Here is a 230,686-nt window from a genome sequence, read left to right as displayed (position 1 = left end):
GGGTATTGACTGAGATAAATATCATATCTGCCTCATCGATGGCCTTATCAACATCAGTAGAAAAAAAGAGGTTTCTACCCCTTGCTTCTTTTACAATTTCAGAGAGCCCCGGCTCGTAAATAGGAATTTTCTCTACATCCGGATCATTCCACTGTTTTATTCTTTTTTCATTGATATCTACAACTGTTACTTTTACTCCGGGACATTTTTGGGCTATTACAGCCATAGTAGGACCTCCCACGTAGCCGGCTCCGATGCAGCAAATATTTTTTATTCTCATGTTTCGTTAGTTCGTGAATTCGTTCGTTAGTGAATTCGTTTGTTTTCGGAATTGATGAACCTAGTTCAATATATTATTCATTTGATTTTCTTAAATATCTTATATAGCCGTTAATCACCTGCAAACAGCGGGTGGTCTCGTTCCGGATTTCTTTCAAGGTCTCTTCAGAAATGTAGTCCCAAGATCTGGCGTCAATAGCGTGATCCAAAATTTCCGCTACAGAACCACGAGCATTAACTAAAAATTTTATGTTATCCTTATAATGGAATCTGCCCCAACCTTCGGCAATGTTGGCTGTGGTTGATCGGGAAGCTCTCAATATCTGAGTGTATAAATCGTATCGTTCTGAGGCGGGTAGTTTAGGAAGAACATTTTCTTTTAAGAATATTTTCAATTCCTTACATCTTTGCCAACATTCCAGACTCTCAAAATTATCAGCCATTACTCTTCTTTACAATTTCAAGTCACGAATTAACGAATCCCGAATCACAGATTAACGATATTACAGCTTTTTATCACACCTATCCCCCAACACTCCTTTGACATCATAGATCACCGTTTTTCCATTTTTCAAAACTTCCAGATCCATGTCAAGAAATTCTTTATGGGCAACAGCCAGGACAACTGAATCGAATTTTTCGGTTGGTAATTCTTTTACTGTGGTTAAACCATATTCATGTAGTACTTCATCTGGATCAGCAAGTGGATCATAGATCGTGACCTCGGTTCCGTACTCTTTCAAATGTTTGACTACATCAACAACCTTAGTGTTTCGAACATCCGGACAGTTTTCTTTAAAAGTAATTCCAAGCACCAGAACTTTGGAGCCTTTTACCTTCATGTCATTTTTGAGCATTAACTTTACAACCTCACTGCTCACATACTGGCCCATACTGTCATTCATGCGTCTTCCGGCAAGAATGATCTCCGGATGATAACCAATCTCCTGAGCTTTTTGTGCAAGGTAGTAAGGATCTACTCCAATACAATGCCCACCAACAAGTCCGGGTTTAAAAGGAAGAAAATTCCATTTGGTTCCGGCTGCTTCCAAGACATCCTGGGTGTCAATATCCATCATATTAAAGATCTTCGCCAGTTCATTGACGAAGGCGATATTGATATCTCTTTGAGAATTCTCAATCACCTTTGCTGCCTCAGCAACTTTAATAGTGGGAGCAAGATGTGTACCGGCGGTTATAACAGAAGCATAGAGGTCATTAACTTTTTCACCAATCTCAGGAGTTGAGCCCGCAGTTACCTTCAGGATCTTCTCCACGGTATGTTCCTTGTCTCCCGGATTAATCCGCTCCGGAGAATATCCGACAAAAAAGTCCTCATTAAATTTAAGTCCGCTAGTCTTTTCCAGTACAGGAACGCACTCATCTTCTGTTACTCCCGGGTATACTGTAGACTCATATATGACAATATCACCTTTTTTTAGAACCTTTCCAACAGACTCGCTACTCTTAAAAAGTGGTGTAAGGTCTGGCCTGTTATTTTTATCTACCGGGGTCGGGACTGTAATCACATAATAATTACAATCCTTAATATCCTGCAGATCTGAACTGCAAAACAACCCATTCTCTTCGGAAGGAGCTTCTTTTAAAACAGACCGAAGGACTTCATTTTCCACCTCAAGGGTAGTATCTTTTCCTTGTCGCAGTTCCTCTATCCTTCGTTGGTTAATATCAAATCCCACAACGGTATATTTGGTAGCAAATAACCTTGCTAATGGAAGGCCCACATACCCCAAGCCTATTACTGCTATTTTGTTTTTTTCCATTCTAGTTTATGAGGTTGTTTAACAACCTTTTTTAATATTGTTTGAATTAATTTGACCTATTTCTTAACGAATAACTATTTTTCCCAAAGGTGATATACATATTCAACGGGCTTAATTTGAAATCCATGTCTTCTAAAAATAGTAAGAGCAGCTCTATTTTCAGCCTGAGTAGCACTTATGTAAGAAGAACAACCATTTTTGTATAACACTGCATCAGCTGCCTTCATAAGAGCAAAAGATACTCCTTTGCCTTCAGCCTCACGCTTAACGGCAAACAAAGGAGTCTTCCCCAGGGGTGGATTGATTACAAGTGTCACCATTCCTAAAATCTTATCTTCGTTTTTATATACCAATATTTCCGATGCCATCTCTTTTTGAACTGATTTAATCATCCAGCTTTTGTAGAGCTCTCGAACTTTTTCTTTGGGAATATTAGGATCGAAACTGAATCTGGACCACTCTCCTGCACGATATGCCAGATTCAGGAGCTCCTCATTTGGAAGTGAACCTCTATAAAAGCTTATGTTATCAGGCAAAATTGTTTCATGAAGAAGATCTTTTTGAATAGGTGTTTTTTTAAGAATTAAATTAAAATTATAAAACTCGCTTTTCGTTTCTTGTAGTAGCTCATTCGAATAATAATAAACAAGCTTTACTTTATTTTCAGCTAATTCCTTCAGCAGATTTTCTGGATTATTGAACGTGAAGAAATTTTTTTGTATTTCCCCAATCCTGATACCGAAAAAGCTTGAATCCCACTCTAATTTTCTAAAAGGCTTGTCAAAATTATTCACTGAATAATAATCAAATTTTTAAATTCCATTTACAAATAAATCAGATCTATTCACCGTCATACCCAACCCAAGTTTTGCCAGTACCACTTTACAGCCTCTTCCAGGCCGTCTTCTATTTTATATTCAGGTTCGTATCCCATTAGCTCTTTCGCTTTATCTACTGAGGCCAGGGAATGAGGAATATCTCCTGCCCTGTTTGGCCCGTGCTTCACTTCTACTTCAGCAATTTCAGGATCATACTGAGAGAGGTACTTCTTAAGAAGTTGGGTAAGTTCCTTAAGATTTGTCCTGTCACCTACTGCAGTATTATATACTTGATTTAGTGCATGGTCATTTTGGGTCGTGAGAGCCAACAGGTTCATCTGTATCACATTGTCGATATAAGTGAAATCCCTGGAATAAGTCCCATCTCCATTAATTACCGGACTCTCATGCTTCATAAATTGCATCACAAACTTTGGGATTACCGCCGCATAGGCTCCATTAGGATCCTGTTTTCTTCCGAAGACATTAAAATACCGCAGTCCTATAGTATCAAGGCCGTATGTTTTATGAAAAATATCTGCGTATAATTCATTTACATATTTTGTTATAGCATATGGGGAAAGAGGTTTTCCTATTTTATCTTCTACTTTTGGTAAGGCTTCGGAATCTCCATAAGTGGAGGAACTGGCTGCATACACAAAACGTTTTACTCCGGCATCTCTTGCTGCCACCAGCATGTTCAAAAATCCTGAAATATTTACGTCATTACTGGTAATTGGATCATTAATAGATCGGGGAACAGATCCCAATGCCGCCTGGTGAAGAATAAAATCCACTCCCGAAGCAGCCTTTTGACAATCTTCAAGACTTCTTATATCGCCTTCGATCAGAGTGAATTTTGGATGATCCAAAAAGGCTGAAAGATTTTCTCTTTTTCCGGTTGCAAAATTATCGAGACAAATGACTGTTGCTCCAAGGTGGAGAAGAGTTTCGCAGAGGTTGGAGCCTATGAAACCCGCACCACCTGTAACCAGTACTTTTGAAGAACTGAGCAATTCAAAATTCTTGCTGTTCATTTAAATTTATTTGGGGATTTTACTAATTGTTGCCAAAGATAAAATTTCCGCATAGGGCAATTCCTAAATTCCTCTTAAAGGTGTTTATACTGTATTGGTTGATTCCAAATGCACCAGCTCTGTGGATACAACTTCTTCCACACCTTTTCCTTCTTTCTTCCCCTTTATCCTCATTAGCAGCTGTTCCATCGCCTTTTCACCGATCTTTTCAGGATTTTGATTTACATAAGTAATTGAGGGAGTCAGGTATTCTGCAACCTCTTTATTAATAAACCCGATCAATTTCAAATCTTTTGGAATTGAGATCCCGTTCTCATAGGCGACCCGGTAAGCCATCATGGTACTTTCAAAATCACTGCACAACAAGGCTTCCACCCTATCCTTCACAAGGATCTTTTCTGTCTTTTCCCGAAGGCTTTCTGTCTTAGCCGAATTCGCTATAAAGAAATCCTCTTCAGAATGTAAGGCCGATTTATATCCTTCAATCCTGCGCTTACCTACACCCATATGATGTATGGAAGTAGCCAATCCAATTCTTTTGACCCCGGAGGTTTGCAATAACCTGGTAGCGTCAAAAAAGATCTTTTTATCATCAATTCCTACCTTATCTACAGGAACGTCAATGTCTGTGCGATCGTACAACACAACAGGAATATTGAAATGCACGATATTCTGAATATGTTCAAAATCCTTCTTTCGCTGGGTCTCTTCGGCAACCGCAATAAGAACCCCATCCACATACCCGGATGTCAGCAATTCGGATATTTGCTTTTCCCTTTCATAAGATTCATTGGAGATATAAGTAATAACCTGCAAACCTTCTTTCTGAGCCTGAGCTTCAATTCCTGAAAGTACACTGGCAAAAAAGGAATTGGAGATATTCGGAATTATTACACCAATGGTCCCACTCTTACTGCTTTTGAGATTCACTGCTGTTGGGTTGGGCCGGTACTTGTGCAGGGCTGCCAGCTCCTTTACCCGCTGAATGGTCTTCGGACTAATCTCCGGACTATCGTTTAAAGCTTTAGAAACAGTGGAAACAGACACGTTCAATAACTTGGCTAGTTCCTTTAAAGTAATTCTGCTTTTCATGGAGTATATTTCAGGATTCACACAAATGTAAATAAAGCCAACGAAACTATTTTCGTAAAACTCCGGAAAACTTCTCCCTTTTTTATAAATTATTACGGAAAAGTTGTTGAAATGAATTTTCTAAACTCCTACTGGTTTTATGTCATAGCAGCCATTATTACCATAATTGGCTTAATCACAGGATGGTATCTATTTATTTTTATTATCCTACCCCTTAGTTTCTTCAGTTTTGGAAAGAAAGACAAGAATAAATGACAAGTTAAATTTTTACTAAATGAGCGGCTATTCTTGGAAAGGCCGCGCCTCAGACGTATTTTAAACTGAGTTTAAATAAAAACATCATGAAACAAAAAGGTACGCTATCAGAAACACTAAATATGTTGCGTTTGGAGGAAGGTTATGAAGAGGATTTCAATCTGATCGACCACCAGCTAAAAACGGGTAAAGAAAAGGAAGAATTTCTTTCACAGGATTTCATTGTAGATGAAGTCTACCGTTTCGAAGGACCCTCTAATCCGGGAGATGAAGCCATTATTTATGCCATTAGTACTTCAACAGGACGAAAAGGGGTTTTAGTGGATGGATATGACATCTCAGGAGGTCAGATCTCCGATGAACTATTGAAAAAGCTGGACCTTAGAAAGAATAGACCCATAAAATAATTTTATGGGTATTTTTTTGGCAAGCCTTACATGTTATATTAAATTTGAATACAAATCAAACAACCAATAAATAAAAACTATGAGTTACTTAGGATTGGACGAAAACAAAACCTCCAAAACAGTAGAGGAACTAAATGTTCTATTAGCAGACTACCATCTTTATTATCAAAAGCTTCGGAATTTTCACTGGAATGTGAACGGGATCAATTTTTTTGATCTGCATGAGAAGTTTGAGGAACTATACGACGATGCAAAGATTAAAATAGATGAAATCGCCGAAAGGGTACTTACCCTTCGCATGAAACCCACCAGCAATCTTAGTGAATATCTTCAAAAAGCTAATATTAAAGAAACCGGTACCGGCATTTCTGATTCTGAAATGATCAAGATCCTTCTTGAAGACCATGGATTGTTGTTAAAACAAATGCGAAAAGTGGCTGAAGTTGCCGGTGACGGCGGAGACGAGGGAACAATTGATCTCATTGGCGCTTACATACGGGAACTGGAGAAAACCAGTTGGATGTTAGAAGCCTGGAAAATGAAAACTTCTGAACAAAATCAGCCGGCCTAATCCGGAGTAAATGGAAGACAACTTTAATATAAACGATTCCATATCCGGAATCTGGGAAAAATTAGGCGAATGGCTGGATTCATTGATCCTGGGTTTGCCTAATTTTATTTTGGCCGTACTGGTATTCACCTTGTTTGTTATAGCTGCCAAATATCTTGGTAAACTACTCGATAGGCTGCTCAGGTTTAAGGTAAGACAGGATTCTATCCGCGAGATCACCATCAAGATCATGAAGGTGGTGGTTATTGCCATTGGTTTCTTTGTAGCCCTTGGCCTGCTTAACCTGAATACGGTATTAACCTCTGTTCTGGCAGGTGCGGGAGTGGTTGGTTTGGCTATTGGTCTTGCACTGCAGGGTACTCTAAATAATACCTTCTCCGGAATTCTTTTAAGCTTTCTGCCGGAACTACAGATTGGCGATTGGATAGAAAATAACGGGTATGCCGGAAGGGTGGTAGAAATTAATCTCAGGAGTATTGTCATTAAGGAAGCTGACAATAATTACGTGGTGATCCCCAACTCCCAGGTAATAGATGCTCCCTTTAAGAACTTCTCCCGTACTTCCAGGTCAAGAGTTATGGTAGATTGTGGAGTGGCCTATAATTCAGACCTTGAAATGGTTAGAGATCTTACTCTTAAAACTATTTCAGAATTATTCCCTCCAAAAAATAATGAGGAAGTTGAATTCATGTACAAAGAATTTGGAGACAGCTCCATTAACTTTGTCGCGCGATTCTGGACCAATGCCACTACTAACCGCGAGATTTTGATTGCGCGTAGTAAGGCGATCATTGAGATCAAGAAAGCGTTTGATGCTCATGATATCAATATCCCGTTCCCTATCAGAACGTTGGAGTTCAACAACAAATTAAATATCGACGGGAAAACTTCGGAATAAGGTTTCTCCTTAAATAATAAAGGGTTCCAAAAATGCCATTTTTGGAACCCTTTATTTTATAGCTATTCAGAGCCTAGAAGTTGAATCCAAAGCCGAAACTAAACCGAAGTCCTTCTTTCCCTGTGAAGAAATTAAACCTTCCGCTCAATGCCTCGGCGCTGTTGACCCAGAATCCACCACCGTAGCTTTCATGCCAGTCGTTACTGTTTTCACCATCTAACCACACCCGACCAATATCATAACCTGCAAAGACTCCTATTTGAATAGGTAGAATTGGGGTTTTGAATTGCTCAAAACTGTAACGAAGATCTGCTCCCGTTGCAAGAGCACTTTCACCGGCAAACCTGTTCAATCTGAAACTACGTAGTCCCGTATCGCCTCCCAAGGTCGCTGCCTGGTAGAACTGAAAATCGTCTCCAAAGTTTACTTCTGCCTGTATCCGCGGATTAAGGACGAGCTTATCATTACGTGTCAGTGCTCTAAAGAACCCAAGGTAAGGTTCCAGGTAGCCAAAAAATTTATCGGTATCATTAGTGTTCAATTTTCCACCGGCCTTTAATTCAAACCGCATTCCGTTAGAAGGGTTCAGCACATCATCGTAACTTTCATATTTATACAAACCTTCCAACCCAAGAAAATATTTTCGTTCAAATAGATCCGGATCTGCGGCAAATTCTTCCGTAATAAACCGCCCATCACTTTCTGCAATTTTCACTCCTTCAAAAGAAGCGGTGTATTTAAAGAAGCTTCCGAAGGGGCTTTGACGCACAAAACCTGCCTCTCCTCCTATCGTACTTACTCTTATCCTGTTATAATCTTTGCCCAGTTCGTCTTCAGGATTTTCAGTCTCATTTCCATAACCAAAGAAATTCCGCGTAAAACTAGGGCTCGTAAAATAAGCTCCTACAAAGAGATTGTAATTTCCCCACATGTTGGCAAATTCGCCATCGTAGTGCACGTTAAAACTTTCAGTAGCGAAATAATAGCCTGCCTCGAGAGAATGTTGGGTAGTATAAGGGTTCCGCTGAAAACCAAATATGCTTTGCTTTGCCTTTAGACCCACTCTGATGCCATCATCAGGATTATACCCAACAGCCGGGATCACAGAAGTTTTCTTATAGATCTTCCGGTCTTTGTCAAACACGTTCACTTCATAATCATCTGTAAGATGCACTCTAGCTCCGTGCGTTTCTTCAATGGTGTTGGGTTTGGAAATGTAATCATAGATCTTCACTTTTTTACCATTTTTGACACGGTAAATATCATTGTTCTGGCCACCAATAACCCTTGTAAGTATTGGATCATCCCCTTCTCCATAAACCTCAAAAACATCGTCATCATCCAGTCCATACAACCAGATCTCCTTCGTGTATTCGGGATAATAGATTCTCGAATTAACAATATCTGCCTTTTTACCATCCTTAATCCGGTAGATCGTAATTCTGGTCTGACCCTTTGGAAGTCTTTCCACTTCTATATAGTCATCTTTATCGGTTCCGGTAACTATTGAAGTTTCTGCTACTACCTCGTAATATCTTTTTGCAATATCCACCAGATTTTCCCTTCTGGCCTTCAGGTGTTTTTTGATCTCTTCGGAAGATTGGCCCTTGGTTTCTTCCGGTAGCTTTGAAAATGCTTCTTCAATAGCTTCATCAGTCACATGCTCCTGCAGATACTTTGCCTGTTCGATCCATTCTTCCCTGCCCATGTTCTGAATAAGACTTCGGTCCAGCCCCAGGGCAGCTGTATTAAAATACTTCACATCGTTAATATCATCATCATAGGTTGCCAACTGTTTGGCTAATCCTAATACTCCTCTTAAGGTCGCTAAAAATGCTCCGTCAAAATTCGAAAACACCTGATCTCTGTCTCTGGGCACCGGCCTAAAAAGATGATTTCCCTCCTTATCTTCGAATTCGGACCATCGCCATTGGTCCTGGTGGCGGTCCCAATCGCCTATCAACATATCAAAGAGCCGTGCTCTAATATAAGCAGACTCATCCAGGGAATATTTTTCGTCTCTTCGCAGACGTTCAAAAACCCCTGAAGTACTTTCGATATCATGATTGGGCGCTCCAAAAGATTCGTAACCTGTATAATGTTCTTCAGGCCTCTCCACGATCATGTAAAGCTCATCTCCATATTCCTGATTATAGATTCCCAATGCCTTTTGCTTGGGCACGTAATATAACTTCGGATTTGTATGGTACACCCCGGCAGCTTGAGAAAGGGTAGGAATTACCATAAAACCATAAGGATGGGCCGAAGTGTAGAAGTCTTCAATAATATCTTCTGCCAAGGTGTTTTCAAAATCAGATTCTACCGAGGCATCTTTAAAAGCTACTGTTTGAAGAAACTGTACCGCACTCTTTTTAAGTGCCCGCATATTATAATCCCTGCCATTTTTATCTTTCAACCGTAAAGACCGTGTTTGATGACCTCCACCGGCCCTAATGACTTCCATTCCTCCATAAAGGGTGTCGAGGTCGACTACTTCAGCTTTGATCTTGGTACCATAGATCTCGCGATAACGGTCTCCCCAAATACTCTCATAAGCTTCAGATTTTTCAGTCTCTTCAGGCTTATATACTGAAGCTTCCACAATCTGTGGAAAGGTATCAGGCAGCGTATCAAGGTTAACCGGCTCAGGAGCTTCAAAAACCTGTTTTTGGTATACTAATTTTGGGTTCTTATTTTCACTTCCGTAGAAGCTCACCCAGGAGGAACCGTCTTCAAATATATCCAGGACCGCAAACCCCTGACCATTATAAGCAAAGAGTCCGTCGCTGCCGAGTCCAACACTGGTAGATTTAGAGCCGGAGCCGGAGACTATCTGTTTTAACCCATCTTTTTCAATGTATTGTAAACTGTGTTCATGTCCTGAAACGAACACCACATTACCCCATCTTTTAGCAATCGTTTCCAGTCTTTTTACCATGTTCTTGTATAACAGGTTTTGAGCATCCTGAATAGATACACCGCCACTGGTACGTATCAACATCGCCAGTGAGCCCAGAATTGGAACAGGTATCTTCTTTTGAGACGGGTATAAATGCTGGTTGAAATCGTAATGTCCACCATGCACCCCATTGGTGTACAAAGGATGATGGATGGCAAAAACCACAGTTTTTGTTTGATTCTGCTTTAACTCACTTTCAACTTCAAGAAAAAGTGCGTCACGGGTTTTTATCTCGCAGTTATCATTAATAGTAGGATGGTTATCCCAGTTGGTAAGAAACCATTGAGAATCAAGTATTATTAACTGGATCTCATCTGAGAGATCAATACTTTCAATTCCACAACCCGCCTTTGGGTGAAAGACATCTTTATCATCCAATTGATCTTCAATATATTCCTCTTCCCTTTCCAGGCCATCTACACCTTCATTGTACCAGTCGTGATTCCCCGGAATAAAAATTACGTTTCCATCGTAATTTTCAACTGCGTCCAGTTGAGCGTCAATCCGGTACTCTGCTCTTTCCCTTAATGGATGGCCTTCTTCTTCCATTCCATCGGGATAGATATTGTCACCTAGGAAAATAGTGTAGTTTCCTACTTGTTTAACAGAATCCAGGTAGGTCTTAAAAGCTAACAATCCTTCTGAAGTACCACCCGGCTTGGAATAACCTCCGTCTCCAAGTAGATAAAAGGAACGGGCTATCTTCTTGTCCTGGGGATAATCAAAGTTAGAAGTTGGTTCGCCTTGCTTGTATTTAGCTTTCTGAGTAGTGGAACAAGCCGCAAGTACTATAAAAACTATCAGTGTTAGAAATTTGTTATTTTTCTTCATACAATTTTATCGGGGGATTTTTTTTGTAATTTGGTGATGAACCTAACAAAAACTGAATGACACCTCTTGTTGAGAAAGCTGAAGATTTCGTAAAGGAATTATTCAGAGAAAAACTCCCAAACACCTTCATTTATCACAACTTCAAGCACACTCAAAGGGTAGTTAAAAGTAGTAAAGAATTAATTGAAAACTCTCAAATAAGTGTTAAACAAAGGGAAGCCGTGCTCCTCGCAGCTTGGCTTCACGACACCGGTTACACCGAAACTTATGTGGGTCACGAGGAAAAAAGTGTTGCAATAGCAAAAGACTGGCTGGAGAAGCAAAATGCCGATAAAGATCTTGTAGCAGATGTTTTGAGGTGCATTGAAGCTACTCAAATGGTTGTGGACCCGCAGGACGAAATGGAAAGGATCATCAAGGACGCCGATACCTCTCATCTTTCCAAAGATTACTTTGATGAAACCAGTGAATTTCTGAGACAGGAATTGCGCTTACAGCACATTAAAAACTTCTCGACCCAGGAATGGATCCAACAATCCATCGAATTATTCACAAAAAAACACCAGTATTATACTACCTACGCCTTAAATAACTGGAGCGAAGAGAAAGATAAGAACTTGCTTTCTTTGCTTAAAAAGGAGAAAAAAGCAAAGAAAAAGCTCGCTAAAGAAGAGGTCAAAGCCCGCCTGAAGGTCAAGTACAAAGATCAAAGCCCTGATCGTGGTATTCAAACCCTTTTTAGAGTCACTATGCGCAACCATTTAAAATTAAGTGACATTGCAGATACAAAAGCAAACATTCTGTTATCTGTAAATGCCATTATTATTTCTCTTGCCATATCGAACCTCATTCCGGAAATAGGAGCTCCCGAAAACAAAAGTCTTACCATTCCTACCCTAATTCTTGTCGTTTTTAGTGTGGCTTCAATTGTGGGTTCTATTCTTTCCACCAGACCGAATGTCACAAGTGGAGAATTCACAAGGGAACAGATAAAGAATCGGGAGGTAAACCTGCTCTTCTTCGGAAATTTTCACAGAATGCCTTATGAACAGTTTGAGGGAGCTATGAACGAAATAATGGAAGATCATGATTTTGTTTATGAATCTTTGATGAAGGACCTCTATAACCTGGGGACGGTACTTGACCGCAAATACAGGTTACTTCGAATTACGTACACTATCTTTATGGTAGGTATCATCCTCTCGGTTCTCAGTTTCATCCTTACTTTTTACCTGTTTTAACTTCTCTATAAGGTCGTCATAGGTGAAAACCTGCTCCGGAGCGTTCTCCTCCTCCACGTGGTATAGAACCTCCACTCTTATGGCGCGTAAGCCTATTACTCCCTGCACATCTTCCAGTTCTAAGAGTTCCACAGACTGGCCGAGATAATTCTTGTATTGGAGGTATTTTATATATCGAAGATATTCTTTTTCGTCATCGCGACTGGAATAGATAATGGCAATTTTCCCTTTTTGAGTGATCCTTTCTTCGGTCCCTTTTATATTAGCCTTATCGATCCTTTTTTTGATGATCTCATAACGGGCATTATAAGTCCCATCCACATCAAATTGTTTTTCATCCATACGGTACCTTATAGAAAGGGTGCTATTATAAACCAGGATAAGGGAAGCTGCTTCCAGTTTAAGAGGATTATTCTCCTGGATCTGGTAAAACCGGTTTTCCATTTCACACATGGTGCTCAACTGCCACAGCCTCAGATTATACAGGTATACCTCATCAAAAGGATTCGAGCGGTTGTTAGTGAGGGCTGCTCCAATGTAAATATTGTGCTCTACCCCGTCTGTTTTATAACGTTCGAAATAATGCGGATAGATCTTCTGTGCAGCCACCTGCTTTTGATCAATATAACGCGCCATGGTGCGATTGATCTGTTGCACGGCTTCATCATAATTCTTCCGGTGATTGTAGATAATACCGTTTTCAGAATTTACCTTTTTTCGATAGGCTTCTACCCTGTCTTTTAATTCTTCAGCTTGCTTCTGAATGTGTTCCATTACCGGAAATATTTCCTGCTGCAGAAGATTGAAGACCTTTTGTTCACTTGAAGCATTCAGGCTTTCTTTCAATTCATCTTCAAATTCTTTTATTCGGAATTTTACCTGCTCATAAATATCCAATTTTTCAATAGCCTCAGCCTCGTCAATAATGTCTCTGATGAGAGTAAGTTGATCCAGAAGGTCTTTTTGAATGGCATCATTTCGGGCTTCAGAAGAAGCAACTATATCTATCTGCCCATATAAAGGATAAATATCCTCAAAGGAAATATCCTTAAAAGAAGCGAGCCCATCAGAATCCAGGTCTTTAATGAATTTCTTTGCTTCTTTTTCGAAGATCCACAGTACACTCGGGTGGATCGAAGTACATTCGCTTTGAATAACGGCTTTTACCCGGTTCTCAAATTCACTCCTGCTTCGTTCCACAGCCGTTACTATATAAGGCAGAATATCTTCCAGTTTTGTGGCGTTGACACTGTTCAGTTCATTTTTTCGGAAAGAAATAAGCTCCAGTACACCCAGTAATTTTCCATTTTTAGCAATAGGCGCTAAAATCACACTCTTGGCATCCCGTTCCTGGAGGTTTTTGGCCAGCCGATTATCTGACGTGGATTTTGCAAAACTCTCCACATTGGAAATCGTGAAATAATTGTGATTCCGCACCAGCACATCACAAGCTTCTTTTCCAATGGCGTCTTCACAGTCCCATTCCCCTTCGGTATGTAAAATAAAGCTGGGAACTCCTTTATTCCCCATTCTTTCAAAAATGGATTCCTGTTCATTGAACATGGCAAATCCTATTCTAAGATCAGAAATGTTATATATGGACCTAAAGATCTGTTCAAACCTTGCCATCTCCTCCTCACCCGAAGCATCTCGCTGTAATAGCGTAGTTTTAAGGTCAGAGATAGCGTCGTCTACAGTGACATCGGTAAGGGTAACGATAATAAAACCTTTAAAAATCCAGCTTTTTGGAGGGAATTTTTCTTTCCAAAGCTCAATTTCCTCAATATTTTGAAGCAGGTCATCGATATCATCTTTACTGATCTCTTTGAAATCATCTGTGGGTTCTATCTCCACAAAATCAGAATTGAGGTCAATGCGATACCGCCTTAAAATGCCATTTTCATCGGGTATATCGTAATACAGAGGCCTGGAGTAATCAATTTCATAACCATATTGAAAATTGAGGATCAGGATACATCCATAAATATAATCCAGGTCTTCATCCAGGTTACGCATGGAAAGGACAAAGTCCTCTCCAGCCTGATCCAGGATCTGCCTGAACCTGCTGGTGGAATTGAAGATCACGTTATGAAAAGGTACCGTAATAGCTTTGATCTGGTTTTCTGAAAGTATCTCGGGAAAAAGGTCCTTCATGAGGATGCGAATGGGATCTTTGTATTTCTCAATATCCTTTAGATCCTGGATACCTTCGGAAAGTGCCGAAAATGAAGACACATAGTCCAGCATTTTCTGAATGTATTCCTTTGAAATTTCACTGGTCTCCTTTTCAAGTTGTTGCTCGTACTTATCGATGATCTTTTGAAAGCTTATGCGAATGTCGAGCGGAAAATCCTTTTGGTTCTTCATATCGATAAAAATAATTATTTATTCCGCCAAGCCTGTGCCAGCCTAATAGATTAACAATAATTTATGGGAAATAGCCTACGGAGAACCACAGGATGTTTATTTTTGCAAAAAACAACGAATTATGCGCAAAATTTTAATAGTAAGTTTAATTGCCCTTTTTGCTTCCTGTGAGCAGGAAAATGACCAGGGTTACCACATTAGCGGAACTGTGGAAAATGCTTCGGAAGGACAAATGATCATCATTTCTGAATTGAATGACACCAACACTCAAACTGTTCCTGTTGATACAGTAACCGTGACCGATGGTAAGTTTGAAATGGATCTTCCCGAAAAAGAATCCCCTGCCATAAGCTTCCTTACTCTCGACGGAATGCGTGGAAATATACTTTACATCGCCGATAATACACCAATAAAATTTAAGATCTATACAGATAGTATATATGCTTCCGAAGTAACCGGAGGAAAAGACAATGAGATTCTGTACACTTACCTTGGGACCATCAAAAGTACCAACAAGAAAATGGGCGAGAACAGGGTTGCCATGAGAGAGGCTTTTAGCCAAATGGATTCTGTTCAACTTGAATCGCTTCAGCAAAACCAGGAGCAGATTATGGAAGAAGACAAAGGCAATAAAATTGCCCTTGTAGAAAAGAATCCTAATTCCCTGGTTTCTGTTATGGTTCTGCAGGACATGGTAAATACACAAATGTATCCTGCTTCCAAACTTCGGGAATTGTTCGATAATCTGGATCCTGAGATAAAAGAGACTTCTTTGGCCCAACAGCTGGATGAAACTCTTACCAATCTCAGCAGAACTGATGTTGGAAGTCCTGCTCCGGAATTCTCGGCTCCCACACCCAATGGTGAAGATCTGGCCCTTAAAAATGTTATGGGAAAAGTCACTTTAGTAGATTTCTGGGCCTCCTGGTGTAAACCATGTAGGGTAGAAAATCCAAACCTTGTTGAAGTGTATAAAAAATACCATGACAAAGGATTCAACATTATCCAGGTTTCTCTGGATCGTCCCGGACAAAAAGAGAAATGGATGCAGGCAATCGAGGAAGATAATCTGGGAGCCTGGAATCACGTTTCAAACCTGATGTTCTGGCAGGATCCTATCGCTGCAGATTATGGAGTAAGAGCCATTCCTGCTGCTTTTCTTTTAGATGAGAACGGAAACATCGCGGCCAAGAACCTTCGGGGAGAAGAACTTGAAGAAAAGGTTTCTGAACTGGTAAGCGAGTAAACCCGAACTTTAATAGCAAAAAAAAAGTGCCTTCAAAAAAGGCACTTTTTTTATTTCTTTATCTGAAGGAATTTATTTTAGAAGAAAGCTCACATTCACTTTAACCGTGACTTCCATTTCTCCCGGAGCAATAGTCTCCTGCTTTGAACTTGCAGAATCCTGCATTTCCAGAGCACGATACATAGGAGGGAAATTTCCGTTGTCCATTTCACTTATAGAATGAGCCTTTCCAACCTCCTGACCAAGGGCACCTGCATATTCTTTAGCTTTTTCAAGGGCATTCAAAACCGCCTTTTTTCGCGCTTCAGATTCCAGCTTTTCTCTTTTGGAAGTCTGGAATTGAATTCCGTCGATCCTGTTAAGGCCGGAATTTAAAAGGCCACCCATCAAGGTTTCATACTTACTTAGGTCGTTAAGCTGAATTGAAATTGCCTGATTAGCTGAATAGAAGGTTTCTTTCGTGTTATAATTATAGTCCTTGTTCAGGTTTAAATATTCGGTTTGAAAATTCTTCGAAGGGATACCTTGGGACTTGAGGTACTTGATAATGTCATTTACAACCTTATCATTTTGAGCTTTAACTTCGGAAGCTGATTTGCCGGTATGTTCTACACGGGCTTTAATGAGAACCTTGTCGGGAGTGACATTCACAGTTCCCTTTCCGGTGACGGTGATAAGGGCAGGATTTTGCTGTGCAAATAATCCTAAAGAAGCGAAAAAGAAGACGACAAAAAGTAATTTTTTCATAATAAGTAGATGTTTTTTCAGGAAATTTGCAATTACAATGCCATTCTTACATTTTCCCGGCTCTCTGTAGGAAAAAAAGCAAAATAATAGGAATTGCCAGCAGGATCACCATAAGCAAATGTGCAGAAAGGATCCAGGGTGCAAGAACGAGGGTCAGCAGATATCCTCCCACAGCCCCTCCAAAATGTGCATCATGGCCGATGTTTCCAAGTTGTCTTTTCATTCCATAGATGGAGTATAACATATACCCGATCCCGAAAACATATGCGGGAATGGGTATCGGAATCAAAAAGAGGTACAGGCTCATGTCCGGATAGAGAAGGATCGCAGCATAAATTATTCCTGAAACAGCTCCACTCGCCCCCACTGCATTGTAGTTATAGTCATGTTGATGAAAGTAATAGGAAAGCAGGTTACCCAAAATAAGACTTGCAAAATATATCAACAGGAATCCAAGGCCTCCCATAGAATCGATGACCACATCGGCAAAGAAATAAAGGGTAAGCATGTTCAGGAAAAGATGGGCTGTATCTACGTGCAGAAATCCGGAAGAAAATATGCGGATCTTCTCCCCTCTCTTTACCGCTGCTGAATTGAATTTGTACTTTTCAAAAAATGAAAAATCATTGAAACCTTTAAAGGAAACAATGACATTCAATGCAATTACAATAAGGGTCACAATGTTCAAATCTCCCATCTACAGTTACGTTTAGTGCCAAATATAGCATATATTTGTTGAAATTTTCTGTGCATGCAGCGTATTGTTTATTGGCTTGCTTACCCCCTGCTCTGGCTTATTTCCATTTTACCCTTTCCGCTTTTTTACCTGGTTTCAGATGGAGTTTGCTTTCTGGTTTATCATATTATCAGGTATCGCCGAAAGACGGTTAGAGAAAATCTTGAACTTGTTTTTCCTGAAAAGTCATCTGCCGAAATAAAGCAGATCAGCAAAAAATTTTACCGCCACATGGTGGACATGTTTCTCGAAATGATCAAAAGCATTTCTATTTCTAAGGAGGAGTTAAAAAAGAGGTTTGCATTTACCAATCTTGAGGAGGTTGTGAAGATCAGGGAGATGGATAAGAGTATCATTGTTGCCTGCGGTCACTATGCCAGCTATGAGTGGATGAATGCTATACAACTTTATGGGTTGGATTATGGCGCTTTCGGGATCTATAAAAAAATTAAGAACCGCTACTTTGATAAACTGGTAAAGGATATTCGGGGCAGGTATGATGGCACCCTTATTCCCACTACCCAGGCTACTAAAGTCATCACTGATAATGAACGGAACAGAACTTTGGGGGTTTATGCCATGATTGCCGATCAATCTCCAAAGTTATACAGGACGAAAGTTTGGGCTGAATTCATGGGAATAGATGTGCCGGTTTTTACGGGTACCGAAAAACTTTCACGCAACCTGGATATCGCAGTGGTATACCTTCATGTTGAGAAGGTCAAAAGAGGTTATTACGTGGCTACCTTTATCCCAATCTCCTACGAACCTGCCCAGGAACCACCTCACTACATTACTAAAAGGTATTTTGAAGAACTGGAGGCTCAAATTAGAAAGGCGCCGGAGTATTACCTGTGGACCCATAAAAGATGGAAGCATAGAAATGCTCCCATCCCTCACGAAGCCGTGGTAATTAAGGCAGATTAGCGATCTCCTTGATTTCAGAGATCATTTGATGAGCGACCTCATCTGCTTTCTCCTGAGATTTTCCCTCTGTATAGATCCTGATAATAGGCTCAGTATTTGATTTTCGAAGGTGTACCCAGTGGTCTTCAAAATCTATTTTTACTCCGTCTATAGTCGTGATCTCTTCCTGAGAATATTTTTTCTCTACCTCTCTTAAAATTTCATCCACATCCAATTCCGGAGTGAGTTCAATTTTGTTTTTACTCATAAAATAAGAAGGGTAGGATTTCCTGATTTCTGAGACCTTCATTTTTTTCTCAGCCAAAAAGGTCAAAAATAAAGCTATTCCAACGAGACTGTCACGCCCGTAATGAAGTTCGGGATAGATGATCCCGCCATTTCCTTCTCCTCCAATCACGGCATTAGTGTCTTTCATCAATTGAACCACATTAACTTCTCCTACTGCACTGGCTTTATATGTGCCGCCATGTTTTTCGGTGATATCGCGAAGAGCGCGGGAAGAAGAAAGATTACTTACGGTGTTTCCCTGAGTTTTACTCAATACATAATCTGCACAAGCAACCAGGGTATATTCTTCTCCAAACATTTCTCCGTCTTCACTTATAAATGCCAACCTGTCCACATCAGGATCTACTACAATCCCAAGATCAGCTTTTCTTTCTTTAACCAACTTGCAGATCTCAGTAAGATGTTCTTTTAAAGGCTCGGGGTTATGCGGAAAGTGCCCGGTAGGTTCACAATATAATTCAATGACATTTACTCCCAGGCGCTTTAACAACTTTGGAACTGCAATGCCTCCTGTGGAATTCACTCCATCAACTGCCACGGTAAAATTTGCTTCCGCAACTTTTTCCGCATCTACCAGGTCGAGCATTACGACTTCTTCAATATGAGTATCTATATAATGAGTAGCTTGTTTGATGCTGCCCAAGGAATCAACTTCTGAAAAATTGAAGTCTGACCTTTCTGCAATGTCTAAGATTTCTGCTCCATCGTCCCCACTCAAAAACTCTCCTTTTTCATTTAAAAGTTTTAAGGCGTTCCATTGTTTTGGGTTGTGACTCGCGGTCAAAATTATTCCTCCGTGGGCTTTTTCCATTGGCACTGCCACTTCAACCGTGGGTGTGGTAGAAAGGTCCAGGTCTATTACTTCAATACCGAGACCCACAAGGGTATTCATAACCAGTTCCTGGATCATTTTTCCGGAAATACGTGCATCTCTTCCAACCACCACTTTTACAGCCGCGCCTGAATTCTTCTTGGATAACCAGGTGCCGTAGGAGGCAGCAAATTTTACTGCGTCTATGGGAGTAAGATTTTCTGAAGGTTTTCCTCCAATCGTTCCGCGAATTCCTGAAATAGATTTTATTAATGTCATTTTTGATCGTTTAGTTAGCAAATTCATCAGAAGAAAACTGCTTCTGATGCTCAGCCACAAATATACAAGCCTATAAAGGCAGGAACAAACGTTAACAAATATTAAACACACTAATTGTTACCTTAGCCCTGAATGAATTTTCTTGCCCATATATACCTCTCCGGAAAAAATGAAGACATCATCATAGGGAATTTTATTGCAGACTCTGTAAAAGGGAAAAAATACCTCAACTTTCCTCAGGATGTTCAGAAAGGAATATTACTTCACAGGGCAATTGATTTTTATACAGATACACATCCAATTGTACGTCAAAGCACCTCAAGATTATTTCCGAAGTACCGGCATTTCAGCGGAGTGATCATTGATATTTTCTACGATCACTTTCTTGCTTCGAACTGGAAACAATATTCAGATATTCCCCTGGAGAAGTTTATAAGCGATTTTTACGGGCTACTGGAAAAAAAACATGCTTTACTTCCCAAACCCATTCAACGATTCCTGCCTTACATGAAGAAAGAGAACTGGTTGCTCAGTTATGCTTCAAAAGAAGGAATTGGTGACATTCTGCGGCAGATGAATATCCGGACTCAAAAAAAGGGAAAAATGGACATGGCAATTTTTGATCTTGAAGATCATTATGAAGAGTTTAAAGCAGAGTTCACTACTTTTTTTCCGGAGCTCATTACCTTTTCCCTTAACAGGAGACAACAAATTTAAAATCAACTATGAAGAGATTATTACTACTGGCTTTTTTGGCCCTACAATTTTCCTGCAAGACAAGTGAAACCCATAAAGTTGAGGATCAAAAGATCCGCGGAGAAATTGGAGAACACGCCATGGTCGTTTCTGCCCGGGAAGAGGCTTCCAAAATAGGATTATCGATGCTCCTTCAGGGAGGGAATGCTTTTGACGCGATGGTAGCTACTGAAATGGCACTTGCTGTCTCTTATCCCTTTGCCGGAAATCTTGGCGGGGGCGGATTTATGGTCTACAGAAAAGCGAATGGAGAAACAGGTGCCTTGGATTACCGGGAAAAAGCTCCGCTTAAAGCCAGCCGGAATATGTACCTGGATGAGGAAGGCAATGCAGTTCCTGAAAGAAGCCAGGTGGGAGAATTAGCGGTTGGAGTTCCGGGCACTGTAGCGGGAATTTTTGCCGTTCATGAAAAATTCGGTTCCCTTCCTATGGAACAGATCCTAGAACCGGTAATTGCTCTTGCCCAAAATGGATTTGTAATTTCAGAGAACCAGCAGAAGACTTTGGAGGCTTACCAGGAGATGTTCATTAAAGTCAATAAAGACACTATTCTCTTTGCCGGGAATTTTTCCGCAGGAGACACTCTTCGGAATGTTCAACTGGCAAGAACTCTGGAACGACTAGCCCAAAATGGAAAAAAGGAATTCTACGAGGGTAAGACTGCAGAAATCCTTGTTGATTATTTAAAAGAGAGAGGAGGAATTATTTCTTTAGAAGACCTTTCTTCTTATGAAGCAGTCTGGAGAAAACCCATCGAAATAGATTACCAAGGTTATTCTGTCATTTCCATGTCTCCTCCTTCCAGCGGCGGAATTGTGATGGGACAAATCCTTAAGATGATCGAGCCATATGATATTGAAAAATTTGGCCATAATTCCCTGAAAACTATCCAGGTAATCACAGAAGCCGAAAGAAGAGCTTATGCAGATCGAAGCTTTTATTTAGGCGATCCGGACTTTGTGGACATTCCCACACAATTCCTCACTAGTGTGGAATATCTACACAACCGAATGAAGGACTTTACCTTTGAACACGCTACGCCATCTTCCGAAATAGATCACGGCAACATTCCGGGTTATGAAAGCATGGAAACCACCCACTACTCTATTGTTGATCAACAGGGTAATGCTGTATCTGTTACAACCACACTCAATGGAGCTTATGGGTCCAAGCTGTATGTAGAAGAGCTCGGTTTCTTTCTGAACAATGAAATGGATGATTTTAGTGCTAAACCGGGAGAACCCAATATGTTTGGACTATTAGGTGCCGAAGCCAACGCCATTGAACCCGGAAAGCGGATGTTGAGTTCCATGACCCCGACTATCGTTGAAAAAGATGGAAAACTCTTTATGGTGCTGGGTTCACCGGGAGGATCTACAATAATTACTTCAGTTATGCAGACCATTTTGAACGTAGTGGAATTTGACATGGGAATGCAGGAGGCTGTAAATGCCCCACGCTTTCACCATCAGTGGTACCCTGATGAGGTGGTCTTTGAACCAAAATTGTTCGATAAAGAACTACTGGATAGCTTGAGATCAAAAGGCTACCAGGTCAATGAAAGGAACTCCCGCATCCTGGGGAAAGTAGATGCTATTCTACGATTGCCAAATGGCAGCCTGGAAGGAGGCGCAGACAGGCGGGGCGATGATACCGCAGTTGGCTATTAGGCATAAAAAAACCCGGCGGGGCAGCCGGGTTTTTGTTCTGTAATTAATATCTTATCTATAGTACCAGTAACTACCTCTTAAGATAACTTCTTTCCATCCATAGGTTCTTGAGTAGAAAAACCAGGAATCGTTTTTACGGAGTACCCATATACCATACAAGAGATAGGTTTCACCGTTTACATAAATAGGTTCAGGGGTGGTAGTGGTAGTATTTCCTGATGAAGAGTAAGGATACATATTATTCACTCCGGTTACATCCCCAGATGAAAGACCATTCCTTTGGATATTAAATGTGCTTCCATCCTTCTTTACGATTGTTGGTTGACCATTACTTGAAAAAGAATAAGAACCATACATCATAATGGAACCAAAGTCCAAAGAGCTGGTATACTCATCTCCATCATATCCTTGTTCTGCGTAAGTTTTGAAATTATGCTCTCTACCGCTTTGGATATTGTTATAGTTAATGGTAATAGAATTATCCCGGTCAACTCTACTTTGCTCGTGCCAAAGACCAATGGCATGACCTATTTCATGTATAGCATTTCCAGTGGTACAGGCACTCGCGAGAGTAATGTTCTGTTTCCCGCCTGTCATTCCTATATAGGAGGAACAACCGGAGCCGCTAACAAAATATACATAATTGGATTGAGTGGTTCTTTCCACAAAATCAATATTGGTTTTATTTTCCCAATGAGCTATAGCATCATAAACTCTGGCTTTGTTATCTAAGTTAGCATCAATAGCGTAATACACTGTATTATTCGGCCATCTTCCGGAAGTTCTACCTACACTTTTGTTAGCAGGTGGGGTTTCATCCTTCTCATAAACTAATTTAACTGGTTCTTGTGAAACCATATCAGGAGCTAACATTATATCACCCTGATAAATATATTCTCCTCCAAATTCCTCAACTGTAAGTTGTTGTCCTGCAAAATAAACTTCTGTTACATTCCCCAGGGCGGGATTGGCAAGTTCTGCCATTTCATCACTGGACGAGATCTCAACGGGTTCTAAGGCACCAGTTTCTTCGTAATCCTCAACTGGATCTTTACTACAGGAAGCCGTTAAAGCCAAAACCGGTAGGAGATAAATCAATTTAGTTCTTTTCATAAGTAGGTTTTTAATTTTAAACATTCCAGTGCCATTTGGGACAGCACTAGGGTTTATGTTTTTATTTAGATTTTCGCTGGAATTAAGTTCAGTGTTAATCATTCGCTTCAATTTTCAAAAAGAATTCTTAAATTTTTTATTTCTTCTGTTCTAATGTAATAACTGTGCCAAAATCAGATTTATGAGATTTTTAACGAACCTTAAATCAGAAGAAGAGAATGTATTATATTTATTAAACCTCATCAACCTCAACAAATTCAACCCAAATTCTCAACAGGGTTAAAAGTAAATATTATTTTATATTTAAGAAACTTTTTGAAAACTTTAACACTCTGAAATAAAGGTATTTAAATGTTAAATTCCCCATTTGCCGTGGTAGATCAGACAAAGTAAAAAAATTAACAAGGAAAGTATTTATGTGAAAAATATAATAACCGAAGAATCTCGGATAAACTAAATAATTAACAAAAACTGAAAACACAGTTGTGCCCAGTCTGTTATAAAGTAAAAGCCCGGAAATATATTCCGGGCTTTTCCCAAATTTCTGATTCATTAAAAAACCGTCCCATGGTTGATACCAACCATGGGACGGTAATTAAATTAATGGTAAGAACTAATTAACAGGTGTAGAACAGAAAGTTGCATCTATTCTTACATAGAATGGATAATCATATTGATAACCATCAAATGTCTCTGTTATTGGACCAAATCTATCCTCTCCAACTACATTAGCACAAGAAGATTCCCAACAGGTATCGCTCATTGCTCCACCTTCAACAGATGGTCGAACTTCTATTGCGTATGCACTGATTTCATCCTGCTCAGCATAAGGAGTATCTAGAGTTATTCCTATAACATTGTTGGAAAGAGACATGTCAACATCAATTACTGGATCAACACTAAGTCCACCAAAATCAACAACTAAATCAAGATCTGCCCAATCATCAGCACTGTCAATTCTTAACCAGCCGTCCACTGCACCTTCTAGTTCAGTATAATAACAGTCTTGGGCAAGACCTCCTGAAGTGTCTAATTCACAAGCAACATCAAGTTCGCAGCCACCGGTTTCTGGACAACCATTATTACTTATAGGACCTACTTGAAAATCACATTCATCAGCATCATTCATAACACCATCATTGTCAATATCAGGATCACAAGCGTCACCTACACCATCACCATCAAAATCATCCTGGTTAGGATTTGAAGTGTTTGGACAGTTATCGGCTTCCCCACAGACTCCATCTCCGTCTGGATCCTGACCCTCGGGACAATCACCTCCACCGTTTCCACCGTCGTCGTCGTCACAGTTTAGGAATACGTGCCAGTAGAATGCATCAGAATTATTACCAATGTCTCCATCCTCATCAGTATCAAGAAGACTTACTATATCATTCCAGGTAAGGAATCCTGAAGCTGTTACTGTTTCTCCAGGGAAGTCATAATTTCCTTCCCATGGGGTAAGGGTAACTTCATAATATAAATAAGGATCATTTGGTCCTTCTCCCATTTGTGGTTCTGGAATTGCCAAACATAGTGGATCTGCATAATAAACTTCTCCATCCATGCCATAGGCTTCAAGTGGCCTGCCAGAATAAAGTACTTCTTGCACTTCTTCATTAACATAATACCACAGATCCAGGTCATAGTTAGCTACATAGTGTCTGCCCAGGTCGGAACAATAATTGGCAAAGAAACAAAGTTCTCTTAACTCTTGTGGAGTAATATCAAAGAATTGATATCCATAGCGGTTTACCATACGGTCATCGAAACAAAGAACTTCAACATCCTGATAATTTTTGCTTCCTGCTCTTAGGTCAAAGTTGATTGGAAGTGCATCAGTAACAAAATCCTCATAATCACTTCCTTCCATAGGAGCTTTCCAGATGAGTGTACCTCCCTCATTATACACTTCAAACGAGTTCAGACTAACTGCTACCCAGTCTTCGCCGGAAGGAATTGGGATTTCGAGGTCTTCACTATATTCTGTAAAGAGACCGTCTGCGTCAGACTTTATACCCACGGTGGTATTAACAGTAGTAGCACCGGCACCATACACCAGAGAAATTTCTGCGTAGGCCGGAGCGTCTAAAGAACAATCAGGTAATTCATCGGACTGTTTATCAGTAGATCGATTGAAATCAGCCAGTATACTGGAAAAAGTCAATGTAGCTACTTCATCAGAAGATGAGTTTTTCATTGATTCATCTTTACTACAGGATGTGAAGAACAGCGCAAACACTGCTAAACCAGCCAGATAGCTTTTAAAATTTTTCATAATTGTTGTTTTTAATTAATAGTTTGAATGGTTAATAAAGAAGGATGAAGGCCAGCTTCATCCTTCTGTTTTTTAATTTATCATATTGATCTCACCGCAAGCTACCGGAGTAAAATCTTCTAAGTGTAGTACGTAAGACCTGTTGCCAAGATCTAAGGCCGCCACCTGCTCATCGGACAGGGGAAATGTTCTTTCGTATTGTAACCAGGATCCCATTGAAGTCGGTGGAACTTCTACTCCTCCTTCTTCTACGTACAATGACCAGAATACGCCTCCGTAATCTTCACAACTCGCATTCTCGTGGATGTGCTGTGGAACAGGTGAATTCATTGGTCTCTCTACTGCCCAAACAGTAGTAGTAAGGTCATTACCTTCCAGGCTGAAGTAAGCAAAACCAATAGTATCTCCATCATCTAACGTTTTTATACAGGCAGAATAATGCTTAGCATCCACTTCAGGATCAAAGAATGGAGGAGGAATATCTCCCTCACAACCAAATTGGAAGTGATAATAATCTAAGAAACCAGGATTTTCATCATCAAAGAAGTCTTTGATCTCGTCATCCGTAATTGGACCTTCCAGAATAACCCGGTTTAGACCGTCATAGTAACCTTCGACATCTAATAAAGTAATTTCAAACCAGTATGTATCCTGTCCTTCTCTATCTGGCAAGAAGAAACATAATGGATCAGCATACATTTGACCACCGTCTTCCTGAACAAGAGCAGTAGAAGTTTCAGCAAAATACAACTGAGTACCTTTAGTTCCGTTGGAATATTCCCAAACATCTACTGCATATGAAGCAGTTTTATGTCTTCCTTCTGGTCCATCAGGACAGTAGTTACCAAACAGGCAGAATTCGATCATCGGAATTGGAATGATGTCAAAGAATTGATATCCATACTTATTCACAACTCTATTGTCAAAGCAAAGTACTTCAACATCTGAGTAATTCTTAGTTCCGGCTCTCAATTCAATCGCAATTGGAAGAGGATCTCCTACAAATTTTGCATATTCACTTCCTTCCAAAGGTGCCATCCAAATTAAGGTCCCTGGTGCTTCCGGATTTAGTGGATCAGCAACATCATTGTAGATCATGAAGTCATTAAGAGTAACTCCTACTGTTGTTTGTCCTGCAGGAATTGGTATCTCAAGAGCTTCATCATACAATGTGAAATAGCCTTGTGCATCCTGAGAAATCTCCACCACCACTTCCACATCTACATCTGCTCCAGAGGTTTCATAAGTTAAAGAGACAAATGCAAAAGCGGGTTCAGTGTCTGAACACTCAGGCAAACTACTCTCCTGCTTGTTCGCAGCCTTGTTGACAAGGTCATTTAAAATTGGGCCCAGGCTTAAAACAGCCTTATCCCCGGTAATGTCGCTCGAGCCTGAAGAATCCTGCTGACTACAGGAGGTCAGAACCAAAGCCATTACCATAGCATAACATAAATAGCTTTTAATGGTTTTCATAATGATTAGGATTTTGGTTAATAATATTTAGAATGGTTAATTTTTATTATAAGTCATAAGAAACTGCCCCGGGAAAGAATTTCCCGGGCAGTTTGAAAGATTCTAGTCATTTGATGGGCACGCATCTTCGGCATGTACTATTAACCAGAAATCACCATCTCCGTCATCGGTAAAGTCATAGGACAGACCATCTTCACTAGGATAGAAGGTGTTTCCATATTGGCCCGGAGCATTAGATGTTGGTTTGTCATTGGAGAAGAAAATATGAACTTTATCCAAAGTATTACCATCACAGAGGTCTATGGTCACATTTACATCCATACCATTGGCATTAGTAATTGTAACAGTTCCAATAAAGTATCCTTTGGAGGTATCATTTTGACCGGCACCTGCCCACAATGGAGTAATGGTTGGTTCTACATCGTCATCTTCAAGATGAGCCCAACCCCATTTGTTGTTGTTGAACTCAAGTTCAGGATTACCTAAGAATGGTTGATTTCCTTCCATATAGGCAGTTTCACAACTTGGTAAAACATCACAATCAGGACAATCATTTCCAACACAGTCATCAAAATCACATACATCACCAAATCCATCACCATCGCTATCTGCCTGGTCAGCATTACTTGTTAAAGGACAATTATCACAAACGTCTCCTACTCCGTCACCATCTTGGTCGGCTTGATCAGCATTTGCATCACTTGGACAATTATCACAAACATCACCTACTCCGTCACCATCCTCATCAGATTGATCGGGATTAGCAACTAATGGACAGTTGTCACTTACACCACACACTCCGTCACCGTCTGGATCCTGACCTGCTGGACAATCACCTCCCGGTGGAATACCTCCACAGTTAAAGAATATATGGATATAATCTACAGTATCATTAGGTCCAAACAATTCTTCTACATCATTCCAGGATAAATATCCTTCCTCTTCAAGTTCAGGTGCTTCACCATAATAATTTGGCCAATCTGCCAACGTAAGTTTATAATAAAGGTAAACATCCCCTGCCGCTTCACCGTTCATTGGAGCAGGAATAGCAACACATAGTGGGTCAGCATAAAAAGTATCACCATCACTACCTGTTGGAGCTGGTTTATTCCATATTAATTCCATATCACCTTCTCCATAATAGTAATAAAGTTCAAGATCGTAATTAGCTACCTTATCTCTTCCGGTTGGTCCATCAGGACAGTAGTTGGCAAAGAAGCAAAGCTCATAAAGTTCTTTTGGAATGATATCAAAGAATTGATAACCAAAGCGGTTCACTTCTCGGTCATCAAAGCAAAGTACTTCAACATCTGTATAGGTTTTGGAACCAGCACGAAGTTCAATAACAAAACCGTCACCTGTTGGACGGGTCACAAATTTTGCATAATCACTACCTGCCATAGGAGCCGCCCAAATGACCTCACCGGGAGCACCACCATCATCATTCCATACCATAAAATTATGTAAGGTAACGGCCACCGTATTACCTGAATTTACAGGTATTTCTAAAGCTTCATCGTAAGCTGTGAAAAGATCAGTCCCATCAGACAGGATTTCAACAACTAAAGGATCTTGTACGACCCCATTGTATTCTAAAACAAAGGAAGCCCATGCCGCGATATCATCGGAACATGTTGGAATACCATCTTCCTGTTTGTCAGCACTCCGGTTAGCCATATCATTCAAAACAGGGCCAAGAGATAATAGCGCTGTGTCATCCTGTATTTTTACAGAATTTTCATCTTTGCTACAGGACGTAAAAAGCATAGCGAACACCGCCAGATACGCCAGGTAATTCTTAAAGTTTTTCATAATTGAAAAGGTTTTTGATTAATAATATTTAGAATGGTTAATAAATACGTGTTTAGATCTTCTACATAAGAAGTGTTTTAAATGTTTATTAAAACTGGGGGGATGATACTTGCTTCGCAGTTCTTTCCTACAAGTCCTTTAAATGTAGGATTTATCTGAATAAAAGGCTATGGGGGAAATCCCCTATTTTTACCTAGATATCGATCAGATTATGGTTCAATGCGTACACAATACTCTCCAGAATAGTTCCGGAGTGGGTTCTCTTTACAATATTAGCCCTGTGTTTTTCAATCGTTTTTGCTGAAATACACAGGGCTTCAGAAATTTCTTTTGTTTTATATCCTTTACATAATAAGGAGATGATCTCTTTTTCTCTCTTGGTGAATTCTTCACTACAGGAAACGGAATTAGAAAAATAAGCTTCAGTCTCTGCAGATGCCGTTCCGATCTCCTGATTGATAGGAAATTCTTTTCCGGTAAAATTGATCATCATGATCATTTGCCCATTTAGTGCCTTATCAAGTTTTGAAAAGGTCACTTTTGCCTCTCTTAACTTCTCATTCATAAGAAGCGTTGTGGTAGTGGAAGCTTTCAGGTGTTTACTTTTTATAAACTTTCTAAGGGTCTCCCGCACCTTAGCCTTATTTTTATTCAAAACCAGATCAGTTAGTTTAATCTGTTTCCGGGTGGTAACGAAGAAATCTTTTTTAAAAGCATCATTTATCGCGATGATCTTTTCGTCCTGTAGAAGGATCACCGGGTTCTGGAGCAAATTAAAAAGTCCCATAAAAGAATCTTTCCAATAGTTGGTAAGACACCTTTTGGAACTAATTATGTCCTCCATCTCCTCTATAATTCGTTTGTAGGACAAGGAATCATATAGAATACCATCTACATGTTCTTTAAAATTCTTATCCAACACCTTTTTATTCTCTCTATCTCCATAGAGAAAAAGAAAACTTTTGTTTAAGAAGTGTGAACTTTTAAAATTTGGTAAATTCTTGAGACTTTCAAGCCCCAGGGAAGCATAATCTATGAGAATAATATCCGGAAGATATCCCAGTGCCATAGAATAACCGGCGTGCATATTTTTAACGGTAGTAGTTTCGTAGGCTATGCCGGCCTCTTTTTCAATACTTGAACCAAAATCAGAATTTCGGGTAATTAGAAGTAGTTGTCTTCTTTCCATAGTAGATCATTTTCATTGGTGGTTACTTCTAACAAGATTTGTCTTACATTTTCTCTTGTTCCTACTAACATCTCAGGTTGGGGGGGAAAAGCTTCTGAGCCTTTATATTTCAAGTATAAAGATAGATTATCTAGTTCAAAATTAATCCTAATTTTACGTGCTAATTACCTGACAACTAAAAAGTTAAAATATATTTAATGCCTTAATTTTATGTTTAATTATCTAAATTTTAAGCCTTAAAAGTCCGATTTAGGAAAAATTTTGGAGGGGAAATTTTTAGACTTGTAGGAAGTATGAATAACCTGAAAAAATTAACCCCTGTTTTCTCATTTTGAGCAGTTTCTGTACCTTTGCCCTCTTGATTAATTTTATGGCAGAAACTGAAGAATACATTGAAGTTTTAGGTGCACGTGTGCACAATCTGAAGAACATTGATGTTAGAATTCCCCGTGAAAAACTTGTGGTGATCACCGGCCTTTCCGGATCCGGAAAGTCATCCCTCGCTTTTGACACGATATATGCTGAAGGTCAGCGCAGATACATTGAGACATTTTCAGCCTATGCCCGACAATTCCTTGGTGGTCTGGAAAGACCGGATGTTGATAAAATAGAAGGTCTGTCCCCGGTAATTGCCATTGAACAAAAGACTACCAGTAAAAGTCCGCGGAGTACGGTAGGTACGATAACTGAAATTTACGATTTTCTAAGACTCCTTTATGCCAGGGCCGGTGAAGCCTACAGTTACAACACCGGAGAAAAAATGGTGAGCTATGGCGATGAACAGATCAGGAAACTTATCATTGAACGGTTCAGAGATAAAAGAATAAATATCCTTGCCCCGGTAGTAAGGTCCCGAAAAGGGCATTACAGGGAACTTTTTGAGCAGATAGCCAAACAGGGTTTTGTCAAGGTGCGTGTTGACGGAGAGATCAGGGATATAGTTAAAGGAATGAAGCTGGACCGGTACAAGATCCATGATATTGAAATAGTGGTGGACAGGTTAAAGATCTCAGCTCCCGAAGAAATCCAGACAAGACTGAATGAGAGTATCAAGACCGCCATGTACCACGGCGAAGATGTACTCATGGTGCTTGAGCAGGATTCGGAAGAGATCAAATACTTCAGTCGAAACCTGATGTGTCCCACTACGGGAATTTCTTATCCCAACCCTGAGCCGAACAATTTTTCCTTTAACTCCCCAAAAGGCGCTTGTCCGGTCTGTAACGGAATAGGAACGCTTCATAAGGTCAATGTGGATAAGATCATTCCGGATACCAACCTCAGCATAAAGAATGGTGCACTTGCACCTCATGGTCCGCAGAAAAAGAACTGGATCTTTAAGCAGTTAGAGCTGATCGCTGAGAGATTTGACTTCAGTTTAAATGATCCCATAAAAAAAATTCCGCAGGAAGCTCTGGAGATGATCCTTTACGGCGGAAAAGAAAAGTTCTCCAAAGAATCCAAAACGTTGGGAATTACCCGGGAATTTAAGATCGATTTTGAAGGAGTAGCATCTTTTATTGAGGAGACCTACAATAATAATGACTCTACTTCCCTTAGACGTTGGGCAAAGGATTATATGGATAAGATCATATGTCCCGAATGTACCGGCAGCAGATTAAAAAAGGAGTCCCTTTACTTTAAGATCAACGAAAAGAATATTGCGGAACTCGCACAAAAAGACATTGTAGATCTCGCTACCTGGTTTGATGAGGTAGAACCTGAACTATCTGAAAAACAGCGGAAGATTGCTTCCGAAATTCTGAAGGAGATAAGAGTAAGACTGCAGTTCCTTGTGGATGTAGGGCTGAATTACCTGTCGCTCAACAGGGGCTCGAAATCTCTTTCTGGAGGGGAAGCACAACGAATTAGGCTCGCGACTCAAATAGGCTCTCAGCTGGTAGGAGTATTATACATTCTCGATGAACCAAGTATTGGTTTGCACCAACGGGATAATGAAAAACTGATCAACTCCCTTGTCTCCCTGCGCGACCTTGGAAATTCTGTTATTGTGGTAGAGCACGATAAGGAGATGATCGAACGGGCAGATCATGTTATTGATATTGGTCCTGAAGCCGGCAGACATGGTGGAGAGATCATTAGCCAGGGAACGCCAGAGGAGATAAGGACCCACAATACCATTACCGCCAATTACATGAACGGAACTATGAAAATTGAAGTTCCGAAGAAAAGGCGTAAAGGAAATGGAAAGAGCATTGAACTCAAGGGCGCCACTGGAAATAACCTGAAAAATGTTTCAGTAACTTTTCCATTGGGAAAAATGATCGCAGTGACCGGGGTTTCTGGAAGTGGGAAATCTACCCTTATCAATGAGACCCTCTACCCTATTATGAATGCCCATTATTTCAACGGGGTAAAAAGGCCAATGCCTTACAAGAGCATTAAAGGATTAGAACATATTGATAAAGTAATAGATATAAACCAAACGCCGATAGGCCGCACGCCGCGGTCAAACCCGGCTACTTACACCGGAGTTTTTTCGGAGGTGAGAAATCTCTTCGCAAAGACTCCGGAAGCCATGATCAGGGGATACAAACCCGGTAGGTTTAGTTTCAATGTTAAAGGTGGACGTTGTGAGACCTGCAAAGGTGGTGGGCTTCGGGTCATTGAAATGAATTTCCTGCCCGATGTTTATGTGGAATGCGAGACCTGCCAGGGAAAACGGTTTAATCGGGAAACTTTGGAGATCAGGTATAAAGGAAAGTCTATTTCAGATGTACTTGAAATGACCATCAACGAGGCTACGATCTTTTTCGAGAATATTCCGAAGGTGTACCGAAAGCTTAAGACCATAAAGGACGTAGGTTTGGGGTACATTACTTTAGGGCAACAGAGCACTACACTTTCCGGAGGAGAAGCCCAGCGAATTAAACTTGCTACTGAACTTTCTAAAAGAGACACCGGGAATACATTTTATATCCTCGATGAACCTACCACAGGGTTGCATTTTGAAGATATCAGGGTCCTTATGGATGTTTTGAACAAGCTGGCCAACAAAGGAAATACTGTTTTGATCATCGAACATAACCTGGATGTTATCAAAATGGCAGATTATATTATCGACATAGGGTACGAAGGCGGAAAGAACGGCGGCGAAGTCGTGGCGACTGGAACACCTGAAGAAGTAGCAAAACACAAGAAGAGTTATACGGCACAATTCCTACAAAAAGAATTATTTTAGCCGCAATTGAAAATTATATGAGAACCGAAACAAGAAATAAAAGCTGGAACGAGATTAAGACCAATGATTCCTGGGCGATCTTCAAGATCATGGGAGAATTCGTGAACGGCTATGAAAAATTAAGTCAGATCGGGCCTTGTGTTTCCATTTTTGGAAGCGCCAGGACAAAACCGGACAATAAATACTACAAGCTAACGGAAGAGGTTGCCAAAAAAATTGTGGAACATGGCTATGGAATTATCACCGGAGGAGGCCCGGGAGTAATGGAAGCCGGTAATAAAGGGGCGCACCTGGCTGGAGGAACATCGGTGGGACTGAACATTCACCTGCCTTTCGAACAACACGACAACCCCTATATTGATGGAGATAAGAACATCAACTTTGACTATTTCTTTGTGCGCAAAGTAATGTTCGTAAAATACTCCCAGGGATTTGTAGTAATGCCTGGAGGATTTGGCACCCTGGATGAACTTTTTGAAGCTATCACTTTGATACAGACCAATAAGATCGACAAGTTCCCTATCATTCTGGTAGGAAGAGATTTTTGGAGCGGTCTTATTGACTGGGTGAGAGCAACCTTACTGGATAGTTTTCAGAACATAAGTGAAGGAGACATTGATATTGTGCAGGTAGTGGATACTGCTGAAGAGGTAATCGAGATCCTTGATAAATTCTATGATGAGTATAATCTCAGTCCGAATTTCTAAAAAGGAATATGGAACAGAAAAGAGCGGTACTCAAAAAGTACCGCTCTTCTTTTACCTAAAAAACCTTAAAATCAAGTGAAGAAAGCTTATCTTTAAAGAGCAAAAGAATATCTTCACGCTGCAATAAGTATATGAACTTCATACTCCCCTGAACATCAATTTGATCAAGAGAATCTTTATAGTGCTTTTTATGAACCTGCTGTGTATCTCAGGTTTTGCCCAACAGGCTACTTCTGTAAAAGCCGTGCTGTACGATACTATTCGATCTCTACACATCAGGCAGACCCTGGAGTACCGAAACCTGAGCCAGGACACTCTCTATGAGGTCTACCTCAATGACTGGATGAATGCCTTTTCGGATACCAGAACTCCTCTGGCGAAAAGCTTTTTTGAAAGCTACGATCGTAATTTCCATTTTGCGCGCGACGAAAAAAGAGGAAAAACCACGATTAATACCATCACCAATTCTGAATATCAGAATGTGAGTTGGCAACGTCCTCTTTTCAATCCCGATCTTATTAAGGTAGTTCCCGAAGAGCCTATTCCTCCCGGAGCGAAATACATTTTGAATCTCAATTACAGTACTAAATTTCCAAGCGCAGATTTCACCCGATACGGATACTACGGAAAAGGGCAATACAAATTGCGATACTGGTTCATTACTCCCGGAGTTTATAAGGACGGGAAATGGCAGGTTTACAGCCATAAGAACATGAATGATCTCTATCATCCCAAACTTGACCTGGAAATCGAACTTACCATTCCCTCCAATCTTTCTGCAATCTCGCCCTATAAGATGGAGAAAATTGAACATGAAGATGATGTGAAGACCGTGTTCTTCAAGGGAGAGGAGCGTTTGGATACAGACCTGTACCTTACTAAGGATGTAATTTTTGACGCAATTCAAACCGAAAATGTTGACGTCCTTACTAATATAGATGATGGAATTAATCCGGCATTGAAGACGATGCTCGTCCGCAGGATAATGGGTTTTCTTGGGGAAAATTTAGGATCATATCCTCATCCTATTATTCTCTCTACGAAAGAGAACTATGCTGCAAGTCCGGTCTATGGACTCAATCAGCTGCCCAGTTTTTTACGTCCTTTTCCTGACGGATTTAACTATGAACTGCAACAGCTGAAAGTACTTACTGAGAACTATCTCAAAAATTCCCTTATGCTGAATCCAAGGGAAGACCAATGGATATACTCTGCCATTCAGACCTACCTGATGATGGAATACATCAAGGAGTTTTATCCTGATCTTACCTTGTTAGGAACTCTCAGCGACTTCTTCGGAATTAGATGGTTCCACGCCGCCGATCTGGATTTTAACGATCAATATCCCCTGCTGTATCTTTTTATGGCCAGGAAGAATCTTGACCAGCCATTAACCACCCCTCAGGATTCTCTTATCAAATTCAACCGGAACCTTGCGAATCCATATAAAGGCGGTGTAGGTTTAAAATATTTAAAAGCCTTTCTGGAAGACAATACGGTAGAAAAATCTATTCAGGAATTTTACTCAGAATATCAATTGAGGCCTGTGTCGCCACGTGATTTTGAGAAAATTCTGGAAGAGAATGCAGGCAAGGATATTTCCTGGTTCTTTGAGGACTATGTCAACAGCAATGAGAAAATAGATTTCAAGATCAGGACGCTTAAGAAAAAAGACGATTCCCTTGAAGTTACTATCAAGAACAAATCTGAGAATGGAATGCCGGTTCCGGTGTATGGGCTCAATAAAGGAGAGATCGTCTATAAAACCTGGGTGGAGCACGCCAATCGTTTTAAAAGTGTAAAGATCCCTTCGAAAAGAGTGCACACGGTTGCTGTAAACTATGAAGGAATAGTGCCCGAAGTCAATCAGCGAAACAATTACAGAACGGTGGGCGGGATAATGAACAAACCCTTTCAATTCCGCCTTTTTAAAGATATTGAAGACCCCAGGTATAATCAAATATTCTTTATGCCGCAGGTGGAGTATAACCTTTATGACGGCCTCGCCCTGGGGCTAAACATGTACAACAGGACCGTTCTCGATAAAAATCTGGAGTTTGAAATAGCACCACTATATGGAACCAATAGTCAAACCTTGGTTGGTAGTGCAAGTATTAGTCATCAGATATTTTTCGAGGACGATGATCTGTATGCGATCAGGTATGGACTCAGCGGTAATAGATTCTCCTATGGGTATGGGTTATTTTATCAAAGGTTTACTCCCTTTCTTACCCTTTCTTTCAGAAGTTCTTATTTACGAGAGAGTAGGAAAGAATATATCATGGTGAGAAATGTGAATGTGTTTCGTGATGAAAATCCTGATGTTCCATTAAAGATACCTGATTACAGTGTGTTCAATATCAATTACACCTACAGGAATCCTGGATTGGTAGAGCATTTTGGGGGAAATGTGGATTTTCAGCTCGCTAAAAAATTCAGTAAATCTTCGGTTACGCTTGAATACCGCAGGCTACTAAAGAACGACCGGCAGATCAATTTCCGCTTCTTTGGAGGTGCTTTTCTGTACAATGATCTTCCCGGGTCAGATTACTTCAGCTTTGCCCTTGACAGGCCTACAGATTACCTGTTCGACTATAATTACTACGGAAGAAGTGAAACCAGCGGACTATTCAGCCAACAGATCATCATGGCTGAAGGTGGATTTAAATCAATGCTCAAACCAGAGTTTGCCAACCAGTGGATCACCACCGTCAATAGCAGTGTCACTATCTGGAAATGGATCTACGCCTATGGCGATGTGGGTCTTGTAAAAAATAAATTTAAACCTGCAAAGTTCCTTTTTGACTCCGGTATCAGGGTCAGCCTCGTTCAGAACTATTTTGAACTTTTCTTCCCGGTCTATTCCAGTGACGGATTCGAGTTTTCTGATGATCACTATGATCAGAAAATCCGTTTTATAGCAACATTGGATCTTAAAACCCTTTCAAGCCTTATTACCCGTGAATGGTTCTAAAATTTGACCAGTCATTTTCCGATTTTCAATTTTCATATTTTTAAGGAATCCTCAATAATGGCTATTTGATTATGAAAAAAGGAATTTTTACCCCTGATTAATCATAAAAAATCATTTTATTCTCATTTTTTTGAATTGTGATTAATCATAGTTTTTGTTACATTTGTAGTTACTAAACACGACTATTTTTTATGCAAAGCGAAACCCATTCTAAAAGCGAAATTTCTTTTGAAGATTTTAAGGATCAGGTGCTTAATGATTATAAACTTGCTGTAACCAGCAGGGAATGTAGCCTACTTGGAAGAAGAGAAGTATTGACGGGAAAGGCCAAATTTGGAATTTTTGGTGACGGAAAGGAAGTACCACAACTGGCCTGGGCTAAGGTATTCCAAAATGGGGATTTTAGATCTGGTTATTACCGCGATCAAACTTTTATGATGGCCATTGGAGCTTTGAACATCCAGCAGTTCTTCGCAGGATTATATGCCACGACAGACATTGAACAGGAACCAAGTTCCGCAGGAAGACAAATGGGAGGACACTTTGCTACCCATAGCCTTCAGGAAGACGGGACCTGGAAAAACCTGATGCAACAAAAGAATTCCAGTGCAGACATCTCCCCTACTGCAGGTCAGATGCCGCGTCTTTTAGGATTGGCACAGGCCTCCAAGATCTACAGAAATGTGGAAGGCCTGGACGCTGAAAAATTCTCTGATAACGGAAATGAAATCGCCTGGGGTACCATTGGAAATGCCAGTACCAGTGAAGGCCTTTTTTGGGAAACCATAAATGCTGCAGGAGTGCTGCAGGTGCCAATGGTTATGAATGTGTGGGATGATGAGTATGGAATTTCAGTTCATGCAAGACATCAGACCACTAAAGAAAATATTTCTGAAGTACTTAAAGGATTCCAGCGCGATGACGACCATAACAACGGTTATGAGATCTTTACGGTTAATGGCTGGGATTACCCTTCTCTGATCGAAACTTACGAGCAAGCCAGCCAGTTGGCTCGTCAAGAACATGTCCCGGTACTGATCCATGTTCAGCAGTTAACTCAGCCACAGGGACACTCTACGTCAGGTTCTCACGAACGCTACAAGAGCGAAGAAAGACTTCAGTGGGAACGGGAACACGATTGTAATGTAAAAATGCGCGAATGGATGATCTCCAGCAACATTGCAACCGATGAAGAACTTCAGGAAATAGAAAAAGAGATCAAGAAGCAGGTAAGGGATGGCAAAAAAGCCGCCTGGGAGGCTCACACTTCCCCTGTAAAGAATAAACAGAAGGAAATCCTTCCGTTGCTTGAAAAAGCTGCAGCAGCGAGCGCCAACAAAACTTTTATTCTTCAGCTGAAGAAAGAACTGACAGAAAATAAAGAACCTCTAAAAAAGGATCTTTTGGTGGCAGCCAGAAAAACTTTACGCTACCTGATAGGTGAGAATTCTGAAGCTAAAACTGAATTGATCAACTGGATCGAATCTTTTACTAAAGAAACTCAGCCACAGTACAGCAGCCATTTATACAGTGATTCAAAGTTTAAAGCTTTAAATATAGAAGGTTCGGTACCCACTTATGATGAAAATTCAGAAGAAGTAGATGGGCGCCTTATCCTTCGTGATAACTTCGATAAGATCTTCGGAAAGTATCCTGAAACCCTCATTTTTGGAGAGGATACAGGAGAAATTGGAGATGTGAACCAGGGACTTGAAGGTCTTCAGGAAAAGTACGGTGAACTTCGTATTTCTGACACCGGAATTCGGGAAGCTACAATTCTGGGTCAGGGAATTGGAATGGCAATGCGCGGGTTACGCCCTATTGCCGAGATCCAATACCTGGATTACCTGTTATACGCCTTGCAGATCATGAGTGATGATCTTGCGACGCTTCAGTACAGAACTGCCGGAAAACAAAAGGCTCCGCTAATTGTAAGAACACGTGGGCACCGACTGGAAGGGATCTGGCATAGTGGTTCCCCAATGGGTGGAATTCTTAACCTGTTGCGCGGGGTCCATGTCCTTGTACCAAGGAACATGACTAAAGCAGCCGGTTTCTATAATACTTTACTAGAAAGTGATGAACCCGCTCTTATTGTAGAATCTCTGAACGGTTACCGACTGAAGGAGAAAATGCCAAATAACCTTGGAGAATTTAAAACGCCTCTTGGAGTGGTAGAAACGGTGAAGGAAGGAAGTGACATCACCCTGGTAAGTTACGGTTCCACTTTAAGAATCGTTGAACAGGCTGCAAAAGAACTACTGGAAGTTGGAATAGACGCTGAGGTGATCGATGTACAGTCACTACTGCCTTTCGATCTAAACCACGATATCGTGAAAAGCGTTGAAAAAACAAACCGTCTTCTGGTGATCGATGAAGATGTTCCGGGAGGAGCTTCAGCATTTATCCTGCAAAAAGTTCTGGAAGAACAAAACGCCTGGAGATATCTTGACAGTAAACCCGAAACATTGACAGCGAAAGAACACCGTCCAGCCTACGGAACTGATGGAGACTATTTCTCAAAACCTTCCATTGAAGATATTTTTGAAAAGGTTTATGCTACCATGCATGAATCAAATCCTGCAAAGTTTCCGAAGCTTAGGTAAGTGAATCTGAGAAATAAAAATAAGACCGTGAGGTTCCAAAAATGGGAATTCACGGTCTTTTTATTTAATTGCCCCAGCTAAAATGAGACATTTCGAAGCCAACGAAACAATCATCCTGGCATAGATCAGGAACATATCCGCACAGGGAAATAACTCCCTGCTTGTTGGTGTCAAAATAGATTGTATTTCTATCCGGATCAATACTCATATAATCCCTGAGGCAGGTTTCATACAACTCATCTATGGTTTTAGGAGGCGCCCCTTCTGAATTAGATCCAAGGCTATTTTGATCTTCTGTAAATGAAAAGAGAACAGTTCTGGAACCATCTTCTTCTGAGATCATAAACTGCTCGTATGAGCGGGTTAGAACTTTTCCTTTTTCAACAGATATAGTAGTTTCACCACCAAGGTTGGTTACTGAAATTTCTAAAATGGAATACTGATAAGTATCTTTGTGGCGGGCTTTGAGCTTCAACCATAATTTACTGCTTTCGGTAAAATTGTACCCGCTTTCCCCTGTTACGATCAAATTTTCTCTTAATGCATCCATACTACAGGAAGTAAAAGCCATTAATAAGATAAGCCCCCCTGCAAATTTCCCCCTACATTTCATGATCGCCGCCTTTAAAATTTCACCTATTAAGGTACTAAAAACGAAGGCGTGGTTTCGAACTTTAACAGGCAATTACATCCACGCTTTTTCTGTGGATTCGATCTTGTAAAGAAGAAAATTTATAAGGGGTGTAACCTTCTCTTTTTTTACCATTTTAAAAGGAACATCGCCTGCAGCCGAGTGAAAAGTGAGATTTACAATGCCCCGGCTCTTGTACCATAAAGGTTGCTGAATAGATAAAGACTGCAACCTGTAACTTTCGATATACTGTTCCCTTTTGATCCATACTCCGGAATATTTCACTAAAAAATCTTCGGAAACATCCAGCTTCAGGCTCTTAAAATAGAAATAGTTGTAAATCGCCATGAGCACCAGGTAAACGCTGGCTATAAGACCCAGATAGCCGGTGGAAAAAACATCTCTGTAAATATATCCCAGAACCAGCCCGATCAACAACGGCAGTAATCCGCGGGAGATCTTCCTTATCAGAAGGTATTTTGTGGGAAGAACAAAATAGTGACCGGAAATGGTCTGTTTATAGAAGAACTCTTTTACCTGCTCCACCACTTCTGGAGGCAGGCCTGGAATAGTGATCTGCCCCTTTTGAAGGTCATTTTCACTACTGGCCAAAGCAATTTTCATTTTGTACAGCCCTAACTTCTTTTGTATGGGATTGGTGAGCACCTGCATCAACTGAATACGCCGGGCCTTCAAATTAACTCGTGTATTGTTCCGCAGCCCCATTTCCACCTGCAGGGTATCCTTAAATTTCTTGATGTTAAGATCGTAGTACTTAATGATGGTTTCGGAAACGGTTATGATCATTCCCAGCAGGATCAAAAAAAGGATAAGAAGTAACGTTCCGCTTTGGGCTATGAATTCCGAAGTAACAGGCATTTCACCGGGTAAGCTGTCCTTTAGAAAGAACTGCTCCCGCAGGGTGAAATAAAATGCAAACAGTATACTGACGCCCCTTAAATAGTTGCTGGTCAGGCCCAACTTCACAAGAGTAATAAGTCCTACATGATGTTCCCATTCAGGGGTCCCTTTAATTGAAGTCACCTCTTCTGAAGATTCTTCAGTTTCAGTATTATCTACTAATCCATCATGCTTCTTTGCCAGGCTCATCAATTGATCGGCCAGCTCATTTGCCTTTTCCCGTGAAAGCGCTTTGATCTCTACTTCCTTTTCCTGACTTCCCGCCGTTTCCACTACTACGCTGTAAACTCCAATAACCCGCTGAAGAATATTGCGCTTAAAGTTCACCTGCTGAATTTTCTCAAAGGGAATATTTAGAACATCTGACGAAAAAACCCCTTTTTGAAGCACAAACTCACGGTTCTTTTCATCAATATAAAATTTGAAATTCAGGTAATACAGTATGCTGTAGCCAAGGGTAAGAAGGAGTACCACTACAGCTCCAAAAATGGCAAATAATAAAGTCTTCGTATTTACATCTCCCACGAGAAAATACACTCCCAGCACCCAAAGGCTTCGGGTAAGCTGATACAAAGAAGTCCCAAAGATAAGAATGAGACCTACCTCTGACTGCCGCTGGGGTTGTGAGAAGTCAAAATCAGGCATGGCCGGAAATTCTGGCAGAGATCTCCTCTTTCAGGGAGGTAGCATTATCCGGAAATAATCCCGGCACACTCACATCGCTGCCTGAACCACCGGCAGTATAGACTTTTAGAGTAGCCAGGTTCAGCAATTTATCCAGAAAAGAGCGTTCTACCGAGACATGCTGAATGCGGTTGAAAGGAACAATGGTAGTTTTTTCAAACAAAAAGCCACGTTTATAGATCACATCCTTTTCCCGAAGAGCATAACCATTTCTTTTCATCAACTGAATATTGGAGAAAAAAGACCATCCAAAGAGCAGGATCCATACAGCTGCCGCGAACCATAAATAAGGACGAAAGGGTTCAAAAAAGGTAAAGGCCACTGTCAATACCACAAGGAAAAAGAGGGCTGAGATCAAGGTGCCAATGTTGAGTTTCCATAGGAATTTTGGAGCAAGTGAATGCAGCTGCACTTCCTCATAGGCAGGAAGTGAAGCTACATTTAACTTTATATTCGAAAACTCTTCTTTGGCTATGGGATCCATTTCTTTTCAAAATTTGGTTTCCTTTTTTCCAAAAAGGCATTTCTTCCTTCTTTCGCCTCATCGGTCATATATGCAAGGCGCGTTGCCTCACCGGCAAATACCTGCTGCCCAACCATCCCGTCGTCGGTAAGGTTCATGGCGAATTTAAGCATTTTAATGGATGTCGGTGATTTCGCAAGTATCTCCTGAGCCCACTCGTAAGCAGTATCTTCTAGTTGATCATGCGGAATTACCGCATTGACCATCCCCATTTCATAAGCTTCCTGGGCCGAATAGTTCCTGCCTAAAAAGAAAATCTCCCGGGCTTTTTTCTGTCCCACCATTTTTGCCAGGTAGGCAGATCCATACCCCCCGTCAAAACTGGTCACATCGGCATCGGTCTGTTTAAAGATCGCATGCTCCTTGCTGGCAAGGGTAAGGTCACACACCACGTGCAAGCTGTGACCTCCTCCTACTGCCCACCCGGGAACTACCGCTATCACAGCCTTTGGCATGAATCTGATCAAACGCTGCACTTCAAGAATGTTCAGGCGGTGCATTCCGTCTTCCCCAACGTATCCCTGATGGCCACGGGCTTTTTGATCACCCCCGCTACAGAAGGAATATACCCCGTCTTTCGGAGAAGGTCCTTCCGCAGAAAGTAAAACCACCCCAATGGAGGTGTCTTCCTGCGCATCGTAGAAAGCGTCGTAAAGTTCACTGGTGGTCTTAGGTCTAAAGGCGTTTCTCACCTCAGGACGGTTAAAGGCAATGCGTGCGACCCCATTGCATTTTTTATAGGTAATATCTTCGTATTCCTTCGCAGTTTTATAATCCGGTTTATTCATGATTTCTAATTTTACGTAAAAATAGAGTTTTTCAGAGTAAAATTCAGGCATTTTGACTCAAGCTCTTATAAGAACAGCCGCAGCAAGTAAAAATTCTGTGACTCAACTCTCTGTTTTAAAAAATTGTACGATTTTTGAGAATAGTTAGAAAAGAGATTTCATGAAGAAGTTTTTATACATCTTTCTTACCTTCATTGTTGGCACCACTGTCTACGGCCAGGAAGTTCAGGGTCTTGAAAGTCTGGCTATTCAAAAAAAGGAAATTCCCAGCCTCTCTTTTCTCGCTCCGCAGTTGCCCTTTCCGGGCCTCACCCTGACAGAAGTAGACTTCAGCAAAAAAGAAGTAAAACGGGAAGTGAACCTGGTGGCAATGATGGAACGGAAACGCTTTGAACAGGAAAGCTCTTACATTGAACTGGAATCTCCTTTTGTAGGATTAAGCAGCGGAGAAAAAGCAATGATCGAGGTGACCAACGGTCTACATTTTCATGACAGGGGCTCCAATTATGATTACTTTACCGGAAAAACTAAAAATCCGGCCCTGCGCGAAGCACAAACCGGATTATTCAATGGCAGGTATTCCCCGCTTACGGGCCAAAGTAATATTTCGCCCTATTACTATTCTCCTTATTTAAGATAGATCCCGTTATCTTTCAGGTCTACGATTCGTTGTTTATACAGACTCCCAATAGCCCTTTTAAAGCTCTTTTTGCTCATATGCAATTGCTCCTGTATCTCTTCGGGAGACGACTTGTCAGTTAATGGCAAAAAGCCGCCTTTGACCTCAAGAAGGCTGAGGATCTCCTGCGCGTTGGGTTCGATACTTCGGTAACCCGGTCTTTGAAGGGTCACATCGATCTTTCCATCGGGACGGGTTTTTTTGATATAACCTTCCAATCGATCACCCGTATGCAGGTTTTGAAAAACTTCCGCATTATATAATAAGCCCTGGTGCAGTTCATTTATAATGACATTCCAACCAAGATCTGTAGGGTTGCTCACAATAAGATTCACTTTTTCAAAGGGCTCAACGGTGAGTTCAGAATTATCGAGGAAATTATTCACTTTGCTGGAACCCGCCAGTCTGCCGGTGAGTTCATCAAGATAACAGAATACAAGATACCTGTCCCCTTTTCGCATTTTGCTGGCCTGCTCCTTGAACGGGACAAAAAGGTGTTTTTCAAGACCCCAATCCATAAAAGCACCAATATCTGATACTTCCACGCATTTCAGGTAACCGAACTCATCCAGTTTCACAAATGGCTTCAGGGTTGTAGCTACCGGCCTTTCCTCGTGGTCAAGATATACGAACACTTCGATCTCATCTCCCAGCTCAAAACTTTCCGGTTTGTATTTGTTAGGAAGCAGCACTTCATTTTCATCATCATCCTTCAGGAACAATCCCGGTTCTGTATCCCGGTCGATCTTTAAAGTATGGTATTCACCAATAGCAAGCATATTCAAAATTTTAGTGCAAAGGTACTTTATTTTAACGGCTTTTCACGTGCTGCAGTTTAGTCCTTCATAAAGCTGAAATACTTCAGCAGCACTTCATCATTCACTTTACGCGGCGTAAAAATCTCCAGCAACCTTGGTTTTTCTGAAGTGTCAAAAAAGCCATTTAAATGCTTCTCTATTTCTTCGGAAGTCTTTGCCGAAGCATATTCAAATCCGTAGAGATCGCAAATGGGTTTTGCGTTCAGGTCGTGTACTGTTTCGAAATAGGTATCGAAGGTTTCCGAATTTTTATCGCCCGGCAGAATCCTGAAGATCCCTCCGCCCTGGTTATTGAGAATGATGATCCTGTAGTTCTTCGGAATATAATTGTTCCACAACGCGTTACTGTCGTAGAAAAAGCTGAGATCCCCGGTGATCATTAACACTGGTTCTTCAGCAGTCATAGCTGCACCAACAGATGTAGAGATGCTGCCATCGATTCCACTGGTCCCGCGATTACAGTATATCTTAAGGCTGCCATCCCAGTTAAACAGCTGTGCATACCTTATGGTGGAGCTATTCGCCAGGTGAAGCACGTGATCTTTTGGCATTTTTGGCACCACCAGTTGCATGGCCTTAAGATCGGAATATGGAATTTCATTCATATATTCCTCATGCCGCTTCTGCCTTCTGCTTCTCACCTTTTTCCAATACGGGCCATAGGTGCTTTCAACTTCTGTTGTAAGCGGAAAAAAGTGTGCGAAGAAAGAATTGGCCGAAGTCTCAAAATGTTTGTTAAGGCAAAAGAAGGTATTATATGCCTTTTTTGGATCCACATGCCAGTGCTGCTTCGGTTGATAATTCCTTAAAAATGCCTTGATCTTTTTCGAAACTATCATTCCGCCGAAAGTGAGAAGAATATCCGGTCTTAAAGCGTCAAAAAGTTCTTCCCGGTTCTCATCTTTTTCAATAGGACCTATGAGCGTGTCTATGCGGGTGAAAAAATCAGGTTGCTGAATATTGGACGTGGTTTCGGTAAAAACTATCACGGAATCGTCTTTCGCAAGCTCATCCAGGAATTTTTGCTCTACCGAATTAGGCTGCTCCACTCCTACTATTACCATTTTCCGTTTGGCGCGGTTCCAAAGATCGGCGTAGGCTTTAAGTTGATTTTCGGAATATGTTCTTTCAATGATCTCCGGCAGGATCTGTAACGGGTCCACCTTCACACCTTCCATGAGATCGTATAAAGGCTCATAGAACGGCACATTGATATGCACCGGACCTTTCCCCTCAATAGCTTTATTTAAAGCCAGGTTGATCTCCCTTTCATTGTGTTTTTGAGATTCGAACTGCTTTTGCTGCAACTTTTTGTCTTCCGCAGCATTTTCCAGCACAACTTCAGAATGAAGGTTAGCCGAATACAAAATATGGTTCTCAAAAACGTTCTTTTGACGAATGGTTTGTCCATCGCCAATATCGATGCGTTCGATGGGCCTGTCGGCAGAGATCACGACCAGCGGAATATCGCTGTAATAAGCCTCGGCCACCGCCGGATAATAATTCAGCAAAGCCGATCCTGAAGTACAAAGTACGGCCACCGGCTTTTGCAGCTGCTGGGCCATTCCTATTGCAACAAATGCGGCGCAGCGCTCATCAACAACGCTGTATGTTTTAATATTCGGATTGTATGCAAAACCGTTGGTCAAAGGAGCATTTCTGGAGCCCGGGGAGATCACCACATGGTGAATGCCTTTAGCTTCACAAAGCGCAACTATAGACCGGGCTACGGGTATTTTTGGGTATTTCACTGTAATAATTTTACAGACCTCACAGGTCTTCAAGACCTGTGAGGTCTTTTATTTTTAAAATAACACTTTTTTCATGGTCTGGGATTTATTCACCGTTTCTTCCCATTCAGCTTCGGGATCGGAATCCTTGGTTATTCCGCCGCCAACGTAAAGATACGCAGCATTTTCCCTCAATTTCATGCATCGCAGGTTCACGAATAAAGCTGTTTTCTTTTTCACGGTGCGGTATGCCAGGTTTTCTACATTTCTTTTATTGACAGAGCGGCTCGTACTGTTTTGCAGGTTGAGCTCGCCTAAAAAGCCGGTATAGAACTCCCTGTCATAATTCTCTTCAGAAAGTATAAAATTTTGGGCTTTTTCCTTCTGAAGTCCGCAAACCGCCGGTGTAGGATGCAGGGCTTTGATGATCTCACTGAGATTTTCTCCTGCAGCCAGTCTTCCCGAAATATCTGTTCTAAGATGCAAAAGGTTTCCTGCTCTGGCGGTGTAAACTTCTGAGCTCTTGAGTGCGCTCGAGCTGACACCAAGCTTTTTAAGATCTTCCACAATGGAATCAGTCACATACTGCTGTTCCTGCTTCTCCTTTTCTCCCCATTCCACTTCCATAGTCCCCTGAAATTTTTGGGTTCCTGCAAGTGCCATAGTTTTAAAATTGCGTCCTTCCACCTTCAACAACGTTTCGGGAGTTGCTCCCAGCCAAAGTCCGGTTTCGGGATGATACCACAGGTAGACAAATGCGGTGGAATAGGAATTCAGCAGTTCCTTAAAAAGTTCAAATGGTTCAGGCTGCTCCAATTCCACCTTCTCTTTTCGGCTGAGTACCACCTTTTGCAGGTTACCGGAATTGAGTTCCAAAAGCCCTTTTTTGACCAGGGAGATGTGCTTTTCTTTATCTGCTTCGGATGGATTTAAGCGTTCTGATCTTTTTTCTTTTTCCGGAATTTCAAAATCTCCCTGCTGCTCAAAAATGAGTTTTTCGGAAGCTTCTTCGGGAATTAGTACGGCCTTTTTACGGGTGTCAAAAGGGGCAAAAACAAAGCCTGTTTCCGAAAGATCTTCAGAAGTAAAGAAGGTATCCTCCTTCTGCAAAAAGGATTGTATCGTTCTTTCCCCGGGTTTACGGTAGGCAACAAAAGGTAAATTTTGATCGTACTGCTTCCGAAGCCGCCCGAAAAAAATAGCTTCATCCATTGCTATTGCTTCTTTTTAGGTAAAGTAATGGTGGTAAGCTTCACCACCGAAATAAGGTTTTCATCTGCATCTGTAATGCGAATATCCCACAGCTGGGTGGTTCTGCCCTTATGAAGATACCGGGCCTTGGCGTAAACAAAGCCTTCAGAAATACTTTTTAAATGGTTGGCAGTTATCTCAATTCCGCGGACATAGAAGTGCTCTGTGTCTAAAAAAACAAAGCTGGCCATACTGCCAACTGTTTCGGCCAGGGCCGCAGTAGCGCCCCCATGGAGAACCCCGTCCGGCTGATGTACCCGTGGCGTCACCGGCATTTTTGCCACCACATAATCATCGCCTACCTCGGTAAACTCAATTTCAAGAGTTTCCATAAGCGTGTTCTGGCACATCTTTTTCGACACCTCCAGCATTTCCTCCTTGGTCATAGTAAATAGATTGGTTACTTTGTAAAAGTACAAAACCACCTGAACAATGATCAACGAAAAAGAGGTTTCTTACCAAACCCGCAATACTTACAGCATGCTGAACGAGCGTACGGCGAAAACCAAAAACGTGTGGGTGGTCTTCCACGGCATAGGTTATTTGAGCCGGTACTTTTTGAAATACTTTCGTCACCTCAACCCTGATGAGAATTACTTCATTGCTCCGCAGGCTCCTTCCAGGTACTACCTCAACGGAAAGTACGAACATGTTGGCGCCTCCTGGGCCACTCGTGATAACACCGAAATAGACATTGAAAATGTAATGGCATACCTCGATGAGATCTATAAAACGGAAGATCTTGAAAATGCACCAAACCTGATTCTTTTTGGATATTCCCAGGGAGTCTCGGTAGTTACTCGCTGGTTGGCCCGCCGAAAGCTCAATTGTTCCCACCTTATACTTAATTCCGGGAGATTGCCGAATGAATTAAAAGCATCCGATTTTGCCTTTTTTGAAGGGAAAGTCAGTTTCGTGTATGGCACCGAAGATCCATACGTCAACAGGGAATTTATCGAGAATGAAGAAAAAAAGATCAGGGAACTCTTTCCGAAAAACCTGAAGTTCGTTCCGTTTGATGGCGGACATGAGGTGAATAAGGACGTAATACAACAGATCACAGAAGAAAACTAAAAAGCAGCATCCGATGGATGCTGCTTTTTCTTAAATTCTTAAGTTCTGAAAATTTATTTTTCCAGACCCGGACTTCTTTTCAGGAACTCCTCATACAACTGGGTATGCCTGCTCACCATTGGGATCTTCCAACCATTGATGAAAACATGTTCAACATCTGTAGAAGTTTCAAAAGGATCTCCGGTAGAGACAAACAGGGTTGCCTGCTTTCCTTCTTCAATGGATCCTAATTTATCGGCAACCTGAAAAATTTCCGCAGGAACAATGGTGATCGCTTTTAGAGCTTCCTCCTTAGACATTCCGTAGGCCGCTGCAAAGCCGGCATTGTAAGGCAGGTTTCTTACGTTTTCAGCATCCATGGTTCGAATCGCTACTTTCACTCCTGCCTTTTTCAGCAAAGCTGGATTGGAATAAGACCTGTCATACCTGTCATAGTCTCTGGAAGGTGTGCTCAATGTTGGGCCAACCACCACAGGCACATTTGCTTTCGCGATCTCATCAGCCACTCTGTGACCTTCTTCCACCCCGGTGAGAATTGCCTTGATATCCTTTTCTTTGATCCATTTTAAAGCATTTTTGATATCATTTGCAGAATTCACTTCAATAAGTAACGGAACTTTCTTTCTGTAAACCGGTAGAAGGGCCTTCATTTCAGGATAGTAGTCCATAGAGACAGAGGTTTTTCCCACGGCTTTGACGCTGTCCAGTTTATGGTACTGGGCTATTTTCTCCCAAACCTCCTCAAGCTCCTTCATTTTCTTTTCGGTATCCTTCTCAATTTCCTCTTTGGAACGTTTGTCCCACCAGCCTCTTTTTCCCGAAGAGGGGAAGTTCATCACAGGTGCAGAAAATCCGGTACTCATTTGTTCCGGAGTGTATCCATGCAGATTGATGAGTGCCGCCGTTCCCGGAAACAAACCTCCTGAAGGAACTGTCAAAGCAGTAGTAACTCCGCTAACCCTCGTTACGGGAATAAGTGCCGAGTTAGGATTCACTGCGGTCAAGGCTTCCATGTGCGGAATAACATTTCCAATTTCCCTGAAATCAACGGTACGATCCACAGCACTTACCTCAATAAGCCCAATGCGGGTACCGCCATCGATCATTCCGGGGTAAATATGCAGATTTGAACAGTCAATTACTTTAACATCAGCATCAAAAGAGTCCATTTTTCCGATCTTTTCGATCTTTCCATCCCTGACAAGTACTGTGGTATTTTCCATAACACCTTTTGTCACAGTATGGACTGTGGTATTTGTAAGGGCAAAAGCGCCATATTCAGCTTTCGGACTTTGGGCAAAAGAATTTCCAAACCCCGTTATTATTAGAAAGAATAGTATTAATATTTTTTTCATGATCGTCATTATTGATTTAGTAGCCATTCTGTATTAGCCATACACTTCTCCTGCTCGGTTCTTAAACGCATCACATCCACTTCTTCGGAAGGATTTACATAAATACGCATATCGTCTCTGTCTTCTTTAACATCAAAATACTTCACCCCGTCTACGAAAGTCATTTGAGGTACCGCATAAATTGAAAGCGGATGATCATTAAAGATGACAATATCCCCATCTTTACCTTCTTCCAAGGAACCTACTCTATCGTCGATCCCAAGTTGTTTTGCTGGGTTCAGAGTAATTAGTTTTAAAGCTTCCTCATCTGAAAGATCTCCATACTTCTGGGTTTTTGCAGCTTCATGATACAAGTGCCTGATCAATTCACCACTATCAGAATTGATCGAAGTCAACACTCCATTTCGGGTTAGAATTGCAGCATTGTAAGCTGTAGAATAGTACACCTCAAATTTGTAGGCCCACCAGTCAGAAAAAACTGAAGCCATGGCGCCAAATTCTGCTATCTCGGGTGCTACTTTAAATCCTTCATTCACGTGTTGAAAAACCAATTTTTTGATCCCATAATCCTTGAACACATCCATGAGCATCAGGATCTCATCTGCACGGTACGAGTGGCAGTGAACAATGATCTCTCCTCTAAGAATATCCGCAATCACTTCTTTTCGAATGTCATAAGCAGGAGGAGCTCCTTTGTAGCCTTTTTTCCCTTTGTTAGCATTGTATTCATCCCCGGCCTCCATATACTCCTTAGCTTCAGAAAAAGCTCTTCTAAAGACCTGCTCCACTCCCATTCGGGTGCGGGGAACTATATCGCTTCCTTCGCCATGTACGCGGGTTGGATTCTCTCCCAAAGCAAATTTGATGGTTCTAGGCGCTCCATCCATACGAATATCATCCATCTTTACAGATCCCCAGCGGTGCTTTATAGTTTCATTCTGACCACCAATAGCGTTTGCTGAACCGTGCATGGCATGAGAAACAGTTACTCCCCCGGCAAGGGCGCGATAAATTGAAATATCAAATGGATCCAAAGCATCACCCACCCAAACCTCAGCAGTCACGGGGCTCGTGGCTTCATTTACAGCATCCAGCGCAATATGGGAATGAGCATCAATAATGCCCGGCATCACGTATTTACCGGTAGCGTCTACTACTTTCACTCCTGAAGGGGCACTTATTTCTTTGCCAATCCTGGCTATCTTTCCATTTCGTACAAGAACATCTGTATTCTCAAGAGTTCCCTGTGTAATGGTTATGATGGTCCCATTTTTTATCAATACATCACCTTTCTTTTTCTGAGCCCACATATTGCCGAGAAAAAGCTGAAGCATGATGACAAGAATAATTTGTTTTTTCATTTTTATTGAAATTATAATGTTTTTGATTTACTCCTTAATTGCGGAACCTTGAATCCTTCTATAGGAAAACTTTCTCCTCCTCCGTTTAGGGAACCTTCAAAAGAATCACCCTTTACTGTAAGGCTTGCCTCTACTGTCAATGCCTGACCCTGAAAAACCACATTGAAATTGAAAGTGATCCTGTCTTTTGTCACCAATAGATCATTTAAAACGCTTTCTTCGGAAGTAAGGGTATTCGAAATGGTTCCGGAAAGTTCACCGTTGTCCTCCTTTTTCAGGATCAGCGTTCCGGTCATTGGTCCGCCCGGAGTAGTAGACTCATAAGTCCATTCTCCTGCCACAAGTTCGATCGTAGAGGCATCTGCTTTTTTGGCCGCTTTGAGGTCCTTCTCAAACAACACTCCTTCTACCATAATGTATTTTATCTTCGCATCTTTTGAAAAATAGGGCTTGTTAGAAATAATAAGGTTGGCCATTTTTCCTGTCTCAACAGTTCCTGCAGTCCTTTCCAATCCCAACATAGATGCCGGGGTGGTGGTAAGTGCTGCCAGGGCTGCATCCTCAGATAAGCCTTGCTCCACCATTTTCTGCAGATTTTTTTGAACATCTCCCGGTTTTACCTCCAGGCCAGAAAAAGCGAATGGAATTCCGGCGGCGGCAAATTGGCCCATTTGTCCGTAGTATTTCTTCATGAAATTCTCTCTTCTGGACTCGAGCATTTTCTTTTCTTCGGAAGCTTCTTTAGTTGCTGCGGAATCTTTTTTGGTTTCTTTCCACTCCGGAAGGTCCAGACTGAATTGTACAGCAGCACCCGAAGATTTTATGTCGTCCATAAGATCCCAGCCTTCTTTCAGTTCGGTAAGTACAAGTTCGAAATCCAGGTCTTTCTTCAGTAACATAGCTCTTTGAGCTTCCAGAATATCCTCTGCCTTGAACAGAACCGGGATCTTTTCTTCTATCACCGGGTAAAAGGCTTCCAGAACAACGTCATGTACCGGTCTCTGCCTTCCTGAGGGATCTTTATCATAAGATGCGCTGTATTCCTGAGCCTGCTCTGCTCTCCTGAAAAGCTGTCGGTATTCTGCCATGACACCCAGGATGGTTGCAGGATACATTCTTTGCGCTCCATCAAAGGTGGCTAAAAGACCCGTCCCCGATTTCAAGACAGAGCCATTTTTATTGTTTTCTTTCAATAAGATCACAGACGCTGTTCCCGGAAGCATTCCTCCTTTAGGAGCGGTTTGAGCAATAGTAAATCCTACATCACGCCAGCTCTCAATAGAATTGTCTTTGGCGTCAAAAAACTGGTAAACTTTTCTTTCGGGAGTAATTCCTGCAAAATCATTGGGAGGATTACCCGGATCCTTAACCTTGGGGGTATCCTTCTTCTCCGGCATTTTTATTCCGGAATGAGACAAGCCAAGGATAAATCCCGGATAAAGATACAGGCTATCTGCTTTAACGACACGGGCTCCCGCCGGCACCGAAACATTTTTTCCCACAGCTTCAATGATACCGTCCCTCACCAGCACGGTTCCATTTTCAATGATCTTTCCCGGCTGCGGAATAATTGTAACATTAGTTACCGCCACAGTCCCGGTCACAGGCGCCAAAGGATCATCCTGTGCTTTTATAGAATTAAATGACAAGAGGACAATGAAAACTGCCCAGGTAATTTTCTTCATGTTGTTATTTTTTGGATTTACAGTTGCTGAAGATAAAATAAAAAAACAACAAAGAAAATTTCAGAAAAGAACCCAAGCCCTTGCTTTTTTCGTAAGATCTCAGCTGCCCTTTTGCGGTTATAGCAATCTCTTTATTTTTTTGATAAAAAAAAACGCTGCCCCCGAATAACCGGGAGCAGCGCTTTTAAATTTATTTGAAGCAGATCCCTCCTTACGTCGGGATAAGCGATTCACAAGGTTTTGCTATAGCAAAACCTGTTCTCTGCTTATTTTACTTCTTCGAAGTCTACGTCTTCTACATCATCACCTTGCTTAGAGTCACCTCCGGCTTCTCCTCCGGCAGGTCCTCCCTGGGCTCCGGTTGCACCTTGTTGTGCACCACCCTGAGCTTCGGCTTGAGCTTTGTACATTTCTTCGGAAGCTACTTTCCATGCCTCATTGATCTTGTCTAATGCAGGCTGAATAGTTTCTACTTCTTTAGTCTCGTAAGCTTTCTTCAACTCTTCCAAAGCGTCTTCGATTGGCTTCTTCTTGTCATCAGAAAGTTTATCTCCAAATTCTTTCAGCTGTTTTTCAGTCTGGAAGATCATAGCATCAGCTTCGTTCAGCTTATCTACTTTTTCTTTGGCTTTCTTATCGCTTTCCGCATTTGCTTCAGCTTCTCTCTTCATTTTTTCGATTTCTTCTTCAGTAAGTCCTGAAGATGCCTCGATACGAATGTCCTGAGATTTACCGGTAGCTTTATCGGTTGCGCTTACTTTGATGATACCGTTGGCATCAATATCAAAGGTTACTTCAATTTGAGGGGTTCCTCTTGGCGCTGGTGGAATTCCATCTAAGTGGAATCTACCAATTGTCTTGTTATCTGCCGCCATTGGACGCTCTCCCTGTAACACGTGGATCTCAACAGAAGGCTGATTATCGGCCGCAGTAGAGAATACCTGTGATTTCTTGGTAGGAATAGTAGTGTTGGACTCGATCAATTTAGTCATTACACCTCCCATAGTCTCAATACCAAGAGAAAGCGGAGTTACGTCAAGAAGCAATACATCTTTTACATCACCGGTCAATACACCACCCTGGATCGCAGCACCAATTGCTACTACCTCATCCGGGTTAACCCCTTTAGATGGTTTTTTTCCGAAGAATTTCTCAACCTCTTCCTGGATCTTAGGGATACGGGTTGATCCACCCACAAGAATTACCTCGTCAATATCACTTTTTGAAAGTCCTGCATCGCTAAGCGCTTTTTGAACAGGATCCATTGAACGCTTCACCAGAGTATCTGCAAGTTGCTCGAATTTTGATCTTGTAAGAGTTTCAACAAGGTGCTTTGGTCCGCTTGCAGTAGCAGTTACATATGGCAGGTTGATCTCAGTTTGAGAAGAAGACGAAAGCTCGATCTTCGCTTTTTCCGCAGCTTCTTTCAAACGTTGAAGTGCCATTGGGTCTTTTCTCAAGTCAATATCTTCTGCTTTTTGGAAGGTATCGGCCAACCAGTCAATGATCACCTCATCAAAATCATCACCACCAAGGTGAGTGTCTCCGTTAGTAGACAATACTTCAAATACTCCGTCTCCCAATTCAAGGATAGAGATATCGAATGTACCACCACCAAGGTCATAAACAGCAATCTTCTGGTCCTGAGATTTTTTATCAAGTCCGTAGGCCAGTGCAGCTGCAGTTGGCTCGTTGATGATACGTCTCACTTTTAGACCAGCAATTTCCCCGGCTTCTTTTGTAGCCTGGCGCTGAGAGTCATTAAAATAAGCAGGAACGGTAATAACCGCTTCATTTACATCCTGTCCAAGATAATCTTCAGCTGTTTTCTTCATTTTTTGAAGGATCATTGCTGAAAGTTCTTGTGGAGTATACATACGACCGTCTACCTGAACACGTGGAGTGTCATTATCTCCTTTTACCACTTTGTAAGGAACTCTTCCCGCCTCTCTAGAAGACTCCGAATATTTGTTCCCCATAAATCTTTTAATGGAAGAAATGGTTTTCTCAGGGTTAGTTACAGCCTGACGCTTTGCAGGATCTCCTACTTTTATTTCACCTCCTTCTACAAAAGCAATTACAGAAGGAGTAGTTCGTTTTCCTTCGGCATTAGGAATTACCGTTGGCTCGTTCCCTTCCATTACGGCAACGCACGAGTTGGTAGTACCTAAGTCGATTCCAATAATTTTACTCATAATTCTATAGGTTGTTATTTGTTGTTTCCAAAATTTTTAATCAACCACTTAAAGTCAATCATTATGCCACCGGAAATTATATGACAGGATGTCATAATCCCAAACCTTCTAAATTTATCTCTATTATGACCACCTAAAGGTTTAACAGGAAATTGAAATTCAAAACCGTATTATTTTGTATTTTATAATGCCCTTCGAAAAGCTGAAAGTTTCACTATTTAAAAATTAGAGATTATGGTAACCAAAGGATTACTCGCAACAGTTCAAGCGAAGGAAGGAAAAGAAAAAGATGTAGAGGATTTTCTAAAAAGTGCAGTAGATCTAGCCAAAAAAGAAGACAAGACAGTTGACTGGTTTGCCTTTAAAATTGACAGCAACACCTTCGGCATTTTTGACACTTTTAATCAAGATGACGGCAGGGAAGCACATCTGAATGGTGAAATAGCCTCTCATCTCATGGCCAATGCAGACACACTCTTAAAAACTCAACCTTCAATTAAGAAAATTGACATTTTAGGCAGTAAATAAACACATTTCGAATTCGCAATAACCCGTTCTTTTTAATTTCGCTTTCTGTTTTCGAATATTTACATTTGCCGGCTAAATAATAGGAATGGAAAGTATCAGCGTTTTTGACATGCTAAAAATTGGAGTGGGCCCCTCCAGTTCCCACACCCTTGGCCCCTGGCGTGCCGGTGAACGATGGATAAAAGAACTGAAGGAATCCAATAAGTTCGACCTCGTAGAAGGCGTGACCATTAATCTATATGGCTCCCTTTCCCTTACCGGAAAAGGGCACGCTACAGATCTTGCTTCTCTCCTTGGACTTTTAGGCTATGATCCTGTCACCATTCCTGTAGAGAATATTGATCCCGAGATCAACAACATCAAAACTTTTCACCGTTTGAATCTTAATGGCGAGCGTTCTATTGATTTTGATTTCGAAAACGATTTAGTCTTTAATAAGAAGTTCTTGCCATTCCACCCTAACGGAATGAAATTTACTGCACGACTTTCTACCGGCAAAACCACCTCTTCTACCTTTTATTCTATTGGCGGTGGATTTGTGGTAAAAGAGGAGCGAAAAAGGGCAAAAAGACAGCTTGAAAAATTTAAGGAATTCCCTTTCCCAATTGTCAAGGGCACTGACCTTGCCAGATTCTGCAAACAGGAGAATAAGAAGATCTCTGAGATTGTCTATGAAAACGAGAAATCCCTTCGCTCTGAAGTAGAAATAGACGCCGGACTTACAGCTGTATGGAATGTCATGTTGGAATCCATGTACCTTGGCTGTCATACCGAAGGTACCCTTCCCGGAGGACTCAATGTGCGCCGCAGGGCTCCTGACTCTCACAAAAAACTCATTGGAGATTTTAAATACAATACTCCGGAAGAATGGATCGAAGTAATTCGAAAAACGGAAGTTAAATTCCGTTCTATTCTAAAGTGGGTGAGCTGCTTTGCGCTCGGAGTGAATGAAGTAAATGCCTCTTTGGGAAGAGTTGTCACTGCACCCACAAATGGTAGCGCCGGGGTTATTCCCGCGGTGCTTATGTATTACCTCACGATCGAAAATCACGACGCCGGATTCGAAAAAATAAAACAATTCCTCTTGGTGGCCGGAGAAATTGGCAGCCTTTTCAAAAAAGGTGCTACGATTTCAGCTGCTATGGGTGGCTGTCAGGCAGAGATCGGGGTTTCTTCCTCAATGGCTGCAGGTGCTTTGGCCGAAGTTATGGGAGGTACTCCCGAACAGGTGATGATGGCCGCGGAGATTGCCATGGAACATCACCTCGGACTCACCTGTGATCCTATTGCCGGACTTGTTCAAATCCCTTGTATCGAGCGAAATTCGATGGGTGCGATCAAAGCTATTAATGCAGCCGAAATGGCCCTTGACGCCGACTCAATTCATGCCAAGGTCCCACTTGATAAGGTTATCGAAACCATGTGGGAAACTGCCAAAGACATGAACTCCAAGTACAAGGAAACCTCAGAAGGCGGACTTGCAGTGAGGGTGAGTTTGAGTGACTGTTAACCACCCCACCCTTTGGGCACCCCTCCTTTAGAAGGAGGGGACACTATGAAGTCGCACACGTCTCCTCTGCCTGGCGGCAGGTGTTGAAACTAATGTGCAGTAAGAACAGTGCATTTTTCTGTCCCAGAAAAGGTGAACCGCAATTTTAGAAACAGATGCCTCCAATGATGGAGGACTCCTGTGTAAAATATCTCAAAAAGGTCCCCCTCCTTCCCAAGGAGGAGTGGATCCGCCGCAGGCGAAGACGGGGTGGTTAGTACTCCCTTTCCTACCTGCCTTTAACTCAGTATTATAACTCTCCCCCTTTAAATTTCAATATCTTCTGCTTCATAAAAAACTACATTTATGAAAGCAGCACAGGTACAGGAAAAAGGAGGAGATTTTGTCATAGTTGAACTCGATAAACCCAAACCCGGTAAAAAAGAAGTCCTTATTAAAGTGGAAGCCTGTGGCATTTGTCACAGTGACGCCTTTGTAAAAGAAGGCGCCTTTCCGGGAATCGAATATCCGCGTGTACCGGGACATGAAGTAGTTGGTATTATTGAAGAAGTTGGTGAAGATGTAAAGATGTGGGAGAAAGGTCAGCGCGTGGGCGTGGGCTGGCATGGCGGACATTGTTTTGAGTGCGATCCCTGCAGAAGAGGAGATTTCATCAACTGTGTGAATGCGCAGGTAAGCGGGATTTCTTATGACGGTGGTTACGCTGAATATATGACAGCGCCACAAGAAGCCATTGCCGCAGTTCCCGAGGAACTTTCTTCAGCAGAAGCTGCTCCCCTTCTCTGCGCCGGAATTACAGTCTATAATGCATTGCGGAATTCAGGAATAAAACCGGGTGACCTGGTGGCAGTTCAGGGAATTGGAGGTCTCGGCCACCTTGCAATACAATATGCAGTAAAAATGGGGATGCGTACAGTAGCAATTTCTCACAGTGATAGCAAGAAAGATCTTGCCGAAAAATTGGGCGCCCAACACTTCATCAATACCGAAAAAGAAGATCCTGCCAAAGCCCTTCAAAAATTGGGTGGTGCAAGGCTCATCCTCGCAACTGCACCCGTAAGCAGTGCGATCACAGCAGTAGTTGATGGATTGGGAATTGACGGTAAACTTCTCATGGTAGCCGCAACAGGAGAGCCTATAGAAGTATCACCAATGCAACTCCTAATGGGCAGAAAATCACTTTCGGGCTGGCCTAGTGGTACCGCTAAAGATTCTGAAGACACCTTACATTTCAGTGCTCTTACCGGCACAGTTCCTATGATAGAAGAATTTCCTCTTGACAAGGTCAATGAAGCTTATGACAGAATGATCAACAACAAAGCGCGATTCAGAGTGGTTCTTAAACCATAATTCATTGGCAGATGCAATAATAAGAGCATTAAAAAAAGCCCTTTTTGGAAGGGCTTTTTTGATCTTCGGAAGAAAGTTTTTACTTCTTAGCTATATCCTCACAACCTTCTTTTCTTCTGGTATCGATAAGGTAGATGATCTTCCATTTCCCGTTATCTTTAAAGAGCTGAAAGTTATTTACCCCGCAGTGACTAAAAGCAGAGTTGATATATAAAGAATAAGGTGTCCAGGCGTTCGCCATTTGTCCGTCAACCTTAATATCATATCCGTGGAGCACTTCCTCAAAAGATGTCTCCAGCGGAATTGACACGATTCCTTTCAACACTTTATGAATATCCTCATGATGTAATTTTATCTCTCCGGTTTTCGCTTTTCCTATTGTTTGAACCACCACATCATCAGCTAAGACAGACTTCATCACTATGGAATCCCTGGCATGAAAACCTTCAAAAAAGGTTTCAATAGTTTTCTTCACCTGCATTTCTTCAGAAGATTGTTGAGCTAAAACAGGAGCTGAAAAACAAAAATTGAGTAAAAACAGAAAGGATAATCTTTTTAACATTTTTGGATTGTTTTGAATGTAGAAGCCGAATTTAGTACTTTTACCGGAATCTTAAAAAATCCTACATGTCAGTCGCGAAGAAAGAATATAAAAGGATCACCACTAAATCGTTGGTGGAGATGAAGTCTCAGGGAGAAAAGATCTCCATGCTTACTGCCTATGATTACTCAATGGCTAAGATCATTGATGGTGCGGGCATAGATGTGATCCTCGTAGGGGATTCTGCCAGTAACGTAATGGCAGGTCACGAAACTACACTTCCTATCACCCTTGACCAGATGATCTATCACGCGGCCAGCGTAGTGCGCGCCGTGGAGAGGGCTCTCGTAGTTGTTGACCTTCCCTTCGGAAGTTATCAAAGTGACCCGAAAGAAGCTTTGAGATCAGCCATCAGGATCATGAAAGAAAGCGGCGGACATGCCGTGAAACTGGAAGGCGGTAAGGAAATAAAAGATTCTGTAAAACGTATTTTGAACGCCGGAATTCCAGTAATGGGCCACCTCGGATTAACTCCGCAGTCCATCTATAAATTCGGAACCTATACGGTTCGTGCCAAGGAAGAAGCCGAAGCTGAAAAGTTGAAGACCGATGCTTTAATGCTTGAGAAAGCAGGGTGTTTTGCCATTGTACTGGAAAAGGTGCCTGCAAAATTGGCCAGAGTAGTTGCTGCCAGTCTTACCATTCCGGTGATTGGGATTGGCGCCGGAAACGGGGTGGACGGTCAGGTTTTGGTAGTACATGACATGATCGGGATGACCCACGAATTCAATCCGCGGTTCTTGAGAAGATACCTGGACCTGTATTCTGAAATGACCAAAGCTTTCGAGCAGTATCGGGATGACGTGAAGAATAAAGACTTCCCTTCAGACGAGGAACAGTATTAAAGTTAGAATATAGAAGTTAGAGCTTAGAAGTTTTTGATGAAAATAAAATATTCAAAAAAGCGACTTTATTCCCATCTTTTTTTGGGAGGAATGTTTGCTGTACTTGGTTTCCTTCAGCTACTTGGCCAACCTAATACTCCATGGATAGACTACCTTCAGGTCTTCTGCGGGCTTTTTGCAGTAGGTGCCTATTTCTATGAAAGTCACTTTCAGTATCTAAATATTGATAACGGAATCCTGACAAAAAATACTCTTAGAAAAAAATCACTTCAACTCGACAAGATCGAAAGAATCCAGTCATTCCCGGGAAAGATCAAACTTTTTACTTCCGAAGAAAAGCTGAGCATCAATACCGAACTGATCGATGACGACTCTCGCAAAGATTTGTTGATTAGCTTAGGATCTTTGGAAATTGAGAATAACCCTTTCATTGGCTACTCGCCAAAAACCTCCTAAAAATCCCATTTTTGGAAGATAAGACCCTTTCCACTCCGCAGAACCTGCAGGTATTGTATGAAGACAATCACCTTATCATTGTCAATAAGCGACCGGGAGATATTGTGCAGGGCGACAAGACAGGGGACACTCCTTTAAGTGAGGTGGTGAAGGAATACATTAAGATCAAATACGATAAACCGGGGAATGTTTATTTGGGAGTGGTGCATAGGCTTGACCGGCCAACAAGCGGAATCGTCGTTTTTGCAAGGACCTCTAAAGCGCTTCCACGTCTGAACAAACTTTTCAAGGACAAGGACGCAAAAAAGACATATTGGGCGATCGTTAAAAACGCCCCTCCAAAAAAGCAGGACACGCTTGTTCATTTCATGAAAAGGAATCCGAAGCAAAACAAATCTTACGCCCACATCAACGAAGTACCCGACTCCAAAAAAGCCATTTTGGAGTATCGTCTTCTAAAGAATCTCAACAACTACTTTCTCATGGAGATCGATCTGCAAACCGGCCGGCATCACCAGATAAGAAGCCAGTTGTCTGCAATTGGCTGTCCTATAAAAGGCGACCTAAAATATGGTTTTGACCGAAGTAACAAGGACGGAAGTATTCACCTCCACGCCCGTAGACTTTCTTTTATCCATCCGGTGAAAAAGGAAAAACTGGAAATAGTTGCACCTCCTCCAAAGGATCCTTTGTGGGATGCATGCCTGTGAACATTTCCTGAAAAATGTGTTATTTTTCGAAACATTTCCTCTTATGAAAAAACTTCTCTTCTTCTATTTACTTATTTCCAGCACATATCTGTTTTCCCAGGATACGATCTTTATTGATAGACACTACAAGGAAACTCTGGATAAATCAACTGCAATATTTTATTCGATAAAAGAGAGATCAGCAGAAAACGCTGATGCAGGATATAACCGGTTATACTGGATTTCGGGACAAATAAAAAAGGAAGAATATTTTAGCAGTTTCAAAGAAGAGGTCCTGGAAGGAAAGAAAACTTTGTGGAAGGAAGATGGTAGCCTTTGGACAGAAAGTGAGTATGTTAAAGGTAAGTTACATGGCTATTTGATTTCCTACTGGGAAAACGGACAATTGAAGAGAAAAGACTTATATAAAAAGGGAAAATTAAAAGAAAAGAAGGTTTGGGATAGCACAGGTAAAGCAATTACCTGGTATCCAATGGAAGTGCATCCGAGGTTTCCGGGAGGAAAAAGTGGTCTTGAAAATTATATAAAAGCGAATGCAAAAAAACCCAATGGTGTTGCAGGAGGTAAAGTTGTGGTGGGCTTTGTTATTGATATTGACGGTTCCATTACAGATGTCCGTATCGAAGAAACTTCTTCTTTTGCTCTTAATTTATCAGCTTACAATGTTGTAGCCAAAATGCCGGCATGGAAGCCCGGTGAAAGAGACGGAGAAATTGTGCGGGTAAAGTATTCAATTCCCCTGGTCTTCCGGTAGGTGAAATTTCCCGATACATAAATTTTTGCAATTGTACCTTGCAATAAAACCATCGCGGAAGAAAAAAAAATCAAAAATACTTGCACCTCCTCCACAGGATCCAATTTGGAACGCTTGTTTTTCTTCCTAAAATATTCATTCCCATACCATTATATTATTTCGTACCTTTAAGTTCCTCTCCAAAAGAGTGTTGCGCTTGATCGAATTCTTAATTCGAAGATCTATAGTTCCTTCCGGAACTTCTGGTAAGCCCTCCCAATATATTTTGATTGTAATGCCGGTTGTTTATCCGGAAATGTTACCACAGTTTTATTCCCATTAAACAATAAATTTCATGTTATGATAGATGAAAATGCAATGAAGGAATTCCGTGCCGGTCTAAGAGGAAGTATAATTCAACCGGGTGAAAAGGATTATGAAGAGTCGCGCAAGGTGTACAATGCCATGATCAGTCGTAAACCTAAAATGATCGTGAAATGCGCCGATGTTGCCGATGTTATCTCGGCAGTAAACTTTGCCAGAGAGAACAAAATGTTGCTCTCTATTAGAGGAGGCGGCCATAATGCCGGAGGTCTTGGTGTTTGTGACGATGGACTGGTGATAGACCTTTCCATGATTCGCTATACAAAGGTAGACCTGCACAACAAGACTATTATTGTGGGTGGAGGTAACACCTGGGGAGAAGTTGATCATGCAGCTCATGCCTTTGGAATGGCCACTCCCAGTGGTATTATTTCGACCACCGGTGTAGGAGGATTGACCCTTGGAGGTGGTATGGGATACCTTACCAGGAAATATGGCCTCAGCATCGACAATCTGCTTTCCGTGGACATGGTGTTGGCCGATGGTAATTTTGTTACCGCCAATGCTACTGAAAATAAAGATCTCTTCTGGGCCGTAAGAGGCGGCGGTGGAAATTTTGGAGTAGTTACGGCATTCACCTTCCAACTACATGAAGTAGATGAAGTAGTTGGCGGGCCAATGCTCTACGAATTAAGTGAAACTGAAGAAGTACTTAAATGGTATAGGAAGTTCATCAAATACGCTCCGGATGATCTTTACGGATTTTTCGCGTTTTTGACAGTTCCTCCGGGAGATCCATTTCCCGAGCATCTGCACCTGAAAAAGATGTGTGGAATTGTATGGAACTACACTGGTCCGAAGGAAAAAGCAGAGGAAGTTTTTAAACCGGTTCGGGACTTCAAAAAACCGGCTCTTGATCTGGTTGGGCCACTGCCCTTCCCAGCTTTGCAATCCATGTTCGATCCATTATATCCAAAAGGTATGCAATGGTACTGGCGTGCAGATTTCGTGAATGAAATTCCGGATGAGGCTATAGAAAAGCACAAAGAGTTTGCAGAAAAACTTCCAAGCATGCTTTCTACAATGCACCTCTATCCCATCAATGGGCAGGCTGCACGTATAAATGATAGCGATACCCCATGGAATTACAGGGATGCAACCTGGTCTATGGTAATCGTTGGTGTGGATCCAGATCCTGCAAATGCAGAAAAGATCACCAAATGGACCAAGGATTACTATGATGCGCTACATCCATATTCAGCCGGTGGTGCCTATGTTAACTTTATGATGGACGAGGGTGAAGACCGGGTGAAAGCCACCTATGGCAAGAACTATGACCGTCTTGTTCAAATCAAGAACAAATATGATCCAAAGAACCTCTTCTGTATAAATCAGAATATAAAACCTTCTTTGGAAACCCAAAATGAAGCAGAGGCAGAAGCTGAAGGTCCTGTACTCGCTTGATCATTGATCAGTCAAGAAAAAGGTCCGGAAAAATCCCCTTTTTGAAGGGTATACTTCCGGACCTTTAAATTTATGTATAAAACTGATTACCTCAGATTCTTTTTCTTTTCCGCGATCTTATCGAGAGCAAGATTGTCCTTACTTCCTATGTGGGAGTGGCTTTTTAGATCTGTAGGTTCATAGGTGCCATTTTGTACCTGTTCCCCTATTTGTTTATAAGCGTCCCTGAAAGAACTTCCCTGCACCACCAGGTCATTTATACTGCCTACGGTAAAGAGGTATTTGTATTTTTCATCTTTCAGGTCAACATCCTTCACGATTATGAGACCAATAGAATATGTAAATACATCAAGGATCTCTTTCATGCTCTCAACCGCGTAAATACTGTTCTCTTTTATCAGCTGAAGATCTCTGTGGTATCCGCTTGGAAGATTGTTAGTGATAAGTATCATTTCATTAGCGATCGCCTGTAACTTGTTACATTTTCCCCTGACAAGTTCAAAAACATCCGGGTTCTTCTTATGAGGCATGATACTGGAACCGGTAGTAAGTTCGTCGGGAAAGCTTATGAAGTCAAAATTCTGACTCATATAAAGGCAGATATCCATAGCAAATCTTGACAGGGTGTTTGCCAGGGAAGCAATATTGGAGGTCACTGTCCGCTCACATTTACCTCTGCTCATTTGAGCGGCTACTACATTGTATTTTAAAGTGGAGAATCCAAGTTCTTTGGTAGTGAATTCTCTGTCAATAGGAAATGATGATCCATAACCTGCCGCCGACCCCAAAGGATTCTGATCAACGATCTTCAAACCTGCTTCCAGTAAATACAGGTCGTCTATCAGTATTTCGGCGTAAGCTGAAAACCATAAGCCGAAAGAAGAAGGCATTGCCACCTGCAGGTGAGTGTATCCCGGCAATAAGTTATCCTGGTGTTTTTCAGCAAGCCCTAAAAGGATATCTATTAATTCGGAAGTTTTTCCGGAAATTTCCTGCAGATTCTCCTTGAAGTACAACTGCATGGCAACCAAAACCTGGTCATTCCTGGATCGTGCGGTATGTATCTTTTTACCGGTATCACCCAATGCCCTGGTTAGCTCAAATTCAATTTTTGAATGCACATCTTCAAAATCCTTTTCGATTTGAAAGCTTCCAAACTCCACTTGCTGCTGAAGTTTTTCAAGTTCAGAAAGTATAGCATTCACTTCTTCGGTGTCAAGAATTCCGATTTTCCCAAGCATTTTTGCGTGGGCAGCCGAGGCAATGAGATCATACTTCGCCAGATGCATATCCAGTTCCCTGTCGTTTCCAACCGTGAATTTTTCTATTTTTTGATCGATAGATATTCCTTTGTCCCAGAGTTTCATATTTATACTATTTAGATCTCACAGGTCATCGAGACCTGTGAGATCTGTTAAAATTTTATTTCTTTACCGCCTTTTCCAACAGCTTAATATACTTCTCTATTCCCTCCTCTATTTCCCTCACAAAGATGAATTCATCTGCGGAATGAGATCTGGTGGAGTCCCCGGGCCCCAGTTTTAAGGATGGGCAACTCAGCATGGCCTGGTCAGACAGGGTTGGCGAACCATACGTGTTCATTCCCAGAGACACTCCTGCTTTCACCAGTTCATGATCCAACGGGATGGAGGAAGAATTTAACCGAAGTGATCTGGCTGTTATACTTTCTACCGGAGCATTTTTCTGCAGGACCTCTTCGATCTCCTTATTGGAATACTGGTCATTTACCCTCACATCGATCACAAGCTCTACCTGTCCCGGCACTACATTATGCTGACTTCCGGCATTTATCTGAGTTACGGTAAGTTTTACTTCTCCCAATACTTCTGATTTCTTTTCAAACTTAAACTCCTCAAACCACTTCAAAACATCCGCTGTCTTATAAATGGCGTTATTATTATTGGGATGCGCCGCATGCGAAGGCGTACCTTTAACCACCGCGTCAAAAACGACCAGTCCCTTTTCAGCGATCGCCAGATCCATTAAAGTTGGCTCTCCCACTATCGCGACATCTATCTTCGAAATGACAGGTAAAAGAGAGGCAATTCCGTTCTTGCCATTGATCTCCTCCTCGGCTGTACCTGCAAAAAGCAGATTGTATTCCAGATCTTCAGCTACATAGAACCAGGTGAATGTTGCCAGAAGTGAAACCAGACAGCCACCGGCATCATTACTTCCCAGCCCATAGAGTTTCCCGTTCTCGACCCTGGCCTCAAAAGGATCTCTTGTATATCCTGAATTAGGTTTTACCGTATCATGATGAGAATTCAAAAGCAAGGTAGGTTTTAGAGGATCAAAGTTCTTGTTGACCGCCCACACATTATTCAAGTAGCGTTCGAAAGGAATGTTTCTGCTCTTAAACCACTTTTCTAAATGACCTGCCGTTCCTTCTTCCTCTCCCGAAAAAGATTGGGTTTGGATAAGGTCTTTCAGTAATTCTATCGCTTCCTGTTGTAGATTTTTAAGTTTCATTACTTCACGATTTCAGTGGCGTTTGCATTTTCAGTTATTACCCGGGCATCGCCTAAAAAGATCTTCTGCACCCCATTTTCAAGGGCTTCAAAACAATTAAGGAGCTTGGGTAACATACCGTCAGTTATAGCTTTCTGATCCAGCAGATCCTGATACTTCTTTTTATCTAGAGTGTTTATTACCGAATTTTCATCCATAGAATTTGCCAAAACCCCCTTTTTCTCAAAACAGTAATAAAGTTCTGGATCGTAGTTTTCACTTAGTGACTTTGCTAATTCCGCAGCTACAGAATCGCCATTCGTATTCAACAGTTCACCTTCCCTTGTACAGGAAATAGCTGAAAATACCGGCACCATACCCTGCTCCAAAATGGAAGAAATAAAATCTGAATTCACCACTTCAATGTCTCCAACATATCCAAAATCTATTTCCTTTACTTCTCTTTTTTTAGAAATAATACTCCTGCCGTCGGCACCGCATAAGCCTATAGAATTTACATCCAGAGCCTGCAATTTTGCCACTATGCGCTTATTGATAAGGCCGGCGTACGTCATTACGATCACTTTTAAGGAATTGGCATCTGTAATTCTTCGGCCATCGATCATTTTAGTTTCATAGCCAAGCTTTGAGGCTATTTCCGTAGCCATGTTTCCTCCTCCGTGAACCAGTATTTTCAGGCCTTCGAGCTTTGAGAAATCTGAAAGAAAAGCCTGCAACTTACTCTCATCTTCAATAAGCTTTCCTCCTACTTTTACAATCTTTAATGTCTTTTTCATTTCTTACTGTTTTCCAGGATTCTCTTTAATACAGCCTGGGCAGCAAAAGTTCTGTTGCCTGCCTGTTGAATGACCACGGAATTTTTTCCGTCTAAAACCTCATCAGCAATAACCACATTCCTTCTTACCGGAAGACAGTGCATTACTTTTGCTTCATTGGTAAGACCCAGTTTTTTATTATCAAATGTCCAGCTCGGATCTTCACTCAATATCTTTCCATACTGCTCATAACTGCTCCAGTTCTTGACATATACAAAATCCGCGTCTTTTAAAGCTACTGCCTGATCGTGAACAACCGGGGTGTTTTTAGTAATTGCTAGATTAAGATCATAACCTTCAGGATTTGTGATCACCAGGTCCACATCCATTTTTTGCATTACTTCCACAAATGAATTAGGCACTGCCTGTGGCAACGCGCGTGGATGAGGTGCCCATGTTAGAACCACCTTCGGCTTTTTCTCGCCTCTCAGTTCAGAAATAGTCATAGCGTCGGTAAGCGCCTGTAAAGGATGACCTGTAGCGCTTTCCAGATTGACGACAGGAACTGTAGCATATTTTTTGAAACCTGCCAATACCACATCAGCTTCATCTTTTTCACGATCTACCAGTCCGGGAAAAGCCCTCACAGCTATAATATCGCAATATTGAGAAAGCACTGCCGCAGCTTCTTTGATGTGCTCTGCCTTATTGGAATTCATTACGGCCCCATCTTCAAACTCAAGAGCCCATCCATCCTTGTCAGCATTCATGACCATCACTTCCATTCCGAGCAATTTTGCGGCTTTTTCGGTGCTTAAGCGGGTACGAAGGCTGGGGTTAAAAAACAGCATCCCCAAAGTCTTTCCTTTTCCGATTTCAGCTGCGGAATTCTGCTTCTTTAGTTCCCTGGCTTCAAGGATCAACTCTTCTAAATTCTCAATATCTTCTAAACTTGTGTAGTTCTTCATTTTCTAATGCTATTAGTTGTTCAGGGCTTTTTTCAAAGCATCAAAGAACTCATTAAAATGCTCTTTTTGAATATTCAGTGGCGGCAGGATCCTCAATAATTTTTTATTAGAGGCAGCACCCGTAAAAACCCTATGTTCAAAAAGAAGTTTCTTTCTTAAGGCAGCGACCTCAAAATCAAATTCAAGACCTATCATTAAGCCCCTGCCTTTCAATTTCTTTATCTGCGGAATTTCAGCAGCTCTTTCTTTTACGTACTGAATCAACTTTTCCGCATTTTCGAGCAGGTTCTCATCTTTTAAAATATCCAGCACTGCAATTCCGGCAGCACAGGCCAGGTGGTTTCCTCCGAAGGTGGTTCCCAGAAATCCATGTTTAGGCTGAATCGAAGGACTCACCAGGATCCCTCCAACAGGAAACCCATTGCCCATTCCTTTTGCTACGGAAATTATATCAGGTTTAATTCCGTGTTTCTGAAAAGCGAAAAAATCTCCTGTCCTTCCATAACCACACTGAACTTCATCTGCTATCAATAAAGCTTCATGTTTCTTGCACAGATCTGAAACTGTCCGGATAAATTCCGAAGAAGCTTCTTCCAGCCCTCCTACTCCCTGGATGACCTCAAAAATAACAGCTGCGACATCCTCTTTTTGAAGTTCTTTTTCAAGAACTTCAACATCTTCAAAAGCGAGTTTTGTCACCGAATGCTGTTGATTGAAAGGTGCCTTGATCGATTCATTGTCGGTTACTGCCACTACCCCTGAAGTTCTTCCGTGAAAAGCATTTTCGAAATAGATAACCCGGCTTTTTCCTGTGTGGAAAGACGCAAGCTTCAAAGCATTCTCATTAGCTTCAGCACCTGAATTACACAAAAACAGTTTATATTCTGAGCATCCAGATAAGTCACCCAGCTTTTTAGCCAGTTCTTCCTGTAAAGGATTTTTAACCGAGTTGGAATAAAATCCCAACTTTTCAACCTGCTCTCCCAGGGCCTTTACATATTTTGGATGCGCATGTCCCACAGAGATCACCGCATGGCCACCATAAAGGTCAAGGTATGCTGTGTTGTTTTCATCATACACATAGGCTCCCTTCCCTTTTACTGGGGTAATATCATAAAGCGGATATACATCAAATAATTCCATAATCTTCGTTTAAAAATAACTGGCTTTCAACTGCAGGCCCTGGTTTTCAGGAAAGCCAAACATCAGGTTCATATTCTGTACTGCCTGGCCAGAAGCTCCTTTTAAGAGGTTATCAAGTACACTTGTGATAAGAAGGTTGTTTCCGAACTTTTGCAATCTTATAAGACACTTATTGGTGTTTACCACCTGCTTTAAATGCACTTCTCCCTCTGTTACAAAAGTAAAAGCGGCCTCTTCGTAGGCTTTTTGGTAGACTTCTTTGGCTTCTTCCACGCTCCCCTCAAAATGAGTATAAGCGGTACAATGAATTCCCCTTGAAAAATTCCCCCTGTTTGGAATAAAATTCAGAGTAGATCCAAAGTCAGGCTGTAATTTCTTCACGCTCTGATTGATCTCTCCCAAATGCTGATGTTCAAAAGCCTTGTAGGATGAATAGTTATTGTCTCTCCATGTAAAATGTGTAGTTTCAGACAGGGAGGTTCCCGCGCCGGTAGCGCCAGTTACCGCATTTATATGCACATCTTCCTGTAGCAGGTCATTTGCTGCCAACGGCAGAATTGCGAGACTGATCGCTGTGGCAAAACACCCCGGATTGGCAATAAAATTTGCATCGATGATCTTTTCCCTGTTGAATTCCGGTAAGCCGTAAACAAAGGAATGGTTTTCAGCAGCTATCCTGTAATCGGTACTCAGGTCGACGATCTTTGTTTTATCTGAAAAAGTATTATCATTCAAAAATTTCACAGAATTTCCATGACCCAGGCACAAAAAGACAACATCTGCTTCCGGATTTATTTCCCCGCTAAAAATGAGGTCTGTTTCACCTGTTAGATCCTGGTGGATCGAACTAACCGGTTTCCCTGCCTGGGATGTGCTGTATATGAAATTCAGGTTTACTTCAGGGTGTCTTAGAAGAATTCTTATAAGTTCCCCTGCCGTATAGCCGGCGCCTCCTATAATTCCTGCTTCTATCATAATTCCTGTTTTACGTGTTGATAGATCTTTCCGGAATTTGAAAGTATCTTAATGAATCCTTTGGCATCATTCGCTGTCCAGGCATTGTTCTCTTCTCCATACTTTCCGAAGCCGCTATTCATTAGATCATACTGAGATTCTATACCGTCAAGTACGAACCTGTAAGGGTGTAAGGTTAAAAATACCGTGCCGCTCACCTGCGCCTGGGAACTTTGTAAAAAGGTTTCAAAATCCCGCATTACAGGATCCAGATATAAACCTTCATGCAGGTGCATTCCATACCAATTAGCTACGTAATCCTTATGTTGCAGCTGCCATTTGCTCAGGGTGTGTTTTTCCAGCAAATGGTGCGCTTTTATGGTAATAAGAGCGGCTGCGGCTTCAAAACCGACTCTTCCCTTGATCCCAATAATGGTATCGCCCACGTGTATATCTCGGCCAATGGCAAACTTAGATGCGATGTTTTCAAGGATCTCGATATTTTTCTCAGGGGAATTTGCCGTGCCGTTTACTGCAGTTAACTCTCCTTTGGTAAAGCCAAGACTAATTTGTTTAGGCTCCTGTTCCTGAAGTTGTGACGGGTAAGCACTTTCGGGCAGGGGCTTTTCTGAAGTAAGCGTTTCGGCTCCCCCCACACTGGTTCCCCACAGACCTTTATTGACCGAATATTTGGCCTTCTCCCAGTTCATGTCAACGCCATTGGCCTTAAGGTATTCTATCTCCTCCTGTCTGCTGAGTTTTTTGTCTCGAATGGGGGTTATGATCTCAATATCAGGTGCAAGGGTTTGAAATATCATATCAAATCTCACCTGGTCGTTTCCGGCACCGGTGCTGCCGTGCGCGATATATTTTGCACCTATTTTCTTGGCATGGTTCACGATCTCGATCGCCTGAATGATCCTTTCGGCACTCACCGATAAGGGATAGGTGTCATTTTTCAATACGTTCCCAAAAATGAGATATTTCACCACCTTTTGGTAAAAGGAAGAAACCGCATCGATATTGGTATAAGAGGTCGCTCCTATTTTTTGGGCATTGCTCCCTATCTTTTCAATTTCTTCTGAAGAAAATCCTCCGGTATTTACGCTCACGGCGTGCACTTCAAAATTCTCTTCTTTTGATAAATATTTGGCGCAGTAGGAAGTATCCAATCCACCGCTATATGCTATTACTACTTTTTCCATTTTATAAAATTTTGTTTTACAGGAAGAATTTAGCTTACCGCTTTTTCCTTCTCTTTCTTGTAAAAAAGTGTTTGTTTAATACTCTTTAATCTCTTAAAAGCCTTTTCATTAAGCTTTTCTCTCTTTTCGAGAGGTTTCTTTTTTGCAGGGTCGTAAAGCATGCCGGTACACAGGCACATCTTGCGCTCGGTACGGGTAAGAATATCAAAGTTCTTACAGGTTTGACAACCGCTCCAGAAGGTCTCATCATCGGTAAGTTCAGAGAATGTTACCGGTTGATATCCCAGCTCATAATTGATCTTCATCACCGCAAGACCTGTAGTGATCCCAAAGATCTTCGAGTTTGGATATTTTTTCCTTGACAGCTCAAAAATGGCTTTTTTGATGTCCTTTGCAAGCCCCTGATTTCTAAAATCAGGATGCACGATCAGTCCCGAATTGGCTACGAATTTCTCATGACTCCAGATCTCGATGTAACAGAAACCCGCGAACTTTTCCCCGTCTAAAGCAATGATAGCATTGCTATTAGACATCTTTTTAAGGATGTACTCGGGGCTTCTTTGGGCAATACCGGTCCCGCGAACCTTTGCCGATTCTTCCATCGTGTCACAAATGATCTCCGCATACTTTGCATGAGATTCGTTAGCAATGACAATTTTCATATGCTAAAAATTTTAAGTAAAAAGATTAATAATGATTCTAAAGGGGGAACCGGACTCACCTAAGTTCCAGAAAATCAAGCGCGCACAAACGTGCGACGGAGGCCAATACGGCGCCTAAAAGAATATTCAGGAGAGATCCTGAAAATAAACACTAAAACTATGTGGGAAAAATGACTCAATATGGTAAACTCAAATAATAAACACTACGACGAAAGGACAATTATCCTTACCTGCGACGGTTGTATAACCGGCGCCTTAATAGCGGTCTTATTATTTGAAGTATTGAATTCACGGGGGTAAAAATATATTTTATTTTAATACCAAAACAAAAACTTGCTTTAAAATTAGAAGGAACACCTGTTAAAATATAATTATCTGAGGTTCTGATGGTTATTCACGCCATTTCTACACATCAATATTTTGCTTCTCATTAGGCGTGAATGTTGTATTTTGGGACTTCTCATAGCAATGCATCCATGAAAAAAGAAAATTTTACTCCTTCCGCAGAAAATATTCCTCAGTTAATGCAACTCCAAAAAACCTTTTTTGAAGGGGGAGGCACCAGGGATATTAAAATCAGAATAGAAAAACTGAATGCTTTAAAAGAGGTGATCGAGGCAAGGGAAGCCGAAATTTGTGATGCTTTGTGTAAGGATTTTCAAAAGCCGGAATTTGAAACCGTGGTCACTGAAACCTCCTTCATCATCAGTGAATTAAAGTACATCATCAAAAATCTTGAAAAGTGGGCAAAGCCTGAAAAGGTGAAGAGCAGCTGGATCAATTTCCCTTCTTCAGATTATATTTATTCTGAACCCTATGGAAGCGTGCTCGTCCTTGCCCCCTGGAATTATCCTTTTCAACTGAAAGTTTCTCCCGCTATTGGAGCTATTGCTGCCGGCAATACGGTAGTGCTAAAGCCCAGTGAATATTCTCCTTATACAGCAGATATCGTTGAAAAGATTTTTGCGGAAGTTTTTGAACCCGAATGGGTAAGTGTGGTGCAGGGCGAGGTAGAAGTATCTCAGCGGCTACTGGAAGAGAAATGGGATTACGTTTTCTTTACCGGAAGTGTGCCGGTGGGCCGGAAAGTATCGGAAGCGATTGCTCCCAACTTAACCCCGGCCACCCTGGAATTGGGAGGAAAAAGTCCGTGTATCGTTCACAGATCTGCAAAGATCGATCTGGCAGCTAAAAGAATAGTTTGGGGAAAATTCATTAACGCCGGACAAACCTGCATTGCGCCTGACTACCTTCTGGTAGATGCCGCGATAAAAACCGAGTTCTATTCCGCTTTAAAAAGGGAAATTACAGCCGCTTTTGGAGAAGATCCACAACGCTCACCAGACCTGGCCCGAATTGTCAACAGAAAGAACTTCGACAGGCTCGAGCACCTTCTGAAAGGTCAAAATTGCATTGCGGGCGGTGAAACTGATGCCGAATCCCTCTATATCGCTCCAACAGTTCTTGATGAACCCGGACTGGAAGCAGAGGTTATGCAGGATGAGATCTTTGGTCCTATACTTCCGGTGCTTTCCTATAATTCAGAAGAAGACATTCAGAAAATGATCAATCATTTCCCGAAGCCGCTGTCGCTCTATGTTTTTTCCGAAGAAAAGAAATTTTCCGAAATGATCCTCCAAAAATACAGTTTTGGAGGCGGAGCCATAAACGATGTTCTGGTTCACATCGCCAATAAGAATCTGCCTTTTGGAGGAGTGGGAAACAGTGGGTTTGGTGCTTATCACGGCAAATACTCTTTTGACACCTTCTCGCATAAAAAGAGTATCAGCAAGCGCGGAACCTGGATAGATCCTCCTATTCGGTATGCTCCTTATTCCGGAAAATTAAAGCTGGTAAAAAAACTTTTGAAGTACCTCTAAGGCTTTTTCTTTTTAAGGGAATACAGGTCGAGCCTTCTATCAGTAAGGTTACGTACACTTCCAAAAGCATGTAATTCTTTCAGAAGATCCAGGTCCACATCAACCAGTAACGTACTCTCTGTGTTAGGAGTAGCTTCCGCCTTAATTCCGTTCACCGGAAATGAAAAGTCTGATGGCGTAAATACCGCACTCTGCGCGTACTGAATATCCATGTTATTAACCTTCGGAAGATTCCCCACAGATCCGGCTATAGCTACATAACATTCATTTTCTACTGCCCGGCTCTGCGCGCATAAACGCACCCTGGAATACCCGTTCTGTGTATCGGTCATGAAAGGCACAAAAAGAATGTTCATTCCTTCATCTGCCAGTATCCTGGAGGCTTCCGGAAATTCCACATCGTAACAGATGAGTACACCAATTTTTCCGCAGTCGGTGTCCATCGTCTGCAGTTTTGAACCACCTTTCATTCCCCAGGCTGAACCTTCAGCAGGAGTGATGTGGAGTTTTTCATAGCGCTCGTAACTACCATCCCTTCGGCACAAATATCCGACGTTGTACATATGTTCGCCAATGATCTGCGGCATACTACCGGTAATGATATTTATGTTGTAGGTAATGGCGAAATCGACAAAGGTTTCCAGTAGTTTATCCGTATAAGAAGCGAGGGATCGTATTGCTTCAGCTTCGTTCAAATGATTATAATCGGCCATTAGAGGCGCGTTGAACAACTCCGGAAAAAGGATGAAATCACTTTGGTAATCACTCACTGCATCCACGAAGAATTCGATCTGAGATACCAGCGCATCAAAATTCTTAAAAAGACGCATCTGCCACTGCACCAGTCCAAGTCTCACTACCGTTTTTTGAGTGTGGATCAACTTGTCCGGCTTTGTGTAATAGATATTATTCCACTCCATAAGAGTGGCGAATTCCTTGCTTTCATGATCTCCTGCCAGGTAGCCCTTGATCACCTTCTTCACGTGGAAATCATTGGACAGCTGAAAAGAAAGCACCGGATCATGGATTTCCTTGATCTTGACCTTTTCAATATATTGTTTGGGAGTAAGTTCTTCAGCGTAATCAGAATAATTCGGGATACGGCCACCAAAAATGATCGATTTGAGGTTAAGCTGTTCACACAATTCTTTACGAGCCTCGTACAACCTGCGGCCGAGTCTCATTCCGCGGTACTCGGGGTGAATAAAGACATCAATACCGTAAAGCACATCCCCATTCTTGGTGTGAGTGGAAAAATTCTCCCCGCCCGTGATCTTTTCATAGGTATGGTTGTCATCATATTTGTTGTAGTCAACAATGATGGACAGCGCACAGCCTGCGATCTTCTCATCTATGATGATACAGAACTGGCCTTCGGGGAATTTCTTAATAAGGGTTTTGATCTCCTGCTCGCTCCAATATTCGTTGGCCAAAGAACCGTAGCTCTCCATCATGGAGATCTTCAGCTCTTTATAGTCTTTAATACTCAGGTTGCGTAACTCTATTTTCGCGGAATCTATCACTTGCAATTTTTTTACGAAGATATCGCTTTAAAAATATCTTTTAAAATGTCCTCATCATTTGAGCTTCAGCTTTAGCCTTTGTTTTAGAAATGCGGCACATTATTCAACATATTCTTAACACAAAATCGCATAAATGCTATTTGTCATCTTTTTGCCTGGAGGATTTAATTACCTTCGGGCAGTTCAATATCTGAACAAAAAAAGGTGCCTGGCGCCTGTTAAGGCCATAATTAGTGTAGGGTTAAAGTTAGGTCTTCAGGTTGCCGGCACCTTGAATTTTTCGGATAGCACGAATTCAACCTGTTCTCCCCATACTTTTTGCGCCAGGATATTTATTCCTTTTTCGCTTACCTGAAGCACCCTGGGATATCCGCCTGTAGTTTGGGCATCTCTCATAAGTACTATGAGCTTTCCTGAAGGAGTTAATTGCACCGTCCCCGGAATCACAGGGCCGGTAAGGATTGGCTGGAGTTTATTTGAAACTTCTTCTGTCAACTGAATGGCCATTCTATTGTTGTTCCTGTCTATTGAAAAAGGGGTTTTTAAGAGGTTGCTTTTTTCTTCTGCGGAAAGCTGATCAAATTCAGGCCCGGGAAAGACCTCCAGTTGTCGATCCTCCATGTATTCTGCAGGTTTCACCACTACCCTGGTCTGTTCCGCGTTTTCTGAAGTTGGAGCAATGGCTAATCGCATTCCTTTCTCCAGTTTTTCGGAAGCAGTGAGATCCTGATAGAAACTCCGGCTGTGAAGCACTTCTTCGGTGAGGAAACCACCTTTGACAGCCAAATAGGCTCTGCAACCAGTTTTTCGGCGCCCAAAGCTTAGCACGTCTCCAATCTTCACCTGATAAATCCTGTTATTCTCAACCGGATTGTCGTTCAAAAAAGGTGAAAGCTCTGCTCCTGTAATGACGATCTTAGTAGGATCCAAAAATCGCATTTTTGGGCCCTGTTGTGTCATTTCAAGCACCGCAGCATCCGGAGAATTCTGAAGCAGGAGATTCGCCATTCCGGCTGCGAAGGAATCCATGGCGCCACTTTGGGGTACACCAAATTTCCGATACCCGTTCCTGCCCTTATCCTGAATGCTGGAAAATAACCCGGGATGTAAGATCTCCACTTCAGCCATTGTATTTCTCTTTTTTGAATCTGAAGTTACCCTTCATCACCTCCTCGGAAATCTGTTGATGTTCCTCTTTGCTCACCGAATAAAATTTCAACTTATCGCCCGCCGAAAATTCACAAGGCGGATCTATTTTTTTATCAAAAAGAGGAACCGGGGAATTGCCAATTATTTGCCATCCCCCCGGACTCATTTTTGGATAGATTCCCGTCTGTTTTTCCCCTATTCCAACCGCCCCTTTTTGGACCCTCAACCGGGGTTCATTTTTACGGGAAATATGAAGCCGTTCATCCAGTCCTCCCAGGTATAAAAATCCCGGTAGGAATCCGATGAAATAGAGAGTATAAATTGGTGCCGTATGAAGGTCGATCAACTCCTCAAAAGTGAGCTTTTTTTGAGTGGCTACCAATTCAAGATCGGGTGCAAATTCTTCCTCGTAACACACCGGAACATGAAATAAATTCCTTTCAATATTTTTTTCTATATTCGCCTTCTCTAATAGCTGTTTTATTAGAAAAAACTCCCCATAGATATCTTCTATTGTGTTGCGGTAAGTGATTAATAATGAACTGTATGTGTTCGTTATTTCAACCTCTTGTTTAAGTAAATTTTCTTCCAGGACATTTTTAAGGATCAGGATCTTCTGAAGCAAATTTTCACTGATCTCCGGTTCAAATTCGAGCAGAATTGCCCGCTCCCCCATTCTCTTAATTACCGGAAATTTATTCATGAATTGTGTTTGATCCTGATATTTTCAGCCCAGAATTTTTCGTGCAAAAACTTCAGGATCTCAACCGAATTTGGAGTGTCACTGTGAAGACAAAAAGTGGTCGCATCGCAGTCAATTTTCTGGCCATTATGGCACACTATCTTCCCTTCAGAAACCATTGAAAAAAGATGTTTAAAAACATGTTCTTTTTGAGTGATGAGTGCATGTGGATCTTTGCGGCTCACAAGGCTGTAATCTGTATTGTAATTCCTGTCTGCAAAGGCTTCAAAAATGACCTTTACTTTCCCTTCTGCCAATCGTGCAATCACGGAATTTTTTGGCGCATACAAAGGCAGCGGATCATCAAATTCCAAGATAGCATCCAGGATAATCTGTGCGATCTTTTCATCTTTTTGAGCATCATTGTAAAGAGCACCGTGGGGTTTGACATGTGTAAGTTTTGTGCCTTCGGCTTCTGCAATTTGCTTTAGACTTAAAATCTGGGCCTCTATAGATCTGTGCAGTTCTTTTGCTTCAATTTGCAAACTCTTTCTTCCGAAGTTCTCCTTATCGGGATAAGAAGGGTGAGCGCCAATCTCCACATTGTGTTCCATGGCGAGATCTACAGTGTGGTGCATGGAATCCAGAGTCCCGGCATGCCCGCCGCAAGCGATATTACAGGCAGAAATAAGCGGCATTAAGTCTTTGTCATACTTTCCGCCTTCTCCCAGGTCACAATTAATATGTATTTCTTTCATGTTGCAGATTTATAATGCTCCCAATACGCTAAGGATCGATTTGGCACCTAAAAAAACAGTGATCAAAATGATCGCGATTCCCAGTGCATTTTGCAGCTTCGTGTTTCGGTGTTCTCCCATGAGAGAGGTACGGTTCACCACCCAGAACAGGAAAACTGCAATTACAGGCAATAAGATCCCGTTGGCTACCTGCGCAAACTGAATGATGGTCACCGGTTTGAGGCCCAGGGAAGAAAATATCATTCCGAGTATCAAGACAGAAGACCACACCATTTTGAACTTACCTGAAGTTAATCCTTTTTTCCATCCCAAACAACCTTTCACCACATATGCTGCCGCCAGCGGAGCTGTGATTGAAGATGTAATTCCTGCAGAAAATAAACCCACTGCAATGAACCAGGTGGCATATTCACCAAATAAAGGTTCGAGTCCCGCGGCAAAATCGGCTGCATTGGAGACATTTTGAACGCCTGAAGCGGCTGCTGTAATGACAATGGCCATGGAAACAATTCCGCCAAGACTAATGGCCCAAAAAAGCTCTTTTCGGGCTATCTTCAAAAAACCCGGCCCCTTCCATTTTTCACTGACAATTGAGGAATGTAAAAAGAGGTTATAAGGGACCACCGTAGTGCCTATTAATGCCATGACGGTCAATATACCGGCAGATCCTTCCGAAGGGATAAAAAGCCCCTTCAGCATTGCCAGAAGATCAGGTTTTGTGAGGAAGGCTGTGATGATAAAGGAAAGGCTCATGATCCCTACCAGGGCTATGAATACTCTCTCCAGGACCTTATAATTTCCGATAGCTAAAATTATAAAAGCAATAAGACTGATGATAAAACTCCAAAAGTCGATCGAAAAGATGCCGGTCTCCCACACAATTTTTGGCGCAATTGCCGAGATTCCCAACACAGCACCGGTAATATTCCCCGCCTCGTAAGCCGCATTTCCAACTACGATTGCGGCAAATACAAGAACAATGGCTGCAACTCTAAAAAGGGGAATTTTGATCTCCTCCCGAATTACCTCACTAAGACCCTTTTGAGTAATGATGCCAAGCCGGGCGGCCATTTCCTGAAGCACCAGACAGGCAATTATTGAAAGCAGGAGAGCCCATAGCAAGGCAAAGCCAAAATTCACACCTGCCAACGTACAAACGGTGACGGTTCCGGGACCAATAAAGGCTGCCGACACCAGTACTCCCGGACCTACATTTTTAAACCAGGATCTCACTTCTCCTGTATACTTTGCTGAAGGGCGTAAAGTGCAAAAGTTCCCAGCCAGTGACCTCCTTCATAAGTATCTCCTACGAGGTTTGGAAAGGAATAAGCCACATGCTCATTCGCCAGCGGTTTTAAATGACCGTATTTCTTCGGATATTTATTTGCAAGTCCATACATCACCCATGCACGACTAAAGTTGAGCCCGTCGAGATGCACCAGTTTTCCATCGCTGCGATCGGAAACCTCTGCCACTTCTAGGTCGAAATCTTTATTCTTGAGCTGAGGCATAAAATCTTCCATCCATAGGCGGAAAGCATTTTCGGGCAGCACCCTTCTCATGATATCGATCTCTTCGAAACATGGGGAAAGAAAATCAAATCCGCTGGGCTCCCAGGTCAATGGGCAATTGTCATCTGTAAGATAAAAGTCCTTAGCCCTTTTTTCAATCAGCATCTTAAGGTCTTCCTTTTCGGTTGCTTTGGCATAATCGTGAGCAAGAGACAAAGCAAAAGCAGTATTGGTATGTTCTCCCACCCGGATCGGGTACTTTAGTTTAGGTAGGAAATCTTTGAACTTATCTACTATCAAATTGGTGAGCGGCTGCAGGTTTTGCTCCAGTTCTCTCGCTAAAGGATCATCCCAGGTGTGAAGTTCTTCAGCCAGTTTGAGTAACCATGCCCAACCGTACGTCCTTTCGTAAGAATCCTCCTGTTCATTACTGAAGTAAGCCACTTCCTGTCTTATATTTTCTTCGGAAAGGCTTTGTTGTAGCTTTTCACGGATCTCTTCTTCTTTTTTGAGGTCCGGAAACCTTTTTAGCAGACTTACCAGCGCCCAATGGCCATGAACAGAAGAATGCCAGTCAAAACATCCGTAGAAAGCCGGATGCAACTCCTTTGGTTCTCCTATTTCAGATTTATTTGCAAGGGTTTGGTTCAGTTTATTAGGATACTCCACATTAATGCAATCCAGCGGAAGCTGAGCCAGTTTGTTGGCTTGCTCCAACGTTAAGGTTACCGGTTTTACCTCGGTAAGCATTCCGGCGGCTTTATCCACCAGCGTAGAGTCTTCATTGTTTGTTACTCCATCTTCGGGAGCCTCATCGTTCCCTTTGCAATTCATTAAAGCCATAGCGGCGAAAATCAGGATTAATTTTTTCATTTAATTGTAGTTTTAGTTCAACCCAGCCAGCCTTCCCTGTCCAGGCTGCGGTATTGTATCGCTTCACTTATGTGAGCACCGTTTATAGATTCAGAATTATCAAGATCAGCAATAGTTCGAGAGACCTTCAAAATACGGTCATAAGCTCGCGCAGAAAGGTTTAATTTTTCCATTGCCGTTTTTAACAATTGCATGGAAGCAGGATCCAGGCTGCAGAATTCTCTGATCTGCCGCACATTCATCTGCGCATTATAATGCACTTTTTCATCACTTTCAAACCGTTCGGTTTGTCTCTCCCGAGCTGCCGTGACCCGCTGTCTTATTTCGCGACTGCTCTCTCCCCTTCTCTCTTCACTCAGTTTTTCAAAGGGCACCGGAGTAACCTCAATATGAATATCGATGCGATCCAGAAGTGGACCACTGATCTTACTTAAATACCGTTGCATTTCTCCCGGGGAAGAAGTAGCCGGTGATCCAGGTTCATGAAAGTATCCACTGGGGCTGGGATTCATGCTGGCCACCAACATAAAACTTGAAGGGTACGTAACCGTGAACTTTGCCCGGGAAATAGTCACTTCCCTGTCTTCCAACGGCTGTCTCATTACCTCAAGAACGCTGCGTTTGAACTCCGGAAGCTCATCCAGGAATAAGACGCCATTATGGGAAAGCGAGATCTCCCCCGGCTGCGGATATGCTCCACCGCCAACAAGAGCAACATCTGATATAGTATGATGAGGACTTCTAAAAGGTCTATGGGCCATTAATCCCACATTTTCCCGTACGCGACCCACAACGCTATGGATCTTAGTGGTCTCCAATGCCTCGTGGAGGGTCATTGGAGGTAAAATACTGGGCAATCGTTTGGCCAGCATCGTCTTTCCTGCGCCGGGAGGACCAATAAGTATAATGTTATGACCACCGGCAGCGGCAATCTCCATGCAGCGTTTGATCGATTCCTGCCCTTTTACATCGGCAAAATCGTGCTCCGGATTTTCCAGTTCGTTGTAGAATTCCTTTCGGGTATCAATAACCGTTTTTTCAAGCTCCTCTCCTTCGTCAAAAAAACGGATAATCTCTTCAATATTTTCAATTCCGTAGACGTCAAGGCCACTGACAATCGCGGCTTCCCTAACGTTCTGCTTCGGAAGAAAAAAGCCTTTAAAACCCTCTTGCTTAGCTTTTATGGCAATGGGTAAAGCTCCTTTTATGGGTTGCAGGCTTCCGTCGAGAGAAAGCTCACCCATAATAATATAATCGGAAATATTTTCGGCTTGGATTTGTCCTGAGGCAATAAGAATCCCCATGGCGAAGGTGAGATCATAGGCCGAACCTTCTTTCCGAAGGTCGGCGGGAGCCATGTTTACAGTAATTTTCTTTCCGGGAAAATTGCGGCCGACATTTTTCAATGCGGCCGCTATTCTAAAACTGCTTTCTTTTACTGCAATATCGGGAAGACCTACCAGGTGGTAACCTATGCCCGAGTCGACGTTTACTTCAACGGTGATAGTGGTGGCTTCCACCCCAAACACAGCACTTCCGTAAACTTTTACCAGCATTTAAAAATTGTTTTTTTAAATGTAGTAAAATTTTGCTGAAAGCTTTCTACTGCTGAACCTTTAACACATTTTTGCGATAGTAGTCCAGGATGCCATCAATAGGGCGCTGCACGATATTCCCAACTGTCAAACGATAAGGTTGCAACGCATCCCTTACGATCTCCTGAGAAAAATAAGCGATGGATCCTACAAAATGGATCGGCACATTTTGAGCAGCCTTGAAACAAAGTACCCGGTGCTCAATAAAATTTTGCATTCCTTCTGCGATCAACTGGTAGAAATAACCGTTTTGTTCATTCTTGAAAATGAATTCAGCAAAATGAGCCAAATAAGTATTCGGGTTTTCTTTCTTGTAGATGTTCTCTTTAATGGCATCTGAAGAAATATCGTATTCCTTCTCAAAGATCGCTGCCAGCTTTTGCGGCATTTTTTTGTAGTAATAATCGCGGATCAATCTTTTTCCGAAGTAATTTCCGCTAGCTTCGTCCATTAAAATGTATCCCAGGGAGTCTACTGCCGTTTTGATGGTCTTACCATCAAAATAACAACTGTTGGATCCTGTACCCAGGATACAGACAATACCGGGCTCGTCAGTAACTGCATACACAGCAGCCACCATATCTTCCTGTACCAGTACTTCTGTGGCACTGGAAAAATATTTTTCCAGGATCAATTTCAAAAGAGCTGTGGGTTTCGCAGTACCACAACCTGCACCATAAAAATGTACTTTTTCAACTCTATCTTTTACGGTCTGGAGGTCAAAATTTTCTGCGAGCCGTTGTTCCAGCACTTCAGTCTTAAAGACTGCAGGATTCAATCCTTTTGTTCGGGTTTTCAGCACTTGCTCCCCATCGGAATCCAATAAGATCCAATCACATTTTGTGGAGCCGCCATCTGCTATTAAAATCATAGTGAAAAATAAAAAAAGCCCTGAACATTCAGGGCTTTAATATGAATTATTTTAGTGAAGCTACGTGAGCAGACAATTCTACAAGTTTAGCTGAATAGCCATATTCGTTGTCATACCAGGCAACCAGTTTAAAGAAGTTGTCATTTAGCGCAATTCCCGCTCCGGCATCGAAGTTACAAACGTAAGAATTAGAAACGAAATCCTGAGAAACTACTTGTTCTTCTGTATAAGAAACTACTCCTTTATAAGCACCTTCCGAAGCTTTCTTAAAGGCCGCTTTAATATCTTCATAAGAAGCAGCTTTTTCAGTTCTTACAGTAAGGTCAACCACAGAAACATCTGCAGTAGGAACTCTGAAGGCCATCCCAGTCAATTTTCCGTCAAGCTTAGGAATTACTTTTCCTACTGCTTTGGCAGCACCGGTAGAAGAAGGAATGATGTTGATCAAAGCACTTCTACCACCTCTCCAGTCTTTTTTAGATGGACCATCTACTGTCATTTGGGTTGCAGTGGTCGCGTGAATGGTAGTCATTAGACCTTCAACAAGTCCAAATTCATCATCAACGATCTTTGCAAGTGGGGCAAGACAGTTGGTAGTACATGAAGCGTTAGATACGATCTTATCGTCTGAGGTGATGTCCTCATGGTTCACACCCATAACGAACATAGGCGCGTCTTTAGAAGGAGCCGAAATAACTACTTTTTTCGCACCTGCTGTAAGGTGTTTTGCTGCAGTATCTTTAGTGGTGAAAATTCCGGTACAATCCATAACGATTTCTGCACCCACTTCATCCCACTTTAGTTCTTCCGGATTCTTTTCTGCAGTGATACGAACTTGTTTTCCGTTCACAACCAGGTTTCCTCCTTCAATTTCCACAGAACCTTTAAATGTTCCATGAACTGAATCATATTTTAAAAGATATGCCAAATGATCTACATCCAGCAGGTCATTAATTGCCACTACTTCTACATCTTCTCTTTCACTGGCAATTCTGAAGGCGATCCTTCCTATTCGACCAAATCCGTTAATTCCTATTTTAGTACTCATAATCTCTGTTTTTATAAAATTTAAATTGTGGTGATGTTCAACACCCTCCTTAACTCCTTATCTAATGGTCGTTGACCTTTAATGGCCACTTCAAAATCTACTGAAGTTACCATTCTGTTAGTGATCCCAACCATGACATTACTTTCACCGCGCATTAAAGCTTCAACTGCACCTACACCCAACCTACTGGCCAGCACCCGGTCAAAACAACTGGGGGCTCCTCCTCTTTGGATGTGACCCAAAACCGATACACGTATATCATAACCTTCGAGATTCTCACCAATATATTCGGCGAGCTCAAAGATGTTCTTTCCGCTCTTCTCTCCTTCGGCTACCACAATGATACTGGAAGTCTTGCCCGATTTTCGGCTTCTTTCAAGGGAGAACAGCATTTGCTCGATCCCTTTGTCCTCTTCAGGAATAAGGATCTCTTCAGCCCCTGCTCCAATTCCACTGTTCAAGGCGATATCACCGGCATCGCGGCCCATCACCTCAACAAGAAAAAGCCTGTTATGAGAACTGGCAGTATCCCTGATTTTGTCAATAGCCTCCACAACCGTATTAAGCGCGGTATCATAGCCAATGCAATAATCTGTGCCATTGATATCATTGTCAATGGTACCCGGAATTCCTATTACCGGAAAATTGTACTCCTCCTGTAATTTCATGGCGCCGGTAAAAGTACCGTCTCCCCCAATTACGATAAGAGCATCAATTCCCGAATTCTGAAGATTCTTATAAGCTTTTTTACGACCTTCTTCGGTTCGGAATTCTTTTGATCTTGCCGACTTTAAGAACGTGCCGCCACGGTTAATGACGTTACGCACAGATCGTGCGGTGAGAAGTTCAAAATCGTTTTCAATCAATCCCTGATATCCCCGGTAAACACCGATACAATCCAGGTTGTAGTATGCGCAACTTCTGGCTACGGCCCTAATTGCTGCGTTCATTCCTGGAGCGTCTCCTCCGGAAGTCAAAACTGCGATCTTTTTAATCTTTTCTAACATTGATGTAAAGCTATTTCAATTAGAGAATATAACCTAATTCCCCCTGAAACTCAAACGTTTTCGGTTAATAAAAAATAAAAATGCCCCTTTTCAGAGGCATTTTTGCAATTTTTTTGAGGAAATTTTAATTATTTACTAAAACAACATATTCCCATGGACCAAATTTATAATTGCCATTTTCGGTCAATTCGAAGTCTTTTTTCCCAATGTATGGAGTGAAATTTCCAGTCACTTCCATGGTGAATTCTACCGGCTTATCACTCATGTTCGCAACATATACCACTTTATCGCCATTCGCTGCTCTTTCAAAAGCAAGAACTTTAGCGTCATTGGAAGTCTGGATCCTGTTGTGAGGCGCAGCCTCCTTGGCACCATGAAGCGCCGGATTGGAATTTTTCAGCTCTCCCAGTTTTTCAAGCACCGGCCACATTTTCCCTTTTGCCTTTGGAATAGTGTCTTTTTCGAAGAACTTCAGCCTTTTGTCCATATCATACTCCTGCCCACTGTAGATAAGTGGCATCCCCGGAATTGTATAGGTAAGAGCAACCATAGCTTCTGAAGCATCTCCCATTCTTTCGGTAACTGTTCCATTCCAGGAGTTCTCATCGTGATTGGTCACGAAATTCATCAGGTAATCATCCTGCTGATAAGTGGTGTCGATCTTCTTCATGTAATCATCCCAGGCTTTCACGGTTACTTTCCCCTGAGCCATTTCATTCATTAGGTGATGACCTTCCCAGTTATATCCCATATCAAATGAATTATGGAAAAGGTCTTTGTCTTCAGATTCTGCAAGCATGAATACCGGCTTGATCTTCTTTACTTCTACCACAGCCTGATCCCAAAACTCGGTTGGAACTTCTCCGGCAACATCAGCTCTAAAACCATCGATATCATGTTCGGCGATCCAGTACTTCATATCCTCGGTCATTTCTTTCCAAAGTTCCTTGTTGTCATAATTAAGATCGGCAACATCTGTCCAACCCCAGGACTCACCCGTTGCAGGATTAAGTGGATCTACCGGCTCACCTTTTTCATTCTGAGTATAGAATTCAGGATGATCCTTTAGCCACTGGTGATCCCAACCTGTATGGTTCGCAACCCAGTCAAGGATCACATACATACCGTTTTCATGAGCAGTTTCAACTAGTTCATCAAGATCTTCTTTGGTCCCGAAATTAGGATTGACATCGGTATAATCTGAAATGGCATAGTAGCTACCAAGGTATTTCTCTCTTTCTTCCGGATCTTCAATATCTTCAATGCTAAGATCTCCTGTTGCCTTCCTCTTGGTTTCAGAAATAGGATAGATCGGCATTAGCCAGATCACTTTTACACCCAGATCTTTCAACTGCGGAATATCTTCGGTAAAAGCATCAAAAGTGCCTTCAGGAGAATATTGACGGATATTGGCTTCATAGATTACGGCTGATGCCAGCACATCATCACTTACAGGTTCTATTTTCTGTTCCTGTTCAACGGCGATTTCACCCGCTGCATTATCGGGGTCGTTCTTACAGGAAGTCAGGGCCAACAGCCCCAAAAAGAAAATTGATATTTTTTTCATAAGATTAGTTTTAAGTTAATTTATTGATATTGTAGTTTTATTATTCTTTAATTCCAGCGGCAACTGTAGTTCGTGTTTTTCAGCATCAAAACTGAACCTCATTTTCTTACCATTTATCTTTACTTCGGAAGGCTCAAAAATGAGATTATGTACCACCATTTCAGATTTTACTATTTCTGAAACCTTTTTAGCCGAACCTAATTCCTTTTCAACTGTAATAATTATTTCATTTTCTGAAATTTCACTACTGAAATTTAGGAGTTCAAAAAGACCTTTTTCATAACTCCTTGAGGTTTGCCCATCATCAAAATACAAATTCCCTGTACTTTTTTCAGCCGAAGGATCATAAAAATAATGGATTTCCAATTTCTCCGGAGAAAATTCAGTGGTCGAATGCATAGGTTTGGACATAGGAACAAACGCACCACCCCTAACGAAAGTAGGAATATACTCCTCCTTCAGCTGGACAGTTGCAGTAGATCCTCCTTCATACATCTTCCCTGTGTAGAAATCGAACCAGTTTGCCGTTTTTGGAAAGTAGATCTCTTTTTCAGAAACATCGGGTCGAACAACGGGAGAGACTAAAAAAGCATCTCCCCAAAGATATTCCTGGGCAACCGAATACAATCGGAAATTATCAGGTTCTTCGAAGAAGAGCGGCCTCATTAATGGCAATCCTTCTATTGAATTCCTGAAAGCCAGCGTATAGTTATAGGGCAACATCTTATAACGGAGTTCTATTGCTTTCTTAGCAAGCTTTTTAGGTCTTTCGGCTCTAAAAACTGGTTCTGAAGCCACTGCTTCCTGTGCATGAGGCCTGTAGATGGGTTGGAATACTCCGTACTGAAGCCAGCGGGCATATAACTCGTCATCCAAAAGATCACCTCCAAATCCGCCAAGGTCAGAATGCATATACGCCAGTCCCTGAAGTCCCATTTGAAGGGAGATCTCGGGTTGGGGTTTTAATCCGCCCCAGCTTCTGCTCACGTCCCCGGACCATGGCATTAATCCGAATCGCTGGGAACCGGCTGCCCCGGCACGCATGAGAATGAAAGGCCGTTGCTCAGAGAAATTTTCGGCATATCCCTCGTAAATCATTTTAGCCCAGTAATGTCCATAGATATTGTGAACTTCATTAGCTGAACCAATAGAATGCTGCAAGGCTTCAGGATGCACTTCAGGCTCTCCCAGGTCTCCCCACCAGCCATCGACGCCCATTTTCTTCAGGTCCTCATAAATATTCCAGAACCAATCCTGTGCTCCGGGTTCAAAAATGTCAATTAAGCCGGTGTTTCCGAAGTAGAAATCAAAGGTGAAAGGCTGCTGCAAAGAATCTTTAGCCAAAATGTCATTTTTGACTGCCTCTTCCCAACGGTTTGAAGTGGTCAAAATAAAAGGCTCTGTAACCAAAATGGTCTTCACCCCTTTCTTCTTCAGATCCTTCATCATTTTCTTGGGCTGCGGAAAAGAATCACGCACAAAAGCAAGATTACCCATCGTGCCTTTGATCTCATGACCAAACCAGAAAAGATCGAGAATTATGGCATCTACCGGAATATTCTCTTCTTTGAACTTTGCGATCGTATTTTCAACTTCTTTCTGAGAATGATATCCAAAACGGCTGGAGAAATTTCCAAAAACCCATCTTGGAGGCAGCGGCTGGCGACCGGTAAGCAAGGTATAGTTACTCACCAAATCCTCCCAGGAATCTCCAACCACGACCTGGTATCTCTTATTTCCGCTGATGGTTTCGTAGGTAAGAGTATTATTATGTTCACTGTCAAGATCCAGAAAACCGATAGGGGCATTATCAAAATGAAGCAGGTATTTTTCCGAAGAAAGAACGATTGGAAGCGTGTAATTTAACAATTCACTTTTGGTGGTATACCCGTAATCAGCACGGTTGTACAACTCCAGCCTGTTACCACGCCTGTTCATCCCCAGAGCTCTAGCTCCTCCACCAAATAGAACTTCGGTCTCAGTGAGATTGAAATCCAGTTTTTCATGTTTTTCATCCCTGGAATACCCGGTCTTTTCGGAAGTCAGTTTTTCACCTTTGAAGTAATAAGTGACTTGAAATGGCTTTTTTTGCACTACCACATCGATTCCTTCAGAATCAAGGGTTAGAGAAGTATCATTTTGGATGAGTTCATACTCCACTTTTTGAGGTTCCATTACCACCGCGTGAGAGGTGGAAGAAAAAGTTTCTCCTGAAGGAACAAAAGTAGCTTCAATAATTTCGGGAGTATAGTACTTAAAAATGTACTTTCCGTCACTGGTTTCTAATTGAGTAAAATTTTCCCCTTTTTGAGCCTGCTTAAAGACCCGCTCCGGGTTTTGACCGAACACCGCGATCTGTAAAAATAGAAGACCCAAAAAAATCCCCTTTTTCACACCTTTATCAAACATATATTCTCTCAAGTCGATTTAAAGTTTTGTAGTAAAGATATACGCTCCCATTTTCGGTAACGCAAGGCTGCCTTCCCAGATCATTTTTTCTCCCGTAAGCAGATTTTTTAGATTTTGCCCACCCAGACCGAGTTCTTCAAAACGTTCCAGATCAAGGTTCACAGGCTCCTCATTCTTATTGAGTATCAACACCACTTTCTCATTTCCAGAGCTTCGGGAAAGCAGGTAAACTCCATTTTCCGGTGCAAAATGAATTGTTTCCCCTTGCTGGATGGCTTCACTGTTCTTGCGGTAGTTCAGAATCAGCTTCAGGTATGTTTGCATTTCCTTTTGAACCTTGGAAAGATTCTTACCGGTAAAGGCATTCACCGAATCATTTTTCCATCCGCCGGGGAAATCGGTTCTTATAAGACCGTGATCACCGGGTTTGGCAGTATCATTCATCAGGATCTCGGTTCCGTAGTAGATCTGCGGAATGCGAGGTAACATCAAAATATACGCCAGCGCCATTTTTGCCTTCGGAATACTTTCCCCGAGCTGGGTATAGATCCTGCTCATATCGTGATTATCGGGAAAGATCATGATGTCTGAAGGGGAAGCGTAAGCAAAATCATTGGCAAGACCTGCATATATCTTCTCCAATCCTGAACCCCAATTCTCTTCCTCATTCAAAGCCGCCACTATATTTGCCTGCATGGCAAAATCCATAGTCGACTTTAAGTTGGAGTCGTAGCCATCCTTATTGGGCGCTCCTTCCTGCCAATACCTTATAAGTAGCGGATTGTAACTCCACTCCTCTCCTACAATATTGAAGTTAGGGTATTCGGTCATGATTGCACCAGCCCAGTCGCTCATGAATTCCTTATCGGGATAAGGATAGGTGTCCTGACGAATTCCGCCGAGGCCAAGAGTTTCTATCCACCAGATGCTGTTCTGGGTAAGGTAGTTGGCCATATAAGGATTCTCCTGGTTTAGATCTGGCATGGTATCTACAAACCAACCTTCGGTCATTCTTTTCTTGTCACCTTCGGAAGCATACATATCCTGGTTCGTGGTTCTCTGATGGCTGGAATAAACTGTTTTTTCACCATTTAAGTAACGCTCCTGGTAATTGATCCAGTCCGTGAAAGGAAGATCTTTCATCCACCAATGTTCAATTCCTACGTGATTGGCAACCTGGTCCATGATCAGTTTGATCCCTCTTTCTCCGGCTTTATCAGCCAGCTCTTTGTATTCGGCCAAAGTTCCAAACCTTGGATCCACCTTATAGAAATCGGTCATGGCATACCCGTGATAGGAAGCATTTTTCATGTCATTGATAAGCAAAGGCGACGACCAGATGGCCGTAAAACCGAGGGTGTCAATGTAATCCAGATGGTTAATAATTCCGCGAATATCACCTCCATGTCGCGCATAATCATTATTCCTGTCAATGGTCTTTTCTAAGAGGGAAGAATTAATATCATTGGAGGGATCACCATTTGCAAAACGATCTGGCGTGATAAGATAAATTACATCTGAACTGTCAAAACCTACATAATCTTCTGCCGGTTTCTGACGAGCCTTGAGTTCATATTTAAAAACTTCAGTTTTACCACCGGATTTTTTGAATCTTATGTCAAACTTTCCGGGTTTGGCCTCTTCAGAAATAGAAAGGTCTATAAAAAGGTAATTGGGACTATCAGCTTTGTGCACCTCCTCAATAGAAACTCCATTATAATTAATTTCAGGGACTGTTTTTCCAATCTCTTTTCCGTAGACAAGCAATTGAAGATCCTGATCTTTAAATCCGGTCCACCAGTTTGGAGGCTCCACCCTTTGAATTTGTGCAAAAGAGGATAGGCTGATAAGAACAACGAGAACAAAAAACATCTTTTTCATACCTTATATTTTATATTAAAAAAGCTTCCCGTTGCCAGGAAGCTTTTTGATTTTAAACACATACTAAGTGGTTAGGCTCCACTTTTACAGCCTTACCTTTTACAAGGATCTCAATAGCCTCATTTCCTTCCAGGCTAAAGCTGGTTTTTCCCGGAGCAACATTCACCTTCAGGATCTTATTGCGGTAATTAATTTTAAAAGAAAATGCTTCCCAGCCATTCGGGATCTTAGGGTTGAAAGACAGCTGCCCATCAACAACGCGCATTCCTCCAAATCCTTCCACAATACTCATCCAGGTACCGGCCATACTCGTAATATGACATCCCTCCTTCACCTCATTGTTGTAGTCGTCAAGATCCAGCCTTGAGGTTCGAAGATAGAATTTATAGGCCTGGTCCATTCTGTCCAGAACAGCCGCCTGAATACTATGAACACAAGGAGAAAGGGATGATTCATGAACCGTCAATGGCTCATAGAAATCAAAGTGTTTTTCAAGTTCTTCCATCGAGAAGTGGTCTTCGAAAAAGTAGAATCCCTGAAGCACATCGGCCTGTTTGATATAACAGGAACGTAAGATTCGGTCCCAGCTCCATTTCTGGTTGATCGGTCGCTGAGTTTTATCCAGTTCTGATACAGGAATGATCTCCTTATCCAGGAAGTTATCCTGCTGCAGGAATACTTTATATTCTTCTGAATAAGGGAAGTACATTTTTTCTGCCACTTCTTGCCATCTCGCAAGTTCTTCAGCAGTGAGCCCTGTTTTGGCCATGATACGATCATGATCCTGAGAAAACTCATTTTTTACGCTATCAATAGCAGCAATAGTGTACTCAATACACCATTTCGCAATATAATTGGTGTACCAGTTATTGTTAACGTTGTTCTCATACTCATTTGGACCGGTCACCCCAAGGATCACGTACTTGTCTTTCTGAGTACTGTAATTTGCTCTTTGCTGCCAGAAGCGTGCAATAGCGATCATAACTTCCAAACCTTTTTCAGGAATGTAGCTGAAGTCTCCTGTGAAGTCCACATAACGTTTAATAGCAACGACCATCGCTCCATTACGGTGGATCTCCTCGAAAGTGATCTCCCATTCATTATGGCTTTCCTCTCCGTTCATGGTCACCATTGGATACAGGGCTGCCCCATTGGTAAAGCCCAGCTTCTTCGCATTTTCTATCGCTTTATCGAGCTGATTATAACGATAGGTCAGGAGGTTTCTGGCAACATGCTGATCTTTGGTCGCCATATAGAATGGAATACAGTAGGCCTCTGTGTCCCAATAGGTGCTACCACCATATTTCTCTCCGGTAAAACCTTTAGGGCCAATATTCAACCTCGCATCTTCTCCTAAATATGTCTGGTTCAACTGGAAAATATTGAACCTGATCCCCTGTTGTGCCTTTACATCTCCTTCTATAGAGATATCGGCCATTTCCCAGATCTTGGACCACGCATTTTTCTGCTCGTTGAGCAAAGTGTCAAACCCTGCACTTACAGCCTGCTCCAGTACATTCGCAGCTGCGGAAACCAATTCCTCCCGCTTATGATTCATGTCCGTCACATAACCTCCGAACTTTTGAAGGGTAATTTTTTCCCCTTTTTGAGCATCTAAGGAATACCGGAAGGAGATCTTTTCGTCAAAGAGAACTTCACTCGCTTCTACAGGCACGAGATGTCCATTTTTAAAGACCTGTGACTGCATAAATGCGGTGGTGTGGTATTCGGTTTTGAGGGTTTTTGAAGTAATAAACCCTCTCTGATCCCGCGTACTTACATCTAAAGTCTTCCAGAATTTCTCTTCCCAATTGGCATCTTCATTAGTAATACCACTATCTATATACGGTTCAAAAACTACTGTCGCATCTGAATTCAACAATTCAACATCGAACTTGATCGCTCCTAATTCATTGCGAGCAATGGATAGGAAACGAACTACTTTAACAGCTAAATCAATTCCCTCGGGGGTGGTAGCCACAAAACTGCGCTCATACCAGCCCTCTTTCATATTCAATTCTCTGCGGAAGTCTTTAACTTCAGTACATTTAAAAAGGTCAAAAGACTCTCCGTTGATCAATAAGTTGATCCCGATCCAGTTAGGGGCATTCAATACTTTAGCAAAGTATTCGGGATATCCGTTCTTCCACCAACCCACTTTTGTTTTGTCGGGGTAATAAACACCTGCTATATAACTTCCCTGAAAGGTAGGGCCGGAATATTCCTCTTCGAAATTAGCCCGTTGACCCATCGCTCCATTTCCAATACTAAAGAGACTTTCGGAAGACTTCACTCTTTCTGACTCAAATCCCTCTTCAATGATCGACCAACTATCTGGTTTAATATAATCCTGATTCATTTCTTACTTTCTAACAATTTTTTTATAAACTCTAAATCTATTTCGGTAAAGTCGGCAAAGATATAATCTGCTCCCTTCAAAACCTCTTTATCACCAATTCCCACGCTCAGCATTCCTGCCCGATTAGCGGCCTCTATTCCTGCTACGGAATCTTCAAAGACCACGCATTCTTCGGGTTTTAAAGCAAGTTTTTCAGCAGCGACAAGGAAGACTTCCGGATCTGGTTTAGCCTTATGGACGTCATTTCCATCGACAATGGCTGTAAACCATTCCGAAATACCGAGACCTTTTAAAATAGGCCTGGCATTTTTACTTGCTGAGCCAAGTGCAAAAGGAATTTTATTTTCATATAAATAGTCCAATACTTTTTTAACTCCCGGCAACAGGTCTTCTGCTGACATTCCGGAGATACGTGCCAGATAATCCTCATTTTTGGAAGCCATCAGCGTTTCAAACTTATCTTCTGAAACCGACTTTCCTCCCCAACCCAAAATTCGTTCGAGAGAGTGTATCCGACTAACTCCTTTTAATTGTTCATTCTGCTCAAGGGTTATATCAAAACCCATATCATTCGCTAATTTTCTCCATGCCAGGTAGTGGAACTTTGCAGTATCCACAATAACCCCGTCAAGGTCAAAAATTATTCCTTTATACTTGTTCATGAATATTTACTCGTTTTTTTGTTCGCACTCTCAGGGTCAATAGTCCTGAAAGTATCATGGAAAAGCCTCCTACCACTATGGCATAAACAGGATCATTTCCAAAAAATTCTTTTACCAGGTATCCTAAAATGGTCGCGGCAACTATTTGTGGAATTACAATAAAAAAGTTGAACACTCCCATATAATACCCCATTTTAGCCGAGGGAAGAGATCCTGATAGCATTGCATAAGGCAATGATAGAATGCTCGCCCAGGCAATCCCCACACCTACCATAGAAAGTAGCAGGCCTGCCTTACTTGAAAGGAAATAGATTGAGATCAAACCTATACCTCCAAAACACAGGGCTAACAAATGGGTTATTCTATTACTGGTCTTTTGGGCAATTACCGGAAGCAGAAAAGCTACAGCAGCCGCTACACCATTGTAAACTGTAAACATCACCGGCACCCAGTCTGCAGCGTCGTTATAAAGTTCAGATGTTGGATCTGTCGCACCAAAGACATGTCCTGTGACAGCGGCTGTGGTATAGATCCACATTGAAAAAAGGGCAAACCAGGAGAAGAACTGTACCCAGGCCAATTGTTTCATGGTCTCGGGCATGTTCAGCATATCTGTAATAATAGTGGTGAACCCGTTCTGTACTTTCTTCTTCCGCAGCTGTGAGGCAAGGATGAAAAGTGCTCCGGTCACAATAAGACCTACGAAAAGAATATAAAGTTCTTTCGTAAGATCATGGTCATAGATGTACCAGGTCACCAAACTTCCTAAAATCAGCATGACCAGTCCGGAAATAAGCTGTTTTTTAATATTCTGTTCCCGGTCTTCTTTTTTGACCACTTTGGCAACCGCTTCTCGATCGCGCTTTTCAAATTCCTCTAATTCTTCAGGAGAATATTCCGAAGACTTAAAAACAGTCCACAGTACGGCAAGGAAGAATACGATCCCTCCCACATAAAAAGACCATTTTACAGAATCGGGGATGATCCCTTCCGGAGCAGTGTTACTAATGCCAAGCCAGTTAGAGAACATATACGGCAACAAAGAACCTACAACGGCTCCTGTTCCTATAAAAAAGCTCTGCATGGCAAACCCCAACGTTCTTTGTTTTGCAGGAAGATTATCCCCCACAAAAGCACGGAAAGGCTCCATAGAAATATTAATGGAGGCGTCCATGATCCACAAAGTACCTGCTGCAATCCACAATGTGGGTGAGTTAGGCATTATAAATAAGGCTATAGAGGATAATATTGCACCCGCCAGAAAATAAGGTCTTCTTCTACCCAAGCGGGTCCAGGTGCGATCACTAAAATACCCGATAATAGGTTGAACTACCAGTCCCGTAACAGGGGCAGCAATCCAAAGGATCGGGATCTGATCTACATCAGCTCCAAGGGTTTCAAAAATTCTGGAGGTATTGGCGTTTTGCAGGGCAAAACCAAATTGGATACCAAGAAATCCAAAACTCATGTTCCAGATCTCCCAAAAACTCAACGTGCGTTTCTGCATTATCGTAGGATTAGATTACGATAAGCTTTTTAGACTTATCAAAACTTAAAAGGGGGAAGTGAAAATATAAGTTCTGATAAAATTCGGGGTAAAGATAGTAAAATTATTAAACCGAAGTTAATTTTGTTCTTAGAGTTGATTCGCGCTGTATTAGACTGGTCTCAATTACCTCTGTTTTAAAGCGTTCATCAGCTTCAACAGGCCTTTCGAGTCTTTCGATCAACAATTCTGCCGCCCTGGCTCCCATTTCAGCGCCGTGCTGACTAATTGTAGAAAGGCTGGGAATGAACCTTTTTGAAAGCTCTCCATCTGAAAAACTTATTACCACAGCATCTTTTGGAACCTCCAATCCTTTTTCTTTTAATCCTCTAACTGCACTTGCTCCAAATTGCTCATTAACAGCAAAGATACCATCCAATTCACGTTTTTTAATGAAGTCTATTATCTCCTCTTCACTCCTCTCCATATCTTCGATCTTCAGGATATTTTCTTCATCCACCTGCATTCCATTTTTTTGGAGTGCTTCGATATAACCTTTAGTTCGTAGTTTCCCAACACTTACATAGTCAACCGTGGTAATAATACCGATTTTCCTGCAATTGAGATCAATAAGGTGCTGAACTGCCTTTTTTGCGCCTTCTGAATCATCAATAATAACTTTATCACACACTATTTCATCCACCACACGATCAAACATAACGACAGGCATACCTTGATTAATCACCTCCTCTAAATGGTGATAATCTTCTTTTTGCTGTGTTTCCTTTGCAACAGAAAGTATAAATCCGTCTGTACTACCATTTGCCAGCATCTCCATATTCATCACTTCCCGGTCAAAAGAATTGTTCGAAAGGCAAATGATCACATTATATCCGTGCTTATTTGCAACCTGTTCTACCCCCCCAATAACAGTGGCAAAAAAGTCGTGTACTATCTCCGGAAGAACTATTCCTATGGTCCTTGTCTTTCGGTTCTTTAGGCTTAGGGCAATATTGTTGGGTTTATAATTATATAGTTTCGCAAAGGCCTTTATTTTTTGACGGGTCTCCTCACTTATCTCAGCACTATCGCGAAGAGCTTTAGAAACAGTGGAAACTGAAACATCCAGTTCACGGGCAATCTGTTTAAGGGTCAATTTGGGCTTCATATATAATAGGACTTAAAAATCTTAATTTTAACAGTGTCGTAAAACTATAATAATTATTCCTTAAATTCGGAACTCAAGAAAGTTTTCAACACGAAAACGTTTTCGCGACCCCCGGATGACGAAGGTCATGCCTTTGTCGTGGCCAAATTACCTACTTTTAATCCCGGGAAGTTAAAATATAAGGTTAAAATAAAAGTAAAACCTAACATTCAATCTATGAGAACACTTATTAAAAGTTCATTGCTTCTGTTGTTTATGATGCCTTTGAGCTTTTTTGCACAATCAACGGTGTCCGGAACTGTTACAGAACGGGATACCGGCATGCCTATACCGGGTGCAAACGTTATTATTAAAGGTACCACAACAGGTACCACAACCAACTTCGATGGGGAATACACCCTTGACGGCGTAGATCTGGACGATGTGATCGTCTATTCCTATTTAGGATTCGCCACACAGGAAATTCCATATACAGGCCAGGAGACTATAAATGTAACTCTGGGGCCAGATACGGCTGTACTTGAAGAAGTCGTGCTTATTGGATACGGTTCCACACGAAGACAAGATGCCACAGGATCTGTAGAACAAATTTCCAGTGAAGAATTCAACAAGGGAGCAATTGTATCTCCTGAACAGTTGATCTCAGGGAAATCTGCCGGGGTAAGAATTACCGGAGGAAACGGAGCTCCAGGTGGTGGTGGTGAAATTAGAATTCGAGGAGGTTCTTCTCTTTCTGCAAACAACTCACCATTGATCGTTGTTGACGGATTGCCACTTGACCAGCGTGGAGTTCAGGGAGTAAGAAACCAGCTCAACGCCATTAACCCGAATGAAATTGAGGACTTTGTGGTTTTGAAAGATGCTTCAGCAACTGCAATTTATGGATCAAGAGCTTCTAACGGGGTAATCCTTATTACTACCAAAAAAGGTAAAAAAGATTCAGGTCTTAAGTTTGAATACAATCTGGATGCTTCAGTAGGAACAATTACAGAAACTGTAGATGTTCTTGATGCAGATCAATTCAGAAATTTAATTGAAAACACTCCTGGAACTGATCTCAGCCTTTTAGGAGAAGCCAATACTGACTGGCAGGACCAGATCTATCAAACCGCTTTAGGATCCATTCATAACTTTACAGTATCACAGGGATTTGATAACATTTATTACCGCGTCAACTTTAACCATACCAATCAAACAGGTGTACTAAAGACTGACCGTTACACAAGAAATGCTATTAACCTTGCTCTTAACGGAGATTTCCTGGATAATGACCTAAAATTAACCCTTACTGCTAAAGGAAGTATGGACGAAAACGACTTCGCTGATCAGGGAGCAATTGGTGCAGCAGTCAATTTTGACCCAACTCAACCGATCTATGATCCATCCAGCCCATTTGGCGGATACTTTGAGTTTAGAAACGGGAATGATGCATATGGCCTTGCCACCCGCAACCCACTTGCCCTTCTTAAACAAAGAGATTCTCACGGACAAACTGATCGTGTTATAACAAACTTCAACGTTGATTACCGTTTACCATTTTTAGAAGGACTTAGGTTCAATCTGAACGCAGGTGTTGACTACGCAGAAAATGACGGCTATAACCGTAGACCACTGACTTCGGCAGTAGTAACACAGCCAATTCCTGACAATGAAGTTTACTGGGGATTCAACCGTAACACGCTTTTAGATTTCTATTTCAATTACAAGCCTGTTATTGAAGCCATTAATACGAATGTTGATCTTACTGCAGGACATTCCTACCAGGAGTTCTTCATTTCCAGTCAGACCAAATATGCCGATTACCAGGCTGAAAATAATTTAGTTATTACTCCATTAGTTAAGAACCGAAACGCTCTGGAATCTTACTTTGCGAGAGCAAGTTTTGATATCGCTGATAAATATCTTATTTCAGGAAGTTATCGTATGGATGGGTCCTCCCGTTTCAGTAAAGATAACCGCTGGAGTTCTTTCCCCGCTGTGTCAGTTGGGTGGAAGATCAATAATGAAGATTTCCTGAAAGATTCGGAAACACTTTCTGAATTAAAGCTGAGAGCAGGTTACGGGGTGACCGGAAACCAGGAAGTAGGTAACAACTACGGGTATATTGCTTATTATTCTCCAAGTAAAACCGGAGCAAGCTATCAATTCGGAAATACTTTTTACAATACTTTAAGGCCTGAAGAATTTGATGCTAACCTTAAATGGGAAGAACTTAAGACTTACAACGTAGGTCTGGATTTCGGATTCTTTAATGACCGTTTTAGCGGTAGCGTAGATGCTTACCACAGAACAACAGATGGTCTTCTTGCCTTCGTTCCTGTTCCTGCCGGAGCAAATTTATCTGACCAGTTATTAACCAATGTTGGAGAAACTGTAAGTAAAGGACTTGAAATTGGGTTGAACGGAAAGATCGTTCAAACTGATGCTATCAATTGGAATGTCAATTACAACATTACCTTCCAGGATCTTGAGATCACAAAATTATCTTTAGGTGAAAATCCAAACTTCTTCATCCCCCAGGGAGGAATTAGCGGAGGTGTAGGTAACACCATCCAGTTGTGGAAAACCGGTATTGATCCTACCACTTTCTTCGTGTACCGCCAGGTTTATGATTCCAACGGAGATCCTATTGAAGGAGCCTATGTGGATGTGAACGGGGACAACGTAATTACAGAAGCTGACAGACAGCCATACAAAAAGGCGTCTCCTGACTTCTATATGGGATTGACCAACAGTTTCAACTATAGAGACTTTGACTTCAGCTTTACCTTCAGAGGTAGCTTTGGCGGGTACATGTATAACAACACCCAGTCAAGTACAGGATTCGTTGGAGCAGGTACAGTTACTCCTGCACCATATTATTCGAATTTCAACTCAAATGTGCTGACCACTGAGTTTGAAAAAAGCCAATTTTTCTCTGATTACTATGTGAGAAATGCTGATTTCGTGAAACTGGATAACATTTCTGTAGGATATCTTATACCTGGGGAAAAAGTGGATTTCAGAGCTTCTCTAACTGCCACAAATGTTCTTACAATAAGCGATTATAAGGGACTTGATCCTGAGATCGCGGGAGGTATAGATAATAACTTCTATCCTAGACCACGCACTTATGCTCTGGGTCTAAACCTTACATTTTAATTGAATAAACTAAAAAGAAGAATATGTATAGTAGATTTAAAACATTCTTAATCATTTTTATGAGCCTCACCCTTTTCGGGGCTTGTGAGAGTGAATTGGATTTATCTCCTGAAGACGACAGGCAGGGAGCTGAAGAGATCTTTCGGGATGCGGCTGCCTATAAACAGTTCCTGGCGAAGCTATATGCCGGGTTGGCAGTAAGTGGTCAGGAGGGACCTGCCGGAGATGCTGACCTTAGCGGATTGGATGAAGGGTTTTCACAATACCTCCGACTTTACTGGATGCTGCAGGAGTTACCTACAGATGAAGCAGTAATTGGCTGGAATGACGGTACCATCGCTGACCTTCACGGACAGAACTGGACATCTGGTAACGAGTTTATTCGTACCATGTACTCCAGGATCCTTTATCAGGTTGCACAGACAAATGCATTTTTAAGACAAACAGAGGGAACTGAGAATGCAGAGGTTCAAAATTTTAGAGCCGAAGCCAGATTCCTTAGAGCCTTAAGCTATTACCACGCTTTAGACCTCTTTGGAAATCCTCCTTTCATCACTGAAAATGACCCTATCGGTGCATTTTTACCTCCACAGATCGAAAGGGCTGACCTTTTTGATTTTATTGAAAGTGAATTGCTGGATATTGAAAACTCTATTGTTGCTGCTGGTCAGAACGAATATGGACGTGCAGATCAAGCTGCCGTATGGTTCCTCCTAGCAAAATTATATCTCAACGCTGAGCAGTATAACGGGACAGATCATTATGCTGACGTAATAACTTATACTGAAAAGATCATTAATTCGGGACAATTCCAATTGGTAGATGACTATCAAAAGTTGTTCTTAGCAGATAATGACCTGAATGGTGCACAAAAAGAGATCATTTTCCCAATTCGTTTTGATGGAATCAATACCCTTTCTTATGGTGGAATGACCTTTATAATAAATGCAGCCCTCGATGGGGATATGGCCGATCTTTATGGTGTACCTGACGGAGGTTGGGCAGGTTTAAGAACAACTCCTGAATTTGTGAACTTGTTCCCAGGTGGCGCTAATTCAGCAGACGAACGAGAAATGTTCTGGACTGACGGGCATACGCTCGAGATTTCCACCATTTCAAGTTTTACTGATGGTTATGCAATTACTAAATTCAAAAACCTTGACTCTAACGGAAACCCGGGACAGGACAAGGTGTTCCCTGATACAGATTTCCCGCTGTTTAGATTGGGAGATGTTTACCTGATGTACGCAGAAGCTGTACTTCGCGGAGGCGGAGGAAGCCGTGCACAAGCACTTGGATATATTAATGAACTAAGAGATCGCGCTTACAGTGTTCCGGGTGGAACAGTTAACGATAGTCAGCTAACCCTTGATTTCATTCTTGCTGAAAGAGGCCGTGAATTGTATTGGGAAGCTAAAAGAAGAACAGACCTGATCAGGTTCGGTCAATTTACTACTAGTGGTACTTGGGCTTGGAAAGGAAATGTTCCTCAGGGAACTACTACAGCTGCATTCAGGAACATTTTTCCTATTCCTGCTTCCGATCTGGGAGTTAATACCAACCTAACACAAAATCCAGGATACTAACATTTATATTAAATCAAGAAAAATGAAAAAACTTTCAATATTATTTTTAGCTTTTGTCACTCTTATAGGTTTAAACTCCTGTACAAGTGATGATGACGTGGTATTCATAGCGAATCCTGATGCAGAGGGAATTCACTTTACCAGTGCCTTTGCAGGGTCTTATGATCTTACCGAAATGGATCCTACAGATGTAGTAGAACGATTTGTTTGGAACGAGATTGATGTTGATGTGCCTACAAATATCAATTATGAACTGCAGGGTTCCCTGACTGAAACCTTTGATAATCCTGAGGTATTGGGAACTACATCTACAAATAATTTAGATGTAACTGCTGAACAACTTATCAAACTTACCAGAGATGCTGGATTGACTGAGGATAACAATACTATAACTCTTTATTTTAAAGTGGTTGCTTCTCCGGGAACAGCTGGAGAAATGGCTCACGAATCTAATGTGGTTTCTTTTTCTGCAACTATACCTGTAGAACCAGTTTATCTTAACCTGTATTTGGTAGGGGATGCTTCACCTACAGGATGGGATAACACTGCGACCAGTAATAACTATCCTCTTTTTAGAGATCCAGTAGATGAAAACATTTACTACTATACCGGTAAACTTGGTACCGGAGGTATAAAAGTAATTGAGAAAAAAGGAGCATGGGCACCACAATATGGTGGCGAAAATGGAAACCTTGTATACAGACCGACTGAAGATGTAGCAGATCCATCTCCAATAGCCGTACCTTCTCCAGGTTACTATACCTTCACTATTGACATTGAAGCTATGACTTACACGTTGGAATCCTATGATGCTTCAGGAGCTGCAACCTTTACAACCATAGGGTATATTGGAGATGCAACTCCGGGTGCCTGGGATAATGATACAGATTTGACACAGTCTACTTTCGATCCACATATCTGGTATGTGAATGGTTCCGCAATCAATGACGGTGAGATGAAATTCCGTGCTGCCAACGACTGGGGCAAAAACTGGGGTGGTAATACTTTCCCTAGCGGTACCGCAACACAGGACGGACCAAACATTCCTGTAGTGGCTGGAAACTATGACATCTGGTTCAATGATCTAACCGGAAGATATATCTTAATAGAAGTGGGAGAATAATCTCAGCTGCCATTAACTAAAAAGGCTGCCAATTGGCAGCCTTTTTTTATGCTTTATTAATCCGATAAGAGTTTACTTTTAATTGGGTAATCCTTGGAGTGGCATATTTGAAATAAGATATACACCACAACCTCTGAAAGTATTAAAAAGGGAAATATCAGCTAGTCTTCCTGAAACTAAAGCATTATCTCAGAAGTAGATCCCAGCAATCTGCAACAAAAAAGTCCGGTGATCCACCGGACTTTCCTAATGTCAATAATTTAAATTTCTATTTCTCCAACCTGACTGAAACAATCCCTATGGCATGTGGTGTTTTTAGCTCCTCATCTTTTAAACCGGGGCCAATGGAAAATTGAAGGCTTTCCATTTCCTCCAGTTTAAAATCGTCTTTCAAAGCGTGATCAAAATAGTACGGCAGAAACGTAGGATATGGTCTTGGGAGAGTCACGGTTTTTACCGGCTGAAGTTCAGACAAAGCAATTTCATACTCCTGCAGCTCTCGGGGTTGTAGATCTATTGTAGTTCCAAAAGCTTTTCCCTGCTCATTAATAAAGGCGACCTGCAATTTTTCAGCCTTTTCACCGGCAGCATGTGCCTTTATTACCAGCTTATTCCAATTTTTTAATTCGCGGCCTTCTGTTCTCTTCTCAAAATTATACCTCAACGAATAATCATAGATTGGTGCAGCCTCCGTGTTTTCGGGATCTTCTTTGAACAGCTGCTCAAGATTCACCTGGTATTCTGCTTCTCCCGGTTTGTCTGTAGGTATGAGATTATTTCCGGGAGACCACTGCCCTACCACATAATCAGCATCTTCAAAGGCGTTAAAAAGATAAATAGGAGCTTCAGGTTCAACGATACGGGTAGAATAGCTGTCGTTTGCATAGAAATCCCATTCTCCGGGATTACCCTCTACGCCTGCAGGAAAAGTGAAGGAGCTCTTCTCGGTTCTCACAATGATACGGTACTCCAAAAAGCCTTTTTTGAGTACCCCCTTCGGGATTTCAGCAACATAGGTATAGGCTTTCTCCCACTCTAATTCAGCAGATTCATAGCTATTACCATTCCTGAACCAGGCTTCCACTTTTTCTATTTTCTCATCAGAAATAATTTCTGCGGAAAAATTGGCTTCAGAAGAAGGTGTAATTTCCTTCAACGGTTCATGCAGAACATAAGTTCTGTCAACTGTTGTTTCAGGAGCTACAAAAGCAGTCAAGCGCTCCTGTGGCCACTCCTTTGATCCTTTGAATTCCCTGCCTCCTCTTGAAATTAAATAAGTTCCGGGGCTAACTGAAAAAGATCCTTCCGAAGCCATTTTTGAATAGGTATTCCCGGCATTGAGTCCGCTCACCCGAAAATCACCTCCCAATCCCGGAAGATCGAGATGCATGGGCCATTCCCGATGATTGATCACTGCCACCGTTTTTTCAGGGCTGTTCCTTCCAAAAGGATTACCTACTAAAATAGCATCCGGCATTACTTCTAACCTCCAGGTATTCTCATCCAATTTATCCAGAAAATAAGCACCGTTCCCTTCATACTGAACCAGCGGAGAATTCCCCACTCCAGCCACTTGCTTCAGCTTTTTAAGAGCCTTCGGCCTGGTTTCGGTAGAATTGGTGTAGAGAAATTTTTCTTCCGAATTCATTTCGGCCAGATCCTGCTCATAACTGATCCTGAAATCCCCAAAAATCAGGTTCTGCGGATATTTTCCGAGGTCTTTGTACATGGGAAGCCGGTGAAAGACCTCTCCACTGATCATCAATGCAATAGCTTTCCCCGGAGTGTAAGCCAGGTTCATGTAGTGCGTGTTGTATTCAGTATTCGCATACGCCATAAAGGTAGGATCATACGCAAAATGAGTGGCAAACTGGATCCCGGCCTGCCTGAAGCTACGGGCCATGGCAGGATACATATAGGTCTTCATTACGTCTGCCGCATCAAATTCGTAGACAAGTTTAGCGAGGCCTTTTTCCTGCCACATTTCTACAAAAGGAATCCTGTATTCGTTTACATTCGGCAGCAGGTTACCCTCCAGCTCTTTGGCAAAGCCAAGCCCTGTAGGATACCATTGAAAAGTTCCTCCCTGTATACCACTTTCCGCATAAGTTTTGGCCAACTGTATACTATGGCTAACGTTGTAAAATATGGGCTTTTTGGTACCTGTAGATCTAATGGCAGCCACCATTTTCTGAATGAACTCATTTACTTTTTCAGGAGATTCTCTATGGTGAGGCTCATTACTTACCTCATAACCAATCATGAAAGGCTCATCTTTATAAGCTACGCCCGTATATGGATTGATGTGATTGACAAACTGAGCCAGGTAGTTTTCCTGAGCTTTAATTGCTTCAGGATCGGTGAGGCTTTTGTCTTTTCCGTATTTATGCGCAAATCCGGGAGTATCTTCATCGGGTTCGGGCCAGCCATTTCCCCAATAGGCAATGGGGGTTATCATAAACTTAATATTCTTCTCCTTTAGTCTGCTCAGGAGATAATCGAAAAGGTCCAGGTGTTCGTTTTCCAGTAAATTTCCTTTTTCATCACTTATTTCGGTATCCCAAACATGTATTCTGTACAGGTCAAAACCCAACCTGGAGAAGTGATAAATATCGTCATCAATTGCCTTTTTTAGATCCACATCCATTCGTTTGGCCGTGCGAAAAGCATGAGCAAAAGGTGCAGTGTAATTCACTCCAAAACCTTTTACCTCTTCATTGGTCCCACTCCAATACATAATGCCTTTGTCATTGACATACACATCTTCTCCTTCCTGTGAATAAGCATTCAGACAAAGTAAAAAGGTGCTAAAAAGCACCAGAATTCCAGGTTTGAAATATTGGTTCATCTTTTCTTATTTTTCAATAGTTATTGTAGCTTCGGAAAGATCCCGGGAGTTTGCGTATATGACAATATCTGAAGTTGGCTTATTCACCCGAAGCAATATTGAAGCAATACCGGCTTCTGCATTTACAGGATTCTCTCCAATCAATTCTGCATTTTCATTTTCCTCTAGCCTAAAAGTGACCGGATGATTGGCCGAAGGCACCAGGGTTCCATTGGCATCGGTGATCTTGGCGTAAATGAAAATCACATCAGGTGAAGTTGTTGCCAGGTCTTTTCCTGAAAGATCTGCCTCCAATTTGATATAAGCTGTTTTTTCGGGTGTTCTTACAACATGTTCCGCTACCCTTTTACCATCAATAAAACCTTCTGCCTTTAATTCTCCCGGCTCAAATTCGTCTACCTCAAAATTAAAAGGCGGATGTGGCAGTTCATCAGAAAACTGGTCTGCCTTCGGTTTTTTCTTCGCCAAAAGTTTACCGTTCAGGTATAGTGCAACTTCTTCTGTGTTGCTAAAAACCGTGATCTTTTTTGAAGATCCTTTCGTCCAGTAGCTCGCTATGAACACCATGGGTTCTGAGAATGCTCCCGAATAAGGTTCTTTTTGACTCTTATAAAAGTAGTAACTGAATTTAGGAATTCTAAATATATCTGCAATTCCTGAAGCCTCCAGATCGTCACTATAGCCCCGATTGTAATCGAACATGAGCCAGTTTGCCATTCCTATTGTTTGTGCTCCTTTCAGGTTTGAATTGAACGCCTCCTGAAAATTGAAAGCCTGCTGCAAAAGTCTTTTTTCGCCGGCACTCCTCAACTGCCTGCTGGTTCTTTCCTCCTCCTGCAAATCACTGAACGCAGTTTGGTTAAAACCGGCATTCTGCGCGTAATATTCCCAGTCGCCATATTCTGCAATAAGAATCGGGCGATTCGTAGTGTTATATAGGTTCCAGTAATAGGGTGGTTTCGCATGCTGTCTTGCCGGAGTAAAGAGGTCGTACGCGGGATGATCTATCCACCCGGCGCTGTAAGTATCTTCATATGGAAGTTCCTTTTTTAAAACCTCATTGGCTTTGACAATAAATTCCGGAGTCATTCCTGATTCATTAAGGGAGTTTTCCCAAAAAACCACACTCGGGTGATTTCGGTCGCGACGCGCCATGTCCCTTATATCCTGCAGACTTCTCTCCTGAAATTCCTCGTTTCCGAAGTATTGCCAGCCGGGAATACAGTCCATAAGCAACAATCCCAGTTCATCGCAGGCCTCGTAAAAAGCAGTTGTTTGAGGATAATGAGAAAGCCTTACGAAATTGAATCCGGCTTCCTTGATCTTGTAAGCGTCCCGGTAATTCGCCTCATCTGAAAGAGCATATCCAATGAACGGATATTCCTGGTGACGATTCGTCCCATTCAAAAAAAGGCGTTTTCCGTTGAGATAAAATCCATCTTCAGAAAGAAAGATATCCCTGATTCCGGTTCGGATTTCTTTTCGGTCAATTTCTTCTCCGTTCTCGAACAACCTAACTTTGAGATCGTAAAGTGCGGGAGAATCCGGAGACCATAGATCCGGCTGCGGAATAGAAACCGGCTGAGTGACCGCCAGTGAACTTCCTGCGGAAACATTTTCTGAAGGAGCCGTGAATTTATAGGTCCTGCCATCTTTGGAAGTAAAAATTGTTTCTACCACAATCTCTTTCTCCTCTTCGGAATCATTCTGAAAATGTGTTTTTACAAACCCCTCTGCATTAGCTTCACTGATACTATCAAAATGCACCAGCAATCCGCCGCTGTTGACTTCAGCAGCGTGAACAGGATCGGTAATAAAAACAGTACCTGTTTTGATAAGCTGAACATTGCGGTAAATACCGCCATAAAAGTTGAAATCCAGACCTTCTAAAGGTTTTCCGGGAGGAATAGTAGAGTTATCAAGGTTCCTGACACGAACGGTAATCGTGTTGAGAGAATTTTTTTTTAAAAATGGGGTGGCATCTACTGTAAAAGGCAAGTATCCCCCTTTGTGCGATTCGACCGGGGAATCATTGATCTCAACATCGGCTTCCTGCATGACTCCTTCAAAATGAAAGAACCATTTTCTGTCTGAGATCTCATTTACCCGAAATTCTTTTTTATAGACTGCTTCACCCTGCCATTGGTCATTCACCACCAGGGGTTCAATTCTTATAGTATGGGGAAGAAAAACAGATTCCCAGCCGGAATTCAGAGAGTCTGAAAGCCGGCGAAACTGCCAGTCATCATTCAAGTTTTCAGTAGTCCGGTAGGAAGTTTTCTGCTGCTGATCCCTTACTTCATCGGCATGAGGTAGGGACTCACAGCCGAAAAAAGTAAGGGCTAAACACGCTAAAATCAGGGATTTTAACTGTGATTTCATACAGCAGAATATTAAGCGTAAATATTACAATTATTTTCGATTTGAAAAAGAATTGTAAGAATTTTTTAACCTCTGTAAGAAAGTTTTTTCCGGGCAATAACCTTCGTCAAAAGAGCATCCAAAAAATCCCTTTTTTGGATCCCGAAAAGAACCTATATCTCGAAGTTATACCCCGACTGGAGCAGCTTTTTATATCGGGCGTGATCGAATTTATACAGGAAAGCCCCTCTTTTTGAAGACGACTTATCTTTCTCATCCAATTTGATCAACACATTATAAGACATTACTTTCTTTCTGAAATTACGGCTGTCCAGTTCTTTTTGATAAATAGCCTCGTAAAGGCTTTGCAATTGAGGAATAGTAAATTTTTCAGGCAGCAACTCAAATCCTATAGGTTGAAAACGAGCCTTAGCCTTTAATTTTTCGAGCGCATCCTGTACCATTTGGTCATGGTCCAGGACCAGCGAAGGGAGTTTATCCACATCGTGCCAAACGGCACCATGTGCCTCTACCAGTTTCCTGTCATATTCATTCAACCTGATAAGAGCATACTGCCCAATAGAAATAACCCTATACCCGGGATCCCTGTCTGCAGCCCCATAGGTTTTTAATTCTTCCATAAAAACGTCTTTGAGACCGGTGATCTCTTCCAGCACCCTTCCTGCCGCTGCAGAAACGTCTTCATCCAGGTTGACAAAGCTTCCAATAAGTGACCACTCCCCTTTTAACGGTTCTACCCTTCTTTTGAAAATTAAAAGCTTTAAACTGCCGGCATCAAATCCAAAAATTATACAGTCAATAGCGACATACATCTTGTCTTTCCCTTTGTAGGAATCCTGCTCCTGCTCTGCATTTTCAACGAATTCTTTGTACATTGAGGTGATGGTTAGTATTTAAAATTAAAACAAATTTTTGATCGATCTAAAAAATAAAAGTAAAATTTACATTTATTATATTTGATCTTAATCTAAAATGGTTATTCTTGAGTACAGATAATAACAAAATTCCGGCTTTTTTCAGGGATTTCAAAGCACAATTTACAGTTGAGTCTCCGGGAAGGATCAATATGATCGGGGAACACACCGATTATAATAATGGTTTTGTATTACCTACTGCGATCGACCGAAGTATCAGATTGCATTTTTCAAAGAACTCCACCCCATCCACGTGTAATGTTTTCAGCCGCACTTATGAAAAGAGCTTTTCATTTGACCTGAAGAAGATCTCCCGAAGTGAAGAAACCTGGGAAAACTATATTCTTGGAGTTGTAAATGAAATCCAAAAACTCGGAAAAGAACCCGGTAGTTTCGATTGTATGATCGAAAGTGATCTACCGGTTGGTGCAGGAATAAGTTCTTCTGCAGCGCTGGAAGGCGGTTTTGCTTTTGGCCTCAACGAATTGTTTGATCTCGGTCTTGACCGGAAGACGATGGCTGAGCTTTCCAGAAACGCAGAACATAATTACGTGGGAACTAAATGCGGGATCATGGACCAGTATGCGTCGATCCTCAGTAAAAAAGATCACCTGATCCTGCTCGATTGCCGCAGCTTAGAAGCCAAGTTTGTGCCCGCACAATTCAAAGATTACAAGATACTTTTGTTGAATACCATGGTGTCCCACAGCCTGGCCGAAAGTGAATACAATACCCGCAGACAGGAATGTGAGCAGGTGGTGAAAAAGATCCAGGAAAAATATCCGGAAGTTAGCTCCTTACGGGAAGTCACTTTTCCAATGCTGCAGGAATTCAGAAATAAGCTTTCCGAAGTACTTTATAAACGCGCCCACTACGTCCTCGAAGAAAATGACCGTGTTCTGCAGGCGGTAGAGGCGATCAAAACCGGCGATCTGGACAATTTCGGAAGCCTTATGTACGCTTCTCATGCAGGCCTTCGCGATGAATACGAAGTGAGCTGCAGGGAGCTCGATTTTCTGGTTGATTTTACAAAAGGATTTCCTTATATCGCGGGAGCCAGAATGATGGGTGGTGGATTTGGCGGTTGTACGATCAACCTTATCCAAAAAGACCAAGTGGAGGAATTTATTTCTATGGCTGCGGAAGCTTACATGAAGAAGTACCGGATCCAGCTGGAAGCGATCCCGGTCTTACCGGCTGAAGGAACCCATTTAATCAGAAAATAATATGACCGAAGAATTCAATACTCAGCCTCACAGGAGGTATAATATATTGACCGGGGAATGGGTGCTGGTCTCCCCTCATCGCACCAAACGACCCTGGCAGGGTAAGCTGGAAAAAGTAGCCGAAGAGCAACGGCCAAAATACGATCCTGATTGCTTTTTATGCCCGGGAAATGTACGCGCCAGTGGAGATGCCAATCCAAATTACACAGAGCCTTACACCTTCAGAAATGACTTTTCTGCACTTCTTCCTTCCGGGTCTCACCAGGAACATCAAAACAGTTTATTAACTGCCCAAAGTGAAACCGGGATTTGCCGGGTGGTTTGTTTTTCTCCAGATCATTCCCTCACCTTGCCGGTCATGAAAAAAGAAGCGATCGTCAAAGTGATCCAAAAATGGAAGGAAGAGTATGAGGATCTGGGAAGCAGGAAAGACATCAATTATGTACAGATCTTTGAAAATAAGGGAGAGTTGATGGGCTGCAGTAATCCGCATCCTCATGGGCAGATCTGGTCTCAATATTCCATTCCGGTGGAAGTAGAAAAAAAATCAGATCACCAGAAAAGATACTGGCAGGAGAATGGGCGGAGTTTATTGGGTGATTACCTCAACCAGGAACTCGAAGCTAAGGAGCGGTTGGTACTTGAAAATGATCATTTTGTAGCTCTTGTTCCTTACTGGGCGATCTGGCCTTATGAAACCATGATCATTCCGAAGAAGCATTTAGAGCACATCGGCCAATTAAATTCTTTAGAAGAAGAGGCGTTTGCTGATATTCTGAAGAGGCTCACTATTAAATACGACAACCTCTTTCAAACCTCCTTCCCCTACTCCTCCGGAATTCATCAAAGTCCCACCGATGGAAAAGAGCATCCGGAATGGCATTTTCACATGTCATTCTATCCGCCGCTGCTACGCTCAAAGACCGTAAAGAAGTTCATGGTAGGTTATGAAATGTTTGCCGGGCCGCAACGGGATATAACTGCCGAACAGGCTGCAGAAACTTTGAGAGAGCTTTCAGAAATACACTACACAAAAGAATAACATCCAAAAATGCCATTTTTGGATAGCCTTATAAACAAGAAAGACCGGAAAAACCGGTCTTTCTTGTTTATAACTTATTTAAAATTTACCAAAAAATGGCGTACAACATGGTCACGATCAACATGATCGCAAAAGCACCAATGTTGAATGCCGGACCTGTTTTGAACAGGTTTTTAGTTATCACAATTGATTTTGGATGATCCTTACCTCCTGTTTCATATAAACTGATAACCACCATTAATGCCATAGTTAGAATCCAGGTTGCAAACATCTGTTGCATAAATGGCAATTCCAGGAAGAAAGCGGCATCACTCCAGCCATTGGGAGCTACTTTAAAGTAGAGCGCGATTGGTATGGAAGCCAAGACTCCTAAAATAGCAGCATTATTGGTAGTCTTTCTCCAGAACAAGCCGAGAATAAAGACTGCCAAAATCCCCGGACTCACTACTCCGGTATACTCCTGAATGTATTGGAAAACCTGTCCCAGGTTTCGAAGCTGTGGTGCAAGAAACACAGCAATTACCAGCGCAAGGGTCGCAGAAATCCGGCCAATTGCTACCAGCCTTCCTTCGGAAGCCTTTTTCTCAATATAAGGTTTGTAGATATCCATTGTAAAAATGGTAGCGGTAGAGTTCAGCATCGAAGCAATGGAGGAAACAATGGCAGCGGCCAAAGCAGCAAGTACGAGACCTTTAAGCCCCATCGGTACAAATTCCTTGATCAACCAAGGAAAAGCGTTGTCGTTGATGATCCTTCCGCCTTCAGCAATAAAGGACGGATCTGTGAACTCTTCAGAAAAAGCTCCGCCCGGCCCGGTATTCATAACATAAGCAATAATACCGGGGATTACTACAATTAACGGGATCAACAGCTTTAGAAATCCGGCGAGAATGATCCCTTTTTGAGATTCCCTTAAACTCTTCGCAGCGAGCGTACGTTGAATTATGTACTGGTTGAAGCCCCAGTAATAAAGGTTGGCAACCCACATACCGCCTAAAAGCACTGCAAGACCGGGAAGATCCCACCAGGCATCTTTCCCATTGGGAGTAATAATTTCCCCTTTTTCAAGGATCATGGAAAATTTCTCAGGAACCTGCTCATATACCGTAACCAATCCGTCAATGACACTGCCGGTCCCGGAAACATGAGAGAGACCGATATAAGTAGTGATAAGCCCTCCGCCTATCAACAGCACTACCTGCACTACATCTGTCCACGCCACGGCTGCAAGTCCACCATAGAGCGAGTAAGCGGCAGCAAAAAGAGCAAGGCCGATGATAGAATACATGAAGATCGAACCGTCACCCGTACCAACAATAGTATCCAGTGCTGTAGCTCCCAGGTAAAGTACCGAGGTGAGGTTTACGAAAATGAAAAGCGCGATCCAGAAAACAGCCAAAATGGTTTTGAGGTTGGTACCATAACGGACTTCAATAAATTCCGGAATGGTGTACAGGCCCTTTTCTATAAAAACAGGTAGAAAATATTTTCCAACAATGATCAAGGTAATAGCAGCCATCCACTCGTAGGAGGCAATGGCGAGCCCAATAGCGAAGCCGGAACCCGACATACCAATGAACTGTTCTGCACTAATGTTGGCAGCAATCAGGGAAGTACCAATAGCCCACCACGGGAGAGACTTACTGGCAAGGAAATAATCTTCAGAAGATTTCCCTTTTCCTCTTGATACCCATAACCCAATCCCAATGATCAAAAGGGCATAACACCCGAAAACGATCTGATCAATTAATGCGAATTCCATAAGCTGTTGTAGTTATAAATTAGTTCAACCTCACAGATCTTCTGAAACCAGAGGATGAATCATTCCAGCGCCAATGTCTAAAAATTTTGTTAAATATAAAATTAAAACTGTAATAAACGTATTTAGTACGCTTAAAAATTTAGTGCTTATTAATCCTGAATTTCCAGGTAGTGGAATTGTGGTATTCCTCTCCCGGTTTCAACAGGGCTGACGGAAAATTTTTATGATTTGGAGCATCAGGATAATTCTGTGTTTCCAGACAAATAGCTGCCCTGCGCTCTCCAATTTCCTTCTTGTACCTCCAATTATCGGGCAGATCCTCCGGCACATAAACCACTACGGCTGGTTGATTCGTATGAACTTTTAGGGAAATTCCGCTTTCATCCCCTTTCAGGAAAATATTTTCTTTTTCCTCCTGCTTCTCGAGCACGAAAGTAGTATCCAGGGCAATTGAATTGATCTTTTTCTGTTCTCTAAAATTTTCAGGATTTCCTTCAAGGGAAACTAGATTTCCTGTAGGAAATTGCTTCTTATCCACCTCCAGGATCTTTTCAGAATTCACCTGTAATTGATGGTTGTCAATTGTTCCGTGACCGTTTAAGTTAAAATAAACGTGGTTTGTAAGGTTCACCACTGTTTCTTTATCTGTAGTTGCCCGGTAGTCAATCTTCAACTCGTTATCTTCTGTGAGGGTGTATTTTACCGAAACTTTTAAATTCCCGGGATAACCTTCCTCTCCGTCCTCGCTTAAATACGAAAGGCTTACCGAAGGATCTGCACCTTCCGTTTGATTTTCTACTTTCCAGAATTTATAGGAAAAACCGAATTTTCCGCCGTGCAGATGTACTTCATTTTGAGTCCACAGAGAATATTTCTTTCCATTCAATTCGAAGCCACCTCCAGAGATCCGGCCGGCATACCGCCCTACGGAAGCCCCAAAATATTTCCCTTTTTCATGGTATACAGTCGATAAATATTCTTGAGGATCTTCAGGACCGACAATTACATTGATCATTTTTCCTTTTACCGGAAATTTCAAAGCTGAAATAGTCGCCCCAAAATTGAGGATCTCCAAATCTACTCCCTTCTTATTTTTAAGCCGAAGTACTTTCAGTTGCGATTCGGGTTCGCTCTGTTGATATGTGTTCAAGGAAAAAATGGTTTGCAATTCCAGTCCCGAAAATAGCAAAAAAAACACGCATTTTTGGAATGCGTGTTTTGGTTTTGGATTCAGCAGTAGAATTATTCCAGTACCTGAAATATGATCTCTGAATCATGAAATACTTTATGCGTCTGCTTCTTAAAGTCCGACTCCTTCGCTTTGAAAATATTGTCGACGTATGTCTGCGGATTTAAGTCTATCAACGGAAACCAGGTACTTTGAACTTGGATCTGCAGTTTATGCCCTTTTTTGAAGGTATGGTGCACATCCTGCAACTTGATGTTCACGGCAGTCTTTTTGTTCGGCTCAAATGGCTCCGGATCAGAGAAACTATTTCTGAACCTGCCGCGCATCACTTCACTCCGCACCATCATATGATAGTTGCTCATTTTTAAATGATCCTGCATTTCTTCTGTTCCCTCGGCGTCCGGAGGAAATACATCGATCACCTTAACTACCCAGTCTGCCGCCGTTCCGGTAGTAGAAACGTTTAATTTCGCAAGAACTTCTCCGGCAAGGGTCATGTCTTCTTCCAAAACTTCTGTCTCATAAACAAGAACATCCGGACGACGGGCAGCAAAACGCTGATCATCTGTCATGTACTTGCGCGGAGTAAATACCACTTTAATATCTTCAGAATAAGGCACGGGTTTTTTTGGGTCGCTAACGAATTCTTCGGCTCCTGCAGCAGGTGTCGGCGCCAGGTCCTGGTCACCCGCAAGGAACATAGATTTTTTCACAGCTGCTTTTGGTGGCCAAGCTTCATAAGATTTCCAGGTTTTCAACCCGGTATCGAACATATAAGCTTCCGGAAGTATAATTTCTGAAGCAGCGTCCCCCTTTAAAAAGTGGTTAAAGAATACTGTTTCAACCTCTTTTTGATAATCACGGGAAATATTGTCTCCAAAATATACATTGCCAACTGCCTGTCTTTCTTTTGTTCTTGCCCAGTCTCCATGGCTCCAGGGCCCCATAACCAGCATATTGAAGTTGTCGCTGGTCTCTTCTATAGTTTCATAAATATTGAAAGGCCCGTAAAGGTCTTCTGCGTCAAAAAGGCCTCCCACGATCATAACCGCCGGCTCAACGTCATTTAGGTGCTGCAGAATTCCGCGCTTCTGCCAGAATTCATCGTAATTAGGATGCTCTTTAAGCTGTTGCCAAAAGACATTGTCTTCTTTGTAGTATTTATCCAAATTGCTAAGTGGTCCTGCATCCAGAAAGAATTGGTACTGATCCTGGGTTCCCAGTTCCGGAAACTCGTACCAGGCCTCATCTGTCGGCTTATTTTTTTCATATCCAAATAATGCAGTCGCATACCAGTAGCTCAACAAATAAGCTCCATTGTGGTGAAAATCATCAAAAAAGAAATCGGATATAGACGCCTGGGGAGAAACCGCTTTTAATGCAGGGTGACTGTCCAGAAGGGAATAGGTAGAATAAAACCCGGGATATGAAATACCCCAAACTCCTACACGTCCATTATTGTTCGCCACATTGTTTACCAGCCATTCAATGGTGTCATAAGTGTCACTGGCCTCATCAACCTGCTTTCCTGATTTATTGGGAATAAAAGCCCGCATGTTATCATAGATGCCTTCACTCATCCACCTACCCCGTACATCCTGATAGACAATTATGTTTCCCTGTTCCATCAAATATTCATTGGGTCCGATCTTAGACCGGAATTGCCCTTCACCATAAGGACGGGAACTGTAAGGAGTTCGCGACATCAGGATCGGGTATTCTTTAGAGGTATCTTTAGGAGAATAAATAGTTGTGTGCAGCTTGATGCCGTCACGCATAATAATATCTACTTCTCTTTTGGTGTAATGGGCAGCTACGTCATAGTCCGTCCCGGTTTGTCCCGTAACCGGTAAAACAAACAGAACGAACAGCAGCAGGAGTACCGGCATTTGGAATAATTTCATGTTTTGGCTTTTTTGAGGACCCTAATATAGAAATATCTCAAAAAAGCTGAACATTCTTATCCATGGTTACTCCTTAAACTTCTCCACACCCCGGTTGAGCCAGGCTAAAAACTCCTCAGCATCAGGAGTATAACCTGTTGTCTCATTAAGAAGATTCATATCAGTATCGAGCATTACGTAAAATGGCTGGGAATTATTCCTGAAATTGAGAGTCTGGAAAGTAGCCCATTTATCCCCTACCGTTCTGATTTTCTTTACCCCTCCAGTAGGTTTTAGATAGTTAAATTGATCTTCTTCAGGTAATTCTTCGCGATCATCCACGTAAAGGGAAATGAGAACGAATTCATCTTTCATTACATCGAAGACATCGGGATCACTCCACACCTGTTCCTCCATTTTTCGGCAATTGACACAGGCCAGCCCGGTGAAATCAATCAGAATAGGTTTGTTCTCGGCTTTTGCTACCGCAAGACCTTCTTCAAAATCCTTGTAGGCTTTTAATCCAAGCGGAGCCTCTGTTTCCTTCGGATAAATACTGTAAAATAACGGTGGTGGAAATCCGCTGATCAGTTTAAGATTAGCGTAACGGGTATTGGAAAGTCCGGGAACCAGGTACGCCACAAAAGCAACGGTAACCAATCCCAACAGGAGACGCCATTTACTCAGTTTTGTTTTGGGTCCGTCATGCGGAAAACGCAAAACTCCGAATAGATAAAGCATTAATCCAATACCTATTACTATCCAAATACCTATAAAAATTTCCCTTTTTAGAAGACCCCAATGTTCAACCAGATCAGCATTGGAAAGGAATTTGAAGGCCAGGGCAAGTTCAATGAATCCTAAAACTACTTTCACCGAATTTAGCCATCCACCACTCTTCGGAAGAGAATTAAGCCAGTTTGGGAATAAGGCAAACAGTGCGAACGGTAATGCCAGTGCTAATCCGAAGCCACCCATTCCGAAGGATAATTGAGTAGCGCCTCCGTCAGTAGTAAGAGAACTTCCCAGCAGCGATCCTAAAATTGGTCCGGTACAGGAAAATGAAACCAGCGCCAGAGTAAGCGCCATAAAAAAGACTCCTATCACCCCACCAAAACTCGAGGCTTTATCATCCATTTTATTGCTCCAGGAACTCGGTAAAGTGATCTCGTAGTACCCGAAGAAGGAAAAAGCGAAGATGATGAAGATTATAAAAAAGACAATATTCAGCGTAACATTGGTTGAAATATTATTCAGAATTTCAGGATTAACCGAGTCCAGCAAGTGGAATGGTAGACTTAATAAAAGGTATATGAGGAATATAAAAAAGCCGTACATAATGGCGTTTACCAAACCTCGCTTTTTAGTCCTTGCTCCTTTGGTAAAGAAGGAAACTGTTAGTGGGATCATTGGAAACACACAAGGTGTCAATAGCGCTATAAGCCCGCCGATGAATCCTAAAAAGAACAGGCTCAAATAGCCACTTTCCTCTCTCTCTTCTATTTTTCCTTTATCCAGATTCTCCAAACCTAGACTTAAAGCTTCAGTTTTTACCTGGTCTTCATCTGAAGTTTCTACATCTGTAAATCCTGTTTCTACTTTTCCGGAGGAAAGTGAAAGGGTGAACGGAACGGTTTCAGGAGCCAGGCACTGCTCATCATCACAGACCATAAAGAAAACTTCGGCCTTCACTTCAGGGTTGGTTCCTGCAGGAACTTTTATTTTCTGAACAAATACAGCCTGCTCCTCAAAATATTTGATATCCATTTCAAAAACAGGATCGAAAAGATCTGTTCCATCCGGTTCGGTGGTTTCACCCAAAAGTTCATAACCGGCTTCCGAAGCATTAAAGCTAAATTCAGTCGGCAAAGGGCCTCCTTCTTCCACTTCTTCCTGTGAATACAAATGCCAACCCTCTTCAAGCTCTGCCTTAAAAGTTAAGTTGTAAATGGAATCGTTTTCCTTTTCCACAGAAGCTTCCCAGGTGATAGGTTGCTGAATATCTGTGGACTGATTATCAAAAATCTGGGCGGTAGCCGAAAAACCAAGTATTAAAAAAAGGTATATAAATAACTGTTTTTTCATGGGGTGTAGGTTATTCTTAAAATACTTTTGCTGTCGTCTGTTACGGCGAAACGGGCATCAGGTCTGTATCCAATGACCCAAACTATATCGCCGCCTGAGAGCAGAAGCCAGCAATTCTCTTTCTCAGGCAAAGATAACTTCTCATCTTTAAAAAACTTACTCAGCTTCTTTTTTCCTTTCATTCCGAAGGGATAAAAGTGGTCTCCCTTTTCCCACTTGCGGACTTCCAATGGAAAATGCAGCTTCTCTTGATCAACAAAAACGGAATTTTTAGCGGTTTCTGTTATTTGGGAAACCTCTTCAATGTGAAAAGTACCCATAGGCAGCATTACTACCTCTTCCTCCTGGGAAATTCCGAATTTCTTATCGATATCAGAAGGAATAGTGGTGAGGAGGAGATCTTCACGATCCCTGATAAGCCGATGAGTTTTGGAATAGACTATTTTACCGGGCTGAGTATCCAAAAGGCCATAAACGTCCTCCCATTCAGTAAATCCGAAGGATTTAAAAAGTTCGAACATAACGGCTTTCAGATTGGGTATGGTCTTCAGCATTTTTATGGGGAACCGGTAACCAAATTCTTCCTCCCGTGCTATCCTCGGAAAAATCGCTGAGATATAGTCATCTATCAACACAGAACTTTGTTCCAGGTGTTTTCGGGTATTGTCAAAGCTTTCCAGCAGTTGCGGATTGAGCTCCTGCAGCAACGGGATCACTTCATTCCTAATCTTATTTCTGAAATATTTGTTGGAGGCGTTACTACTGTCTTCACGCCACTTAATGTGGGAATTACGGGCGAAATCTTCAATTTCAATCCGCGTGAAAGGCAACAATGGCCTAATAACAAAACCATTGGAGGCGGGTATTCCGGTAAGTCCTTCGAGCCCTGTACCCCTCACGAAGTTGATCAGGACGGTTTCAAGATTGTCATTGGCGTGGTGAGCCGTTAGCACATAATCGAACTGCAAGGTATCCCGCAGCTCTTCAAACCAGTGATACCGAAGTTCACGGGCAGCCATTTGAATAGAAATCTTTTTTTCTTTGGCGTAAGCTTCGGTTTCAAAACTTTCAATAAAAACTTCCGTATCAAGGGCATCTCCAAGGCTCAACACAAAATTTTCATCGGCATTGCTTTCGTCTCCCCTGAGATTGAAATTACAGTGAGCAAGAGAAATATCCATATTTGCCTCTTTGCAAAGATGGGTAAGCACAACACTGTCTACTCCCCCGCTAACAGCTATGAGGACTTTCGAAGTGAGGACCTTTGGAAACTGCTCCTGCAGGTGGTTTTTAAACGGTAGCAACATATTTTTCAAATATACCAAAAAAGCCTCTGAAAAAGGCCTTTTTAGGGGTAGCTTGTGGGAGGGATCACAGCTGATCTACTACTGCTACTGCTCCTGCTCCAGAACCTGTTTAAGAGCGCGCGCCTTTACAAGGCATTCTAAATATTCGTTCTCGGGCAGGGATTTAGAGGTGATGGCGCCGCCAACAGAAAAGGAAACGTACTTTTCTTTTTCATTGTAGAGAATGCTCCTTATTACAACGTTAAAGTCAAAATCATCTTCGGGAGTAAAATATCCTACCGCCCCGCTGTAAAGTCCGCGGCGGGTCTCCTCCAGCTCTTCAATGATCTGCATGGCCGAGATCTTTGGAGCGCCGGTCATACTTCCCATTGGAAAAGTGGTTTTTAAGACCTCAACCACCGGAATTCCCTCAGCGAGTTGAGAGGTCACCGTAGAGATCATTTGATGTACCTGTTCAAAAGAATAGACCCTGCAAAGTTCTTCCACTTTAACCGAACCTTTTTTTGCCGTTTTTGAAAGATCATTGCGAACGAGGTCTACGATCATTACGTTTTCTGAACGTTCTTTAGGATCATTCTGAAGATCATTGATCCGTTTTTGATCATCATCGGGGTCGACACCGCGGGGAGCCGTACCCTTGATAGGTTGAGAGATAAGTGTAGATCCCTTTTTTTGAAGGTATCTTTCTGGAGAGGCCGAAAGCAGGTATTTACCTGAAAGCTTTAAAAAACCGGCAAAAGGCGGGCGGGAAATAGCATTTAGATGCTCATATACTCGAAGCGGATCAATAACGGCATTTTCTGAAAAGAATTCCTGGCAAAAGTTGGCCTCGTAGATATCTCCGCGTTGGATATGACCCAACATTTCAGTCACCTTTTCCAGGTATTTTTCCTTCGGAATTCGGGACTGAATTTCAACAGGTGTCAAAAATGGCTTTTTTCGATCTTCTTCGGAAGGATTAAATATTGCCTCCAAATCTTCGTCCATTTCATCATCCACCATCCGAAGGTATTGTAACTCAAGTTGATCATCTTTCAGAAGGAACATTTTTTTTGGCTGAAAGAAATAGAGATCCGGAAATTTGAGTCCGTCAAAATTTTCAGAATGCAGGTCTTCAGTATCATTTTTAAGGTCATAGGAAAGATACCCGAACAACCAATCCCGGGTTACCTGCTGATACTCCTGTAACCGGTCAAAAGCTCCTTTCGCAGAAGTTTCTATAGCCGTAAAGGCATCAACAGCCAATACTGCATCATAAATGGAGTGTTTTTGATGGTAATTATTGCTATCCAGCCACACCACCTCTGTGTACTGCTGCGCCCATTTCAGCAAACTGGTCTTCAAGGCTGGAATATTCCCAACCTGCAATTTTTTAATTGTCCGCACTTATTCCTTGATTTGCTGGGAAAAAGAGGTAACTACTTCCACAACTCCCATTTCAAAAATTTCATTGATGATCCTGCCTTTTTCAGTATCGAAATTCTCGTAGAACTGCGGCAGACTAAAACTTTCTACAACCTCTCCTCCAAAACGCGGAAACTGTCTTTTGCAATAATCCAGCGCAGAAGCCCCGCCTCTTTTCCCCGGAGAAGTACTCGCTAACAGGATCTTTTTACCTTCAAAGAATTTCCTGTCCACCCGTGAAAGCCAGTCCAGCACATTTTTAAAATGTCCGGAAACATTTGCATTGTATTCATTGACAGCAATGATCAGAGCCGGAAACTCCCTGATCTTGTCGTAAAGAAATTTGACATCCTGAGGAAAGCCTTCCTTTTCCTTAACAATACTGAACATGGGAATTGACAACTCCCTCACCTCAATAATTTCAACCGGATGCTCAGTAATACGACCGGTTATGTTCAACAATAACTGATGATTGATTGAGGTAGGACTGTTGGAGCCGCAAAAGGCCAGGATCTTCTTCATCGCGTAACTTTTGGCCAAAAATACGAAATTGAAAAGGAAGAAAAATCAGTATTAAAACGGACCAATTTTCCTGCTTAGAATAGTAATTTGCTACTAAGCAATAAACCGTACCTTTGCCGCCTAAAATATAAGCTGTGGATTTTCAGGAATTAAAATTAACTACCCCCTTACTTAACGCATTGACAGATATGGGCCTAAGCAGCCCTACACCTGTGCAGGAACAGAGTTTCCCGGTGATTCTCTCAGGAAGGGACATGGTAGGGATCGCCCAGACAGGAACCGGAAAAACCATTGCTTACCTGTTACCACTGTTGCGATCTCTAAAATTCTCTGAACAGAAGAATCCGCGAATTCTCATTATGGTTCCCACCAGGGAACTGGTAGTGCAGGTAGTTGAAGAGCTGGAAAAATTAACAGCTTACATGAACGTTCGAATCGCCGGAATTTATGGAGGCACCAATATTAATACGCAACGGCAACTGGTCGCACAGGGGCAGGACATCATTGTAGCCACGCCGGGAAGACTGTATGATCTGGCTATTAACCGGGACCTGCAGCTCAAATCTGTTCAAAAACTGGTGATTGATGAAGTGGATGTTATGCTGGATCTGGGATTCAGATTTCAGATCAACAATATTCTGGAACTTCTTCCTGCACAGCGGCAAAATATTATGTTCTCTGCCACCATGACCCAGGATGTGGAAAAATTGATAGCAGCCTACTTTAAAAATCCCGAGAAAATATCTGTGGCAGCCAGTGGTGCTCCCCTTGCCAATATCCATCAGGAGCGTTATGAAGTGCCTAACTTCTACACCAAAGTAAATTTGCTGAAAGAGCTGTTACAGGACAAAGAAAAATTTCATAAGGTCCTGATCTTTGCCGGAAATAAAAGAATTGCTGACCGCCTTTTTGAAAATCTCAGTCCGCATTTTCCTGAAGAATGTACGGTGATCCATTCCAATAAAACACAGAACTACAGGTTACGCAGTATCAGGCAGTTTGGAGATGGTTTTTGCCGAATTTTAGTCGCTACAGATGTAATGGCCCGTGGGCTGGACATTGAGCACGTGAGCCATGTAATCAACTTTGACACTCCTGCATATCCCGAAAATTACATTCATCGCATTGGCCGTACCGGGCGTGCCGAAAAGGAAGGCCAGTCTATTCTTTTTTCCACACCTTCGGAAAAGGAAGATCTGGAGAAAATTGAGGATTTAATGGACATGAAGATCGATCTTTTAGAGATTCCGGATACCGTTTCGATCTCCAAAGAACTCATTCCCGAAGAACAACCTCGCGATGCTGAAATCTACAATCCGAACAAGGTGAGTGATGAAGACAAACCGGGACCAGCTTTCCATGAAAAAAAGGACAAGAACAAGAAGGTCAACCTTGGAGGATCTTACCGACGGGAGATTAGCAAAAAGTATAAAAAGCCCAAAACCCGTGGGGACAAAAATTATAATAAGAAAAAAAGAAAATAATTCTCAAAAATCCCCTTTTTGAGTGTAAATAAACGGCTCCCTGACTTGCTGTGATAAGGAAAATGTTGATTTAAAGGAATTTCATTTCGAAAATTCCTCATTTTTCTTTAACACTCTCTTACCTAATTTCATGTTAATGTATTGATATACAGACGCTCACATTTAAAGTGAGAGAATATATTAAATTCCTTATCAGGATATTTCCGTAAACATCAAATTCCGCGCAGGTAATACGTTAAATTTATTTCAATAGTTTCAGGCAAAAAACATATTATTATCACATATTTTGACGTAATAATGATTATTTTTTAAACTTTTAGGGTATATTATAAATATCTCAAATTTTAATTTTTCAAGAAATCCCGTACTATCAAGCCTTCCGCCGGGAAAAATTAAAAAATTTTAAAATATTGATTCAGTGGGTATTGCATATCCCAATAATTATATTAAATTTAACTTAATAAATGCCCCCCTTTGGAATCTATCGTGAACAGCAAGACTGAAAAACAGCCAGTTGGTAGCGGATTCTTCAATCAATGTAGGGAATGAAAAAAGGCAATTTTATATTGGACGACCAACTCCTGGGAATTTCTCACAGTCTTTTCAATGGAAACAATGGACTTGAAAACCAGGAATTCTTATTGTTCATCTCCTCCACTGAAGACCTGGAGTTAAAAGCCGTAAATTTCAAATCTTCCCAATATTTCAAAACATTTCTCAAAGATCCGGAAGACCGGTTAAGCTTTTTTGAACATATTATTCATCCGGAAGATTTTTCTCTTTTTTCTCATTTAGTCCTTTCTTCTGCTTCTTTAAAACCTGAAGAAGAAAACATGATCCGCATTAGAGTGCGATCTCCTTTTGGGTACTGGAAAAAATTTGAGTTCCAGGTAAGGTTGTTTGCAGGTTTTGAAGGAGAAGAGCCTCATGTGCTGATGCTTGGACGAACTTATGAGTCTAAACGCAACGGCTCCAAAAAAGGAACTGCAGAAAATATTGAAACTGAAAAAAACCTTCAGGAAAGCCTTAGTAAATACCGTGTTCTGGTCAACTCCTTATACGAGGGATATTCCATTATTGAAATGATCTTTGACCTTGAAAATAATCCGATAGATTATTTGTTCGTCGAGATAAATCCAGCTTTTCAAAGACATGTTCGACTGGCAGATCCATTAGGTAAAACCATGAAAGAATTTTCACACGACCATGAAAAATTCTGGTTTGACACCTACGGAAAAGTTGTCTTGACCGGAGAAGCGGTGAGATTTGAAAGTTTTGCAAAGGATCTGCACACCTACTTTGATGTTTATGCATTTCCCATCGGAAACAAACAATCCAGAAAAGTAGCCATATTATGTTCTGATATAACCGAAAGAAAAGAAGCAGAAAAACAGCTGAAACAAGCAAATGAAGAGCTGGAAAATAAAGTTCAGTTAAGAACAGCACAGCTGAAAGAAAATCACGATCTCCTCCAGATGGTCTTCAACTCGGTAAGCCAGGGAATATTTCTTCTACAACCACTTTTTGGGGAGAACTATGATATTATCGACTTTACCTACGTGAGGGTAAATAAAAAGGTTACCCGCTATTACAAGGTGAACCAAATGGTTGGAAAGAGCTTTCTGAAATTAAACCCTCAAGCCACTCAAACAGGAGCTTTTGAGATCTTTAAACAAACCATGCTTACCGGGGAATCAAGAGACTTTGAAGTTTGTTTCGAAAGGAACGGAAGAAGCAACTGGTTCAAAATAAGTACCAGAAGGCAAAAAGGATTATTGGTCAACAGTCTGGAAAACATCACCCGAAGAAAGCTCAGGGCTCAAAATCTAAAAGAAAATATTCGCTTTAAAAAGCAACTTATTCAGACCTCTCCTGATATCATTATGATCTTCAACCTGTATGATGAAAAGGTGAGGTATATGAACCGCGACTTTACTTCCGACCCAGGAATGACCACAGATAGGATCGAAGGCATGGACCTGCTGGACATTATTCCGCTAATTCATCCACAGGACCGGCAAAAAGCTTTTGAGTTCCATGAAAAACTTATGAAGGCTTCCGATAAGGACATTGTAGAGATCGAATTCAGGCTGAGAGGAAAAGAAAAGACCTGGAATTATTATAATGCCCGGGGAAAAGTGTTCCAGCGAAACAAGAATGGTAAAGTTTACGAGTATATCGTCATGTTGCGAAATGTGCAGGAGCAAAAGCTGACTCAGCAAGCATTGATCAATGCGGAAAAATTATCTATCAAAGGAGAAGTTGCCCGTACCCTGGCACATGAGTTACGAAACCCATTGGCCAGCATTGGAATGTCTGCTGACATACTTGAAAAACGATTGCAGAATACTACCGCAGAAAATCTGGAGAATTATGTCAATATCATCAAAAGAAGTGCTACCACACTGAATAAACTGGTTACTGACCTTTTAACATCTTCCAATTATTCTCCTGCAGTATTAGAAAAATGCTGTCTTGCCCAGATCACCAACAAAGCCCTCGAAATGGCCCAGGACAGGATCTACCTCACCGGCATTAAAGTGATTAAGAAATATAAAAAACACTACTACATCAACGCCGATGAAGAAAAATTGAGGATCGCCCTTCTCAACATCATTGTTAATGCCAGCGAGGCGATGATCCCAAATGAAGGAATTCTCTCCATCAGCATTAAAAAATCAAAAGGCTTCTTCTTATTGTCCATTACAGACAACGGCTGCGGAATGGAAAAAGAACAACTGGATCGCCTTTTTGAGTCCTTCTACACCCAAAAACCTGAAGGCATGGGAATCGGTTTAAGTTCTGTGAAGAGCATACTGGAAGAACATGGTGCTACGGTAGAAGTTAAAAGCCGTCCTAATGAAGGAACCACCTTTATTTTAGCCTTTCCGGTCTACGAGGAATTCCAAGGAAATTGATCCTATCTTGTTCCATAAATGCGATTAATGCTTATCTTCGGCCTTAAAAAGTGAAGTTTTCTTGCCGAAATTTCCTTTGAAATTAAAGAGCAAAGCAGCGTTGTATGGGGATAATTGATTCCATAGGTAATCTGGTAATGAAAAGCCGGATGCAAGATTTAGAACATTCGGTTGACCATCCTCATGACACGCAGCAGCAGGTGCTGCATAATCTTTTAGAAACTGCGAAAAATACTGTTTTTGGAAAAGAACATGATTTCCAGAATATAAGTAATTATGAGCAGTTCAAGCAAAAGGTTCCTCTGGCAGATTACGAGGATCTTCTCCCCTACTTTAACAGGCTCTTAAAAGGAGAGCAGAATATGCTGTGGCCTACTCCTATTAAGTGGTTCGCCAAATCTTCGGGAACTACTGGTTCGAAGAGCAAAATAGTTCCGGTCTCAACAGAAGGTCTGGAGCAGTGTCATTATCAGGGCGGCCGAGATATGCTGGCGCTCTATATCCATAACTACCCCGATGCGCAGTTATTTTCAGGAAAGAACCTTTCTATTGGTGGCAGCCAGGAAAATAATTTTGACAGCAGCAAAAATGGTTTTTATACCGCGAATATTTCGGCCATTGTCATGAAAAATCTTCCCTTTTGGGCTCAGTTTGGACGTACTCCCGGCCTGGAAGTGACCATGATGAACAACTGGGAAGAAAAGATCAAAAAGATTGCCGAGATCACTACTCAGCAAAATGTTACCAGTCTTGCAGGTTCCCCCATGTGGATGCTCCTGTTGCTGCAGCATATTATCAAAGAACAAAAGATCGAATACATACAGGAGATCTGGCCAAATCTTGAAGTATTCTTTCACGGATCAGTTTCCTTTGATCCCTATCGTCCCCTTTTTGAAAGCCTGGACCGGGACAAAAGCCTGAGATATCTGGAGATCTTTAATGCCACCGAAGGATTTTTTGCCCTTCAGGACAAAAAGAATGATCCGTCGTTATTGCTAATGCTCAACTACGGGATCTATTATGAATTTATTCCTGAAAAAGAATTCTACAATGAAAATCCTACGGTTCTTTCCCTGAGCGAAGTGGAAGTTGGAAAGAACTATTCTATGGTCATCAGCACCAATTCCGGATTGTGGCGCTACAAGATCGGGGATACCATCAAGTTCACCGAGACCAGGCCATACCGTTTTGTGATAAGCGGAAGAACCAAACACTGTATCAATGTTTTTGGGGAAGACCTTTTTGTGGAGCATGCTGAAAAAGCCCTTTCTGTAGCCTGTAAAAAAACCGGGGCCGTTCTACGGGACTTTACCGCTGCACCATACTTCTATGCTCGACAAAAGAAAGGGTATCATGAATGGCTTATTGAATTTGTAGAGTCACCTAAAAACGGAAAAGAATTCTTACAGATCCTGGATACCGAACTGGGAATTCTCAATGATGATTATGCCGCGAAGCGTAAAAATGACATCGCTATAGATGCACCTGTGGTAAGAGAGATGCCTTCCGGAACTTTTTACCAATGGCTTAAACGAAAGAATAAATTAGGCGGCCAGCATAAGATCCCCAGACTTTCTAACAGCCGGGAATTTGTAGAAGAATTACTTGACCTGGAAAACAGCCTGAGAACGGAAGCTTAGTTTATTGTTCCTTAGCAAGGTCATCTAACAATTCTTTAAATTTAGTATCGTTCCAATTTGCAGCACCTGTCTTGTTCACCACAATTTCGCCTGAAGGGGATATTACAAAAGTGGTAGGCAGGCTATTGGACTGTAATTGTTGCGGCCCCGCAGTTAAAGGTTGATAGACCGGAAGATCAAGATTTTTCTTTTCCAGGAACTTTTTCAGTTTTCCTGTCTCTTCAGAGGAAACAAAATAGAAATCGGCTTTATTCCCGTATTCCTGATATAATTTCTCAAAAGAAGGCATTTCAGCAATACACGGCGGGCACCAGGTAGCCCACAGGTTGATTACGGCTACTTTACCTTCTGAAGATCTGAATGTATGTCTCTCCCCTTCAAGATCCTGTAACAGCCAATCATAATTAGTAAGAACTTCCCTTTTTTCTTCAGAAATTTCCGAAGGGGCGAAGGCGATTAATCTGTTTAACTGCACCTGAATTGGAGTGCGCGTCTGCGGAATGATCAAAAGCAGGATGAAGATGATAAACAGAATGTTCGACCAGTTTTTTTTGAGGAATTCCATACGCGATAATTGTAAAACAAAAGTAGTGATTCTATTACAGGATACTCAAAAAAGGGATAAAAACCGGTTCTTAAATTTTGCATTTATGCTTATCTTGAGACAAATTTTTACAAATGAAAAATAAATTAGTCAATACCACAGGAATTGGCTGCGGAATCTTAACTGCGCTGCTCCTAACCGGGTGTGGATCGGGAACGAAAACCACTGCTCCGGCACCGGCGCCACCCGTGGCCTCACAACAAGTACAAACAGAAGTTATGGAAAATGACCTTTTAAAGGAATGGACAGGGCCTTACGGCGGTGTACCGGCATTTGATGAAATGGATCTGGTCGAGCTGAGGCCCGCAATGGAAAAAGGTATGGCCTTACACCTGGAGGAGATCGAGCAGATCGCCAATAATCCGGAGCCTCCTACTTTTGAGAATACCATTTTAGCCTACGAAAAGTCAGGAGAACCTCTGGAACGCGCTTTTACATACTACAGTATCTGGAGCAGCAATATGTCTTCACCTGAGTTTAGAGAAATTCAGCAGGCATTAGCTCCGCAGATCTCGGAATATTCATCCAAGATCTCACAGAATGAAAACCTGTTCAAAAGGATCAAAGCGGTTTATGAAAACTCCTTAAAAGATCCTTTACCACCTCAACAACAGCGTGCAGTTCAATTGCTGTACGAGGAATTTGCCATGGAAGGGGCTGATCTCGGTCCTGAAGCTAAAAAGCGTTATGCTGAGATCAATAAGCAGCTATCAAGACTTTATACCCAATTCTCCAATAACGTACTGGCAGAAGAGGAAAATTACGTGGTATACTTGAATGAAGATCAATTAAGCGGACTTCCGGAATCTTACGTAAAAGCCGCTGCCAAGGCAGCTGCAGATCGTGGTCATGAAGGAGAGTACGCCGTGTTGAATACACGTTCTTCTATGGATCCATTCCTTACCTATTCAGACGAGCGCGAGCTTAGAGAAAAAGTCTGGTCCAACTATTACTCTCGTGGCGACAATAATGACGAATATGATAACAAAGCGATCATCAAAGAGATCCTTGAGCTGCGAGATGAACGGGTTGAACTTTTAGGTTATGATAATTATGCGGAATGGAGGCTTCAAAACCGAATGGCAAAAACTCCCGAGCGAGCCATGGAATTTATGGAAGCCGTTTGGCCGGCTGCACTGGCAAGAGTAGAAGAAGAAGTTGCCGATATGCAGGCTGTGGCTGATGCTGAAGGGGCCGATATCACTATTGCCCCATGGGATTATCGCTATTATGCTGAAAAAGTTCGTCAACAAAAGTATGATTTGGAGTCTGACGTGGTCAAGCAGTATTTACAATTAGATAAACTTACCCAGGCACTTTTCTTTACGGCCGGAGAATTATTCAATTATAAATTCACTCCTGTACCTGAAGGTACCGTGCCGGTATATCACCCTGATGTAAAGGTTTGGGAAGTGACCGATAAGGACACCGATAAACATATAGGTCTATGGTACCTGGATCCATACGCGCGCAAAGGAAAACGTTCCGGCGCCTGGGCTTCTCAATATAGAAGTCATGCCGAGATGGATAAGGAAGAAACCGTACTTGCTTCCAACAACTCCAATTTCATCAAACCTGCTCCCGGGGAACCGATACTCATCTCATGGGATGATGCTACAACATTCTTCCACGAGTTTGGGCACGCACTGCACTTCTTCTCTTCGGAAGTTAAATACCCGATCCTGAACAGTGGAGTAAGAGATTATACTGAATTCCAATCTCAATTACTCGAGAGATGGCTGTCAACAGATGAGGTAATAGATCAGTTTTTGGTACACCACGAAACAGGAGAACCTATGCCGGATGAACTGGTTAAAAAGATCAAAAAAGCATCCACTTTCAATCAGGGATTCCAAACGACCGAATATCTGGCTTCCGCTTTAATGGACATGAAACTTCATACTACCGATCCAGATAAGATCGATATGAGCAATTTTGAGCAGAAAACTCTTGAATCTCTCAATATGCCGAAGGAAATTCCTATGAGACACCGTACCCCACATTTTGGCCACGTTTTCTCCGGAGAAGGTTATGCCACAGGATATTATGGGTATTTATGGGCTGATGTGCTAACCTCAGATGCTTCGGAAGCTTTCAAAGAAGCTCCCGAAGGATTCTATGATAAGGAAGTAGCCAGGAAACTGGTGAAATATCTTTTCGCACCTCGTAATGCAATGGATCCTGCTGAAGCCTACAGACTGTTTAGAGGCAGAGATGCAACTATTGATGCCTTAATGAGAGACAGGGGATTCCCTGTCCCTGCTGAAGGATCTAATCAGTAGAAATAACTACAGAAAATATTTAAAGCCGGACCGAAAAGTCCGGCTTTTTTTATACCAGGTCTTTAAAATGATCTTTTAAAACCTTTTCTGCGGCGTGAAAACCACTCATTCCATGCACTCCTCCACCTGGCGGAGTTGAAGAAGAACAGATGTATATTCTTGGATCTGGGGTGGAATAAGGAGAAAGTTTAATAATAGGCCTGGTAAAGAATTGTGTAATGTCCTGGAGTCCACCGTTAATATCCCCTCCTACTAAATTAGGATCGAATTCCTCTAATTGATGGGTAGTCTTTGTTGACCTCGCTAAAATGGTATCCTTAAAACCGGGAGCTGCCCTTTCAATTTGATCTTCCAAAATGGTGGTATGATCCCGCGGATCTCCATTCGGAACATGTATGTATGCCCAGGCTGTGTGTTTCCCCTCGGGAGCCCGGGTTGCATCAAAAGGAGAATGTTGTGCCATCAGCACATAAGGTCTGTCAGAAACAGAACCCTTGTGAACCAAATCCTCCGATCTTTCCAATTCAGCTTGCGAAAAACCTATATGCACAGTTCCTGATCTTCTGCATTTTTCACTAGTAAATGGCACCGGCTCGCTCAAGGCCCAGTCCATTTTAAAAACTCCTGCACCATATTTATAATTCTCCATACGTTTTCTGTACAGGGAATTAAAATTCAAGCCGTTTATCTTAAGAAGTTGCCTGGGAGTAAGATCAAATAAATAGGCTAAGGCGTTGGGAAGGTCCCGAAGGTCATTTACCTGATGATTGAGATGCAATTCACCGCCCAGAGAACGGTAGTAATTTAACATGGCGCCGGTAAAGTTTCCCGCTCCCCCTTTTGGAAATGGCCAATTATAACGATGAGCTGTGGCTGTAAGCACCAATCCAAAAGATGCTGAAGCCAGGTTGGTCAAGGGAATAGTGGAATGGGCAGCCGAACCGTAAAAGAACATTTTTGAGCGCTCATCCTCAAAATACCTGTTAGCCAGCCAGTGAGCAGAAGGAAGGGCTTTCAGTCCGAACTTCAGGTAAGGAACAGGGTGTTGTGGAATTCCAAGGGGAGCAAGAAGATCAGGATCCAATTTTTCCCAGTCTTCCATCAACGGCTTAAAGATCTTCAAGTAGTTCTTTTCATCCTCTCCCAGTTGAGCAGCTGTTTGATAAAGATCTTTGAAACAGGCATAGGCCGTTCCATCTATAAAGGGATGAGAATAAGCAATTTCAGGATAGACCCATTCAAGGCCATGATCTTTTAACGGAAGATTCCGGAGAAAAGGCGAAGCAAGCCCCAGAGGCAAAATAGAAGAACCTACATCGTGTTTAAATCCCGGTAGCGTTAATTCCTGGGTTCGTGTGGCGCCGCCCGGGGAAGAAGCCTGCTCAAAAATGGCTGTTTTGAGACCTTTTTGCTGTAGCCGAATGGCTGCTGAAATTCCGTTACTTCCACTTCCGACAATAATTGCATCGTACTTTGACATCACGGCAGGTATTTCAGGTTCAAGTTAACCATTTTGCTCATGAAGTAATTTAAGGATCTCAAATCCCAATGCTCCTGCAGCTCCCGCCAATAAAACCTTTTCGCCCATTTCGAAGCATTGATTTCTTTAAAATAAGGCAAAAATTGTAAGCATCAGATTCCTATCAATCCGATTAACAAAAGTTTACAAGAAAATAAGTGATGTAGGATCAGACCTGGCTTTGTGCTTTTTCTTTTTCCATTTCAACCCTGCAAAATACCTTCAGATTTTCTTTTGCCTTTTTCAACGAAAATACCTTACGATGATGACAGGTGATTTTTTCGGGAGGAAGGGAAGTAATTAGTTCGGAGAGTTCCTTTTTTTCGGAGGGATTCATTTCGTCCAGATGCGGTTTCAGCATTCTGTAAACGGTTCGCGGATCCATAACTATTGGTTTTTTGGCTAAAGTTTCAAAAAATGGTTGTAGTTAAAGATACTAAAAATTTGATAAATAAGGAAGTACCTCCAGCGTGAAGTCTTCTTCTGAAGGTAAACAAATGGTAAGAAGGGCTCCAAAAAAAGGAACCTTTTCAATGATAAGTAGGTAAAAAAATGCTCCTCTCCTGTTATTGGGTAAACTCAAGGATCACCATTACAATTGCATAAATGGCAGTAAGAAAGATCACGCCTAATACAATTCCAATAATAACCTTTTGTACAGTGGAGAACTCATGAGTATAGTTTTTCCATATGTTAGTTAAAGCGCTCATAATTTAACGTTTTACACTCAGTTAATTGTGAGGATACCGCAATCTCTTGCAGACTCACCCTGAAATTTACGAATTTTTTAAATCATTAGCAATCAAAGCTTTAGTTATCTGATTAACGGAGTTTTCTAGAGTTGAAATACTTACAGCTCAAGAAAACACTCCGAATTTTCTTACAGTCGATAAGGAGAAAGTATTTTTGATAGAGTAACTATCCGCAAACTATCAGTAATTATTATAGTTTTCACAGTATTTCCTGCTGCACTACATTATTTTTGCATGGAATGAAGCCAAAGAACAAATACACTGAAGGCAGGATCTTTAATTCCCTCGTAAGCCTTGCAGTTCCTATCATAGCCGCAAATATTTTACAAACTGCTTACCAGTTGATCGATACGTTCTGGTTGGGGCGTTTGGGAGCAAATGCCGTTGCAGCAGTAAGTATTAGTTTTCCGCTACTTTTTTTGGTTCTGTCTCTTGGTGCCGGCCTTACCCTTGCAGGAACTGTTCTGGTCTCTCAATACAAAGGAGCAGAAAACCAGGAACAGGTAGATTTCAATTCCTCGCAGACTATTTCCCTGATATTTTTCATTTCAATTTTCCTGTCGGTCATCAGTTATTTCAGTGCCGGTCCACTTATGAAACTAATCGGTGCTGGGCCCGAGGTGCTGGAGGATTCCAGCAGTTACTTCAGGGTTTCCTCAATAGGATTTGTTTTCCTGTTCATGTTCTTTGCCTTTCAATCACTGATGAGAGGAATCGGTAACGTAATGCTTCCCGTTTATATCATTCTCTTCACAGTTTTTCTAAACCTGGTTTTGGACCCCCTCTTTATCTACGGCTACGGTCCTATTCCCGGCTATGGTGTGGCAGGCGCTGCCGTGGCAAGCATTGTGACGCAGGCATTGTCTGCGGCCATTGGCCTTTACATTCTTTTCAGAGGGAATAGCGGGATCAGGATCCATTTTCATCAAATGAGACCGCACTTTTCTACCCTTAAACGTATTGTGAATATGGGTATTCCTGCCAGCCTGGAACAATCCACCAGGGCTTTGGGAATGACCATGATGGTAGTTCTGGTAACAGGTTTTGGGAGTGATGTGGTGGCAGCCTACGGAATTGGAGCCCGCATTCTGAGCTTTATAGTTATTCCTGCACTGGGACTGGCGATCGCTACTACTTCTCTGGTGGGACAAAATATTGGGGCAATTAAAATAAAACGGGCAGAAAAGGTCGCAAATCTCAGCAGCCAGGTAGGCTTCTTCGGGTTGACCGGGCTGGGCCTGCTCATGTTCTTTTTTGCTGAACCTCTCACTACCTTCTTTATTCCCGATGATCCGGAAGTAATTAAAAATGCTTCTTTGTTCATCAAGATCATGGCTCCAAGTTTCGGATTTCTTGGAGTTCAGCAAGTATTGAACGGGGTATTCAACGGAGCCGGGTTCACAAAAGCCTCTATGTTGATCTCCATTCTCAACCTTTGGATCATTCGGTTTCCGGTTGCTTTTTTACTTTCTCATAATACGTCCATTACCTATGAAGGTATCTGGTGGGCTTTCCCAATTTCCAATATAATCGCAGCCGCTGTTGCCTTCATTTATTTCAAGCAAGGCTATTGGAAGTTAAGAGTCTTCAGAGGAAGACATTAAATTTTCCGCGGAACTTCAAATGCTCTTCGCGAAGAATTAACAGCCTGATTTATTTACTGTTAAACACCTTCAATATCTGATTCAAAAAAGTGAATTTAGGATGTTGTCTAACGAAAAACATTTGAAAATGTCAGAATCAGATTCAAAAACCACAAAAGATCACAAAAAGATTAGGGAGTGGGTCGAAGCCAGGGATGGTAAACCGGCAGTAGTTGAAAGCACCAGTAACAGTGAAAAAGGAGGTGGGCTATTACGGATAAACTTCCCCGGGTATGCCGAAGATAATCTCAAGAATATCTCGTGGGACGAATTCTTTGATATCTTTGATAGTAATGACCTTCAGTTCCTCTATCAGGAGGAAACCTCAGATGGTGGCGAAAGTCGTTTCTTCAAATTTGTTGCAGACGAAGAGTAGATGCAATCAAAATATCCTACAAAAAGGCTGTCTTTTGACAGCCTTTGATGTTTAGGATGCAGAACCAATTATGTCCTGTTTTTCTTTTTGGCGGCTTTGGCAGCACGCTTCTCTTTTAAGCTGAGCACAGGCTCTTTCTTAGCAGAATTTTTTGAAGGCGATTTCTCTTTCGACATTTTCTAAAGTATTTTGCTTTAAATAAAAGTAGTGAAAGGATTGGCAGGATTTTTAAAATTCCTCAAAAAAAATACCGCCCCAAAAATGTCATTTTTGAGCGGTATTTTTATATCAGAATAATCTAAACCTACATATGAATAGGTCGGTTGTCTGTAGCATCTAAAGCAGCTTCTTTTACTGCTTCCGCATAGGTTGGGTGAGCGTGACTCATTCTGGAAATATCTTCAGCAGAAGCCCTGAATTCCATTGCAGTCACTGCTTCAGCGATAAGATCGGCTACCCGTGCACCTATCATGTGTACTCCCAGCACCTCGTCTGTTTCAGCATGAGATAGGATCTTCACCATTCCGTCGATGTCACCACTGGCACGTGAGCGTCCCAAAGCGCGCATAGGGAATTTTCCTTCTTTGTATTTTACTCCCTCTTCCTTCAGTTGCTCTTCGGTCTTACCTACTGCAGCAACTTCCGGCCATGTATAAACCACTCCGGGAATAAGGTTGTAATTGATGTGGGGTTTTTGACCTGCGATCACTTCCGCAGCAAAAGTACCCTCTTCCGAAGCCTTATGAGCCAGCATCGGGCCTTTTACCACATCACCAATTGCGTAAATATTCTTCACAGAAGTTTGAAGATTCTCATTCACCTCGATCATTCCGCGGTCGTCCACCTTTACACCGGCAGCATCAGCATTAAGACCTTCGGTATAAGGCCTTCTCCCCACAGAGACTAAACAATAATCTCCCTTGAACTCTACAGAATTTCCTTTTTTATCCTCAGCCTTAATAATTACCTCATCTCCTTGGCGTTCAACTGCACCAACTTTGTGAGAAACAAAGAATTTCACACCTTGCTTCTTCAGACTCTTGGTAAGCTCTTTCGAAAGAGCTGCATCCATAGTTGGGATAATGCGATCCATGTATTCTACTACTGAAACCTCTGCTCCCAGCCTGCGGTATACCTGCCCTAATTCAAGACCTATAACTCCGCCGCCAATCACTAAAAGGTGTTTAGGCACTTCCTTCAGTTTTAAAGCTTCAGTAGAGGTAATGATCCTCTCTTTATCGATCTTGATGAACGGAAGAGTGGATGGCTTGGATCCAGTGGCAATAATGGTATTTTTTGCATCTATGGTTTCAGCTTCTCCTTCAGCCTTATCAATGTTGATATGTGTTGCATCCTTAAATGAAGCTACTCCCTGCAGAACATCGATCTTGTTCTTTTTCATCAAAAAGTTGATCCCGTCAACGGTCTGATTAACTACCGACTGTTTACGCTCGATCATTTTTTGAAGATTGAGTTTTACCTCTCCCGGAATTTCAATTCCGTGTTCCTCAAAATGACTGATCGCGTCATAATAATGGTGAGAAGAATCGAGTAAAGCTTTACTTGGAATACAACCTACGTTAAGGCATGTTCCTCCAAGAGAAGCGTATTTTTCAATAAGTACGGTTTTCATTCCCAACTGGGCGCAGCGTATAGCAGCCACATAGCCACCGGGGCCTGAACCTATGACAGCAACATCGTATGTGCTCATAAATATGGTTTTAATGTGTTTTTTGAATATGGAAAAACAAAAGTACGACTATTAATGACAATGGAAAAAAGTATGGCAACCGGCTTAATCCAGATCCATACTTATGGCCGAAGTGTTCTTCACCGGACTTATCACAAAGGTGCTTTGAGTACTTCCAATATGATCTAAAGCCGTGAGTTTGTTGAGCATAAATTCGCGGTAAGCCTGCATGTCCTTTACCATGACCTTTAAAATATAATCGTACTCGCCACTCACATGGAAGACTTCCAACACCTCCTTTAGTCCGGTTACCTGCGCCTCAAAACGAGTTACATTGCTCTTGGTATGTTGCACAAGTTTGATCTGGCAAAAAGCGGTAAAAGACCGGTCTACTTTTTCGGGTTTTACGAGGGCAACGTATTTTGAGATCACTCCGGCCTTTTCAAGTTTTCTGATCCTTTCAAAAACTGCAGTTACCGAAAGGTTCAATTTACCTGCAAGTTCCTTGTTCGTTCTTTTGCTGTCTCCCTGAAGCAGAGAGAGTAATTTTTTATCTGTAGCATCCAGGTTCATCTGAAAAATTTTCTTTTTTAGAATTCATTTTCCGAAGGTAAAAGATTTAAAATCTAAATAATAAACAATTGACAATAAAATTTACTCTATTTATGCCTTCCTGTTGATTTTCTTTCTGATTAAGCTTTAATTTGAAGAAACTATAATAGCTACAAAATGGATTTTAAACCTGCAGATCATATTCAGGATTTACAGTACTTCGGAGAATTCGGAGGTGTAAACCCAAGTATTTCAGATTCTTCAACTTACACCTTTCTTTCAGCCAAGACCATGTTCGACACTTTCGAAGGGAACGCTGAAGGTTGTTACCTCTATTCCCGCCACTCCTCCCCTTCTAATCTCTATTTAGGAGAGGCTTTAGCAGCCATGGAAGGAACTGAAGCCGCTAATGTCGCGGCCAGCGGAATGGGAGCAATTACCCCTGTTCTTCTGCAGCTGTGTATGGCCGGAGACCATATCGTTTCCAGCCGCACAATTTATGGTGGAACTTATGCTTTCCTGAAAAATTTCGCGCCTCGTCTCAACATCAACACATCATTTGTTGATATCACCGACCTGGAAAAAGTGGAAGCAGCTATTACTGCGGAGACAAAAGTCCTTTATTGTGAAGTAGTGAGCAATCCATTACTGGAAGTGGCAGACATTCCTGCACTTTCAAAAATTGCTAAAAAACACAACCTTAAACTGGTGGTAGACAATACCTTCTCTCCACTTGCCATTTCACCGGCAAAAATGGGTGCCGATGTTGTGATACACAGTCTTACAAAGTTCATTAACGGTAGCAGTGATACTGTTGGCGGAGTGACCTGTGCAAGCCAGGAATTCATTAATGAGTTAAGGAGTGTGAATGATGGAGCTAACATGCTGCTGGGTCCAACCATGGACAGTATGCGTGCTGCATCTATTCTAAAAAACCTGCGCACTTTGCACATAAGGATCAAGCAACACAGTAGAAATGCACTTTACCTCGCTGAAAAATTCGAAGCAGATGGTCTAAGGACTGTTTACCCAGGGCTTAAAAGCCACCCGAGCCACGAGCTGTACAAGAGCATGATGAATGAGGAGTATGGATTCGGCGGAATGTTAGTCGTAGATGCTGGCAGTCTTGACAAAGCCAATGAGTTAATGGAACTGATGCAACAGAAAAATCTCGGTTACCTCGCAGTTAGCCTCGGATTTTACAAAACTCTCTTCAGTGCTCCCGGAACTTCTACTTCTTCGGAAATCCCTGAAGAAGAGCAAAAAGAAATGGGATTGACAGAAGGAATAATCCGTTTTTCGATTGGTCTTGACAACGACATCGAAAGAACCTACAACATGATGAAAGCCTGCATGAAAGAAGTAGGCGTTCTTTAGAAGATCATTTTTCGAAGGTTCAAAAATGTTAAAATCCGAAGTGCTCCCGAAAGGGTAAAATTCTGATCTGATGTGGAGTAGTAACAAGCACTTCCAAAAATGACATTTTTGGACCTTCTCTTTTTTCTGAAAATTCAGGAAAAGCTAGTGTGAATCTGTATATTTGTGGGGTTTTGGCCTTTTGAAGGCTGGGAACAACCTTTAGTGACCGCAGTCATTTTAAGGAAAAATTTCTTTTCAGATTTTTGCAAAAAACTAATCATCTATGATAGAGATCAACAAATTTATTGACCATACCATTCTAAAAGCTACCGCAACCGAAGATGATATACTGGAGCTTTGCAAAGAAGCCCGGGAATATTCATTTTTCTCGGTTTGTGTTAACAGCTGCTATGTTCCGCTTGCCAAGAAAAACCTTGAAGGTTCTGATGTAAAAGTATGTGCGGTAGTCGGTTTTCCTCTAGGAGCCATGTCTACAGAAGCTAAAGTCTTTGAAACAGAGCAAGCCCTTAAAGACGGAGCTGAAGAAATTGATATGGTGATCAATATTGGGGAATTAAAGTCGAAAAATTATAAAAAAGTAGAAGAAGAGATCGCTGCTATAAAAAGCGCTGTGGGAGACCGGGTTCTAAAAGTAATTATCGAAACCTGTTATTTGACGCCACAGGAGATCACTCTTGCAAGTGAACTGGCTGTAAAAGCCAAGGCCGATTTTGTCAAGACCTCCACCGGTTTTGGAACTGACGGAGCAAGAATGGAGAATATTGAGGTAATGAAGAAAGCTGTTAATGGGCAGGCTAAAATTAAAGCCTCGGGAGGCATAAAGAATCTGGACACCGCATTGTCTTATATAGAAGCAGGAGTAGCTAGAATAGGAACTTCTTCAGGAGTATCAATAGTAAAGGAATTAAAAAAATGAGTATTCATATAGAGGCCCAAAAAGGGGAAATTGCAGAAACAGTTTTATTACCGGGAGATCCACTCCGAGCAAAATGGATCGCAGAAACTTACCTTGAGGACATTCAGTGTTACAACAAAGTTCGTAACATGTTTGGTTATACCGGAACTTATAAAGGAAAAAGAATTTCGGTACAGGGAACAGGAATGGGAGTGCCTTCCATTTCCATCTATGCCCATGAACTCATTAATGAGTACAATGTAAAGAACCTGATTAGGGTGGGTAGCGCCGGTTCGTACCAGAAATCCGTCAAGCTGCGTGACATTGTTATTGCCATGGCTGCTTCCTCTACTTCAGGGATCAACCAGGCACGGTTTCAGGGAGCCGACTTTGCTCCTACCGCCAACTTCGGATTATTTCAGCAGGCTATCAACCTTGCAAAAGAAAAAGGAATTGAAGTAAAAGCCGGAAATGTGCTTACCAGTGATGAGTTTTATGCAGATGAGTTTGAGTCATACCAACTCTGGTCCAAATTTGGAGTTTTGTGTGTAGAAATGGAAACCTCAGGTTTATACACAATCGCGGCCAAACATAACGTCAATGCTCTTTCTCTACTAACTATTTCAGACTCTCTAGTTACCGGAGAGAAAACCACTACCCAAGATCGGGAAACCACTTTTAAAGAAATGGTTGAAATTGCATTGGAATTAGGATAATCACTTAAAAGCATTTAAAACCAAGGCGCAGGACTAATCAGTTTTGCGCCTTTTTTGTTTTCAATACTTTTTCGGGAGCTAAAAACTTTTCATTTTTCACAAAGTTGTTTAAAATGGAACAGCAGGACCAATCTTTAAAGTCTCAACTTTTAACTTTTCTTAAAAAACCGTAACATTACAGGCTGAAAATTATACCCCCCTTGTAAATGGAAGATGAAAACTTTATCAAAGACACTGAAATTGTTGTAAATAAGGAGCTAAATATCTGGGAAGCACTCTTTCCGGTTTTTGCGCTGATAGGGATGCTCGCCTATAATGTTTTTGTATATGGAGATGATGCCCTCAGTGGTTCTAACCAATTCATTCTTTTACTTGGTGCAGCGGTAGCAGCAATTGTCGGGATCTTTAATAAAGTTTCATTTGACCTGATGATCGAAGAGGTGGCTCTCAATGTGAAATCTACCACCGGCGCGATCCTCATCCTACTTATGGTTGGCTCTCTGGCCGGGACCTGGCTCATTAGCGGGATCATTCCAACAATGATCTATTACGGACTTCAGATCCTGAATCCTACCATATTTTTGGCCGCTACAGTCGTGATCTGCTCGGTGATCTCAGTGGCCACCGGTAGCAGCTGGACCACATCTGCCACAGTGGGTATAGCCTTAATAGGTATTGCCGATGCTCTGGGGATTTCTTTAGGAATGACTGCAGGAGCAATATTATCTGGAGCCTACTTTGGAGATAAAATGTCCCCCCTTAGTGATACCACCAACCTTGCCCCGGCTATGGCAGGAACAGATCTTTTTACACACATCAGGTACATGACCCTTACTACTGTTCCCACTATAATTGTAACACTCATCGTTTTCATAATTCTAGGGTTTTCCATAGAACCGGCAGGCGCAACAGACACTGCTTCAATTCTCACCTCTATTGATGCCGCCTTTAATATTAACGGGTGGCTTTTCGTAGTACCTGCTCTGGTGATCATCCTGATAGTAAAGAAAACACCTCCTCTTATTGCCCTTCTCTGCGGAACATTACTGGGAGCAGTTGCCGCTCTTATTTTTCAACCAGAAGTGGTTATGGCGGTGGCAGGTGCCAAAGAACTCACCTTTGAGGCAGGATACCGTGGATTAATGAACGCAATTACCGTTGAAACAGCCATAGAAACTGAAAACACACAACTTAACGACCTTTTCTCCTCCGGTGGAATGTCTGGCATGCTGGGAACTATTTGGTTGATCATTTGCGCTATGGTATTTGGAGGTATTATGGATGCCATAGGTGCTTTGGCAACCATAAGTAAGGCATTACTAAACCTTTTCCACACCACTTTTGGCCTCTTTGCAAGTACTGTAGTTAGTTGTATTACTTTAAACGCTACAGCTTCAGATCAATATCTGGCCATTGTAGTACCTGGAAAGATGTTCGCCAAGGCTTACAAAGACAAAGGGCTGGCCCCAGAAAATCTTAGCCGTTCCTTAGAAGATTCAGGGACTGTAACTTCTGTGCTTGTTCCATGGAATACTTGTGGAGCTTACCACAGTGGAGTTCTGGGAGTACCGGTTGCTTCTTATTTTGTGTATGCGATTTTTAATTATCTGAGCCCTTTTATGACCCTGCTTTTTGCAGCACTAAATATTAAGATCAGAAGGTTAGTGACAGCGGAACCAGTGCCTGCAGAGATTCAATAATTTTATTCTATATCTTTTTACTTTTGATATTGACAAAAACTATTATGTAATAAAAATTAAAGATCTGTGGGAATACTCTGTCCTGCCTTAGTTTTTATCTTTGCAACCGAATTAGAATTTAATAATCTAAAAATAGAATTTACATGGCTTTAGTAGGAAAAAAATTTCCAAACCTGGAAGTGAACGCAATGAATGAAATGGGCGACACTTTTAAAATCAATGTACTGGAAGAAGCTCAAAAGAACGGAAAGAAAGTTCTTCTTTTCTGGTACCCAAAAGACTTCACCTTTGTTTGTCCAACAGAACTGCACGCTTTTCAGGCAGCAATGGACGAGTTTGAAAAAAGAAACGTAATGGTGATCGGAGCTTCTTGTGATACTCCTGAAGTTCACTTTGCATGGTTGAACACTCCAAAAGATCAGGGAGGTATTGAAGGAGTTACCTATCCAATCCTTGCTGACTCTAACAGAAACCTTAGCAACCAACTAGGTATTCTGGATATTATGAACGAGACTTATAACGAAGAAACCGGAACTTACACAGTAGAAGGTGACAACGTAACTTACCGCGCTACTTACCTTATCGATGAGGAAGGTACCATCTTCCACGAAAGCGTGAACCACATGCCCCTAGGAAGAAACGTAAAAGAATTCATCCGTTTGATCGATGCTTACACTCACGTTCAGGAAAAAGGAGAAGTTTGTCCTGCGAACTGGGAAGAAGGTAAAGAAGCAATGAACGCCAACCGTGATGGTGTTGCTACTTATTTAAGCGCCAACTAAAAAAAGCATCATTATGAGAGAATTGACGAATGATAATTTAGCGGAAGTAGTATCCGAAAATGACACTGTGGTTGTTCAGTATATGGCTTCCTGGTGCGGAAACTGCCGGGTGATGAAGCCCAAGTTTAAAAAACTGGCCGCTGAAAATGAAAATGCGACATTTCTCCTGGTTGATGCCGAAAAATATCCTGAATCAAGAAAGCTGGCTAAGGTAGATAACCTGCCAACTTTCGCGACCTTTAGGAACGGTACCCTGGTCAACCAGGTGCAGACCAATAAATTTGAACTTTTAAAAGACCTAGTTAATGAAGTTACCAGTAATTAGACATCTGCAAAAGAACCACGATCAACAGACTCTTGAAAGCACTCTAGAAGTTTTGGAATCTTTTTGTGATCACCGTTCGGTGACCGATGAAGAAATGGATGTGGTGGGAGAGTTGATCAGCAATATTTGCGGAGCAATTGAAGTTCAAAAAATGATAGATGAAGGTATGTCCGAAAAAGATGCGGCAAACAACTTCATGCAAAAAGTCCTGGGTTCTATCGACAGATAAAAAACCCGGTTCAAATCCCTTTAATAATGGCTGCTTTATAATTTAAGGCAGCCATTATTGTTTTATGATAATTTTAGTAAAAGCCAAATTGTAATATTTTAAATTTAAGAATTCAACCACCAATTTTCACAACTTATGTCTCAGGTAACGTTAAAGGGTAAGCAAGTAACTACGTATGGACACCTTCCTGAAAAAGGTGAAAAGGCCCCACATTTCGAATTGTTGAAATCTGACCTTACCATAGCTACCCTGCAGGACTATAAAGGAAAAAGAGTAATAATGAACATTTTTCCCAGTATAGATACCGGAGTTTGCGCTACTTCTGTGCGTAATTTCAACGAAAAGGTGGGAGAACTAGACAATGTCGTGGTTCTTAATATCTCCCGGGACCTGCCCTTTGCCCAGCAACGCTTTATCAACGATGAGCACCTGAACAATGTTATCAATCTTTCTGACTTTAGGGAACGCAATTTCGGTAAAGACTACGGAGTGGAAATGTTAGAAGGCCCCTGGGAAGGTTTATTGTCACGCGCCGTGGTCGTACTTGATGAAAATGCCAAGATCCTGTATACCGAACAGGTCAAGAACATTGATCATGAACCCGATTACCTGGAGGCGCTAAAACCCCTTTTATAATGTATGATTTTATCACCGGCCGGATTCGAGGAGGTGGTTACGCGTTAAAAGGAGCCTGGCTCCTGCTTAGGCATGAACCCAGTATCCAGGTCCAGTTCGTTATTACTATTCTGGTATGTATCGCCGGATTCTATTTTGACATTACAGCAACCGAATGGATGTTCCAGCTTCTGGCTATTGGACTTGTGATGGCTACGGAAGGTTTGAACACCGCTGTAGAGAATATCGCTGACTTTGTGCATCCGGATTTTCACACAAAGATTGGCCATATTAAAGATATCGCAGCCGGATCGGTTTTCTTTGCGGCAATAGTAGCTTTAGCTGTGGGCATTATTATTTACTTCCCTTATATTTTTTACACCCTGTAATCCATTACATACGAGTCTCCTTTCAAAACGTCCCGTTTCCTAAAACTTTGTGAATAGATTTTTTCTTTTCTTTATATTAGACGGTGCTAATTTGTATTTTTGCCCCAAACCCAAAGTTCCCCCATGGCTAAAGGAAAAGTTAAAAAGAAAACTGCAAAACCCCGTTTTTCGAAATCGTCTCTGACCCTTTCTCCTAAAAACAAGGTTTTATTAGGTAGTTTTCTCTTTTTATTCGGCCTGGCCTTGCTTATGGCTTTTGTATCTTTTCTTTTTACCTGGCAGGCTGACCAAAGTACACTATCGCAGTTAGGAAACCGGGAAGTGGAAACTCAGAATCTTCTCAGTAAGTTCGGAGCAGGTATCAGCAATTTTTTCATTTATGAAGGCTTTGGCTTACCGGCCTTTGCTATTGCTGTTCTTACCATGATCACCGGGATCTATTTCTTTTTCAACCTGAACAAAAAAGCCCTTCAACGGTTTTGGTTCTGGGGAATTCTTGTAATGATCTGGCTTAGTGTTTTCCTTGGTTTTTTTGCCAGCTCCAGTTCATTGTTGGGTGGAACCATAGGCTTTGAAATGAATGATTATCTTCAGGATTATTTAGGCTTTACCGGCACTCTCCTATTACTGACATTTTTGATGATCGTTTACCTGGTAGTGAGGCTTAAGATCACTCCTGAAAAGATCTTCACCAGCTTCAGAAAGACCAAAAACGCAGTTACCGATGATTTTAAGGCAGCAGCTTCAGTTTCGGAAGAAATCAAAAGATCCAAAGAAGAAACTTCCGAAGAAGATGAAGAACCTGAACTTATAAAAGAACCGGTACCCTTAAAACCGGAAACTCCTACTGTTACTCCCGAAAAAGTGATCATACGTTCCGAAGAGAATCCGGACGATGTGGAAATGGAAGTGGAAACAGCGGTTGAGGAGGAAGTTGAAGATAATCTCAGCAAGAAACTGGTAGAAGACTACGGGGAATTCGATCCTACCCTGGAATTAAAAAATTACCAGTTCCCTACCCTCGAACTTTTAAAGGACTATAACGCCAATGGCGGAGGCATCACAATTGACCAGGAGGAGCTGGAAGAGAATAAAAATCGCATTGTCGATACACTTAAGAATTATAAGATAGATATCGCGCAGATCAAGGCTACGGTTGGCCCCACCGTTACTTTGTACGAGATCATTCCTGAAGCGGGAATCCGGATCTCCAAGATAAAAAGCCTGGAGGATGATATCGCTCTTTCCCTTTCTGCACTGGGAATACGTATAATCGCCCCTATTCCGGGGAAAGGAACCATTGGTATTGAGGTGCCAAATAAGAAATCGAGCATTGTTTCGATGAGAAGTGTGATTGCTTCTCCTAAATTTCAGCATGCCGAAATGGAATTACCAATGGCACTGGGAAAGACCATTTCCAACGAGACTTTTGTAGTTGACCTGGCCAAGATGCCACACCTGTTGATGGCAGGAGCAACAGGACAGGGAAAATCTGTTGGATTGAATGCCATTCTGACCTCACTACTGTACAGTAAGCATCCTGCAGAGGTTAAATTCATTCTGGTAGATCCAAAAAAGGTAGAATTGACCCTCTTTAATAAAATTGAGCGGCATTATTTAGCAAAGCTTCCTGATACGGAAGAAGCTATTATTACAGATAATACTAAGGTGATCAATACTTTGAATTCCCTTTGTATCGAAATGGACAACCGTTACGAATTGCTTAAAGAAGCAATGGTTCGTAATATCAAGGAATACAACACCAAATTTAAAGCGCGTAAGCTCAATCCTGAAAACGGCCATAAATTCCTGCCGTACATTGTGCTGGTTGTGGACGAATTTGCCGACCTCATCATGACCGCCGGTAAAGAGGTGGAAACACCTATTGCCCGACTCGCACAGCTGGCCCGAGCCATCGGGATACATTTGATCATTGCCACCCAAAGACCTTCGGTAAATGTTATTACCGGGATCATTAAAGCCAACTTCCCGGCTAGGATCGCTTTTAGGGTTACTTCAAAGATCGATTCCAGGACCATCCTTGACAGTCAGGGTGCCGATCAATTGATTGGAAAAGGAGATATGCTCTTCACCCAGGGCAACACATTATTGCGACTTCAGTGTGCTTTTGTAGACACTCCTGAAGTTGATAAGATCACCGAATTCATTGGCTCACAAAAAGCCTATCCAGACGCTCATCATCTTCCGGAATACTCGGGAGAGGAAAGTGGCACAGGACTTGATATTGATGTAAGCGAGCGTGACAAACTCTTCCGCGAAGCTGCTGAAGTCATAGTAATGGCACAGCAGGGATCGGCCTCCTTACTCCAGAGAAAACTAAAATTGGGGTACAACAGGGCCGGCAGGATCATAGATCAACTGGAAGCCGCAGGAGTAGTAGGTCCGTTCGAAGGCAGTAAAGCAAGACAGGTGTTAATTCAAGACCTGGAAAGCCTGAATCAGCTGTTGAACGAGGAATGAATAAATCTTAATAAACTGTAATGAAAAAATTAATTTTAGTAGTATTTGTGATGTTAATGGTGGTGGGAGCAAACGCCCAAACGAAAAATAAAGCGCAGGCTTTATTGAATGAGGTATCCACCAAGGTTGCTAGCTACGACAATATTATTATCGACTTCAAATATGCGCTAGAGAATACAGCTGAGAATGTCAAACATGAGACCCGTGGTGATGTAAGCCTTCAGGGGGAAAAATATCTGCTTAACATTATGGGTACCACCAGGCTCTTTGACGGCCAAAAGCTATATACTATTATTCCGGAAGATGAAGAGATCAACATCTCAAAATATGATCCGGAAGAAGACCAGAACATCACCCCGTCAAAAATGCTTACCTTTTACAATAACGGGTACAAATCTGAATGGGCTGACACTCAAAACCTGAAGGGGCGTAAGATCCAGTATATAAAATTGACTCCTATCGATTCCAATGCCGAAATAAAAAGTATCTTACTTGGAATTGACCAACAGACAAAAAACATCTATAATCTTATTCAAACACAGGATAATGGCACTAAGATCACCATCACGGTGACAAGCTTCAAAACAAACCAGCCAATTCCTGAGTCCCTGTTCGAATTTAAAGAGAGCAGATATAAAGATTACTACATTAACAGGCTAGATTAATTAATTGAAGATCCTTGACCGGTACATACTTAGCAGCTACCTAAAAACTTTTTTTTCGGTCTTTGTAATACTCATGTTCATCTTTGTATTGCAAACCATTTGGCTGTACATAGGTGAGCTTGCCGGAAAGGACCTTGACTTTGTTGTAATTCTAAAATTCCTGCTCTATTTCAGTCCGAAGCTGGTACCACTGGTACTGCCGCTAACGATCTTGCTGACCTCCATCATGACCTTCGGAAATTTTGCCGAAAACTATGAGTTCGCAGCAATGAAATCTGCAGGTATCTCCTTACAACGTGCCATGCGCTCGCTTACCTTCTTTATTTTACTGGTGAGCTTCACGGCATTTATTTTTGCCAACAACGTTATTCCCGCAGCCGAGTATAAATCTATTAACCTTCGGAAGAATATTGCCCAGCTGAAGCCTGCCATGGTTATTTCAGAAGGAGTTTTCAACGACCTTGGGGAAATCAATATCAAGGTTGAAGAAAAAAGCGGAAATAACGATCGCTTCCTGAAAAATGTGATCATTCACAAGAAATCTGAGCGTCGCGCCGGAAACTATACAGTGATCAAAGCAAAGGAAGGAGAATTAATAGGAAGTACCGATTCGAATATTCTCAGCCTCGTTCTGAAAGACGGAAACTACTATGACGAAATCCTTACCCGTTCCCCTTCTTCCAGAACAAAAAAACCTTTTGCAAAAAGCCATTTTGAAGAATACGTCATCAACATGGATCTTTCAGGTTTTAATGATGTTGACCTCAATGAAGAGAAATACAGCAACTCTCACAACATGCTAAAGATCTCTGAATTGAATCAAACCATCGACTCCTTCTCCACCTCCTATAACCAGGAAGTAGAGAATCTGTCACGAAATCTGTATGCAAGATCGGGAATGGTCGCTATGGTAAGGGATTTTGAACCTAAGGATACGATTGCGGATCTTTCAGAAGGAATTTTGCCGCTTTATGAGCCTTACCGGGCTTCACAGATCATTAATCTGGCGATGGGTAACGTCAATGGGGCTCTCGCAGTAGTTACGGCAAAACAGGCAGAATTGAACCTCGCTACGAAGCGGCTGAACAAATTCGAGATCGCCCTGCATGAAAAATATGCACTGGCATTTGCCTGTATCGTGCTGTTCTTTGTAGGTGCACCTTTGGGCGCAATCATCCGGAAAGGAGGTATGGGATTACCTATGGTTATTGCTATCCTGTTATTCCTTACCTATCACTTTATCGGGATCTTTGCTAAAAACAGTGCCGAAGAAGGAACAATAAGTCCTTTTTTGGCCACGTGGCTTTCCACACTTATAATGCTTCCCCTCGGAATCCTGCTCACCTATAGAGCCACCACAGACCAGGGACTTTTTGGATTTAGTGCACTTTTTGAGCCCATTAGAAAGATGCTGAAAAAAGCCCAGATCATGGGTCGAAACGAAAATGATTAAATATCTTTGCCCTCAATAATTCACAGGCATGGCTACGGAAACCTCCATTAAATTACACAGTATAAAAGAAGCGATAGACGACATAAGGGCCGGAAAGGTCATTATTGTTGTTGATGATGAAGATCGGGAAAATGAAGGAGATTTTCTTGCCGCTGCAGAGAAGGTCACGCCTGAGATGATCAATTTCATGGCTACTCACGGCCGCGGACTTATTTGCGCTCCCATTACTGAAAAGCGTTGTAAAGAGCTGAACCTGGAAATGATGGTTGGCAACAATACCGATCCTCTGGAAACGGCTTTTACCATTTCTGTAGACCTTAAAGGTAAAGGGGTTACTACAGGTATTTCTGCAGCCGACAGGGCGAAAACTGTACAATCCCTTATCGATCCTGAGACAAAGCCACAGGACCTCAACCGTCCCGGACATATTTTTCCGTTAAAGGCTAAACAAGGTGGCGTCTTGAGAAGGACCGGACATACTGAAGCTGCAATTGATTTTGCACGCCTTGCCGGTTTTCAACCCGCCGGAGTCATTGTGGAGATCATGAACGAGGATGGTTCAATGGCCAGACTGCCTCAATTGATGGAAGTAGCCAGGAAGTTCGATCTGAAATTGGTTTCTATCGAAGACCTCGTAGCTTACCGTATGCAGCACGACTCCCTGATCGTCAAAAAAGAGGATTTTGACATCAATACAAAGTTTGGGACTTTCAGACTTAGAGCATATCAGCAGACTACCAATAAGCAGGTGCACATGGCCCTTACCAAAGGAAGCTGGAAGTCTGACGAACCTGTTCTGGTACGGGTGAATTCAACCCTCGTCAATAATGACATTTTAGGAACCCTTACCAATGATGCCGATAAAAAACTGGACTCCATGTTTAGAGCGGTGAATGAAGAAGGAAGAGGAGCTATTGTTTTTATCAACCAGGAGAGCCAATCTTTGAACCTGCTTAATCGCCTTCATGAATTAAAGGAACTTCAGAAACAGGGAGAGATGAAAGCACCGCCGGTAGTTATGGATTCAAAAGATTTTGGGATTGGAGCACAAATCCTTCACGATCTCGAGATCCATAAACTCAGGTTGTTATCCAATTCTAAACAGACCAAAAGAGTGGGAATGATAGGTTATGGCCTGGAAATAATCGAATACGTGAATTACTAGTATTCAATTATAGTTTCATCAAGAGGTCTTCTCACTTTCTTTAATTCTGCAAAGAAATCATCTTCAGCCCTGTAGCCGACAGGGAGGACAAGCACAGATTTTAAATTATGCTTTTGAAGGTTCAGTAACTCATCAAACTGATCAGGGTCAAAGCCTTCCATGGGGCAGGAATCGATCTCTTCAACTGCGCAAACTGTTAATAAAGTACCCAGAACTAAGTAAGCCTGATGAGTAGCCCAGGTATGGATCTCGTCCACCGGTTTCTTTTCAAAACTGCCAATAAGTGACTCCCTAAATGGGTGTAGAACATCATCAGGAGTATTACGAATATCTTTTACGTAGCTGAAATATTTTTCAATGAAGGCTTTTCCAATTTCATTTTCAATACAAATTACGAGCACATGGGAGGCGGTACTCACCTGTTGCTGATTATAGGAAGCTTTCATTAGTTTTTCCTGCAACTCTTTATCCTGGATCACTAACATCTTTAATGGCTGCAAACCATAAGATGTTGCAGTAAGATTGAATGCCTTTTTAAGGATTTCGATCTTCTCGGGTGCTAGAAGTTTATCAGAATTGAACTTCTTGGTTGCATAACGCCATTTTAGGGCCTTCACACTTTTCATCTTCTCAAAATTAAGGCTGCAAAGATAGGAATTTTGAGGCTACCGAAAATTTCTGTGAAGAGAGCTTCACAGATGGCGCTATGGAAAAACGACTTAAGAATAAAATTAACCAGGAGTAATTCTTACTTAGGATTATTTTTTCCTCTCCCTTTACGGTCGACGTACATCAAATAGGCTTTTCTTATAAGGTATGAGCTTATTAAGATAACTATTAGAGCTTCAAGTGCTAAAATGATGTAAATACTTGTCATAGAAATAAAATTACCCTACTAAAAGCTTTCGCTTCTAGATAGATTTCAAATCTATGTTAATATCTCCTTAAGGTTTACCGTTTTTGACACAAAAAATACTAATCTTTTTGCTGCTCAAAATAAATCTGGTGGGCTTTCCGTAATTTTGTATAAACATAACGTTTTCCAAACAAGTGTTAATCTATTACACATTAATCACAATTAGGCTATTTAATGTGAAAGGGTGATACCATATTTTTGCGGCAATTAAAAATTCAATATAATGAAGATTTCCGTTAAAGCTTTGCCTATAAAAGATGTGATCAGTGACTTAGCAAAAGTCTTTGAGGTAGAACTTTGTAATGAAAACGAAGAATATTTTATTGTACTCCCTTCTAATATAGGAAAAGGTTTTATCCGTGGAACCAATTTTAAATCTGGTCTGGGGATTATTCAATACCAGTGTACTTTTTTCCAAGATTTAGAAATTCACTTCACAAGCAACAAGAACCACCCTCTTAAATTCATTTTTTGTACTGAAGGAAAAGTTGCCCACAGTTTTGAAAATTCCAATGAAAGGCATACCATTCAAACCTTTCAGAATATTATCGTTTCCAGTATGGCCAATAATGGTCATGTGCTCTATTTTTCAGCAAATGAGGTGACCAATGTTGCGAGTCTGGAAATAATCAGAGATCAGTTCACTGATTATATGACCTATGAATTTGAAGGGTTGAATCGTGGTTTACAGAAAGTAATTGAAGATTCAAGATCAAAAGAACAATTCCTGTACGAAGGAAACTACAGTATTACCACTGCCGACATTGTTGAACAAATTCAGAAAAAAGAACTTTCAGGATTTTTGCGCTCAATTTTCCTGGAAGGAAAAACCTTTGAAATGTTGAGCAAGCAGGTTACACAATACCAGGACGATCAGAGGGAGGATAGCCAGCAGATAATGCGACAATCAGATGTCAAGAATATCAAAATGGCCGTTCAACTTATTGAGGAAAATCTCAACCATAATTACTCTGTTGAGGAATTAGCCAAGGAAGTTGGCACCAATGTCAATAAGTTGCAGGTTGGATTTAAACATATGTTTGGACTTACCGTCAACAAATATATGCAGCAGGTAAAACTGGAAGCTGCCAAGAAAATGTTATCTTCTGCAGAACACAATGTCTCCCAGATCGTAAGCCAGATTGGCCTGAATAATCGCAGCTATTTTTCCAAGATATTTAAAGAAAAATATGGGGTTAGCCCAAAATATTTCCTGAACAGTAATGGGGAAGTAAAGAAAAAAAATTCGCCTGAAGAAGAAATCTCAGAAGAAGGAAAGACTGCTTTTAAAGAAAAGAAGACCTCAAAAGAAAAATTATAAGATCAGGCTTCTTCAGCAAGAGGTAACTCCACAATAAAAGTGGCACCTTCTCCTTTTCCTTCACTATAAGCCGATATTTTACCTCTATGAGCGAGAATGATCTCCCGCGAAAGAGAAAGCCCAAGCCCGGTAGATATTTCATTCCCGGTTGGTCTTGCACTCAGCGACGTATAGGGCCTAAAAAGGTTTTTTTGGTCATCTTTTGTCAAACCCTGTCCCTGATCTGAAACCTGCAGAATAGCTTTCCCATCTATTTCACCCACAAAAACATCAATTTCTTTACCGGGTTCAGAATACTTAATCGCATTATTGATAAGGTTATCCACTACTTCTGTCAGTTTCCTGTGGTCTGCAAAGATCATACATTTAGGTCCCACGTCCAGAGTAATTGTCTGTTCCTTATTTTTTGCGAGGGTCCTGTTAGCATTTACAATCCCTTCGGTCAATTCAACAAAGTCAAAGGTTTCCAACCTCAGGTGCATGTTTCCGGAAGTCTCCACTGCATTTTCCAACCATTCGTTGATAGTAAGTGCCATCCTGCGACCGGCATCTTTAATTTGTTTGGAGATATCATCAATTGCTGCAGGATTATCTTTGTTTTCCATTATGAGGTCTGCCAGCAAAGGCATAATAGAAACCGGATTCTTTAGATCATGGGCAGTGGTATTTAAAATGTGATGGTGATGCCTCATAGCTGTTTTGGCTTCCAACTGCAACTCGATCTGGTCCATGACCAGCTCCGCCAGGAGTTTCAGGATCTCTTTTTCCGAATTATTTAATTCGCGGGGTTTCTTGTCAATGACACACAAAGTCCCAAGGTTCACTCCCTCACGGGTCTTGAGAGGAACAGCCGAATAAAAACGTAGTCCGAAGTCTCCTGTAACCATAGGATGGGCCAGCGTTCTGGCATCCTTAGTGGCATCATTTACTTCATAAAGCCCGTCGGAATATATTGCAGATGCACATAAACCCGGATCACGGGGAACCTCAGTAACATCTAAGCCGTGTTTGCTCTTGAACCAGATACGGTCACTGTCAACAAGGGTAACAATAGAAACAGGTACTTTAAGAAGAAGGGCAGCCAGGCGGGTAATCCGGTCAAAACTACTGTCCGGCGGGGTATCGAGGATCTCGTACTTCTTTAGAATATCTTTTCTTACTGCCTCAGATGGTGTGCCGTTGACTGTTTCCTGTTGCATCATGTTTTCGGCTCATTTTAGAACGAGATAAAGATAAACATTCCTTAAATATTTCCTAATTTTTAGACGAAACCTTCTGAAGGTCATACAGAAAGCATTATCCCAAAAGCTTCTCTATTGCTTCCTGAATATCAATGCCTTTTTGAAGGACGGGCAGAAATAGCTCAGGTCTTTTCTTTATTCGGGAGGGCATGGTTTTGATGTTATATTCCTTCATATCCAGCCCGGGTTTCACCTCGTTCCATTCCAGGGGAGCTGAGACCGTGGCACCGGGTTTTGGCCGGGCGCAATAAGGTGCAGCAAGAGTCTGACCCTTTCTATTCTGCAGGAAATCGAGATAGATCTTTCCTTTTCTTTTCTTTACGTTCCGCTCCATGCTGGTAAGGTCCGGAAGCAGGTCTTTTATAAAATAGCAGAGTATCTTGGTGAAATCTCTGGCTTCGTCATAGTTATATTTAGCTCCAAGAGGAATGTAGATGTGCAATCCACTGGAGCCTGAAGTTTTTGGAAATCCCTCGATCCCTGCTTTATCGAGTATAGCTTTCGCCGCCTGTGCAACCTCAATTACCTCCTCAAAAGTGGTCTTTTCAGAAGGATCAATATCAATAACCGTATAATCAGGATTCAGTAAACTGTCTTTGCGGGAATTCCACGGATTCAGTTCTATACAGCCCAGATTCGCCAGGTAAATAAGACTCGCTTCCTTCTGACAAAGAATATATTCAAGTTCCTTTTTGTTGTGCTTTGAAAAGATCTTCACCGTATCCAGCCAATGCGGAAATATTCCTGCGGTATCCTTCTGATAGAATCCCTCTTCTGCAATGCCGTTGGGGTGCCGGTGCAGGTTCTCCGGTCTGTCCTTCAAAAAGGGCAAAATATAGTCAGCTATTTCCAGGTAATACTGGATGAGATCAAATTTGGTGTAGCCCGATTCCGGCCAATAAACTTTTTCCAAATTGCTCACAGGAACCTGTATCCCGTCGATCTCCAGGAAATCTCCCGATTTTTTAAAAGCAGGCTTCTGTTTTGGCACTTTTGCCACCTTTTCTTTTTCGATCTCTGACGGAATTTTATCAATCCGAAGGCCTTTAAAAGATGGATGCCTCATAGTTCCCGATTTTGTCCATTCCGAAAAATTCACTTCACAGATCAGTTCCGGTTCCAGCCAGGTAGCTTTCCGGCCCTTGAGGTTCGGTTTCTTTTTAAATGGAACTTCTTCGGTGATCAAAGGTTGAAACTGCTTATGCAGATCCTTCCTGTCTGCTGCGCTAAAACCAGTTCCGCAGTTACCGATGTAAACCAACTCGTCATTGCGGTGCATTCCTAAAATGAGCGATCCGAAAGGAGCAGCACTGTCAGAATCCGTATATCCGCAGATGAGCGCCTCCTGACTCTCAAAAGCTTTAATTTTAAGCCATTTGTCACTGCGGCTCCCGGGAATGTACGGGGAATCGGCCTGTTTGGCTATCACCCCTTCCATCCCCGAATCTATTGCCTTCTTAAAAAAGGTCTTCCCAATGCTTTCTACATGATCACAATAATACACCTGCGGAATATCTTCAATAACATCCGGAATAAGGCTTTTACGCTCCAGGAGTGGTAGATGCATGATGTTATGCCCGTTCAGATAGAGAAGATCAAAAACGTAATATCGCAATTCTCCCGAAGGATCATTCTGGTAATTCTGAAGCTTCTGAAACTGCGGTTTCCCTTTCTTGTCCAGCACCACAACCTCTCCATCGAGAATAACGTCATGCGGAATTCCCTGAAGGCTGTGATAGAGAGAAGCGAACTTATTCTTATAGGAAATTCCGTTGCGGGAGTAGAGGTCAACTTTTCCGTTTTGGATATTGGCCAACGCACGGTAGCCATCCCATTTGAGTTCATAGATCCAATTGGCTTTATTGAAGATCTCGGGAGCTTTAGTGGCCAGCATCGGCTTCACCAGTTCGGTTACTTTCAGCTTTTTTACCTTTTCGGCTGTCGCGTGGTCACTCAGATTTTCGGCGTCATAGTCAAGATCTGTGGAATGTTCATCCTTCTTTTTAATGAGCAACCATTGATTATCCTTTCCTCCGCCTCTGCGGGTATGTACCAGGGCAAAAGTCCCCCGCACCTTGGTGCCGAAAAATTCTATTTTAAGATCCCCTTTTTGGAACATCTGCAGCAGGTCCTTTTCATCACCTCCACCCGCAGGTGAATAGGTGCCTTCATCCCAGATACTCATCTCCCCTGCCCCATAGTTTCCTTTGGGGATAGTACCGTGGAAGGTCAAATATTTGATGGGATGATCTTCGGTTTGAATGGCCAGTCTTTTGTCATCGGGATTCATGGAAGGACCTTTGGGAACAGCCCAACTCTTAAGCACCCCTTCCATTTCAAGCCGTAGGTCATAATGCAAGCGCGTAGCCCGGTGACGCTGGATCACGAAGCGCAGGTGACCTGTTTTTTTATCATATTCCCCTTCCGGTTCGGGAGTGTTCTTAAAATTCCTTTTTCGAATGTATTCGTCAAGTCCCATTTAGGAAGCTTTGCTCTTTTTCTTCTTTTTCTCCAGGCTGGCTTTGAGTTGTGCCATCAGGTCTTTTGCAGGAGTAGCTTCAGCCTCGAATTTCTCGACCTTAGTTTTCTTACCTGAAGATTTCGCCTTGATGATCTTCATAAGCTGCTCGTTGTAGATGTCTTTATATTTTTCGAAATCAAACTTTTCGGTGTACTGTTCGATCAGGCTTTTGGCCATATCCACCTCTTTTTTAGAAACTTTAGTATCAGGTAATTTGAGATCTGCAGGGTCCCTTATTTCATCAGCAAACCTTATCACGTGCAGCACCAATGCGTCCTTGTAAACCCCGATCAGGCTGAGATTTTCTTTTGCTCGCATTACAAAGGTTGCCACGCCCAGTTTCCCGGTTTCTTTCAGGGCTTCTTTTAGTAGATTATATGATTTTTCACCATCCTTTTGAGGCTCCAGGAAATACGGCTTTTTAAATAGCACATCGGCCACTTCTTCTTCCTCAATGAATTCCTCAATGTCAATAGTCTTCGATTTCTTCATGTTGGCTTTATCAAAATCCTCCTTATCCAGCACTATATAAGTGTCATCCTGTTTATAGCCTTTTACGATATCCTTATATTCCACTTCTTCCCCGGTCCTTTCATTTACACGTTTATACCTGATGCGAGCGTGGTCATTTTTATCGAGCATGTCCAGTTCCAGCTTCCGGTCTTCACTTCCGGAATACATTTTTATGGGAATTGTTACCAATCCAAAACTGATGGAGCCGTTCCAAATAGATCTCATAATTGTTGTTTTTCAGTATCGTTTCCTTACAAGATAAAGGATTTACGCCTGATTTTTAAAGGATTAGCATTGTGTTAACGCGAGAAGGAGCAGGAGCTTCAAAAACCGTTAAATTTTCAGAAAAACTCGCCTAATGCTTTCTTAATCTCTTTTGAAACAGCTGTTAAAGCAAGTAACTTGAATGAAAATTAACCAACTCAAATAATCATAAAACATGTCTTTAAAAGCCATTTTCCTGAATTGCACTCTCAAAAAATCTCCTGAAACCTCCAATACCCGCGCCTTTATAAAAAATGCAGAACGTATCTTTCACGAACTCGACGTGCAGACCGAAGTGGTTCGGGTGGTAGATCATGATGTGAAATTCGGAAATTCTTCAGACGAAGGAAATGGAGATGAATGGCCGAAGATCCTTCAGAAGGTGAAAAACAGTGATATAATGATCATTGCCACCCCCATCTGGCGCGGCGATCGAAGTGCTGTGGAAAAATTAATTGCGGAACGCTTTGACGGAATATGGAATGAAGCCGATGAAAAGACGGGTCAATATCCCACTTTTAACAAGGTAGCAGGAGTCATGGTTGATGGCAATGAAGACGGAGCCAAAAAAGCAATTTCCAGTATACTTTTAGATCTTTCAGAACACGGATTCACTGTGCCTATCAATGCCTTCACCTATTACGTGGGTAAAGCAGGGCCGGGCCCATCTTATATCGAAGCAGAAGGTGATAAACACTTTTTCACTAACCGCACCATGTACCTCATGGTTCACAACCTGGTACACATGGCTAAGGTCCTGAAAGAAAATCCGTATCCAGTAAATGTGAATGAGCTTAAAGAAAAGGCAAAGAGCATTAGTAAAACCGAAAAACAATAAGAGATATGCTTGTCTGGCTTTTTCACATCCTCATTGATTCGGTGATATTGCTGGCCGCCGCCAGCCTGATGCCCAAAGTCGAGCTCAAAGGCTATAAAACAGCCATAATAGTGGCTTTAATAATTGGTCTTTTAAGCTTCTTTCTCAGCTGGCTACTTACTCTCATCCTCAATGTCGCGACCTTAGGGATCTTTTACTTCCTGGGATTAGGATTCATAACCCGAATCATTGCTTATGCCATCATAATCGAGCTGGCAGATAAATTAAGTAAAGATTTCAGAACGGTAGGATTTTTACCATCTCTATGGTTAGCTATAATTTTAGCTGTAGTTGGTGGTATTGTCGATGCTATTATCCTCTAGGGTTTTTCTTCGGAAGATATTTACCTTGAACCTTTCGGCTTTGCCCTCTGGTACTGTACCGGCCATTTTATTTCAGTTCCCAGCTGTGCAGCAGCCTCCAGCGGAAAATAGGGTCTCCGCAGAAATTCCCGTGCCATAAAGATCAAGTCTGCCTGTTCTTTTTTCAGAATAGCTTCGGCCTGGTCAGCTTCTGTGATTAAACCGACCGCTCCGGTCATAATTCCCGATTCCTTTCTGATCTTTTCTGAAAAGCCCACCTGGTAGCCTTTTTCCACCGGGATGACCGCATTTGGAACTAATCCGCCCGAAGAGCAATCGATGAGATCTACCTCATTTTCTTTGAGTAATTTAGCGAGACGCACCGACTCTTCTTCATTCCAGCCGCCTTCCACCCAGTCTGTGGCTGAAATCCGAACGAAAAGCGGAAGCTCTTCGGACCACTCCTCACGCACTGCCTTAACTACTTCAAGTAACAGCCTGCTCCTGTTTTCAAAGGAACCTCCATAGTTATCACTTCGCTTATTACTTAACAGCGACAGGAATTCGTGAAACAAATATCCATGGGCAGCATGTAATTCTATCACCTTAAAACCCGCTTTTAAGGATCTCTTTGCCGCGGCTTTAAAATCGGAAATTATCTTATCTATTCCGGCCGCATCCAATTCAAGAGGCGCCGGGTTTTCTTCATTAAAAGGAATGGCGCTCGGAGCCACAGGATGCCAGCCGCCCTCCTGCAGACTCAAATATTTACCTCCTTTCCAGGAGCTGCTGGTGGAAGCTTTGCGTCCGGCGTGAGCTAACTGTATCCCCGGCACACTCCCCTGCTCTGCTATAAAAGCAGTGATCTCCTTCAATTTTTCGATATGCTCATCTTTCCAGATCCCGAGATCGTCAGGACTTATTCGAGCTTCTGGAGAAACGGCCGTAGCCTCAGATATTACCAGACCTGCTCCACCCACTGCCCTTGTTCCCAAGTGCACCAGGTGCCAGTTATTGGCGAAACCATCTTCGCTGCTGTACATGCACATGGGAGAAACCGCGATGCGGTTCTTCAAGGTTACAGATCGTATGCTTAAAGGAGTAAATAATTCCGGATTGGTAGTGCTCATTTTCGAATTGTTTAATGCTTCGGAAAGTACAAAAACCGGTGGTTCTAAAGAAGGGGCTGCAATTGTTTCCGAAGATATTTAGATCACAGGATCCAATAGTTTCTTCATCCCATTCTGCGAAAATACTTAGCCGACTTTATTATCTCAAAAAATTCAGGATATTTGAGTTATGAACTCTGCTGCATTTATTGAAAAGACCTTCAAAAAACTGATTCCGGCCCCATTTACCCTGGCTGTATTACTTACCCTATTAACTATGCTGCTTGCCTTCTTTTTTACAGGCAACAGCAGTACAGATGGCGCCATTACTATTCTAACTGCCTGGCAAACCGGGATGTGGGAACCCGCGCTACTCGTTTTTGCGGTTCAAATGATGCTTATTCTGGTTTTGGGGCATATACTTGTTCTAAGCAGACCTGTCGCCCGTCTCACAGCAAAACTAACATCGGTGGTAAAAGGTAATACCAGTGCCGTCCTCATTGTCTCTGTTTCCACCATGTTAGTGGCCTTTTTTAACTGGGGGCTGGGACTCATTTTTGGAGCTATCATGGCTCGAAAGGTGGCCGAAGCTGCAAAAGAACGCGGGTTTTCCATAAATTATCCGTTGATAGGAGCTGCCGGTTACGTGGGATTGATGGTCTGGCACGGAGGAATTAGCGGAAGTGCTCCGTTAAAAGCTGCTGAAAAAGGGCATTTGGCCAGTCTTTTTTCGGGTGTGGAAAATGAAGAGATCTTGTCCAGATTACCGGAGCAGATCTCTGCTGAAACGACAATTTTCTCCTCCTGGAATTTGCTGCTCTTCGGAATACTTTTGATCGTGATACCACTGGTACTCTACCTGGTCTCAAGAAAAACACCCATCTCGATCCCTGATCTTACTGTTACAAAAAATTTCAAAAAATCGAAAGTTATTACAGGTGCCGAGAAGCTGGATCATTCCAAAATACTTGCACTGTTTTTTGGTTTCCTGCTGTTAGCAGCTTTTTTCGCAAGTTATTACGGAGAACTGATAAAAGGAAATCTCACTCCCAATATGTTGAACTTTCTCATGCTGGGACTGTGCATACTTTTCCACGGTTCTTTTGTGTCATTTTTAGATGCCCTTGATGAAGCCATCATTGGTGCCGGTGCAATTCTAATTCAGTTCCCGTTGTATTTTGGGATCATGGGGATCATGAAAGATACCGGTATGGTAAACCAGATCGCCCTTTTCTTTTCTGAAATTGCCACTGAACAAACGCTGCCTATTTTCACCTTTTTTAGTGCCGGACTGGTCAACATTTTTGTGCCCAGCGGCGGTGGCCAGTGGGCCATCCAGGGGCCGGTAGTATTACAGTCTGCCCTGGAACTTGGAGTGCCTTTGAACAAGGCGATCATGGCTTTTGCCTATGGAGATCAGATCACCAATATGCTGCAGCCCTTCTGGGCCTTACCGCTGCTGGCTATTACCCGCTTAAAGGCCAGAGAGATCCTTCCGTACACCCTCATCATGTTGGTGACAGGATCTTCTATCTTTTTAATAGGTCTTTGGCTGATCTAAATAACAGGACAAAATAGCGATCTCTAAATGGTCTATCTAAAGGGGATCTGGATAACCGTCTCTACACCAGGTCCGGGAACTTTGTTCCGAATTTCAAAGAAATAATTGTTCCCGTAGAGATTGTGAAGCCGGTCATTGATATTGGACAACCCAACTCCATTTTCCATTAGTTCCTTGTGGTCCTTTGTCAACGACTGCCCATTATTCTCTACGATGATCTTTAGGTGTTCATTTGTTTTAAGTACTTTAATGACCACCTCAAGATCTGTGTGATCATACGAATAACCATGTTTAATGGAATTCTCAATGAGAGGCTGCAATAACAGGGCCGGCACCCTGAAGTTGAGCAACTGTTTCGGAACCTCCTGCCGGATCTTCAGGTGATCTGAGAAGCGTACATTAAGAATATTAAGGTAGTACTCCAGGGTACGCAATTCGTTTTCAAGAGTTATTTCATTTTCATCACTGCTGTAGAGTATTTCCCGAAGAAAATCACTGAGATCGGCAATCGTGTCCTTTGCTTTTTCCTTATCCAGGTCTGCAAGGACAGCAATGCTGTTCAAGGTATTGAATAAAAAATGTGGTTGTAATTGTGACGATAGCATTTTCATACGGGTGTTTACCAATTGGGTCTCCAGCATTCCCCGCTGTTGTTCAGCTTCCTTCACCTGCTTCACATAATAGTAGGTATAAATGATGAAGACCATGGCAAAATAGATCAAAAAGTTAAGGTCTATCACATACATGAATCTGAAGATGCTGGCTTCCAGCTCATAATCAGCAAGGGCTATCTGGCCGGTTAAAATGGAAAAGAGGTCAAAGATGAGCCGGATTATCAATCCTATTAAAATAGAAAAAACAGTATGGATAAGAATGATCTTTTCCCAGCGATAGTTTTTGTATAAGAACCGTTTAGTGCTAATAGCAATGAGGGTCATATAGGTCACTACAATTAACCAGTCGATCAATATATTGTAAATCAAAAAAGTTCCCCACGATTCAGGGGTTTCTCTCGGGAAATGATATCTCATAAACGCTACCTTGGCGATATACACCAGGTCAAAAAGGGCGTAGAAACCTCCCAGCAGAAGGACCAGTTTGTAATCAATATATTTCTTTAAAGATGCCATTTTAGATACCTATTTTTTCCAGAAATTCTTTCTTGTTCGATTTGCTGATGTGCAGCAGTTTGTCATCACTCATTTTGGCATCGATCTCCGAAAATTCGGAATGCACGATCTCTTTTACATGGTCCAGGTTCACTATAGCTGAACGGTGAATCCTGAAAAACCTGTCTTCATCAAGAATTTCCATCAGGTTATTCAACGATTCCCGCAGCACATGTTTTTTGGAAGCTGTATAGATCTCTGCATAATACCCTGATGCCAGGATGTAAAGGATCTCAGCAGGAGCTATTAGCGCGGTCTTATTTCCCTGCTTTACGGGAATCTTGGACAGTGGAGTCTTCTTTCTGGCTTCTTCGGAATAGATACGAAACAATTCCTTTATCCGTTTTTCAAAAATACCGTCAGCTTCACTCCGTGGGGTCTTCAAAACTTTATTGATGGTCTTAAAAAAACGTTGGTCCTTAAAAGGCTTCAGCAGAAAATCAAATGCATCTACATCAAAGGCCCTGCTCGCATAATTGTCATATGCCGTAACAAAGATCACAATGGGCTTGGGAGATATTTCCACTTTTTGCAGTACCTCAAAACCATTCATATCTTTCATATTGATATCAAGAAAGATAAGATCGGGATTGTGGTCATTGATCTGTTTAATGGCCGTCTTGCCATTGGAGCATTCCCCCAGCACTTCGATCTCGGGCACCTCTTCCAGGAGGTTGAGAACCCTTTTTCGGGCGAGTTCCTCATCGTCGATCACTAATGCTTTCATAGATAAAATGTTAATCCACTACAATTTAAACTATTTTGAGCCTTTTTTCTTCAGAAAAAATCAACTTTCAGAAAAGATATAAAAAAAGCCATTTTTGAGATCCCACTAGTATTCTTATTTAAAAGAGCTGCATTAATCATAATCAGTAGAACACGCAAAACCACCAGGATCGTTCCCGGTGGTTTGGCCAGTTCTCATCTTTTGTTGTAAGATCAATTACTAACCACTATACTTCCTTCCGCAGCGGTCATGTCGATCTTCACATTCTTACGCTGATCACCTTTCTCAAGCTTGATACGGTAAAGATCTTTATTTACAATACCATCACGGGCAGTAGACACATGGACGTTTTTTACCATAGTCCATCCTTCGTGATCTTTTAATAATTGATCTCTCAATTCCTCGGGAAGCAGGATATCTTTAAATCGCTCAGAGGTTCTAACAAGATTTCCTTCTTTGTCAAAATCTGCTTTTAGATTCCCTTTTTTACTCCTGAGGGTCACCAGGTAGGAATCATATTCCTCTCCTTTTACCGAGCTAATAAAATTTCCAATATCAAAATAGGTTTCCATAAAAGCAATGGGATCTTTTTCAAATTGTCCCTGATAAGTTTCATTTACTTTAAAGGAATAACTGTCTCCGTCACGAACCACCTCAGATGAAAGGGGGGCAAAACCTACTTTAGCTTCCTTAAGTTCTTCGATCTCCTGGGCCTGGCTTACACCTGCCCAAAACAACAATACGACATACATAACAAGAGTTTTCATAGCACAAAATTTTAGAGTTTATATTTATTTACAACACACACATAAAACGTTTTACATGATAAAAGTAGAGCCGATTTCTCCGTTTTCCGGGTGAAAAGATGTGAGTATGATGCTTTTAGTAATTAAAACCCTCAACTATGAATTAAACTCCTGCTATAGATGTAGTGGATGAATTTTGAAGCTTCACTGCAAATCATGGATAACTCACAGCAAAATATGGTCTTTTTACAGCATCAATAATTGATTATAGCGCTGAAAAAGGTAAATTTTAAAATCCTTTTGAGTAAGAATACCGGAAATGGAAAGTTATTTTCCGGCTAAATAAATCAAACCGCTCCAGCCTTATTGTTGTCCTTCTCCGGTACCCTACATTCCGAAAAGTTCCAACTTTCGCCGAAGCGGTCTTTGATTTATTAAATCAGTTTGAGATCTTTTACGATCCCAATTAGGTGTGGGGTTGTATTGGCCCCAAATTCCTCCCGCAGTTCTTTCAGCCGTTTTTCAATCGCGCTTTTACTGCTGGGGGAAATATTCTTCTTTTTAAAATTATCTTCAATTTGTTTTTGTGTCAGTCCGTTAGCAACCCCGCTAAGCAACTGCACCTCAAAATTATTAAGCATCAACAGGTTTTTCTGCTGTAAAGTGTTCTGAATACGAGGCGAATTATAAGTGCCTCCTTCGGCAACACTTAAAATGGCAGATTTCAGATCTTTCATTCCGTTGCGATCCTTACACACATAGGCATCAATATTCCCCGAGTTCCACATTGATCGCACGGTCTGCGGATGGTCCTCTACACTATTGACCAAAACTTTAAGACTGGGATCCTCATTTTTGAGAATGGATATCAATTCCTGCCCGGAAGTGATCTTTTCCTCACGATGATCATTTTTGAAAGAAAGGTCACATATAAGAAGATCAAATGGTGCTCCTTCCTGAATTGCTTTTTTAGCAAGCAATTGAGCCTGATCACAATATTGCGCATGTTGTACTTCGGGTATGTTCAAATCTTTCAACACACTGGCCACCGCATGATTCACGCTGTCCATATCTTCCGCTACCAATACCTTTTTAAACATTTTTAGATCCTCTTTGGAACAATCCTGACGGATTTTATTCCTGTTTTACTTTATTGTACTTCAAAGATAAAACTTACGCAGGTAGAAAAAATGTGGTTTTCCTCATTTTGAAGAAATATTTTAAAAATAATTTGAACGGCAGAATTCTTTAAAGCTTTGAAAAGAAGGATGTTACCTCCTCCTCAAAAAAAGGCACCGGTATATTGTGCCCAAGTTCAGGAACCAGGTGAAGATGCAAATCTGTCACCGGATTAAAGTGAGAAAGTAAAAAATTAAGCGTGTCTTTCGGTTCAACCACGTCATCAATCTGTCCTATCACAATATGTTTCAACTTGTTAAACTTCTCCCCGAAATCCGGAATATGTTGTTTTACCGATCGTTTTGCGACTGCAGGATTGAAAAGTAAGGCGGGACGATCAATGATATTAGCCACGTGGTATCCCGCAAATCCTCCCATGCTGCTGCCCATAACCACATCTATCTCCAAATTGGGATAGTAATTCAAAATGGTTTGAATAGCATTTTCATCTGTGTAATAATCCAGGTCTGGTGCGTAAACCTTTCCGAATTTTTCCAGAACGAGTCTTTTTTCTGGACTTAGTTTGCTGTCAAGGCCGTGAAGGTAAAGTATGTTCATTTTAATTGATTTTGTTTTCTGAAGTAGTAAAATTAAAAATAGAACCGGTCAAAAGCTGTCACCTTTTCTCACTTCCGGAAAAAAGCTTCAGAAACTAGGGCCGGTCACGAAAAAGAGCCAGGTGCTGGATAACCGCCCTATTATCCAAACCTCCTGCCAGGGCGCCTGTGGTAACTCCAACGGTACTGATGAAGACAGCCAGCCGTATTTTTTCGGTCAGTCCGATAGTTCCTGTTTCGAGAGTGGGCCAGGTTTGCATGAGATCTGCTGGAAAAACGTAGAATTCAAGGATCAGCATTAAAAATCCAACCAATAGAAATAATCCTACACAAGCCAAAAATATACTGCAGTAAATAACACTGTTCGCAACCGCGAGGTGTTCAGTAAGGATCCTTTTTTCCTTTCTCGGCAAAAAAAGGGATTGAATACTCACCAGGTAAAAACTGGCCAGCAGTACACTTATAACTGCGAAAAGAATGGCTGTGAAATTGGTCATTCCAAGTCCCACATCCCATATCTCGGCAGTGAAAATGAGAATGAACGCAGGTGCCACGGCTGCCGTGGCAAGTCCCGGTAAAGAAAGAGGTAAAAACAAAGCCCGGTTTCGGAAGAGCGGAACGAATAGCTGTTTCGGATGGCGCAGGGTCATAAGCAGGTGAAAAATGAAACTTTCCAGCCAGGTTCCTTCCCGCAGTTCTCTGTCAGGTAAAGACGGTGCTTTTTTACGCAACCGCTCCTTTTCCGGAGAGGAATATTCTGGCATTGCTTTTAGATCAGCATCAAAATTTTTTATTCCCATAATGCCTTTTTTGGCTCCCGATTTTTCAGGAAGTCCAAATATCTGGCCTGTAAGATTCAGAAACAATGCACTGCTGTTGAACCGTACTTTTGGATCGGTCAGCTCCAAATTGGCCTGTCGTCTTCCGGTGGTAGTAAGTTTTCGTGTCGAGATCACAAGAGTTCGGCTAACAGAGGAACTGAGCCCCGGCACCAAAATGTGCTTTCGGGACATTAGCCCGACGTCGGTAATTACCGTCACAAGATCGTAAGGCCCTTCCGCCATACGCTGACTCGCACTATCCAGGAAATCAGATGGTCGCATGGTCACATCGCTTTCCAGCCTCACTTCATCAGTAATATCAAAATTCCACGGGATGTTGGTGGACGCCTCCAGGTGCGGACAAACGTCCTGCTGCAACTGCTGCACAAATGCTTTCAATGCCTCCCGGTTTTCAGGTTTACTGTACGCGATGAGAATCCCCACATCGATCTCGGGTTTAGGTGCCGGACCTTGCGCTTCCTGTAATGCTGAAAAAAATCTTTTTCCGGAAGTTACCGCCCTGATGATCTTTGTGGAATTTACTACCCGAACTGAATTTAAGAGGGATACTGCCCGGAATAATCTGAAAACCCGTAATGCCGGTACTAAAAGAGCTATGATCGTGATCCAATTATCTTTCAAAAATTCCATTTTTCGGGGGGCAACGACCAATTTAACCACGAATTCCAGTATGAAAAGCACCCATACGATATAAATGAGGTTTTCTTCAAAACTGCTAAGGCCGGATACCAGTTCTTTGATGAAAAGGTAAAGCCACAGCAGTGCTAATAGGAACATAGGAACCTCGAGGTGTTCTTCGAGGGAATAAAATATTCGGTAGGTTCTTCTTTTCTTGTTGGTCATTAAAATAAGGTGTCAAAAAAGCGTTTTTTTGATGTCTTTGCTCCGGAATGAACTAAATGTAAGAAGCTTCTAACACTAGTCCTGTCAAAAACCTCTTAAAATCCTGCATTTTATGAGGTTTTTGGTACTTTTGGAGATATTTCTGAGTAATCAAAGTAGACAAACCGAAATACTTACTCTCAAAGCTTCTCCCTGTGACCTATAATTACTATCTTTTTTTGCTCTAAGAACAACCTGCATGATCACTATTTGCCTGCCTTAAATTGCCAATGAAAAACTTTTTCAGAAAAAGCGGAAAAGAGACCGGCCAAGTAATTCCATCTGTAAAGACGGGACTGGGAACTTTTGGAGGTGTCTTCACCCCTTCCATTCTCACCATTCTGGGTGTTATTATGTACCTGCGATTTGGTTGGGTCGTTGGGAATGTAGGACTGATGGGCACGTTGATCATTGTTACCCTTGCCACCTCCATTACTTTTCTAACCGCTTTATCTGTAGCGGCTATCGCCACAGATCAGGAAGTTAGGGCCGGCGGAGCTTACTACATGATCAGCCGTTCCCTGGGTATAGAAGCCGGGGGAGCAATTGGGATTCCGTTATTCATCGCACTCGCACTTTCGGTAGCCCTTTACACCGTCGGTTTTGCTGAAAGTGTGGTGAGTGTTTTTCCCTCCCTGGATTTTAAAATTGTAGGACTTCTTACCACAACGGGAGTCGCCATTCTGGCCATGATCTCGGCCAAAGTTGCTATAAGGGCGCAGTATTTCATCATGTTTGGAATTGCTCTCTCCCTGGCCTCCCTGGCCCTTGGGAGCCCCATTGAAGAGACCAGTATCGAAATGTGGGGCGCTGCTGAAAGGCATTCGGAAAGTTTTTGGGTAGTATTTGCTGTTTTCTTTCCGGCAGTTACCGGAATTATGGCCGGCGTGAATATGTCCGGAGACCTGAAAAACCCTTCCCGTTCTATTCCCCGCGGAACTTTCGCTGCCATTGGTGTAGGTTATATCATTTATATGGCACTTCCAATTATCCTGGCTAACCGGGCCAACGCTCTTACATTGATCGAAGATCCTATGATCATGAGAAAAATGGCCTATTGGGGAGATGCTATTTTGATCGGAATTTGGGGAGCTACCCTATCCAGTGCTGTGGGCAGCATTTTAGGAGCACCACGGGTCCTGCAGGCATTAGCTAGGGACAGAGTATTGCCACGCTGGCTGAGCTGGCTGGGAAAAGGAGCCGCTAAAGACGATTCCCCTCGCTTGGGAACGATCTTTACGCTGGTAATTGCGCTCCTGGCCGTCTACCTGGGGAATCTGAACATCATTGCCCCTGTGCTTACCATGTTCTTTTTGACCACCTACGGAGTTTTAAATGCTTCCGCAGGAATAGAACGTTTACTTAACAGCCCTTCTTTTAGACCTTCCTTTAAAGTACACTGGGCATTTTCGCTGCTGGGGACAGCCGGTTGTGTGGTAGTGATGTTCCTTATCAATGCCATGGCTACCGGACTTGCTTTTGTTTTTATCATCCTCATTTTTCTTTGGCTGCAAAGCCGGGAGATGAAAACCGCCTGGGGAGATGTGCGCCGCGGAATCTGGATGGCACTCATAAGAGCCGGACTGCTCAACCTCAACCAGGAAAAGGAATCCAAGACCTGGCGCCCTAATCCGTTAGTACTTTCAGGAGCTCCTACCAAACGTTGGCATCTCATAGACTTTGCCTCTGCTATTACTCTGAACCGGGGAATACTTACAGTGGCCACTGTGCTTACCAGTGAACACATTACAAGTGAGAGGGAGAAAAAAATGGAACAGAACATCCAGGATTTCCTTGCCCGCAGAAGCACCCGTGGGTTCGCACGTGTCATTACCGCAACCGATACTTTTAAAGGGGCAGCAGATTTTGTTAAAGCCTACGGCCTCGGTTCTCTTGTTCCAAATACTATTATTTTGGGAGATAGTGAAAATGAGGCGATCAGATCAAAGTATTGTACGATGATCAGCCGCTTTTACGAATTGAATCGAAACGTGATCATCATTCGGGAGAATGAAGAAAAAGGCTTCGGAAACAGACAAAAGATCGATCTTTGGTGGGGTGGATTAAAGGGCAACGGCGGACTCCTTATGATCCTGGCTTATTTACTGCGGAGCAGTATTTCCTGGTACCACGCCCGGGTCACTCTGAAGATCCTGGTCCATGACGAGAAAGCAGCCACCGATGCCCGAAAAAACCTTTCTGCGGTCATCAAGAAACTCCGCACCGGTGCCCGTCTTGAAGTTATTGTTTCTGAAGGCCGAAGTTTTGATGAGGTTCTACATACCTCCTCTGCCAACGCCGATCTGATCTTTATGGGACTGGCCAAGCCCGATGAAAATTTCGAGGAATATTATCAAAATATGCAGGTCCGGCTGAAAGGAATGCCCACCACTGTAATGGTGCTGGCCGCTGAAGAGATCTCGTTTGGGGAGGTGCTGCTGCAACAGGATGTTTTCCGGAAAGATTCTTAGGAAACAGGCATTCAGGAGGATAGGATTTGGGGTGAAATCAACTGACGAAAAAATCTTCAAAAACTTTTATTTCTTCTTCTAAATTCAAAAAAGCTTTATATATTTGCATCCGCTAAGGAGAAATGGCAGAGTGGTCGAATGCGGCAGTCTTGAAAACTGTTGAGGGTCACACCTCCGGGGGTTCGAATCCCTCTTTCTCCGCAAAGGAAAACCCGCAACGAAAGTTGCGGGTTTTTTGCTTTTTTGAAGTTCCTGGAGCTTGCTCCAAAGGGACGAAGAAAAAGCAAAAAACCGGCACGGCCGTAGGCTGTGTGGGTTTTCCTTTACCGGATCCCCCCTTCGGGATCAACGGAGTTAATTCTTATTAGATTCTTCACTACACTAAAGCTCCGTTCAGAATGACAGGGAAAGACGAAGAAAAAGCAAAAAAACCGGCACGGCCGTAGGCTGTGCGGGTTTTCCTTTACCGGATCCCCCCTTCGGGATCAACAAAGTTAATCCTTATTAGATTCTTCTTTACACTAAAACTCCGTTAAGAATGACAAGAAAAGACGAAGAAAAAGCAAAAAACACGGCACGGCCGTAGGCTGTGTGGGTTCCTGTGCAACATCATTTTTCAAAATCAACGAAGTTAATCCCTATTAGATTCTTCCCTTCACTAAAGCTTTGTTCAGAATGACAGGGAAAACAGATGAAAATAAAAAAACCACTAGCTAACTGGTGTTAGTAGTGGTTTTGCTTTTAACATTAAAGTGATAACAGTTCGAGCTGTTCCGAAAAATATTATCCCCTACAAATAATACGTTCCGGGAACTTCTATTGAGAAACTGTTACTTTCCCCAATTTGTTCCAAATGTAAAGGCTTAATTATTGTGAAGAATTCCCATTTAGTAAACGTATGGATTTTATTAGTGACCGTTATACAGCTAAGGTTATGATCACAGAGGTTCCCTTATTCTTGGCGGAAATTATTTGAATTGCCTCTTCCACATTATACCCCAATAAGGCTAACCTCTCTTTTACAAGGATAACTCCTTTAGATTTGTGCAGATTATTCTTTGGCCTTTCTGAATAACCAACACCATTGTCTTCGATCCTGCACTGTAAAACATCTTCTGCCACCAGTTTAAAAGCGACTTTTAAAGTGGGTTCGCTGATTTCGGGAGGAAAAGCGTGAACAAAGACATTCTCCACAAAGGTCTGAATGATCATCGTGGGAATTTCAATATCATACTGATCAATGGAATCATCTATTTCGAAATTCACGTTAATCGCATTATTAAATCGCGTGTTTTCAATTCGGATGTACGATTGTAAATACTCGATCTCCTCCACCAGTAAAATAGTAGGTTTGGTACAGTGGTCAAGATTCAGCCTGATCAGTCGCGCAAAGTCATCTAAAAAGCTGGTAGCATTATCTATATCACTGTCCATGATATAGTGTTGAATGGAGTTCATGGCGTTAAAAATGAAATGCGGATTCATTTGTGCCAGTAATGCTTCCATCTTGGTCTCTTCAAAGCGTTTTTGGATGAGACCTTTTTGTTCTTCAAAGTTCCTCGTTTGTGTGATCTGGAATCTGTAAAAACTGTAGCTTGCCATAACGAGTAAGCTTACCGCCAATAGAATAAACCACCAGGTTTTCCAAAAAGGAGGAAGAATAGACAACTTCAAAAGAGATGAGGTATGACTTAATCCGGTGCTTTTATCCAGCACTTTTACATCCACATCATAATTATCTGCCGGTAAAAAGGGTAAGAATATTTCGGGTTTGGGAGAAGCCGGGCTCCACTCATCATTGCCGTTCAGCCGGTATTGATAAGATAACTTATGCGGAAAGGGATGCGCGTTAGTACTGAACCTTAGCAGCACGGTATTTTCATTGTATGGCAATTCTATTTTTTCTTTCTTGCCAACTGCTTCTAAAGGGAGTTTGTTATTGTTGACAAAAATTCCTTTCAGGTTTATATGATCCACCAAAGGCTTTGCAGCGCCCACCTCATCCAGGTCTATAGTATAATACCCGTTATTACTTCCAATGAGCAAAATATTTCGTTCAACCCGGGCAGCAAGTAAAGGCTGTTGTAAGCCTTGTTCCTCATTTAAAAATATCGCCCTGTTATCTTTAACGACAGTCAACCCCTTTTCAGTCCCAATAATTAAAGAGCCCTTGTATTCCTTTAAAAAGCTAATAGAGTTCCCCTGAATATTCGCCCGTGGAATTTTCTTCAGGACCTCGAAGGAACCTTCGTCATTTAGGATGAATACATCCCCAAATTCACTGGAAATGGCCAGGTTATTTCCTAAGGTCGTAATGTGTCTTAATTTCTTTTCTTTCCAGGTCCCGGTCTCGAGATACGACTTGAATCTATTATTTTCCCAAACGTAAAGGCCGGAAAACACCGATAAAAAATAGGTTTTGTCGTCCTTTCTCACACTGTTGACCACCATAGTAGGCGTCTGGGGATCTTCCTGTACAAAATGAGTGTATTTAAAGTTTTCGAGATCGTTATATAGCCTCACGCCCCCATAAGGATGGGTTTCTATTAGATCCCCGGTTGCCGTGAAATTTATTTCTTCTGAATGCAAGGGCAGATAGCGCTCCAATTCCCCCGATTCTTTTATCGCAAACAAACCAATATTGGAATTTACCCAGTATACATTTTGAGATACTTTAATATCGTAAAATCTGATGTCTTTTGCCTTTGTAGCATACTCCAGTTCATAAAAGGAATCCTCATGTTTTGGCAGTGGTAATTTTGTAGACCTGAGAAAATTCACTTCCCATTGCTTTAGTTGGGCCTGCGTAATTTCTTTTTCCCGGTCACCTTTTCTAATGATAATTGCATCCTCAAGTAATACTGCGGAAGTACGCTCAGCTTCCGCAAATCCGATAACATTGGTATCCGGAATCCTTTGGAACTTTATCCTGGAGTTTAAATTGATCTCAAATAAGCCGGCATCTTTGGTGCCCACATAAAGTTTTTCAAACTTTTGATCGTAGGCTAAGGCAATTACTTCATTGCTTGGAACATTAAAGTCTGAAGCCCTGGAGATCAGTTGATCATTTGCTATTTCAAAAATTCCCCCGGTACTCTCATATATTCCCCAGGCTGCCGCAAAGATTTTCCGGTCCCTGGTCTTTACATAATCCCAAATAATGGTATTCCCAAAACGTTCTGATGAAAGAGAATCTTCCTTACTTACATACTCGCTCAGCTTAGTCTTTGTGACATAACCTTTGCTGCTGCTGTAAATACTGTCATTATCAATAAACACTGAATAGATGAATTTCTTGTGGGACACCTTGACCAGCCTGGTTCTGTCATTTTGCCGGGCGATCTTATAAACGCCGGACTTGCCGTAGTTATAGGCAACAACATAAATGTTCTTTCCATATTGAAAGAAGCCTTGTACTCTAAAAAGTCCGTCAACAGGAGGGACATCCATACTTTCTACCCGAAGTGTATTTATATCGATTATTGAAACTCCGTTGCTGGTCCCCACATACATCCTATTTCCATGAGAAAACAGTTTGGTAATTTCATTATGAACCAATCCGTCCTCTTCGGAAATTACCTGAAATCTATATCCGTCATATATGCTGACACCTTCGCCATAACTTCCGAACCACAAATTTTTGTTTTCATCTTCGGCAATGGCCCAGCAACTGTTCAGTGCCAATCCATCCTCTTCAAAAAAGTATTTGAATACATCATTTTCCTTTCTCACCACGCCATTTTCAGTTCCAATCCATAAGATATTATTGCTATCAACCAGTAGTGACCTAACAGAATTGTTGGGTAACTCATTGGCTGCAGTATAATTTCTTCCGGGGAAATTTTGTGAGAACCCAATTGAGGTCCACAAGAAAAAGAAAAGAAAAAGTCTAATGGTTTTGGAGAATGGCATTAATGAAATCTTCTTCTTTTCGAAAAGAAACAGGAAGTTTCTCTCCATTGGTTAGTTCAACTTCCTTATTCACCTTATTGTATCGAACTACGTAGTTCAAATTGATCACGTAGCTCTTATGTATTCTTTTGAAGGAAGCCAACGGCAGGATCTCTTCGACGTGTTTAAGTGTCTTCGTTACCAGTACAGTAAGATCGTCTATTTTCTTTATGCAACAATAATTGTTTTCAGCTTTGCAATACAAGACCTGGTTTGAATGAATAAGTTCGAAACCTTCAACCGTGGGGAAGGCGATCTTACTTACATTTTGATCATTTACATTCAGATTTTCCAGTAATAAGGCCAATTTCTTTTGAGCAAAACTCTGTTTATTACGGTTCTCAAACCTCTTAATAGCATCAGCCAGATCCAGTTTATTGATAGGTTTCAATAAATAATCCAGGGCGCTGCGCTTTATTGCCTTTATGGCGAATTGGTTATAGGCTGTGGTAAAAATAACTTCAAAGTTGATCACCTCGAAATACCGGAACAATTCGAATCCATTCTTTTCGGGCATCTGTATGTCTAAAAAGACAAGTTCAGGTTCGTACTTTTTAATTGCCAGCACGCCTGAGTCTACCGAATTGCATTTTTCTACAATATTGAATTTGTTGGGGAAATACTTCTCCAGGGTTTTTTCGAGTAAACTCTGGGCATTTATTTCATCGTCTATGATTAACGCTTTTATCATGAAATAAAACTACAATTAAATGCTGAAATTTATATTCTCTTTTTTTGACATAAATAGAAAACATAGAAGAGCTTCTACCCCGAACGCAAAAACAGGGAGGTCAGGTCCCAAAGTTCCCGTAGGATTGAGAGAGCATTGAAAAGTTCAGATAAAGGTAAAATGACTGTAGTTCTACTTTTATAAAAGTTCTTTGCATTTTCTTTTTCTTAAGAAAAAGTTAATCTCTACTTTTGAAGGCTTCCCTACAGCAACTAATAATTCAAAACTTTCAAATTATGGAAAGAGTTTTCGTTGCTATTCTTACCACTCTATTTTGTACCATCCTAAATGTAAAAGGCCAGGAAAATGAAACTAACTGGGGAATAAAAGCAGGAGCCAATCATTCTTCTTTGTGGGATAGGGTTGAAATAAATGGTCGACCGGGAATTGACTATCAGTTCAATACCGGATTTTATTTAGGAGGCCTGGCTAATTTTTCTCTCTCTGAAAAATGGGAGCTCCAGCCCGAAGTTTTACTTTCTCAGCGAAATATTGGAATTGAAATAGATGGATTCATTGACCCTGAAGCAGACTCCAATCTTTACACGGCTACCCGCACTGAAACGTTAATTGATCTTCCGGTCATGCTGCGGTTTAAGATGTCAAGATTATTTATAGAAACAGGTCCTCAATTTGGTTTCCTGATCAACCAAAAGGAAGAGGTGAAAGAGAATCCTTATGGCGACCAGGAAGTGTCTCTGGATAATTATGATACTTTTGACGCCGGACTGGCAGCCGGAATTGGTTATAGTTTTTTTAGTAAAATTACTTTGAACTTTAGATACTTTCAGGGTTTGATCAAAAGGGATGAATCAGTAAATTCTCTTGCCTTCAATCTGGGGATGGAATACCTTTTCTGAAGAAGTTTAAGGTCTGGGTTCTTCAGCATTAATTCAGTCTATTTCCCGGTCCCTTTCTTTTCTTGTTAAAAACCGGTTAAAAACGGGAGGTGCGGCAGAAGTTGTAAGAAAAATTCCTACTTTCATGCAAAGCATACGCCTTTAATCAGGCACTTGAAAGTGAGAAATGTTTCCCCTATTTTACATTTCTCACTTTTTTTTACCATTACGGCAGCTCACTTACCGGGTCTATCGTAAAATCATAGATCTTCCAATGTATCTTTTTCACTGTTTCGTAGCCTGCCTCAATGTCCTTTAATTTTATGTCTCCCTTGGGAACTACTGCGATCTGGCCAAAGTAAACCTGTCCTGATTCTCTGAACCTTACTTTTGCATCCTGCACCCAGGGCCAGGAGCGCACATTTCTGGCGATCTCTCCAATAAGTTCATCTTCACTGTCATTTTTGACATTTTTGGGATACCGGTCCATAAGATCTAAGGCCGCTGTTTTCACCCTGGTAATTCCGTCTTTTAGAACAGAGAAGGAGATGAATAAGGCCGCTACTGAATCTGCCCACCAAAGGCCAATTCCTACCAAACCAATTCCCAGTATGGCTGCAAAGGCTGTCATATAATCGGCTTTTTGAGCACTGGCATCAGTATACAGCACCTTGTTGTGTAATTCTTCAGAGAGAGGCAATTTTTTGAAGCCCAGGATCATTGCGGGTATAGAACTGTAGAGTAGGGCTATCATCATTACCCATCCCATCCAGACCTGCTGTCCAAAGATTACTTTTGAGCCTATAGTAGGATGTTCCGCTTTGATGAGTGACATGGAGGAATCATAGACAAGAAACAGCCCCATTCCTAATAACGCCACGGCTCCCGCCAGGAAGGAAATGGAGAATACCCGGTGATAGCCGTAGGGAAATTCCTGGTTCGCAGATTTATCGTTGATCTTAGTGGAAATTAGAAAAGCTACCGAAGGAACCAGGCTGAGCAGGTCTTCCAACCACGCAGATTTCATCGCCTGTGAAGATCCCAGGGTGAGGTACATTATAACGATTACTGACAAGAGGTAGAAAAATGTGATCCATTCAAGTTTTTTTGCCTGATGCAACTTCTGTTGTAGATGCTGGGGCAGCGAAAAATGTTTGATACTTTCCATTACTTTTTATTTTGAAAAATGTAATCTTCCAGGTGTTCGAGCAGAAGGTTCTCACCCTTCGGAATAAGGAAGACATGTTTTTTATCGTAGGCTGTGGTAAGTCCGGCTTTTTTCTTCCAGATGGTCTTTTTTGTGAACCCGCCGGTGACAACATGGATCTCAAATTTTTCCAGTTTCTCTATAAGTTCGCTTTCGTTGCCTTTGATAAACTCGATCTGCAGGTTTTCATGTCTGGCGAAATCCCGAAGTTTTTCAATTTCAGAACCGCTTACTGTTCCATCGGCCGTACTTGCAAAAGGAGGATTGTCTACTACCCCGACCAGAAGTTTGTCCTCTTGTGCCTCTAAATATGAATGCTCCGGATCTTGTGGCACCTTACAGGCCATAAAGATCAGGAGGACCAAAAAAAATAGTTTTGTTCTCATAACAGTAAATTACCAAAAAAGCAGCAGCTGAGACTTCTATTCCCAGTTAAATAATTTTAAAAAAATGCAAAAATTACGGAAAGAATAGCTATTAATGCTATAATAATTCAGTCAATTAACGTTAATTGCTATAATTATCCATTTCGAAAGGAGAGAGAAAATAAATTTTTACATCATAAACTTACGTTTTCGGAACCAACGATATCCATAAGGCGACAATTTGATCTCCTGAGAGGCAGGGTCAAAGTCATTATATTTTTTATCTCCGAAGATCTCAGTGAAATTTTCGGGTTCATCCAATTCCAGCTTCACAGTTTGTTCCTGGTCTGAAAAATTATGTATGGCTATTCCTATTCCTTTGTTAGAAGTTCTGTAACCTGCAAGGACCTTTGAATTATTCGTCTCCAGAACCTGAAAATCTCCCCACCCGTATTCCGGTGATTCTTTGCGCAAATTGATGGCCCGTATCATCCAGTTCAAAAATGAGTTGGGGTCGCGATGTTGATCATTGACATTATGTGCTTTATATCCGTATGGCCCCTCAACGATTATCTTTTTAACCAGTTTATCTTTTGGTGCTTTGGAAAAGCCTCCGTTGCTACCGGCAGACCATTGCATTAAAGTGCGTACACTTTTTCGCCCCTCCTGAGACAGGTCCTCCCCCATTCCTATTTCCTGCCCGTATCTTAGCACCGGAGAACCCGGCAAGGTCAATAAAAGGCTGTACGCAAGTTCCAGTCGGGCCCGGTCATTGTTTAGCATAGAGGCCAACCTGCGCCGAATTCCGCGCCCGTAGATCCTCATATCCTCATCTGGTGCAAAAGCTTCATAGACTTCCTGTCTCTCTTCATCTGTAAGCCGTTCCAGGTCGAGTTCGTCATGGTTCCGCAGAAAATTTGCCAGTTGTTCATTTTCGGAAAACTTCGGAAGAGTCTTTAAAGCATCTATAATTGGTGTTGCACTTTTTCGGGCGAGTGCCAGAAAAATATAGTTGTTCACATAAAAATTAAAGAGCATGTGCATTTGGTCTCCATTTCCGAAGAATTCTTCATAACGCTCAGGTTCCACATCTACTTCAGCCAATAAAATAGCATCCTTCTTTTGGCCTTCCACAAAAGCCCGTAGTCTTCGCAGCACATCGTGCGGATCGCCTTCAAAGCTTTCGTTACCTTTCTCCCGGATCATATGCGGAGCCGCATCCATGCGGAAACCCGAAATCCCCATTTTTAACCAAAAATGCATGATCCGCATGATCTCTTCCTGAACTGCAGGATTGGAAATATTAAGGTCAGGCTGAAATTCATAGAAAGTGTGGTAATAATAAGCCCCGGCAACATCATCATATTTCCAGGTGGAACCGCCCTGGGCTTTTCCGAAGATTGCGTATTCCCCGTCACTCTCAGGTTTCTCGTCACACCAAATGTAGTAGTCTCGATATTTAGAATCTTTATTTTTCCTGGCCTCCTTGAACCAGTGATGTTCATTTGAAGTATGATTGACCACCAGGTCCAGGAGAACCCGTATTCCAGCCTCCTCGGCTGCGTCCATGAGCTCTGCAAAATGACCGAGATCCCCCAGCCGGGGATCTATCTGGTAATAATCCATGATATCATAGCCGTTGTCCCGGTTAGGGGTTTTATAAAAAGGCAATAGCCAGATACAGTTAATTCCAAGACTTGCCAGGTAATTCAATCGGTGACGCAGACCTTTAAGATCACCGATCCCATCGCCATTCGAATCCATAAAACTTTCTACGTCCAGTGAGTAGATCACCGCATTTTTATACCAGAGTTTATCCATAGCTTCCTTATAAAACCTTCCAAAAAGGTCATTTTTGGAGGGCGTGTTTTGTTGAAGTTATTGATTTTCAGTATTAAAAAAAAGATAAAGTTTGTAAAGGGATTATAAAGCCGCAGCAGGAAATAAAAATAACCTACAGAAACTCAGGCATAAAAGAAAAGCTAAAAGTGAAAGCAGGAAAACAAATTCCGGATAGTTATTCCCGTTCCAGGAAGAAGCGAATAACGTCTGTAGTAGTCACTATTCCCACCAGACAATCGTCATCGACCACAGGTAAGGCATGAAATTCGTGCTTCAGGAAAAGTTCGGCGACCTCTGCAACGCTTGTGGAAGAGTTGACACTTACCACTTTTTTTGTCATCACCTGTTCAATAGTGAACATGTCATAAACAGTGGTCTCAATATCCCCACCGTCCACATCTACAGCATCAGCAAAAGAAATACGCAGCAGATCATTATAGCTGACGATCCCTACAATATGATCCTTATCAACTACAGGAAGGTGCCTGATGTGGTTCTTCTTGAAAAGTGACTCTGCAGTTGACAACTCATCGGTTAGTTTCAACCGCACGATATTTTTAGTCATGATCTCGGATACAGGAACATCTTTTTTCATATCTCGGCGTATTTAATAAGCTGATACCTAAAAATACGACATTTTGAAGTACATATCACGTTTCCCTAAAAAATTTAAGTGCCAATTTTCCGGTTTTCTTACCTCATTTTTCACAGATTTATGGAAATCTTCTATCTTGCCTCATCCTAAACTAAATTTGATCTATGAAAAAAATTGTGATGTTAACTTTGGCTGTAAGCCTGGTCGCCTGTAAAGCCCAGCAGCCAAAAAATATTGAAGATGCAAACGTGATGGAGTATGCCAACACCATTACTCCTTCAGAATTAAAGACCCATCTCTACACCTTTGCAAGTGATGAGTTCCAGGGCCGTGAGACCGGTGAGCCGGGACAGAAACTTGCTGCCGAATATTTGAAAAAAGAATATAAAGCTCTTGATATACCTACTCCTCTTGGAGAAGATGATTATTTCCAGGAAGTGCCATCGAGCGCTTTTTCCCGCGGAAATGTAAAAGATACTGAAAATGTTGTTGCTTTTATTAAAGGAAGCAGCCTGCCCGAAGAGGTGCTTGTGATCTCTTCTCATTACGATCACGTTGGTATGGACGATGAGGGAAATATTTACAATGGTGCCGATGATGACGGTTCGGGGACCGTTTCTATTTTGGAGATAGCCGAAGCTTTTAAAAAGGCTATTGAAGATGGATATCACCCAAAACGTACCATTCTTTTCCTGAACGTCACAGGTGAAGAGAAAGGTTTAATCGGTTCAAAATGGTATACAGATCATCCTATCTTCCCTCTTGCACAGACCGTGGCAAACCTCAATATTGATATGATTGGGAGAATTGGGGAAGGAAAAGAAGACGCAGGAGATTACGTATACCTTATAGGAAGTGATAAATTAAGCACAGAACTACATGAGCTTAGCGAGGAAGTGAATAACAAATACACAAACCTTGAGCTGGATTATACTTACAATGATGAGAATGATCCAAACCGCTTTTACTACAGAAGTGACCATTACAACTTCGCTAAAAATGACATTCCTATCATCTTTTATTTTAACGGGGTACACGAAGATTATCACAGACCGACTGATACACCAGACAAGATCAATTACGAATTATTGGCAAAAAGGGCAAAACTGGTCTTCCTTACAGCCTGGGAAATCGCAAACCGCGAAAGCCGCCCATTTGTAGATAAGCCCACTTCAGACCAGGCCAGCACAAGATAAAAAGTGTTTGTTCTCAAAAATTATAAAGGCCTCCTGATCTAATTTCAGGAGGCTTTTTTTTCTGGTTCCCTTCGATCCTGAATTCTCGGGACTCACGACAGGCTTCTGCAGAATAAGCACCAAAAAATGACATTTTAGAAGGACCTTTCGAACTAGCTTCGGAAGGTCTTTTTTTAGACTCCATTTAAATTAATCAGATGCAAGACCTTAAAACAAAAACAGCTCCTCATTTCTGAGAAGCTTTTTGGGTGGAAGACCGGGCCTGCTTGCCGTAGGCAGGTTCGCTTCAATCCCCAATTCTGGGGACTCATGACAGACTTCTCACCCTATTTATCTGTGAAGAAGAAACTTCAGAAACAAAAAAAGCTCCTCATTTCTGAGAAGCTTTTTGGGTGGAAGACCGGGCCTGCCTGCCGCAGGCAGTTTCGCTTCAATCCCGAATTCTGGGGACTAATGACAGACTTCTCACCCTATTTATCCGTGAAGAAGAAATTTCAGAAACAAAAAAAGCTCCTCATTTCTGAGAAGCTTTTTGGGTGGAAGACCGGGTTCGAACCGGCGACCTCTGGAACCACAATCCAGCGCTCTAACCAGCTGAGCTACAACCACCATTTTAATCGGATGCAAATGTAGTATAATTCCTTTCTTCTACAAAAGAAAAAAAAGTAATTTTTTACTTGAGATCGAACAGCGAATCCACCGCCACATGACGGTTCACAGTGTATCCTTCGGCATAATCAACCCCTATCAATCTACCTAAGTCTTTGGCTCTGTAGGTAATACTATCCAGAAAATTACTGCTCGAAATAGGAGTTTCCGGTTCTTTATTATTTTCGTCATAAAACTGCGATCTGTATGCTTTAACAGATGCCAGTTTTTGATCCATAAATCCGGTCACATCCACCACTACATCGGGAGTAAGATTCTTCCATTGGATATAATGGAAAACATGCTTTGGGCGCCAAGCAGCCTGTACATTTCCCTTACTGATGGTTTCTATCTTTCGCAAACCACTTAAAAAACAGGAATCGGCTACCAATTGTGCTCCTTTTCCGTGGTCGATATGACGATCTTCAATGGCGTTACATAAAACGATCTCCGGTCGAAATTTCCTAATGACCTTAATGATCTCTAATTGGTGGGCAACATTGTTGACGAAAAAACCGTCACTAAATTCCAAATTCTTGCGAACAGCTACTCCCAGAATTTTTGCAGCTTCCTGCGCTTCCTGATCCCGGATCTCTGCCGTACCACGGGTACCGAGCTCTCCCCGGGTAAGGTCCAGGATCCCTACTTTTTTACCTCTTGAAATTTCTTTTGCCAAGGTTGCGGAACAACTGAGTTCCACATCATCCGGATGGGCCCCAATGGCCAATATGTCTAATTTCATCTAACTATTTTTCTTTCTTTAGATCCTGATATCCAGCATATCCTTTTTCGTTTCCTCCAAAGCCTGCTGCAGGTCTGCAATTATATCTTCAGCTTCTTCTATTCCAACAGAAAAGCGCATTAAGCCATCTTTTATTCCCTGCTCTTCACGTTCCTCCGCAGTCAGCAGCGCGTGAGAGGTTTTAGTTGGCGACAGAATAGTAGATTCCACTCCGGCGAGACTCATAGATGGTTTAATAAGCTTCAGCTCCTTCATAAAGGTCGAAGAGTCCATATCTTTTAATTCGAAGGAGAGCATTCCGCCAAAGCCTTTCATTTGTTTTTTTGCCAGCTCATGGTCCGGATGCGAAGGCAGTCCGGGGTAATATACTTTTGACACGCTCTCCTGGGACTCAAGGAATTCTGCCACTTTTTGAGCGTTCTCATTCTGGGCCTTTACCCGTATCCCCATAGTTTTGATACTGCGCTCCAGTAACCACACCGTGTAATCGCTCAGGCTGCCACCAAAGTTCTTGGCCATTTGAAAAATCTGGTTGATATGTTCATTAGAACCGATCACCGCCCCGGCAAGAATATCACTGTGCCCGCCCATGTATTTGGTAGCTGAATGTATCACTATGTCAATACCAAGATCGATCGGGTTTTGATTGACCGGCGAAGCAAAGGTGTTATCTATCATACTCACCAGTTGCTTTTTCTTTGCAAGCCCGGCTATTCCTTCTACATCAGTTATTGTAAGTAATGGATTTGAAGGCGTTTCTATATAAATAACCTTCGTATTTTCCCGAATTTCCCTTTCAAAACTTTCCAAAGAATTATCTTCCGTAAAGCTGTATTCTATTCCAAACTTTCCGAATTCCTCCACGATCAGATTACTGGTGCCGCCATACAAAGTCTTTTGAAAAACCACATGATCGCCTTTCTGTACAAAAGCCATTAAGGATGTGCTCACGGCAGCCATTCCGCTACCAAAGATCAAAGCGTCTTCGCCGTGTTCCAGCATTGCCAATTTTTTGGCCAGGGCTTTTTGGTTCGGGGTATTAAAATACCGCGGATAGCGCTTTACCTCCACATCTTCAAAAGCATAGGAAGTAGCCATGTACAGGGGCGAAACTGCTCCTTTATATTCTTTATCTTCCAGTTCTCCGGCGTGCGTGCAAAGGGTGTTGATTCCCTGTTCTTTTTTTATCATCGAGGTGGTGAAATTAAGGGTTTTGAAAATCTTCACTAAGGTAAAAAGAAATAATGAAAAGCAGCGGACGCAGCTATACAAGCTTTTGGCCGGAAGATGCCCTTTTTCATGGCACTTTTTTATCTTTACGTCATGAACCTACTATTCAAGAATATAAAGCAGCTGCTGCAGGTACGGGACCAGGAAACCCGCCTGGTGAGTGGCAGCGAAATGAAAGATCTGCCGGTAATAGAAAATGCATGGCTTCTTGTAAAAGATGGCAAGATTGCCGACTTCGGAAAAATGGAAAATCTTCCTGCTTTTGAAGACACTACTGAAGTAGATGCTTCCGGAAAATTCCTCATGCCCGGTTGGGTTGATTCGCACACTCACCTGGTCTATGCGGGAAACAGGGAACAGGAATTCATAGACCGCATCAATGGACTTACCTATGAGGAGATCGCCAATAAAGGAGGAGGTATTCTAAATTCGGCTAAGAAACTTCAGGAAACTTCTGAAGAGGAGCTTTACCGGCAAACCGCCCAGCGGTTGGAGGAAGTGATCAATATGGGAACCACGGCCATTGAGATCAAATCTGGTTACGGACTCACTACTGAAGCTGAATTGAAAATGCTGAGGGTGATCAAAAAATTAAAGGAAAACTATGATCTTCCCATAAAAGCAACCTTTCTGGGTGCTCATGCCATTCCGAAGGAATTCAAGGATAATAAAGAGGCTTATCTAAACCTGCTTACAGAGGAAATGATGCCAAAGATAGCAGAAGAAAAGCTGGCAGAGTACGTTGATATCTTTTGCGAAAAAGGCTATTTCACGGTTGAAGATACCCACCGGATCCTTTCCGCAGGAAAAGAACATGGATTAATTCCGAAGATACACGTGAACCAGTTCAACTCCATTGGCGGCATTCAAGCCGGGGTGGAACACGAAGCCCTTTCCGTAGACCACCTGGAGGTGATGACCCCAGAAGACATTGAGAGTCTCAAAGGCTCCAAAACTATGCCGGTGGCCCTTCCCTCCTGCTCCCTTTTCCTTAGCATTCCGTATACTCCGGCGCGGGAGCTTATTGATGCCGGATTACCTCTGGCCCTTGCTACCGACTACAACCCGGGGAGCACTCCCAGCGGGAATATGAACCTGGTGGTTTCCCTGGCCTGTATCAAGATGAAAATGAATCCGGAAGAAGCCATCAACGCAGCGACCATCAATGCTGCTTATGCTATGGGCATTAGTGACACCCACGGCAGCATCACGAAAGGAAAAGCGGCCAATCTTATTCTCACTTCTGAAATTCCCTCCTACGGATTTTTACCCTACTCCTTCGGAGCGAACCATATTGACAAAGTATTCATTAACGGAAAAGAGGTCTCATGATATCACTAAAGCTGTACACCAGGGAATGGGGAAATCGCTATATCTCCACCCGACCCGGAGAAACCAAACTGGGCGAAAACATTCAATATGTTTCCGATCTATCTGAGCTTTCCCAAAGCAGTGCAAAATTTGTCATTTTTGGGATCCCTGAAGATATAGGTGTACGGGCCAATTACGGAAAAGCGGGAACAGCGAATGCATGGAGAAGCTTTTTGTACGCTTTCCTGAATGTACAGCAAAATCATTATCTCAATCCGGAGGAACTTATTCTGCTGGGAGAAATAAATACTTCGGAAGCCCTTGCCAAAGCCTCCAATATTGAAACCTCAGATCCAAATTACCATGAAAAGCTGGGAGATCTCACGGCAATGATAGACAAGGTGGTAAGAGATACGGTGCGGGAGATCGTGGCTGCCGGAAAAATTCCGCTCATCATTGGGGGCGGTCATAACAACGCCTACGGAAATCTTTCCGGCGCTTCGGAAGCCCTTCAGCAACCCGTGAATGCTCTTAACATTGATGCACATACCGACCTTAGAAAGACCGATTATAGGCACAGTGGCAACGGTTTCAGCTATGCCCTCAAAAATGGCTTTTTAGGAAGGTATTATGTTTATGGTCTCCATCAAAACTACACTCCGGAATACATTTTTGATAACCTTAAAACTTCCGAAGAGCTGGCGTTCAGACTACTCGAAGATCTGCCATTGAATGACAGGACCGGACTTTTTTCAGAAGCCATTCACTTTGTGAACCGGGAGCCATTTGGTTTGGAACTGGACTGTGATGCCATTGCAAATTTCCCAAGTAGTGCTGTTTCTCCTTCCGGATTCACGCTGGAAGAAGCCAGGGAGTTGTTGCGCAAAGCTGCCGGTGAAAAGAATTGTTTGTATCTTCATATCTGTGAGGCCATAGAGGCGCCGGGTTTCCCAACAGGTAAAGCACTCAGTTATTTGATCACCGATTTTATAAAACACAAGAAGTATGATTGACGGTTACTCCCAGATCATTGAACAGATCGCAAAAGGTATTGAATTGGCCGGTATTGCCACAATAGTAATTGGAGCTTTTATAGCCCTGGGCAGGTATCTTTTCGCCAAACATCCCGAAGGCCGCGATTTCTCGACTCTGCGCCACGACCTGGGAAAGGCTATTCTTCTGGGTCTGGAGTTCCTGGTTGCAGGGGATATTATTGCCACCGTTACTGTAGATCCAACTATGGATCAGGTAATGATACTCGGACTGATCGTGCTGATACGAACATTTTTGAGTTTCTCTCTGGAAGTTGAACTTGAGGGACAATGGCCGTGGCAAAAGAAGAGAAAAAAGTATGAGAATAAGTCTTTTTAAGCCCCAATACGCCGAAGATTTCAAGGAACTAAACCTGGAATGGCTTCGGCATTTTTTTGTAGTAGAGCCTCACGACGAAGAGGTATTGGGAAATCCGGAAAAGTATATTATTGAACCCGGTGGAAATATATTCTTTGTAGAGGACGAGGGGAAGATCGTCGCTACAGTTGCCCTTATGAAAATGGAAGACGGAGTTTTCGAACTTACCAAAATGGCAGTTTCCCCTGAAGTTCGGGGAAAGAAGATTGGGCAAAAGCTAATGGCTCATACTTTGGAATATGCGCGCAGCCAAAACTGGTATAAACTCATCATTTATTCTAACCGCCGACTTGAAAATGCCATTTACATCTATAAAAAATTTGGCTTTAAAGAAATCCCCCTGGAAAAAGATCTACCATACGACCGGGCCGATATAAAAATGGAACTTCAATTATCTTAAAAATCTCCTAAACTCGTGGCTAACACTGCCTTTTTGAGTAGTTTTATTCAAAATGGAATGAGTTATGAGATATTTTTTGAGTTTATTATTTGTCAGCACCCTTCTTTTTAGTTGCAAATCTGAAAACAAGGAAAAAGAAGAAGTTGCGCTGGAAGAGGAACCGGTTATGGAGGAGCAAACCACCCAAGATGACGGTCCTGAAATAACTCCTGTTTCACATGCCACGGCCGTGATCAACTGGGATGACACTACAATATTTCTTGATCCTGTGGGAGGTGCAAAAGCTTTCGAAGGCCAAGGCCCGCCTGACCTGGTGTTGATCACCGATATACACGGGGATCATACTGATGCACAAACTCTTGCAGAACTTGATCTGGGTACTACTATTATTATTGCGCCACAGGCGGTAAAGGAAAAACTTCCAGATTCGCTCACAACCAATCTCCTTGTTTTGAACAATGATGAGACCATCGACCAAAACGGATTTTCGATAAAAGCTATTCCTATGTATAACCTTCGCGAGGAAGCTAAAGATTTTCACGTAAAAGGCCGAGGAAACGGTTATGTGATCGAAAAGAACGGAAAACGACTCTATATTGCAGGTGATACCGAAGATATTCCGGAGATGAGGAACCTGGAGAATATCGATGTCGCTTTAGTTCCCATGAATCTTCCTTATACAATGACTGTAGAGAAGGCCGCAGAAGGGGTTCTTGCTTTTGCACCGCATAAGGTATACCCATATCATTACCGCGGAAAAGGCGGGAAATCTGATGTGCAGAAATTCAAGGAACTTGTCAATAAGGGAAATGAAGACATAGAGGTTGTTCTCACCGAATGGTATCCAAATGATTCTGAATAAAATTTATGAGACCCGCTTAGGCGGGTTTTCTTTTGCTTACCTGTAAAAATTTCTCTGATTTTTCTAACTTTAGAACACCTGAACCAGCCCAATGACCGTCATTTTTTCCAAAATAGATTCCTATTACCGGCAGATAAAAAGTAAGATCATCTTTTATCCCACCCTGCTGGCACTTTGCGGCTTGCTGTTCGCCTTCATCATGATGTACCTTGAAGAACGGGGGATCTCACATTATTTGATAGAGAATGTACCTGTGCTGGTTCTCAATAATGGTGATACTGCCTTAACCATTTTAAGTGTTTGTATCACCGGATTAATTTCCATGATGGTGTTCAGCTTTTCAATGGTAATGCTGTTGCTCAATCAGGCTTCAACGAACTATTCACCACGGCTTTTGCCGGGTCTGATTTCTGATCAAAAACACCAGATAATACTTGGGATTTATCTTTCCAGTATCCTTTACTGCATTTTTATTCTTTTTTCAATTCAACCCACAGGAGACCAATACCAGATCCCTGGTTTTTCGGTCCTTTTGGGAATTTTATTCACCGTAGCCTGCTTTTACTCTTTCATCTACTTTATCCACAATATTTCCCAGAGCATACAGATCACGCATATCCTTGACAGGATCTTTCTTTCTGCGGAAAGCACCATGCAAAAACTTCTAAAAAATGAAGAAAAGGAAGAACTTCATTTCCCTGAGACCGAGAACTGGCACGAATATCTCACTGAAAAAAGCGGATATTTTCAGGACTTTTCTACTGAAGCTGTCTTGAATTTCTGCAAGGAAAATGAAACTCTCATTGAAGTCATTCCTGTCAAGGGAATGTTTGTGCTCGAAGGGATTCCACTGATAAGGTCAAAGAAAGAATTGACAGAAGATGAAGTAAGTACGCTGCTCAATTATTTTCATTTTTCAAGGGAAGAACTGGTTTCCAACAATTATGTTCTCGCTTTTAAACAGATCACTGAAGTAATTGCCAAAGCCATGTCTCCAGGAATCAATGATCCCGGAACTGCACTAAATGCCATAGATTACCTTACCGAACTTTTCCGCCTGCGCATGCTTAAAAATGATGAAAGCTTCATTACCAAAGATGATAAGGTTTACATTAAGGTGACCACTGTGACGTTTGAGGACCTGCTTTATAATGTTTTGGCATCCATAAGAACCTACTGTAAACAAGATATCATTGTTGTCCGGAAGTTAGGAACCATGTTCTTTTACCTGCAAAGCCAGAAGGCTGCAAAAGAGGACTATTATGAATGCCTAAAAAGGGAAGCGGGGCGCCTGTTAGATGATGCAGAAAATATGCTGGATAATCGAAAAGATCTAGAGATCCTGGACAGATTGGCACAGAAGCTAGAACTACACCGGGATTGAAAAGGATTAAAATAAAAAAGCTGAAATCAGAGACTTCAGCTTTTTAAAATTTAATCTTGGAGAAACTTATCTAACCAGTTTCTTGTATTTGATCCTTTTTGGTGTGATATCTCCTCCCAAACGTTTCTTCTTGTTTTCTTCATATTCCGAGAAACTTCCTTCAAAGAAATATACTTGCGAATCTCCTTCAAAGGCAAGGATATGGGTACAAACCCTGTCCATGAACCAACGGTCGTGAGAGATGATCACCGCACAACCTGCAAAGTTCTCAAGACCTTCTTCCAAAGCCCTAAGCGTGTTCACATCCAGGTCGTTGGTAGGCTCATCCAGCAGTAAAACGTTTCCTTCCTCTTTCAGCGTCATGGCCAGGTGTAGTCGGTTTCTTTCTCCTCCCGAAAGCATGCTCACTTTCTTGTTCTGTTCACTTCCGCTGAAATTGAAGCGGCTTAAATAAGCCCTTGAATTAACCTGCCGGCCGCCCATCATGATAAGTTCCTGCTCATCACTGAAGTTCTGCCAGATTGTTTTTTCCTGATCTATATTAGAGTGGCTTTGATCCACATAAGCGATCTTAGCGGTATCACCCACCTCAAAGCTTCCTTTATCAGGTTTTTCCTCACCCATGATCATTTTAAAAATAGTGGTCTTACCAGCCCCGTTAGGACCAATTATACCAACAATTCCAGCTTGAGGCAGCTTAAAGTTGAGATCTTCATAAAGCAATTTGTCGCCAAAAGCTTTACTTACTCCCTTTGCTTCAATCACATTGGTACCAAGACGTGGACCATTTGGAATATAGATCTCCAGTTGTTCGTCCATCTTCTTTTGATCCTGGCTAAGCAGTTTATCGTAGTTGTTCAAACGGGCTTTTTGCTTGGCATGTCGTCCTTTAGGCGCCATACGTGACCACTCCAACTCCCGCTCAAGGGTCTTTTGACGTTTACTGGCCTGCTTTTGTTCCTGGGCAAGACGCTTCGATTTTTGATCAAGCCAGGAGGAATAATTTCCTTTCCATGGAATACCTTCTCCCCTGTCCAATTCCAGGATCCATCCTGCAACATTATCGAGGAAGTAACGGTCGTGAGTAACCGCGATCACAGTTCCTTTGTACTGTTGTAAATGGTGCTCCAGCCACAATACAGATTCCGCATCGAGGTGGTTGGTTGGCTCATCGAGTAGCAATACATCCGGCTCCTGTAATAGGAGACGACAAAGAGCCACCCTGCGTCTTTCACCTCCGGAAAGTACACTTATTTTTTTGTCAGATTCCGGGGTGCGGAGTGCATCCATTGCGATCTCCAGCTTGGTGTCCAGTTCCCAGGCATTACTGGCATCGATCTTGTCCTGCAGTTCAGCTTGCTTGTCCATAAGCTTCTGCATCTTATCAGGATCTTCATAAACTTCGGGAAGACCAAACATATCATTGATCTTGTTGTACTCTTCCAGAATAGCCACAGTCTCTGCAGCTCCTTCTTTTACTACTTCCAGAACGGTCTTGTCTTCGTCTAATTTTGGTTCCTGCTCAAGGTATCCAACTGTATATCCCGGCGCAAAAACAACATCTCCCTGGTAATTCTTCTCTTCCCCCGCAATAATGCGCAACAAGGTGGATTTTCCGGATCCATTCAATCCAAGGATACCGATCTTGGCTCCGTAGAAAAAGCTGAGATAAATATTCTTTAGGACCGGGGTGTTAGCTCCCTGATAGGTCTTGGTAAGACCGGACATGGAAAAAATTACTTTTTTATCGTCTGCCATAATATGTGTTTATATTATTTTGAGCACCTCATTATCAGTTAAATATAAAATGAGACGCAATAAAATTTGTAGTGCAAATATCAGAATTTTAATCTTCCAAAAAAGGCATTTTTAAGAAGAATGCAATCCGAGGTGTCTCAGCAGGATCAACAGCTGTCCGCTGTGATAGGCGGTGTGTTCAATTACGAGCAAAACTTCACGCATAAGGCTGTGCTGAGGGTTGGAAGGAACAGGATCTATAAGCGTGGAATCTTCAGAAGTCAACAATTCTTCCAGCGCTTTACGGTCCTCAAAAAAGGCCTTTTTTAACTGCTCCCATTCTTGCTCATTTTCCGGGGCTACCTTGCCGGGCCAATAATCATCCGGCCATTTTGCCTCCTTATAATCTTTCCGGAGGCAGTAATCCAGAATATCATTTTGAGCGAACTGCATATGAGAAAAGAGCTCATAAAAGGAATAAGGCAGTCCCACGGGACTGATACCGATCTTATTGAAAGGAATTTTCTCAAGCATGTCATCTACCGGCATAAAGGCATGGCCTCCTTTTAAATGTTGAGCCACAATTTTCTTCAGTTCTTTCATTTTTCAGTTTTTGATTCCCTTAAATTTAGAACATTCCAAAGCATAAAAAAAGGGTTGAAAAATTCAACCCTTTGTATTGCTAAGAAGATGTTGATTTACACCCTTCCTTTCAACGCATTAAAAGCCCAGGACATCACAAAGAAGCCTATTCCCACGGTTGAAAAACCGATCGCATATTCTTTGTATTTAAGAACCCCCAACAAAACCAGGGCGATTCCCACCAAAAGCATACAAAAAGAAGCCCAGGCACATATTCCATTTTTGTTCATTCCCATTTTTCGGTCGTTAATTTGGTTTACCATGTAAGTTACAGAAAATACTTTGAAGCTGTTGTCACTAATTCGGCGGCTAAAATACACATATAATGAAACGGCCTTTATGATAAATATCGCATTTTTAAGTTTTTCTGAAAATAAAGATAGTTCGTGGGTTTTTGTATTTTAGCAACCACCTCGAAAATCCTGCTAACCGGGATCTTTTCAGAAGAAAGAAAAACCTAACCAAAGATATTAGACTACAGAATGGATATTGAATTCAATAAAAATGAGGATTACAACAAGTTACTGGTTTCAGACCTTAAAGAAAGGCTGAAGGCAGTAAAGTTGGGGGGCGGCGAAAAACGGATCGAAAAGCAACACAAGAAAGGAAAAATGACTGCCAGGGAGCGAATTGATTACCTGCTGGACAGTCCTGAAAATGCTATAGAGATTGGAGCCTTTGCCGGCGATGGAATGTATAAAGAACACGGCGGTTGCCCTAGCGGAGGTGTTGTGGTCAAAATAGGAAAGGTTTCAGGTAAACAGTGTATCGTGGTAGCCAATGACGCTACGGTAAAGGCCGGAGCCTGGTTTCCTATTACCGCCAAAAAGAACCTGAGGGCGCAGGAGATCGCCATGGAAAATAGATTACCGATTATCTACCTGGTAGATTCGGCCGGAGTTTATCTGCCCATGCAGGATGAGATATTTCCGGATAAAGAACACTTCGGAAGGATCTTTAGAAATAACGCCGTCATGAGCAGTATGGGGATCACCCAGATCTCTGCCGTTATGGGAAGTTGTGTTGCGGGAGGTGCATACCTACCAATAATGAGTGATGAAGCTCTTATCGTGGATAAAACCGGAAGTATTTTCCTCGCCGGAAGTTACCTTGTAAAAGCTGCCATAGGCGAATCCATCGATAATGAAACTCTTGGCGGGGCGACCACTCACAGCGAGATTTCGGGGGTAACGGATTATAAAGCTAAAGATGACAAAGATGCTCTGGATACCATCCGCGGATTGATAGATAAGATCGGAGATTATGACAAGGCAGGTTTCAACAGAAAAGATCCTAAGAAACCGGCCAAAGATCCGCAGGATATCTACGGAATCCTTCCGAAGCAGCGCAATGAGCAGTACGACATGCAAGAGATCATAGCCAGGTTGGTTGACAATTCTGAATTCCAGGAATACAAGGAAGGCTACGGAAAGACCATTATTACAGGTTATGCCCGCATTGATGGTTGGGCTGTGGGAATTGTAGCAAATCAACGAAAGATCGTTAAGACCAAAAAGAAAGAGATGCAGTTTGGCGGAGTGATCTACTCAGATTCAGCTGACAAGGCCACCCGTTTTATAGCGAACTGCAATCAGAAGAAAATACCCCTTGTCTTTCTGCAGGATGTTACCGGGTTCATGGTGGGAAGTAAGAGCGAACACGGCGGAATCATCAAAGACGGGGCAAAAATGGTAAATGCGGTAAGTAATTCTGTTGTACCAAAATTCACCGTTATCATCGGGAACTCCTACGGAGCCGGGAATTATGCCATGTGCGGAAAAGCCTATGATCCACGTCTCATTTTCGCCTGGCCAAGTGCCGAACTTGCTGTAATGGGAGGAACCCAGGCCGCAAAAGTACTGGCGCAGATCGAAACGGCTTCAATGGAGAAAAAAGGCCAAAAGGTAGATGCTGAAAAGGAAAAAGAAGTCTTCGATCAGATCAAGGCCCGCTATGACAAACAAACTTCTGCGTATTATTCCGCAGCCCATTTATGGACCGATGCTGTTATAGATCCGCTGGACACAAGGAAATGGATCTCCACCGGAATCGAAGCCGCTAACCACGCTCCTATTGAAAAAGATTTTAACCTGGGCGTTATTCAGACCTAAAAAAGGCTTTTTGAAAAATTGAATTGAAATAATTATTACTCGGAATGCAAAATCCTACAGCCTCAAAAATGCGATTTTTCACCCTCTTTATTTTTTTCGCTTTTATAACTATTTCACCCATAAAAGGGCAGGTATTAAGCCACAAGAAAACTTATACAGAAGCAGATACCCTGAGGGGTTCCCTGCGACCCGAACGCAATTTTGATGTGCTTAAATATCACCTGAACGTGAAGGTAGATCCCGCAGAAAAATATATCTCCGGAAGCAATACCATTACATTTAAAGCTGAGGAGGATCTTCCGGTAATGCAGATCGACCTCTTTGCCAACATGGCAGTAGATTCTATTCTGTACCGGGGTCAAAAATTAAATTATACGAGGAGGTACAACGCGGTCTTTATTGATATGGATCCTTCCGTTCGCGACCAAAAAATCGATTCTCTACAATTCTATTATTCGGGTTACCCTGTGATAGCCAGGAATGCACCCTGGGATGGAGGTTTCGTGTTTACCCAAGATAAAGAGGGAAATCCATGGATAGGAATTGCGGTACAGGGAACGGGAGCCAGTTTGTGGTATCCGAATAAAGATCACCAAAGCGACGAACCTGAAGAAGTTCTTATTGAGGCGGCTGTTCCGAATGATTTGATGAATGTTTCCAATGGGAGATTCCTTGCAAAAAAAGACCTTGGAAATGGCTACACCCAGTGGAACTGGAAGGTGAACAGTCCCATCAACAATTACAACGTAATGCTGAATATTGGGAATTATGTGCACTTCAGCGATAAATACCAAGATCTGGACCTCGATTATTATGTGCTGCCATACAACCTTGAAAAAGCAAAAGAACAATTTGCAGAGGTCAAAGATATGATGGCTTGTTTCTACGAAAAGCTTGGGCCTTATCCTTTCGAGGAAGACGGATTTAAACTAATAGAAACTCCGTACCTGGGAATGGAACACCAAAGTGCCGTGGCTTATGGAAATGGCTATAAAATGGGCTATCGGGGAACCGACCTGAGCGGCACCGGAATCGGATTAAAATGGGATTTCATCATCATCCATGAATCTGGCCATGAATGGTATGGCAACAGCCTTACCGCCGCTGATATTGCCGATATGTGGCTGCATGAAGGTTTCACTACCTATTCTGAAGCTGTTTACATTGAATGCCGCTGGGGAAAAGAGGAAGCTCTTGAATACCTGCGAGGTCTTCAGCAAAATATCATGAATGACATTCCAATGATCGGACCTTATGGTGTCAATAAAGAAGGGTCAGGAGATATGTACCCCAAAGGGGCGAATTTATTGAATACCATCAGAAGTATTTACGACAATGACAGCCTGTGGTGGAAAACGTTGAAGGATTATACTCAACATTTCCGTCACCAGACGATACAAACAGAACAGACAGAAGCCTTTTTTGATGCAGCTACTCCGATAGATCTTAAACCTGTCTTCGATCAATATTTAAGGCATACTAACATTCCGCAGTTACAGCTGAAGACAGATGGCGAGAAACTATTTTACAGGTGGAAAGCCGATGTTCCCGATTTTAAAATGCCGGTGGATGTATGCATAAAGAATAAGGAAGTTCGCCTGTTCCCAACTCCTGAATGGCAACAATTAAAAGAAAAATTCAAAGATGCCGGAGAGGTAAAAGTGAATGACCTGAAATTCTATGTTGACACGGTACACATCAACAACCTGTATTAAAAAATTAACTCCTGTAGTCTTAAAAAAGGAAATTTCAGCTCATATTTTTTCCGCATATACCTTATTTTCAGTAACTTAATACTGAAAAACATACGGTTATGCTGACAATAAAATCTCTCAACAAATGGGCGAATGCCCATACGTACTATCCACTCGACATTTTACGTGTGGCGCTGGGGGTATTCTTTTTCATCAAAGGAATACAGTTCATTTCCCAGACCCACATGTTAACTGAACTAATTGGTCCTTTAAAAGGTTTTGGAGGGGTAATGCTCGCTATACATTACATAGCGCCGGCGCATTTAGTAGGAGGAGCTTTGATTGCTTTTGGGTTGCTCACCCGATGGGCCCTTATAGCTCAAATCCCCATTTTACTGGGTGCCATCATCATTAACTTTACTGGTCCTATGGTCTGGGGAAACTTTATCCTGGCACTGGTAGTGCTGATCATCACTGTTTTCTTCCTGTTCTATGGCTCCGGAAAACATTCAGTGGATTACTATCTAAAAATGGAATCCTAGAGGTAAGATGACTCCGGGAATTGATCAGGCCATCCTACTTTTCAAGGTATTCACCCGGTGGATCTTTCCGTTCGGGGTTTCCTCGAATTTTTCAACGAAATAGATCTTTTTCGGAATTTCATACTTGCCCAGTTTGCGACAATCTCTTATTTCCTTTTCAAGAGTATTAAGAGCGGTTTCCGAAAAGTCACTTTCCACCATAAGCACCAATTTCTCACCCAAAGCCGGGTCAGGGAGTGAAGTGACAAAAAAGCGGTGGGCGATTATTGGAGCCAGTTTGGCTTCGATCTCTTCCGGGTGCAGTTTTACCCCTCCGGAGTTGATGACATTATCGTGTCTTCCCTTCCAAATAAATGATCTGTCGTTTAACAGCTCAACCACATCATTGGTTACCAAAGTCTCTTCTGAAAGTTGTGGTGCTGTGATAACGAGGCAATTCCGATCATCTGTCGAAACCGTCACATTCGGAAGTACTGTAAAAGGGATTGGATCCTGCTCCTTTTTTTTGGGATTGATACGCCTTGCAGCTATATGTGAGACCGTTTCTGTCATTCCGTAGGTCTCGTATACCTCGGTACTAATTCCCTGTACGAGGTCACTCAAATTCGATGAAACAGCACCACCGCCTACGATCAGTTTTCTTATTAAGTGTAATCGGCTAAGGGAATTGTCCAGTTGAAAAGGAGTCATCGCACAGAAATCGTAGATCTTGAAAACCTGGTCCAGCGGATTTGCTTTTGGCAGAACAAGGTCAAGGTGCCAGCCAAGGACCATAGCCCGTACCAGCATCATTTTACCCGCAATGTAATTCGCCGGGAGGCAGTGTAAAGCAGTGGTGTGAGCAGGAAGATCAAAAAATTTGCCGGTCGCTTTCGCGCTATTGATCATGAACTGCTTTTTGATCCTGATATTTTTAGGAGTGCCCGTAGAACCTGAAGTGCGAACTTCAACGTAATCTTTATCATTCAGCCAATCGAGCAAAAAATTACCGGCATGCCCTTCGTACGGCTCACCTTCTTTTATTAAACTATAGGCTACCGCCGCCAGTTCTTCATTAGAATAGTAAAGCTTGTTCAGTCTGAATTCAGGATGAGTTTCAGGTAAGCGGAAAACATTTTGCATAACATTAGTTAAAGTTTAACTCGCTAAAACCTAAAGTTACCAATTTGAAGCTGGAAACTAAATTTCTTCAGAAAACTTTAAGGATTCGGGAGGGGTGACTTTCCCAAAAAGCTTGTGCTTCCAGTCTTTCCAGCGATAGGTCCTGGCCATGATAAAGAGAAAGATCGGGTATACTATCAGAATAGGAGCTACCAGTTCCATTCCCCCTCCTGTAGGATCGGATACATCCTTTAAAATGGAATTGGTTTGAAAGGCTGTCCAATCGGCAGTGACGAGCATCGCCCCCACCAGGTTATTACCGGCATGAAATCCCAATGCCAGTTCCATTCCTTCATCCATCAGCGTCATGATCCCCAGTAAAAGCCCGGTTCCAATATAATACACCATGATAATATATCCCAGTTTATCAACCTCGGGATTCCACAGGTGAAGACTTCCGAAGATCACAGAAGTGGTGAGCAAAGGAAACCAGCGATTTCCGGAAAGCACTCCCAGGCCTTGCATCAAATACCCGCGGAAGACATATTCCTCTAAACTGGTTTGAAGGGGCACCATTAGTATAGCTATCACAGCGAGTCCCAAAAATGGTCCTAAACGGAAGTTCCATAGAAAATCTTCAGGCCTTAGGTTGTAATCTATAATTGTTCCAACGATCGTAAAAATGGCGACGAGACCAAAGCCGAAAAAAATTCGTTTCCAATCTACCTTTTTTCGGGAGGTAGTAGCTTCCCTGATGGTTTGCCTGTGTAACAAACGAATCACCAGGAACATCCCCACCAAAGCGACGGCGAAGGACAACAGCAATAAGAAAAGGCTGAGGTTAGAATCCAGAACGCGTAGCATTTCTGATTCGGTCATATTGAGAATTTCAAACCCTCCCTTTAAAAGAACAGCAGCTGTGAACGGGATCTGCCCAATGATCGCCGCTACAAAAACGATCAAAATTCCTATGGCATAACGCCACCATTCATGTTTTACTTTATAAGCCTGTTCTATAAACATAGATTCTATAGGTTAAATGTCCATTCTTTGTGAGGTTCATACCACAGTTGGCCTTTTTTCACCTCTAAAGGGCTGTCAAAATTATTGGTATATAAACCACCTGTTCCAAGTCCCTGCGACATTGGGTTGTGCAAAGTATATGTGTATTGCGCAATGGCATTAAGTCCCACGTTGCTTTCCAGTGCACTGGTGATCCACCACCCTGTTCCCTGCTCTTCTGCGAGCAATTTCCATTCTTCTGTTCCACGAAACCCACCAATAAGACTGGGCTTAAAAATGAGATATTGTGGCTTTATTGTTTGTAGCAGTTCCTTCTTCTTTGTTACATCAGTCACGCCGATTAGTTCTTCATCCAGAGCAATGGGAAGCGGTGATCTTTGGCAGAGATCTGCCATGACTTCAAACTGGCCCTGTCTTACCGGTTGTTCAATTGAATGAAGTTGAAGGTCACTAAGGCCCTTCAGTTTTTCCAAAGCTTCAGCCGGTGTGAATCCTCCGTTGGCGTCTACCCTGATCTCAATATCTTCCGCAGAAAATTCTTTTCTGATGAACTTCAGGAGCCCCATTTCCTTCTCAAAATCTATCGCACCAATCTTCAGCTTTATACAATCAAAACCCTGGTCTATTTTCTGAACGATCTGCTCTTTCATAAATGCTTCTTCGCCCATCCAGACAAGACCATTGATAGGAATAGCTTCGGAACCTTCAGTGAAATCTGAAGGAAACAACAGAAATGGAGATTCTGCTTTTAAAGAGCGGAATGCCATTTCCACTCCAAACTGAATACTTGGAAATTCCTTTAGCTCCTCCCAAAGTTTCTCCGGACCCAGATGAATATTATCACAGGTCCACTTCAGCTGCTCTTCATAACCGGGACGGTCATCATAGCTCAGGCTGCGCAAAATACCGCATTCTCCAATACCTTGTCTCCCATTTTCTTCCAACAAAAGAAACCAGGTTTCTTTGGTAGTTAGTATTCCGCGGGAAGTCCCGCTCGGTCTTTTAAAATTGAGAATGTATTTTTTGTAGGAGGCGTTGATCATGTAGTGAAATCTTCAGAAAATTGAAAAATTTAAAGCTCTATACTTTCTCCGGGTTCCAGCAGCATTAGATCTTTGCCTTTTTCGTAGAATTTTCTTTTTGCCTCTTCGTGGTCTATTTCAATATAGCCAAAGGTATCATAGTGACATCCCAGGATTTTATCACACTCAACGAAATCACTTGCTACGATCGCATCTTCAACGCCCATAGTGAAGTTATCACCAATTGGTAATATAGCGAGATCCAGCTTGGTTTGCATCGGGATCAACTTCATATCCATTGTGAGCGCAGTATCGCCGGCGATATAGATATTCTTATGTTCTCCTTCAATTACAAATCCGCCCGGTTGGCCGCCGTAGCTACCATCAGGAAAAGAACTGGTGTGAATAGCATTGACATATTTTAAATTTCCGAATTCAAAACTCCAGTTTCCTCCATGATTCATAGGATGTACTTCGATCCCTTTCTTTTCATAATGAGAAGTGATCTCAAAATTACTGACGATCACTGCACCGGTCCTTTTTGCAATAGCCTCGGCATCCAGGGTATGATCCTGGTGGGCATGGGTCAACAAAATGTAATCTGCCTTTAGCTCGTTAATATCGAATTTGTCCTTCACCTTTTCGTTTCCGGTGATAAAAGGGTCGACCAAAAGATGTTTGCCTTTGACTTCAATTCCGAAAGTACTGTGCGCGTAATGGGTTATTTTCATGATGAGGTTCTTTTAATCACAAATTACAAAAAAGTTCCAGATCTGTTAAAATTGAAAATGGAAGCTTTATAATATCTGTCCAAGCCCAAAAAGAAGTGCCAACAGGAAGGTGCTAAGAGCCAGTTTCTTTAATTCCGGATCGAGTTGCTCAGGATCTTTATTCTCCATTACCCTTTGCAAATGTTGTAAAAGGGGAACAAAAGCCACTAAATAAATGAGATCTTCAATCCCGGTGAAGGTTAAAGCGGTGTACAAAATAAGGGTCGTAAACGCAGTAAGGATCAAAAAATAGTGATATTTCCTTGCTCTCTCTGCCCCCATTTTTACCACCAAAGTATTCTTCCCGGCTTTGGCATCAGAAATACGGTCTCTCATATTATTAAGATTGAGGACTCCGGCACTTAATAAACCAATAGTGAAAGATGGTAAGAGAACTGTCCAATCCCATTTTAAAGAATAAAGAAAATAACAACCATAGACTCCTACTATTCCAAAAAAGAGAAAAACGAACAGGTCTCCCAGCCCTTTATACCCATAAGCCGATTCTCCAACCGTGTATTTCACTGCCGCAGCAATAGCCGCTATACCTAAGACCAGAAACAGTAATGTATAGAGGCTGTTTACACCAAAGGCAATAAAAATAAGAGCCAGTGCGAAGAAAAAGGTCACCACTGCGGTCCCTACCATTCCCCAAAACATCTCCTCTTTGGTGATCAATCCACTCTGAAGAGCCCGCTCAGGTCCAACCCGATCCTCATTATCGGTTCCTTTCACAAAATCGCCGTAGTCATTGGCGAAATTGGAAAGAATCTGCAAACCTAAAGTGGTGGCCAGTGCCAGTGAAAAAATTACGGCATTGAAAGAGCCTTGCGCCACTGCAATAGAACTCCCCACTAATATCCCGGAAATGGACAACGGAAGGGTTCTTAATCTGGCTGCACTGATCCAGGATGTTAAATTTGTCATACTTATCGCATTACCTTGACCAACAATTCTTTTAATAGATCTCCCTGGGGAACGTTTGCTGCTCCCACTCCCTTGCTTTGTACATCTGCCTCTCTCAAATAAGAAACGATCTGACTCACTTTTTTCATGGGATAATTTCCGGCTGCAATTGAATAATCACTTACAAAATAAGGATTCACTTTAAGCGCCTTTGCCACATTACTTTTAGACTTATCATTGAGCCCATGATACTGCAGCAGTTGCGAAAAGAAGCTAAAGAGCAGGGAAACCGTCATTACCATTGGGTTATCTTTCGGGTTCTGAGAAAAATAATTAACGATCTGGTGCGCTTTGACCTCATCTCTCATCCCAATCGCCTTCCGAAGTTCAAAATTATTGAAATCCTTACTTATCCCAATATTTTCTTCGATGATCTCTGGTGTAATATTAGTTCCCTCGCGGCAGACCAGTTGTAATTTCTGAAGTTCATTATCGATCTTGCTCAGGTCGGTTCCCAAAAACTCTACCAGCATTTGAGCCGCCTTAGGCGCTATCTGGTAGTGCCGGCCTTGCAGTTCTTTACGGATCCAATCTGCCACCTGATTTTCATAGAGCCTTTTATTCTCATATAGAACACCATTCTTGCTGATTGCCTTATGAAGTTTTTTCCGCTTATCGAGCTTTTTATACTTGTAACAGATCACAAGTACGGTAGAAGGTTGTGGATTTTCAGCATAATTCACCAATTGCTCAATGGTTCTTGAAAGGTCCTGGGCCTCTTTTACAATAATGACCTGCCGCTCTGCCATCATGGGATAGCGTTTCGCATTTCCCACAATATCATCAACAGTTACATCGCGGCCATATAACACCATCTGATTGAAGCCCTTTTCGTCTTCCCTCAACACGTTATCTTCAATAAAATCGGCTATTTTATCTATAAAATATGGTTCCTCACCCATTAAAAAGTAGATAGGTTTAATATCCCCTTTTTTGATGGCGGTAACTATACTTTTAACTTCGTCCATTCATTCTGATTTTTGAGGAGTCTCACTGCGGAAGAATTCTGCTGAAAAATCCTATTTTTGGCGCATGCAAAAACTGAACTTTCCCGATTACACGTTCCGGTTCAAAAATAGCGAAAATAAAATAGCCGTTTTTGACGAACTGCGGAAAAAGTTTGTGGTGCTCACTCCCGAAGAATGGGTACGGCAAAACACGGTCCAGTTCCTGTTGCATGAAAAGAATTTCCCGAAAAGTCTGCTTAATGTCGAGAAACAACTGAAAATCCATGACCTGGTAAAGCGGTATGATATTCTGGCTTACAATCCCGATGGCTCCATTCACCTGGTTGTCGAATGCAAAGCAGCCTCTGTCCCTATTACTCAGGATACCTTTGACCAGATAGCCCGCTACAACCTCACTCTAAAAGCCACTTTTTTGATGGTCACCAACGGGCTGCAGCATTTCTACTGCCAACTGGATTATGAGCAGGAAAAATATCATTTTTTGCCCCACCTCCCCGACTGGAATTAAGGTTTTGAGCCTGCCTACTTTCCGGAACATTATTTTATGTTAATTTGCAGCTGTGAAAATCGCTGTAGTAATACTCAACTGGAACGGAAGACATCTCCTGGAGCAATTCCTTCCTTCTGTGGTTAAGCATTCCCCCGAAGCTAAGATCTACGTGGCCGACAATGCTTCTACCGATGATTCTGTAGAATATTTGCACAAATACTTTCCTGAAGTGGAGATTATCCACAATGAAGTCAACGGCGGATTTGCTAAAGGATATAATGATGCGTTACAGCACCTGAAGGAAGATATCTTTATTTTACTCAATAGCGACGTGGAGGTCACTCCGGGTTGGATCCCTCCTTTAAAACAGGTTTTTGACACTTCACCCGAAACGGCAGCTGCACAGCCAAAGATCTTAGACTACCGTAAAAAAGACTTTTTTGAATATGCCGGTGCTGCAGGTGGTTTTATAGACAGGTTTGGTTATCCCTATTGCCGGGGACGTATTTTTGACACCCTGGAAAAGGACGAAGGGCAATATAACGACACAATAGATATCTTTTGGGCGAGCGGTGCCTGTATGGCTATCCGAAGAGAAGACTTTTACCGGGCCGGTCAGTTTGATGAAGACTTTTTTGCCCACCAAGAAGAAATTGACCTGTGCTGGAGACTTTTTAACCTGGGTAAAAAGGTCAAAGCAGTGGGAGATTCAAGTGTTTTTCACCTCGGCGGTGGCACCTTAAATAGTATGAATCCGAAGAAAACTTTCTATAATTTTAGGAATAGTCTCTACGCACTTCTCAAAAATGCTCCTAATGGAAGTGTTTTTTTCCTCATTTTTTCCCGTCTCGTTCTGGATGCCCTCGCAGGACTGAAATTTTTGGTGGAGCTAAAGCCCCGACATTTACTGGCCATCCTCCAGGCTCACTTCAGTTTTTATACTCATTTTAAACTTTTTTTAAGAAAAAGAAAAAACCTTTCAAAGGGGAGAAAATATTATTCAAAAACCTCCGTTGTTTTGGCATATTTCTTGGAAAGAGCAAGAAGGTTTGGCGATCTGTAAAATCTTTAATTAAAGTACCATTATAATTTTACAGGGACCCAACTTTTTGTATTTTTGAAACGTTTAACAATTAAAAACAACAATTGACAATTATGAAGAAAATCATGCTTTTATCGGCTACCTGTGCCCTCCTACTTTCTTCTTGTGTATCACAGAAGAAATATGCCGAGCTTGAAGCCCAACAAAAAGAAACTCAGGACAAGTTGAACACAGCAACGGTCAAGCTAAACTCTTGTTTAGAAGAAAAAGAGAGATTGAACCAACAAATCGGTATGCTGAGCAATCAAAACTCTGCTTTATTGAACAACGTGGGAGATCTTGCTACCCTTTCTAAAAAGGAGGCTGAGAATTTGGAGCGTTCCCTGGAAAGCATCAAAGAAAAAGATATGAAGATCCAGCGTATGCAGGATGCCATAAATAAGAAAGACTCTGTTACTCTTGCTTTAGTTACCAGCCTTAAAGGAGTGCTTGGAAACATGAGTGATGAAGATATTCAGATCAACGTTGAAAAAGGTGTTGTTTACGTATCTATTTCTGACAAACTTCTTTTCGAAAGCGGAAAATACAATGTATCTGACCGTGCTAAAGAAGTGTTAGGAAAAGTTGCTACAGTAGTGAAGAACCGTCCAGACATCGAGTTTATGGTGGAAGGTCACACTGATGACAAGCCGATTAGAAACGCAGTTCTTCAGGACAACTGGGATCTTTCTGTAAAAAGAGCAACTTCTGTAGTTCGTGTACTTCAGGAAGATTTTGGAGTACAGCCACAAAGAATGACTGCTGCCGGAAGAAGCTACTATGTGCCGGTTGCAACAAACGAAACTGCTGAAGGAAGAGCTAAGAACAGAAGAACACGTATCGTGATCCTTCCTAAACTTGATCAGTTCTACAACCTGATCGAAGAAGGAATGAAAACTGCAAAATAAGCTGATTTTCCTTTTATAAGATTAAGACCCGGCAATAGCCGGGTCTTTTTTTATTTAACATGTTAATTATCAAAATTTTAGGGTTTCAAAAAACAGGTTTTAGATACTTTTAGCGCATCCCCAAGTTGAACTTAATATTTCCTGTTATGGCCTTATTCTTTTCCAATAAACCTACGGTTACCTGCATCTCTGTTCTTTTACTTTTCTCCTGCCAGCCTGAAGTAATCCAGGAGGGACCTGCCCAATTGGGACATTTGAATTTTACTGCTACTTTTTCGAACCCCGGCAGAACTTCTGAAACAAATAAAGATTGTGTTCAAAGTGATTTTCTCTTTAATGAAAATCTTAAGGAGCTGGTCTATCCCGAAACACCTTCTCCGGAATGTGGCGCAACCGCATTTTCAGAGGTACAATGGAAGCATTTCACTCAATTGGCATCTGATCCTATAGCTACCGATAACTTCACCAGGTACCTCTCCCTGAATCATTATGCTTCACGGTTGGATCTCGACGGAGATCAATATTTTGGCCCTGATGGGGAGTACTCCTCCCTGGTAAATCGTATTTCAAAGGATCTTGCGCGATTCTGGGACATGGAGGGTGAAGTAGAGGTCCGGGGGCAACACAATGAGACTTTAAATGACAGGGAAGAAATTGTGAAGCTCCTGTCAAGAATGATCTTTGATGACGTATCCCTGGAGGACCTGTATCGTATTGCTGATGAAATGCTATTATTAAACCAGCAGTCTCCGGTGCTACCAGAATCTCCAATCTTCTCCAGTGAAGGTTATTCTGCGCCGGGAGGATTGATCGTTATAGGTGACGGTCTTATCCAAATGTTTGTGGAAGCCGGCATTGAACCCACTATTGCCTGGACCGGCATCCTCACCCACGAATGGATCCACCAGATACAGATAGAAAATTATAATTCCTGGTATCCTGCAGGAAGTTTTGAAACTCCCGCTGAGGAAACCCGGCAAATAGAATTGGAAGCCGATTTCTTTTCAGCCTATTACATGACACACAAGCGTGGTGCTACCCTGAACTGGAAAAGGACCACAGAATTTTTGAAACTGTTCTTCCAGGCCGGGGATTGTTCGTTTGATTTCGAATTACATCACGGGACTCCGAAACAGCGTATGCAGGCCACTATGGCAGGTCATGATCTGGCTGCTTCTGCCCAAAAGAAAGGAAAAATACTTTCAGCGGAAGAGGTACACGATCATTTTCTAAGTTCTCTGGCCCAGATCTTATAGAATATCCACCGTTCCTTTGCCTTCCCTGATCACTTCGGGTTCTGAAGAAGTCAGGTCAATAACTGTCGAAGGAATATTGTCGCCATAACCACCGTCGATCACAATGTCCACGATGTGATCCCACTTTTCCAGAATGAGCTCAGGGTCTGTTGTATACTCAAGTACCTCGTCGTCATCCCTGATAGAAGTGGAGACAATAGGATTTCCCAAACCGGCAACCAGCGCACGGCAAATATTATTATCGGGCACTCTAATCCCTACCGTTTTTTTCTTTTTAAAGACGTTGGGCAGGTTATTATTTCCCGGTAACACAAAAGTATAAGGCCCGGGAAGGCATCTTTTTAAGATCTTAAAAGTTGGAGTATCAATTTGCCTTACATAATCAGATAGATTACTAAGGTCTTCACAGATAAAAGAAAAGTTTGCTTTTTCAAGTTTTACGCCCCGTACCTGGGCAATCTTCTCCAGGGCAGCGGTATTGGTTATATCACATCCCAGACCGTAAACGGTGTCTGTAGGATAAATTATCAATGCTCCATCTCGAAGAGCATCAACTACTTTTTTAATAAGTTTTGGGCTCGGGTTTTCTTCATAGATCCTGATGAGTTCTGCCATGTCTCTTTTTGATTAGATTAGAATGAAAGTTACAAAAATTCAACGGTCCTTAAAATGTGGGGGTTCCTCAGTCGATCCTCTCGACTTCACTTTCCAGCTTGAGTACTTCGGCACCGTTTTCCTGTTGAATGAAAAGAGCCTTGTTGCCCGGTTTACCTTTCCGGGTCACTTTGGTACCTTTTATAGTCGTGGTGATTTCTCTGTCAAAAGTGTCTTTTACAGTACCTGTTGCAGTACCTTTCCCCCATTTCCATTTTACGTTGGTTCCTTCCCGTATCATTTTTCCTTTAAAATTAAAGACAACAGGAGAGCTTACCTAAAGAATAACAGAAACTTAACTGTTAAACTATCAGGAAAGTAACTTCAGTTTGGCAAAGCGAAGCAACAGCTTTTTGATCCCTCCGTTCTCGAAATCAATTTCCGCTTTTTTATCCTGTCCCACACCTTCGATCTGTAGCACTTTTCCTTTTCCAAAGCGCATATGCTCAACTTCATTCCCCGCTTCAAGTTTCACCCCTGGTTCGCTTGCTGCGGAAGTAGGTGGAGCAGTAGCCGGTTTTAACTTCCGAAGTTTGCGCAACTGTTCATCTGTAGGTTTGTGAGATGGTGGCGGCGTTCCATTTACTGGTTTTGACTGTCGGAATTTACTTTTATCTACCTCTCCGAAAATGTCGGTATCTATTAGAGGTTTGTATTTATAATCATCCTGCGGAATCATATAATCAAGGTACTTGTCCTCGATCTCTTCGATAAATCTACTGGGCTCCGCATCTACAAGTTTTCCCCAACGGTAACGGGATTGGGTATAGGTGAGATAAGCCTGTTTTTCTGCCCTGGTAAGTGCCACATAAAAAAGTCGGCGCTCTTCTTCCAGTTCAGAACGGGTATTCATACTCATGGCTGAAGGAAAAAGATCCTCCTCCATTCCCACGATGTATACATATGGAAATTCAAGCCCTTTCGCGAGGTGAATGGTCATAAGCGCAACGCGGTCTTCATCTCCGGAATCCTTATCCATGTCGGTAGCCAGGGCTACGTCTTCGAGAAATTCTGTCAAAGAACCTGTGGCATCTGCCAGTTCTTTTTGTCCTTCCACAAAATCGCGGATCCCGTTAAGCAATTCCTCGATATTTTCTATCCTCGCAATTCCTTCTGGAGTTCCGTCTTTTTTAAGCTCCTGAAGAAGTCCGGTCTTTTTGGCTACCGTTTCTGCCACCACAAAAGCATCTGCAGACTGGTTCAGGATCTGGAAGCTTTTGATCATATTGATAAAATTCTCCAGCTTTCCTTTGGTTCCCCGGTTGATCTTCAGGTCGATCTTATCGAGGTTCTCAATGATCTCAAAAATTGATCTTTTATAATGGTTTGCTGCAATGGTAAGACGGTCAATTGTAGTTTGACCAATTCCGCGAGCCGGATAATTGATCACCCGCTTTAAAGCCTCTTCATCCTTCGGATTGATAAGCAATCTCAGGTAAGACAACACATCCTTGATCTCCTTACGCTGGTAAAATGATAAGCCACCATAAATGCGATACGGAATATCCTTTTTCCGCAGGGCATCTTCCATTGCCCGGCTTTGGGCATTGGTACGATAAAGGATCGCAAAATCGCCATTTTTCAGTTGCTTCTCCATCTTGTTCTCAAAAATGGATCCTGCCACGAACCTTCCTTCTTCCCCATCAGTAAGCAGGCGGTTGACTACGATTTTTGGCCCTTCGTCATTGGCAGTCCAAACCACCTTTTCCAGTCGCGTTTTATTCTTCTCAATAATCGAGTTTGCAGCCTCTACAATATTTTTGGTAGAGCGGTAATTCTGCTCAAGTCGGTACATCTGGACCCCGTCATAATCTTTCTGAAAGTTGAGTATATTGTTGATGTTTGCTCCGCGGAAGGCATAGATACTTTGGGCATCATCTCCCACTACGCATATATTCTGAAATTTATCTGAAAGAGCTTTAACGATCAGGTATTGAGAATGGTTGGTATCCTGGTACTCATCTACAAGAATGTAACGGAATCGATTCTGATATTTCTGAAGAACATCCGGAAAACGATTCAGCAGTTCGTTGGTCTTCAGCAGCAGGTCATCAAAATCCATGGCCCCAGCCTTGAAGCAACGATCTACATAATTCTGATAGATCTCTCCCATGCGAGGTTTCTTTGACATGGCATCGGCCTCCTGCAATTCAGGATTTTGAAAATATGCCTTTACAGTTATAAGACTATTCTTGTAAGAAGAGATACGGGAATAGACTTGTTTATATTTATAAACATCTTTATCCAGCCCCATTTCTTTAATGATAGCAGAAATTAGCCGTTGGGAATCCTGGGTGTCGTATATAGTGAAATTGGAAGGATAGCCCAATTTATCAGCCTCAAACCGAAGCATTTTAGCGAATATGGAGTGAAAAGTACCCATCCACAGGTTCTTGGCCTCACTATTTCCAACTATCTGCGCGATCCTTGTCTTCATTTCCCGGGCAGCCTTGTTCGTAAAGGTGAGGGAAAGAATATTAAAAGGATCCACTCCCTGGCTCATCAAATAGGCAATTCTATAGGTGAGCACCCGCGTTTTTCCAGATCCTGCGCCGGCAATCACTATCATTGGCCCTTCTTTTTGGAGGACGGGCGCCCGCTGCGCATCATTTAATTCGGCTAAATAAGATTCCAATATTTCTCGACTTTTAAAGGGGTGAAATTAACCAAAAAGCACCTAAAACAAAACCGCCTAAAAGGTTCTTTTTAAACAAAGGAGGAGCTTTTTATGATAAGCCTGATTTTTTAAATATATTTAGGAGAATAATAGTACCGGCTGAAAAGCCTTTAACCTAAATCCTAAATATGAAGAAGTTAATGCTCCCTCTGTTGTGCTTTTTTGGCATTTCTGCTGCTGCACAACAGGTAGACCCGGAAATAAGCTCAGCTGCTGAAAACATTGAGCAACAAGTGATCGAATGGCGAAGAGATTTTCATGAGCACCCGGAATTATCCAACAGGGAATTCCGCACTGCCGAAAAGATTGCCGAGCATCTAAGGTCTTTGGGAATGAAAGTGGAGACCGGAGTAGCAAAAACAGGAGTGGTAGGAATACTCGAAGGTAACAAGCCGGGAAAAGTAGTTGCACTTCGTGCCGATATTGACGCCCTGCCGGTTACCGAAAGAAATGATCTGCCCTTCAAATCGGAAGTAACTACCGAATTTTTGGGTACTACCACAGGCGTAATGCACGCCTGCGGACACGATACGCACACGGCCATATTAATGGGAACTGCCGAAGTACTTTCAAAAAATAAGGATAAAATAAATGGAACCGTGAAGTTCATTTTTCAGCCCGCCGAAGAAGGACCGCCACCGGGTGAAGAAGGTGGTGCTTCGGTAATGATCAAAGAAGGAGTCCTAAAAAATCCTGACGTAGATGCCATTTTTGGATTGCATATAAATTCTGCGACTCCGGTAGGTGTGATCAAGTATAAACCGGAAGGAACCATGGCGGCCGTGGAGCGGTTTGTCATAAAAGTAGAAGGAAAAGGAACACATGGTTCGGCACCCTGGACTGGTGTGGATCCTATTCTTATTTCAGCAAAGATCATTGATGGTTTGCAGACGATCATCAGCCGTAATGCCAAACTGGTAGATGGCGCTGCCGTTATAACGGTAGGTAAAATAACCAGCGGAGTGCGTTTTAATATTATTCCTGAAACTGCTGAGATGATTGGAACTGTAAGGACACTTGACCCTCAAATGAAAGCAGAGATCCTGAAGAGAATGCGAGAAATGGTTCCCGCTATTGCCGAAGCCTATGGTGGTTCAGCTACTATTGAGATACAGAATAACACTGCCATCACTTATAATGATCCTGCACTTACGCAGGAAATGTTGCCTACTTTGGAAAAAGTTGCAGGCAAGGAGAATGTGCAGCTTACAAAAGCCACCACAGGAGGTGAAGATTTCTCCTTTTTCCAGGAGGAAGTACCGGGATTCTATTTCTTCCTTGGAGGACAAACTCCGGGTACAACTGAACCAGCACCACACCACACCCCCGAATTCTTTATTGATGAGGACGGCTTACTGCTTGGGGTTAAAGTAATGTCACAGTTAGCTGTAGATTACTTAAACCAATAAAATGACTGAAGTATTTGTTTTATTAAAACTAATTCCGTGGTGGGCATGGCTTTTAATAATCCTTGCCTGTATCGCCATTTATGACGTCTTTATAAACAAAAAACACATAATCACCCATAACTTTCCGATAGTAGGCCATATTCGCTATATGTTAGAAAGAGTGGGTCCCGGTTTGCGGCAATATATAGTGGCCAGCAACAGGGAAGAATTACCGTTCAACAGGATCGAACGCGGATGGATCTACGCCTCATCCAAAAATGAGAATAATTACGAAGGTTTTGGGACTGACAGGGACATCTATCAGGTGAATTACATTTTCATCAACAATGCGGTCATTCCGTACAAATTACCACCCGAACATCACAACGCAAAAGATCCTTATTTTGTGGCCTCTGCCAAGGTAATGGGGGAATATAATAAGCGGCGGCGTCCCTTTCGGCCGGCTTCAGTTATTAATGTTTCTGCCATGAGTTTCGGATCCCTTTCAGCAAGGGCAATAGAATCGCTCAACATTGGATGCAAAAAAGCCTATGCTTACCACAATACCGGTGAGGGTGGTCTATCTCCTTACCACAAAAAAGGAGGAGATGTGGTATTCCAGATCGGGACAGGGTATTTTGGGGTACGAAATCCTGATGGTACCTTTTCTATCGAAAAGCTTGTAAAGCTGACTTCTGAAAATAAACAGGTTCGGGCAATCGAAATCAAACTATCACAGGGAGCAAAACCCGGAAAAGGAGGAGTGCTTCCTGCTACTAAGATCACCAAAGAAATTTCTGAAATCAGGCACGTACCAATAGGAAAAGATGTGCTTTCTCCTCCAAACCACAGCGCGTTTGGAACTATGGCCGAATTGGTAGACTTCATTGAAGACATCGCTGAACAAACCGGCCTGCCTGTGGGAATTAAAGCTGCTATTGGGAAACTGGACGAGTGGAAGGAACTTGCCCAGATAATGAAGGAGACCAATAGAGGTCCCGATTTTATTACCGTCGATGGCGGAGAAGGCGGAACCGGTGCTGCACCACCCAGTTTTGCAGATCATGTTGCCCTTCCTTTTATCTACGGCTTTACCGATGTGTACAAAATTTTCCAAGCGGCGGAACTTACCGACAGGATCGTTTTTGTTGCAGCCGGTAAATTAGGTTTTCCGGCAAAAGCGGCTATGGCTTTTGCGATGGGTGCAGATGTTATAAATGTGGCCCGTGAAGCAATGTTGAGCATTGGTTGTATACAGGCGCAGGTTTGCCACACCAATAAATGCCCAACAGGGGTTACCACTCAGAACAAATGGTTGCAGGCAGGTATCAACATCAAAGATAAATCTGAAAGGGTGAATTACTATTTCAACAATTTCAGAAAAGAGCTTTTGGAGATCACACACGCCTGTGGCTATGAACATCCCTGCCAGATCACAATGGATGATGTGGAGATCAACCTTAGCGATCGTTTTATTTCTAAGACTCTAAGGGAGACTTTTGGGTACAGCAAATCAAAAGTTCCTTTTGATTCCGTGGAAACTTTAGTAGGATGTCCTAACTTAGGCGGCTCGTACAGAAAAGGAAAAGAAACCGATGTAAAGGAAGTCCTTACTGAAGATACATCTGTTTCAGATCAATAATTATTTTTTATGACCGAAGAATATATTTTACAGGGAGTTTTCTATTTATTGCCCGCAGTTGTAGTTGGCATCATCTCCTTTTACTTTTTCAACCTGCACACCAAAAATGAAGAACAGCGCCGCCGTTTCCTTCTGCACCGCGAAAATCAAAAACAGGCTTTACCCTTACGTCTGCAGGCCTATGAACGAATGACCCTGTTCCTCGAGCGCATTGCACCGGGAAATTTGCTGGTTCGCATTCGCCCTACCTCTTCAAAAAAGGATTCCTACACCTCTCTTTTAGTTCGGACTATTGAGCAGGAATTCGAACACAACCTGGCACAACAGATCTATCTGAGCGAAGAATGCTGGAATGTGATCAAAGCATCTAAAAATGCTACGATCGCGAGGATCAGAAAAGTTTCTGAAAACGAATCCATTGAAACTGCAGATGAGCTTCGGCAACACATTCTGAAATCTTTGCAGGAGCAACAGCCGCCAAGCGAAACCGGATTGTTATATATCAAAAAAGAAGTTACTGCCCTTTGGTAGAGATTGGAGTCTAGTTTTCGAGCATTTCCAGCTGAGCTTCGGAAAGGCTTCCCGACTCCTTGAGGGTCTTTAGCATTGCTTTTGCATATTCCCGAAACCGATAATTGTGATGCGTAGTTGCCTGCTGAAGGTTTTGAAGGCTCTCATCTGTAAAAGCACCTAACTGATACAGAAAATCGAAGGCATTCTGTCTTACCTGAAACCTTTGATGACCATCGGTGTACGAATTTAACTCCTGAAAATATTCCTTTTTTTGAGCAGAACTTATCTCGGGAGTTGCCATACTTAAGGCAAGCCATGCGATGCGGACATTTTTATCTAAAAAGCCGTCGATCCCTTCTGTCATTTTCAAGTATTCCAGCCGGTCTTCCTTAAAATTCATCCATAGATTTAGTAAAGCCGCTTGAATAGTCACATAAGAATCATCATTCAGCAATGATTCGTAGTCAGTTTTAAGTGCCTGAGGTATTTGTTGCAAACTCAAGGCAATTGCCTGCCGCACATAGAGATTGTTACTGGCAAAAGCTTTTTTGTACAAATTGAAAGCCTCATAAGGATCTTCAAGAGATAATTGGTAGACTACCTCCTGCCCTACATAATCCTGCACCGGAAAATTCAGAGCCCCCTCCAAAAGCTGCTTTTTTTCTGATAGCGGTAGTTGCTTCAGGGCAGCAATTTCCAGGTAATCCATAATAAAAGGAGATCTTTTCAGAGATTCCAGGGCTTCTGTTCCCTGAAAAGCTGATTGTTGTAACCAGTTCTTTTTAAATTCGGTCAGATCCACATCGGAAACTTTTTCGACTTCGTTCAGAAAATCTGCAGTGGTTACATTTCCGAACTTGTTCTTCTCCAGGTAATTTTTTACAGCCTCATCAAAAGTGCCTTTTCCCACTAATTCCTTTAGAATATGCAATGCCCAGGCTCCTTTTTGATAAAAGGTAAGAGAACTCGCATTAGGGTCAAGAAGAGATTCTCCTTTACCCGAATCACTAAGTTCCTTCAGTTCTTCAGCACTTCGGAATAATTTCCAGTAATAATAATCATCCCCGAATATCACTTTTTCGGCAAGCAAGGCATAATAAGTTGCGAACCCCTCCTGCAACCAGTGATGATCTCCCGATTCCGCAGTTACAAGATCACCAAACCACTGATGCGCCAGCTCATGAGCATTCACATTGACATAGTTGCGATCATTAAATCCAATGGAATCAACTAAAAAACTGTCAGAAAAAATAGTCGTACCCGTATTTTCCATTCCGGCATACAGAAATTCCCTAACCGGCACTTGTTTGTAATTTTTCCAGGGATAAACCAACCCGATTTCCTTTTCAAAGTAATTCATGATCTCCTCACTATACCTGTAGGTAGGTTCGAATCGCTGCTCGTATTGTGGAGGGTAATAAAACAGCATTTCCGTACCGTTCTTTGTCTGTAATTCTTTCTTTTCAAGATCTCCTGCAGCAACCGCTACTAAATAACTGCTCATGGGAGCAGTCATATTGTATTTCCACCGCACAACGGAATCATTCAATTGAACAGTTTCCTCCAATTCCCCATTGGCCACTACTGTTTTACCCTTTTTGTAGTCAACTTGCAGATCAAATTCCAGTTTCTCATTGGTATCATCAAATGACGGGAGCCAATTAGAGGTGTATTTTCCCTGACCTTGCGTCCAGACCTGATACGATGGTTCTTTCCCGTCGGTTTCTGTTTGGATAAAATACATTGCCTGCCCGGGAGTGGCCGAATAAGAGATCTGCAACCGGTTGTTCTTTAACTTCGGAAGCTTATTCACCAAAATAAGCTGTTTTCCATTATTGAGGTATTCGACAGATTTCCCGTTCAGAAGAACCTCCTGAAATGCCATTTTTCGGGCATCAATAAAAACTGAATCCGTTTCTTGGTTCACATCGAAACTGTAGAGCAATTGACCTTCAACTTTTCCCTGTTCCGGAAAGATCTGCAGCCGGGCGTCCAGGTGAGTGAAATCAACTGCAGCCTTTTCCTGGGCCAATAAAATCCCAGAAAGAAGAAGAGTAAAAAGAAAGCATTTCATTCGGTTCATATTCCAAATATAACTTACTCAGGGCAAAAGAAATGAAAATGAGTAGGAAAAACCTTCCATCATTGGCATTTTAGACCCGCCTATGACCTTTTTTTTTATCTTCGTTCTATGAATCCAACTCTCCTGAACACCCCCATTGACTACCTCAAGGGAATTGGCCCCAACCGCGCTGATATTCTTCGGAAAGAGATCGGGATTCACACCTATGGAGATCTGCTGAACTTCTATCCGAATCGTTATCTCGACAAAACCCGTTTTTACAAGATCAATCAACTGGAGAGAAATTCTTCCGAAGTTCAAATTGTGGGCAAGATCGTACACCTAAGAATGGTGGAGCAAAAAAGGGGAAAACGCCTGGTCGCAGATTTTATTGACGAAACCGGAAAAATGGAACTTGTCTGGTTCCGCGGGCATAAATGGATAAGGGAGAATCTCAAGATCAACACCCCATACGTGATCTTCGGAAAAACCAACTGGTACAACGGACTTTTCAGTATGCCGCATCCGGAAATGGAATTAGTAGAAGATTATAAAAAGAACCTGCGAACTGCCATGCAACCGGTTTATCCTTCCACTGAAAAGCTGGCAAAATCTGGGATCACAAACCGGGTCTTCAGCAAATGCATGCAGCAGTTATTCCTGGAAAGCAATAATGCTTTTTTTGATCCCCTTCCCGGGTATCTTCGGGAGGAGCTGCACCTGTTGCCAAAAGCGGAAGCAGTATTTAACGCTCACTTTCCGAAGAGCCAGGAATTACTGGCCAAAGCACAGTTCAGACTAAAATTTGAGGAGCTGTTCTTTATACAGATCCAACTGCTCATGAAGAATCTACTTCGGAAAAAGAAGATCAAAGGTTTTCCTTTTGAGGCTGTGGGGAACCACTTCAGTGAATTTTACGAGAATCACCTTCCCTTTGAGCTAACCGGGGCCCAAAAAAGAGTGATCAAAGAAATTCGACAGGACCTTGGCAGCGGCGCACAGATGAACCGGTTATTGCAGGGAGATGTGGGTTCCGGAAAAACCATTGTCGCACTTATGAGTGTTCTGTTGGCTCTGGATAACGGTTTCCAGGCTTGCCTTATGGCACCAACCGAGATATTAGCCACACAACATTACAACGGGATCTGTGAACTTGTTCAGGAACTGGGAATTCAGGTAAGACTGCTCACCGGTTCCACCAAAACTTCAGAACGCCGGGAGATCCATGAGGCCCTGGAGAATGGAGAACTGCATCTCCTGATAGGTACGCATGCTTTACTGGAAGAAAAAGTTCAGTTCAAAAACCTCGGACTGGCTATTATCGATGAACAACATCGTTTTGGAGTTGCCCAGCGGGCGAGGCTTTGGAAGAAAAATAACCTGCCGCCTCACATCCTTGTTATGACTGCCACTCCTATCCCTCGCACGCTGGCCATGAGCCTCTATGGAGACCTGGATGTGTCGGTGATCGATGAACTTCCTCCCGGACGAAAAGATATTAAAACCGTTCACCGCTATGACTCCAACCGACTGAAAGTTTTCAGGTTCATCAAAGATGAAATTAGGAAAGGACGGCAGGTTTACGTGGTGTACCCTCTTATTCAGGAGTCTGAAAAAATGGATTACAAGGACCTGATGGACGGCTATGAAAGTATTGCCAGGGAATTTCCAATCCCAGATTACCAGATCTCGATTGTACATGGTCAAATGAAACCAGCCGACAAGGATTATGAAATGGACCGGTTCGTGCGCGGGGAAACACAGATCATGGTTGCAACTACTGTTATTGAAGTTGGCGTAAATGTCCCAAATGCGAGCGTCATGATCATAGAAAGTGCCGAACGTTTTGGCCTTTCGCAGCTGCATCAATTACGAGGGCGGGTTGGTCGTGGAGCAGAACAGAGCTATTGCATCCTGATGACCGGCCACAAATTATCGGCAGACAGCAAAACGAGGTTGGAGACCATGACAAGTACGGGGGACGGATTTGAGATCGCTGAAGTGGATCTCAAGTTACGGGGACCGGGAGATCTTATGGGTACTCAGCAAAGTGGAGTCCTGAATTTGAAGATTGCTGATATTGTCAAAGACAACGATATTTTAAAAACTGCACGGTACTACGCTCTCCAGTTGCTGAAGGAAGATCCCAACCTTGAACTTGAGAAAAACAAGGTGGTGAGGTTCACTTATTCCCAATTAGTGAAGCAAAAAAGCATCTGGAATTATATCAGTTAATTCTTACGTCGATTTTTCCTACACTATCATCGAAAACTGGTTTTCAGACACTTACTGAACCATTGGTTTGAATTACATTAGATGTCCTAACTAAATTAAACCAAATCAATTATGAAAAAAATCTTACCAATTTTAGCGTTTTTGGCACTTGCAGGTTGTAGTACTGAAAATGTAAATGATGAAATTTCTTTGGATGCAAAAGGCAACCTGAATTCTCAGAATGTTAGCCAGGATGCTTTTGATGTTCCTTCCTTAGCATGTGGGGAGTCCACAACTAACAGCATTCCTTTCGAAGTAATAGCTGGACCAAGTGGTGCTGCCGGAGGATTTGACCTCGACTGGCAACTTGTAGCTAATGAGACAGACCCGGTTTCATGGGATGATACCTTCTGCGAAAAGGGATTTGCCTCTAATAACAACAATAGTTATGCCTTGGCTTCTAATGGAAAATACCCGCTCCTTTTGGAAGAATTAATTGTGGAAAACGAATGTGGCACTCCGCTCGCCTGCGGAATGACCTATGCCTTCAGAGTGAGAGCAAAAAACGAAGGTGGCGGACTAAAGAAAAGTGAATGGTCTCCGACTTTCTTTTGTTCTACTGCTCCCTGTGAAACGGCATGTGAATCTGGTTACATGATAGGCAATAAAGATTTTTCAGAAATAGGTACCAGTAAGAACTGGGGGTGGGCCCATGAATTTGATTTTAACGAAGTGAGTGGTTCTGAGGAAAGGGAAATACATCATAAAAATGGTGGTCTTGGTGGATTTGTCACCATAAGTTGGAACTCTGAAGACCAGAGTATTACTGTAGAAGAAGGTAATAATGTTACTATAACTCATTTGTATGTTTCTGATAATGAACCTATGGACAAGAACGCTCCGGGGGACTTCGACAAAACACAGACATTAGAGGATAGTGACGGTCATTTCTGGGTGATGGTAAAAGCAGAAGTCTGCAACTAACCACCTGTTGTATGAATTATAAAAGGGGCCTCGGCCCCTTTTAGTTTTACAATTTTCCTACTAATGTATTTCATAAAAAAGTCAAAGTTTCCTTAATAGTCTGTAAAAGACCGATAATTCTTACAGATCAACGAAAACATATTTGCCCTACTCAAAATCTGACTTATCATTTCGTACTTTTCTACTATACAACCACTTATAAAAAAAAATGTTATGAAAAAATTATTCTACTTTGCGTGCATGTGTGCATTTGTGTTAGGGTGCAGTGTAGAACCCTTAGACCCCAACCTTGAGGAAAATTTGAACTCAACCGTTCAGCAGTCCCAGGGAAATCCCCATGATCAATTTGGAATACCTGTATTAGAACAGGGGGATGCATCAGAAAATAGCCTTACCGTAAATATCATTGCTGGAGAAAATGGTGCGACGGGCGGCTTATCGGTTCGATGGATGACTTCAGAAGAATTTGATGAATTTGGCTGGGATAATGGCATGGCGGGTCACGTCCTCCTAAATGGCCACGCTAATGATGCTTATTCTTTAGCCAACGAGGGTGATATTTTCCCATTTCATTTGGAAAACTTTATCACCGGTGAAGGAGAAAGTTGGAATAGAGCTCTTTCCTGTGATCAATCATATGTGTTTATCGTACAAGCCCACCAAGATGGTAGTATGCAAAAAAGTGATTATTCTGATCCTTCAATGGTTTCTACTTTAGATTGTGATTCCGGAGGAGATGACCCATGTGATTTAATTCCCCGAAATTTGAATTCCACATTGTGTTTGCAAGATGTCAATAATCCTACTTTGCAAGGATTTAGAGCATACTATAATGCTCAAATCTTTAATAAAACTGACCTCCCTGTTTTTCCTGCCGGAACGTATTCCCCTCCAATTCAGGACTTACTTGATCAATATGAATCCTCAGGAGGAATTGGATCTTATTTAACGACTTATACTGTGGGAACAGAGGACTGTGGTGAAATTTCGGTTGATATATTAGTAGAGGTTCAGGATTGTGCTCCGGGAGGAGGAGATGATCCTTGTGATTTAATACCTAGAAATTTAAATTCTACCGTATGCCTGGCTAGTATTAACAATCCCACCCTGCAAGGATTTAGAGCATATTTTAATGCTCAAATCTCCAATAAAACAGGGCTTCCAGTATTTCCAGCAGGAACTTACTCCCCTCCTATTCAGGTTCTTCTTGACCAATTTCAAACATCAGGAGGTGTAGGTACCTATCAAACTGATTATACTGTTACCACAGAAGATTGTGGAGAAATAACCGTTACCATTGTGGCGGAAGTTCAAGATTGTAATCCTTAGAATAAGGAGATTACCGTTTAAAAAATTAAAAAAGGGGCTTCGGCCCCTTTTCTTTTTCACGTCAGGCTTTCCAGAATTCAGTACCTTTTAGGAAAAATTCAGGATGTGTTACCGAACCAAACTAAATGCCAAGATAGTCGACATTGAAAAGGCTTTTGAAGCGACTTTTGTTGAACCTTATCTCTATGATCCGAAGGAGGAGATCAATGGATTTGATTTTTCGGGCACGCCTGTCATTACCGATGCTTCCACTTCAGAAATTTTGTTCTACAATTGGGGCCTGATCCCTTTTTGGGCAAAGAATGAGCAGATTAAAAAGCACACTCTGAACGCCAAAATTGAAACCCTTGCTGAAAAACCCACTTTCAGGAATGTCATTAGCAACCGTTGCCTGGTCATAGCTAATGGCTTTTACGAATGGCAGTGGCAGGATGCTAAAGGAAGGCAGAAACAGAAATACCTGATCACCTCTACCGAAGAAGAGATCTTTGCTTTTGCAGGTCTCTACTCCCGCTGGAAACATCCTGATTCGGGTGAAGAGATCAACTCCTATAGTATCGTAACTACAGAAGCCAATGAGCTTATGAGCGAGATCCACAATATCAAGAAACGGATGCCGGTGGTATTGCATCACAGCGATCAGGCTTTGTGGCTCTCCGGAAAGGATGTTACCAATTTTGCTTTCCCGTATGAAGTGAGCCTAAAGGCTGAAAAAATATAGAACATTGTTCCGGAATAAAACAAAAAAAGAGGTTGCTTTCGCAACCTCTTTTTTATTTCAGCCTGGTCCTAATTAGAATTTCAGGCTTACATCAAGAGTAAAGTTATTATGAATAGTGTTATCTCCAAGATTGTCAAAGAAACTACCAGATCCATAACGGATTCCATATTTCGTACGGTCAATTACTACTTTAGCCGAAGCTGAATTTTCTTCCACTACCATATCAAAGGTAACAGGCTCAGTCTTTCCTTTAATGGTAAGATCACCGGTCACCGCATAGGTATTTCCACTTTTTGGAGCCACATCAGTTATAACCAGTTTAGAGGTCGAATAATTTGCTACTCCAAAGAAGTCATCAGAATTCAGGTGGTTTTCTAGTTTGGTCTTGTACTCTCCGGAAAGATCGGTTACTACAATAGAATTCATGTCCATTACAAACTCTCCTCCTATTAATTTTCCTTCTTCTGTAAGACTTAGAAAACCTTCTTTAAGGTCAATGTTTCCTGTGTGAGAACCTGTGATCTTCTTTCCGGTCCATTCAACATTACTGGCCTCTACGTCTACCGTCTTTTTAATAGTGGTAAAAGAAAGGGTTGTGAAAATTAATACCGGGGCTGCTGCGCTTAAAATCTGTTTTTTCATGTTCATCATTTTTAAAATTAATTGTTACTACTTTAATTGTATATACAAATGTTTATTTAAATTTTTTTTACTTTTTCATTTTCTTTAAAAAGTCGATCAGTTGGGTTGCATTCTCTTCAGAAAGCCCTTCAGTAAGTTCTGCTTCTTTTTGAGCAATCACAACATCCAGTTTCTCCAACAGTTTTAATCCGTCCCTGGTGATCGTGATCTCGACCTTTCTGCGATTTTCCGGACAGGTAATACGTTCAACCAGGCCTTTTTCGAGCAGCTTGTCAACCAATCTCGTGGTGTTGCTCATCTTGTGGATCATTTTATCGGTCACACAGGCCAGAGAAGCGGGTTTCCCCTTCTGCCCTCTTAAGATCCTAAGGACATTGAATTGGGCAATTGACATTTTAAAAGGTTTCAAGACCTCACTTAATTGTTCCTGTACCCAGGTACCTGTCTGCACCAATTCGATTACGACAGTTCGGGCCAATACTTCAGGATCTATATGAGTGTCTTTACTTTTCATTTATGTTACTACAACATTTGTAGGTACAAATATAAAACAAATTTCTTAACAACCAAAAAAAATCCCCTTTTTCGCAAAGGGGATTTTTTAGAATCATTTTTAAAGCTTCTATTTTTCCATAGCTGCAGCGACTCCTGCAGACAGCCTTTTATAAGTTCCGTTCTCAAGCCGCTCCCTGATAGCTGAAAACGCATTGAGCGTTTCCTCCACATCTTCTAAAGTATGTGTTGCAGTTGGGATCAATCTTAGAAGGATCAGACCTTTCGGGATTACCGGATAAACCACAATGGAACAGAAAATTCCGTGGTTTTCTCTAAGATCTTTTACCAAAGCCATTGCTTCCGGAATACTTCCTTTTAAATATACCGGTGTCACACAACTTTGAGTAGTCCCAATATCAAACCCTCTTTCTTTAAGTCCGTTTTGAAGGGCATTCACATTTTCCCAAAGCTTTTCTTTCAGTTCAGGCATGGTTCTCAGCATATCCAAACGCTTAAGGGCACCCACCACCAACTGCATTTGCAGGGATTTGGCGAACATCTGCGACCTTAGGTTGTATTTCAGATAATCAATGATCTCCTGATCTGCAGCGATAAAAGCTCCTGTACTTGCCAATGACTTCGCAAAAGTGGCAAAATAAACATCTATTCCGTCTTGTACACCCTGCTCCTCACCTGCTCCGGCTCCTGTTGCTCCAAGAGTTCCGAAACCGTGGGCATCATCCACGAATAATCTAAAATCATATTTTTCTTTAAGAGCAACGATCTCTTTCAGTTTACCCTGTTCTCCCCTCATTCCGAAGACTCCTTCAGAAATAACCAAAATTCCACCACCGGTCTGCTCAGTAATTTTTTGAGCCCGTTGCAGGTTCTTTTCTATACTTTCAAGGTCATTGTGCTTATAAGTGAAGCGCTGACCAAGGTGCAAACGTACTCCATCAATGATACAGGCATGTGCATCAACGTCATATACTATCACATCCTTTTTTGACACCAGGGCATCAACCGTAGAAACCATACCCTGATAACCGAAGTTAAGCAGGTAAGCCGCCTCCTTTTTTACAAAAGAAGCAAGTTCCCGCTGCAGCTTTTCATGCAGGTCTGTATGACCACTCATCATACGGGCGCCCATTGGATAGGCAGATCCATATTCAGCAGCAGCTTCTGCATCTACTTTACGTACTTCAGGATGGTTGGCAAGTCCGAGATAATCATTGATACTCCAGGTGATCACTTCTTTTCCCTGGAACTTCATTCTGTTGGAAATAGGACCTTCCAGTTTTGGGAATACAAAATAGCCTTCGGCCTGTTCTGCCCACTTCCCCAGTGGCCCTTTATCCTTGTATATTTTATCAAATAAGTCTGCCATTTTATAAGTTTTTTAACTATTGGCAAAAGTAAGAAATAAATGCCAACTGCATAATTTTAAAGGGGTCATAGATACTGAAAAACATGTCTTTGGGACATAATTTAACAATACCTGCTCCTGCTGCAGCAAATAGCTGACTATCAGCCGGGAAGTTTAATTAGGAGGAATTATGTAAAAAAGAAGTTCTTACCTGATAAACTCGACCTGATTGGCAAGTTTTTCGTGTTTGCTATCAAAAAAGCCTTGCTCATTCATCCAGTCGTCACTATAGACTTTACTCATATAACGAGAGCCATGATCAGGGAAAATAATAACAACTTTACTGTTCTCATCAAATTCACCTTCTTCAGCCAGCTGCTTCACACCTTGCAGGGCTGCGCCACTGGTATAACCAACAAAAAGACCTTCAGTTTTAGCTAATTGTCTTGCGGTATGAGCACTTTCCTCGTCGGTCACCTTGACAAATTTGTCAATGCTTTCAAAATCTGTGGCTGTTGGAATCAGGTTTTTTCCAAGACCTTCAATTCGGTACGGATAGATTTCCGAAGAATCAAATTCCCGGGTCTCATGGTACTTTTTCAATACCGAACCATAAGCATCAATTCCAAGAATTCGTATATCAGGATTCTGTTCTTTGAGGAATTTTGCGGTTCCGGAAATTGTACCTCCGGTCCCGCTGCAGGCAACCAAATGGGTTATATTCCCTTCGGTCTGTTTCCAGATCTCAGGGCCTGTAGATTTGTAATGTGCTTCAATATTTAGTTCGTTGAAATATTGGTTGATGTAAACAGATCCTTTGATCTCATCATGCATCCTCTTGGCCACCTGGTAGTAAGAACGTGGATCATCTGCTGATACATTGGCAGGGCAAACATACACCTTTGCACCCATTGAACGCAGCATATCAATTTTATCCTTAGATGATTTTGAACTTACAGCAAGTATACACTCATAGCCTTTGATGATACTGACCATAGCAATGCTAAAGCCGGTATTTCCCGAGGTGGTTTCGATAATAGTACTTCCGGGTTTCAAGATGCCTTTTCTTTCGGCTTCTTCTATAATATAAAGAGCAATACGATCTTTAGTAGAATGCCCCGGATTGAAAGCTTCTACCTTTGCGAAAAATTGTCCTTTAAAATCTTGAGTGATCCGGTTTAACTGAATTAGAGGGGTATTACCTACAAGTTGTAATACATTATCAAAAACCTGTAAATCTTCTCTCATATATTGAAGTTATTTACAATAATCATGCTTTTGAGGAATTGAAAAACATAACTACAAAACGAAGCAAATTTAAGTCAAATATTTTAATTATTCCGTAATACCTTCCAAATCGAGCAGAAAGGCGTACTCTTCAGCAACTTCCCTCAAGGCCTCAAACCTTCCTGAAGCACCTCCATGACCAGATTCCATATTGATGTGGAAGAGTAGTTTATTATTGTCTGTCTTTAACTCCCGCAGCTTAGCCACCCATTTGGCAGGTTCCCAATACTGCACCTGTGAATCGTGTAAGCCGGTTGTCACCAGCATGTTTGGATAATCCTGAGCGGTGACATTATCATATGGAGAATAGGATTTCATATAATGGTAATATTCCGGAGAATTAGGATTTCCCCACTCATCATACTCCCCGGTAGTTAAAGGAATGGTCTCATCCAGCATGGTGGTCACCACATCCACAAAAGGAACTGAAGCGATGATGCCGTTGTATAGTTGAGGAGCCATATTGGCGATTACGCCCATCAACAATCCCCCTGCCGATCCTCCACTGGCGTATAAATGCTGTGGAGAAGTATATTTTTCGGAAATCAGGAATTTGGAGCAGTCAATGAAATCTGTGAAGGTATTCATCTTTTTAAGAAGCTTTCCCTGCTCGTACCATTCCCTTCCGAGGTATTCTCCTCCCCGAATGTGAGCAATGACAAATATGAATCCGCGGTCAAGAAGACTCAACCTTACTGTAGAGAAATAAGGGTCTATGGTGGAACCATAAGAACCATAGGCATATTGCAGAACAGGATTTGATCCGTCCTTTATTAGTCCTTTCCGGTGAACCAGCGTCATAGGGATCATGGTACCATCCTGTGCCGGAGCCCAGATCCTTTCAGAAGTATAATTGTCTTTGCTGAATTGTCCTCCCAAAATTTCCAGTTCTTTCTTCACATCCTTTTCCCGGGTGCGCATATTGAAATCCACCACTTGGGTAGGGGTAGTAAGCGAATTATAGGTATACCTTAAAATATCAGTGTCAAAATCTGGGTTGGTTCCTGTGTAAGCAGTATAGGTTTCGTTGTCAAAATCAATAAAATAAGAACCCTGGCCGTCCCATCGCATTACCTTGATCTTGTTGAGACCATCACTGCGCTCACTTACCACCAGGTATTCCTTAAAAAGATCAATATCCTCCAGAAGAACTTCCTCCCTGTGCGGAATAACATCGGTCCAGTTGGAGAGTTGTGGATCAACCACAGGAGTCTTCATTAACTTGAAATTTGTGGCGCCGCCATAGTTTGTCAGGATGTAAAAATGATCCTCAAAATGGAATATACTGTACTCCATCCCACGGATCCTCGGCTGCACTACTTTGAATTCACCATCAGGATCATCGGCATCCAGAAAACGGTATTCCGAAGTGAGCGTACTGCTGGAACCTATTACGAGGTAACGATCAGATTTCGATTTATAAACGTAGGTGTGAAAAGTTTCGTCCTCCTCATAGAACACTACCTCATCTTCTTTCGCTTTGGTTCCCAGTCTGTGTTTATAGATCTTATCACTTCTCAGGGTCACCTCATCTTTACGGGCGTAAAAAAGAGTTTTATTGTCGTTGGCCCAGGTGGAACCTCCGGTAGTATTTTTAATTTTTTCGGGATAGATCTCCCCTGTCTCCAGGTTCTTTATCTGTATAGTATATTGTCGACGACTTACGGTGTCTACCGCAAAAGAGACCAGTTTATTATCGGGGCTTACGTTAAGCCCGCCAAGGCGGTAATAATCATAGCCTTCGGCCATTTCATTGACATTGAAAAGGATCTCTTCAGGCGCGTCTAAGGATTCTTTTTTCCGGGAGTAAATGGGGTAATCCTTCCCTTTTTCATAGCGGGTGATATACCAGTAGCCATTCAGTTTATAAGGTACCGAAGAATCATCTTCCTTGATCCTGCTCTTTACCTCCTGAAAAAGCTCTTCCTGCAGGTCTTTGGTATGAGCGGTCATTTGCTCGTTGTAAAGATTTTCCCTGCCCAGATAATCCATCACTTCAGGATTGTCCCGTTCGCGAAGCCAGAAATAATTATCTACACGAACATCCCCATGTTTCTCAAGGTTAACAGGTATTTTCTTTGCTTTTGGAGCAACAATTCCTTCTTCGGCAACTTTCATTTTCTCATTTTAAAACCAGCTACAAAGGTAAGATTTCTAATAAAGAAAACTTAAAACTCCCGTTGTAAGTTCTACGGTATAGTTCAATTTGGTAGTTTTGCAGTACACACTTAAAACTACAGCTATGTTTGGAGATATGATGGGCATGATGAATAAGATCAAAGAGACCCAGAAAAAAGTTGAAGAAACTAAAGAACGCCTTAAAACTGTACTTATTGATGAATCCTCACAGGACGGCCTTTTAAAAGTTACTATTACCGCTACAAGGGAGATCAAAAAGATCGAAATTGCCGATGAGCTGCTTGAAGATAAGGAGCAACTGGAAGATTACCTGATCCTTACCCTGAACAAAGCGATCAATCGGGCTACGGAAGTTAATGAAGGGGAACTGGCAGCTGTAGCCAAGGAAGGTATGCCCGATATTCCCGGAATGAACGATATGTTGAAATAATTCCTTCTTCGGAAGAAAAAATAAGAGGGCTCAAAAATGTCATTTTTGAGCCCTCTGTTTATTTAGAGTTTAATATTGCACAAAACTTCCTGGAAACGCTGGTGCATTTCTTCGGAATAATCCAGGTGAGTAACGATCCTCAATTTCCCCTGCCCCATATTGCTTATCCCGATCTTTTCCTTCTGAAGCTGTTTTAAAAAGGCACCCTCCTCTTTAGGGTTTTTCAGATAAAAGATAACGATGTTGGTTTCCACCGGCTCCACTTCTTTAATGTAGTCCTGCGATTTCAAAGTTTCTGCGATCTCTGATGCTCTTTTGTGATCTTCGGCCAACCGGTCTACATGATGATCCAGTGCATAGATACCGGCGGCAGCCATAAATCCTACCTGCCGCATTCCTCCACCAAGCACTTTTCGCACCCGCATTGCATTTTTCATGAGGTGCTTTTTTCCGATTAGAACAGATCCCATGGGAGTTCCCAAACCTTTAGAAAGACAAACAGAAATTGTGTCAAATACTTTCCCATATTGCTTCGGAACTTCTTTTTTTGCCACCAAAGCATTAAAAAGCCTTGCTCCGTCAAGGTGAAGCCCCAGATTATGTTCATCACAAACTTTTCTGATATTTTTGATCTCCTTGAAATCATAACAGGCTCCTCCGCCTTTATTGGTAGTATTCTCTAAGCACACCAACGTGGTAAGCGGACTATGGTAAAAGTCGGGCGGATTGATATTCTCGGCGACCTGCTCTGCAGTGATCATTCCGCGGTTCCCGTCGACCAGCTTACAGGAAACCCCGCTGTTAAAAGAGGCTCCGCCACCTTCGTAATTATAGACATGCGCCCATTTATCACAGATCAATTGATCTGCAGGCTGAGTATGTAATTTTATGGCAGCCTGGTTAGCCATACTTCCGGTAGGAAAAAAGAGGGCTTCATCCATCCCGAACATTTTTGCCAGTTTCTCCTCCAGCGCATTGACCGAAGGATCTTCTTTATACACGTCATCCCCTACTTCAGCACTCATAATTGCTTTGAGCATGTCTTTGGTAGGTTTGGTTACCGTGTCACTTTTAAGATCTATTTCTTTCATTCTAATTTGTTGTTCTTTTCTTTATTTTTTGGAATCCAAAATTACTTAAAGTCCGCCACACATAAGGCTTCCAATAGGAGAACCATCCGGAATTTTTGGGGTATTTCCTGCTTTTTTGAATTTTTCGGGAGATCTTCTGAATTGTTCTATATCCAGCACCATCTGCCGGAAAAGTGGATTTTTTCGTCCTTTCAGCCACTTATGCAAGTCAGAAATAACAGCATTGGTTTCCGCTTTAACCTGCGGAGTGCTATCAGAATTTACTGCCAGCGCCAGTATTTCCTGCAATGCGTTGTAGGCGATCACATATTGAACCTGTTGTAAATAATCATTTTGCTGTGATGTTTTTATGGTCCTGTTTACCACTTCTTCCAATACTGCCCGAAGTCCTAACTGGTCCTCATCCAAAGCATGCTGCTGTACCAGCCTGGCAGCGCGTTCAGGATTCAGCAACAGGGAAAGTGTCATTTCACTCGCGGTTGCAGGAGCTCCAAAAGCGTCAAAAGTGACGCCGGTATTACTTTTAAAGGATTCCCTGCTACGCGGATATCCATAGGCACGTGGTGGAAAAAGGCTCAGTTTTTCTTCCGAAATAGCCAAAGTTTCAGCATTGAGGGTTTGCAACACCTCCTGAAAAGCCCTTTTTTGAAGCCGCTCATTCAGCACTTCTACGGCAGGCTCTTCCCCACCTTTTACGCTATAATTATAATTCAACCCGCCCACTAGTTTTACAGCTGCTTCCGTCTGATATCGATGTAGAAAATACAGTGGCACGAACACATCTTCAAGTACCGAAAAAGGCTCTCCTGACCTGATATTCTCTTCGGAAAAATTCGAGATCGCCACCTGCCTTATTTTCAAAACATCCTTGAGCTCTTCCGCAGCACTTTTCCCGTTATCCCAAAGATGCGCATTGACATGGGCTCCGCCTTCTGCACGGGCATCACTATCTGTAATGAACTGAAGTCCTTTTGCCGTGGCTTCAGAAATAACAGCATCCAAAAATGCCTTTTGAGACATGCCTTTTGGAATATCTCCATAGCTGTTCTTCACAGTCACCTTGTCCCATTCTCCTATCCCGGTATCGTAAGCGTCGCTAAGGTCTATCTCTCCATTTTTAAGACGGAACTGCGGATGCGGGTAATCCATTACCGAAGCGCGGTCATTCACACTGGCCGCAAAATTATGGGCAAATCCCAGTGTATGCCCCACTTCATGGGCAGAAAGCTGCCTAATCCTGGCAAGCGCCATCTCCATCATTGGTTCGTGGTTTTCATCATTATCTAAAAAGGGCTTATTCAGCAGCGCCTGTGCGATCATGAAATCCTGTCTTATACGAAGACTTCCAAGGCTCACATGACCTTTGATGATCTCACCGGTACGGGGATCAACTACACTGGCGCCATAACTCCAGCCCCTGGTAGAACGATGCACCCATTGAATTACATTGTAGCGCACGTCTAAAGGATCTGCATCTTCGGGTAACATCTTTACCAGGAAGGCATTTTTGTACCCAATACTTTCAAAAGCCTGATTCCACCAGCTGGCGCCTTCGAGCAGGGCAGACCGCACCGGCTCCGGAGTTCCGGGATCGAGGTAATAAATAATAGGTTCTACGGGCTCGCTCACTGCAGCAGAAGGATCTTTCTTCTGAAGCCTGTGCCTTACCGCAAATCTTTTCTGAATTGGTTCATAAACCGGGCTGGCATAATCGTAATACGTAATATATATGGCTCCGCTTCGGGGGTCAAAGAGCCTTTTTTCGTAGTTGTCATCCGGAAGCTTTACGAACGAATGATGCTGCACCACGGTGGCGTTTTCGCTATTTGGCAAAACACTTCGCAAAGCACCGCTTTTGGCTTCTCCTTTAAAGGTCAGCATCACTTCAAATTCTATATTTTCAGGAAAAGCTTTGGCCTGCTCGGGAAGTAGGGCACTTTTTGAAGCATCTACTTTGAAGGCCCCATGTTCTCCCCTGGAAAGCCGGTTGGCTACACCGTGCGCATCCTCCATTAAAAAGGGAGTAAAATCGATCAGGTAAGTACCTTCATCAATCTCTTCCTTTATCTCAAAACCGAAAAGCACAGATCTTGCAAAAGCTTCCTCCACACTCTTTTTTTCCAACAGGTTATCGGTCTCTGCGCGATAGGTCATATTCGGTTCTATAAGGAGGAGTTTATTTCCGGCTTTTTTAAAGGCAACCACTACTCCGTCTCCCAGCTGTCCGCGATCAAGACCTATATCATTGGACCCTAATCCACTTGTAAGAAAATGGGTATAGAGAAACTGCGTGTCCAGTTTATCCACCTCCAGGTAAATCTTGTCTTCTTTCTTGTCGTAGTAAAAATTAAAATACCCCTCGCTCTTTTCGAGGTTCTTCTTTTGATCCAGGATCTGTGCCTGGGACACAAGGGGTTGCAGGAGAAATAAAATCAGGGAGATCTTTAAAAATTTCATGATTTGGTTTTGAGAAAGCTAAAACTATAAAATAATCGTAAATTAGTTTTCAGGAAATAGGTTAAATTCTATTTTTGCTCAAAATCGAATTATGATTACTACAGATACTATTAAAGATCTCAAAGATCGCCTGGTTGCGTTAAGGAGGTATCTTTGACGTTGATGCCAAAAAAATAGAAATTACCAACCTGCAGGAGAAAACCCTTGCTCCCGATTTCTGGAACGATCCCAAAAAAGCCGAAATTCTTGTAAAAAATCTCAACGCCGAGAAAAAGTGGGTGGACGATTTTGAAGAAGGTGTTACCCTTGTTGAAGATCTCGAGGTCATCTACGAGTTCTTTAAAGAAGGCGAAGCCACTGCGGAAGATGTAGAAGAACGCTACCAGAAATCTCTTTCTCTTATAGAAAAACTGGAGTTCAAGAACATGCTTTCTGAAGAAGGTGACAGCCTGAGTGCTGTGCTCCAAATTACGGCGGGTGCCGGGGGAACTGAAAGTTGTGACTGGGCCGAAATGCTCATGCGTATGTATTTGATGTGGGCAGAAAAGAGCGGTTTCAAGATCAAAGAGCTCAACTATCAGGGCGGAGAGGTTGCCGGAGTGAAAACTGTGACTCTTGAAATTGAAGGAGATTTTGCTTTTGGCTGGCTAAAAGGGGAAAACGGAGTGCACCGCCTGGTGCGGATCTCACCATTTGACAGTAATGCCAAAAGACATACTTCTTTCGCATCTGTATACGTCTACCCTCTTGCCGATGAAACCATAGAGATCGCCATTAATCCGGCTGATATTTCCTGGGAGACCATGCGCTCCTCGGGTGCTGGAGGCCAAAACGTGAACAAGGTGGAAACCGCCGTTCGTTTGCGCCACGCCCCTTCAGGAATTGTTATTGAGAATTCTGAAACCCGCTCACAGCTGGAGAACAAGAACAAGGCCATGCAGTTGCTGAAGAGTCAGTTGTACGAGATCGAACTTCAGAAGCAACAGGCGCAAAGGCGCGAGATCGAGGACTCAAAAATGAAGATAGAATGGGGTTCTCAAATCAGGAACTATGTGATGCATCCTTATAAACTCGTCAAAGACGTGAGAACCGGAGAAGAGACCGGAAACGTTGATGCAGTTATGGATGGAGAAATTGATCAATTCCTGAAGGCTTATCTCATGATGATGGGACAAAAAGTTGAGGAATAGTATTCAAAAATGACATTTTTAAGAACCTAAATTAATATTCATGATCACCATTTATCACAATGCCCGTTGCAGAAAATCGAGGGAAGGTCTGGAGTTACTTAATGAATCGGGAAAGGATTTTGAAGTGAGGGAGTATTTAAAGGAACCTGTTTCTGAAGCAGAATTAAAGCAAATCCTTGACAAACTGGGAATGGCTCCAATAGAACTGGTACGTACCGAAGAAAAAATTTGGAAGGAGAATTACCGGGACAGGGATCTTACCGATGACGAACTCATCAGGATCATGACCGAAAATCCAAAGCTTATTCAGCGCCCCATTGTAGTAAAGGATAATTCTGCAGTGGTGGGAAGACCTGCTGAAAGGATCAAAGAGCTACTGGATTAACAGGATTTTAAACTGATATTCTGAGATTTAACCCGTCATTAACCCTTTAAAAGGACTCACTTCGTTAAATTTAGAAAAACGAAGTCTATGAATTTTCCGAAGAAATATCAGATCTTAAGTATTTTCAGCATTCTTTTCCTTACCTCAACAGTAGTTTTTGCGCAGAGTATAGGTCAGGGCAATCCTGATCGCGAATTGCGAGAAGCCGCGGAGGAGGCTGCGGCCATGTGGCAGGATAAACTGGCGCTTACCTCCAAACAAACGGACCTGATGGAACGAAAAATTATTGAGTTCGCCATTAAAAAAAACAGGCTGATCCAATCTAAAATGAGAGAAGAAGCTAAGACAGAACGTCTGCGCCGGCTTCAGGAACTGGAAAATAAGGATATGAGGAATATCCTGACCAAACCACAGTACGATCTGTACATACAACTGCAAAAAGAACGGATTAGGAATCAGGGCGGCAAAAAGTGAAAGTCTTCTTAAAATTTTAAAATTTGCCCCGGTCGCTTTAAACCATTCTGCCCTTTCAGGGTCATAGTATAAAAATCACCTATGATCTCAGAAAGACGAGCTTTATTTTTTAGCGCCTTTATTTTACTATTTTTCTTTTCTTATAATGTAGTTGCACAAAGACCTGAACCACCTGAGTTCATGGTTTCGGGGAAAGTGACCGATGAAGCAGGAACTCCCCTGGAATACGCAACCATTTCTTTTCAAAGCACCCGTAATCCCGATAAACTTACAGGAGGCATCACCGATGCGCAAGGTACCTACGCTATAGAAGTACCTCGCGGGGTCTATAATATTACTATTGAATTTATAGGATTCGGACCAAAGAGTTTCCCCAACCGGCAGATCAATGCTGACCTCAATCTTGGAACTACTGTTTTGGGAATGGCTGCAGGTGAACTGGAAGAAGTAGTGGTGACCGCAGAAACCACTCAGGTAGTAGTAAGGCTCGACAAGAAGATCTATAATATAGGAAAAGACCTCACTACTGCAGGAGGAACAGTTGCAGATGCATTGAACAATGTGCCATCTGTTTCCGTTGACATCGAGGGCGGAATTAGTCTTCGAGGGAATGAAAATGTAAGGATCCTTATTAACGGAAAACCTTCAGCAATGGCCGGGTTTGGAAATACAGACGTTTTGTCTCAGCTTCCGGCCGATGCAATTGATCGCGTGGAGGTGATCACCTCTCCTTCTGCCCGCTATGACGCCGAAGGAACAGCAGGTATCCTGAATATTATCCTGAAAAAGGAAAAAACACTCGGGTTCAACGGATCAGTTTCAGCACAAGTTGGAGATCCTGATCAGTTGGGGCTTTCTGCCAATGTGAATTTAAGGACCGACAAATTCAACATTTTTAACACCACAGGTTTCCGCTATTTCGACGCCCCAGGTAATTCTTTTGCCGATACCCGATATTTCAATTATATCGACGATGAAACAGGAGAACTGGTAGAGCCCGAAGTGAATCGCTCTATTGAAGACCGAACCTACGACCGGCTTAACAGGAATTTTTATACCAGCCTGGGAGCCGAATATTTCATAACCGATATGTCTTCCATTACCGCTACCGGTTTCTACAGGTATGGAGAAGATGAAGATTTGACCACCAATAACAGCACAGAATTTACTGATGAAGGAACCCTGAGAACCGTTCGGAAAGAGAATGAGATCGAAAATGATAACAGTTACCAGATAGCGCTTAACTATATTAATAAATTCAACGAAAGCGGACATCAGTTAACTGCCGATTTTCAATACGAAAGAGATGAGGAAACCCAGGAAGCAGATATAAATGAGCAAATAATCTCAAATACTACAGTTGAAGATCCTTTCTTCCCACTGGAGGAGACGTACACAACAGAAACCCAGAATGAATATTTAGTGCAGACCGACTATGTAAGGCCAATTGGAGAAGATGCCCAGTTTGAAGCCGGTTA

188 protein-coding genes and 2 tRNA genes (2 of these 190 cut by a window edge) are annotated in these 230,686 nt (G+C 42.1%); 80 read left to right on the top strand and 110 right to left on the bottom strand.

What is annotated here, in order from left to right; all coding sequences use genetic code 11:
• The 6 genes from ACNORC_RS11480 to ACNORC_RS11455 all read right to left on the bottom strand — a co-directional run.
• Nucleotides 1–280, bottom strand: partial view of a UDP-glucose 6-dehydrogenase gene (locus ACNORC_RS11480; RefSeq protein WP_418335786.1) — the 5' portion only. It extends 1,115 nt beyond the left edge of the window; 280 of the gene's 1,395 nt are visible here — the first part of the coding sequence; it begins with the start codon at nt 278–280; the stop codon falls past the left edge of the window.
• A 73-nt stretch (nt 281–353) separates the two neighbouring features.
• Nucleotides 354–722: a four helix bundle protein gene (locus tag ACNORC_RS11475; RefSeq protein ID WP_418335785.1), complete on the bottom strand. Its 369-nt coding sequence runs from the start codon at nt 720–722 to the stop codon at nt 354–356.
• A gap of 60 nt (nt 723–782) precedes the next feature.
• Nucleotides 783–2,063 carry a nucleotide sugar dehydrogenase gene (locus ACNORC_RS11470; RefSeq protein WP_418335784.1) on the bottom strand — a complete coding sequence of 427 codons (1,281 nt, stop codon included), beginning with the start codon at nt 2,061–2,063 and terminating at the stop codon, nt 783–785.
• A gap of 74 nt (nt 2,064–2,137) precedes the next feature.
• Nucleotides 2,138–2,857: a GNAT family N-acetyltransferase gene (locus ACNORC_RS11465; RefSeq protein WP_418335783.1), complete on the bottom strand. Its 720-nt coding sequence runs from the start codon at nt 2,855–2,857 to the stop codon at nt 2,138–2,140.
• 56 nt (nt 2,858–2,913) lie between these two features.
• On the bottom strand, nt 2,914–3,918 hold the full coding sequence (locus ACNORC_RS11460) for an SDR family oxidoreductase (RefSeq protein WP_418335782.1): 1,005 nt from the start codon (nt 3,916–3,918) through the stop codon (nt 2,914–2,916).
• An 84-nt stretch (nt 3,919–4,002) separates the two neighbouring features.
• Complete coding sequence (locus ACNORC_RS11455) at nt 4,003–5,010, bottom strand: LacI family DNA-binding transcriptional regulator (protein ID WP_418335781.1); 1,008 nt, start codon at nt 5,008–5,010, stop codon at nt 4,003–4,005.
• A gap of 341 nt (nt 5,011–5,351) precedes the next feature.
• Here ACNORC_RS11455 and ACNORC_RS11450 point away from each other — a divergent pair, with 341 nt between their 5' ends.
• The 3 genes from ACNORC_RS11450 (at nt 5,352) to ACNORC_RS11440 (ending at nt 7,141) form a co-directional block, all read left to right on the top strand.
• On the top strand, nt 5,352–5,672 hold the full coding sequence (locus ACNORC_RS11450) for a phosphoribosylpyrophosphate synthetase (RefSeq protein ID WP_418335780.1): 321 nt from the start codon (nt 5,352–5,354) through the stop codon (nt 5,670–5,672).
• 79 nt (nt 5,673–5,751) lie between these two features.
• On the top strand, nt 5,752–6,243 hold the full coding sequence (locus ACNORC_RS11445; RefSeq protein ID WP_418335779.1) for a Dps family protein: 492 nt from the start codon (nt 5,752–5,754) through the stop codon (nt 6,241–6,243).
• A 10-nt stretch (nt 6,244–6,253) separates the two neighbouring features.
• Complete coding sequence (locus ACNORC_RS11440) at nt 6,254–7,141, top strand: mechanosensitive ion channel family protein (RefSeq protein ID WP_418335778.1); 888 nt, start codon at nt 6,254–6,256, stop codon at nt 7,139–7,141.
• A 73-nt stretch (nt 7,142–7,214) separates the two neighbouring features.
• On the opposite strand, the gene ACNORC_RS11435 is transcribed toward ACNORC_RS11440, so the two are convergent.
• Nucleotides 7,215–10,931, bottom strand: a complete 3,717-nt coding sequence (locus ACNORC_RS11435; protein ID WP_418335777.1) for a metallophosphoesterase — start codon at nt 10,929–10,931, stop codon at nt 7,215–7,217.
• A 56-nt stretch (nt 10,932–10,987) separates the two neighbouring features.
• Here ACNORC_RS11435 and ACNORC_RS11430 point away from each other — a divergent pair, with 56 nt between their 5' ends.
• Nucleotides 10,988–12,172 carry a Pycsar system effector family protein gene (locus ACNORC_RS11430; protein WP_418335776.1) on the top strand — a complete coding sequence of 395 codons (1,185 nt, stop codon included), beginning with the start codon at nt 10,988–10,990 and terminating at the stop codon, nt 12,170–12,172.
• On the opposite strand, the gene ACNORC_RS11425 is transcribed toward ACNORC_RS11430, so the two are convergent.
• Entirely contained in the window at nt 12,089–14,539 is a 2,451-nt protein-coding gene (locus ACNORC_RS11425; protein ID WP_418335775.1) for a GAF domain-containing protein, read from the bottom strand. The two genes, ACNORC_RS11430 and ACNORC_RS11425, sit on opposite strands and share 84 nt — an antisense overlap.
• 121 nt (nt 14,540–14,660) lie before the next feature.
• Between ACNORC_RS11425 and ACNORC_RS11420 the strand changes: the two genes are divergently transcribed.
• Nucleotides 14,661–15,785 (top strand): redoxin domain-containing protein, encoded by a 1,125-nt coding sequence (locus ACNORC_RS11420; protein ID WP_418335774.1) that lies wholly within the window; start codon nt 14,661–14,663, stop codon nt 15,783–15,785.
• A gap of 72 nt (nt 15,786–15,857) precedes the next feature.
• On the opposite strand, the gene ACNORC_RS11415 is transcribed toward ACNORC_RS11420, so the two are convergent.
• Together ACNORC_RS11415 and ACNORC_RS11410 are read right to left on the bottom strand one after the other, a co-directional pair.
• Nucleotides 15,858–16,532: an SIMPL domain-containing protein gene (locus tag ACNORC_RS11415; protein ID WP_418335773.1), complete on the bottom strand. Its 675-nt coding sequence runs from the start codon at nt 16,530–16,532 to the stop codon at nt 15,858–15,860.
• A 46-nt stretch (nt 16,533–16,578) separates the two neighbouring features.
• Complete coding sequence (locus ACNORC_RS11410; RefSeq protein ID WP_418335772.1) at nt 16,579–17,229, bottom strand: rhomboid family intramembrane serine protease; 651 nt, start codon at nt 17,227–17,229, stop codon at nt 16,579–16,581.
• 54 nt (nt 17,230–17,283) lie between these two features.
• On the opposite strand from ACNORC_RS11410, the gene ACNORC_RS11405 reads away from it, so the two are divergent.
• Nucleotides 17,284–18,195, top strand: a complete 912-nt coding sequence (locus ACNORC_RS11405; protein ID WP_418335771.1) for a lysophospholipid acyltransferase family protein — start codon at nt 17,284–17,286, stop codon at nt 18,193–18,195.
• On the opposite strand, the gene glmM is transcribed toward ACNORC_RS11405, so the two are convergent.
• Entirely contained in the window at nt 18,182–19,573 is a 1,392-nt protein-coding gene (gene glmM / locus ACNORC_RS11400; RefSeq protein ID WP_418335770.1) for a phosphoglucosamine mutase, read from the bottom strand. The two genes, ACNORC_RS11405 and glmM, sit on opposite strands and share 14 nt — an antisense overlap.
• Before the next feature lie 132 nt (nt 19,574–19,705).
• Between glmM and ACNORC_RS11395 the strand changes: the two genes are divergently transcribed.
• A complete protein-coding gene (locus tag ACNORC_RS11395) occupies nt 19,706–20,290 on the top strand; it encodes an acyl carrier protein phosphodiesterase (protein ID WP_418335769.1) in 585 nt (194 codons plus the stop codon).
• A gap of 8 nt (nt 20,291–20,298) precedes the next feature.
• Nucleotides 20,299–21,999 (top strand): gamma-glutamyltransferase, encoded by a 1,701-nt coding sequence (gene ggt, locus ACNORC_RS11390; protein WP_418335768.1) that lies wholly within the window; start codon nt 20,299–20,301, stop codon nt 21,997–21,999.
• 51 nt (nt 22,000–22,050) lie between these two features.
• On the opposite strand, the gene ACNORC_RS11385 is transcribed toward ggt, so the two are convergent.
• The 5 genes from ACNORC_RS11385 to ACNORC_RS11365 form a co-directional block, all read right to left on the bottom strand.
• Complete coding sequence (locus ACNORC_RS11385) at nt 22,051–23,112, bottom strand: M12 family metallopeptidase (protein ID WP_418335767.1); 1,062 nt, start codon at nt 23,110–23,112, stop codon at nt 22,051–22,053.
• Nucleotides 23,113–23,725: 613 nt separating this feature from the next.
• Complete coding sequence (locus tag ACNORC_RS11380) at nt 23,726–25,312, bottom strand: thrombospondin type 3 repeat-containing protein (protein ID WP_418335766.1); 1,587 nt, start codon at nt 25,310–25,312, stop codon at nt 23,726–23,728.
• 150 nt (nt 25,313–25,462) lie between these two features.
• Complete coding sequence (locus tag ACNORC_RS11375; RefSeq protein ID WP_418335765.1) at nt 25,463–26,863, bottom strand: hypothetical protein; 1,401 nt, start codon at nt 26,861–26,863, stop codon at nt 25,463–25,465.
• Nucleotides 26,864–26,965: 102 nt separating this feature from the next.
• On the bottom strand, nt 26,966–28,540 hold the full coding sequence (locus tag ACNORC_RS11370) for a thrombospondin type 3 repeat-containing protein (RefSeq protein ID WP_418335764.1): 1,575 nt from the start codon (nt 28,538–28,540) through the stop codon (nt 26,966–26,968).
• 328 nt (nt 28,541–28,868) lie between these two features.
• On the bottom strand, nt 28,869–29,864 hold the full coding sequence (locus ACNORC_RS11365; protein ID WP_418335763.1) for a response regulator transcription factor: 996 nt from the start codon (nt 29,862–29,864) through the stop codon (nt 28,869–28,871).
• Between the two features lie 370 nt (nt 29,865–30,234).
• Between ACNORC_RS11365 and uvrA the strand changes: the two genes are divergently transcribed.
• From uvrA to ACNORC_RS11345, 4 genes are all read left to right on the top strand, one after another.
• Nucleotides 30,235–33,066 (top strand): excinuclease ABC subunit UvrA, encoded by a 2,832-nt coding sequence (uvrA, locus tag ACNORC_RS11360; RefSeq protein ID WP_418335762.1) that lies wholly within the window; start codon nt 30,235–30,237, stop codon nt 33,064–33,066.
• Nucleotides 33,067–33,083: 17 nt separating this feature from the next.
• Nucleotides 33,084–33,773, top strand: a complete 690-nt coding sequence (locus ACNORC_RS11355) for an LOG family protein (RefSeq protein ID WP_418335761.1) — start codon at nt 33,084–33,086, stop codon at nt 33,771–33,773.
• 160 nt (nt 33,774–33,933) lie between these two features.
• Nucleotides 33,934–36,747: a gluzincin family metallopeptidase gene (locus tag ACNORC_RS11350; protein WP_418335760.1), complete on the top strand. Its 2,814-nt coding sequence runs from the start codon at nt 33,934–33,936 to the stop codon at nt 36,745–36,747.
• A gap of 191 nt (nt 36,748–36,938) precedes the next feature.
• A complete protein-coding gene (locus ACNORC_RS11345) occupies nt 36,939–39,353 on the top strand; it encodes an alpha-ketoacid dehydrogenase subunit alpha/beta (protein ID WP_418335759.1) in 2,415 nt (804 codons plus the stop codon).
• Between the two features lie 64 nt (nt 39,354–39,417).
• On the opposite strand, the gene ACNORC_RS11340 is transcribed toward ACNORC_RS11345, so the two are convergent.
• The 4 genes from ACNORC_RS11340 to ACNORC_RS11325 all read right to left on the bottom strand — a co-directional run bounded on the left by ACNORC_RS11340 (nt 39,418) and on the right by ACNORC_RS11325 (nt 42,900).
• A complete protein-coding gene (locus ACNORC_RS11340; protein WP_418335758.1) occupies nt 39,418–39,903 on the bottom strand; it encodes a hypothetical protein in 486 nt (161 codons plus the stop codon).
• 135 nt (nt 39,904–40,038) lie between these two features.
• Nucleotides 40,039–41,550 (bottom strand): PH domain-containing protein, encoded by a 1,512-nt coding sequence (locus tag ACNORC_RS11335; RefSeq protein ID WP_418335757.1) that lies wholly within the window; start codon nt 41,548–41,550, stop codon nt 40,039–40,041.
• Nucleotides 41,543–42,073, bottom strand: a complete 531-nt coding sequence (locus tag ACNORC_RS11330) for a PH domain-containing protein (RefSeq protein WP_418335756.1) — start codon at nt 42,071–42,073, stop codon at nt 41,543–41,545. The genes ACNORC_RS11335 and ACNORC_RS11330 overlap by 8 nt, the downstream gene beginning before the upstream one ends.
• Complete coding sequence (locus ACNORC_RS11325; protein WP_418335755.1) at nt 42,061–42,900, bottom strand: 1,4-dihydroxy-2-naphthoyl-CoA synthase; 840 nt, start codon at nt 42,898–42,900, stop codon at nt 42,061–42,063. Before ACNORC_RS11325 ends, ACNORC_RS11330 begins: the two co-directional genes overlap by 13 nt.
• Before the next feature lie 160 nt (nt 42,901–43,060).
• Here ACNORC_RS11325 and ACNORC_RS11320 point away from each other — a divergent pair, with 160 nt between their 5' ends.
• The gene (locus tag ACNORC_RS11320) at nt 43,061–43,540 is read left to right on the top strand and encodes a hypothetical protein (RefSeq protein WP_418335754.1); all 480 of its coding nucleotides are present in this window, start codon (nt 43,061–43,063) and stop codon (nt 43,538–43,540) included.
• Here the strand turns inward: ACNORC_RS11320 and ACNORC_RS11315 are convergent.
• From ACNORC_RS11315 to ACNORC_RS11300, 4 genes are read right to left on the bottom strand one after another with little or no spacing between them, the layout of a single operon-like run.
• Nucleotides 43,528–44,358, bottom strand: coding sequence for a CvfB family protein (locus tag ACNORC_RS11315; protein WP_418335753.1), 831 nt, complete (start codon nt 44,356–44,358; stop codon nt 43,528–43,530). The two genes, ACNORC_RS11320 and ACNORC_RS11315, sit on opposite strands and share 13 nt — an antisense overlap.
• 56 nt (nt 44,359–44,414) lie before the next feature.
• Nucleotides 44,415–46,148 carry a 2-succinyl-5-enolpyruvyl-6-hydroxy-3-cyclohexene-1-carboxylic-acid synthase gene (gene menD, locus ACNORC_RS11310; protein WP_418335752.1) on the bottom strand — a complete coding sequence of 578 codons (1,734 nt, stop codon included), beginning with the start codon at nt 46,146–46,148 and terminating at the stop codon, nt 44,415–44,417.
• Between the two features lie 54 nt (nt 46,149–46,202).
• Complete coding sequence (locus ACNORC_RS11305) at nt 46,203–47,339, bottom strand: chorismate-binding protein (protein ID WP_418335751.1); 1,137 nt, start codon at nt 47,337–47,339, stop codon at nt 46,203–46,205.
• A 2-nt stretch (nt 47,340–47,341) separates the two neighbouring features.
• Nucleotides 47,342–47,764 (bottom strand): PaaI family thioesterase, encoded by a 423-nt coding sequence (locus ACNORC_RS11300; RefSeq protein ID WP_418335750.1) that lies wholly within the window; start codon nt 47,762–47,764, stop codon nt 47,342–47,344.
• Between the two features lie 46 nt (nt 47,765–47,810).
• Between ACNORC_RS11300 and ACNORC_RS11295 the strand changes: the two genes are divergently transcribed.
• Nucleotides 47,811–48,452 carry an alpha/beta hydrolase gene (locus ACNORC_RS11295; RefSeq protein WP_418335749.1) on the top strand — a complete coding sequence of 214 codons (642 nt, stop codon included), beginning with the start codon at nt 47,811–47,813 and terminating at the stop codon, nt 48,450–48,452.
• Between the two features lie 53 nt (nt 48,453–48,505).
• Here the strand turns inward: ACNORC_RS11295 and ACNORC_RS11290 are convergent, their stop codons facing one another.
• The 4 genes from ACNORC_RS11290 to dnaK all read right to left on the bottom strand — a co-directional run bounded on the left by ACNORC_RS11290 (nt 48,506) and on the right by dnaK (nt 55,048).
• On the bottom strand, nt 48,506–49,807 hold the full coding sequence (locus tag ACNORC_RS11290) for an amidohydrolase family protein (protein WP_418335748.1): 1,302 nt from the start codon (nt 49,805–49,807) through the stop codon (nt 48,506–48,508).
• 8 nt (nt 49,808–49,815) lie between these two features.
• A complete protein-coding gene (locus ACNORC_RS11285) occupies nt 49,816–51,168 on the bottom strand; it encodes an amidohydrolase (RefSeq protein WP_418335747.1) in 1,353 nt (450 codons plus the stop codon).
• A gap of 11 nt (nt 51,169–51,179) precedes the next feature.
• The gene (locus ACNORC_RS11280) at nt 51,180–52,853 is read right to left on the bottom strand and encodes an amidohydrolase family protein (protein ID WP_418335746.1); all 1,674 of its coding nucleotides are present in this window, start codon (nt 52,851–52,853) and stop codon (nt 51,180–51,182) included.
• A gap of 266 nt (nt 52,854–53,119) precedes the next feature.
• Nucleotides 53,120–55,048 (bottom strand): molecular chaperone DnaK, encoded by a 1,929-nt coding sequence (gene dnaK, locus ACNORC_RS11275; RefSeq protein WP_418335745.1) that lies wholly within the window; start codon nt 55,046–55,048, stop codon nt 53,120–53,122.
• Between the two features lie 234 nt (nt 55,049–55,282).
• On the opposite strand from dnaK, the gene ACNORC_RS11270 reads away from it, so the two are divergent.
• The 3 genes from ACNORC_RS11270 to ACNORC_RS11260 all read left to right on the top strand — a co-directional run bounded on the left by ACNORC_RS11270 (nt 55,283) and on the right by ACNORC_RS11260 (nt 58,436).
• Entirely contained in the window at nt 55,283–55,576 is a 294-nt protein-coding gene (locus ACNORC_RS11270) for a putative quinol monooxygenase (RefSeq protein WP_418335744.1), read from the top strand.
• A gap of 85 nt (nt 55,577–55,661) precedes the next feature.
• The gene (locus tag ACNORC_RS11265) at nt 55,662–57,086 is read left to right on the top strand and encodes an L-serine ammonia-lyase (protein ID WP_418335743.1); all 1,425 of its coding nucleotides are present in this window, start codon (nt 55,662–55,664) and stop codon (nt 57,084–57,086) included.
• A 345-nt stretch (nt 57,087–57,431) separates the two neighbouring features.
• A complete protein-coding gene (locus tag ACNORC_RS11260) occupies nt 57,432–58,436 on the top strand; it encodes an alcohol dehydrogenase (RefSeq protein WP_418335742.1) in 1,005 nt (334 codons plus the stop codon).
• 79 nt (nt 58,437–58,515) lie between these two features.
• On the opposite strand, the gene ACNORC_RS11255 is transcribed toward ACNORC_RS11260, so the two are convergent.
• Nucleotides 58,516–58,998: a Cif family virulence factor gene (locus ACNORC_RS11255; RefSeq protein WP_418335741.1), complete on the bottom strand. Its 483-nt coding sequence runs from the start codon at nt 58,996–58,998 to the stop codon at nt 58,516–58,518.
• A gap of 65 nt (nt 58,999–59,063) precedes the next feature.
• On the opposite strand from ACNORC_RS11255, the gene panB reads away from it, so the two are divergent.
• The 5 genes from panB (at nt 59,064) to ACNORC_RS11230 (ending at nt 63,569) form a co-directional block, all read left to right on the top strand.
• Nucleotides 59,064–59,882 carry a 3-methyl-2-oxobutanoate hydroxymethyltransferase gene (panB, locus tag ACNORC_RS11250; RefSeq protein ID WP_418335740.1) on the top strand — a complete coding sequence of 273 codons (819 nt, stop codon included), beginning with the start codon at nt 59,064–59,066 and terminating at the stop codon, nt 59,880–59,882.
• A gap of 36 nt (nt 59,883–59,918) precedes the next feature.
• A complete protein-coding gene (locus tag ACNORC_RS11245; RefSeq protein ID WP_418335739.1) occupies nt 59,919–60,338 on the top strand; it encodes a hypothetical protein in 420 nt (139 codons plus the stop codon).
• Between the two features lie 11 nt (nt 60,339–60,349).
• Nucleotides 60,350–61,048: an RluA family pseudouridine synthase gene (locus ACNORC_RS11240; RefSeq protein ID WP_418335738.1), complete on the top strand. Its 699-nt coding sequence runs from the start codon at nt 60,350–60,352 to the stop codon at nt 61,046–61,048.
• A gap of 43 nt (nt 61,049–61,091) precedes the next feature.
• Nucleotides 61,092–61,802 (top strand): energy transducer TonB, encoded by a 711-nt coding sequence (locus ACNORC_RS11235; RefSeq protein WP_418335737.1) that lies wholly within the window; start codon nt 61,092–61,094, stop codon nt 61,800–61,802.
• Between the two features lie 339 nt (nt 61,803–62,141).
• Nucleotides 62,142–63,569, top strand: a complete 1,428-nt coding sequence (locus ACNORC_RS11230; RefSeq protein WP_418335736.1) for an FAD-binding oxidoreductase — start codon at nt 62,142–62,144, stop codon at nt 63,567–63,569.
• An 86-nt stretch (nt 63,570–63,655) separates the two neighbouring features.
• Here ACNORC_RS11230 and argH read toward each other — a convergent pair whose 3' ends face one another.
• Genes argH through ACNORC_RS11190 form a run of 8 tightly spaced genes read right to left on the bottom strand, consistent with a single transcriptional unit; the run spans nt 63,656 to nt 71,749 of the window.
• Complete coding sequence (gene argH / locus ACNORC_RS11225) at nt 63,656–64,936, bottom strand: argininosuccinate lyase (RefSeq protein WP_418335735.1); 1,281 nt, start codon at nt 64,934–64,936, stop codon at nt 63,656–63,658.
• A gap of 55 nt (nt 64,937–64,991) precedes the next feature.
• Nucleotides 64,992–66,062, bottom strand: coding sequence for a M20 family metallo-hydrolase (locus tag ACNORC_RS11220; RefSeq protein ID WP_418335734.1), 1,071 nt, complete (start codon nt 66,060–66,062; stop codon nt 64,992–64,994).
• Entirely contained in the window at nt 66,062–66,838 is a 777-nt protein-coding gene (argB, locus tag ACNORC_RS11215; RefSeq protein ID WP_418335733.1) for an acetylglutamate kinase, read from the bottom strand. Before argB ends, ACNORC_RS11220 begins: the two co-directional genes overlap by 1 nt.
• The gene (locus ACNORC_RS11210) at nt 66,835–67,785 is read right to left on the bottom strand and encodes an N-acetylornithine carbamoyltransferase (RefSeq protein ID WP_418335732.1); all 951 of its coding nucleotides are present in this window, start codon (nt 67,783–67,785) and stop codon (nt 66,835–66,837) included. Before ACNORC_RS11210 ends, argB begins: the two co-directional genes overlap by 4 nt.
• A 12-nt stretch (nt 67,786–67,797) precedes the next feature.
• A complete protein-coding gene (locus ACNORC_RS11205) occupies nt 67,798–68,928 on the bottom strand; it encodes an aspartate aminotransferase family protein (RefSeq protein ID WP_418335731.1) in 1,131 nt (376 codons plus the stop codon).
• Nucleotides 68,929–68,937: 9 nt separating this feature from the next.
• Nucleotides 68,938–69,903, bottom strand: coding sequence for an N-acetyl-gamma-glutamyl-phosphate reductase (argC, locus tag ACNORC_RS11200; protein WP_418335730.1), 966 nt, complete (start codon nt 69,901–69,903; stop codon nt 68,938–68,940).
• A complete protein-coding gene (locus ACNORC_RS11195) occupies nt 69,900–71,087 on the bottom strand; it encodes an argininosuccinate synthase (RefSeq protein WP_418335729.1) in 1,188 nt (395 codons plus the stop codon). The genes argC and ACNORC_RS11195 overlap by 4 nt, the downstream gene beginning before the upstream one ends.
• Before the next feature lie 29 nt (nt 71,088–71,116).
• On the bottom strand, nt 71,117–71,749 hold the full coding sequence (locus ACNORC_RS11190; RefSeq protein ID WP_418335728.1) for a GNAT family N-acetyltransferase: 633 nt from the start codon (nt 71,747–71,749) through the stop codon (nt 71,117–71,119).
• Between the two features lie 476 nt (nt 71,750–72,225).
• On the opposite strand from ACNORC_RS11190, the gene ACNORC_RS11185 reads away from it, so the two are divergent.
• Entirely contained in the window at nt 72,226–73,629 is a 1,404-nt protein-coding gene (locus tag ACNORC_RS11185; RefSeq protein ID WP_418335727.1) for an aldehyde dehydrogenase, read from the top strand.
• Here the strand turns inward: ACNORC_RS11185 and ACNORC_RS11180 are convergent.
• The 17 genes from ACNORC_RS11180 to ACNORC_RS11100 all read right to left on the bottom strand — a co-directional run bounded on the left by ACNORC_RS11180 (nt 73,626) and on the right by ACNORC_RS11100 (nt 96,178).
• Entirely contained in the window at nt 73,626–75,152 is a 1,527-nt protein-coding gene (locus ACNORC_RS11180; RefSeq protein WP_418335726.1) for a bifunctional GNAT family N-acetyltransferase/carbon-nitrogen hydrolase family protein, read from the bottom strand. The genes ACNORC_RS11185 and ACNORC_RS11180 overlap by 4 nt on opposite strands.
• Nucleotides 75,153–75,407: 255 nt before the next feature.
• Nucleotides 75,408–76,280 (bottom strand): 5-oxoprolinase subunit C family protein, encoded by an 873-nt coding sequence (locus ACNORC_RS11175; protein ID WP_418335725.1) that lies wholly within the window; start codon nt 76,278–76,280, stop codon nt 75,408–75,410.
• Nucleotides 76,273–77,004 carry a 5-oxoprolinase subunit PxpB gene (gene pxpB, locus ACNORC_RS11170; protein WP_418335724.1) on the bottom strand — a complete coding sequence of 244 codons (732 nt, stop codon included), beginning with the start codon at nt 77,002–77,004 and terminating at the stop codon, nt 76,273–76,275. The genes ACNORC_RS11175 and pxpB overlap by 8 nt, the downstream gene beginning before the upstream one ends.
• Nucleotides 77,001–77,741 (bottom strand): 5-oxoprolinase subunit PxpA, encoded by a 741-nt coding sequence (gene pxpA, locus ACNORC_RS11165; protein ID WP_418335723.1) that lies wholly within the window; start codon nt 77,739–77,741, stop codon nt 77,001–77,003. Before pxpA ends, pxpB begins: the two co-directional genes overlap by 4 nt.
• 9 nt (nt 77,742–77,750) lie before the next feature.
• Entirely contained in the window at nt 77,751–78,974 is a 1,224-nt protein-coding gene (locus ACNORC_RS11160; protein ID WP_418335722.1) for an Nramp family divalent metal transporter, read from the bottom strand.
• Nucleotides 78,971–80,125: a DUF2891 domain-containing protein gene (locus ACNORC_RS11155; RefSeq protein WP_418335721.1), complete on the bottom strand. Its 1,155-nt coding sequence runs from the start codon at nt 80,123–80,125 to the stop codon at nt 78,971–78,973. Before ACNORC_RS11155 ends, ACNORC_RS11160 begins: the two co-directional genes overlap by 4 nt.
• Before the next feature lie 17 nt (nt 80,126–80,142).
• Nucleotides 80,143–81,681 (bottom strand): YifB family Mg chelatase-like AAA ATPase, encoded by a 1,539-nt coding sequence (locus tag ACNORC_RS11150; RefSeq protein WP_418335720.1) that lies wholly within the window; start codon nt 81,679–81,681, stop codon nt 80,143–80,145.
• Nucleotides 81,682–81,727: 46 nt separating this feature from the next.
• A complete protein-coding gene (locus ACNORC_RS11145; protein WP_418335719.1) occupies nt 81,728–82,591 on the bottom strand; it encodes a BadF/BadG/BcrA/BcrD ATPase family protein in 864 nt (287 codons plus the stop codon).
• Nucleotides 82,592–82,637: 46 nt separating this feature from the next.
• Nucleotides 82,638–83,639, bottom strand: coding sequence for a type I glyceraldehyde-3-phosphate dehydrogenase (gap, locus tag ACNORC_RS11140; RefSeq protein ID WP_418335718.1), 1,002 nt, complete (start codon nt 83,637–83,639; stop codon nt 82,638–82,640).
• A gap of 20 nt (nt 83,640–83,659) precedes the next feature.
• Entirely contained in the window at nt 83,660–84,646 is a 987-nt protein-coding gene (gene pfkA / locus ACNORC_RS11135; protein WP_418335717.1) for a 6-phosphofructokinase, read from the bottom strand.
• A 124-nt stretch (nt 84,647–84,770) separates the two neighbouring features.
• Nucleotides 84,771–86,213: an alpha-amylase family glycosyl hydrolase gene (locus tag ACNORC_RS11130; protein ID WP_418335716.1), complete on the bottom strand. Its 1,443-nt coding sequence runs from the start codon at nt 86,211–86,213 to the stop codon at nt 84,771–84,773.
• A gap of 15 nt (nt 86,214–86,228) precedes the next feature.
• Nucleotides 86,229–88,634: a glycoside hydrolase family 31 protein gene (locus ACNORC_RS11125; protein ID WP_418335715.1), complete on the bottom strand. Its 2,406-nt coding sequence runs from the start codon at nt 88,632–88,634 to the stop codon at nt 86,229–86,231.
• Nucleotides 88,635–88,640: 6 nt separating this feature from the next.
• Nucleotides 88,641–90,503: a glycoside hydrolase family 13 protein gene (locus ACNORC_RS11120; RefSeq protein ID WP_418335714.1), complete on the bottom strand. Its 1,863-nt coding sequence runs from the start codon at nt 90,501–90,503 to the stop codon at nt 88,641–88,643.
• A 52-nt stretch (nt 90,504–90,555) separates the two neighbouring features.
• Nucleotides 90,556–92,862, bottom strand: coding sequence for a maltose phosphorylase MdxK (gene mdxK / locus ACNORC_RS11115; RefSeq protein ID WP_418335713.1), 2,307 nt, complete (start codon nt 92,860–92,862; stop codon nt 90,556–90,558).
• Nucleotides 92,859–93,524, bottom strand: a complete 666-nt coding sequence (gene pgmB / locus ACNORC_RS11110; RefSeq protein WP_418335712.1) for a beta-phosphoglucomutase — start codon at nt 93,522–93,524, stop codon at nt 92,859–92,861. The genes mdxK and pgmB overlap by 4 nt, the downstream gene beginning before the upstream one ends.
• The gene (locus ACNORC_RS11105; RefSeq protein ID WP_418335711.1) at nt 93,511–95,031 is read right to left on the bottom strand and encodes an MFS transporter; all 1,521 of its coding nucleotides are present in this window, start codon (nt 95,029–95,031) and stop codon (nt 93,511–93,513) included. The genes pgmB and ACNORC_RS11105 overlap by 14 nt, the downstream gene beginning before the upstream one ends.
• Before the next feature lie 106 nt (nt 95,032–95,137).
• On the bottom strand, nt 95,138–96,178 hold the full coding sequence (locus ACNORC_RS11100; protein ID WP_418335710.1) for a LacI family DNA-binding transcriptional regulator: 1,041 nt from the start codon (nt 96,176–96,178) through the stop codon (nt 95,138–95,140).
• 216 nt (nt 96,179–96,394) lie between these two features.
• On the opposite strand from ACNORC_RS11100, the gene ACNORC_RS11095 reads away from it, so the two are divergent.
• The 3 genes from ACNORC_RS11095 to ACNORC_RS11085 are packed head-to-tail and all read left to right on the top strand — an operon-like array spanning nt 96,395 to nt 102,028.
• The gene (locus ACNORC_RS11095) at nt 96,395–99,319 is read left to right on the top strand and encodes a SusC/RagA family TonB-linked outer membrane protein (protein WP_418335709.1); all 2,925 of its coding nucleotides are present in this window, start codon (nt 96,395–96,397) and stop codon (nt 99,317–99,319) included.
• Nucleotides 99,320–99,378: 59 nt separating this feature from the next.
• Nucleotides 99,379–100,905: a RagB/SusD family nutrient uptake outer membrane protein gene (locus ACNORC_RS11090; RefSeq protein ID WP_418335708.1), complete on the top strand. Its 1,527-nt coding sequence runs from the start codon at nt 99,379–99,381 to the stop codon at nt 100,903–100,905.
• 22 nt (nt 100,906–100,927) lie between these two features.
• Nucleotides 100,928–102,028, top strand: coding sequence for a SusE domain-containing protein (locus ACNORC_RS11085; RefSeq protein WP_418335707.1), 1,101 nt, complete (start codon nt 100,928–100,930; stop codon nt 102,026–102,028).
• A gap of 268 nt (nt 102,029–102,296) precedes the next feature.
• On the opposite strand, the gene ACNORC_RS11080 is transcribed toward ACNORC_RS11085, so the two are convergent.
• The 3 genes from ACNORC_RS11080 to ACNORC_RS11070 all read right to left on the bottom strand — a co-directional run bounded on the left by ACNORC_RS11080 (nt 102,297) and on the right by ACNORC_RS11070 (nt 108,133).
• Complete coding sequence (locus ACNORC_RS11080) at nt 102,297–104,876, bottom strand: cellulase family glycosylhydrolase (protein ID WP_418335706.1); 2,580 nt, start codon at nt 104,874–104,876, stop codon at nt 102,297–102,299.
• 6 nt (nt 104,877–104,882) lie between these two features.
• The gene (locus tag ACNORC_RS11075) at nt 104,883–107,258 is read right to left on the bottom strand and encodes a glycoside hydrolase family 2 TIM barrel-domain containing protein (protein WP_418335705.1); all 2,376 of its coding nucleotides are present in this window, start codon (nt 107,256–107,258) and stop codon (nt 104,883–104,885) included.
• Nucleotides 107,259–107,410: 152 nt separating this feature from the next.
• Nucleotides 107,411–108,133, bottom strand: a complete 723-nt coding sequence (locus tag ACNORC_RS11070; RefSeq protein ID WP_418335704.1) for an NUDIX hydrolase — start codon at nt 108,131–108,133, stop codon at nt 107,411–107,413.
• 107 nt (nt 108,134–108,240) lie between these two features.
• Here ACNORC_RS11070 and galK point away from each other — a divergent pair, with 107 nt between their 5' ends.
• Nucleotides 108,241–109,398, top strand: coding sequence for a galactokinase (gene galK, locus ACNORC_RS11065; protein WP_418335703.1), 1,158 nt, complete (start codon nt 108,241–108,243; stop codon nt 109,396–109,398).
• Nucleotide 109,399: 1 nt separating this feature from the next.
• The gene (locus ACNORC_RS11060; protein ID WP_418335702.1) at nt 109,400–110,440 is read left to right on the top strand and encodes a UDP-glucose--hexose-1-phosphate uridylyltransferase; all 1,041 of its coding nucleotides are present in this window, start codon (nt 109,400–109,402) and stop codon (nt 110,438–110,440) included.
• A gap of 85 nt (nt 110,441–110,525) precedes the next feature.
• On the opposite strand, the gene ACNORC_RS11055 is transcribed toward ACNORC_RS11060, so the two are convergent.
• From ACNORC_RS11055 to ACNORC_RS11025, 7 genes are all read right to left on the bottom strand, one after another.
• Nucleotides 110,526–112,202 (bottom strand): sodium/sugar symporter, encoded by a 1,677-nt coding sequence (locus tag ACNORC_RS11055; protein ID WP_418335701.1) that lies wholly within the window; start codon nt 112,200–112,202, stop codon nt 110,526–110,528.
• A 139-nt stretch (nt 112,203–112,341) separates the two neighbouring features.
• Nucleotides 112,342–113,352: an aldose epimerase family protein gene (locus ACNORC_RS11050; RefSeq protein WP_418335700.1), complete on the bottom strand. Its 1,011-nt coding sequence runs from the start codon at nt 113,350–113,352 to the stop codon at nt 112,342–112,344.
• A gap of 92 nt (nt 113,353–113,444) precedes the next feature.
• The gene (locus ACNORC_RS11045) at nt 113,445–115,295 is read right to left on the bottom strand and encodes a CocE/NonD family hydrolase (protein WP_418335699.1); all 1,851 of its coding nucleotides are present in this window, start codon (nt 115,293–115,295) and stop codon (nt 113,445–113,447) included.
• A 66-nt stretch (nt 115,296–115,361) separates the two neighbouring features.
• On the bottom strand, nt 115,362–117,359 hold the full coding sequence (locus ACNORC_RS11040; RefSeq protein WP_418335698.1) for a protein-disulfide reductase DsbD family protein: 1,998 nt from the start codon (nt 117,357–117,359) through the stop codon (nt 115,362–115,364).
• Nucleotides 117,356–118,666, bottom strand: coding sequence for a tRNA lysidine(34) synthetase TilS (gene tilS, locus ACNORC_RS11035; protein WP_418335697.1), 1,311 nt, complete (start codon nt 118,664–118,666; stop codon nt 117,356–117,358). Before tilS ends, ACNORC_RS11040 begins: the two co-directional genes overlap by 4 nt.
• A gap of 84 nt (nt 118,667–118,750) precedes the next feature.
• On the bottom strand, nt 118,751–120,052 hold the full coding sequence (locus tag ACNORC_RS11030; protein WP_418335696.1) for an anthranilate synthase component I family protein: 1,302 nt from the start codon (nt 120,050–120,052) through the stop codon (nt 118,751–118,753).
• Complete coding sequence (locus tag ACNORC_RS11025; RefSeq protein ID WP_418335695.1) at nt 120,053–120,592, bottom strand: NADPH-dependent FMN reductase; 540 nt, start codon at nt 120,590–120,592, stop codon at nt 120,053–120,055. It abuts the gene before it with no gap.
• Between the two features lie 134 nt (nt 120,593–120,726).
• On the opposite strand from ACNORC_RS11025, the gene ACNORC_RS11020 reads away from it, so the two are divergent.
• The 3 genes from ACNORC_RS11020 (at nt 120,727) to ACNORC_RS11010 (ending at nt 126,634) form a co-directional block, all read left to right on the top strand.
• Nucleotides 120,727–122,076 (top strand): DEAD/DEAH box helicase, encoded by a 1,350-nt coding sequence (locus ACNORC_RS11020; protein ID WP_418335694.1) that lies wholly within the window; start codon nt 120,727–120,729, stop codon nt 122,074–122,076.
• Between the two features lie 545 nt (nt 122,077–122,621).
• A complete protein-coding gene (locus ACNORC_RS11015; RefSeq protein WP_418335693.1) occupies nt 122,622–124,994 on the top strand; it encodes an ATP-binding protein in 2,373 nt (790 codons plus the stop codon).
• Between the two features lie 104 nt (nt 124,995–125,098).
• A complete protein-coding gene (locus ACNORC_RS11010) occupies nt 125,099–126,634 on the top strand; it encodes a GH3 auxin-responsive promoter family protein (RefSeq protein WP_418335692.1) in 1,536 nt (511 codons plus the stop codon).
• Nucleotide 126,635: 1 nt separating this feature from the next.
• Here the strand turns inward: ACNORC_RS11010 and ACNORC_RS11005 are convergent, their stop codons facing one another.
• Entirely contained in the window at nt 126,636–127,199 is a 564-nt protein-coding gene (locus ACNORC_RS11005) for a TlpA family protein disulfide reductase (protein ID WP_418335691.1), read from the bottom strand.
• 113 nt (nt 127,200–127,312) lie between these two features.
• On the opposite strand from ACNORC_RS11005, the gene ACNORC_RS11000 reads away from it, so the two are divergent.
• Nucleotides 127,313–129,520, top strand: coding sequence for a M3 family metallopeptidase (locus tag ACNORC_RS11000; protein WP_418335690.1), 2,208 nt, complete (start codon nt 127,313–127,315; stop codon nt 129,518–129,520).
• Nucleotides 129,521–129,569: 49 nt separating this feature from the next.
• On the opposite strand, the gene ACNORC_RS10995 is transcribed toward ACNORC_RS11000, so the two are convergent.
• From ACNORC_RS10995 to ACNORC_RS10985, 3 genes are all read right to left on the bottom strand, one after another.
• Nucleotides 129,570–131,000, bottom strand: coding sequence for a phytoene desaturase family protein (locus tag ACNORC_RS10995; protein WP_418335689.1), 1,431 nt, complete (start codon nt 130,998–131,000; stop codon nt 129,570–129,572).
• Nucleotides 131,001–131,208: 208 nt separating this feature from the next.
• Nucleotides 131,209–131,424, bottom strand: coding sequence for a hypothetical protein (locus ACNORC_RS10990; protein WP_418335688.1), 216 nt, complete (start codon nt 131,422–131,424; stop codon nt 131,209–131,211).
• Between the two features lie 181 nt (nt 131,425–131,605).
• Nucleotides 131,606–131,749, bottom strand: a complete 144-nt coding sequence (locus tag ACNORC_RS10985; RefSeq protein ID WP_418335687.1) for a hypothetical protein — start codon at nt 131,747–131,749, stop codon at nt 131,606–131,608.
• Nucleotides 131,750–132,030: 281 nt separating this feature from the next.
• Here ACNORC_RS10985 and ACNORC_RS10980 point away from each other — a divergent pair, with 281 nt between their 5' ends.
• Both ACNORC_RS10980 and ACNORC_RS10975 read left to right on the top strand, forming a co-directional pair.
• Nucleotides 132,031–133,395, top strand: coding sequence for an MATE family efflux transporter (locus ACNORC_RS10980; protein WP_418335686.1), 1,365 nt, complete (start codon nt 132,031–132,033; stop codon nt 133,393–133,395).
• Nucleotides 133,396–133,522: 127 nt separating this feature from the next.
• Nucleotides 133,523–133,810, top strand: a complete 288-nt coding sequence (locus ACNORC_RS10975) for a hypothetical protein (protein ID WP_418335685.1) — start codon at nt 133,523–133,525, stop codon at nt 133,808–133,810.
• Between the two features lie 304 nt (nt 133,811–134,114).
• On the opposite strand, the gene lpdA is transcribed toward ACNORC_RS10975, so the two are convergent.
• Together lpdA and ACNORC_RS10965 are read right to left on the bottom strand one after the other, a co-directional pair.
• Nucleotides 134,115–135,521, bottom strand: coding sequence for a dihydrolipoyl dehydrogenase (gene lpdA / locus ACNORC_RS10970; protein ID WP_418335684.1), 1,407 nt, complete (start codon nt 135,519–135,521; stop codon nt 134,115–134,117).
• 84 nt (nt 135,522–135,605) lie between these two features.
• On the bottom strand, nt 135,606–136,073 hold the full coding sequence (locus ACNORC_RS10965; protein WP_418335683.1) for an Lrp/AsnC family transcriptional regulator: 468 nt from the start codon (nt 136,071–136,073) through the stop codon (nt 135,606–135,608).
• Nucleotides 136,074–136,229: 156 nt separating this feature from the next.
• Between ACNORC_RS10965 and ACNORC_RS10960 the strand changes: the two genes are divergently transcribed.
• The 13 genes from ACNORC_RS10960 to ribB all read left to right on the top strand — a co-directional run bounded on the left by ACNORC_RS10960 (nt 136,230) and on the right by ribB (nt 148,847).
• Nucleotides 136,230–137,429, top strand: a complete 1,200-nt coding sequence (locus tag ACNORC_RS10960) for an aminotransferase class I/II-fold pyridoxal phosphate-dependent enzyme (protein WP_418335682.1) — start codon at nt 136,230–136,232, stop codon at nt 137,427–137,429.
• A 268-nt stretch (nt 137,430–137,697) separates the two neighbouring features.
• Nucleotides 137,698–138,348 carry a deoxyribose-phosphate aldolase gene (gene deoC, locus ACNORC_RS10955; RefSeq protein ID WP_418336164.1) on the top strand — a complete coding sequence of 217 codons (651 nt, stop codon included), beginning with the start codon at nt 137,698–137,700 and terminating at the stop codon, nt 138,346–138,348.
• Nucleotides 138,345–139,043 carry a purine-nucleoside phosphorylase gene (gene deoD, locus ACNORC_RS10950; protein WP_418335681.1) on the top strand — a complete coding sequence of 233 codons (699 nt, stop codon included), beginning with the start codon at nt 138,345–138,347 and terminating at the stop codon, nt 139,041–139,043. Before deoC ends, deoD begins: the two co-directional genes overlap by 4 nt.
• A 206-nt stretch (nt 139,044–139,249) precedes the next feature.
• Nucleotides 139,250–140,743, top strand: a complete 1,494-nt coding sequence (gene nhaC / locus ACNORC_RS10945) for a Na+/H+ antiporter NhaC (protein ID WP_418335680.1) — start codon at nt 139,250–139,252, stop codon at nt 140,741–140,743.
• 143 nt (nt 140,744–140,886) lie between these two features.
• Complete coding sequence (locus ACNORC_RS10940; RefSeq protein ID WP_418335679.1) at nt 140,887–141,525, top strand: peroxiredoxin; 639 nt, start codon at nt 140,887–140,889, stop codon at nt 141,523–141,525.
• A gap of 13 nt (nt 141,526–141,538) precedes the next feature.
• Nucleotides 141,539–141,850 carry a thioredoxin family protein gene (locus tag ACNORC_RS10935; protein WP_418335678.1) on the top strand — a complete coding sequence of 104 codons (312 nt, stop codon included), beginning with the start codon at nt 141,539–141,541 and terminating at the stop codon, nt 141,848–141,850.
• A complete protein-coding gene (locus ACNORC_RS10930) occupies nt 141,831–142,079 on the top strand; it encodes a DUF6952 family protein (RefSeq protein ID WP_418335677.1) in 249 nt (82 codons plus the stop codon). Before ACNORC_RS10935 ends, ACNORC_RS10930 begins: the two co-directional genes overlap by 20 nt.
• Before the next feature lie 135 nt (nt 142,080–142,214).
• On the top strand, nt 142,215–142,715 hold the full coding sequence (gene tpx, locus ACNORC_RS10925) for a thiol peroxidase (protein WP_418335676.1): 501 nt from the start codon (nt 142,215–142,217) through the stop codon (nt 142,713–142,715).
• Nucleotides 142,715–143,083, top strand: coding sequence for a diacylglycerol kinase (locus tag ACNORC_RS10920; protein ID WP_418335675.1), 369 nt, complete (start codon nt 142,715–142,717; stop codon nt 143,081–143,083). Before tpx ends, ACNORC_RS10920 begins: the two co-directional genes overlap by 1 nt.
• Before the next feature lie 123 nt (nt 143,084–143,206).
• The gene (locus ACNORC_RS10915) at nt 143,207–145,564 is read left to right on the top strand and encodes an FtsK/SpoIIIE family DNA translocase (protein WP_418335674.1); all 2,358 of its coding nucleotides are present in this window, start codon (nt 143,207–143,209) and stop codon (nt 145,562–145,564) included.
• A 20-nt stretch (nt 145,565–145,584) separates the two neighbouring features.
• Entirely contained in the window at nt 145,585–146,229 is a 645-nt protein-coding gene (lolA1, locus tag ACNORC_RS10910) for an outer membrane lipoprotein periplasmic chaperone LolA1 (RefSeq protein WP_418335673.1), read from the top strand.
• Between the two features lie 4 nt (nt 146,230–146,233).
• Nucleotides 146,234–147,682, top strand: coding sequence for an LptF/LptG family permease (locus tag ACNORC_RS10905; RefSeq protein ID WP_418335672.1), 1,449 nt, complete (start codon nt 146,234–146,236; stop codon nt 147,680–147,682).
• A gap of 28 nt (nt 147,683–147,710) precedes the next feature.
• Nucleotides 147,711–148,847 (top strand): 3,4-dihydroxy-2-butanone-4-phosphate synthase, encoded by a 1,137-nt coding sequence (gene ribB / locus ACNORC_RS10900; protein WP_418335671.1) that lies wholly within the window; start codon nt 147,711–147,713, stop codon nt 148,845–148,847.
• On the opposite strand, the gene ACNORC_RS10895 is transcribed toward ribB, so the two are convergent.
• Nucleotides 148,844–149,473: an NAD(P)H-dependent oxidoreductase gene (locus ACNORC_RS10895; RefSeq protein ID WP_418335670.1), complete on the bottom strand. Its 630-nt coding sequence runs from the start codon at nt 149,471–149,473 to the stop codon at nt 148,844–148,846. The two genes, ribB and ACNORC_RS10895, sit on opposite strands and share 4 nt — an antisense overlap.
• Before the next feature lie 513 nt (nt 149,474–149,986).
• Here ACNORC_RS10895 and ACNORC_RS10890 point away from each other — a divergent pair.
• On the top strand, nt 149,987–151,084 hold the full coding sequence (locus tag ACNORC_RS10890) for a helix-turn-helix domain-containing protein (protein ID WP_418335669.1): 1,098 nt from the start codon (nt 149,987–149,989) through the stop codon (nt 151,082–151,084).
• Nucleotides 151,085–151,086: 2 nt separating this feature from the next.
• Here the strand turns inward: ACNORC_RS10890 and ACNORC_RS10885 are convergent, their stop codons facing one another.
• From ACNORC_RS10885 to ku, 3 genes are all read right to left on the bottom strand, one after another.
• On the bottom strand, nt 151,087–152,286 hold the full coding sequence (locus ACNORC_RS10885; protein WP_418335668.1) for a GAF domain-containing sensor histidine kinase: 1,200 nt from the start codon (nt 152,284–152,286) through the stop codon (nt 151,087–151,089).
• 94 nt (nt 152,287–152,380) lie between these two features.
• A complete protein-coding gene (gene ligD, locus ACNORC_RS10880) occupies nt 152,381–154,804 on the bottom strand; it encodes a DNA ligase D (RefSeq protein ID WP_418335667.1) in 2,424 nt (807 codons plus the stop codon).
• Nucleotides 154,805–155,584: a non-homologous end joining protein Ku gene (gene ku, locus ACNORC_RS10875; protein ID WP_418335666.1), complete on the bottom strand. Its 780-nt coding sequence runs from the start codon at nt 155,582–155,584 to the stop codon at nt 154,805–154,807.
• A gap of 214 nt (nt 155,585–155,798) precedes the next feature.
• On the opposite strand from ku, the gene ACNORC_RS10870 reads away from it, so the two are divergent.
• Both ACNORC_RS10870 and ACNORC_RS10865 read left to right on the top strand, forming a co-directional pair.
• Nucleotides 155,799–156,461 (top strand): flavodoxin family protein, encoded by a 663-nt coding sequence (locus tag ACNORC_RS10870; RefSeq protein WP_418335665.1) that lies wholly within the window; start codon nt 155,799–155,801, stop codon nt 156,459–156,461.
• Between the two features lie 5 nt (nt 156,462–156,466).
• A complete protein-coding gene (locus ACNORC_RS10865) occupies nt 156,467–156,823 on the top strand; it encodes a phage holin family protein (protein WP_418335664.1) in 357 nt (118 codons plus the stop codon).
• Nucleotides 156,824–156,843: 20 nt separating this feature from the next.
• On the opposite strand, the gene namA is transcribed toward ACNORC_RS10865, so the two are convergent.
• Nucleotides 156,844–157,932, bottom strand: a complete 1,089-nt coding sequence (namA, locus tag ACNORC_RS10860; protein WP_418335663.1) for an NADPH dehydrogenase NamA — start codon at nt 157,930–157,932, stop codon at nt 156,844–156,846.
• Nucleotides 157,933–158,101: 169 nt separating this feature from the next.
• On the opposite strand from namA, the gene ACNORC_RS10855 reads away from it, so the two are divergent.
• Nucleotides 158,102–159,472: a short-chain fatty acid transporter gene (locus tag ACNORC_RS10855; protein WP_418335661.1), complete on the top strand. Its 1,371-nt coding sequence runs from the start codon at nt 158,102–158,104 to the stop codon at nt 159,470–159,472.
• 32 nt (nt 159,473–159,504) lie between these two features.
• On the opposite strand, the gene ACNORC_RS10850 is transcribed toward ACNORC_RS10855, so the two are convergent.
• From ACNORC_RS10850 to ACNORC_RS10825, 6 genes are all read right to left on the bottom strand, one after another.
• Entirely contained in the window at nt 159,505–160,602 is a 1,098-nt protein-coding gene (locus ACNORC_RS10850; protein ID WP_418335660.1) for a sensor histidine kinase, read from the bottom strand.
• A gap of 1 nt (nt 160,603) precedes the next feature.
• The gene (locus ACNORC_RS10845) at nt 160,604–161,368 is read right to left on the bottom strand and encodes a LytR/AlgR family response regulator transcription factor (RefSeq protein WP_418335659.1); all 765 of its coding nucleotides are present in this window, start codon (nt 161,366–161,368) and stop codon (nt 160,604–160,606) included.
• Nucleotides 161,369–161,580: 212 nt separating this feature from the next.
• Nucleotides 161,581–162,135 carry a hypothetical protein gene (locus tag ACNORC_RS10840; RefSeq protein ID WP_418335658.1) on the bottom strand — a complete coding sequence of 185 codons (555 nt, stop codon included), beginning with the start codon at nt 162,133–162,135 and terminating at the stop codon, nt 161,581–161,583.
• Nucleotides 162,136–162,548: 413 nt separating this feature from the next.
• Nucleotides 162,549–163,214 (bottom strand): DNA-binding response regulator, encoded by a 666-nt coding sequence (locus ACNORC_RS10835; RefSeq protein ID WP_418335657.1) that lies wholly within the window; start codon nt 163,212–163,214, stop codon nt 162,549–162,551.
• A 148-nt stretch (nt 163,215–163,362) separates the two neighbouring features.
• On the bottom strand, nt 163,363–163,851 hold the full coding sequence (locus ACNORC_RS10830) for a YqiA/YcfP family alpha/beta fold hydrolase (RefSeq protein ID WP_418335656.1): 489 nt from the start codon (nt 163,849–163,851) through the stop codon (nt 163,363–163,365).
• A gap of 94 nt (nt 163,852–163,945) precedes the next feature.
• A complete protein-coding gene (locus tag ACNORC_RS10825; RefSeq protein ID WP_418335655.1) occupies nt 163,946–165,535 on the bottom strand; it encodes a hypothetical protein in 1,590 nt (529 codons plus the stop codon).
• Between the two features lie 269 nt (nt 165,536–165,804).
• Here ACNORC_RS10825 and ACNORC_RS10820 point away from each other — a divergent pair, with 269 nt between their 5' ends.
• Together ACNORC_RS10820 and ACNORC_RS10815 are read left to right on the top strand one after the other, a co-directional pair.
• Nucleotides 165,805–168,045, top strand: coding sequence for an APC family permease (locus ACNORC_RS10820; RefSeq protein WP_418335654.1), 2,241 nt, complete (start codon nt 165,805–165,807; stop codon nt 168,043–168,045).
• Between the two features lie 116 nt (nt 168,046–168,161).
• Nucleotides 168,162–168,246, top strand: a tRNA-Ser gene (locus tag ACNORC_RS10815).
• A gap of 717 nt (nt 168,247–168,963) precedes the next feature.
• Here the strand turns inward: ACNORC_RS10815 and ACNORC_RS10810 are convergent.
• Both ACNORC_RS10810 and ACNORC_RS10805 read right to left on the bottom strand, forming a co-directional pair.
• A complete protein-coding gene (locus ACNORC_RS10810; RefSeq protein WP_418335653.1) occupies nt 168,964–171,957 on the bottom strand; it encodes a sensor histidine kinase in 2,994 nt (997 codons plus the stop codon).
• Nucleotides 171,935–172,687 (bottom strand): LytR/AlgR family response regulator transcription factor, encoded by a 753-nt coding sequence (locus ACNORC_RS10805; RefSeq protein ID WP_418335652.1) that lies wholly within the window; start codon nt 172,685–172,687, stop codon nt 171,935–171,937. Before ACNORC_RS10805 ends, ACNORC_RS10810 begins: the two co-directional genes overlap by 23 nt.
• Before the next feature lie 275 nt (nt 172,688–172,962).
• Here ACNORC_RS10805 and ACNORC_RS10800 point away from each other — a divergent pair, with 275 nt between their 5' ends.
• Nucleotides 172,963–173,586 (top strand): porin family protein, encoded by a 624-nt coding sequence (locus ACNORC_RS10800; RefSeq protein WP_418335651.1) that lies wholly within the window; start codon nt 172,963–172,965, stop codon nt 173,584–173,586.
• Between the two features lie 205 nt (nt 173,587–173,791).
• On the opposite strand, the gene ACNORC_RS10795 is transcribed toward ACNORC_RS10800, so the two are convergent.
• The 4 genes from ACNORC_RS10795 to ACNORC_RS10780 all read right to left on the bottom strand — a co-directional run bounded on the left by ACNORC_RS10795 (nt 173,792) and on the right by ACNORC_RS10780 (nt 177,574).
• Entirely contained in the window at nt 173,792–174,733 is a 942-nt protein-coding gene (locus ACNORC_RS10795; protein WP_418335650.1) for a cation diffusion facilitator family transporter, read from the bottom strand.
• Nucleotides 174,733–175,158 (bottom strand): transporter substrate-binding domain-containing protein, encoded by a 426-nt coding sequence (locus tag ACNORC_RS10790; RefSeq protein ID WP_386779659.1) that lies wholly within the window; start codon nt 175,156–175,158, stop codon nt 174,733–174,735. Before ACNORC_RS10790 ends, ACNORC_RS10795 begins: the two co-directional genes overlap by 1 nt.
• A gap of 168 nt (nt 175,159–175,326) precedes the next feature.
• On the bottom strand, nt 175,327–176,958 hold the full coding sequence (locus tag ACNORC_RS10785) for an alpha-amylase family protein (protein WP_418335648.1): 1,632 nt from the start codon (nt 176,956–176,958) through the stop codon (nt 175,327–175,329).
• 196 nt (nt 176,959–177,154) lie between these two features.
• Entirely contained in the window at nt 177,155–177,574 is a 420-nt protein-coding gene (locus ACNORC_RS10780) for a CBS domain-containing protein (RefSeq protein ID WP_418335647.1), read from the bottom strand.
• 164 nt (nt 177,575–177,738) lie between these two features.
• On the opposite strand from ACNORC_RS10780, the gene ACNORC_RS10775 reads away from it, so the two are divergent.
• Entirely contained in the window at nt 177,739–178,770 is a 1,032-nt protein-coding gene (locus tag ACNORC_RS10775) for a M28 family metallopeptidase (protein WP_418335646.1), read from the top strand.
• Between the two features lie 534 nt (nt 178,771–179,304).
• On the opposite strand, the gene ACNORC_RS10770 is transcribed toward ACNORC_RS10775, so the two are convergent.
• The 3 genes from ACNORC_RS10770 to ACNORC_RS10760 all read right to left on the bottom strand — a co-directional run bounded on the left by ACNORC_RS10770 (nt 179,305) and on the right by ACNORC_RS10760 (nt 181,351).
• A tRNA-His gene (locus tag ACNORC_RS10770) sits at nt 179,305–179,380 on the bottom strand.
• Nucleotides 179,381–179,443: 63 nt separating this feature from the next.
• Nucleotides 179,444–180,160 carry a bacillithiol biosynthesis deacetylase BshB1 gene (gene bshB1, locus ACNORC_RS10765; RefSeq protein ID WP_418335645.1) on the bottom strand — a complete coding sequence of 239 codons (717 nt, stop codon included), beginning with the start codon at nt 180,158–180,160 and terminating at the stop codon, nt 179,444–179,446.
• 18 nt (nt 180,161–180,178) lie between these two features.
• Entirely contained in the window at nt 180,179–181,351 is a 1,173-nt protein-coding gene (locus ACNORC_RS10760; RefSeq protein ID WP_418335644.1) for a trans-sulfuration enzyme family protein, read from the bottom strand.
• 132 nt (nt 181,352–181,483) lie between these two features.
• Between ACNORC_RS10760 and hutI the strand changes: the two genes are divergently transcribed.
• The 6 genes from hutI (at nt 181,484) to ACNORC_RS10730 (ending at nt 186,757) form a co-directional block, all read left to right on the top strand.
• A complete protein-coding gene (hutI, locus tag ACNORC_RS10755) occupies nt 181,484–182,722 on the top strand; it encodes an imidazolonepropionase (RefSeq protein WP_418335643.1) in 1,239 nt (412 codons plus the stop codon).
• Nucleotides 182,719–183,714: a formimidoylglutamase gene (locus ACNORC_RS10750; RefSeq protein WP_418335642.1), complete on the top strand. Its 996-nt coding sequence runs from the start codon at nt 182,719–182,721 to the stop codon at nt 183,712–183,714. Before hutI ends, ACNORC_RS10750 begins: the two co-directional genes overlap by 4 nt.
• A complete protein-coding gene (locus ACNORC_RS10745) occupies nt 183,707–184,072 on the top strand; it encodes a DUF1622 domain-containing protein (protein ID WP_418335641.1) in 366 nt (121 codons plus the stop codon). The genes ACNORC_RS10750 and ACNORC_RS10745 overlap by 8 nt, the downstream gene beginning before the upstream one ends.
• Nucleotides 184,053–184,511, top strand: coding sequence for a GNAT family N-acetyltransferase (locus tag ACNORC_RS10740; RefSeq protein WP_418335640.1), 459 nt, complete (start codon nt 184,053–184,055; stop codon nt 184,509–184,511). The genes ACNORC_RS10745 and ACNORC_RS10740 overlap by 20 nt, the downstream gene beginning before the upstream one ends.
• Before the next feature lie 64 nt (nt 184,512–184,575).
• Nucleotides 184,576–185,373 carry an MBL fold metallo-hydrolase gene (locus ACNORC_RS10735; RefSeq protein WP_418335639.1) on the top strand — a complete coding sequence of 266 codons (798 nt, stop codon included), beginning with the start codon at nt 184,576–184,578 and terminating at the stop codon, nt 185,371–185,373.
• Between the two features lie 91 nt (nt 185,374–185,464).
• Entirely contained in the window at nt 185,465–186,757 is a 1,293-nt protein-coding gene (locus ACNORC_RS10730; RefSeq protein WP_418335638.1) for a DUF2254 domain-containing protein, read from the top strand.
• A 66-nt stretch (nt 186,758–186,823) separates the two neighbouring features.
• Here ACNORC_RS10730 and ettA read toward each other — a convergent pair whose 3' ends face one another.
• From ettA to ACNORC_RS10715, 3 genes are all read right to left on the bottom strand, one after another.
• The gene (gene ettA / locus ACNORC_RS10725) at nt 186,824–188,515 is read right to left on the bottom strand and encodes an energy-dependent translational throttle protein EttA (RefSeq protein WP_418335637.1); all 1,692 of its coding nucleotides are present in this window, start codon (nt 188,513–188,515) and stop codon (nt 186,824–186,826) included.
• A gap of 111 nt (nt 188,516–188,626) precedes the next feature.
• Nucleotides 188,627–189,097 carry a DinB family protein gene (locus ACNORC_RS10720; RefSeq protein WP_418335636.1) on the bottom strand — a complete coding sequence of 157 codons (471 nt, stop codon included), beginning with the start codon at nt 189,095–189,097 and terminating at the stop codon, nt 188,627–188,629.
• 95 nt (nt 189,098–189,192) lie between these two features.
• Nucleotides 189,193–189,366: a CAL67264 family membrane protein gene (locus tag ACNORC_RS10715; protein WP_418335635.1), complete on the bottom strand. Its 174-nt coding sequence runs from the start codon at nt 189,364–189,366 to the stop codon at nt 189,193–189,195.
• Between the two features lie 252 nt (nt 189,367–189,618).
• On the opposite strand from ACNORC_RS10715, the gene ACNORC_RS10710 reads away from it, so the two are divergent.
• From ACNORC_RS10710 to ACNORC_RS10700, 3 genes are all read left to right on the top strand, one after another.
• Entirely contained in the window at nt 189,619–191,247 is a 1,629-nt protein-coding gene (locus ACNORC_RS10710) for an acyl-CoA carboxylase subunit beta (protein WP_418335634.1), read from the top strand.
• 68 nt (nt 191,248–191,315) lie between these two features.
• Entirely contained in the window at nt 191,316–192,962 is a 1,647-nt protein-coding gene (locus ACNORC_RS10705; protein ID WP_418335633.1) for a M1 family metallopeptidase, read from the top strand.
• A 98-nt stretch (nt 192,963–193,060) separates the two neighbouring features.
• Entirely contained in the window at nt 193,061–193,483 is a 423-nt protein-coding gene (locus ACNORC_RS10700; protein WP_418335632.1) for a DoxX family protein, read from the top strand.
• A 24-nt stretch (nt 193,484–193,507) separates the two neighbouring features.
• Here the strand turns inward: ACNORC_RS10700 and ACNORC_RS10695 are convergent, their stop codons facing one another.
• From ACNORC_RS10695 to holA, 6 genes are all read right to left on the bottom strand, one after another.
• Nucleotides 193,508–194,605 carry an AMP-binding protein gene (locus tag ACNORC_RS10695; protein WP_418335631.1) on the bottom strand — a complete coding sequence of 366 codons (1,098 nt, stop codon included), beginning with the start codon at nt 194,603–194,605 and terminating at the stop codon, nt 193,508–193,510.
• Between the two features lie 57 nt (nt 194,606–194,662).
• Nucleotides 194,663–195,607, bottom strand: coding sequence for a CPBP family intramembrane glutamic endopeptidase (locus ACNORC_RS10690; RefSeq protein ID WP_418335630.1), 945 nt, complete (start codon nt 195,605–195,607; stop codon nt 194,663–194,665).
• 5 nt (nt 195,608–195,612) lie between these two features.
• On the bottom strand, nt 195,613–196,647 hold the full coding sequence (locus ACNORC_RS10685; RefSeq protein WP_418336163.1) for an o-succinylbenzoate synthase: 1,035 nt from the start codon (nt 196,645–196,647) through the stop codon (nt 195,613–195,615).
• Between the two features lie 32 nt (nt 196,648–196,679).
• Nucleotides 196,680–197,360: a metal-dependent hydrolase gene (locus tag ACNORC_RS10680; RefSeq protein WP_418335629.1), complete on the bottom strand. Its 681-nt coding sequence runs from the start codon at nt 197,358–197,360 to the stop codon at nt 196,680–196,682.
• A gap of 66 nt (nt 197,361–197,426) precedes the next feature.
• The gene (gene menA / locus ACNORC_RS10675) at nt 197,427–198,326 is read right to left on the bottom strand and encodes a 1,4-dihydroxy-2-naphthoate octaprenyltransferase (protein WP_418335628.1); all 900 of its coding nucleotides are present in this window, start codon (nt 198,324–198,326) and stop codon (nt 197,427–197,429) included.
• Nucleotides 198,327–198,328: 2 nt separating this feature from the next.
• Nucleotides 198,329–199,333: a DNA polymerase III subunit delta gene (gene holA, locus ACNORC_RS10670; protein WP_418335627.1), complete on the bottom strand. Its 1,005-nt coding sequence runs from the start codon at nt 199,331–199,333 to the stop codon at nt 198,329–198,331.
• A 64-nt stretch (nt 199,334–199,397) separates the two neighbouring features.
• Here holA and ACNORC_RS10665 point away from each other — a divergent pair, with 64 nt between their 5' ends.
• From ACNORC_RS10665 to ACNORC_RS10650, 4 genes are all read left to right on the top strand, one after another.
• Nucleotides 199,398–199,841, top strand: a complete 444-nt coding sequence (locus ACNORC_RS10665) for a type I restriction enzyme HsdR N-terminal domain-containing protein (protein WP_418335626.1) — start codon at nt 199,398–199,400, stop codon at nt 199,839–199,841.
• 52 nt (nt 199,842–199,893) lie between these two features.
• Nucleotides 199,894–200,886, top strand: coding sequence for a glycosyltransferase family 2 protein (locus ACNORC_RS10660; RefSeq protein WP_418335625.1), 993 nt, complete (start codon nt 199,894–199,896; stop codon nt 200,884–200,886).
• A gap of 92 nt (nt 200,887–200,978) precedes the next feature.
• A complete protein-coding gene (locus ACNORC_RS10655; protein ID WP_418335624.1) occupies nt 200,979–201,812 on the top strand; it encodes an OmpA family protein in 834 nt (277 codons plus the stop codon).
• 146 nt (nt 201,813–201,958) lie between these two features.
• Nucleotides 201,959–203,068: a hypothetical protein gene (locus ACNORC_RS10650; protein WP_418335623.1), complete on the top strand. Its 1,110-nt coding sequence runs from the start codon at nt 201,959–201,961 to the stop codon at nt 203,066–203,068.
• On the opposite strand, the gene ACNORC_RS10645 is transcribed toward ACNORC_RS10650, so the two are convergent.
• The 3 genes from ACNORC_RS10645 to ACNORC_RS10635 form a co-directional block, all read right to left on the bottom strand.
• The gene (locus ACNORC_RS10645) at nt 203,063–203,683 is read right to left on the bottom strand and encodes an L-threonylcarbamoyladenylate synthase (protein WP_418335622.1); all 621 of its coding nucleotides are present in this window, start codon (nt 203,681–203,683) and stop codon (nt 203,063–203,065) included. The two genes, ACNORC_RS10650 and ACNORC_RS10645, sit on opposite strands and share 6 nt — an antisense overlap.
• A 67-nt stretch (nt 203,684–203,750) precedes the next feature.
• Nucleotides 203,751–203,963 carry a hypervirulence associated TUDOR domain-containing protein gene (locus tag ACNORC_RS10640; protein ID WP_418335621.1) on the bottom strand — a complete coding sequence of 71 codons (213 nt, stop codon included), beginning with the start codon at nt 203,961–203,963 and terminating at the stop codon, nt 203,751–203,753.
• A gap of 69 nt (nt 203,964–204,032) precedes the next feature.
• Nucleotides 204,033–206,357 carry an ATP-dependent helicase gene (locus ACNORC_RS10635; RefSeq protein WP_418335620.1) on the bottom strand — a complete coding sequence of 775 codons (2,325 nt, stop codon included), beginning with the start codon at nt 206,355–206,357 and terminating at the stop codon, nt 204,033–204,035.
• A 170-nt stretch (nt 206,358–206,527) separates the two neighbouring features.
• On the opposite strand from ACNORC_RS10635, the gene ACNORC_RS10630 reads away from it, so the two are divergent.
• The 3 genes from ACNORC_RS10630 to ACNORC_RS10620 are packed head-to-tail and all read left to right on the top strand — an operon-like array spanning nt 206,528 to nt 209,960.
• A complete protein-coding gene (locus tag ACNORC_RS10630; RefSeq protein ID WP_418335619.1) occupies nt 206,528–207,808 on the top strand; it encodes an amidohydrolase in 1,281 nt (426 codons plus the stop codon).
• Between the two features lies 1 nt (nt 207,809).
• On the top strand, nt 207,810–209,429 hold the full coding sequence (locus ACNORC_RS10625; protein WP_418335618.1) for an FMN-binding glutamate synthase family protein: 1,620 nt from the start codon (nt 207,810–207,812) through the stop codon (nt 209,427–209,429).
• A 9-nt stretch (nt 209,430–209,438) separates the two neighbouring features.
• Complete coding sequence (locus ACNORC_RS10620) at nt 209,439–209,960, top strand: DUF7935 family protein (RefSeq protein ID WP_418335617.1); 522 nt, start codon at nt 209,439–209,441, stop codon at nt 209,958–209,960.
• Nucleotides 209,961–209,970: 10 nt separating this feature from the next.
• Here ACNORC_RS10620 and ACNORC_RS10615 read toward each other — a convergent pair whose 3' ends face one another.
• A complete protein-coding gene (locus tag ACNORC_RS10615) occupies nt 209,971–212,016 on the bottom strand; it encodes a M1 family metallopeptidase (protein ID WP_418335616.1) in 2,046 nt (681 codons plus the stop codon).
• 117 nt (nt 212,017–212,133) lie between these two features.
• On the opposite strand from ACNORC_RS10615, the gene recG reads away from it, so the two are divergent.
• The 4 genes from recG to ACNORC_RS10595 all read left to right on the top strand — a co-directional run bounded on the left by recG (nt 212,134) and on the right by ACNORC_RS10595 (nt 217,252).
• On the top strand, nt 212,134–214,239 hold the full coding sequence (gene recG, locus ACNORC_RS10610) for an ATP-dependent DNA helicase RecG (protein WP_418335615.1): 2,106 nt from the start codon (nt 212,134–212,136) through the stop codon (nt 214,237–214,239).
• 111 nt (nt 214,240–214,350) lie between these two features.
• Nucleotides 214,351–215,202 carry a hypothetical protein gene (locus tag ACNORC_RS10605; RefSeq protein ID WP_418335614.1) on the top strand — a complete coding sequence of 284 codons (852 nt, stop codon included), beginning with the start codon at nt 214,351–214,353 and terminating at the stop codon, nt 215,200–215,202.
• 213 nt (nt 215,203–215,415) lie between these two features.
• Entirely contained in the window at nt 215,416–216,531 is a 1,116-nt protein-coding gene (locus ACNORC_RS10600) for a hypothetical protein (RefSeq protein WP_418335613.1), read from the top strand.
• A 103-nt stretch (nt 216,532–216,634) separates the two neighbouring features.
• Nucleotides 216,635–217,252 carry an SOS response-associated peptidase gene (locus ACNORC_RS10595; RefSeq protein WP_418335612.1) on the top strand — a complete coding sequence of 206 codons (618 nt, stop codon included), beginning with the start codon at nt 216,635–216,637 and terminating at the stop codon, nt 217,250–217,252.
• Between the two features lie 72 nt (nt 217,253–217,324).
• On the opposite strand, the gene ACNORC_RS10590 is transcribed toward ACNORC_RS10595, so the two are convergent.
• From ACNORC_RS10590 to ACNORC_RS10570, 5 genes are all read right to left on the bottom strand, one after another.
• Nucleotides 217,325–217,894 (bottom strand): YceI family protein, encoded by a 570-nt coding sequence (locus tag ACNORC_RS10590; protein ID WP_418335611.1) that lies wholly within the window; start codon nt 217,892–217,894, stop codon nt 217,325–217,327.
• A 67-nt stretch (nt 217,895–217,961) separates the two neighbouring features.
• Nucleotides 217,962–218,408, bottom strand: a complete 447-nt coding sequence (locus ACNORC_RS10585) for a MarR family winged helix-turn-helix transcriptional regulator (protein WP_418335610.1) — start codon at nt 218,406–218,408, stop codon at nt 217,962–217,964.
• 108 nt (nt 218,409–218,516) lie between these two features.
• Complete coding sequence (capB, locus tag ACNORC_RS10580) at nt 218,517–219,776, bottom strand: cysteate-C-fatty acyltransferase (RefSeq protein WP_418335609.1); 1,260 nt, start codon at nt 219,774–219,776, stop codon at nt 218,517–218,519.
• 186 nt (nt 219,777–219,962) lie between these two features.
• Nucleotides 219,963–221,003 (bottom strand): cysteate synthase, encoded by a 1,041-nt coding sequence (gene capA, locus ACNORC_RS10575; RefSeq protein WP_418335608.1) that lies wholly within the window; start codon nt 221,001–221,003, stop codon nt 219,963–219,965.
• Nucleotides 221,004–221,090: 87 nt separating this feature from the next.
• On the bottom strand, nt 221,091–223,160 hold the full coding sequence (locus ACNORC_RS10570; RefSeq protein WP_418335607.1) for a S9 family peptidase: 2,070 nt from the start codon (nt 223,158–223,160) through the stop codon (nt 221,091–221,093).
• Between the two features lie 124 nt (nt 223,161–223,284).
• Here ACNORC_RS10570 and ACNORC_RS10565 point away from each other — a divergent pair, with 124 nt between their 5' ends.
• On the top strand, nt 223,285–223,611 hold the full coding sequence (locus tag ACNORC_RS10565; protein ID WP_418335606.1) for a YbaB/EbfC family nucleoid-associated protein: 327 nt from the start codon (nt 223,285–223,287) through the stop codon (nt 223,609–223,611).
• Nucleotides 223,612–223,673: 62 nt separating this feature from the next.
• Here the strand turns inward: ACNORC_RS10565 and ACNORC_RS10560 are convergent, their stop codons facing one another.
• Together ACNORC_RS10560 and ACNORC_RS10555 are read right to left on the bottom strand one after the other, a co-directional pair.
• Nucleotides 223,674–224,702 carry a threonine aldolase family protein gene (locus ACNORC_RS10560; RefSeq protein ID WP_418335605.1) on the bottom strand — a complete coding sequence of 343 codons (1,029 nt, stop codon included), beginning with the start codon at nt 224,700–224,702 and terminating at the stop codon, nt 223,674–223,676.
• 45 nt (nt 224,703–224,747) lie between these two features.
• Complete coding sequence (locus tag ACNORC_RS10555) at nt 224,748–227,159, bottom strand: zinc-dependent metalloprotease (protein ID WP_418335604.1); 2,412 nt, start codon at nt 227,157–227,159, stop codon at nt 224,748–224,750.
• A 91-nt stretch (nt 227,160–227,250) separates the two neighbouring features.
• Between ACNORC_RS10555 and prfB the strand changes: the two genes are divergently transcribed.
• The 4 genes from prfB to ACNORC_RS10535 all read left to right on the top strand — a co-directional run.
• Nucleotides 227,251–228,349, top strand: a protein-coding gene (gene prfB, locus ACNORC_RS10550) for a peptide chain release factor 2 (protein WP_418335603.1) whose coding sequence is annotated in 2 segments (ribosomal slippage) — nt 227,251–227,313 and nt 227,315–228,349 — 1,098 coding nt in all. Because the reading frame shifts where the segments join, the coding sequence is not laid out codon by codon here.
• 40 nt (nt 228,350–228,389) lie between these two features.
• Nucleotides 228,390–228,734, top strand: coding sequence for an arsenate reductase (glutaredoxin) (arsC, locus tag ACNORC_RS10545; protein ID WP_418335602.1), 345 nt, complete (start codon nt 228,390–228,392; stop codon nt 228,732–228,734).
• An 87-nt stretch (nt 228,735–228,821) separates the two neighbouring features.
• Nucleotides 228,822–229,208: a hypothetical protein gene (locus ACNORC_RS10540; RefSeq protein ID WP_418335601.1), complete on the top strand. Its 387-nt coding sequence runs from the start codon at nt 228,822–228,824 to the stop codon at nt 229,206–229,208.
• A gap of 81 nt (nt 229,209–229,289) precedes the next feature.
• Nucleotides 229,290–230,686, top strand: partial view of a TonB-dependent receptor gene (locus tag ACNORC_RS10535; RefSeq protein WP_418335600.1) — the 5' portion only. Its footprint extends 1,147 nt past the window's final position; only the first 1,397 of its 2,544 coding nucleotides appear in the window; it begins with the start codon at nt 229,290–229,292; its stop codon lies off the right edge, out of view.

Origin of the sequence: Salinimicrobium soli (assembly GCF_048323655.1) — a bacterium.
In the GTDB taxonomy this organism is placed as follows: Bacteria; Bacteroidota; Bacteroidia; order Flavobacteriales; family Flavobacteriaceae; genus Salinimicrobium; species Salinimicrobium soli.
The sequence above is the reverse complement of the archived record's forward strand: the minus strand, read 5'-3'. Positions and strand labels throughout refer to the sequence as shown.

What these genes read in the sequence shown, in the direction of transcription:
- ACNORC_RS11475 (WP_418335785.1), bottom strand. Translation starts at nt 722, where the DNA reads ATGGCTGATAATTTTGAGAGTCTGGAATGTTGGCAAAGATGTAAGGAA.
- ACNORC_RS11470 (WP_418335784.1), bottom strand. Translation starts at nt 2,063, where the DNA reads ATGGAAAAAAACAAAATAGCAGTAATAGGCTTGGGGTATGTGGGCCTT.
- ACNORC_RS11460 (WP_418335782.1), bottom strand. Translation starts at nt 3,918, where the DNA reads ATGAACAGCAAGAATTTTGAATTGCTCAGTTCTTCAAAAGTACTGGTT.
- ACNORC_RS11455 (WP_418335781.1), bottom strand. Translation starts at nt 5,010, where the DNA reads ATGAAAAGCAGAATTACTTTAAAGGAACTAGCCAAGTTATTGAACGTG.
- ACNORC_RS11450 (WP_418335780.1), top strand. Translation starts at nt 5,352, where the DNA reads ATGAAACAAAAAGGTACGCTATCAGAAACACTAAATATGTTGCGTTTG.
- ACNORC_RS11445 (WP_418335779.1), top strand. Translation starts at nt 5,752, where the DNA reads ATGAGTTACTTAGGATTGGACGAAAACAAAACCTCCAAAACAGTAGAG.
- ACNORC_RS11440 (WP_418335778.1), top strand. Translation starts at nt 6,254, where the DNA reads ATGGAAGACAACTTTAATATAAACGATTCCATATCCGGAATCTGGGAA.
- ACNORC_RS11435 (WP_418335777.1), bottom strand. Translation starts at nt 10,931, where the DNA reads ATGAAGAAAAATAACAAATTTCTAACACTGATAGTTTTTATAGTACTT.
- ACNORC_RS11430 (WP_418335776.1), top strand. Translation starts at nt 10,988, where the DNA reads ATGACACCTCTTGTTGAGAAAGCTGAAGATTTCGTAAAGGAATTATTC.
- ACNORC_RS11425 (WP_418335775.1), bottom strand. Translation starts at nt 14,539, where the DNA reads ATGAAGAACCAAAAGGATTTTCCGCTCGACATTCGCATAAGCTTTCAA.
- ACNORC_RS11420 (WP_418335774.1), top strand. Translation starts at nt 14,661, where the DNA reads ATGCGCAAAATTTTAATAGTAAGTTTAATTGCCCTTTTTGCTTCCTGT.
- ACNORC_RS11415 (WP_418335773.1), bottom strand. Translation starts at nt 16,532, where the DNA reads ATGAAAAAATTACTTTTTGTCGTCTTCTTTTTCGCTTCTTTAGGATTA.
- ACNORC_RS11410 (WP_418335772.1), bottom strand. Translation starts at nt 17,229, where the DNA reads ATGGGAGATTTGAACATTGTGACCCTTATTGTAATTGCATTGAATGTC.
- ACNORC_RS11405 (WP_418335771.1), top strand. Translation starts at nt 17,284, where the DNA reads ATGCAGCGTATTGTTTATTGGCTTGCTTACCCCCTGCTCTGGCTTATT.
- glmM (WP_418335770.1), bottom strand. Translation starts at nt 19,573, where the DNA reads ATGACATTAATAAAATCTATTTCAGGAATTCGCGGAACGATTGGAGGA.
- ACNORC_RS11395 (WP_418335769.1), top strand. Translation starts at nt 19,706, where the DNA reads ATGAATTTTCTTGCCCATATATACCTCTCCGGAAAAAATGAAGACATC.
- ggt (WP_418335768.1), top strand. Translation starts at nt 20,299, where the DNA reads ATGAAGAGATTATTACTACTGGCTTTTTTGGCCCTACAATTTTCCTGC.
- ACNORC_RS11385 (WP_418335767.1), bottom strand. Translation starts at nt 23,112, where the DNA reads ATGAAAAGAACTAAATTGATTTATCTCCTACCGGTTTTGGCTTTAACG.
- ACNORC_RS11380 (WP_418335766.1), bottom strand. Translation starts at nt 25,312, where the DNA reads ATGAAAAACTCATCTTCTGATGAAGTAGCTACATTGACTTTTTCCAGT.
- ACNORC_RS11375 (WP_418335765.1), bottom strand. Translation starts at nt 26,863, where the DNA reads ATGAAAACCATTAAAAGCTATTTATGTTATGCTATGGTAATGGCTTTG.
- ACNORC_RS11370 (WP_418335764.1), bottom strand. Translation starts at nt 28,540, where the DNA reads ATGGCTAACCGGAGTGCTGACAAACAGGAAGATGGTATTCCAACATGT.
- ACNORC_RS11365 (WP_418335763.1), bottom strand. Translation starts at nt 29,864, where the DNA reads ATGGAAAGAAGACAACTACTTCTAATTACCCGAAATTCTGATTTTGGT.
- uvrA (WP_418335762.1), top strand. Translation starts at nt 30,235, where the DNA reads ATGGCAGAAACTGAAGAATACATTGAAGTTTTAGGTGCACGTGTGCAC.
- ACNORC_RS11355 (WP_418335761.1), top strand. Translation starts at nt 33,084, where the DNA reads ATGAGAACCGAAACAAGAAATAAAAGCTGGAACGAGATTAAGACCAAT.
- ACNORC_RS11345 (WP_418335759.1), top strand. Translation starts at nt 36,939, where the DNA reads ATGCAAAGCGAAACCCATTCTAAAAGCGAAATTTCTTTTGAAGATTTT.
- ACNORC_RS11340 (WP_418335758.1), bottom strand. Translation starts at nt 39,903, where the DNA reads ATGGATGCATTAAGAGAAAATTTGATCGTAACAGGGGAAAGCGGGTAC.
- ACNORC_RS11335 (WP_418335757.1), bottom strand. Translation starts at nt 41,550, where the DNA reads ATGCCTGATTTTGACTTCTCACAACCCCAGCGGCAGTCAGAGGTAGGT.
- ACNORC_RS11330 (WP_418335756.1), bottom strand. Translation starts at nt 42,073, where the DNA reads ATGGATCCCATAGCCAAAGAAGAGTTTTCGAATATAAAGTTAAATGTA.
- ACNORC_RS11325 (WP_418335755.1), bottom strand. Translation starts at nt 42,900, where the DNA reads ATGAATAAACCGGATTATAAAACTGCGAAGGAATACGAAGATATTACC.
- ACNORC_RS11320 (WP_418335754.1), top strand. Translation starts at nt 43,061, where the DNA reads ATGAAGAAGTTTTTATACATCTTTCTTACCTTCATTGTTGGCACCACT.
- ACNORC_RS11315 (WP_418335753.1), bottom strand. Translation starts at nt 44,358, where the DNA reads ATGCTTGCTATTGGTGAATACCATACTTTAAAGATCGACCGGGATACA.
- ACNORC_RS11305 (WP_418335751.1), bottom strand. Translation starts at nt 47,339, where the DNA reads ATGGATGAAGCTATTTTTTTCGGGCGGCTTCGGAAGCAGTACGATCAA.
- ACNORC_RS11300 (WP_418335750.1), bottom strand. Translation starts at nt 47,764, where the DNA reads ATGACCAAGGAGGAAATGCTGGAGGTGTCGAAAAAGATGTGCCAGAAC.
- ACNORC_RS11295 (WP_418335749.1), top strand. Translation starts at nt 47,811, where the DNA reads ATGATCAACGAAAAAGAGGTTTCTTACCAAACCCGCAATACTTACAGC.
- ACNORC_RS11290 (WP_418335748.1), bottom strand. Translation starts at nt 49,807, where the DNA reads ATGAAAAAAATATTAATACTATTCTTTCTAATAATAACGGGGTTTGGA.
- ACNORC_RS11285 (WP_418335747.1), bottom strand. Translation starts at nt 51,168, where the DNA reads ATGAAAAAACAAATTATTCTTGTCATCATGCTTCAGCTTTTTCTCGGC.
- ACNORC_RS11280 (WP_418335746.1), bottom strand. Translation starts at nt 52,853, where the DNA reads ATGAAGAAAATTACCTGGGCAGTTTTCATTGTCCTCTTGTCATTTAAT.
- dnaK (WP_418335745.1), bottom strand. Translation starts at nt 55,048, where the DNA reads ATGAGTAAAATTATTGGAATCGACTTAGGTACTACCAACTCGTGCGTT.
- ACNORC_RS11270 (WP_418335744.1), top strand. Translation starts at nt 55,283, where the DNA reads ATGGTAACCAAAGGATTACTCGCAACAGTTCAAGCGAAGGAAGGAAAA.
- ACNORC_RS11265 (WP_418335743.1), top strand. Translation starts at nt 55,662, where the DNA reads ATGGAAAGTATCAGCGTTTTTGACATGCTAAAAATTGGAGTGGGCCCC.
- ACNORC_RS11260 (WP_418335742.1), top strand. Translation starts at nt 57,432, where the DNA reads ATGAAAGCAGCACAGGTACAGGAAAAAGGAGGAGATTTTGTCATAGTT.
- ACNORC_RS11255 (WP_418335741.1), bottom strand. Translation starts at nt 58,998, where the DNA reads ATGTTAAAAAGATTATCCTTTCTGTTTTTACTCAATTTTTGTTTTTCA.
- panB (WP_418335740.1), top strand. Translation starts at nt 59,064, where the DNA reads ATGTCAGTCGCGAAGAAAGAATATAAAAGGATCACCACTAAATCGTTG.
- ACNORC_RS11245 (WP_418335739.1), top strand. Translation starts at nt 59,919, where the DNA reads ATGAAAATAAAATATTCAAAAAAGCGACTTTATTCCCATCTTTTTTTG.
- ACNORC_RS11235 (WP_418335737.1), top strand. Translation starts at nt 61,092, where the DNA reads ATGAAAAAACTTCTCTTCTTCTATTTACTTATTTCCAGCACATATCTG.
- ACNORC_RS11230 (WP_418335736.1), top strand. Translation starts at nt 62,142, where the DNA reads ATGATAGATGAAAATGCAATGAAGGAATTCCGTGCCGGTCTAAGAGGA.
- argH (WP_418335735.1), bottom strand. Translation starts at nt 64,936, where the DNA reads ATGAAACTCTGGGACAAAGGAATATCTATCGATCAAAAAATAGAAAAA.
- ACNORC_RS11220 (WP_418335734.1), bottom strand. Translation starts at nt 66,062, where the DNA reads ATGAAACTTAAAAATCTACAACAGGAAGCGATAGAATTACTGAAAGAC.
- argB (WP_418335733.1), bottom strand. Translation starts at nt 66,838, where the DNA reads ATGAAAAAGACATTAAAGATTGTAAAAGTAGGAGGAAAGCTTATTGAA.
- ACNORC_RS11210 (WP_418335732.1), bottom strand. Translation starts at nt 67,785, where the DNA reads ATGAAGAACTACACAAGTTTAGAAGATATTGAGAATTTAGAAGAGTTG.
- ACNORC_RS11205 (WP_418335731.1), bottom strand. Translation starts at nt 68,928, where the DNA reads ATGGAATTATTTGATGTATATCCGCTTTATGATATTACCCCAGTAAAA.
- argC (WP_418335730.1), bottom strand. Translation starts at nt 69,903, where the DNA reads ATGATAGAAGCAGGAATTATAGGAGGCGCCGGCTATACGGCAGGGGAA.
- ACNORC_RS11195 (WP_418335729.1), bottom strand. Translation starts at nt 71,087, where the DNA reads ATGGAAAAAGTAGTAATAGCATATAGCGGTGGATTGGATACTTCCTAC.
- ACNORC_RS11190 (WP_418335728.1), bottom strand. Translation starts at nt 71,749, where the DNA reads ATGAAAATTGTCATTGCTAACGAATCTCATGCAAAGTATGCGGAGATC.
- ACNORC_RS11185 (WP_418335727.1), top strand. Translation starts at nt 72,226, where the DNA reads ATGAAAAAAGAAAATTTTACTCCTTCCGCAGAAAATATTCCTCAGTTA.
- ACNORC_RS11175 (WP_418335725.1), bottom strand. Translation starts at nt 76,280, where the DNA reads ATGGCTGAAGTGGAGATCTTACATCCCGGGTTATTTTCCAGCATTCAG.
- pxpB (WP_418335724.1), bottom strand. Translation starts at nt 77,004, where the DNA reads ATGAATAAATTTCCGGTAATTAAGAGAATGGGGGAGCGGGCAATTCTG.
- pxpA (WP_418335723.1), bottom strand. Translation starts at nt 77,741, where the DNA reads ATGAAAGAAATACATATTAATTGTGACCTGGGAGAAGGCGGAAAGTAT.
- ACNORC_RS11155 (WP_418335721.1), bottom strand. Translation starts at nt 80,125, where the DNA reads ATGAAAAAATTAATCCTGATTTTCGCCGCTATGGCTTTAATGAATTGC.
- ACNORC_RS11150 (WP_418335720.1), bottom strand. Translation starts at nt 81,681, where the DNA reads ATGCTGGTAAAAGTTTACGGAAGTGCTGTGTTTGGGGTGGAAGCCACC.
- ACNORC_RS11145 (WP_418335719.1), bottom strand. Translation starts at nt 82,591, where the DNA reads ATGATTTTAATAGCAGATGGCGGCTCCACAAAATGTGATTGGATCTTA.
- gap (WP_418335718.1), bottom strand. Translation starts at nt 83,639, where the DNA reads ATGAGTACTAAAATAGGAATTAACGGATTTGGTCGAATAGGAAGGATC.
- pfkA (WP_418335717.1), bottom strand. Translation starts at nt 84,646, where the DNA reads ATGTTAGAAAAGATTAAAAAGATCGCAGTTTTGACTTCCGGAGGAGAC.
- ACNORC_RS11130 (WP_418335716.1), bottom strand. Translation starts at nt 86,213, where the DNA reads ATGAAAAAAATATCAATTTTCTTTTTGGGGCTGTTGGCCCTGACTTCC.
- ACNORC_RS11120 (WP_418335714.1), bottom strand. Translation starts at nt 90,503, where the DNA reads ATGAAAAAGATGTTTTTTGTTCTCGTTGTTCTTATCAGCCTATCCTCT.
- mdxK (WP_418335713.1), bottom strand. Translation starts at nt 92,862, where the DNA reads ATGAATCAGGATTATATTAAACCAGATAGTTGGTCGATCATTGAAGAG.
- pgmB (WP_418335712.1), bottom strand. Translation starts at nt 93,524, where the DNA reads ATGAACAAGTATAAAGGAATAATTTTTGACCTTGACGGGGTTATTGTG.
- ACNORC_RS11105 (WP_418335711.1), bottom strand. Translation starts at nt 95,031, where the DNA reads ATGCAGAAACGCACGTTGAGTTTTTGGGAGATCTGGAACATGAGTTTT.
- ACNORC_RS11100 (WP_418335710.1), bottom strand. Translation starts at nt 96,178, where the DNA reads ATGAAGCCCAAATTGACCCTTAAACAGATTGCCCGTGAACTGGATGTT.
- ACNORC_RS11095 (WP_418335709.1), top strand. Translation starts at nt 96,395, where the DNA reads ATGAGAACACTTATTAAAAGTTCATTGCTTCTGTTGTTTATGATGCCT.
- ACNORC_RS11090 (WP_418335708.1), top strand. Translation starts at nt 99,379, where the DNA reads ATGAGCCTCACCCTTTTCGGGGCTTGTGAGAGTGAATTGGATTTATCT.
- ACNORC_RS11085 (WP_418335707.1), top strand. Translation starts at nt 100,928, where the DNA reads ATGAAAAAACTTTCAATATTATTTTTAGCTTTTGTCACTCTTATAGGT.
- ACNORC_RS11080 (WP_418335706.1), bottom strand. Translation starts at nt 104,876, where the DNA reads ATGAACCAATATTTCAAACCTGGAATTCTGGTGCTTTTTAGCACCTTT.
- ACNORC_RS11075 (WP_418335705.1), bottom strand. Translation starts at nt 107,258, where the DNA reads ATGAAATCACAGTTAAAATCCCTGATTTTAGCGTGTTTAGCCCTTACT.
- ACNORC_RS11070 (WP_418335704.1), bottom strand. Translation starts at nt 108,133, where the DNA reads ATGTACAAAGAATTCGTTGAAAATGCAGAGCAGGAGCAGGATTCCTAC.
- ACNORC_RS11060 (WP_418335702.1), top strand. Translation starts at nt 109,400, where the DNA reads ATGACCGAAGAATTCAATACTCAGCCTCACAGGAGGTATAATATATTG.
- ACNORC_RS11055 (WP_418335701.1), bottom strand. Translation starts at nt 112,202, where the DNA reads ATGGAATTCGCATTAATTGATCAGATCGTTTTCGGGTGTTATGCCCTT.
- ACNORC_RS11045 (WP_418335699.1), bottom strand. Translation starts at nt 115,295, where the DNA reads ATGAAATTATTCCAAATGCCGGTACTCCTGCTGCTGTTCGTTCTGTTT.
- ACNORC_RS11040 (WP_418335698.1), bottom strand. Translation starts at nt 117,359, where the DNA reads ATGAAAAAACAGTTATTTATATACCTTTTTTTAATACTTGGTTTTTCG.
- tilS (WP_418335697.1), bottom strand. Translation starts at nt 118,666, where the DNA reads ATGTTGCTACCGTTTAAAAACCACCTGCAGGAGCAGTTTCCAAAGGTC.
- ACNORC_RS11025 (WP_418335695.1), bottom strand. Translation starts at nt 120,592, where the DNA reads ATGAAGAAGATCCTGGCCTTTTGCGGCTCCAACAGTCCTACCTCAATC.
- ACNORC_RS11015 (WP_418335693.1), top strand. Translation starts at nt 122,622, where the DNA reads ATGAAAAAAGGCAATTTTATATTGGACGACCAACTCCTGGGAATTTCT.
- ACNORC_RS11010 (WP_418335692.1), top strand. Translation starts at nt 125,099, where the DNA reads ATGGGGATAATTGATTCCATAGGTAATCTGGTAATGAAAAGCCGGATG.
- ACNORC_RS11005 (WP_418335691.1), bottom strand. Translation starts at nt 127,199, where the DNA reads ATGGAATTCCTCAAAAAAAACTGGTCGAACATTCTGTTTATCATCTTC.
- ACNORC_RS11000 (WP_418335690.1), top strand. Translation starts at nt 127,313, where the DNA reads ATGAAAAATAAATTAGTCAATACCACAGGAATTGGCTGCGGAATCTTA.
- ACNORC_RS10995 (WP_418335689.1), bottom strand. Translation starts at nt 131,000, where the DNA reads ATGTCAAAGTACGATGCAATTATTGTCGGAAGTGGAAGTAACGGAATT.
- ACNORC_RS10990 (WP_418335688.1), bottom strand. Translation starts at nt 131,424, where the DNA reads ATGGATCCGCGAACCGTTTACAGAATGCTGAAACCGCATCTGGACGAA.
- ACNORC_RS10985 (WP_418335687.1), bottom strand. Translation starts at nt 131,749, where the DNA reads ATGAGCGCTTTAACTAACATATGGAAAAACTATACTCATGAGTTCTCC.
- ACNORC_RS10980 (WP_418335686.1), top strand. Translation starts at nt 132,031, where the DNA reads ATGAAGCCAAAGAACAAATACACTGAAGGCAGGATCTTTAATTCCCTC.
- ACNORC_RS10975 (WP_418335685.1), top strand. Translation starts at nt 133,523, where the DNA reads ATGTCAGAATCAGATTCAAAAACCACAAAAGATCACAAAAAGATTAGG.
- lpdA (WP_418335684.1), bottom strand. Translation starts at nt 135,521, where the DNA reads ATGAGCACATACGATGTTGCTGTCATAGGTTCAGGCCCCGGTGGCTAT.
- ACNORC_RS10965 (WP_418335683.1), bottom strand. Translation starts at nt 136,073, where the DNA reads ATGAACCTGGATGCTACAGATAAAAAATTACTCTCTCTGCTTCAGGGA.
- ACNORC_RS10960 (WP_418335682.1), top strand. Translation starts at nt 136,230, where the DNA reads ATGGATTTTAAACCTGCAGATCATATTCAGGATTTACAGTACTTCGGA.
- deoD (WP_418335681.1), top strand. Translation starts at nt 138,345, where the DNA reads ATGAGTATTCATATAGAGGCCCAAAAAGGGGAAATTGCAGAAACAGTT.
- nhaC (WP_418335680.1), top strand. Translation starts at nt 139,250, where the DNA reads ATGGAAGATGAAAACTTTATCAAAGACACTGAAATTGTTGTAAATAAG.
- ACNORC_RS10940 (WP_418335679.1), top strand. Translation starts at nt 140,887, where the DNA reads ATGGCTTTAGTAGGAAAAAAATTTCCAAACCTGGAAGTGAACGCAATG.
- ACNORC_RS10935 (WP_418335678.1), top strand. Translation starts at nt 141,539, where the DNA reads ATGAGAGAATTGACGAATGATAATTTAGCGGAAGTAGTATCCGAAAAT.
- ACNORC_RS10930 (WP_418335677.1), top strand. Translation starts at nt 141,831, where the DNA reads ATGAAGTTACCAGTAATTAGACATCTGCAAAAGAACCACGATCAACAG.
- tpx (WP_418335676.1), top strand. Translation starts at nt 142,215, where the DNA reads ATGTCTCAGGTAACGTTAAAGGGTAAGCAAGTAACTACGTATGGACAC.
- ACNORC_RS10920 (WP_418335675.1), top strand. Translation starts at nt 142,715, where the DNA reads ATGTATGATTTTATCACCGGCCGGATTCGAGGAGGTGGTTACGCGTTA.
- ACNORC_RS10915 (WP_418335674.1), top strand. Translation starts at nt 143,207, where the DNA reads ATGGCTAAAGGAAAAGTTAAAAAGAAAACTGCAAAACCCCGTTTTTCG.
- lolA1 (WP_418335673.1), top strand. Translation starts at nt 145,585, where the DNA reads ATGAAAAAATTAATTTTAGTAGTATTTGTGATGTTAATGGTGGTGGGA.
- ribB (WP_418335671.1), top strand. Translation starts at nt 147,711, where the DNA reads ATGGCTACGGAAACCTCCATTAAATTACACAGTATAAAAGAAGCGATA.
- ACNORC_RS10895 (WP_418335670.1), bottom strand. Translation starts at nt 149,473, where the DNA reads ATGAAAAGTGTGAAGGCCCTAAAATGGCGTTATGCAACCAAGAAGTTC.
- ACNORC_RS10890 (WP_418335669.1), top strand. Translation starts at nt 149,987, where the DNA reads ATGAAGATTTCCGTTAAAGCTTTGCCTATAAAAGATGTGATCAGTGAC.
- ACNORC_RS10885 (WP_418335668.1), bottom strand. Translation starts at nt 152,286, where the DNA reads ATGATGCAACAGGAAACAGTCAACGGCACACCATCTGAGGCAGTAAGA.
- ligD (WP_418335667.1), bottom strand. Translation starts at nt 154,804, where the DNA reads ATGGGACTTGACGAATACATTCGAAAAAGGAATTTTAAGAACACTCCC.
- ku (WP_418335666.1), bottom strand. Translation starts at nt 155,584, where the DNA reads ATGAGATCTATTTGGAACGGCTCCATCAGTTTTGGATTGGTAACAATT.
- ACNORC_RS10870 (WP_418335665.1), top strand. Translation starts at nt 155,799, where the DNA reads ATGTCTTTAAAAGCCATTTTCCTGAATTGCACTCTCAAAAAATCTCCT.
- ACNORC_RS10865 (WP_418335664.1), top strand. Translation starts at nt 156,467, where the DNA reads ATGCTTGTCTGGCTTTTTCACATCCTCATTGATTCGGTGATATTGCTG.
- namA (WP_418335663.1), bottom strand. Translation starts at nt 157,932, where the DNA reads ATGAGCACTACCAATCCGGAATTATTTACTCCTTTAAGCATACGATCT.
- ACNORC_RS10855 (WP_418335661.1), top strand. Translation starts at nt 158,102, where the DNA reads ATGAACTCTGCTGCATTTATTGAAAAGACCTTCAAAAAACTGATTCCG.
- ACNORC_RS10850 (WP_418335660.1), bottom strand. Translation starts at nt 160,602, where the DNA reads ATGGCATCTTTAAAGAAATATATTGATTACAAACTGGTCCTTCTGCTG.
- ACNORC_RS10845 (WP_418335659.1), bottom strand. Translation starts at nt 161,368, where the DNA reads ATGAAAGCATTAGTGATCGACGATGAGGAACTCGCCCGAAAAAGGGTT.
- ACNORC_RS10840 (WP_418335658.1), bottom strand. Translation starts at nt 162,135, where the DNA reads ATGAAAACTCTTGTTATGTATGTCGTATTGTTGTTTTGGGCAGGTGTA.
- ACNORC_RS10835 (WP_418335657.1), bottom strand. Translation starts at nt 163,214, where the DNA reads ATGTTTAAAAAGGTATTGGTAGCGGAAGATATGGACAGCGTGAATCAT.
- ACNORC_RS10830 (WP_418335656.1), bottom strand. Translation starts at nt 163,851, where the DNA reads ATGAACATACTTTACCTTCACGGCCTTGACAGCAAACTAAGTCCAGAA.
- ACNORC_RS10825 (WP_418335655.1), bottom strand. Translation starts at nt 165,535, where the DNA reads ATGACCAACAAGAAAAGAAGAACCTACCGAATATTTTATTCCCTCGAA.
- ACNORC_RS10820 (WP_418335654.1), top strand. Translation starts at nt 165,805, where the DNA reads ATGAAAAACTTTTTCAGAAAAAGCGGAAAAGAGACCGGCCAAGTAATT.
- ACNORC_RS10810 (WP_418335653.1), bottom strand. Translation starts at nt 171,957, where the DNA reads ATGCCATTCTCCAAAACCATTAGACTTTTTCTTTTCTTTTTCTTGTGG.
- ACNORC_RS10805 (WP_418335652.1), bottom strand. Translation starts at nt 172,687, where the DNA reads ATGATAAAAGCGTTAATCATAGACGATGAAATAAATGCCCAGAGTTTA.
- ACNORC_RS10800 (WP_418335651.1), top strand. Translation starts at nt 172,963, where the DNA reads ATGGAAAGAGTTTTCGTTGCTATTCTTACCACTCTATTTTGTACCATC.
- ACNORC_RS10795 (WP_418335650.1), bottom strand. Translation starts at nt 174,733, where the DNA reads ATGGAAAGTATCAAACATTTTTCGCTGCCCCAGCATCTACAACAGAAG.
- ACNORC_RS10790 (WP_386779659.1), bottom strand. Translation starts at nt 175,158, where the DNA reads ATGAGAACAAAACTATTTTTTTTGGTCCTCCTGATCTTTATGGCCTGT.
- ACNORC_RS10785 (WP_418335648.1), bottom strand. Translation starts at nt 176,958, where the DNA reads ATGGATAAACTCTGGTATAAAAATGCGGTGATCTACTCACTGGACGTA.
- ACNORC_RS10780 (WP_418335647.1), bottom strand. Translation starts at nt 177,574, where the DNA reads ATGAAAAAAGATGTTCCTGTATCCGAGATCATGACTAAAAATATCGTG.
- ACNORC_RS10775 (WP_418335646.1), top strand. Translation starts at nt 177,739, where the DNA reads ATGAAAAAAATTGTGATGTTAACTTTGGCTGTAAGCCTGGTCGCCTGT.
- bshB1 (WP_418335645.1), bottom strand. Translation starts at nt 180,160, where the DNA reads ATGAAATTAGACATATTGGCCATTGGGGCCCATCCGGATGATGTGGAA.
- ACNORC_RS10760 (WP_418335644.1), bottom strand. Translation starts at nt 181,351, where the DNA reads ATGATAAAAAAAGAACAGGGAATCAACACCCTTTGCACGCACGCCGGA.
- hutI (WP_418335643.1), top strand. Translation starts at nt 181,484, where the DNA reads ATGAACCTACTATTCAAGAATATAAAGCAGCTGCTGCAGGTACGGGAC.
- ACNORC_RS10750 (WP_418335642.1), top strand. Translation starts at nt 182,719, where the DNA reads ATGATATCACTAAAGCTGTACACCAGGGAATGGGGAAATCGCTATATC.
- ACNORC_RS10745 (WP_418335641.1), top strand. Translation starts at nt 183,707, where the DNA reads ATGATTGACGGTTACTCCCAGATCATTGAACAGATCGCAAAAGGTATT.
- ACNORC_RS10740 (WP_418335640.1), top strand. Translation starts at nt 184,053, where the DNA reads ATGAGAATAAGTCTTTTTAAGCCCCAATACGCCGAAGATTTCAAGGAA.
- ACNORC_RS10735 (WP_418335639.1), top strand. Translation starts at nt 184,576, where the DNA reads ATGAGATATTTTTTGAGTTTATTATTTGTCAGCACCCTTCTTTTTAGT.
- ACNORC_RS10730 (WP_418335638.1), top strand. Translation starts at nt 185,465, where the DNA reads ATGACCGTCATTTTTTCCAAAATAGATTCCTATTACCGGCAGATAAAA.
- ettA (WP_418335637.1), bottom strand. Translation starts at nt 188,515, where the DNA reads ATGGCAGACGATAAAAAAGTAATTTTTTCCATGTCCGGTCTTACCAAG.
- ACNORC_RS10720 (WP_418335636.1), bottom strand. Translation starts at nt 189,097, where the DNA reads ATGAAAGAACTGAAGAAAATTGTGGCTCAACATTTAAAAGGAGGCCAT.
- ACNORC_RS10715 (WP_418335635.1), bottom strand. Translation starts at nt 189,366, where the DNA reads ATGAACAAAAATGGAATATGTGCCTGGGCTTCTTTTTGTATGCTTTTG.
- ACNORC_RS10710 (WP_418335634.1), top strand. Translation starts at nt 189,619, where the DNA reads ATGGATATTGAATTCAATAAAAATGAGGATTACAACAAGTTACTGGTT.
- ACNORC_RS10705 (WP_418335633.1), top strand. Translation starts at nt 191,316, where the DNA reads ATGCGATTTTTCACCCTCTTTATTTTTTTCGCTTTTATAACTATTTCA.
- ACNORC_RS10700 (WP_418335632.1), top strand. Translation starts at nt 193,061, where the DNA reads ATGCTGACAATAAAATCTCTCAACAAATGGGCGAATGCCCATACGTAC.
- ACNORC_RS10695 (WP_418335631.1), bottom strand. Translation starts at nt 194,605, where the DNA reads ATGCAAAATGTTTTCCGCTTACCTGAAACTCATCCTGAATTCAGACTG.
- ACNORC_RS10690 (WP_418335630.1), bottom strand. Translation starts at nt 195,607, where the DNA reads ATGTTTATAGAACAGGCTTATAAAGTAAAACATGAATGGTGGCGTTAT.
- ACNORC_RS10680 (WP_418335629.1), bottom strand. Translation starts at nt 197,360, where the DNA reads ATGAAAATAACCCATTACGCGCACAGTACTTTCGGAATTGAAGTCAAA.
- menA (WP_418335628.1), bottom strand. Translation starts at nt 198,326, where the DNA reads ATGACAAATTTAACATCCTGGATCAGTGCAGCCAGATTAAGAACCCTT.
- holA (WP_418335627.1), bottom strand. Translation starts at nt 199,333, where the DNA reads ATGGACGAAGTTAAAAGTATAGTTACCGCCATCAAAAAAGGGGATATT.
- ACNORC_RS10665 (WP_418335626.1), top strand. Translation starts at nt 199,398, where the DNA reads ATGCAAAAACTGAACTTTCCCGATTACACGTTCCGGTTCAAAAATAGC.
- ACNORC_RS10655 (WP_418335624.1), top strand. Translation starts at nt 200,979, where the DNA reads ATGAAGAAAATCATGCTTTTATCGGCTACCTGTGCCCTCCTACTTTCT.
- ACNORC_RS10650 (WP_418335623.1), top strand. Translation starts at nt 201,959, where the DNA reads ATGGCCTTATTCTTTTCCAATAAACCTACGGTTACCTGCATCTCTGTT.
- ACNORC_RS10645 (WP_418335622.1), bottom strand. Translation starts at nt 203,683, where the DNA reads ATGGCAGAACTCATCAGGATCTATGAAGAAAACCCGAGCCCAAAACTT.
- ACNORC_RS10640 (WP_418335621.1), bottom strand. Translation starts at nt 203,963, where the DNA reads ATGATACGGGAAGGAACCAACGTAAAATGGAAATGGGGGAAAGGTACT.
- ACNORC_RS10630 (WP_418335619.1), top strand. Translation starts at nt 206,528, where the DNA reads ATGAAGAAGTTAATGCTCCCTCTGTTGTGCTTTTTTGGCATTTCTGCT.
- ACNORC_RS10625 (WP_418335618.1), top strand. Translation starts at nt 207,810, where the DNA reads ATGACTGAAGTATTTGTTTTATTAAAACTAATTCCGTGGTGGGCATGG.
- ACNORC_RS10620 (WP_418335617.1), top strand. Translation starts at nt 209,439, where the DNA reads ATGACCGAAGAATATATTTTACAGGGAGTTTTCTATTTATTGCCCGCA.
- ACNORC_RS10615 (WP_418335616.1), bottom strand. Translation starts at nt 212,016, where the DNA reads ATGAAATGCTTTCTTTTTACTCTTCTTCTTTCTGGGATTTTATTGGCC.
- recG (WP_418335615.1), top strand. Translation starts at nt 212,134, where the DNA reads ATGAATCCAACTCTCCTGAACACCCCCATTGACTACCTCAAGGGAATT.
- ACNORC_RS10605 (WP_418335614.1), top strand. Translation starts at nt 214,351, where the DNA reads ATGAAAAAAATCTTACCAATTTTAGCGTTTTTGGCACTTGCAGGTTGT.
- ACNORC_RS10600 (WP_418335613.1), top strand. Translation starts at nt 215,416, where the DNA reads ATGAAAAAATTATTCTACTTTGCGTGCATGTGTGCATTTGTGTTAGGG.
- ACNORC_RS10595 (WP_418335612.1), top strand. Translation starts at nt 216,635, where the DNA reads ATGTGTTACCGAACCAAACTAAATGCCAAGATAGTCGACATTGAAAAG.
- ACNORC_RS10590 (WP_418335611.1), bottom strand. Translation starts at nt 217,894, where the DNA reads ATGAAAAAACAGATTTTAAGCGCAGCAGCCCCGGTATTAATTTTCACA.
- ACNORC_RS10585 (WP_418335610.1), bottom strand. Translation starts at nt 218,408, where the DNA reads ATGAAAAGTAAAGACACTCATATAGATCCTGAAGTATTGGCCCGAACT.
- capB (WP_418335609.1), bottom strand. Translation starts at nt 219,776, where the DNA reads ATGGCAGACTTATTTGATAAAATATACAAGGATAAAGGGCCACTGGGG.
- capA (WP_418335608.1), bottom strand. Translation starts at nt 221,003, where the DNA reads ATGAGAGAAGATTTACAGGTTTTTGATAATGTATTACAACTTGTAGGT.
- ACNORC_RS10570 (WP_418335607.1), bottom strand. Translation starts at nt 223,160, where the DNA reads ATGAAAGTTGCCGAAGAAGGAATTGTTGCTCCAAAAGCAAAGAAAATA.
- ACNORC_RS10565 (WP_418335606.1), top strand. Translation starts at nt 223,285, where the DNA reads ATGTTTGGAGATATGATGGGCATGATGAATAAGATCAAAGAGACCCAG.
- ACNORC_RS10560 (WP_418335605.1), bottom strand. Translation starts at nt 224,702, where the DNA reads ATGAAAGAAATAGATCTTAAAAGTGACACGGTAACCAAACCTACCAAA.
- ACNORC_RS10555 (WP_418335604.1), bottom strand. Translation starts at nt 227,159, where the DNA reads ATGAAATTTTTAAAGATCTCCCTGATTTTATTTCTCCTGCAACCCCTT.
- arsC (WP_418335602.1), top strand. Translation starts at nt 228,390, where the DNA reads ATGATCACCATTTATCACAATGCCCGTTGCAGAAAATCGAGGGAAGGT.
- ACNORC_RS10540 (WP_418335601.1), top strand. Translation starts at nt 228,822, where the DNA reads ATGAATTTTCCGAAGAAATATCAGATCTTAAGTATTTTCAGCATTCTT.